Here is a 230,686-nt window from a genome sequence, read left to right as displayed (position 1 = left end):
TCCTTCGGACAACATCGCTGACAGATGCCAACTAATTCAAAATGAAATAACTAATGGATTGAAGCAGTTTTTTGGTATTGAGCGTCAGGTTAAACTAGAAGTTCTAGTAAAAGACTACCAGCCTAAACCAAAACCTCAAAACAAAAAGACTGTTAGTCGTGTGAAGTAAGGAAGTAAAAAATGGAATGGCTTAAACAATATCGATATCCAATAATCGCAGGTCTCATAGGCGTATTTCTCGCTTGTTTGATTATCTCCTTTGGCTTCTTCAAAACAATATTTGTATTGATTTTAGGAGCACTGGGAGTTGCAGCTGGATTATATATCGAAAAAAACTATATAGATAAATAAAAATTACTAATTTAATTAAAGGAGTTTCATATGTCAAACGAAAAAAACATTAACACTAACGTAGAAAAGAAAGATGCTACTGCTGTAGCTCACGAAATCAAAGGAGAACTTACTTACGAAGATAAAGTTATCCAAAAAATCATTGGTCTGTCACTAGAAAACGTTTCAGGTCTTTTGGGAATCGACGGTGGTTTCTTCTCAAATCTTAAAGAAAAAATCGTTAACAGCGATGACGTAACAAGTGGTGTTAACGTAGAAGTTGGTAAAACACAAGTTGCAGTTGACTTAAACATTATTGCTGAGTACCAAAAAAATGTTCCAGCTTTATATTCAGAAATCAGAGAAATCATATCTTCAGAAGTTGCTAAAATGACTGACTTGGAAGTTGTTGAAATCAACGTAAACGTTGTCGACATCAAAACTAAAGAACAACATGAAGCAGACTCAGTAAGCCTTCAAGATCGCGTATCTGACGTTGCTGAATCAACAGGAGAATTCGCTTCAGAACAATTCGAAAAAGCTAAATCTGGTCTTGGATCTGGTTTCTCAACTGTTCAAGAAAAAGTTAGCGAAGGCGTAGAAGCTGTTAAAGGTGCAGCAACTGGTGTAGTATCTCACGAAAACACTCGTGTAAACTAAGATAAAATAAATATAACAGGAGAAATTATCATGTCAGTAGAAGAAAAATTAAATCAAGCTAAAGGTTCTATTAAAGAAGGTGTTGGGAAAGCCATCGGTGATGAAAAAATGGAAAAAGAAGGTGCAGCTGAAAAAGTTGTTTCTAAAGTAAAAGAAGTTGCTGAAGATGCCAAAGACGCTGTAGAAGGTGCTATCGAAGGTGTTAAAAACATGTTGAGTGGCGACGATAAATAAGGCTAAAAGTTACTTTATCTTTTTAGTGACATTAGTCAAAAGAGTCTGAATCAAGATGATTCTCAGAAAACAAAAAGCTAGAGATTTCCAATTGCAGAACTCTAGCTTTTTAATTTCGCCTCTTTCTCTTATTATATTTCAGCAGGTTGTTGACCATGAGTACGAATCCCATGTCAATTCTCACTTTACGTTTACCTCTCAGATAACATCTCTTATAACCCAAACAAACCTTTATCTGCCCAAAGACAGATTTCATATCAATCTTACGTTTAGCGAAAATTTATCTACCCTTGGAAGATAAAAGTGCCTGATATTCTTTAGTTTTTAAACACTGGTAACGTTCATTCATATACAGTCCTTTTGAGGGGCTGATTCAGGTTCATCATCGCAGTCAACGTTGATTCAAGGATTTTTACTTCCTATCTACCCTTTTTCATGATGTATTTTCGTACAGGTGCTTCAACCATTTGAACGATTTCAAATCCTTCTTTTTGATAAAGGTGCTTGGCTGCTTGATTTGCCTCGTAGACATTTAGTGAAATAGTATCTATGTCTTCATTTTCAAAGGCCAAACTAACAAATTTCCTTAAAGCCTGCCCACCTAAGCCTTGTCCCTGTTTCTGGGGGTTGATAAAAAATCTCCCGATATGAAGATTCCTGTCTTCTAGCCTGATTTTCTGGATTAGCCCGACAAACTCTTGTCCATCAAAGATAGAAAAGATTCCATCCAAATCTTGCAAAACTTGAATTGTCAAGGGAAAAGGAATCATTGTTCCCATCCATTGTTCTTGAAAGGATTTGCCGAGGGAGTTGGACCATTGGCATACGAGCTGAGCATTTTCTGTGCTCACCTTTTCTTCAAAACGAATTGTCATCTTTGCCTCACCATCTTATCTATGTTTCTCCATTATACTACTTCTCCTATTTTTTACGAATAGATAAGTATGATTAATATTTATTTTTTTCTTGTCGGGAGCATTCTCGCTTCCTTTCTTGGTTTGGTCATTGACCGTTTTCCAGAGCAATCCATTATCAGCCCAGCCAGTCACTGCGATTCCTGTCAGACTCCCTTGCGTCCCTTAGATTTGATTCCGATTCTCTCACAGGTTTTTAATCACTTTCGCTGTCGCTACTGCAAGGCTCCTTATCCCGTCTGGTATGCCCTTTTGGAACTAGGCTTAGGACTCATATTTCTGCTTTACTCTTGGGAATTACTTTCCTTGAGTCAAGTCATCCTAATCACTGCGGGTTTGACCTTGGGTATCTACGACTTTCGCCATCAGGAATATCCCTTACTGGTCTGGATGACTTTCCACCTAATCCTCATGGCTTCCTCTGGCTGGAATCTGGTCATGGTCTTCTTCCTTGCCCTTGGAATTTTAGCTCATTTTATTGATATTCGCATGGGCGCAGGGGATTTTCTCTTTCTGGCTTCTTGTGCTCTCGCCTTTAGCGCGACCGAATTACTGATCTTGATTCAGTTCGCTTCTGCGACGGGCATCCTAGCCTTTCTCCTGCAAAAGAAAAAGGAAAGACTTCCTTTCGTGCCTTTCCTCTTACTTGCTGCTTGTGTGATTATTTTTGGTAAGCTACTGCTTGTTTGATAAAGTCCTCAATCGGCTCTCCTTGGTGGAGAGCTTTTACAATTTTCGAACCAACGATAACGCCATCTGACACCGCATTAAAGCGTTCTACATCGGCTTGACTAGACACACCAAAACCTGTCAAGACTGGGATGTCGGCTACTTGATGCAATTGTGCCAAATGCTTGTCCAAATCTGCACGGTAATTTCCTGATTTTCCTGTCACCCCATTGATGGCAACGGCATAGACAAATCCTTCTGCCCCTTCAATCAACTCTTTTTGGCGCTCAAGTCCTGTTGTCAAACTAACTAAGGGAATCAAGGCAATATCTGTATCTGCCAAAAAGGGCTCTACAAAGTTGGTATGCTCATGAGGCAGGTCTGGGATAATCAAGCCCTTAACGGCTGTATCTGCCAAATCTTTGACAAATTTTTCAACACCGTACTGAAAGAGGGGGTTGAAGTAGGTCATAATGACAAGTGGAACTTCTGTTTGAATGGTTTTTAAGGTTTCAACCAAAGCCTGAGTAGACGTCCCGTTAGCTAGACTGCGCAAGCCCGCTTCTTCGATAACAGGTCCGTCTGCTACGGGGTCTGAAAAGGGAATACCCACTTCAATAGCTGAGACACCCAAATCTTCTAAAAAGTGGATTGTTTCAGCTAGACCATCCAAACCTTTCTCGTGGTCTCCAGCCATGATATAGGGAACAAAAATTCCTTTTCCAGCTGCTTTTATAGCGTTCAATTTTTCTGTTAGTGTCTTAGGCATGAGCTTCTCCCTTCTTTGCTGCATCTGCTTCCAAGCGGTCTTTGACTTGGACCACATCCTTGTCCCCACGACCTGATAGGCAGACAATCATGGACTTGTCTGGACCGAGTTCTTTGGCCAATTTCACCGCAAAGGCGATAGCATGGCTAGATTCCAAGGCAGGGATAATCCCTTCCACACGAGACAAGAGTTGGAATCCTTCCAAGGCTTCCTCGTCCGTCACAGGAACATAGCTGGCACGTTTGATATCATGATAGTGAGAGTGTTCTGGACCGATACCAGGATAGTCCAAACCTGCTGAGATAGAGAAGGCTTCAAGAATTTGACCATGAGCATCTTGGAGCACATCCATAAGAGAACCGTGGAGGACACCTGGACGACCCTTGGTCAAAGTCGCTGCGTGGTGCTCCGTATCCACACCAAGTCCTGCTGCTTCAGCTCCATACATAGCTACTGACTCATCTTCTACAAATGGATGGAAAAGCCCGATAGCATTAGAACCACCACCAACACAGGCTACTAGGGCATCTGGCAAATCTTGACCTGTCAAATCGCGGTACTGTTGTTTAGCCTCTCGACCGATGACACTTTGGAAGTCACGAACGATTTCTGGGAATGGATGAGGTCCCAAGGCAGAGCCAAGGATATAGTGGGTATCATCGATATTAGCCACCCATGAACGAAGGGCTGCATTGACCGCATCCTTGAGCACGCGCGAACCGTCTGTCACTGCCTCAACCTTGGCTCCCAAAAGCTCCATACGGAACACATTGAGGGCTTGGCGTTTGACATCTTCCTCACCCATGTAGATAGTACATTCCATGTTAAAGAGGGCTGCAGCAGTTGCAGTTGCCACACCGTGCTGACCAGCACCTGTTTCAGCGATAATTTTCTTTTTACCCATGCGTTTGGCAAGCAAAACTTGTCCTAAGGCATTGTTAATCTTGTGAGCCCCTGTATGGTTAAGGTCTTCACGTTTAAGATAAATCTTGGCTCCTCCAATATGCTGGGTCAAGTTTTTTGCGTAGTAAAGAGGAGTTTCACGTCCTACATACTGGCGTAAGAGCTGGTTTAATTCCTCTTGGAAACTTGGGTCTGCCTGACTTTCACGGTAGGCCTTCTCCAACTCCAAAACTGCTGTCATCAATGTTTCTGGGACGAAACGTCCGCCGAATTTTCCGTAAAATCCATCTTTATTTGGTTCTTGATATGCCATTCTTTACCCTCTCTATAAATCTTCTAATCTTTTCATGATCTTTTTGTCCATCTGTCTCCACTCCGCTTGATACATCTACTGCAAAGGGAGAGAAGTGCTGAATTGCTTTTACTATATTGTCTTCCTTAAGCCCACCTGCGATAAAGAAGGGCTGAGCTAGTTTTGTCGTATCCAGTTGAGCCCAGTCAAAGGTCTGGCCACTCCCTGCCACAGGGGCATCAAAGAGTAGATAGTCTGCCTGAGAATTGGGCACATGACCCTCTCCATCCACCTGCACAGCCTGAATACTGGCACAAGGCAAATTCTCAAACAAATCATCTGCCACCTGACCGTGAACTTGAACCAAGTCCAAGCCAACTTTGTCAATCGCTTCTAGCAGTTCTGCCCGACTTGGTGAAACAAATACACCAACCTTTTTGACATCTACAGGAATAAACTTTGCCAGCTCAGCAGCCTGATCCAAGGTCACTTGTCTTTTACTAGGTGCGAAGACAAAACCGATATAGTCTGATCCTGCTGATACGGCTGTTTCCAACGCTTCTTTGGTCGATAGTCCACAAATCTTAACCTTTGTCAATCTGCAACTCCTTGATTCTCTGGGCCACATCTTCTGCCTGCATAAGAGCTGTCCCAACTAAAATTCCATTAAAATATGGTGCTACTCGCTCCGCATCCTGCCCTGTGAAAATAGCAGATTCAGAAATGTACAAGCAATCATCTTTGAAATGTTTAGCCAAATCTACACTGGTCTGCAAGTCAACTTCAAAGGTGGTCAAGTTGCGGTTATTGACACCGATAATCTGGGCACCAAGTCTGTGAGCCACTTCTAGTTCAGCTAGATTGTGAGTCTCCACTAAAACTTCCAGACCAAGCTCTGTCGCATAGTCGTACAGTTCCTTGAGGCGTTCTTCTGACAAGGCAGCCACAATGAGCAAGATGACTGTCGCACCGGCATTGCGAGCACGGATAATTTGCTTTTCATCGATGATAAAGTCCTTGTTGAGCGTTGGAATCTGTACCTGACTGGAAATCTCCCGTAGATAATCCAAATGACCTTTAAAGAAAACTTCATCTGTCAGAACAGAAATCATCACTGCGCCGTTTTCTTCATAAGTCTGGGCCTGTTGCACAATATCCACATCGAGATTGATATCTCCCAAACTAGGGCTAGCCTTCTTGACTTCAGCGATTACCTGTAAACTGTCTTGGTGTTGTTTTAGATAGTCAGCCAAGCGATAGGTCTGGCGCAAGAGTTGGACTTCATCCAGTTCCATCTGCTCAACCTCACGCGCCTTCTGCTCCAAAATTCGTGCTAAAAATTCCTGACTCATTTTTGGTACTCCTGTAACAGTCTGAGTTTTTCAAGTGCCTTGCCACCAGCAATCACTTGACGGGCCAAGGCAACTCCTTCCTTGATACTAGCTACCTTACCATTAGCATAGAAACCAAGACCAGCATTTAAAACTGTCGTTTCCAAGAATGGACTTGGTTCATTTTTAAGAACGCTGAGCAAAATTTCTGCATTTTCCTGAGCATTGCCTCCACGAATATCGTCGATAGCGTAGCGCTCCATTCCCAAATCCTCTGGGGTAAAGCTTGACAAGGTAATTTCACCATTTTCAAGAAGAGCAATCTTGGTTGTTCCATTCAAACCAGCTTCATCCAGTCCTTCTGGTCCAGCAACCACGATGGCACGTTTGCGACCCATATTTTTCAAAACCTGAGCTGTACTTTCTAGAAGTTCTGGACGACTAATTCCAAGAAGCTGTGTTTCCAATGCCATTGGATGAATCAGGGGACCAGTCAAGTTCATAATCGTTGGAATTCCCAATTCCAAACGAGCTGGCATGATGTATTTCATTGCTGGGTGCATATTTTTAGCGAAGAGAAAGACGATGCCAGTTTTATCAAAGACCTTACCTAGTTCAGCTGGTTTGAGGTCAAGATTGATGCCCAAGGCTTCAAGGACATCTGCAGAACCAGATTTAGAAGAAATCGAGCGGTTACCGTGTTTTGCCATGTGAACACCGCCACCAGCCAAGACAAAGGCTGCAGTTGTGGAAATATTAAAACTGAAAGACTTGTCTCCACCTGTACCACAGTTGTCCATGGCATCATGAATTTCAGTTGGAATGTGTTGGGCATGTCCTCTCATGACTTGGGCAATGGCTGTGCGTTCTTCAGGTGTTTCTCCCTTCATCTTAAGAGCCAAGAGAAGAGAAGCAATCTGTGCCTCTGTTACACGCCCAGTTACGATACGCTCAATGACATCCGTCATTTCCACACCTGATAAATTTTCAAATTTTGCTAGTTTTTCAATAATCTCTTTCATCCTAGTTTCCTCACTTTACAACCTTCTCGATAAAATTCCGAATAGAAGACAAGCCATCTGGCGTTCCAATGCTCTCTGGATGGTACTGGAAGCCATAAATCGGTAAGTTTTTGTGTTGAATCCCCATGATGGCTTGGTCATCAGTCGAACGAGCTGTCACTTCAAATTCTTCTGGCATTTCCTCAATCAAAATACTGTGATAACGCATGACCGCACGGCCATCCTCGATACCTTGATACAAAACAGATGGTGCTTCAAAGCTGATATTGCTCTGTTTCCCATGCATGACTTTGGGAGCCAATCCTAATTTACCACCAAAGACTTCGGCAATGGCTTGGTGGCCCAAACAAATCCCAAGAATCGGCTTCTTGCCAGCAAAATCACGAATCATGTCTTCCATCTTTCCAGCATCAACTGGCCAACCAGGACCAGGAGAAAAGACCAGACCATCTGCTTTTTCAGCTTCTTCATACAGCTTGGGATCATCATTTCTCAAGACCTGTACTTCTGCAAAATTCCCGATGTATTGCGCCAAGTTATAGGTAAAAGAATCATAGTTATCAATCAATAAAATCATGGTCTTAGTTCTCCAATTCTAGTCATAGATTTAGCCTTGTTAATGGTCTCTTGGTATTCGTTTTGGGCGATGGAGTCGTAGACAATCCCTGCCCCAGCCTGCACATAGGCTGTTTGATTTTTGAGAATCATGGTTCGGATGGCGATGGCGAAATCCATATCACCCGTCGCAGACAAGTAGCCAATCGCTCCTGCATATACGCACCGTTTTTCCGTTTCCAGTTCATAGATGCGTCTCATCGCTCGAATCTTTGGTGCTCCAGAAACAGTTCCAGCAGGAAGTGTTGCTTTCAAAGCATCCATAGCAGTGAGTTCTGGAAGCAAACGCCCCTTGACCACACTGGTCAAATGCATGACATAACGGAAAAGCTCCACTTCCATATACTTAGTGACTTGGACACTGGCCGTTTCAGAGATGCGACCAATATCATTACGACCCAAGTCTACTAACATTCGATGCTCTGCCGTTTCCTTCTCATCCGAAAGCAGGTCTGTCGCCAAAGCCTTGTCTTCTTCATCCGTAGCTCCTCTTGGTCGCGTACCTGCAATCGGATTGGTTGTTACGATGCCATTTTTGACAGAAACCAAACTTTCTGGACTGGCACCGATGATTTGATAATCCCCAAAGTCATAGAAATAAAGGTAATTAGAAGGATTAGTCACTCGAAGATTTCTGTAGAAGTCAAATGGATTTCCAGTAACTTCTGCTGAGAAACGCTGACTGAGCACGCATTGGAACATATCTCCATTACGAATCAAGTCACGAGCCGTTTCCACCATTGCCTCAAACTTCTGAGGAGCAATATGGGGTTTGAAGTCCAGCGGAGATAGATCCAAGTCTTCAAATTCATTTGGAGCAGGAATGCGTAATTCCTCAAGCACCTGGTTCAAGGCTTTTTCCAAGTCTTCTTGATTGCGTTCGCTATAAAGAGCATCCTCGATGACATGGATTTTTTCTTTCTTGTGGTCAAAGACCATGTAACTCTCATAGACGAAGAAATGCATGTCTGGCGTTCCAATAGTATCTTCAGGAATTTGACCAATTTCTTCATAAAGCGAAATCATATCGTAACCAACAAAACCAATTGCCCCACCACCAAAAGGGAGGTCTGAATGGTGCTGGCTCTTATGAGTCACTTCATAAAGAAAATCCAAGGAATCACGATCAATCACTTGACCATTTTGATAAAGAATCCCATTTTCAAACTTAATCTCAAAAACTGGATTATAAGCTAAGATAGAAAAACGAGCGGTTTCCTTGTCTCTCGGAATACTCTCTAAGATAACCTTGTGTTGCCCCTTTAGGCGCATATAAGCCAAGATTGGTGATAAGACATCTCCATGAATGATTCGTTCCATTGTAATTTCCCTTTCAGTTCTACTTCTAGTCCGTGGCGACTGTATGAAAAATCCCCACGCAAAACAACTTGCGTGAGGACGAAATTCGCGGTGCCACCTCAATTATAGGATTTCTCCTATCTCTCATTCCTGTCTCAGATACCTCCTGTAACAGGCTGTGCGATAAAGGGCACTCCCTTGAGAATTATGTTTTCTTCTCTCATTTCAGATGGACCCAACCTTACAGCTTTCTCTGCTTGTTTCCAGCAACCACAAGCTCTCTGTGAGAGAAAAGACTGTAATTTTTCCATCTATTATTTTTTAACTTCTAGGTAGTCCGCAATTGCAGCTACGTCCTTGTCTCCACGACCAGAGACATTGATGATGATAATGTCGTCTTTACTTAGTTTCGGTGCACGTTTAACTGCTTCTGCGATAGCGTGCGAACTTTCAATCGCTGGGATAATTCCTTCAGTCTTGCTGAGAAGGAGGAGAGCCTGAACAGCTTCTTCATCTGTCGCAGCCACATATTCCACGCGACCTGAATCTTTGAAGTAGGCGTGTTCTGGGCCAACCCCTGGATAGTCCAATCCAGCTGAGATAGAGTAAACTGGAGCCAGCTCTCCGTCTTCCTTAAAAACTGCATAAGTTTTCATGCCGTCGACAATTCCGATACTACCTTTTGTCATAGTAGCTGCGTGCTTGTCTGTATCAAGTCCGTGACCAGCAGCTTCAACCCCAACCAATTTGACTTCTTCATCAGCCACATACTGTGAAAAAGCACCGATGGCATTAGAGCCACCACCTACACAGGCAATAACGTAGTCTGGTAAACGACCTTCTTTTTCTAAGATTTGACGGCGAGATTCTTCACTGATGACCTTTTGGAACTCGTGGACAATGGTAGGATAAGGGTGAGGACCTACAGCAGATCCCAGAACATAGAAGGCTTCAAGATCATTCATCCATGCTCCAAAGGCTGCATCAACAGCATCTTTGAGGGTACGAGTCCCTGTTTCAACTGCGTGAACAGTTGCTCCCATCATCTCCATACGGAAAACATTGAGACGTTGACGTTCCACATCCTCTGCCCCCATGTAGACATCACAGGCCATACCAAACTTGGCTGCAGCCGCTGCTGTCGCAACACCGTGCTGACCAGCTCCTGTTTCTGCGATTACTCGTTTTTTGCCCATGCGTTTAGCCAAAAGAATTTGTCCTAAAACGTTGTTGAGCTTGTGAGAACCAAGGTGGTTAAGGTCTTCACGTTTGAGATAAATCTTAGCTCCACCTAAGTGATCTGTCAAACTCTCTGCAAAATAGAGCGGTGTTTCGCGACCTGAATAGTCCTTTAAGTAATGGCGAAATTCTGCCAAAAATTCTGGATCATCCTTGTACTTGTCAAATGTCACTTCCAACTCATCCAACAAAGCCTGAATCGGCTCCGGTACGAAACTACCACCAAATTGTCCAAAATAACCTTTGGTTGTCATAAAATTTTTCCTCTTTCTGTATTGATTTCAAGATATGAAAAAGCCCACACACAGAAAATTACTCTGCGTGAGGGCGTTGGTAACGCGGTGCCACCTCAATTATAAAGGAACTATCCCCTTTACATCTCTTCCTTGTCTAACAACAAGTTGCACTGTAAGGTGTGCGCACCGAATTTTCATTGTTTCAAATTCATTTTTAAAATCAGCCCACTTTCACTACTTCCAACCACCTGTTCACAATCACCACAGGCTCCCTGAAGATCAAAAATAGTTACTTTTCTGATTTGTTGAATTTATTTTAATACTTTGTTTTTTCTTTGTCAAGACTTTTTTACAATTTTTTTGATGAAGCTAGTACTTTTTCAGAAACTGTTTTGAAAGTCTCAATGATATAATCCACTTCTTCATCGCTTAGTTTAGTGTGAAGAGGAAGCGTAATTTCATTTTCAAAGAAGGCATAGGCCTTAGGATAATTCGCCATATCAAATCCAAGATTCTTATAGGCTGTCAAGAGCGGAAGCGGTTTGTAGTGGACATTGCTTGCAATTCCTGCTTTTGCTAATTCTTGGATGATAAGATTGCGTTCTTCTAGGCTTGCTCCTTCTACATGGGTGATGTAGAGGTGGCGTGAAGATTCGACAGTTTCAGTCTTGTGTGCCAAAGGATGGATGCGAGAACCTGCAAAACCACGATCATAGCGGTCCACGATGTCCTTACGACATTGCAACAAACTTGGATAGCGGTCCAATTGTACCAAACCAAGTGAAGCCATGATATCGGTCATGTTGCACTTGTAGGCTGGTGTAACGATATCGTATTCCCATGACCCCAGTTGCATCTTAGCAAGGGCATCCTTAGTTTGTCCGTGAAGGGAAAGGATTTGGAATTCCTTGTACATCTCTTCGTCGTCAATCGCTGGATTGGCTTTCCAAGTAGCACTTCCTCCCTCAGCTGTTGTAAAGTTCTTAACAGCATGGAATGAGAAGGAAGTAAAGTCAGCGATAGAACCAGCTGGTTGTCCTTTATATGTAGATCCCAAAGCATGGGCACTATCAGAAACAATCACAATACGGTTAAAGGCTTTTTGCCACTTGCTTGATGCAGTAAAGAAGTCACGTTTCTTCTCCACAACTTGGAACAAACGGTCATAGTTGCAAACAATCCCCGCAAGCTCAACCGGAATAATCACCTTAGTTTTTTCAGTAATGGCTTGCTCCAGCAGGTCATAATCCATCTCAAAAGTATCTGCTTGGATATCCACCATGACAGGGGTCGCTCCTACGTGAGTGATGACACTACATGAAGCTGTATAAGTCATGGCTGGAACGATGACTTCATCACCAGGTCCCACTTCCAAGACGCGCAAAATCAACTCAAGAGCGGCAGTTGCAGAATTGAGGCAGACAGTCTTAGGCGTCTGTGTATATTGAGACAAGCGACGCTCCAGTTCTTTTGTCTTAGGACCTGTTGTAATCCAACCAGAACGCAGGGTATCCGCTACTTCAGCAATTTCAGCTTCCGTAATATCGGGTGGTGAAAATGGAATATTGTAATTTGGCATTGATTTGCTCCTTTTATCTGTACTCATTTTCTCATGACTACTTTATTTTAGCACTTCAAACACGGTTTGAAACATGATTTTGATGTCTCCAAGGAAACTAAATTCTCGGAGATAAGTGAGATTATAGCGCATCTTTTCAGGAAGGACGTGGTCTACATAGGCTTGGTCAACTGACAGGCCTTTTTCGGTCATTTGACTGATAATAGTGTCCTCATCCTTGTAGTTGATGCTGGCTGGAGAGGTGATCCCTGCTGGCAAAAGCAAGGTTGCCATCATTTCAGGGCTATACTGCTCTGTGTAGCGTGGCACTTCAGGTCGTGTACCGACAAAGGACATTTCGCCTTTAAGGACATTGACCAGCTGAGGCAGTTCGTCCAAACGCACACGGCGGATAAAATTGCCAACCTTGGTAATGCGGCTATCGTTAGCAGAAGTCACCAGACTACCTTTTTTATCTGCATCCGTCACCATGGTACGGAACTTCCAAATCTTGAACCGACGGTTGTACTGGGTCACGCGCTCTTGCTTGTAAATCACTGGCCCCTTGCTATCCAACTTGATCCAAATGCTCAAAATGAGAAAGATGGGAGAGGTCAGAACCAGTACGATCAAGGCTAGAACCCAGTCCAAGCAACGCTTGAAAATCAGCGAACCCTTCCTTTTAGAGACAAGCTGGTAGTAAGACTCAACCTCGCTTGATTTCATTTCCACGGGCAAGTCTTCCCATTTCAGCATGCTGTTTCTCCTTTGTTTTTATTATACTATTTGTCAACATTTTTCATTATACCACAAAATGGAAAAGGCGGTGAAAGAAATCTGTAATTTGAAGGATTTCCTTCTGTTACTGAATGAGAATCAAAGAGTATTAAGACATAGCACCCGCCTGCAAACTATACATCTTGTGATAGGTTCCTCCCAAAGCCAAGAGTTCCTCATGGGTTCCACTCTCAATAATTCGCCCCTTGTCCAAAACATAGATACAGTTGGCGTCTTGGATGGTAGAAAGGCGGTGAGCGATAGCAATGGTTGTCCGTCCCTGTCTCATCTTAGCCAGAGAAGCTTGAACCAAACTTTCTGTTTCAGAGTCAATATTGGCTGTCGCTTCATCCAAAATCAGGATTTTAGGCTGACTGGCGACTGTTCTAGCAAAGGCAAGAAGCTGACGCTGACCAGTAGAGAAGCTCGAACCACGCTCAGACACAGGTGCATCATATCCCTGAGGAAGTTCTTGAATAAAGGAATCTGCATCCACGAAGGCTGCCGCAGCCTGAACTTGCTCATCACTGATATCTTGGTACATGGCGATATTGGACTTGATGGTTCCATGATAGAGGAAGGGGGCCTGCAAGACTAGACCGATATTTCTTCTCAACTCTTCCTGCCTGAAATCCCTGATATCCACCCCATCCAAGAGAACTCGCCCTGACTGGAATTCATAAAAGCGCATGAGGACATTTATAATCGAAGATTTCCCAGAACCTGTATGCCCTACAAAGGCAATAGTTTCACCCTTGTTAACTGAAAAGGAAATATCATCCAGAATCTGGTGTTTACCGTCATATGAGAAGCACACATGTTCAAAACGGATATTGCCTTCTTGGACTTTGGCTTGCCCTTCTTTTTGAAGAGGCTCATAGGTCTTCTCGTCAATCAAGGCAAATACACGCCCTGCAGACACCATGGACGTTTGAAGGGTTGAAAAGTTTTGCGTCACCTCGATCAAGGGATCAAAGAGGCGATTGATGTACTGGATAAAGGCATACATGGTTCCAGCTGTTATTCCCAGATAAAGTCCACGGCACCCAAAATAGGCCATTAAAACTGCATAGCCTAAAAGTTTCAGCAAACTCATGGCGGGGCGCAAAAAGAGGGCATCCAAAGCTACAGAACGGTTGGCAAAGACCAAGTGTTCTTGGTTAATTTCATCAAATTCTACCTGCAGGCGCTTCTCTTGATTAAAGGCCTGGATAATCCTGATTCCCTCGATGTTTTCAGCCAGCTTGCTATTGATATCCGACAAGAGACTTCTGGTTTTCTCAATGATTTTCACTGATTTTTTCCGATAGAGATTGACCAAAAGGAAAATCAAAGGGAGAAAGAGCAAGACTAATGCTGTCAAACGAAAATCCAACACCAACATGGTATAAAGAGTTGTCAGAAAGATGAAAACTGCTGAGATAAAGCTGGACAAAATTCCCGAAAACATATCACTGATGGTCTCGGTGTCATTTGTCAAACGAGAGACGATGGAGCCTGCTGGCGTCTTGTCAAAGTAAGACATACCCAGTTTTTCCATATTGGCAAAGGCATCGCGACGAATATCCCTAACAATACTGTAGGACACCCGTGCAAAGAGGAGATTACCGACATACTGGACCAGAGTTTGTAGGATATAAAGGCCATAGTAGGCCAGCAAAACGGTCACAGCAATTTGATTAAGATTGCTGAGATACTGGTCGATAAAGTGGGAAGCAACCAGAGGAATCACACTTTTAATGACCGTAGTCGCTAGGAGAAAGCTGAGAGCCAAAAAGGTCAGGAGGCCGTAAGGCTTGAGATAGGACATCAGGCGCTTCAATACAGCCCATTGTTCTTTCTTATTCTGCATCTTCTTCTCCTTTCATTTCCAGCTGCTGAGACTGGTAGGTTTGGGCATACCAGCCATCTAGAGTTAGCAGTTCTTCGTGCGTTCCCCGTTCGATAATTTGACCATTTTGCAGGACTAAAATCAAATCTGCATGGACAACCGCACTGAGGCGATGAGCCGTAATAATGGTTGTCTTGTCCTTTCGCGTCTCCTTGAGGTTGTCGATAATCGCATACTCTGTCTTGGCATCCACGGCGGACAAAGAATCATCCAAAATCAAGATATCAGGGTCTAAAATCATAGCCCGACTCATGGCCAGACGTTGCTTTTGACCACCAGAAAGACTGACTCCCTTTTCACCAATCAACGTATCAAATCCTTGGGGCATATCCACAATATCTTGGTAAACTTGAGCTAGCTTAGTCGCTTCCTCGACCGCTGAAAGTGGCAAGTTCGGATTTCCAAAGCGGATATTGTCTAAGATAGAGGTCGCAAAGAGAAACTGGTCCTGAGGAACATAGCCCATAAGACTACGAAGATCTGTCAGACGATAGTCCCGAATATCGTGACCATTTAGATAAATGGCTCCCTTGTCCACATCGTATTCACGCAAGAGGAGCTTGATCAAGGACGTTTTCCCAGAGCCTGTCTGACCGACCAAGCCCAATGTTTGACCTTTTTCTAAACTGAAGTGAATATCCGTCAGTGTTTCCTCATTTTCAAAGGCAAAGCTATCAATATCATACTGCAGGCGCCCGTTTTCAATACCCTCTAAAGGAAACTCAGGGTCTTGTACAGGTGATTCCTGAAACAAAAGTTCCTCAATCCGCTGGTAGGAAACCTTTCCTCTTTGAGTGATATTAAAGAGGAAACCAATGGCCATGAGAGGCCAAACCAACATATCCAAATAGCTGATAAAGGTGACCAGATTACCAACCGTAATTTGCCCTTTCTGAACCATCAAGGAGCCAACCAAAAGCGTTAAAACATAGGAGGAACCAACAAATAAGAGAACCATGGGGTCAAAGAGACTATCGTATTTCATGGTTTGCAGGTTCTTTTGGAAGGTCAATTCATTGACTGCCTGAAAGGACTTCAACTCGTCCGCCTGGTAACCGAAAGACTTGGTCACTTTAATACCTGATACAGACTCCTGTACCTTGTTATTAAGTTCGGAAAAGGCAGCTTGGGATTCGCCAAAGGCCTTGTGGGTCTTTCTCCCTAGACGACTGGTCGCATAAGCCATGAAAGGCAGGGGAAGAATGGCAACCAAGGTCATCTGCCATGAAATGCTAAAGAGCATGGTCAACAAGGTCACTAAAGCTGTGATTGAGGCATCAACCGCTGACATAACCCCTCCCCCTGCCAGACGCGTTAAGGCATTGATATCGTTGGTTGCGTGTGCCATCAGGTCCCCCGTCCTATAGGTTTGATAAAAGGCTGGAGACATTTTTGTGAAATGCTCAAACAAGCGAGAGCGCATAATCTGTCCCAGACGGTAGGAAGTCCCAAGGATATACATCCGCCAAACATAGCGCAGATAGTACATCCCAAAGGCCGCAAGAAGCAAGTAAAATAGGGCAAGAAGGAGGTCCTGCTGGGTTAATTGCCCCAATGTGATGGCATCAATGACCCTCCCCATAACCATTGGGGGAATGAGGTTGAGGACGGAAACCAAGACCAGAGCCACAATCCCGACTAAATAACGGCGTTTTTCTAACTTGAAAAACCACCAAAGTTTTTGAATAATGGACATAACATCCCTTTCTGATTGCAAATAGAAACCTGAGGCCAAGACCCCAGGTTTTTCTTATTCATAGGTTACGACTGTGACCGCACCCTTGTCATACTCAGCGATAAAGATATTGGCTACATTGTCATGTCCTTGTTTGCTGAGATTATCAAGCAGCCACTCTTCGCTACGGCCAATCGTTTCCAAGACATCGACTTGGATCACACCGTCAGTCACAACTGGATACTTAGGATTTTCATCTCCTATTTGGACCACGATGAGTTGGCCATTTTGCTCCTGCACAGCGCGTTTGACCTGTTTCATCTGGAAAATCCCTTGGCTACGAAGTTTGAGAGCAACTTCTGCTGCAGACAAACCAACTGAACGACAGGCTTCTGGGTCAATCTGCCCATTTTTGATAAGGAGAGTTGGTTTTCCATCAATCAAGCGTTTGACAAAACGAACATTGTTATTGAGCCACTTGAGGGTCAAGACCAAAATCGTCCACATCATCAAAATCACTGCGTACTGCAGAATGCTGATTGAACTATTGTAAATCACCCCACCGATGATACCACCAAGAACATAGTTCTGAATTTGGTCTGTAGCAGAGTTAGGTGCTAGATTCCCCTTTCCTGTCACATTAATAACAAAAACAAGAGAGAAAAGACCCAGGGCCAGTTTGATTAAAATTTCCATATAATTGAGTGTCATTTGTTTACCTCCACCAATTCAATAGCGTCTGTTTGATGCAATTCTAATTTCTCTAAAAGATACTTGTCTGGTTGGCTCCCGTTCATGGCACGATAGAAATTTGAACCTACCTTGATAAGTGCTCCATCAGTGGCTGCAGAAGTATTGACATAAACTTCTGATTTATCCACTCCCAAGTCTTTGGAAACAACCTCTATGAAATGAAGGGAAGTTTGAAATTGGTTGTTAGAGGCTTGATTGGTCTGGTATTTTGAGATTGTCACCAAAAGCATGGCCACCAAGGTCAAGGCCAAAATCATGACCAATTCCCGAAACTTAGTCCCCTTTTTATCTCGATAGGCTTTAAAAGCAAAAAATCCTGTGATAGCTAGGAGCACAATCCCAAAGCCAATCATCATTCCATTTTGCTGACTGATTTGGCTAAGTACATAGTCATATGAGTAAAATTTCATTTATTTTCACTCCCTTTCATAAAATCATTCTTAATTATAAACGAAAGAGAGTGATTTTTCAAGCCATACGTTGGGGAAATGGACCTTTTTTTGGTATAATAAAATCTATAATCTGAATGAAAAAGGTAACTTTATGAAACTCATCTCATGGAATATTGATTCCCTCAATGCTGCCCTAACTAGTGACTCAGCTCGTGCCAAATTGTCCCAAGAAGTCCTACAAACCCTTGTGGAAGAAAATGCTGATATCATCGCTATCCAAGAAACCAAACTTTCTGCCAAAGGGCCTACAAAGAAACACTTGGAAATTTTAGAAAAACTCTTCCCAGGCTACGAAAACACGTGGCGCTCTTCCCAAGAGCCTGCCCGTAAAGGCTATGCTGGAACCATGTTCCTCTATAAGAAAGAACTCACACCCACTGTCACTTTCCCAGAAATCGGTGCTCCGTCTACCATGGACTTGGAAGGCCGTATCATCACTCTAGAATTTGATGAATTTTTCGTAACCCAAGTTTACACCCCAAACGCTGGCGATGGCCTCAAACGCTTGGAAGAACGTCAAGTCTGGGATGTCAAATATGCTGAGTATTTGGCTCAACTAGACAAAGAAAAACCAGTCCTTGCAACCGGTGACTACAATGTGGCCCACAATGAGATTGACCTTGCAAATCCTGCTAGCAACCGCCGTTCACCAGGATTTACCGACGAGGAGCGTGCTGGATTTACTAACCTTTTAGCAACTGGATTTACTGATACCTTCCGCCACATTCACGGCGATGTTCCAGAACGCTACACTTGGTGGGCACAGCGCAGCAAGACTTCTAAAATCAACAATACAGGCTGGAGAATCGACTACTGGCTCACAAGTAACCGTCTCGCAGACAAGGTCACTAAATCTGATATGATTGACTCAGGAGCTCGCCAAGACCATACACCCATTGTCATGGAGATTGAACTCTAAGGAGAAAACGAATGGACTATCAAGCTGTCATTCCTGAATTTGTAGTATCTGACATCGAAAAATCACGCCACTTCTACTGCGACCTGCTAGGATTCTCTGTCGAATACGAGCGTCCAGAGGAGAAATTTCTCTTTCTCTCGCTTGAAGACTGCCAACTTATGCTAGAAGAAGGCAGCGCAGAAGAATTAGCTCAGCTGACCTATCCTTTCGGGCGCGGTGTCAATATTTCCTTTGGCATCAAGGATGTCCCCCAGCTCTACCAAAATCTGCTGTCAGCTAACTATCCCATCCATCGTCAACTGACAAAAAGAGAATTTCGTGTTGGGGATCACTATATCTATCCTCACGAGTTTGCAGTCTTGGATCCAGATGGTTATTTTTTAAGATTTAGTGAATAGAATAATAAAGATTGGGAAAAAGTCTTTAAAGTTAGAAAAAGGCATATTGTCAAGTCTTGAAAAATCTTGATAATATGTCTTTTATGATGGAAAATACTTCTAAATGTTAGCCCATAATTGATAATTTGTCCATTTTTCTTCAATTCGTTCGTTTTTTTATTTCAAAACACTGACAAACATTTGATTTCTAAAGTTATTTAGTGTAAAATAAAAACATTGGCGCAAGCCTATTTAAAATTGAATATCTTTTTACTTGTTTATGTCGTGAATTGGCACGACGTTTCTACAAGGTGCCGGAACACCTAACAATAAGTAAGTCAGAAGTGAGGTATGGTCGTTTTTGCCATGCCTATTTTGGGGACTTGCTTAGAGATTAAGTAAGTCCTTTTTGAATATTTTTAATATTTCCCTTAATTAGTGCGGACGGGAGCAACTTCCTCCGGAATTTCATCCCTAATTTTTGAGCCTAAAGTCTCAAAAATCCCGTCATAGACAATAACAAGATTATTGTCTATGATACCACTACAACGGGAAATATTTGATAAGACTCGCTTCGCTCGTACTAGTTTTATCAAATATATAGTACTAGAAAACTGGATCACTATAGAAACATTTAACCAACAAGTAAACTGGCTTTTAGACTTTAGGAGGTCTTATGAAATTATTAGAAGAGCGCATCCTCAAGGATGGGCATATCTTGGGTGATAACATCCTCAAGGTAGATTCCTTTTTAACCCACCAAGTTGACTTTAGCTTGATGCGAGAAATTGGTAAGGTTTTTGCGGAAAAATTTGCTTCTGCTGGTATTACCAAGGTCGTGACCATTGAAGCGTCGGGTATTGCCCCAGCCGTTTTTACAGCTGAAGCCTTAAACGTTCCCATGATTTTCGCCAAAAAAGCTAAGAATATCACTATGAACGAAGGAATCTTAACTGCCGAAGTTTACTCCTTTACCAAGCAAGTGACCAGCACCGTTTCTATCGCTGGAAAATTCCTCTCACCAGAGGACAAGGTCTTGATTATCGACGACTTCCTTGCTAACGGCCAAGCTGCTAAAGGCTTGATTCAAATCATCGAACAGGCTGGAGCAACAGTCGAAGCTATCGGTATTGTGATTGAAAAATCTTTCCAAGATGGCCGTGATTTGCTTGAAAAAGCAGGCTATCCTGTTCTATCACTCGCTCGTTTGGATCGTTTTGAAAATGGTCAAGTCGTATTTAAGGAGGCAGATCTCTAATGCAAACTCAAGAAAAACACTCGCAAGCAGCCGTTCTTGGCTTGCAGCACTTACTAGCTATGTACTCAGGATCTATCCTGGTTCCCATCATGATAGCGACAGCCCTTGGCTATTCAACTGAGCAGTTAACCTACCTGATTTCCACAGATATCTTCATGTGTGGGGTGGCAACCTTCCTCCAACTCCAACTCAACAAATACTTTGGGATTGGACTTCCAGTCGTTCTCGGAGTTGCCTTCCAATCAGTCGCTCCCTTGATTATGATTGGGCAAAGCCATGGTAGTGGCGCTATGTTTGGTGCCCTTATCGCATCAGGGATTTACGTGGTTCTTGTTTCAGGCATCTTCTCAAAAGTGGCCAATCTCTTCCCTTCTATCGTAACAGGATCTGTTATTACCACGATTGGTTTAACCTTGATTCCTGTCGCTATTGGAAATATGGGAAATAACGTTCCAGAACCAACTGGTCAAAGTCTCTTGCTTGCAGCTATCACTGTTCTGATTATCCTCTTGATTAACATCTTTACCAAAGGATTTATCAAGTCTATCTCTATTTTGATTGGTCTGGTTGTTGGAACTGCCATTGCTGCCAGCATGGGCTTGGTTGACTTCTCTCCTGTTGCAGCAGCACCACTTGTCCATGTCCCAACTCCACTCTACTTTGGGATGCCAACCTTTGAAATCTCATCTATTGTCATGATGTGTATCATCGCAACGGTTTCTATGGTTGAGTCGACTGGTGTTTACCTAGCCTTGTCTGATATCACGAAAGACCCAATCGACAGCACGCGCCTTCGCAACGGTTACCGCGCAGAAGGTTTGGCCGTACTTCTCGGAGGAATCTTTAACACCTTCCCTTACACAGGATTTTCACAAAACGTTGGTTTGGTTAAATTATCAGGTATCAAGACTCGCCTGCCAATCTACTACGCAGCTGGTTTCCTGGGTCTCCTTGGACTCCTTCCTAAGTTTGGCGCCCTTGCCCAAATCATTCCAAGCCCTGTCCTCGGTGGTGCCATGCTGGTAATGTTTGGTTTTGTGTCTATTCAAGGGATGCAAATTCTAGCTCGTGTTGACTTTGCTAACAATGAACACAACTTTCTTATCGCAGCAGTTTCCATCGCTGCAGGGGTCGGACTCAACAACAGTAATCTCTTTGTCAGCATGCCGACAGCCTTCCAAATGTTCTTCTCAAACGGAATCGTCGTAGCCAGCCTACTTGCTATTGCCCTCAATGCCGTATTAAATCATAAAAAGAAATAAGAAAAAGAGGTGTGAACCTCTTTTTTTGTTTATCTATATCCTTACCTGTCTGTCTTCTGACCGCTGGCCTGTGACAAACATGGTGAAGGTTGCCTTGCAGACGTTTCTGCCTTCTTGATTGGTAATATCGACATCCACTACACAGGTTGTGCGACCTTGATGGACACATTCTCCTTTAATGGTCAATACATCGTCGAGTTTTCCTGCCTTAAGGTAGTTGATAGAGGACTGGAGCGTCACTCCATCAAGCCCCAGCGAGATAACCACCAAACCACTGATCTGGTCGCAAAGGGTAAAGAGATAGCCACCATGGGCATTGCCATAGTAGTTGAGCGATGAGTCCACTACTTTCGTCGTCACCACAACGTGACCATCTCTCATTTGTTCAATTTCGTAATTTTCAAAGGCAGATATAGCGTCAAAATGAAAATCTTTCATCGTTTCCTCCTGATATTTCAAACGACACTATGATACTACTTTTTATAGGACTGTGCAAGGAGAAAGCTCCTAGTCTGGCAAAATTCCGACCTGCTCCACAAAGCGCATAAAGGCCGCCTGTCCCTGTTCCGTTTGCTTGTAGACTCCTGCATCCTCAAGCACACGCGCAAAGATAGCACCAACAGAGTCCTTGACGATTTCAAGAGCTTTTTCTTTATCTGTTAGGTCTGGATGTTGGACTTTGAGTTGGTCTGCCCATTCCTGATGATAATCGGCAACTGCAACAGCTTCTCCTACAAGATAGCTAGCGACTTGCTCCACTTCTTCTTTCAGACGTGGTGGCAAGATTGCCAAGCCCATGACCTCAATCAAGCCAATATTTTCCTTCTTGATATGTTGGACATCCTTGTGAGGATGATAGATGCCATCAGGATGTTCTGCAGAAGTCTGATTGTCTCGAAATACCAAGTCCAACTCAAACTGGCCATCACGCTTACGGGCAATTGGGGTGATGGTATGATGTGGTGTCCCATCAGTCTCTGCTAAAATCTGCACTGCAAGATCTGAATACTGGCGCCATTCCTGCAAAATCTTGTCAGCTAAGTTGATCAAATCTTCTTTGGAATCCGAAGTCAAACGCAGCACTGACATGGGCCACTTGACAATCCCAGCCTTGACCTGTTCAAAACCAATAAATCGGAAGGTCTTTTGCAGAGGAGCCAATTCCATAGGAAATATGTGACGGCCTCCCTGATAGTGGTCATGAGTTAGAATAGAGCCCCCCACAATCGGCAAGTCGGCATTAGAGCCTGCAAAATATCCTGGAAACTGCTCTACGATAGCCAACAGACGTTCAAAACTCTGACGACTAATGGCCATGGGACGATGCTGGCCATCTAAGAAAATACAGTGCTCATTAAAGTAAGCATAGGGCGAATACTGGAAGCCCCACTCCTGACCAGCCATTTCAAAACGGATAATCCGGTGATTGCTGCGAGCTGGGTGGTTAACTCGACCATGGTAGCCTTCATTCTCTAGACAAAGCTGACACTGGGGATAATTGCTAGCTTGCACCAACTTGGCTGCCGCAATCTCTTTCGGATCCTTCTCAGGCTTAGAGAGGTTGATGGTAATTTCAAGTTCACCGTAATCAGATGGAACACGATAAGCAATATTTTTAGCAATGGCCTTGAGTTTGATGTAGTCATTTTTCTGACTGAGTTGGTAAAAATCCTCTATCGATTGCTCAGGAGAGTGGACATAGGTTTCCCAGAAGTCACGATTGACCTGACTCGGGCAAGGAGTTACCAAGTCCATCAGTTCAGCACCAAGGATTTCACGTGCAGTCCGACTATCTTCAATCGTCTCTAATCGAACGGCTTCCTCAACCAACTGGTCCTTGAGGTCAATCACTTTATCCAGATTGGTCTCAACTTCCAAAACACCATCTCCCACTCGTGCCAAGACACGATTGGTCAGGTAGATTCGATCCATTTCCTCAAATGAACTTTCAGAAATGACATGTGTTACAAATTTATCTACTAAGGTCACCATAAAGCCTCCTTTTGACTAGTCAAGGACGCGAGTGCCACCTGCAACTTCAGCGATATAGAAACTTGGAGCGTATCCAACTACTTCCTCGTAGTGTTTGCCCACAGCTTCCTTAAAGGCATCAACAGCATCTTTTTGCACCAAGGCAATGGCACATCCGCCAAAACCTGCCCCTGTCATACGAGCACCGAGAACACCTTCTTGTGCCCAAGCTGTGTGAACAAGAGTATCCAATTCCAAACCAGTTACTTCATAATCATGCTCAAGAGAAACGTGAGAAGCATTCATCAAACGACCAAATGTTTCCAAATCTCCTGCTTGGAGGGCTACTTGAGCTTTAAGGGTACGTTGGTTTTCAAGCACAGCATGGCGAGCACGTTTCAAACGATTTTCATCTTTAATCAGATAGCTGTATTGGTCAAAGGCCCACTCATCCAATTCACCCAAGGTCTGAATATCTAAGGCAACTTGCAACTCTTCCACTGCTTTTTCACACTCAGCACGACGTTCATTGTACTTAGAGTCCGCCAATTCACGGCGTTTGTTAGTGTTCATGATAACAACGACATTGTCCTTCAAATCAAGTGGCACCAAGTCATACTCTAAAGTGTTAGTATCTAAGTAAATAGCACGTTGGTCTGCACCCATACCGATAGCAAATTGGTCCATGATACCAGAGTTGACTCCGATAAAGTTGTTTTCTGTTTGTTTGCCGATTTTAACCAAATCGAGACGCTCTAATTTTAAATCAAAGAGATGCTCTGTCACGACCCCTGTCAAAAGTTCCAAGGATGCTGAAGAAGACAAACCAGCACCATTTGGGATATTCCCATAGACATAAAAATCAAAACCTTTGTCAATCACATGCCCAGCTTCTTGCAAGAAATGAAGAACTCCTTTTGGATAGTTGGTCCAGTTATGCTCTTTTTCAAACTTGAGGTCAGCTAAAGGTACTTCGATAATGCCCTTGTCCTCAAAGTTAGCTGAGTAGAAACGCAAGACTTGGTCATCACGTTTGCGAGCAGCCCCATAAGTTCCTAAGGAAATGGCTGCTGGAAATACGTGCCCACCGTTGTAGTCTGTGTGTTCACCAATCAGATTGATACGACCTGGTGAGAAGAAAGTTTGGTCTGCTGCTTGACCAAAAACAGTAAGAAAGTCTTTACGAAGTGCTTCTGCAGTAAGATGTTGTGACATATGAATTCTCCTTTGACTGTCCGTTAAGTCACCTTAACGTGTAATCGTTTTCTTCTATTGTATCCAAGGGATTTTCCAAGGTCAATCCTTTTTACTAAATTTTTACTAAAATATGAGTAAAAAGAAGAAAAATATGATATACTAACCTAAATCAAGGAGGTTTTATGGCTACATTAAAAGACATTGCTCAACTGGCCTCTGTCTCTATTGCGACCGTATCCCGTGTTCTCAATCGTGACCAGAGCCTATCAGTTACTGAAGAAACTAGACACCGTATTTTGACCGTTGCTGAAGAGTTGGGTTACACCAAGCACCTCAAGACAGGCGAGTCCCACAAGCCCAAGCAAAAGATTGCCATTATCCAATGGGTCAGTGAACAAGGAGAGCTGGACGACCTCTACTACTACCAGATTCGCCTAGGCATAGAAAAAAGAGCCCAAGAACTGGACTATGATATCTTGCGCTATTTTAATGACCATCCTTTTACACTCAGCGAGGAAGTGATTGGTATTCTCTGCATCGGAAAGTTTAGCCGTACACAGATTTCTGCCTTTGAAGAATACCAAAAGCCTCTAGTCTTTCTAGACAGTGATACTCTTTCGCTAGGACATACCTGCATTATCACGGACTTTTACACTGCCATGAAACAGGTTGTCGATTATTTCCTCAGCCAAGGAATGAACCGTATCGGGATTCTAACAGGTCTTGAAGAAACAACCGACCAAGAAGAAATCATTGAGGATAAGCGACTGGAAAATTTTAGAAACTACAGTCAAACAAAGGGAATCTATCATGATGAACTGGTCTTTCAAGGAAGCTTTACCGCCCAGTCTGGCTATGACTTAATGAAGGAGGCCATTCAGAACTTAGGAGACCAACTCCCGCCAGCCTTTTTCGCAGCCAGCGATAGTTTAGCTATCGGTGCCCTCCGTGCCCTCCAAGAAGCTGGAATCAGCCTGCCAGACCGTGTCAGCCTCATTTCCTTTAACGACACCAGCCTGACCAAGCAAGTCTATCCTCCCCTCTCCAGCATCACCGTCTATACTGAGGAAATGGGCCGAGCAGGTATGGATATTCTTAACAAGGAAGTACTCCACGGTCGCAAAATCCCTAGCCTGACCATGTTGGGAACCAGACTGACTCTGAGAGAGAGTACTCTGCCATAACTCCACAAATTAAACATGACAAAAAATCCTAATAGAGAGTCTCAAATCTCCATTAGGATTTTCTTTTTTAGTCCATCACAATCATAGACTTAATGGTCTTACGTTCATCCATATCTTTATAAGCTTGATCAATATCTTCTAATTTATAGCTTGAAGTAAAGACACGGCCTGGATTGATATCGCCATCAAGAACGGCTTTTAGTAATACTTGTTTGTCATAAGTTGTGACAGAAGCTGGACCACCGCCGATTATTGTATTTTGTCCAAAGGTTGAGCCAATGGCTCGATTTTCATAGTGCGGTACACCAACAAAGCCCATGCGCCCTCCATTATGGAGAACACCAAGTGCTTGATCAACCGCTGCTTCTGTTCCAACACATTCCAGAGTTGCATCTGCACCACCACCTAGAATTTCACGCACCTTGGCAATTCCTTCTTGACCACGTTCAGCTACAACAGCTGTCGCACCTGACTCCAGAGCCATCTTTTGACGGTCTTCATGACGGCTCATAAGAATAATTTGTGAAGCACCACGCATCTTAGCTGCGATAACAGCACATTGACCAACAGCCCCATCGCCAATGACCACAACCTTATCACCTTTTTGAACATTTGCAACGTGCGCCGCATGATAGCCTGTCGGCATAACATCTGCAAGAGTCAAGAGGGACTTTAGCATACCTTCTGTGTAGTCAGAAGGTTGTCCAGGGATTTTAACCAGCGCCCAGTTTGCATAGTGAAAACGAATATATTCCGCCTGAAAATCGCCTCCCAAGTTATTACCAATATGATTTTCGCAAGAACCGTCAAAGCCAGCAAGACAGGCATCACACTCACCACATCCATGGGTAAAAGGGACAATGACAAAATCACCTGGCTTCACCGTCGTAATGGCTTCCCCAGTTTCTTCAACGATTCCAATCGCTTCGTGTCCACTATTTTTATGTCCCGCTTTAATATCTGGATTGCGGTAACTCCAAAGGTCCGAACCACAAACACAAGCACGAACCACACGAATAATCACATCATCTGCGTCTATAATTTGCGGACGTTCAATTGTAGCAAGTCCAACCTGACCCGCCTTTGTATATACTGCTGATTTCATTAACATATCCTCTCCATTTTTACTAGTTTAAGTATACACTTTTTATTATGCTTTCGCTCACTTATACTACACCTCATCAATGATGATGATTTTGATCATGACTTGCTTCTAACTCTGTTATATTGCGCTTATGTGCTTGGTGAGTTTCTAGGTCGGCATCAACTTCAATAGTGATGTTTTGAAATCCACAATCTTTTAGCAAGTTTCGTATGAATTCTTTACAAGTTTCCATCTGTTCAATTTCTTTTAGGCAAACATGAACAATGGCATTTTTTTCCAAACCATCCATAGTCCAGAGATTAAGCTGGTTAAGGCTAGCCACATTGTCTAATCCCTCTAAGTCACTCATGACTTGCTTGATATCGACACCTTCTGGCACAGCATCCAAGAAAATCTTGAGTGTGCTCCAAAATCGAGGAATGGCTTTGATTAAAATGAAGATGGAAATGACAAGCGATAAGAGCGGATCAAGAATATACCAATCTGTAAATCGAAGAACAATTGCCATCAGAATGACAGCCAACCAACCAAGAGTATCTTCTAGAAAATGCAGACTCAGAATTGACTCGTTCTTTGTTTGTCCCTTTCGGACCACAAGACTAGCTAATACATTGATAGTAACCGCAATCATTCCTAGCCAGAGGATACCTTCATCATTAACGGGCTGTGGATTAAAAAGTTTAGTTGTATTTTCCAAAATCACTAGGATGGATCCTGTGATAAGAATCACAGCAGTCACTAGTGCTCCTAAAAGACTAAATCGCTTGTAACCCAAGGTGTACTGCCTATCTTCTTCTCTATTTGAGATTGTTTCTAAAAAGGCCGATATCCCAATAGAAATGGCATCTCCCAAATCATGCACAGAGTCAGCAAGAACAGCACTCGAACCAAATACTCCACCTGCAATAAACTCGACAATAGCATAAGTCAAGTTTAAGAAAAAAGCTACCCAAACAGTATATTTTGCCTTCATCTTTCTCATTCCTTTGTTATAATATATTTATGAACATCTTGTTCATTATCATTATCCACTAAAATTCAAAGAAAGGATAGAAGCAAAGCGTCAACTTTATTCAGTTCTGAACATTTTGCCTCAAGTGTCCATATGACTAAAATCGACCGTCGTATCAGTAAAACAAAAAAAGCCATCTATCAAGCTTTTCTACAACTTTTGAACGATAAGGGCTACGAATCCACTACGGTTCAGGATATCATTGATCTCGCAGACGTGGGACGTTCCACTTTTTACTGTCACTATGAGAGTAAGGAACTACTTCTGGACGAGCTTTGTCGCTACCTCTTCCATCACCTCTTTGAAAGAGAGAAGTCCATTTCAACCGAGGATTACCTCGCCCACCTCTTTCTCCATTTTCAGAAGAATCAAGACCATATCACCAGTCTGCTATTTTCCAAAAATGACTACTTCCTCCGTCAACTCCAGAGAGAATTGGAGAACCACGTCTATCCCTTGTTGGCTGATGATTTGAAAGAAGCTCACCCCAGTCTGCCTGCCTCTTATCTCCAACACTTGGTCATAACAAACTTTACCGAGACATTGATCTGGTGGCTCAAAAAAGGGCAAGACTTCACAGAACAGGAAGTTGTCCAGTTTTATCTAGACTTTCTCATTCCTAAAAATTGAATACAGAGTAGAACTCAGTTACCTTATTTCTAGGCTAGTAAGTTTTTTATCTTTTCAACAAGAAAAGAGGATCCGCCGATCCTCTTTTTCATAATATAAATCCTTGATTTTCAACTCTATCTGTTTTAACCGAAAACTCAAAATAGCACTTTTAAACATTTTTTCTTAGTTAGGTAAGTCAGTGTTCTGCTTAGCTGCCTTGCTCCACTGATACCAACCAACTAGACTGTTAATGAGATAAATCAAGTATTTCCCTTGGATTTGCAGGCTTTCTCCCCACCAGAGATAGATTGAAAAGACATTAGTAGCAGCCCAGAATATCCACTGTTCACGGTAAACAGCTGTCATGAGGATTTGCCCTACACCATTGAATGGGAACAGCGTAAGTTGGGAGACGAAGTTCGAATAGTGATGGGACAGTCTCCTAATTCAGAAAATTATACTGATGATCCTAATAGGCGCTAAAAATGCGAAGACCCATGAAGACCTATTTTGTATTAGTCAAACAAAAAATCCAAAAGAAATGGTATATGATTATGACCATGAAACAAAGTAAAATCAAACCGAGTGATCTGAGGAAGCACCCGATGATCATGAAACGTTATTAAACACAAAAGTCACCCATGTGAGTTCTTGCCAGAAGCTGAAGTTAATCCTTCAACCTGGAAAACCCGCAGAGGTGACTTTTTCTATACATCTCGATTTTTCTGGCAATAATCATTAACCGATAAATATGTCTGTGAATCACCCAGCGACTCCGCTATGTCCATAATCCGCGGTGGTAGTAATCCCACTCGCTGGACAAGTTCGTGATTGCTGAACAATTCCCGTGGACTGCCGGCGAAGCCAAACTTCCCGTGTTCCATAACATACACCGACTCAAACTCGGCGGCGACCCAATCCATGTCATGGGTGATGGTCACAACTTGGTGGCCCGAATCAGCCAACTGATGGAAAATTGCGGTCAACTTGCGCCGGCTTTCCCAATCAAGCGACATCATCGGCTCATCAAATAAATAAATCGCCGGATCCACTGCCAAAACTGTGGCAACGCTCAACAGCTTGCGTTCCGACAATGACAGGTCATATGGACTTTCAGCTGTTTTATCATCCAAGCCAACTCTTTTTAGAGCCGCTAAAGCCCGTCTCGTAATCGTGTCGTGGTCATCCATGATCTGCGCGACATTCCACTCCACCTCTCGTTGAACGGTCGGGTTGAAAAGCTGATCGTCAGGATTCTGAAAAGTAATCCCAACCTTCAGTAACTTTTCGACTGGTTTAAGATCATTAAAATTTTCTCCATCGATCTTAATCACACCGGTTTGTGGTGTCAGCAAGCCCGTCAACAATTTGAAGAGCGTTGATTTGCCGGCACCATTTTGGCCGACAATCGCCACCATCGGATCGGCGAAGTGTTTGTCTTCAACATCCAAGCTAAAGGACCGTTCCGGATAAGTGAACGTCAGGTGGCTCAGTTCAATTGTGGACATAACGGACCTCCTTCAGATCAGCGTAATTCACCGGATACCGGCCATCAGCCAAGTGCCAATCCATTTTTTGAGCAAGTTGCTGGATTGTCGGGGCTGGAATCTGCCAGTCAGCTGCCAAATGATTAAACACCTCACCCGGCCTGCCCTGGGCTACCATTTGACCCTCGTGCAGCACCCACACAACGTCGGCGACTTCGCACAAATCGTCAATTTCACTGGTGACAATGAAGACAGTCGTCTCTTTGACTTTGGCCAGCCATTGGAAAAATTGCCGGCGGCCAAGGGGATCCATCTCACTGGTCGGATCATCCATAATCAAAACAGCCGGATTAGCTACAATCGCCGTGGCAATTGCCAACCGCTGGATCTGACCACCGGAAAGGCTCTCGGGACGCAAATTCAGCTGTTCAATCAGCCCCATTTGCGTGGCAACTTCTTCAACCCGTTTTTGAATCAGTCCTTCAGCCATTCCCTGATTAATCAAGTCAAAGGCGATTTCATCGCCAACCGTGTCTGCCAACCCGCTTAGTTGGCCAGCTGGATTTTGCAGTACAACTCCATTCATGGCATTATAAACGGGCCAATTGTCGGACACTCGCTGGCCAAACATGTGCCAATCGCCCTCAATCTCAGCAGACACAATTTTGGGAATGACCCCTGCCAGCACACGGCACAAAGTCGATTTGCCGGAGTGGCTATTCCCGATAATCCCAACCACCTGGCCGGTATGAACCTCCGCGTTAATCTGACGCAGTTGTGGTTGCTCAGTACCCGGATAACGGGTGGTCAAATTTTCAATTACAATCCGTTTATCTTCGTCCATATCTTCCACCCAATCAATAAAATTGCCAATCCAGTCAGACCAATGTGCAGCGTCCGCGACAGGCGATACACGCGCTGGGAGGTTCTGACAGTCCGGTTGAGATTATCAAAACCTCTCAGTTGGAGAGAAATCGACCGAGTCATCGATTGATCCAAGGTCTTAATCACCAATGGAATTAGAACCGGCAGGACTGACTTTAATTTCTGAATCAACGTTTTTTGCGGATTGGTTCCGCGAACTTTTTGTGCCTGCTGGATTTTCCGCATATTGCGCATCATTTCCGGCAAAATATAACACACCGACATCAGAACGTAGACGGTTTTATAAGACAATCCGGACAGTTCCAAATAGGATGCGTTTTCTGAAATACTCGTGGTCACCATAAAAAAGCCACTGGTCAAAATAATCACCAATACTCGACAACCCAGAGTGGTGGCGTAAAGCAGGCCTTCTTTGTAGAACGACACCCCAAGCACAGAAAACAGCATAGTTTGATTCCGACTGTAAAATAACCCTTGGATGATCAGCATGGTGCAAATCAGAAACAGGCTGAATCCCAGCGCCTTAAAGGTGGTAGAACTCAATTTGGAAAATAACAATAGCAGTGTTGCGACAAGAATTAATCCGGCCTGAAGCAATAAATTCATACTGGCAAAGCTCAACAACGTCATGTCCAAGATGAACAAGAGCTTAGTAATCGGATCGATCACCTGGTACCACTTGAGCTTGACCCGTGGCGCTCCAGAAATCAATATTTTATCAGTCATCATTTATCATCGCTAAAGAAGTGCACCATCCGCTTCGGCAGCTGACGATAGATGAAGAATGCCAGGTAGGCCACGCAGACTTTATCCAAAATATCCAAGACAAACTCATCGATAAATGAGGCCAGCCACACTGGTGCATGATTGGCGACCATTACCGCAAACAATGAGTCACCCCAAGCGATACCGGTCTGACCACCCCAAAAGATGACGTTGAGTGGCGTTGAAATGACAGCTGAAACGATGGCAATAATAATAGCAGAAACAAATACTCGTCGCGCTGACGAGAACCACCCATTGGCGTGCAAAACTCCGACAGCAAGCCCAATTCCGATGCTGGTAATCGCATACACGGTTGAAATTGGCGATAAGGTCAGCCCATAGATCACGTTGTTGATGAAACCACTAATGGCACCGGCAACCGGCCCAGCCAACATGCTGGTAAGAAAGGTTCCCAAAGACCCCAGCCAAACGGGCAACTTTAACCCCTCCGCCAAGGCTTTGGCAACATAGTTAATCCCCACGGCAGCGGGAATCAAAGTCATGGTGGCAGCACTTAACTTAAATTTCCACATACTGGTACGATGAATCGGTTCTGTTTTCATAATCTTCTCCTTTTGTTTTTAAAGAGCCGTGTCTGGATAGACTTTCGGACGCAACGCTCTATTATATATCTACTGAACTGTCTATACACAAGATTTCCATCCTTAGTCGACATGAGCTGGAAATCTTTATTTGTTAAGTAGTTCACAACACATTATACACCTATTTTGTGAATAGTCAAGTGTATTTACAGTAAAATTTTAGAAAATCCTAAAAATTTCCTCTTATTTTCCATTTAAAAATGAAAATCATTAATTCTGACACCAAAAAAGCCCAGACGACATTGTCTGAGCGTTCTTCTATATAGTCGTTTAACCAAGTTGAGTTTAGCTTTTCAAGCTATTTCTTCAACAAACCTTGTTCTTGTAGAAATTCCTTGGCTACTTGTTCTGCTGACTTGCCTTCAACACCCACTTGATAGTTAAGCTGGCTCATCTGGCTTTCAGTAATTTTACCAGCCAATTTATTGAGAACTGTTTCCAACTCTGGATGTTTCTTGAGAAGAGCTTCTTTCATCAGTGGAGCCCCTTGATAAGGTGGAAAGAGTTGCTTGTCATCTTCCAAGACCTGCAAATCATAACGCGCCAATTCCGCATCAGTCGAATAGGCGTCCGTGATTTGAATATCACCTGACTGAATTGCCTGATAGCGAAGAGCTGGTTCCATGGTCGCCACATTGAGATTGAGACCATACATTGACTGCAAGCCCTTATTGCCATCCTCACGGTCATTAAACTCGAGAGTAAAGCCAGCCTTCAACTGCCCTTCCACTTTTTTCAAGTCCGAAATGGTCTTCAAGCCATATTCTTGAGCAATCTTTTTCGGAACAGCTACAGCGTAGGTATTTTGATAAGACATAGGTTTGAGATAGGCTAGATGATCCTGTTTGGCAATACCATCACGCGCTACCTGATAAACCTGCTCTGGCTCATGACTCACTTTAGGTGATGGTTGAAGTAAGCTTTCAGTCACCGTACCTGTAAATTCAGGATAAATATCAATATCACCTTTTTTCAGAGCTTCATAGAGAAAGCTTGTTTTCCCAAAATTCGGTTTAACAGTCGCAGTCATACTGGTATTTTCTTCAATTAGCAACTTATACATATTAGCTAAAATTTCTGGTTCCGGTCCCAATTTTCCAGCAATAACCAAATTTTCCTTCTCTTTTTGAGCCAAGAGGGCTGGACTATAAGACAAACCAAGCAATATTGTCACCAAGGCAAAACCAGAAAAAATCGTCCGTAATTTTGCCTTTTCCATCACTTTTAGTAGGAAGTTAAAGGCAATGGCAAGCACTGCAGAAGAAAGGGCCCCAATCAAAATCAGACTGGCATTATTACGGTCAATTCCCAAAAGGATAAAGGAACCCAGTCCCCCTGCACCAATCAAGGCAGCCAAGGTTGCCGTACCGATAATCAAGACCGCTGCCGTCCGAATCCCAGACATCATAACAGGCATAGCAAGTGGAATTTCAAACTTCTTGAGACGCTCCCACCTGGTCATCCCAAAGGCAATCCCAGCCTCTTGTAGACTTGGATCAATTCCCTTGAGTCCAGTGATGGTATTTTGTAAAATCGGAAAGATCGCATAAATCACTAACGCTGTCAAAGCCGGCAAGGTTCCAATTCCCATCAAGGGGATAAAGAGTCCCAACAAGGCCAGAGACGGGATGGTCTGGAAAATCCCTGCAATCTGTAAGACCCAATCCGCCAACTTCTCATGATAGCGAAGATAAACAGCCAAAGGAATCGCGATAAAAATAGCTAGTAACAGGGTCAAAAGTGACAACTGCAAATGTTGAGATAGAGCTGTCAACCAATCACTAAAACGATCCTGAAAAGTTGCAATTAAATTAGTCATGAACACTACCTCCAAACAAGTCTGCTACAAATTCTGTTGCAGGGGCTTTTAAAATGGTCTCGGGATTCGCCACCTGACGAATCTCTCCATCCTGCAAAACAGCAATACGGTCCGCCAATTTCAAGGCTTCATCCGTATCATGGGTTACAAAAATCGTTGTCATCCCAAACTCTTTATGCAATTCTTTTGTCAGAACTTGCAACTGTTTTCTCGAAATTGCATCCAAGGCTGAAAAAGGCTCATCCATGAGGAGAATCTTAGGCTGACCAATCATAGCACGAACAATACCGACCCGTTGCTGTTCTCCACCAGATAATTCACTAGGCAAACGATGCCCATACTCGGCTCCTGGTAAACCAACCTTAGCCAAAAGCTCTTCAGTTTTCTGAGCAATTTCTTCCTTAGTCCATCCCTTCATCTCAGGAATCAGGGCAATATTTTCCGCGACCGTTAGATTTGGAAAGAGAGCAATGGCCTGTAAAACATAACCAGTAGAAAGACGAAGTTCACGCTCATCATAGTCTTTGATGCGCTTGCCATCCATATAAATATTTCCATCAGTCGGTTCCAAAAGACGGTTAATCATCTTAATCATGGTTGTCTTACCTGAGCCAGATGGACCAACTAAAACCATAAACTCGCCATTCTCAATCTGTAAATTGACATCTCTCAAGACATCTTTTTCTGTGTAGCGTAAAGCTACATTTTTGTATTCAATCATTCTGTATCCTCAATTTAAAACTTTCCTCGGTTGGTCAAATCTTCTACCTTAGGCATGACTTCCTTATTGTCCCAATGTTCCACAATTTTCCCGTTTTCTAGACGGAAGATATCGTACTGGGAATAGGCAACTCCACCAATCTGATTCTGACCATAGCTAACCACATAGTTTCCTTGTCCTAAGAGTTGGAAAACAAAGTCAAAAGTGGCCTTTACTTATAAACAGCTAATTTGCCATCTAAAACCTCATTTTCCTCCTCTTTCAGATTAGCCAAAATTCTTTCTTGAAAGGCTTCAAACTGACGAATTTCTTCCTCTGAAAATCCTTTGTAAAAGATCGTATCCAATTTCTGACTGACACGATGACCCACTTCTTTCTGAGACTGCCCCAACTCTGTTAAAACCAAATACTTCTTACGCTTATCTTCTCCACATGGACTAATAGTTACAAGATTTTGTTCCTCTAGCTTTTTAATCATAGTCGTCAGTGTATTATTAGCAAGCCCAGTTTCCAGAGCAATATCTGTCGCAGTTGCGCAGCCAGTTTTACTATTCCATAAAACCGCTAAAATCTTGCCCTGTTCACTCCGATAAAGAGCTTCAGGATCTTGGCTCAGTAACTTTTGAAAAATACGCCCATTCAACAAACGAATATGATGGGCTACCAAATGACTATCTTTCATGACACCTCCAATTTATTTCGATATCGAAACGAATAAGGCAATTGTAACACTCATTATTCTAACTGTCAACTATTTCAACTTAGAAATAATTTTTCCCAGTAAAAAAATCTCCTACCCAAGGTAGAAGATTTTACTCTTATATACTTAATCCGTCATGTCCGATACCAAAGTTCGATGCTCTAAGGGAATACTGCACATAACTAGCAAGAAAATGAAACCAGACTGAATCCAGAAGAGGGCCAAGTCAAAGATTCCGTGCACAGCAACCACTGTAAGGAAAGATAGATAAAGACCAATAATCGGACGTTTCCCCGACTCCTGACTCATATCCATCATCAAGCGAACAGGAGCCACAGAAGACAAAACTAGTAAAATAGTCCCCACAACTCCGTAACTCAGAATCGTATCAATATAAAGGCTGTGAGCATGTTCATGATAAGGAGCATGTATCCGAGGATACGAGTGCATGTAGGTCAATGGCCCCTCACCCCAAAAAGGATTTTGCTTAAACAAGGCCATCCCAGCATCCCAAATAGAGATCCGTTCTTCCATAGAAGAGTCTAAAGTCCCCATCCGAACTCCTAAATCACTGGAAAAGAGAAAACTCAAGCCAATCGCAAAGACCCCAATACTAAGCCAAAAGGCCTTCAAGTTTTTAATGGTCGTAAAGAGATAAATAATGGCTCCAGCGATAATAGCAGGAAAGGCAGTTCGATTTTGAGTAAAGTTCAAACCAAAGAGATTCACAAAGCCTGCAAACGCACAGAATACTTTCAACCAATTCAATTTGGTCGTTGTAAACAGATAGAAAGCAATCATGATACAGAAACAACAAATAATTCCATAATAATTAGGATTAAAGAAGGTCACTTCTGCACGATTCTGATGCCACACCTGCATATTGGGTGAAAGAAAAGCATAGTTAAATTTCTTCACAATTTGGAAATGTTCTAAACTCGCAAAAGCAGCTGACAAGACGCTACCAAACAAGACGAGCTGCAAAATCAATCGAAAGAATTTATGTGATAAAATCGACTGATAGTGCAAAAAGAAAACAGTAAATAGAAAAATTCCTACTGAAGCTACAACTCCCATCCAATTTTGTGCAAAAACGGATATAACAGTACTATAGCCAAGAAAAAGAAGCAGCATTGGATGCTCCCCCATTTTCTGAAGAATACTTTTCATGTCCCCTGTAAAAATTAAACTGATAATATATAAACAGAATACAACTACAAAAAGATAAAAGGGTAAAAAGATACTCAGGATAATTCCCAATAAAATCAGCTCTTTACTAGACAACCCTTTCAGCTTTTCAATAAAGCCTATTGATTTCAAAATGAATCCTTTCTCTCCAAATCAGTTGATTCAGATAATAGTAAGCTATCCTATATTGTACCACTTTTTTAGCAATTTGAAAACAAAGGAAACGCTTCCATAGGTAAAAAAGCGAGCAAAAATACTGAGATTTCACAACTCAAGCTTAATGACTAGATTCACTCTAAAAAATCGTGCCGAAAATAGTAGGTATATGTTAAAATAGTAGTAATATAATAAGGTTTTGACCAACTATCCGAACTATATTTAAATCATTTACAATTCCTAAAGAAAGGAAACACTATGAAATCCTACCAAGCCGTCTACCAAATTCTAGCTAAAGAAACCGACTATATCAGCGGAGAAAAAATCGCAGAAGAACTATCCCTAAGCCGAACATCAATTTGGAAAGCCATCAAGCGTCTAGAACAAGAAGGCATTGAAATTGATAGTATCAAAAACAAAGGCTACAAACTGGTGAATGGAGACCTTATTCTTCCAGAACTTCTAGAACAAAATCTTCCAATTAAAATCAGTTTTAAACCCGAAACAAGGTCAACACAACTCGATGCAAAAGAAGCAATTGATTTAGGAAATGAAGCAAACACCCTCTATCTAGCTTCCTATCAAACAGCTGGCCGAGGACGTTTTCAACGTTCTTTCTACTCCCCACAAGGTGGCATTTATATGACACTCCATCTTAAACCCAATCTCCCCTATGACCAATTACCATCCTACACACTACTTGTAGCAGGAGCTATCTACAAAGCCATTAAGAACCTAACATTAATAGATGTCGACATAAAATGGGTCAATGATATCTACCTCAAAAATCATAAAATTGGAGGAATCCTCACTGAGGCAATGACATCTGTAGAAACTAGCTTAGTCACAGATATCATTATTGGAGTAGGAATCAACTTTGCTATCAAAGACTTCCCTCAAGAATTAAAAGAAAAAGCTGCTAGTTTATTCAAAGCTCCAGCACCTATAACCAGAAATGAATTAATCATAGAGACCTGGCGTGCTTTTTTCGAAACACCAGCAGAAGAGCTATTATACTTATACAAAAAACAGTCATTTGTTCTAGGAAAAGAAGTGACTTTTACACTAGATCAAAAAGACTACAAAGGATTTGCTAAAGATATCTCAGAAAATGGAAAACTTTTAGTTCAATGTGATAACGGAAAAGAAATCTGGCTCAATAGCGGAGAAATCTCACTCAAGAGTTGGAAGTAATAATAAACTAGCACAACCATAAAATCAACAATATATAAAGATTTTAGCTTTTCTGCAGCCCACTACAGTTGACAAAGAGCCCCAAAAAACTTCAGATAAGTAATCCAATTAAGTTTTACAAATCTGAAGTTTTTATTCTACTATTCTTAAAAATACAAAAAAAGAGTTATAAACTCTCAATAAAACGGAGAATAAGGGATTCGAACCCTTGCGCCAGTTACCCGACCTAACGATTTAGCAAACCGTCCTCTTCAGCCTCTTGAGTAATTCTCCTATTAATGGGCACGAGTGGACTCGAACCACCGACCTCACGCTTATCAGGCGTGCGCTCTAACCACCTGAGCTACGCGCCCAAGTTAAAAACTTGGTAATGTAATTTGAACAAAGTTCAAAGCGGGTGACGAGAATCGAACTCGCGACAACAGCTTGGAAGGCTGTAGTTTTACCACTAAACTACACCCGCATAAATACTATAAATAAAAATGGCGCGAGACGGAATCGAACCGCCGACACATGGAGCTTCAATCCATTGCTCTACCAACTGAGCTACCGAGCCTTATTGCGGGAGCAGGATTTGAACCTACGACCTTCGGGTTATGAGCCCGACGAGCTACCGAGCTGCTCCATCCCGCGTTAATACAAAAGGAGGATGTGGGATTCGAACCCACGCACGCTTTTACACGCCTGACGGTTTTCAAGACCGTTCCCTTCAGCCGGACTTGGGTAATCCTCCATACTATTTAAATGGACCTTGTAGGACTTGAACCTACGACCACTCGGTTATGAGCCGAGAGCTCTAACCAGCTGAGCTAAAGGTCCAACAAGATCTTTATAGCGGCGAAGGGGATCGAACCCCCGACCTCCCGGGTATGAACCGGACGCTCTAGCCAGCTGAGCTACACCGCCATGAATCGGGAAGACAGGATTCGAACCTGCGACACCTTGGTCCCAAACCAAGTACTCTACCAAGCTGAGCTACTTCCCGAGTTAAATAGAAAAATGCACCCTAGAGGAGTCGAACCTCTAACCGCCTGATTCGTAGTCAGGTACTCTATCCAGTTGAGCTAAGGGTGCTCATTAGTTTATGCCGAGGACCGGAATCGAACCGGTACGATCGTTACCAATCGCAGGATTTTAAGTCCTGTGCGTCTGCCAGTTCCGCCACCCCGGCCTCTCTAAGCGAACGACGGGATTCGAACCCGCGACCCCCACCTTGGCAAGGTGGTGTTCTACCACTGAACTACGTTCGCACTGTTTTCTTCTATCTAAAAATGCCGGCTACATGACTTGAACACGCGACCCTCTGATTACAAATCAGATGCTCTACCAACTGAGCTAAGCCGGCTCATTTATTATATCTTAATGCGGGTTAAGGGACTTGAACCCCCACGCCGTTAAGCGCCAGATCCTAAATCTGGTGCGTCTGCCAATTCCGCCAAACCCGCATATATGACCCGTACTGGGCTCGAACCAGTGACCCATTGATTAAAAGTCAATTGCTCTACCAACTGAGCTAACGAGTCTAAAATAACTTACGTTATTCTAACGGTCCCGACGGGAATCGAACCCGCGATCTTCGCCGTGACAGGGCGACGTGATAACCGCTACACTACGGGACCTATGGGAGTTAACGGGATCGAACCGCTGACCCTCTGCTTGTAAGGCAGATGCTCTCCCAGCTGAGCTAAACTCCCTAGAGCTAAGCGACTTCCATATCTCACAGGGGGCAACCCCCAACTACTTCCGGCGTTCTAGGGCTTAACTTCTGTGTTCGGCATGGGTACAGGTGTATCTCCTAGGCTATCGTCACTTAACTCTGAGTAATACCTACTCAAAATTGAATATCTATTCAAACCAAGAAAACCGTTCGCTTTCATATTCTCAGTTACTTTGGATAAGTCCTCGAGCTATTAGTATTAGTCCGCTACATGTGTCGCCACACTTCCACTTCTAACCTATCTACCTGATCATCTCTCAGGGCTCTTACTGATATAAAATCATGGGAAATCTCATCTTGAGGTGGGTTTCACACTTAGATGCTTTCAGCGTTTATCCCTTCCCTACATAGCTACCCAGCGATGCCTTTGGCAAGACAACTGGTACACCAGCGGTAAGTCCACTCTGGTCCTCTCGTACTAGGAGCAGATCCTCTCAAATTTCCTACGCCCGCGACGGATAGGGACCGAACTGTCTCACGACGTTCTGAACCCAGCTCGCGTGCCGCTTTAATGGGCGAACAGCCCAACCCTTGGGACCGACTACAGCCCCAGGATGCGACGAGCCGACATCGAGGTGCCAAACCTCCCCGTCGATGTGAACTCTTGGGGGAGATAAGCCTGTTATCCCCAGGGTAGCTTTTATCCGTTGAGCGATGGCCCTTCCATACGGAACCACCGGATCACTAAGCCCGACTTTCGTCCCTGCTCGAGTTGTAGCTCTCGCAGTCAAGCTCCCTTATACCTTTACACTCTGCGAATGATTTCCAACCATTCTGAGGGAACCTTTGGGCGCCTCCGTTACCTTTTAGGAGGCGACCGCCCCAGTCAAACTGCCCGTCAGACACTGTCTCCGATAGGGATCACCTATCCGGGTTAGAGTGGCCATAACACAAGGGTAGTATCCCAACAACGTCTCCTTCGAAACTGGCGTCCCGATCTCATAGACTCCTACCTATCCTGTACATGTGGTACAGACACTCAATATCAAACTGCAGTAAAGCTCCATGGGGTCTTTCCGTCCTGTCGCGGGTAACCTGCATCTTCACAGGTACTAAAATTTCACCGAGTCTCTCGTTGAGACAGTGCCCAAATCATTACGCCTTTCGTGCGGGTCGGAACTTACCCGACAAGGAATTTCGCTACCTTAGGACCGTTATAGTTACGGCCGCCGTTTACTGGGGCTTCAATTCATACCTTCGCTTACGCTAAGCACTCCTCTTAACCTTCCAGCACCGGGCAGGCGTCACCCCCTATACATCATCTTACGATTTAGCAGAGAGCTGTGTTTTTGATAAACAGTTGCTTGGGCCTATTCACTGCGGCTGACGTAAAGTCAGCACCCCTTCTCCCGAAGTTACGGGGTCATTTTGCCGAGTTCCTTAACGAGAGTTCTCTCGCTCACCTGAGGCTACTCGCCTCGACTACCTGTGTCGGTTTGCGGTACGGGTAGAGTATGTTTAAACGCTAGAAGCTTTTCTTGGCAGTGTGACGTCACTAACTTCGCTACTAAACTTCGCTCCCCATCACAGCTCAATGTTATAGAACTAAGCATTTGACTCAGTTCACACCTCACTGCTTAGACAGACACTTCCAATCGTCTGCTTTAGTTAGCCTACTGCGTCCCTCCATCACTACATACTCTAGTACAGGAATATCAACCTGTTGTCCATCGGATACACCTTTCGGTCTCTCCTTAGGTCCCGACTAACCCAGGGCGGACGAGCCTTCCCCTGGAAACCTTAGTCTTACGGTGGACAGGATTCTCACCTGTCTTTCGCTACTCATACCGGCATTCTCACTTCTATGCGTTCCAGCACTCCTCACGGTATACCTTCATCACACATAGAACGCTCTCCTACCATACCTATAAAGGTATCCACAGCTTCGGTAAATTGTTTTAGCCCCGGTACATTTTCGGCGCAGGGTCACTCGACTAGTGAGCTATTACGCACTCTTTGAATGAATAGCTGCTTCTAAGCTAACATCCTAGTTGTCTGTGCAACCCCACATCCTTTTCCACTTAACAATTATTTTGGGACCTTAGCTGGTGGTCTGGGCTGTTTCCCTTTCGACTACGGATCTTAGCACTCGCAGTCTGACTGCCGACCATAATTCATTGGCATTCGGAGTTTATCTGAGATTGGTAATCCGGGATGGACCCCTCACCCAAACAGTGCTCTACCTCCAAGAATCTTAATGTCGACGCTAGCCCTAAAGCTATTTCGGAGAGAACCAGCTATCTCCAAGTTCGTTTGGAATTTCTCCGCTACCCACAAGTCATCCAAGCACTTTTCAACGTGCCCTGGTTCGGTCCTCCAGTGCGTCTTACCGCACCTTCAACCTGCTCATGGGTAGGTCACATGGTTTCGGGTCTACGTCATGATACTAAGGCGCCCTATTCAGACTCGGTTTCCCTACGGCTCCGTCTCTTCAACTTAACCTCGCATCATAACGTAACTCGCCGGTTCATTCTACAAAAGGCACGCTCTCACCCATTAACGGGCTCGAACTTGTTGTAGGCACACGGTTTCAGGTTCTATTTCACTCCCCTCCCGGGGTGCTTTTCACCTTTCCCTCACGGTACTGGTTCACTATCGGTCACTAGGGAGTATTTAGGGTTGGGAGATGGTCCTCCCAGATTCCGACGGGATTTCACGTGTCCCGCCGTACTCAGGATACTGCTAGGTACAAAGACTATTTTAAATACGAGGCTATTACTCTCTTTGGCTGATCTTCCCAAATCATTCTTCTATAATCTTTGAGTCCACATTGCAGTCCTACAACCCCGAAGAGTAAACTCTCCGGTTTGCCCTCCTGCCGTTTCGCTCGCCGCTACTAAGGCAATCGCTTTTGCTTTCTCTTCCTGCAGCTACTTAGATGTTTCAGTTCACTGCGTCTTCCTCCTCACATCCTTAACAGATGCGGGTAACAGGTAGTACCTGTTGGGTTCCCCCATTCGGAAATCCCTGGATCATCGCTTACTTACAGCTACCCAAGGCATATCGTCGTTTGTCACGTCCTTCTTCGGCTCCTAGTGCCAAGGCATCCACCGTGCGCCCTTATTAACTTAACCTTATTTTTGACCTTTCAGTCATAAACTCTTTTAATACTACAGCGTTTCGGTTTATTTTCTTGTTACTATTTGATATAGATATTCAATTTTCAATGTGCATTACTTGGTGATCTCTCACCAATGGAGCCTAGCGGGATCGAACCGCTGACCTCCTGCGTGCAAAGCAGGCGCTCTCCCAGCTGAGCTAAGGCCCCACAAGACCTCTCAAGACTAAACAAGACCAATGCGCAGTTCCTTATCCTTAGAAAGGAGGTGATCCAGCCGCACCTTCCGATACGGCTACCTTGTTACGACTTCACCCCAATCATCTATCCCACCTTAGGCGGCTGGCTCCTAAAAGGTTACCTCACCGACTTCGGGTGTTACAAACTCTCGTGGTGTGACGGGCGGTGTGTACAAGGCCCGGGAACGTATTCACCGCGGCGTGCTGATCCGCGATTACTAGCGATTCCGACTTCATGTAGGCGAGTTGCAGCCTACAATCCGAACTGAGACTGGCTTTAAGAGATTAGCTTGCCGTCACCGGCTTGCGACTCGTTGTACCAGCCATTGTAGCACGTGTGTAGCCCAGGTCATAAGGGGCATGATGATTTGACGTCATCCCCACCTTCCTCCGGTTTATTACCGGCAGTCTCGCTAGAGTGCCCAACTGAATGATGGCAACTAACAATAGGGGTTGCGCTCGTTGCGGGACTTAACCCAACATCTCACGACACGAGCTGACGACAACCATGCACCACCTGTCACCTCTGTCCCGAAGGAAAACTCTATCTCTAGAGCGGTCAGAGGGATGTCAAGACCTGGTAAGGTTCTTCGCGTTGCTTCGAATTAAACCACATGCTCCACCGCTTGTGCGGGCCCCCGTCAATTCCTTTGAGTTTCAACCTTGCGGTCGTACTCCCCAGGCGGAGTGCTTAATGCGTTAGCTACGGCACTAAACCCCGGAAAGGGTCTAACACCTAGCACTCATCGTTTACGGCGTGGACTACCAGGGTATCTAATCCTGTTTGCTCCCCACGCTTTCGAGCCTCAGCGTCAGTTACAAGCCAGAGAGCCGCTTTCGCCACCGGTGTTCCTCCATATATCTACGCATTTCACCGCTACACATGGAATTCCACTCTCCCCTCTTGCACTCAAGTTAAACAGTTTCCAAAGCGTACTATGGTTAAGCCACAGCCTTTAACTTCAGACTTATCTAACCGCCTGCGCTCGCTTTACGCCCAATAAATCCGGACAACGCTCGGGACCTACGTATTACCGCGGCTGCTGGCACGTAGTTAGCCGTCCCTTTCTGGTAAGATACCGTCACAGTGTGAACTTTCCACTCTCACACTCGTTCTTCTCTTACAACAGAGCTTTACGATCCGAAAACCTTCTTCACTCACGCGGCGTTGCTCGGTCAGACTTCCGTCCATTGCCGAAGATTCCCTACTGCTGCCTCCCGTAGGAGTCTGGGCCGTGTCTCAGTCCCAGTGTGGCCGATCACCCTCTCAGGTCGGCTATGTATCGTCGCCTTGGTGAGCCGTTACCCCACCAACTAGCTAATACAACGCAGGTCCATCTGGTAGTGATGCAATTGCACCTTTTAAGCAAATGTCATGCAACATCTACTCTTATGCGGTATTAGCTATCGTTTCCAATAGTTATCCCCCGCTACCAGGCAGGTTACCTACGCGTTACTCACCCGTTCGCAACTCATCCAGAGAAGCAAGCTCCTCCTTCAGCGTTCTACTTGCATGTATTAGGCACGCCGCCAGCGTTCGTCCTGAGCCAGGATCAAACTCTCATTAAAAGTTTGAGTTCTCACTCATTTCTGTCACTGACAGATTTATTGTTTTTTTCATTGTTCAGTACTACAACCTTAGTTGTAGTGCCCTGCACATTGGTTCGTCTTGTTCAGTTTTCAAAGGTCTTTGTCACTCGCTTCTCTCAAGTGACAACTATATTAGTATATCACAGCCGCTTTCGCTTGTCAACACTTTTTTGAAACTTTTTTAAAAATTTTTCATCAAGTGCCTCAACCACAACATACCATAGTCCGTACGGGATTCGAACCCGTGTTACCGCCGTGAAAAGGCGGTGTCTTAACCCCTTGACCAACGGACCTGAGTTATTTTCAACTCTTACTATTATACAGACTTTTCTAACTTTGTCAACACCTTTTTTATCTTTTTTTAATTAATTTTACAACTGCTTCCGTTCGAGCTGTATGGGGGAACATATCGACCGACTGGATATAATGAAGATCATAGACTTCTACTAAGCGTACCAAATCACGAGCCAAGGTCGAAACATTACAAGAAATATAGACCATTTTTTCTGGTACATAGGTAAGAATTGTATCTAGTAACTTGTCATCTAGACCTGTACGTGGTGGGTCCACAATCAGAGCATCTGCTCGGTAGCCTTCCTTATACCAGCGAGGAATAATCTCTTCTGCCGTTCCAGCTTCATAATGAGTATTGTCAAATCCCATTCTTTTAGCATTTCGCTTGGCATCTTCAATAGCTTCTGGAATAATATCCATACCTCTGAGTGTTTTTACTTTCTTTGCAAAGGCAAAACCAATCGTTCCAACTCCACAATAAGCGTCAATCAAATGGTCTTCTTTATCAACATCCAGCGCTTTTACTGCCTCACTATAGAGGACTTCTGTCTGTTCAGGATTTAATTGATAGAAAGCTCGAGGGGATAGTGAAAATTCATAATCGAGAACACCTTCCTGAATACTCTCTTCTCCCCAGATAATCTCTGTCTTTTCACCATATATCTCACTTGTTTTAGCTGTATTTGTATTCACAGCGATTGTCACAATTTCTGGGAAATCTTTAACTAAGTCTTTTACTAGTTGGGTTAAATTAAGCTGACGGTTTGTAACAATAATAATCTGAACCTGTCCAGTCTTTCTTGCTCGTCGGACCATAATCGTCCTAACACCTAAAACTTTTCTCTCATCCGTAATTGGAATCAGGTGATAAGTAAGTAATTCTGCTAGGCGATTAGCAATCACTTGGGTTTCCTTGTCTTGTACCAGGCAGTCTTTCAACTCTACTAAATAGTGAGAGTTTTGTGCATATAAGCCCGCCTTGACCTGATTTTTAAATTTTCGAGTCTGAAATTGCAACTTAGCTCGGTAATATTTTGGTTCCTGCATTCCAATAGTTGTACGAATTTCATAGTTTTCATATCCAGCAGGGGCGAATTTTTTCAGTGCTTGGTGAAGTAGGTCCGTCTTGAACTCTAGCTGCTTATCATAATGCAGGTGCATGATTTGGCAACCTCCGCACTCATTGTAAATAGTACAAGCTGGCACAACTCGAAATTTAGACTTCTTATTAACCTTTAGTAATTTTGCTTCAACAAAGTTGCGTTTAATAGAAGTAATCTGACAATAGATATCTTCACCTTTGAGTGCTCCAGGTACAAAGACTAATGTTTTTTGATAAAAGCCGATTCCCTCACCATTAATTCCCATGCGCTTGATTTTTAATGGTATTTTTTGTTTCACTTTCAGATTCATACCCCTATCTTATCACATTTTGAGTTATAATAGAACTATGAAAATCACAAAACTTGAAAAGAAAAAAAGACTCTATCTAATGGAGCTTGATAATAACGACAAATGCTACATTACTGAAGATACAATTGTTCGTTTTATGTTATCGAGAGATAAGGTGATAAGCGAAGAGGAATTAAAGGAGATTCAGGACTTTGCTCAATTTTCTTATGGTAAGAATCTAGCACTCTACCACCTATCCTTTAAAGCACGCACTGAAAAAGAGGTTAGAGAATATCTGAAAAAATACGATATTGATGAGAACATAATTTCTCAAGTCATTGCTAATCTTAAAGAAGATAAGTGGATTAATGATAGCCAGTACGCTTATGCTATCATCAATGCCAATCAACTTTCAGGAGACAAGGGGCCTTATGTACTGACTCAGAAATTAGTACAAAAAGGAATTTCAAAATCTACTATAGAAGAAATCTTGAATGATTTTGATTTTTCGAAAGTTGCGCAACGTGTAGCCAATAAACTATTGAAAAAATATGAGGGAACGCTTCCAGCTCGTGCCTTGCAAGATAAGATTATCCAGAACTTGACCAACAAGGGATTCTCTTACTCTGATGCTAAAAGTGCCTTTGACGAGTTGGATAGTCAAGTTGACCAAGAAACTACTCAAGAACTCATCTTCAAGGAACTTGATAAGCAATATGCCAAGTATGCCCGAAAATATGAAGGATACGAACTTAAACAGCGTTTAACTCAAGTTTTAGCACGAAAGGGCTACGATTTTTCGGATATAGCAAGCGCTCTCAGAGAATATCTTTAATATTTTCATGTAAAATTCACAGATTTTAGGCAATTTTATGGTACAATAGTAAACGATAAACTTATAAATTGTAGAAAGTTGGTTAGTTATGAAGCTTCCAAAAGAAGGCGACTTTATTACAATTCAAAGTTATAAGCATGATGGGAGTCTCCACCGAACTTGGCGGGACACCATGGTACTAAAAACAACAGAAAACGCCATTATTGGTGTCAACGATCATACACTTGTTACCGAAAGTGATGGTCGTCGTTGGGTCACTCGAGAACCGGCTATTGTTTACTTTCACAAGAAATATTGGTTTAATATCATTGCCATGATTCGCGATAATGGAATTTCCTACTATTGCAATATGGCTAGCCCCTACTATCTGGATGAAGAAGCACTGAAGTATATTGATTACGATTTGGATGTTAAAATTTTTACAGATGGGGAAAAACGTCTCTTGGACGTTGAGGAGTATGAGCGTCACAAACGCAAAATGAATTATTCTGATGACTTGGACTACATTTTAAAAGAACATGTCAAAATTCTTGTTGATTGGATTAACAATGGACGAGGTCCTTTCTCAGAAGCCTATGTAAACATTTGGTACAAGCGCTATGTAGAACTAAAGAATCGGTAAAGTTGTCAAACTAGGGTGAAAGCCCTGGTTTTTTATTTGAAAAACCCAGCTTTTCAGCTGGGTTGGTCTCTATATATCTAATTTCGTAACAGTAAATTTGATGTGGGAATAGTCTTTTTCAACATCCTTATCAAGCATGAACGCTGTGGCGTCCTTCTTAACTTGAACCAGGTCAATATTCTGCGCCTGAGCTGCATAGACGCATCCACAATAACATTGACGGTAGATGTCATACTCTTCACACATCTCTACTGAACGTTTGTATCCTTGATTTTTCTTGAAATCACTTGGAAGATAGTGGGTTGTATAAATTTTTTGCACATCGATTCCAATGCTGTTAATGGTTTGAGAATTCTTATGAGGACTGATGGTCAAAGCTGAACCAAAGTAGTCAAAGCCCAAATCCATAGCCACTTGCGCTGTCTTATCCAGTCGGTAGTCAAAGCAAACCTTGCAACGGTCACCACCTTCTGGTTCTTCTTCCAGTCCTCTGACTAACTTACGGTATTCATTTGGTTCGTAGGGAGCTTCTAGATACTGAACCGTATTTCCTGTTCGCTCATTGAAATCACTGACAAATTTCTTGGTAACATAGGCACGCTTATGGTATTCTGCCTTGGGATGGATATTGGAATTGGCAAAATAGATGGTCACATCAGCGTATTTGGTCAAATATTCTAGTGTATAGGTACTACAAGGGGCACAGCAAACATGCATGAGAATGGTTGGCCGTTGCTCATTTTTCTCCCATACTTGTACCATCTTCTGCATGACACGGTCATAATTAATCTTCTGATTGGGGTTCATCTTGCTCAGAATTTCTTCTACATCGATCATGTTCTTCTCCTTTTTCTAGTCTTATTTTATCATATAAGTTAAGAGAGCTCAAATCAATTTAGAAGTGAATAGCATAAAAAGGAGGGATAGGCATTCCCTCCTTTTGTGTTTTTTATAAGTTGTTTTCTATAGAAATCTTACATCATACCGCCCATCATACTTGGATCCATTGCTGGAGCTGGGGCTGCGGGTTCTGGTTTATTGGCCACGACTGCTTCTGTAGTCAAAATCAAGCTGGCTACAGATGCTGCATTTTGTAAGGCTGAACGGCTCACTTTAACTGGATCAATGATTCCTTGATCAATCATATTAACCCACTCACCAGTTGCTGCGTTGAAGCCTGTACCAACTTCAGCATTTTTCAAACGATCGATAACGATTGAACCTTCGAATCCTGCATTGTGGGCGATCTGACGAACAGGTTCTTCCAAAGCGCGGAGAACAATATTGCGGCCTGTTGCTTCGTCTCCTGTCAATTCCAAATCAGCCACGGCTGGGATAACATTTACAAGGGCTGTTCCACCACCTGCAACGATTCCTTCTTCAACAGCTGCACGAGTAGCGTTGAGGGCATCTTCAATGCGGAGTTTCATTTCTTTCAACTCAGTTTCAGTTGCGGCTCCGACCTTAATAACCGCCACACCACCTGACAATTTTGCCAAGCGTTCTTGCAATTTTTCACGGTCAAACTCAGAAGTTGTGGTTTCGATTTGAGACTTGATAACCGCAACACGGTGAGAAATCGCTTCAGGATTTCCAGCACCTTCTACAATAACAGTGCTATCTTTGTCCACAGTTACTCTCGCTGCTTGACCAAGAGCTTCAATTGTCGCATCTTTCAACTCAAGACCAAGGTCTTCTGTGATAACTGTTCCACCTGTTAAGATGGCGATATCTTCAAGCATTGCTTTACGACGGTCACCAAAACCAGGTGCCTTGACTGCTACCACGTTGAAGGTTCCACGAATCTTGTTCAATACAAGGGTTGGAAGAGCTTCACCATCCACATCATCCGCAATAATCAAGAGTGGACGATTGCTTTGGAGAATGCTTTCGAGGAGTGGCAAGATTTCTTGGATATTTGAAATCTTCTTGTCTGTAATCAAGATATATGGATTTTCAAGGTCAGCCACCATTTTTTCGCTATCTGTTACCATGTACTGTGAAAGATAACCGCGGTCAAACTGCATTCCTTCCACAACTTCAAGTTCTGTTTCCATACCACGTGACTCTTCAATGGTGATAACTCCGTCTTTACCAACTTTTTCCATGGCTTCCGAAATATATTCACCAACTTTTTCAGAACGAGAAGACACGGCAGCAACCTGAGCAATAGCTTCTTTATTGGCAACTGGGATAGCATTATTTTTCAAGGCTTCTACTGCTGTGGCAACTGCTGCTTCAATCCCACGACGAATGCCGATTGGATTTGCGCCTGCTGTGACATTTTTGATTCCTTCACGGACGATCGCTTGAGTCAAAACAGTTGCAGTTGTAGTCCCGTCACCTGCGATATCATTGGTTTTCGAAGCCACTTCTGATACCAATTTGGCACCCATATTTTCAAAATGATCTTCCAACTCGATTTCTTTGGCAATGGTCACACCGTCATTGGTGATGAGGGGTGAACCGAATGATTTTTCAAGAACGACATTACGACCTTTTGGTCCTAAGGTTACTTTAACAGTGTCTGCAAGGATATCGACACCACGGACCATAGCTGAACGAGCATCAGATGAAAATTTAATTTCTTTTGACATACTTACTTTCTCCTTCTATTCTTCAATGATAGCCAAAATGTTCGCTTCGCCAACGATGATGTACTTTTCATCGCCGTCTTTGACATCGAGACCTGCGTGAGCTTCAACTAAGACACGATCTCCAGCTTTAACGCTTGGAGCCACCAAGTCACCATTCAAGGTACGAACACCTTGTCCAGTAGCCACAACTTGGGCTGTTTTTGTTTTTTCTTGAGCTGAACCTGCAAGGACAAATCCTCCAACAGTTTGTTCTTTTTCTTCTACTTTTAAGACCACACGGTCTCCTAATGGTTTCAACATCTGTTTTCCTCCATGATGAGATAGATATTATTAGCACTCTTTATAGATGAGTGCTAATTTATAGTTCTATTGTATCACTTGGTCAGAAATAGTCAAGAAAAAAGTCTGACTTTCTCAAGATAAAAAGCCTGAGACTAACTCAGACTTTTTAATGCTTAAAATGGTAGTTCTTCCTCTTCCAAAACCAAGTCCGCTAGGTCTTGACCTGCGTTATTTTCACGCATGGCACGTTGGGCACGACTTTCCAAGAGTTGGAATCCTGTAACAAGTACTTCGGTCACATAATTCATCTGGCCATTTTTCTCAAAACGACGGGTACGTAATTCTCCATCCACTGAAATGAGACTTCCTCTGGTTGCGTAGCTTGCCAAAGTTTCTGCTAGTCTACCCCATAAAACCATATTAACAAAATCAGCTTCACGTTCACCATTTTGGTCTTTATATCGACGGTTAACAGCAATAGTTGCTCGTGCTACTGACTTGTCATTGCTGGTTTTGTGCAATTCTGGTGTAGACGTTAAACGTCCAATTAGGATAACTTTATTATACATATTTTCTTCCTCCTACTTATCTATTCGTAGGAAATTAAAAAAAGTTACAGAAATTTGTAACTTTTTGAGGAAATTTTTTAGTTTTTATGAACCATGAAACCTGTCGCCTGTTGATTGGCCATAATGGTCATATCTGTAATTTGCACACGACGAGGTTGACTGGTCACATAGACTACTGTGTCTGCAATATCCTTAGCTTGCAAAGCTTCGATTCCCTGATAGACCGCCTCAGCACGCTCTTTGTCACCATGAAAACGAACTGTAGAGAAATCTGTTTCGACAATTCCAGGCTGAATGGTTGTCACCTTGATATCCGTTGCGATGGTATCAATTCGCAGTCCATCTGAAAAGGTTTTAACTGCCGCCTTGGTTGCTGAGTAAACAGCGGCTCCCGCATAAGCATAGATTCCTGCGGTTGACCCCATATTGATAATATGACCCTGATTGGCTTTTACCATTGCTGGCAAGAAACAGCGAGTAACTGCCATCAAACCTTTGACATTGGTATCCAACATGGTCAGCATATCCAACTCCTCATAGTCTTGATAGGGAGCCAAGCCAAGAGCTAGTCCAGCATTATTGACCAGAATATCAATCTGCCCTATCGTTTCTAGAATATCAGAGCAGACAGTCTTGACCATGGTCATATCCGTCACATCCAGTGGAAAGGTCCAAACTGTTTGATTTGGATAGGTTGCTGCAAACTCTGACTTGAGAGCCTCTAATCTGTCTGTCCGTCGCCCTGTTAGAACGACATTCTCCCCCTGCTCCAGATAAGCACGCGCAATCGCTTCACCAATTCCAGATGTCGCCCCTGTAATCACTACATTTTTTGCCATCTTATTTCCTTCTCTCTGGTCTATCAGATACTGACAATTTCTTAGGCAGTCCAGTGTTTAGCTGGGGCGAATAGTGTTCCGACAACCTGGTCTTCTGATAATTCAATAACTCCACGTTTTTGCGGAGCATTTGGCAAGGCAAGTTCACGAGGGCTGCACATCATGCCAAAACTCTTTTCGCCACGAAGTTCGCCTGGGAAAATGAGATTGCCTTTGGGCATCATAGCTCCAGGAAGAGCCACAATGGTTTTCAGACCGACACGCGCATTAGGAGCCCCTGCAACGATTTGTACTGTCTTGTCACTTGCGACTGCAACTTGGCAGATGTTGAGGTGGTCACTATCTGGATGAGCTACCATCTCGACAATCTCACCAACAACAAACTTAGGTTCCTTATCATTGACAATTTCTTCTGCAAAACCTTCCGCCTGTAATTCTTGGTTCAAACGAGCGGCTTGCTCATCTGATAAAAAGACTTGACCGCGCTCTGCAATTTCAAATAAACTTGAAACTTCGAAAATATTCCAAGCTACTGTTTCCCCATTCTCTTTTAGAAAAACATGGGCTACATTTCCTTTGCGTTCCACATCCAGTTTGGCATCTCCACTGTTTTTCACGATGACCATAAGGACATCACCGACATGTTCTTTGTTATATGTAAAAATCATTGTTTCCTTTTTCTCCTATTTCAATCCTGCTAAAAAGTCATTAATTTGTTGCTTGCTTTTACGGTCACGATTAACAAAACGGCCGATTTCCTTGTCCTTTTCTAGAACAACAAGGCTAGGGATTCCATAAACATCCCAAAGTTTGGCCAAATCCATATATTGGTCTCGGTCCACTCGAATAAAAGTGAACTCAGGATTGGCCTCCTCAATTTCTGGCAAGGCAGGATAGATATAACGACAATCGCCACACCAGTCCGCCACAAAAAGAAAGACCTTCTTGCCATCTTTTTCTACTAAAGATGCCAATTCTTCTAAACTTGCTGGTTGTATCATAAGACTTCCTCCTCATAGACCAGGTCTTCATTTTCATAGACAAAGGTATAATGACGGCCATCCTCAAAAATGACGCCGCCAACCAAGCTCTCCAGACTGCTTTCATAAACTTGAACATAGAGGGTCGCAATTTCCCCCATGTCGGCAAAATGGTCTCGTACAATCGTTGTCAACTCTTCCTGAGTCTTCCTGAGCTTGCGGTCATCTGCAACTTTTTTCGTAGCAAGGGCAAGGCTCCCAATACCAAGCAGAGCCAGACCTGCCATCCACATTTTTTTAGCTTTCATACCATTCATTTTAACACAAAAAAGGCTTTAGGACAAATGAGGAAGCAACAGAAAAGCAAGTAAAAAGCCTCTTCCTTAAAGGAAAAGGACTTCTTATTCTTATTGCCAAGCGCCTGAGTTGCCAACATAGTAACCATCTGGTGTGTAGGTATTGCGAAGCATCTTACCTGATGAAGCTAGATAATACCACTTGCCTTTATCTTTGACCCAATCATTCGCTAGCATGGCACCAGAAGAACTTACATAATACCATTCTCCCTTATCATAAACCCAAGCGCTTGCTTTCATAGCTCCTGAAGTTGATAAATAGTACCACTTGCCTTGGTCATAAAGCCAGTCACCAGCAATCATAGCTCCTGATGATTTAAAGGCATACCAGTTGCTACCTTGATAAAGCCAAGTTTGATTGAACATGACTCCTTTATCGTTCATAAAGTACCAAGTTCCCTTGTCCTTAACCCAATCGTTCTGCACTAACTGGCCTTGTTTTTGATAGTACCAGTTTTGGTCTGATCTTAGCCAGCTTTCTGCTTTCACAATCGGATAAAGTTCTTTGAAAGATCCTCCATCATATTTATGACTAATAGACTTTTGTTTTTCAAGTTTCAACTCACCATTGTCATAGTCTGCCCAAGCAAATACTTTTTGACCATTGACAGTCTCTGGTAAGGTAGCAGTGTAAGTCTTGGTTTGATAATCCCATTTAGCATCGAGGTAAGTGTATTGATCATTTGATTCTTCAATACGGTAGTAACCTCTCTTTCCACTATCATTATGAATATCATCCACAACTTTCGTTGACCAGATCTTGACTTCATTTCCGCTCTTGGCTTCTACCTTGATATCTCCTCTATAGCCATATGGAACATAGAAATTAAGATAACGCCCTTCTACGCCAATCATAGACTTGTCCTTTTCTTGACCTAGGAAATTGACAGTCTGATCTTGACCATTGAGACTAACCGTCCACTCGATTTTCTCGGTTTTTTGCAAATCCAATACTTTAATATCCACTTCATGGCCATTATTAAATCGGAGAATCTTGCCATCTTGATACTGAACTCCACATTTAACAACCCATTCTTCTTTTAGCTCGAATGCCTGACCTGAATGAGGAAAAGCCAGTAAAGCTAGGCCTGCTAGAGACAAACCAAATAGTGTGATTTTTTTCATTGTAAATCCTCCTTAACTTTTGTTATGTTAATTATATCACTATGTTTTTAATTTGCAAATATTATCCTAAATATGCAATCAAAAAACCTCTGAGATTCTTCTCAAAGGTTTTGATTTAACTAATTACTGTTCTCAACAGCTGCAGTGACAAAAGCAGTGTAGAGTTCTTCTGGGCGGTTTGGACGACTTGACAGTTCAGGGTGATACTGACACGCTACAAAGAATTTATTTTCAGGAATTTCTACGATTTCTACCAAGCGATTGTCTGGAGAAACTCCTGAAAAGACAAAGCCTGCTGCCTCAAACTGCTCACGGAAGGCATTGTTAAACTCATAACGGTGACGGTGACGGCGTTGCACCACTTCTTGATTGTGATAAGCAGCCGCTGCCTTAGAGCCACGTTTCAACTTAGATGGATAAAGTCCCAAGCGAAGGGTTCCTCCCATATCCTCAACGTCAATCTGATCACGCATGATATCAATGATAGGGTATTTTGTTTCTGGTGCAAGCTCTGCAGAATTGGCACCTTCGAGTCCTAAAACGTGACGAGCAAACTCAATACAAGTCAGCTGCATTCCCAAGCAAACACCTAACATTGGAACATCATTTTCACGCGCATAGCGGATGGCTTGGATTTTTCCTTCCGTACCACGTTGGCCAAAACCACCTGGTACGATGATTCCGTCCGCATCAGACAAAAGCTCTGCCACATTCTCTGCTGTCACATCATTGGCATTGATCCAATTGATTTTAACTTCTGCGTCATTTGCATAACCAGAGTGTTTCAAAGCTTCAACCACAGAGATGTAGGCATCTTGCAACTCCACATACTTACCGACAAGGGAAATTTTAACTTGTTTTTTCAGGTTCATGACCTTGTCCACCATAGCTGACCACTCTGTCATATCCGCTACTGGTGCGTCTAATTTCAAGTGGTCACAGACAATTTGGTCCATACCTTGCGCCTGCAAGTTCAATGGAATTTGGTAAAGGTGTTCAACATCCAACGATTCGATAACGGCTTCTGGGGCCACATCACAGAACTGAGCTAGTTTATTTTTAATTCCTTGACCAGCTGGTTGTTCTGTACGAATCACCAACATATTTGGTTGGATTCCTAAACCACGCAATTCTTTTACAGAGTGCTGGGTTGGTTTGGTTTTCATTTCACCAGCAGCCTTAAGGTAAGGAAGCAAGGTTGTATGGATGTACATAACATTATCCGCACCAACATCTGCCTTCATCTGACGAAGAGCCTCTAGGAATGGCAAGGACTCGATATCTCCTACTGTTCCACCAACCTCTGTGATAATGACATCAGAGTCTGTCGTTACAGCGGCACGCTTGATTTTCTCTTTCAAAGCATCTGTGATATGAGGAATAACCTGAACAGTTGCCCCAAGGTATTCTCCACGGCGTTCCTTACGAAGAACTTCACTGTATATTTTACCAGTTGTCACGTTGGAATATTTGTTGAGATTGATATCGATGAAACGTTCATAGTGGCCTAAGTCCAAATCTGTCTCAGCTCCATCATCTGTCACAAAAACTTCCCCGTGCTGATAAGGGCTCATAGTCCCCGGATCGATATTGATATAAGGGTCAAACTTTTGAATGGTTACTTTGAGACCACGATTTTTCAAGAGACGTCCCAGACTCGCTGCGACAATCCCTTTCCCAATAGACGATACCACACCACCAGTTACAAAAATATATTTCGTTGACATAGATTCCTCTTTCTAAAATGCTCAAGGCCTTGTTAACTACGAGGGGACATAGAAAACAAGACCCTACTAATAAGAATAATCTGGGACGACTGCACCAGATTCACAACTAAAATACAAGAAGATAACTTCTTGAAAAAACAAAAATAGCTCCCTAAGAACTAGGGAGCCCCGACCTCTAAAAGAGGTGCCCGAACAATATGATACCTAAAAATAGAACAATTGTCAATAGCTAACTTTTATTCCTCGATGTTTTCAGAATCATCGTCTGAAAACTCGTCGTCTTCTTCGTTAAGATCTACGTCTTCACCCAAGTCATCTGGGGCAATTTCGTTGATTTCTGCATCGTAAGCTTCCACTTCATTTTTCTCATCATCTGGATTTTCATCATCGTATGAAAGAGCTGGATCGGCTTCGTATGCATCTTCGTCTTCTGGATCATCCGCATTGTAGTCAATAGCATCTGAATCGCCATCCATGAAGGCATTGACACGTTTTTTCTTAGCTTTTGGTGCTACTTCATCGTCGTCATTTTCCTCAAGAGCGATGATTTCTTCGTCGATTTCGTCCACACCATACCATGAACGAAGACCCCATTTGTTGTCTCCAAGTGAGATGAAGCTACCGTCAAAGTTCAACTCTGTGTAGAACAAAGGCAAAGCTTCGCGGATATCGCTGTTTGATGTTCCAAGGTAGTTTTGAATTTCGTTTACAAGATCGCTAAAATGCATCTCATGATCGCGACCACGAAGTTCCAAGATAGCACGCGCTACCTCAATCATAGATAGTTCACTTTTTTCTTGCCCAGCAAATACTTCTAATTCCAAAGCGTTTCTCCTCATTTATACTACTATCGCCAGAGCGAACAGACTCTGACCTCATTTTATCATTTACTCTTTATTTTACGATAATTTTGCTGAATAGTCAAAGGTTAAGGGGGAGAAAGTAACAGGACTTTTGATTTTTTGCTACCCAGCCGATGGAGTCAATTAGTGGGATAAATTAAAAATAGATAAACAAACTAGATTCGATACATAGTAAGTTGTTTTCTAATTCTCATCGCTAATTCCCATTGCATAGAAGTAATAACGTAATCAACAGAAGAGGCAGATATATCATTATTTCTGATACCGAAAACAAGGAACTATAAAATTTAACCTTGGCTTTGTATTGTATAATATTCATTGACAAATCTGATTCTTCAGTCACGTTAACTATTATATCGTTATATAATTTTCTAAAAAGACGTTCTTGCCATAAATAGTATGAATCTAAGACCCAAAAAAATATTATTGGAATAAGATAAATAATCATATTATTTCTAAAATTATCTTTTTGTAAAAAAACAAATAATCCAACTAATACTGTAATAGTCCAACCCTTAATTGCAAATGAATTTTGCGCCATCCGACTAATCGTTGACTGAACTATATCTATGTGTTTTAATTTTGATTCTTTCATAGTATTATCTCCCTATTATTTATTTTGCAATCAAATGAACTTTCATCAATAATAACTCCATTATTATTTTCAAAATAATTCCTATTTTCTTCAAAAGACCTAATCTCTTTATTAAACATTGAGCAAATAGAATCTACCAACGCATACAAAACTCTAAAGTGATTTTCTGTTGTAAACGCTCTGTTGTCTTCTTTATCTAAATAAATACTAGGATACGTGCTGGAGATATTCAAAGGCGGTTCAGGATTGGTTTTTCCAGCTTTAATAATTCCATGCTTAGTCTTAACAACCCAACCGGCTCCTATCTCCTGTAAAACCCCAGGTCTTTTAGAAGAACTGTCAGAGTATACATATAGCACATAAATTTCTTTCTTTGAATAACTCTTAATAAAAAATTCTCTAAGATATTCGAAAACATCTAGTCCATATGGCACAACTGAATTGTAACTAGGATCACTTGTATAAATAATTTCATCTGAAGAGAATCCATTCAACAATAATAAGCCATATAAAATATTGTTTAATAGCTGATCACTTCTAGTATGACTAATTAAAATTTTTCTACTATCTTGATCTGTCGCGATTTTTTTAATTCCCAAATCTGTAAAAATCTTTTCTGCATCTCTTTTGTTAAAACTCTGAGTTTGGATAACCTTTTCCATATACTCAATTGACGTCTCTACCTTTTTAGATAACAGTTCCTCTTCTTTTATTTTTTTCTCCTTTTTACTTTTTTCAGAATTTTTATTTTTAGCTTTAATTGCCTTTTCTTTCAATTGTAAAACTTGGGTAAGGAGCTTTTTAGCCTCTGCAAGGAAAATTTGAAATCTGATATCATCAGTTTTATACCCTTGCCTGTTGCTTAATGCCATGTCAGGTAAATTAGTTTCCTCAAATTCATCAACATACAATTGACCTACAACATAAACTTCATTCAGTCGATTTTGTCCAATTTCGTTTAATATATTAAATTGACCCAGTTTTCCATTTGAATAAATCGCTAGAAAATTATCAGGAAAATCCGAAGATTCTTTTGCTTTTAATCCTCTGGTTGTATGGTATGTCCCAATCCAACCTTCTATCTTCAATTCTCTATTTTCTTGCTCTCCCTGATTGTTATTTATTTTATAAGAAAGAGTTCGAGGTGGTTCTTTTTTCAGATTATTTTTTGCATACTTTGGTGCAGCCTTTTCAAATTTATCTAAAATAGTATACTTATCCTCTCCTAACAACAATAGAGAATCTAACGATGTCGCCAATGAATCCACGAAATTATCTAATTTTTTATTAATACCATCTTTTCCCTTGATATGGAGTACAAATGGATTTTTAGGATTTGAACTTAACTGAGGGAAAAACTTAGCTAGATTATTTTTTACTGTTATTGTCGTAGCAGGTAGATTAAATTCAGAATTCAACATCTCAATCCTAGTTCCTGACTCAGAAATATTTGAAAATGTGATTTCTGATTCTAAGATTGGACGAAGTTTACCATCTTTGGGGACATTTCTTGTTAAGACAAAACCAGATAATTCACCATTTGATTTAGTTTTTACATTAACCTCAGTTGAAACAGCCAAAGCCGCAAGTTTACCTATTCCTTTTCTTCCCATTTTTGGCCTGTGAAATTTCTTACTTTTAGCATCTATGTCACTCACTCTCGTAGTTTTTGCAACCTCAAGATATCTATTTAAAGTTTCATCATAAGTCATTCCTTGACCATCGTCTTCAATAATAATAGAATCTCCAGATAAATCTACCCAAACATTTTCCGCATCAGCATCATAGCTATTAGCAATTAACTCAGCTAAAATATAATAAATATTTGTATATAAACTTGGTCCCAATAATTCCAATATTTCTGGGCTTATCCGAATAGGGTACTCTTTTTCAAAAGTCATTTATTTCCTCCAAATGTCTAAGTATACTCTTACCAATCACTTCTCCTAATTTTGGAGGTACTGCATTACCTATTTGTAATGCCACTTGAGATATTGGATAATTACTTCCTTTTTCAGGATTTACAAACTTATAATTTAATGGGAAAGTCTGTAAAAGTGCTCCTTCACGTAGACTTAAAGCCCTATCTTGTTCCGGATGACCAAATCTTCCGTTCCCTATTCCAGGAAACTGAGTAGTAATAGTATTAGCTGGTTTATCCCATTCTAAACGACCATAAACTGAACTAAATGACTTTCCACTCTCTTTCTTATATGCTTCTAAAAGAAGCTCATCATCCCAATCTCTCCATGTTCCTCCTGGTTTAGATTGTCTAATTCTTCTTAAGTTTAAATCTGACAAATTTCTACTTCTATGTAGTGGATCATGTTCATGAGTCTCCCCTGCTTTTATTTCAGGTAGTTTTCCTATAGTATCCCTCAGAGTAATATAAGTGTCGGAATCGAACTCTGGTTCAATAAATGAAATATCTCCAAATTTTGATGCAAGCAAAAGTAACCGTTTTCTCATTTGTGGTACTCCATAGTCTGGAGCATATGCTACTCTATAACTAACCTTATAGCCATTCTTTTTCAATAGGCTTTGAAAACGATGGAATACTTCTCTTTTTTGAATTTGCGGAACATTTTCCATTGACACAATATCTGGTTTTACAAGTTCAACTTGTTTACCAAAACAATCCAAAAGGTCCATCTTCTTTATTGTATTCTTATTATTCTGATATTTATGACTGTACGTTGAAAATGGTTGACAAGGAGCACAGCCAATCAGTACTTTTATGTCAGTATCTGATGGATATAACCCTAAAATTTCATCGTCTTCAATTGCCTTAATATCCTTTAAAATAAATTTTGCATCATTGTTGTACTCGTAAGCAAACTTACTTTTTTCATCAATATCATACCCAGCCACAACATTGATACCTGCCTGCTGAATGCCATACGTTAGACCGCCTACACCGCAAAATAAATCGACTGCATTTATTTTCATATCGGCCTCCCTTTTTGTTTTTACCCTTAATTCTACCATAAATCAACTAAAAAAGCAGTTCTGATATTAGCTTAATTATCAGAATCTGCTTAATGTTTATTTATTTAACGAGTTTCTTCATCTCATCAATACGTGCTACAGTCGCGTCGTATTTAGCTTGATAGTCAGCTTGTTTGTCGCGTTCTTTTTGGACGACTTCTGGTTTGGCATTGGCTACGAAGCGTTCGTTAGAGAGTTTCTTACCGACCATATCCAGTTCTTTTTGCCATTTAGCCCGTTCCTTGTCGAGACGAGCCAGTTCTTCTTCTACATTGAGGAGGTCTGCCAGTGGCAAGTAGATTTCTGCTCCTGTGATGACGCTTGACATAGCGAGTTCAGGTGCAGGGATGGTTGATGCGATTTCCAAGTGTTCTGGATTTGTGAAACGTTTGATGTAGTTGACATTGCTGTTAAAGAAGGCTTCCAAGTCGCTATCACTGGTCTTAACAAGGATTGTGATAGGCTTGCTTGGAGCTACATTTACTTCCGCACGCGCATTACGAACAGCACGAATCAAGTCTTTGAGACTTTCCACACCAGTGTGGGCAACAAGGTCTTCAAAGGCTGGGTTGACAGTTGGGTATTCTGCTGTAACGATAGAGCCTTCTGAGATTTGTCCAAAGATTTCCTCTGTCACAAATGGCATGATTGGGTGAAGGAGACGAAGGATCTTGTCCAAAGTGTATAGGAGAACAGAACGTGTGATGACTTTCTCTCCTTCGTTATCGCTATAAAGGACTTCCTTGGTCAACTCAACGTACCAGTCCGCAAACTCATCCCAGATAAAGTTATAGAGGATGTGGCCAGCCACACCAAACTCAAACTTGTCAAAGTTTTCAGTAACTTTGCCTATCGTTTCGTTGAGATTGTGGAGGATCCAGCGGTCAGTAACGTTTCCAGCTTCCTTGTTAGCAACTTTTTCCACATTAGCCGTTGCTTGCTCAAGAGTCAAGCCTTCATTGTTCATGAGAATGTAGCGAGAGATGTTCCAAATCTTGTTAATGAAGTTCCATGAAGCATCCATTTTCTCGTAAGAGAAGCGCACGTCTTGCCCTGGTGCTGAACCGTTTGAAAGGAACCAACGAAGGGCATCGGCACCGTATTTCTCGATAACATCCATCGGGTCAATCCCGTTACCAAGAGATTTAGACATCTTGCGTCCTTGCTCGTCACGGATAAGACCGTGGATAAGGACGTTTTGGAACGGCTGACGACCAGTGAATTCTAAGGATTGGAAGATCATACGAGACACCCAGAAGAAGATGATATCGTAACCTGTTACCAAGGTTGAAGTTGGGAAGTAACGTTTGAAGTCTTCTGAGTCGACATCAGGCCAGCCCATAGTTGAGAATGGCCAAAGGGCAGAACTGAACCACGTATCCAAGACATCTTCGTCCTGAGTCCATCCGTCACCTTCTGGTGCTTCTTCACCGACATACATTTCACCCTCAGCATTGTACCAAGCAGGGATTTGGTGACCCCACCAGAGCTGACGAGAGATTACCCAGTCGTGAACATTTTCCATCCATTGAAGGAAGGTATCGTTGAAACGAGGTGGGTAGAATTCAACTTTGTCTTCTGTGTCTTGGTTGGCAATAGCGTTCTTAGCCAATTGGTCCATCTTGACGAACCATTGCGTAGACAAGCGTGGCTCAACCACAACACCTGTACGCTCTGAGTGGCCAACACTGTGGACACGTTTTTCGATTTTGACGAGGGCACCGATTTCTTCCAACTTGGCAACGACTGCCTTACGAGCTTCAAAACGGTCCATACCTGCAAATTCGAATGCTAAGTCATTCATAGTACCGTCGTCGTTCATAACATTGACTTGTGGCAAGTTGTGACGTTGACCAACCAAGAAGTCGTTTGGATCATGGGCAGGCGTGATTTTAACAACACCAGTACCAAACTCGGGATCGGCATGTTCGTCTGCAACGATTGGGATTAGTTTATTAGCGATTGGAAGGATGACGTTTTTTCCAATCAAGTCCTTGTAGCGTGGATCTTCTGGATTGACCGCAACGGCAACGTCCCCAAACATGGTCTCAGGACGAGTTGTCGCAACTTCAAGGGCGCGTGAGCCGTCTTCTAGCATGTAGTTCATGTGGTAGAAGGCACCTTCCACGTCCTTATGAATCACCTCGATATCAGAAAGGGCTGTGCGAGCTGCTGGGTCCCAGTTGATGATGAATTCACCACGGTAGATCCAACCTTTCTTGTAAAGGTCCACAAAGACCTTACGAACCGCTTTTGACAAACCTTCATCAAGCGTGAAACGCTCACGAGAGTAGTCTACAGAGAGCCCCATCTTGCCCCATTGTTCCTTGATAGTAGTGGCATACTCGTCTTTCCATTCCCAGACCTTGTCGAGGAATTTTTCACGACCTAGGTCATAACGCGTAATACCCTCACCACGTAAGCGCTCCTCAACCTTAGCTTGAGTGGCAATACCAGCGTGGTCCATACCCGGAAGCCAAAGCGTATCAAAACCTTGCATGCGTTTTTGACGGATGATAATATCCTGCAAAGTCGTATCCCAAGCGTGACCAAGGTGAAGCTTACCAGTTACATTTGGTGGTGGAATCACGATTGAATAAGGCTTAGCCTTTTGATCGCCTGAAGGCTTGAAAACATCCGCATCAAGCCATTTTTGGTAACGACCAGCCTCAACCTCGGCTGGATTGTATTTAGGTGAAAGTTCTTTAGACATATGTTTGTCCTTTCTCTATTGTATTCATTTTATCTTGAATCTGCTTAGCAACCTCTTCTGCCGACAGATTCGTATTATTTATTTTAAGGTAGTGGTGCAACTCATTCGGTTGATGTTGGGAATTTAATTGAAGTGTTTCAGCGGTCTCTAAAATTTCTCTTTCAGATACCTCAATATGTCGTTTTAAGGGTTTGTGCTTTAATCGATTCTCCGTTCGATTTCGATGTAAGCGCTCCTCAAGACTTGTTTCCAACTCCACAAAAAGAATCTCTTGATGATAGTCATCCAACAAATCCTGAATTTGCTTCAAATACAGCAACTGGTACTGATTTGAAAAATCAATTACGTCTGTTAAAATCACAGATCGCTGATTCCTAGCACTTGCTCCAAGGAAAGAAAAGGTAATTCCACGAACAAATTCCCACATTTCCTCTGTAAAGTCCTGATAGATTTCTAGTGCAAAATCGATGGCTTGATGGTTATAAAAGAGGGTAGCATCTGTCAGTCGAGATAACTCTTGACCAATCGTCATTTTCCCAGAAGCCGGAGCCCCAATGATGAAAAGATGCATCAAATCACCTCCCACTCACTTCTCAGCAAACCATATATCAGACTGTCACAGCGGTTCCCTTGAACATCTTTACGGTCTCGGATACGAGCTTCGAGGGTAAATCCAAGCTTTTCTGCGACTCGTTGACTTTGGACATTATAACCAAAACAAGTCAGTTCAATCTTGTGAATACCCAATTCTTGAAAGCCTAGGTCAATCAAGGCACGTGCTGCTTCTGGTACATAGCCTCTGCCCCAATAGTCTGGGTGTAAGGTATAGCCGAGCTCAAGAACATCATCTTCGTGACGGTGATTGAAGTCAACAGAACCAATGACTTTATCAGTTCCCTTGACAACAATTCCATAACCAGCTGGGAGATTTTCCTTTTGATTGCGCTCAGGAAGGATATTCTCTAGATAGTAAATCTCATCTTCCAAGGTCTTGACGGGTGGAAAGCCTGCTGGGTAAGAGACTTCCGAACGACTAGCATAGTCAAAGATATCCTCAGCATCCGCCACAGTACGGACTCGTAAAACGAGACGTTCTGTTTCTAATCGTTCTGGTAATTCAGCTCTTGCCATCCTTTTTCCTCGCTTCCTTGATAAAGCTTCCCATGGGATTGACTCGGTCATCTAGATAACGATAAACGCGCTGGTGACCATCCCCCATAAAGTAAGTCGGTGAAAAAAGGTCATTTTTAAAATGCCCTTTCTCATCCAAGAGTTCAGAATCAGCAAGTCGCTCGATAATCTTGGCAAAGATATGACAGATTCCATCTTCCTCGATAATCCGATCTACCTGACAGTCCAATACGACTGGACAAGCCTCTAAAATCGGAGACTGAGTCTGTTCAGAAATCTCGTAGTCTAGCCCTAGGTGTTTCAATTTCTCTCGATGACTGATAAAACCAGCCTGCTCCATCTCGAGCATGAGATTTTCATCAGGAATATTCACAGTAAACTTCTGGTAATGCTTGATTTGCTCAGCCGCATTTTCCTCAGCTCCGATACCGATGACTAGCCAATCTCCCAAGCTATAAGAGGAACTGCAGGTCGTGATATTCTGCTCAAAGTTCTGGTCCTGATACCCCAAAATGAAAATAGGAAAACCATAGTAGAGTTTACTTGTTTTAAAAGATTGCTTCATAACAACCCCCTTTGACTAAGACGCAAAAGAAAAGCCCTGCCATCTACATGACAGGGACGAATGTGTTATCCGCGGTACCACCCAATTTCGGGCAGAGCCCGCAACTCTCGTCTTTAAAACAAAAAGACACTTTTATTTCAATTTTTCATCCATTAGCAACTAGTTTTGACACATTTGTGGACTTCTCAGCACCGCCACTTTCTGTAAAATGTGGGATTCAAAACACCTCTAATGGCTCTATTGTAGCAAGATTTTTTTGGAAATGCAAGGCACAAGAAAAATTACTTGAACTTGATGCCATTTTCTTTCAATTTCTTGATGGTAGCTGGACCGATTCCTTTCAAGGCAAGGAGTTCTTTTTCAGTCCAGTTTTTGAAATCTGAAGCAGACTTGATTCCTTCATCATAGAAGGTCTTAGCACGGTCAAGTGGGAGTCCACCCAAGTTTGCTGCAAAATCTTCTACAGAATTGGCTACTTTTTGAGCTTGCTCTTTGGTAGCTTCGACTGCTTGTTCAACTTTTTTAGAAACAGCCTTACCAGCTTGGCTTGCTGACTTCTCAGCACGTTTTACGACTTTTTTTGTCTCTTCTACAACCTTAGTCACAGTACTTGAAAAAGCACCTGCACGACGGAGGCTATTTCGTAATTGTTTTTTACGATTGAGTTTCTTTGACATGATAAAATCCTTTCAATAAAAAACCCCTGCTCTGACAAGGATTTAATATAAATATTCTATCAAGATTTTAGTAAAAAATCAAGAATCTATCTCGTTTAATAATTTCGCTCACCGAATAAGCCATCTGGCAAATCATGGAATCCCTTGCCTGCTTTGAAGTTTTCAAACTTACCAAGCAAGAACTGATAAGCATCCAAGCGGCTTTCGTAGCGAATCATGGCATCTTTGGCACGCTCGTCCTGGTCTTCTTCGTAGACTTTTTGGCTTTCCTTGTGCGCCATGTCGTTGATCATGATTTGGGTATTGACCCAGGCTTCAAATTCCTTCATAAATTCTTGTTCGTAACTCATTTTTTCTCCTTATTCTAATACACGGAAATAGTCCGTATCAATCTCACGGTAGGGTTGAATATCCTGAACGTATTCCAACACACCTTGGAATTCTCCCTCTTCATCGTGCACTGCAGCGTAGGTGATGTGGACAAACTTACCTCGCGACTCAGACTTGAACCACATTTCATACTTATCTTTGCTTCCTTCACGAAGCCCCTTCATGATGGTCTTGACCTTGTCCAAGTACTTAGGTGGATGGCAGAGTTCGACATTACGCCCGACTTGGGACGGTGTCCGTTTGAAAATCATCTCATCAGCTGGCGCATTGTCATTGTAATACTGGAAAATATCGTCTTTATTGACAAAGGTAATCTCCATGGGGAGGTGATTGAGGATGAGATTGGCCTGCTCGACTGAAAGATAGCCATTGCCAAAAGCCTGCTGACTATGACGGTCCAGCACTGTTTCCTTTTCCTTAGGGGTAAAGGTAATGGTGAACTGTCCTTCTGGCGTATCGATAACTTGCTGAACTTGTCCTTCTGCCGTATCTAGCTGTACAGACTCCTCTGCACTCTTTTCCTCAACAAAACTTTGACGTTCTGGCACCCATTTTTCTGACGGACGGATGATAGCATAGCCATAGGCATCGCTCTCCTCCGCAATCTGAAGCCAGTCATCCTGAGTAAAGGACTCAAGGAGAATCATGAGAAGGATGGACTCTTCCTTGAAAATCATACTTTCAAACTCTGTCGCAAAGGCTTCAAAAGCTTCTTTTACGCTGCTAATTAACACTTCTGGTAGTGACTTGGCTGTCATTAGAGCTGTTTGAAAGAGTTCCCTGATCTGATCATCCACTCCCCACATAACTTTTGGGGGCGAATCGTGACCATAGCGCTCCATGATGGGAAAAAAGAGCTCTTCCTTACGCTGGTAGTGGATGTCAAATTGCCCCACAAGTCCCATCTGACGGACCAAACCCTTGCGCATCTCCACCAGCATTTCCTCATCTTCCATATACTCATAGGTATCTAACAATCTACGAATGCGAATCAAGGCCGCACGGAGGGCCAGATTTTCTTCTTTGAAGACGCGAACTGGGTGACCAGGATGCTCGGTATCTGCAACTTCGACACCCTTAACAGCATTTTTAAAAAGATTGGCATGGACATCGCAGAGTTCCATAACATCTTCAAAGGTGACACCTGAGTCTGAGTTCATCAGCTCGTGCTCCATAAGGGAAATCTCGATGGCCGAAACACCTGTAAAGGTCGCATCAAAGCGCTCCTGAACCGACTCAGGAGAGGCGCCATTGTGCAATTCTAACAAAATATCCCGTAGGATATGAATCCGTTCATCTGCCATTAGTCTAATCCAATCACTTCGTAGCCGTTCGCTTCTAGTGTGCGGACAATCTTGTCCATAGGAGTTCCTTCAAGCTTAGAACCCTGTTTGAGCGATACCTTGCGACCGACTGTATTGCGCATTAAGGGATTAGCAAGGGGTTTAAAACCAAGCTCCACTAGGATTTCCAAGACTTCTGGATGCTTATCCACCACTTCTGCAACAGGAATTGACACATCGATGATATTGTCCATGACGACCTCCATGTATGTTCTAATACTCTTCAAAAATCTCTTCAAACCACGTCAGCGTCGCCTTACCGTAGGTATGTTTACTGACTTCGTCAGTTCTATCCACAACCTCAAAACACTATTTTGAGCAACTTGCGGCTAGCTTCCTAGTTTGCTCTTTGATTTTCATTGAGTATAAAATGATTTTACTGCTTATATTATACCATATGGAAAGAGATTAAAAAACTAGCAGTACAAGACTTGCTAGTTCTCTGAGATTTGAATTACGGACTAAAAAAGTTTAAAGAGCCAATCCAATAGCTTAAATAATAGCTTGTAAAACAGCAATTGGACTGCAAAAGAGATGATCATCCACAGGAATTTCATAATTCCAATAATCGGTTTAATAAAAAGAATGGCAAGAAATCCCCAGAAAAATTTCATTTTTTATCCTCTGGCTTGATGAGCCACCGAGCCGTATCCATTAACTTGTCTGCAATAAAGAGTTTCCCAAAACCGACAACGGCATGGTCATCTTTCTTTATCGTTTTCATTACTTTTACACCTTGCATGGTCAAAAAGTAATTCCCGTAAGTTTTAGCAAGAGTTTTTATGAGTCCCATATTATCTTCCCTCGTTTAACTACACTTTCAAAATATTAACGATACCAGTCTTGCTGGCTATTGCTGAAAAATCGTTTCATCTCACTCTTCTCATTTCCTATAATATCATACAAGCTAAATTTTATAAAGCTTTTTAATAATGTTTAACTCTGGAAAGATTCCTCCAGCATGTTTTATTGCCTTTTCCTCCACCAAAAAAGAGGGTTACCCCTCCTTCTTAGTACTTATCCAGATTGCGTAGCATTTCGTCAATCTTGTTTCCATATTCGATGGATTCGTCTTTGACGAAGGTCAAATCTGGGATTTTGTACAATTTCAAATTACGACCAAGTTCACGTTTGATGGTACCAGTTGCTTTTTCAAGCCCGATTTGGGCTTTTTGATTATCTGAAGCAAGGTTACTCAAAATGGTGTAGTAAACCTTGGCAACAGACAAGTCCCCCAGCATCTGAACATCTGTGATGGTCACGCCTTGGACACGCGGATCACGGACTTTCTTTTGCAAAATCTCATTGACTTCACGCTTGATTTCCATGCCCACACGATCTGTACGGAAATGATTTGCCATGATATTCCTTTCTCTACTTTGAACCAAAAGCTAGGCCAGCAGACCTAGCTATTTTTAAACTTATTGATTTTCATTTCAAATTGAAACGAAGTTCAATTTGAAATCATCCGCTTCTTTCGCTGTGGTGAAAGTGATGGAACTGATTTATCAGTCCCATCACAGGGGATTTTTGAGACCCTAGGCTCAAAAATAAGCAATGAAACCATCGGTTTGCTTGCGTCCCTCACCACCTAAGAAAGGAGCAAAAAATCTTATCTCTTGATTTCTTCCATGACGTAGGCCTCAATCACATCATCAGTTTTGATATCATTGTAGCCATCAATCATCAATCCACCTTCACGACCGTTTGTAACTTCTTTGACGTCATCTTTGTAGTGTTTCAAGCTTGCGAGTTCGCCGTCATAGATAACGACACCATCACGGATAACACGAACTTTAGAGTCACGGGTAACCTTACCGTTGATAACCATGAATCCACCGATAGTTCCGACTTTAGACACCTTGAAGGTTTCACGGATAACTGCTTCACCGATAACTTTTTCTTCAAATTCTGGGTCAAGCATCCCTTTCATGGCTTCTTCCATCTCTTCGATAACCTTATAGATAATGCTGTGGAGACGGATTTCCACATCGTCAGCTTCTGCCTGTTGACGAGCTTGTGGTGTAGGGCGTACGTTGAAACCAACGATGAAAGCATTTGAAGCTTCAGCAAGAGTCACGTCAGATTCGTTGATGGCACCGACAGCCGAGTGAACAATGGTCACTTTGACACCTTCCACATCGATCTTTTGAAGTGATGCAGAAAGGGCTTCAACTGAACCTTGTACATCAGCCTTGATGATAACGTTAACAGATTTGAGTTCACCAGCTTTAAGGGTATCAAAGAGGTTTTCAAGGCTGACACGTTGGGTAGCTTGACGTTGTTTCATGAGGGCACGTTTGGCACGCTCTTCACCGGCTGCACGCGCAGATTTTTCATCTTCGTAAACGGCAAAGTGGTCACCCGCCATTGGCGCTTCGTTCAAACCTGTGATAGAAACTGGTGTTGATGGTCCAGCAACTTTAACACGACGACCAAGGTCATTGGTCATAGCACGGACACGACCGAAAGTATTTCCGACAACGATTGGGTCTTGAACATTCAAGGTACCTTGTTGCACAAGAAGGGTTGCAACCGCACCTTTTCCTTTATCCAAGCGCGCTTCGATAACTGTACCAATCGCACGAACTGTTGGGTCTGCCTTGAGTTCTTGGATTTCAGCCACAAGAAGGACTGTTTCCAACAATTCTTCGATGTTTTGGTTGAATTTAGCTGAGATTTCAACAAATTCAGAATCTCCGCCCCAAGCTGTTGACATAACTCCATGCTCTGCCAATTCACCGATAACACGTTCTGGGTTGGCACCTGGTTTATCAATTTTGTTGATGGCTACGATGATTGGAACGTTGGCCGCTTTTGAGTGGTTGATGGCTTCGATAGTCTGAGGCATAACCCCGTCATCTGCCGCTACAACCAAGATAGTAATATCGGTAACAGAAGCACCACGCGCACGCATCGATGTAAAGGCCGCGTGTCCTGGTGTATCAAGGAAGGTGATCTTCTTGCCATTTTCCACAATTTGGTAGGCACCGATATGCTGAGTGATACCACCTGCTTCACCTGTCGCAACACGAGAGTTACGAAGGGTATCTAGGAGAGTTGTTTTACCGTGGTCAACGTGTCCCATGATAGTTACAACTGGTGGACGCTCAACCAACTCATCTTCATTAAGATAACCATCTTCGACAAAGAAACGTTCGATATCGGCATTATCCACTTCAACCTTTTGTTTGGCTTCGATACCATAATCCACCATGAGGAGTTCAATTGTTTCCCCATCCAAGGATTGGTTTTGTGTGGCCATGACACCCATCATAAAGAGTTTCTTAACGATTTCAGCTGGTTCACGTTTGATACGTTTTGCGATTTCCGCAACGGTCATACCATCTGTATATTCAAATTCTGTTGGCAATTCATGGAATTTACGCTCCGTAACAGGTTTTGGAGTCTGATTACGGTTGTTCTTGTTATTGCCTTTTTTGTTCTTTTTGTTGTTATTCCAGTTACTATTCTTTTGATTTCTCACTTGATTTTGACTACTTCGATTCTTTTGTTGTTTTCTAGGACCATCTTCTTCGTGATCATAATCGTCACGTTCTTTGTCTGGTCGAGCTTGTTTTTTACGACGTGTATCCACTGGCGCTTCTTTAGCTACAGGAGTAAGTTCAACCACTGCTTGAACTTGCTGTTCTTGTTGCGCTTGTTCAGCTAACTTAGCCACTTCTTCAAAGATTTCCTCTGGCTCCTTGCGTTTGTTTGCTTGGGCCAAGGCTTCTTTGGCAGCCTGAGTCTGCTTGAAACGTTCCTCACTTGAACGTGCGTACTCTGCATTTTGCTCTGCTTTTAGGGCTGCTGCACGGGCTTTAAAGTCAATACGTGGAGCCGCTTGATGTGGACGTTTGTCCTCTTGTTGACGGCGCTCATTTCCACGATTTTGCTGACCTTGCTGTTTCTTAGCTTGGTCATTAAAGCGACGATTGTCGCGATTGCCTTGACCTTGTTTTCCACCATTACGGCCATCGTTTTTCTGACGGTTTCCGTTTTGTTGGTCACGGTTATTGCCCTTATTTTGCTTGCGTCGTTCTGCCTGTTCTTTGGCACGAGCTTCACGCTCAGCCTTAAAATTACGGCTTTGCGGTTTAGCTGCTACTTTTTCTGCCTTCGGAGCAACTTGCTCTGGCGCTTTTGCCTCTTCCTTAGCTACAGCTGGTTTAGCTGACTCAGATTTTTCGGCTTTCTTTTCTGCACTTGCTTTTGGTGCTGCAGGTTTTGCTTCGGCTTTCGGAGCAGCTGCAGGCTTAAAGCTGGCAGCGATTTTTGCAGCGACAGCTTCTTCCACACTTGATGAGTGGCTTTTCACATCCAAGCCCAACTCTTTTGCACGCGCTACAACTTCTTTACTTTCTTTTCCAAGTTCTTTTGCGATTTCGTACAATCTTTTCTTAGACAAATCATGTCCTCCTCTTCTATTCCATAAGAGACCTCATTTTCTTTGTAAATCCAGCATCTGTTACAGCCAAAACCTTTCTTGATTTTCCGACTGCTATGCTTAATTCCAGTGTTGAAAACACGGTTACAATTTCTACTTGATAATAATGACTTTTATCTTGAATCTTCTTTGTCAGATTGGGTCCAGCATCATGGGCTAGAAAAACCATCTTGGCCTTGCCAGCTTGAATGGCCTTAACCACCAATTCCTCACCCGATATAATCCGTCCTGCTCTCTGAGCAAGTCCCAAGAGATTGCTTATCTTTTGCTTATTCAAGTCCTAACTCTCTTCTTTTCACTTTGTGATCCACATAAGCGATCAACTCATCATAAAAGCTTTCTTCCACTTCCATGTCAAAGCTACGGTTAAAGACCTTCTTCTTTTTTGCCTCTAGGGCTTCAGCATTGTCTAGCTTGATATAAGCGCCGCGGCCGTTGGCCTTGCCTGTCGGATCGATAAAGACTTGTCCTTCCTTGTTCTTGACAATGCGGAGCAAATCACGCTTATCAATCACTTCATTGGACACAACAGACTTGCGCAAAGGGATTTTTCTCGTTTTCATCTTTCCCTCCTCTAGCAGCTTTTATTCTTCTACAGTATCGTTTTCTGCTTCCAAATCTACCGAACCAGCTTCTTCCATAGCTTCAAATTCGCTAGCAGACTTGATATCGATACGGTAACCAGTCAAGTGAGCTGCCAAGCGAACGTTTTGTCCACGACGACCGATTGCAAGAGAAAGCTTGTTATCAGGAACAACCACCAAGGCACGTTTGCTGTCGTTTTCATCAAAGATAACTTGGTCAACCTCAGCAGGAGCAATGGCATTGTAGATAAATTCAGCTGGATCTGCTACCCACTCGATAACGTCGATATTTTCTTCGATTGGTACCATACGGTCGCTCTTAGCATCATAGCGAGCTGGGTGGAATTTGCTAGTGATTTTCTTGATGTTAGCTCCACCACGTCCAACGATTGTACCGATAGCGTCCACGTTTGGATTATGGCTACGAACAGCAACCTTCGTACGGTCACCTGCTTCACGAGCCACGCTCATGATTTCAACAGTTCCATCATAAACTTCAGGAATTTCTTGCTCCATCAAACGTTTGATCATTTCTGGATGGCTACGGCTAACAAAGACGTTGACACCACGAGGGTTATCTTCAACCTTGTAAACATAAACTTCGATACGATCATGAGAAGCAAAAACTTCCCCAGGGATTTGGTCTTGTTTTGACAATTGGGCTTCAATGCTGCCAAGGTTGACATAGATAAAGCGGTTGTCAAAGCGTTCTACTGTACCAGACATGATTTCTTGCTCATGTTCTTTGTAAGTATTGTAAGTAATGGCACGTGTTTGCTTGCGCATTTTTTCCATGATGGTTTGTTTGGCAGATTGAGCTGCTACACGACCAAACTCAGCAGGTGCTTCTTCAAACTTGATTTTGTCACCAAGTTCATAGGCTGAATTAATGGCAAGAGCGTCTTTCAAGCTGATTTCCAAACGGCTATCAAATACTTCATCAACAACTTCACGGACAGTATAAACTGTAAAATCACCTGTTTTTTCGTTGAAGTCAATAGCTACGCTGTCTGATTGACCATAGCGTCTGCGATAAGCGGAACGAAGCGACTCTACGACTGCGTCGATGATGTCTTCTTTTTTGATTCCCTTGTCTTCTTCCAAAATGCGGAAGGCCTCTAGCATTTCTTTACTCATGTTTTCTTCACTTTTGAATCCTCAAAAGCTATCCTTTCTTTTTCTATAATTTAACTGCTAAACGTGCTTTTGATACTAAACTGTATGGAATTTGGACAGTTTTCTTACGTGTCTTGTCCATATATTCCATAGTCAACTCGTCCTCTTCAAAGGCCAACAAGGTTCCTTCAAAGACCTTTTGCTTATCGATGGCTTGGTAGAGCCCGACATGGATGTATTTCCCAACCGCTCCAGCAACGGCATCCTTGGTTTTTAAAGGACGTTCCAAGCCTGGACTGGTAATTTCTAGGAAATATTGTTCTGGGAAGGGATCTGGCTTGATAGTGTCTAGGACAGGACTAATAATTTCTGTCAAGTCTGCCGTGTCGTTCAAGGTAATTCCTTCAGGTTTATCTACAAAAATACTGAGAATCATGTCACTGCCAATCTTTCCATACTCGATATCCACGAGTTCGAAAGGAGCTTCTATGACAGGTTCTACAACTTCTCTGACTAATTCTACGATTGTTGCGATTGCGTCCACCTCCTCATAAGCAAGAGGCGAAGATATTTCCCCGCCTCTCTTTCTCATATTCTTACTCTTAGTATAGCACGTTTGCCAACTTATGTAAAGCAAAAGCACTTATATAGCCTGATTTTAGGCTATTTCTTAAAATTCTGCCTCAACTCGGTAGATAACTTGCCCCTTGTTGGAGAATTTTTGCTCATATTCAGTCATGACATTGCCTTCAAAATCACTGGCATGTAAATCAAGCCAGACACCATTGAGCTTCATGCCATACTGAGAAAAGCTCACTAGGCTGTACTCAAATAAGCCACGGTTATCCGTCTTGAAATGAATTTCTCCATTTTCAGGCAAGATACGCTTAAAGGTATCCAAGAAGGTTTTGTAGGTCAAACGACGCTTTTCATGGCGTTTTTTAGGCCATGGATCTGAAAAGTTCAGATACAAGCGATCAATCTCACCGTCTTCAAAATAGTCAGTCAAGTCAGAACCATCTACCCACAAAAGCTTGATATTAGGTACTCCAACTTCAAGCACCTTGTCCAAAGCGTAGCTCAAAACAGACTTTTGAATATCAATCCCGATATAGTTGATGTCAGGGTTTTGCTTGGCCATACCCGAAACAAAGGCACCCTTTCCACTTCCAACTTCCACATGAATGGGATTGTCGTTACCAAACAAGTCCCGCCATTTCCCCTTGGCTTCCAAGGGATTGAGGACCACATACTGAGGATTTGCCTCTAGTAATTCTGTCGCCCCTTTACGATTTCTAACTCTCATCTTCTCTTTCCATACTTGTCTCGGAAGTGACGCAAGCCATGAATCTCCCGATTGACATTTTCTAAATCTTGGTTCATATAATACTTGGAAATCTGGCTCAAATAAGACAATTGACCGTACCAATACAATTTATTTAATACTGTTTGATTGTACTTGTAACCGTAGTAGGTCAACCATTCCTTCCACTGATGTTCTGGAATATAATGGCAGAGCATATGGGCCACATCAAACATGCGATCGGTCAAGCGAACCGAATCCCAATCTACCAAATAAATCAAGCCACTGTCTGTCTCAATCCAATTACTATGTCGTACATCTCCATGGACAATGGTCGCATGGTCCTCTCTAAATCCTGGAATAGTCTGACGTAAATCAGCCATCACTTCACTGATAAAATGATTTTTACGCAAAGCATCTGGAGCCGTTTCCTGCCAAGACTGTAGTAAATCTACAGGTGTTTCCATGGCATAGCCCAAACGACTCAACTGCGTCATCAACGGACGTGAGCGATGAAGGCGGGTTAAAATATTGACGATTTGCTTACGATTCATATCATAGGGGGTCAATATTTTGCCTGTCAACCATTCTTGAGCACACATATCACGCCCATCTGCCAAACGGCGACTCCATAATAATTGTGGAGCAATTTGTTCTCTAGCTAGACCAGGTAGGATTGGAGAGGTGTTCATTTTTACAAAGATACGCTTCCCATCGGGATAGCTACCCATATAAGCCTTGCCACTTTTCCCAGGTATGGGAGTCAGTGTTAGCTCATTATCACCCAAATCCATTTCTTTCCTCCGTATAAAGTTTCCTTACTATTCTACTAGTTTTTGGCCTATTCGTCAACCGCTCCACGCCCGATTCTCAAAGAAAAGCATCTGGATTGGCTTGGGTATCATTATAGAAAGAAAAAGGCAAGCACCGTCTTCTGCTTACCTTTTCATGATTTTTATAAATAATATAAGAGTGGCCAACTGTTGTAAAACATGTGGACTAGAGTAGAAACCCATAAGTTTTGGCTCTTTTTATAAGCAAAGCCCAGCAACAAGCCCCCAAGTAGATAAAAAATAAACGAAGGGACATTAGAAGGTCCATGCATGAAAGAAAAGAGAGAGGAAGTTAGCACAAGCCCTAACCAAGAATTGTCAAAAACGGCACCTTGAAGAAGTCCTCTGAAAATGAGTTCCTCCTGGATGGGACCAAAAACTGAGGAAGTCAAAATCAAAGACAGAGAAATTCCTCTACTGACTTCCGCCAAGTGTTGAACTCCTGCGCCAGAAGAAACAGCGAAGAAATGAATATAAACTAGCGTCTCAAGAACGCTTAGAAAAAAGATTGCAATGAAAAGCAAAAGTTCTTTCTTGCTTAACATCCCAAAAGAAATCATTTCAAACTTTCTAGCATAAGCAACACTCAGCGAGGTTACTAGAAGACTTACAATAATCAATTCAGATTCATTTTGAAAAAAATCCCCATGGTTAATCGTATAAGGAACTGTAATGACGATTAGTAGTACTAAAAATCCAAAACAAAAGGCATGAAATTTATCAAAAAACTTCATAAAATTATCCTCCTCAACAAACAAACTTCCCTACAAGTCATCCTTTAACTCTAGTCTTTCCAAAACAAACCATTTTAGCAACCAAAATCCGACCACATAGCCAGCCCCTAAGAAGATAGCCATTAAAGATAACATGGGATTTAGGAAATAAAAGACCACCACAGATACAAAGGTTAGCACAAAAACATTAAAAGCAATGGTGTCAGAAGCCAAGACCAGAATATAAGGTGTCAACCAGTCTAAGGTTTTTGAATCTAGGAAAAATAAGTGTTTATACATGATGACCTCCTCTTATCAGACTATAGACTAGCCGCAAGTTCTTCCCTACTTTTTATAATACTTCAAGCCCCAAATGAGTAGAAGCATAATAATCAAGCAGAGAATAGCGCCAATATAGGCAATTAGTTGTTGGTAAGATTCTCCTGCTGTGACACCTCTATACAAACAAATAATAGACATAAAACCTGTCAAGCCGATGAACATGAGTTGATTGGTTCTAGGACTAACCAAATCATCATCTTCAAACTTTCTTATCCTCATTTCCCTAGTGAGGTAAACAGTGACCAAAATAGAAGCCAAGTTAATAACCACTAAAAGAAATTGGAAAATTAAAGAAAAATTTAAAAACTGACGAGATAGAAATAGATAAGTAGAGATAAGTAAGGGCAACTGCCCTAGGAACAATCTCGCAAGGAAGATGGTCTGTTTTTTAGCAAGAAAAGTTTTCATTTCTTTGCTCCTTTCTTTTTCATTAAAGCAAAATAAATCATAACTGCAATCACATAGGCTATGGTATAAAATAGCTGATACCAAGCACTCTCCCTAAGCGGATATAGAAAGATGGACATGATCAGATACAAGATAAAAATGACAAGTATTTTTTTCTTCATAAGATTTCCTCCTAAACGTGTGCTTTATCTTAGTTGAGCTAGAACCTTTACACTGCTAGTATAGCACTCATTTTATCCTTGGATCACTCAAATCATAAATGGTCATCAAAACATCTTGAATTGTAAAAAATTTAAAAAGCAAGCATGAAAAACATACTTGCCCTTTACACCGTATTGATACCAACTTAATTTGTAGATTTTTTATCCTGCTATCACATATCATTTTAACAGGCGAAACAATATTAAAGAAACTCCGCTGTAGATTAAACTAGCGATAAAAATCTCTTTATCTAATTAGATCTATCTTTATTCTTCTTTGGAGATTTTAAAATTTTTTCCCTAATTAAAGAAGTAATAAAAGAAACAAACATGCCAACAACAAAAACAATAAGAAAACTTTTGAAATCCATAATTACCTCCAAGTACAGTTCCTCTATTTACAGGCTCAAGCTTTTAAGCAACCGTAATATCCAATTGTAACATTGTTTTTGCATTCACGAGGAATACCTCTTTTTATTTTCGTCCTATTGCAACCTTAATAAGGTTAGTATACTACTATTTTTTAAAATTTTCCATCCAAATCATAAATGGTCATCAAAACATCTTGAATTGTAAAAAATTTAAAAAAGCAAGCATGAAAAACATACTTGCCCTGGGGGAACTTGACAATGTGAAAATACAAAATAGAAAACTACTCACCCTCACTTCCGTATGTTCTCATATATTCTCATAATCGCAACAAGGATAGCAGCTGTCCCACTTGCCAAAGCGATAAGGGTAATGATAATGTTGAGGATTTCAGGCGTACTCCCTATTCTATTGATAAGACGGAGTAGGGATATAACTGTCAACTGAATCAGGAGTATTGATTCTACTCTTACCATTGAAGTAAGTCTGTTTTCAACTGCATATAAAAAGGCTGGTAGCATAACACAGGCTATAGCAATCACAAACAGGTTGCTCCCTGTTTCTTCTCCCTTGTTCACCACGGAAATCATGAGAAGATTCGATGCTATAATCAACGTAGAACAGATGATAAAAAAGGATTTCTTATTCATATAGGATACCTCATATACTATGGCATTTTAATTGATGACTACAGGTAGTACTTCTTTCAACAGATCTTCTAATCATCAACCGACATCGAGTGAACCGTTAAAACCTGACGAAAGACTTGATTTTGACAGGTGGTATTTAGACTGGTATTAGGATGGCTTTCCACAATTTTCATGACGGTATAGAGACCAACTCCTCTTTCCTCCCCTTTGGAACTTGCTCCAAAGGAGAAGATTTCAGAAATGTCTATACCCTCTTCTTTGATGGAATTTTCAATGATAAATGTCTCCTGTGCTCCATTTTTTAAAAAGGCGATTGAAACATGAGGTTGACAGGCTTCTACACTAGCTTCAATAGCATTGTCACAAAGAATAGACACAATGGTTAGAAAATCAAGCAGGCTCATCCCCTCAACCTGAATCTCCTCAGGAACTTCGACATTAAAGACAATCTTCTTATCTCTGGCTTTTAGAAATTTTCCCGCGAGGAGACTTTTGAGGGCACGGTCCCGAATATTCACCAATCGGCCTAGGTCATATTTGTTGTCCTGCAATTTTTCACTAGAATCCTTTAAGACGGAGTCGTAGACCTCTTTTATCTGCTCCATGTCCTCCTCTTCAATGCCCAGACGTAAGCTGGTTAAGAGGTTAATGTAGTCATGGCGAAAGCTCCGGACTTCCTTGTAAAGTTCCTCTATATGCCGACTATAGCGTTCCATATCTCTGTAGCGCAAGGCCTGCTCTTGGTCCAATCTCTCATGGAGTTTGTCCTTCAAATAGGTATCCAATTTCTTGATAATCCCCATAAAAAATAGGAGGTAGAACACTAGGATGAGATGGCGAACAGTCGTTGATTGAATACCTTGCTCATATTCAAAGTAAGACAGACTTTGTATCACCAAATAGTAAGCCCCCATTATCCAGTTAATCTTAGTCAGGGACTTTTGAAAACCTTTATCGAGAATCTCCCTTCTCAAACTAGTAAAATCATAGTCCAACCATTTCAAAAAGGCTAGAGAAATGAAGAAATTGAAAATTATTATACATAACCCAGTAAATGAGTAGTCATCATATACTTGCCCTTGTTCCAAAAATGGAAGTACAAAATAAGAAACACCTCTATCAAAGAGATTCATCAATATCATTGGAAAGAGACCATAAAAGAAAAGCAGTTTTTTAGGAAGTCCTCTTAACAATAAGAAAGACAAACCGATGCCATACAAGGGTTCCATAAAATAAGATAGGTAAATATTTCCTACTATATAGCTAATCATTACAAAAACAAAGGCCAACAGTATCTTAAAAAGAAAGGCCTTAAAAATCCTCTCGAAAGTAAGATCAATTCCATCTACCTTAAAGAAGATGACAATTTCTAGTCCATTAGTAACAAGTGTATACAACAATATCCAAGCAATGTTCATAAATTCTCCTAGCTCAGTGTAAGTTAGTGATAGCCTCAGACACTTCCCTGACCTTATAACGCGCGATGAGACAGCTTCCACCATTAGGAAAGAAAAGGAGTTTTTCTTTCTTATCCAAACGAACTACATTAGTTGGATTGACTAGAAAAGAGCGATGACACTGCAAGAAACGAGGCTCCTGCTTGAGAACCTCCTCTAAACTCGCCGTAAATTCCAGCCTGTCCGTCTTGGTATAGAGAATAACACGATGGGGTCTTGGGGACGTTTCGATATAGTAAACCTCTTTAAAGGGATACTGGAATTGAGCAAATTTTGATTTAAAGTAAAAGCAATCTTCCGCCAGACTTTTACTGTCTTGACTATTGGCATAGAGAAGGGCTGTCTCGATCCGAGATTCAAACTCCTCTGCCGAAAGGGCCTTATCAATGTAGTCCAAAGCAGACACTTGGTAGCGAAAGGACAAGGGCATAAACTCCGAGTGAGTCGTCACAAAGACAATCAGAGCATAGGGGTCCCGTTCCCGAATCTTTCTAGCCACCTCTAGCCCCTTCATCTCTTCGTTTCGAATCTCAATATCCAAAAAGAAAAGCTGATGCGCCCCCTTCTCATGCACCTCTGCCAGCAGTTGATCTGGCTTGCCAAAGACCTCAAAAGAGCTGGGAGTGATATGATGTTCTTTCAAAAGTTTCTCAATGGTCGTTTCAATTCTAGCTTGTTGGGAAAAATCATCTTCTAAAACAAATATTCTCATCTTCTTACTCTCCTTCTTTCAACCATTTTTGACGAATTTCTCTATAGCGACGTCTGGCATACTTGACAGCGTATTGACCTTCTTCTCCGAGAAAAAGGATTCTTTCTTGAAAATCAATCGATTTTAATTTATCAAGATTGACCAAACAATTTCGATGACACCTCATCAAGTTTTCCCCATATTGGTTCTCAAGATTACTTAAATTTTGAACCATATTAAAACTAGCCTCTTCTGTAACAATCTGTACGGTATGGGCTTTAGTTGGATGTGTTTGGATATAGTAGATATCGTCAACGTTTACTTTATAGACTGTTTTCTGTGTCTGAATAATCATATGTTTCATTGGATTCTCCTCCTAAGAAAAGAATAACAGAAAAGGTCTAACACAAGCACATACAATCCTAAACAGTCTTTGAAAACTCCTAAAAGGACTATTTTTCTATAACATCATGATGAGCTTACAACTATTTTATCATAAAATCTTAACAGTACCATTCAGGAAATTTCAAGTACAATTAAAGATTTGAGGCTGAAAAAAACTCTAAAAATGGTAGACTAACAGTATCAAAACACAGTTGCTAGAAACAAGACTGGCACCCAGATTAAAGGAGGAATTCTCATGACAGATACAGACCCTATCAAAAGAGCTCAGACTTTGATTACTGACTTAAACAAAGCCTATCAAGCATGCAAACAGGCAACCGCTGACGACGTCCGCTTTCAGGAGCAATTAAACTCTATTCTTGGCTTTCTAGCCAAGGCTGAAACAGTGGATAATCGAGTCTTGATTGAACTGGAAAGATTTTACCAGACTTCCAGTCTTCTCATGGGACTCAGCGCTCTTGATCCAGATGCTCCAACTCGCGCCGCTTGGCGGGCCTATGACCGCTTCCACTTTGACCAAGTCAAGACCAAGTTGAGTCTCTACGGACCAACCATTATCTTGTAGAAAATAAAAGAAGCTGAGACAAACTGAACTCAACTTCTTTTTTAGTGTCATATAGGCAATGTTAGTCCTGCATCTGACGTTTGACCTGATAAGGCAAATACAAGACTAGTAAAACCAAACCAGCTCCCAGTAAGGCTAGAAGGGCTCGTTTTTCTTGGAAGGTAATCAACCCAACAACTAATTCCACTACTAAGACCAAACTGGTCAATCCTCGGACTACCGCCTGCAAGCCTTTTTCCTTTTGCCCCTTATCCAGTGGAAAGAGTTGGGTCAAGTACTGGTAATCAAAGGCATGATAGAGGGCCAGCAACTGGAAGAGCAAGAGGTAGTTAAAAAGAACTACCACTGCTGTCGCAATCCAAGCTTGCTCGATAAAAACCTGCGCCAGTATGGACAGCAAGAGAAGACGGAGACTGAGCGCAAAGAGATCTCCATTTCGCAGATAAGAACGCAGATAGAGATTTTGCCAAATCTTCCCAGGCACCTTCTGAACAGCCTTTAGGATAAAGTCCAGATAGGCACGACGCTTGACGCTGTTTGAAATTCCCTTGACCTGCGTAAAGAGGGCAAAGAAACGAAGCAAGACTTGCTTGCGCTTGCTTTCTTGAGAAATAACATAGTCCCAGTCCAGTCCAGTTTCCGTGAAAAATTTGCTGGCCTTTTGACGAAAGAGGAAATATTTTCCTACCCCCAATAAAAGCACATAGACCAGAAAAAGTGGCAAACCATAACCCATTGCCAAAAATAAAGGCGCAAATAACAGCAAGAAGAGGGTCTGAACAAAGAGCCAAAAGACTAGGGAAATGCCAGTTTGACGCTTGAGATGGAGTTTGATTTCCTCTTCTCCGACTAAGAGAAAGAGCTTGTCTGGAGCCTCCATATAGGTGGCAATTCCTCCCCAAAGCAAAAGTAAAACAGATGTAATTCCTACAAATAAAAGGATAGGCCAATGATTTTCAGGAAAATCCTGCAAGAGTTGACTGTACTGGTAGGCTAGAAAGCCCAGCAGGACAAGCAGGAACAAGACAAAGTGGTCATTGAGAACATAGCGCAGATAACCAAGACACTCCTTACGAAAAGCCTGCTTTCTCTTTAAAAACAAGTCTTTCATAGCTCCTCCTCTTTGGTCAGAGCCAAGTAAATATCATTTAAACTAGCCTCAGGCATATCAAAGGCTTCGCGCAGTTGCAGGAGATTACCCTTGGCACGCACCTCACCCTTATGGAGAATGACAAAGGCATCACACATCTTCTCCGCTGAATCCAGCACGTGGGTACTCATGAGAATGGACTTGCCCTTTTGCTTTTCCACTTCCAAAAGCTGAATCAAGTCTGCAATAGCCAGCGGATCAAGACCAAGGAAAGGCTCATCCACGATAAAAAGACTCGGATCCACCACAAAAGCACAGATAATCATGACCTTCTGCTTCATCCCTTTTGAAAAATGAACAGGGAACCAGTCTAATTTCTGGTCCAGACGGAACATTTTCAACAAAGGTTCTACTCGATCAAAAGCCACTTTCTGCTCAATACCATAAGCCATGGCAACCGTTTCGATATGCTCTCTGAGGGTCAATTCCTCATACAAGCTAGGTGTCTCAGGAATGTAACCAATTTGCTTGCGGTAACTTGTCGCATCTTCTTGCAGGGTCAGGCCATTGATATTGATGGAGCCACTATAAGGTGTCAACAGACCGATAATCTCATTGATAGTCGTCGATTTACCAGCACCATTGAGACCAATCAAACCGACCAACTGCCCACTTTCAACAGTAAAGGACACATCTTTCAAGACAGGGACATGGACATAGCCACCTGTCAGGTTTTTAATTTCTAACATATTTTCTCCAAATCTGGTATAATGTAGCTATATTATATCAAAATTCAATACAGTAGAGGTAGATTTTATGTCAGATTGCATTTTTTGTAAAATCATTGCAGGGGAAATTCCTGCTTCAAAAGTATACGAAGATGAGCAGGTTCTTGCCTTTCTTGATATCTCTCAAGTGACACCAGGACATACCTTGATCGTACCCAAAGAACACTATCGTAATCTTTTGGAAATGAACGCTACTAGCGCCAGCCAACTCTTTGCCCAAGTGCCAAAAGTAGCTCAAAAAGTCATGAAAGCTACCAAGGCTGCTGGTATGAATATCATTGCTAACTGTGAAGAAGTCGCAGGGCAAACCGTCTTTCATACCCACGTTCACCTCGTGCCTCGCTACAGTGCGGACGATGACCTCAAGATTGATTTTATCGCCCACGAACCAGACTTTGACAAACTCGCTCAAGTCGCTGAAACTATCAAAAACGCCTAAGGAGTTGCCATGAAATTATCCAACCTACTGCTATTTGCAGGAGCTGCAGCCGGAAGTTATCTGGTCACAAAAAATCGCCAAACCATCACAGATGAAGTCTTGAATACCACTGACCGCGTTCAAGCTATCAAGGATGATGTAGATATTATCCAAAACAGCCTACAAATCATTGACCAGCAAAAAGAACTCATCAAGGAATACCAAGAAGACCTGACTTACAAGTTTAAGGTCTTGGAAAAAGATATCCAGACTAGACTAGCTGTGATAAAAGAAACACAGGAAATCGAAGATAAGTAAAAAGAGCCATGAACTTTCCTTAAATCTATTTTAGGTTGTCAGGGTCAAACAAAAAAGAGGAATGAAAATGTACTGCACCCCAAAAGTTAGACAGTAAAAATCTAACTTTTGGGGTGTTTTATTATGAAATTGAGTTATGATGATAAAGTTCAGATCTATGAACTTAGAAAACAAGGATATAGCTTAGAGAAGCTTTCAAATAAATTTGGGATAAACAATTCTAATCTTAGGTACATGATTAAATTGATTGATCGTTACGGAATAGAGTTCGTCAAAAAAGGAAAGAATTGTTACTATTCTCCTGAACTAAAACAAGAGATCATTGATAAAGTTCTTCTTGAGGGGCATTCACAAATTAGGGCGTCTCTGGATTATGCTCTTCTAAGTAGTGGATTACTTTCGAATTGGCTGGCACAATATAAGAAAAACGGGTATACTATTGTTGAGAAAACAAGAGGGAGACCACCTAAAATGGGACGTAAGCCAAAGAAGAGATTTGAAGATATGACAGAATTAGAACGTCTTCAAGCAGAAAATGAGTACTTGAGAGCGGAGAATGCCATTCTAAAAAAGTTGAGAGAACTCCGATTGAGGGACGAAAAGGAGCAAGAAGAAAAACGGAAATTGTTCAAGGACTGGTAACAGAGTTTTCTTTAGATATCCTTCTAAAGATTATTAAGCTTGCCCGTTCAACTTATTATTACCACTTAAAACAGCTGGATCAAAGCGATAAAGATTATGATATTAAAGCTGAAATTCAGTCAATTTATACTGAGCATAAAGGAAATTACGGCTATCGTCGCATGACTCTAGAATTACGAAATCGTGGCTTCGTAGTGAACCATAAGAAGGTGCAGCGTCTGATGAAAGTACTTGGTTTAACGGCTCGAATTCGCCGTAAAAGGAAGTATTCTTCATACCAAGGAGAGGTTGGCAAGAAAGCAGATAATCTTATTCAACGTCAATTTGAAGCAACCAAACCAATGGAAAAGTGTTATACGGATGTGACAGAATTTGCCATTCCAGCAAGCAGCCAAAAGCTTTATTTATCACCAGTTTTAGATGGCTTTAACAGCGAAATTATCTCCTACAATCTTTCTACTTCGCCGAACTTAGTACAAATGAAAGCTATGCTAGAACAAGCCTTTACAGAGAACCATTACGAGAATACAATTCTCCATAGTGACCAAGGATGGCAATACCAACACGATTTCTATCATCATTTTTTAAAGAATAAGGGAATCCAACCATCTATGTCACGTAAGGGAAATAGCCCAGATAACGGTATGATGGAATCTTTCTTTGGCATTCTTAAGTCTGAAATGTTTTATGGTTATGAGAATACGTTTCAGTCACTTGAACACTTGGAACAAGCTATTGTAGACTATATTGATTACTACAACAACAAACGAATTAAGGTAAAACTAAAAGGACTTAGCCCTGTACAATATAGAACTAAATCCTTTGCTTAAATTAATTGTCTAACTTTTTGGGGTCAGTACAAAATGAAACAGTTTTTTAAAATTCTGGCACAGATCATCCTAATCCCTTGTGGTTGCCTTAGCCTTCTTGCGGTCCTAGCATTTCTAGTACTGTTTTTTGCCTTCAGAGCCTCACCGAGTGACATCCGAAAAGGGAACGAAGACTTAAAACAAATCTTTACCTCCCTTGACATGCCTCCTAAGAAAGTAAATTCAAATGGAAGGTATCAATTCGAGGGTGGGGGCTTGAATTTTTATGTTACTTTCTCAGATGAGGTCATCAATAGTCACCCTGTCCTAAAAGAAAGTCCAAAACTCACCAAAAACCGACTCGAAGTCTATGTCCTACAGACTGGAGAGATTTCATACTATAAAGTAGGGGATAACTTATTCAATCATGGTTTATTGCAATTTTTAGAGAAGGAAAGTAGGAATTATTTACAAGAAATCGGAAAGAAACCAAATCCTGATTACTCAGTTCTATATTGGAAAGATCAGGAAAGTCTAAAAAAAGGAATCGTATTCTATGAAAAGGCCTTGACTTTAGTGGATATTCAGGATAATTCGGCAATCAATCATATTGATACCATTACTATTAAGCCTGGTAAGGAAGCGGAAATCAAGCAACTCATCCAAGATATGGATGCAGCTGGCTTACTCAAGCAAAAGTATAAATAATAGGCTAACTGGAAAATGATTTTTCGACGCTAAATTTTCAAAGATAACACAAAAAGAGCCCAACGGCTCTTTTTGCTTTATTCTCCTTCAAAGGCATCTTTAATATGATCAAAGAAACCTTTTTTCTTTGGATTGACTTTTAAATCACCTGCAGCTGCGAATTCTTTCAAGGCTGCTTTTTGGCGGTCGTTCAAGCCTGTCGGAGTCACGACATTAACGGTAACGTATTGGTCACCAACTGCACCACCACGAAGACTCGGAGCTCCCTTGCCACGTAGACGGAATTTCTTACCAGTCTGAGTTCCCTCTGGGATAACCAATTCAACATCGCCGTGAACAGTTGGGATATCCACTGTGTCACCAAGAGCCGCTTGGACAAAGTTGAGGTTGAGATTATAGAAGATAGTCGTTCCTTCACGTTCAAACTTGTCGCTGGCTTCCACAGAAACCACTACATACAAGTCACCATAAGGTCCACCGTTAAATCCAGCCTCACCTTGACCAGCTAGGCGAATTTGTTGACCAGTTTCCACACCAGCAGGAATTTTGACATGTACGCTATGCGCTTGTTTTTCATGCCCTGTTCCGTGACATGTTGTACATGGATCTTTGATTTCTTTTCCGCGACCGTGACAGACATCACAGGTTACTTGACGACGCATCATACCAAGAGGAGTTTGTGTATCGACGTTAATGACACCAGCGCCATGACAGCGTCCACAAGTGACTGGACTTGTTCCTGGCTTAGCACCAGAACCATTACATGTACTACAGCTTGCTTCACGATTGTATTTAACCTCTTTTTCAGCTCCAAAAATAGCTTCTTCAAAGGTCAAATTCACACGGTATTGGAGGTCATCCCCCTGACGAGGAGCATTTGGATTGCGTGAAGCACCGCCTCCTCCGAAGAAACTTGAGAAGATATCTTCAAAACCACCGAAGCCTCCTGCCCCATCGAAACCGCCGAAACCACCAGCTCCACCAAAACCACCGTTGGCTCCAGCAGCACCGTATTGGTCATAGGCAGCACGTTTTTGGTCGTCACTCAAAGTCTCATAAGCTTCCTGAACTTCCTTGTACTTTTCCTCAGCACCAGGCTCCTTGTTGATATCTGGGTGATATTTTTTCGAAAGCTTACGATAAGCCTTTTTGATCTCGTCTGCCGAAGCGTTTTTTGACACCCCCAGACGATCATAAAATTCAGTATTGTTCATACAAGATACTAAGAGCGAACAGAAAGCGACTGAAATTTAGGAAACCGACAAGAAATCCTGATTTCTTAGGAGGTTTATCTAATTTCCGAGCTTTCCGCTCGAGTTCAATTACGAACACCCTTATTCCTTTCTATTGATATTGTGAATCAAACCTCGATTTAGGTCGGGTTCAATTCCTTTCTTTTATATTGAATAAGAAATTTGGGAACCCGTGTTCAATTCCCTGAACACCTTTGTTCCTTTCTATAATTTTCATGCAAATCTTTAGAGGCTGTTTTCTATACTCTGCTTCACTTGATCAAACTCTTCATCTGATAGAGTAAATATCAAATCCTCTTCAGCATACTCGTTCTGTTCTTTAAAATAGTTGTCCGTATTTTCTTCCAAACCTAGACTAAAAATCACTTTTCTTGCAAACTCTAGATGTGCAAAGCCAATAGCAGTAATGATATTTTTATCTTTCAGGACAGCTTTTGCTTTGAAATTTTCCCGAGGAAGAAATTCAAAATAGTCAAAGAAGTTTTGCCAAATTCCACCTGTAAATTTCGTGTCGTTTAATAAACCTGCTTTCGCCAATAAAAGGGGCGCTGAAGAAATGGCTGCAATTAAGATATCCTGCTTACCAAGTCCCTTCAAAAAAGAATTTAATTTTTCATCCTGTAGAGCAGGACCTATATTTACCATTCCTGGCAAAATCACACAAGAATAATCTTCTATACGGATCTGATCCAATGTTTTCGTCGGTTGACAGGGCAAACCATCCTCAGAGACCACCATCGAATTCTCAGAAGCTACATAATCAATCGTGATATCAAAAGACAGAGCTAAAGTACTCGTTAAAGCGCTTATCTCATAAAGAGAAAAATTAGGATAAATGACACAAAGTACTTTTTTCATACGTAACATCCTCTATTTTATCGAAAAACAGAGGCTGGGTTGCAACCTCTGGATTTCTTCTTATCATTACGACGTTCGAGTTTTAAAAATCAAACTAGTAATACTAAATTGAGCACGCCCTAACCTCTTGGTGAAAAAGATAAATCTTTCTAGAAACTAAAGTTTCTGCGTCAGATTTCCTATTTTCACTGTGAGGTTTTAACGGGCTTTGCATCTTACTTTTCAGTAAACTCTCCGTCTACGACGTCATCGCCTGCGTTTCCTGTTGCTTGTGCACCTTCTGCTCCTGCTTGAGCTTGTTGCGCTGCTGCAGCTTGTTCGTAGAGTTTAACCGCAAGTCCTTGAGCTTTTTCGTTCAACGCTTCAAGTTTCGCTTTCATTTCGTCCAAGTTGTTGTCTTCTTGAGCTTTCTTAAGGTCATCAAGGGCAGCTTGGGCAGCGTCACGTTCTGCATCGAAGCCTTTGCCTTCAGTTTCCTTGATAGTCTTTTCAGTTGCGAAGATAGCTTGGTCTACTTCGTTACGAAGGTCAACCTCTTCTTTACGTTTCTTATCTGCTTCAGCGTTTGCTTCTGCATCTTTCATCATGCGGTCAATTTCTTCATCAGTCAAACCTGAGTTTGATTGGATCACAATTGTTTGTTCTTTTTGAGTTCCAAGGTCTTTAGCTTTAACAGACACGATACCGTTCTTGTCGATGTCAAATGTTACTTCGATTTGAGGAATTCCACGAGGTGCAGCTGGGATATCTGTCAATTGGAAACGTCCAAGAGTCTTGTTATCTGCTGCCATTGGGCGTTCACCTTGAAGAACGTGGATATCAACGGCTGGTTGGTTGTCTGCTGCAGTTGAGAAGACTTGTGATTTAGATGTTGGAATTGTTGTGTTACGGTCGATGAGTTTTGTGAAGACACCACCCATTGTTTCGATACCAAGTGACAATGGTGTTACGTCAAGAAGGACAACGTCTTTGACATCACCAGTAATCACACCACCTTGGATGGCAGCACCCATAGCAACTACTTCGTCAGGGTTTACTGATTTGTTTGGTTCTTTACCAGTTTCAGCCTTAACAGCTTCTACAACGGCTGGGATACGAGTTGACCCACCAACAAGGATAACTTCATCGATTTCTGACAAGCTCAAACCTGCATCTGAAAGGGCTTGACGAACTGGAACTTTTGTACGTTCTACAAGGTCACGAGTCAAATCGTCAAATTTAGCACGAGTCAAAGTCATTTCCAAGTGAAGAGGTCCAGCCTCACCTGCAGTGATAAATGGCAAGCTGATTTGAGTTGAAGTTACACCAGAAAGGTCTTTCTTCGCTTTTTCAGCTGCATCTTTCAAACGTTGCATTGCCATCTTGTCAGTAGATAAGTCAATACCGTTTTCTTTCTTGAATTCTGCTACCAAGTGGTCGATGATTTTTTGGTCAAAGTCGTCACCACCAAGTTTGTTGTCCCCTGCAGTTGACAATACGTCGAAGACACCGTCACCCAATTCAAGGATAGATACGTCGAATGTACCACCACCAAGGTCAAATACCAAGATTTTTTCTTCTTTGTCAGTCTTGTCCAAACCGTAAGCAAGGGCTGCTGCTGTTGGTTCGTTAACGATACGTTCTACTTCAAGACCAGCGATTTTACCAGCGTCTTTTGTTGCTTGACGTTGAGCATCGTTGAAGTAAGCTGGAACTGTGATAACTGCTTTCGTTACTTTTTCACCAAGGTAGTCTTCAGCATAACCTTTCAAGTATTGAAGAATCATAGCTGAGATTTCTTGTGGAGTGTATTCTTTTCCGTTAGCAGAAACTTTTTCAGAAGTTCCCATTTTAGATTTGATAGAGATGACTGTATCTGGATTTGTAACTGCTTGACGTTTTGCAGCGTCACCAACGATGATTTCGCCGTTTTTGAATGAGACTACAGATGGAGTTGTGCGGTTTCCTTCTGGGTTTGCGATGATTTTTGATTCAGTTCCTTCAAGAACTGCAACTGCTGAGTTTGTTGTACCTAAGTCAATACCGATAATTTTAGACATGTGTTTTTCTCCTTAAATTTTATATTCTTTCTTTTTGATACTCTTCTTAGGTGGCGGCGCCGTCAGAGCTTGACTCGTCAATCTCTTTGACTAAACTTTGAGCCTAAGGTCTCAAAGTTTACGCAAATAACGCCACGGCGAAGAGTATCATCTTTGGTTCGCTTCGCTCACTATTGCAAAGCTGAACTACTTTTTATCTTTCTTTCATAGTTTATTGTCGTTTCGGACAGGTTTTCAATGTATATATATTACGACACGAGGAGTCGAAATCGATATTATTTCGACGACGAGTTAGTAAGGAGGCTAGGCAAACGCCATAGCGATTGCCGTTTTCTGACGAGTTGCTTTAGCTACCGTCAGAATTGCCTAGTTGTACACCACTACCATTGCTGGGCGTAGGATGCGGTCATGGAGTTTATACCCTTTTTGGAAGACTTGGGCTATGGTATCTGCTGGGTGTTCATCGTCTGCTGGGAGAGTTTGGATGGCCATATGGTAGTTATGGTCAAATTCACCGTCAGCTGCGATTTCTTCGATTCCTTCTTCTTTCAAAGCGTGAATCAAGCTTTCTTGCACCATTTCCAAGCCCTTCTTCACATCATCTGTCAAACCTTCAACTGCGAGTGCACGCTCTAGGTTGTCCAAAGAAGGGAGAATCGCTTTTGCCAAGTCCTGGCTACGATAACGTTGCAAGTTTTGACGCTCTTCATTGGCACGGCGTTGGATATTTTGCATTTCCGCATGAGCTCGAAGGTATTTATTTTCGAACTCATCCGCACGTTCATTTGCCAAGTCCAACTCAGACTTCTCAGGAGTTGTTTCTTCTACCGTTTCCACAACTTCCTCTTCTTGAACTTCTTCTACTTCTTCATTTTTTATATCTTGGGCCATTTTCGCCTCCTTTAATGATTTCAATCTTAATGTACTTCGTAATGATTACTGCTGAGGTAGCGGTAAAAATCTGTCAACTTCATGGTCAAAACACGGTTGACCACATTGACTTGGTTGATTAGCTGCTGGTAATCCAGATTGACTGGACCGATAATGGCTAGAATTCCAACTCCCCGATAAGGAATGAGGAACTTGCTACTAATCACCGCTAGGTCAGCTAGACAGGACTCTTGACTGTCTGCAACACGGACATTTTGCATCTGGTCTTCATGCAGCCCCTCACGAATCTCCAGAGCCACCTTTTGCGGTTGGTCAAAGAACTGATAAGCTGCCAGATTGGCAAAATTCAAGAGATTAACCTTGCCCGCCACCACAATGTTTTCGTTGAACATTTCCTTAAAGATATGTTCAAAGAGATCGATGACATTGTCCGTTGTTGTAAAGTAACGCTGGATAATCTGCGGAATCTCCGTCCGAATCTTGTAGTGAATATCTAGAACGGTGTGGCCGAGGAAACGTTCCTGAATGATTGCCTTCAGCTTCAGCAAATCCTCCTGCAAGAAGTTCCTTGGAATCAGAAACTGACTAGTAACCGTTCGCGACTCGTCTAGGGTGAATACTGCCAAGGCTGTATGTTGCCCCAAAACAACGATATCAAAGGCTGTCAAACGTTGCCTGCTCGGCTCAACATCCAGTGCTACTACCGTACAGCCACTCAGGTCTGTTAGCAGATTAGCAGCCTCTTGCAGAATATCCTCCAATTTGAAGAATTCCTGATCAAAGGCTTTGACAATCTCATAAACCTCATTTTCAGCCAATCGGTCAAAATCCAGTGAGTGTTTCACATAGTACTGAAAACCAGCAACACTTGGCATCCGACCACTTGAAGTATGGGCCTTCTCAAGCAAACCTTGCTTTTCTAAAGCCGCCATATCATTACGAATGGTTGCACTGCTAGAGTTAATAGACTCTTGCAAGGCTTTGGATCCGACAGGTTCGTGCGTTTTGGTAAAGATGTCAATAATCAGATTCAGAATATCCTGCTGACGCTCTGTAACCATCTCATCACTCCTCTCTGTCTGATCAATTAGCACTCGATACACCCAAGTGCTAACTTATGATTCTATTATACACCCTTAAAAGAGAATGTCAAGACAAAAACTCAAAAAATTAGCACTCTTTTGCCAAGAGTGCTAAAAATCAGTCTAAAGACCTAGAAACTTTACTATCCACCTACTTGATATTTCCTTTTTAATCTGAAATAACCATAGATTAGATAAGAAATCAGTAAAGCATACAAAACAAAAATAATGAAGAAAGATATAGAAAGATCTTCTCTAAACAAACTCATGCAAACAACAAGACCACCTAAGAAAGTAGTTGCACATAAACGAAGTCTATATTGTATAACTGCCCATCTGAGCCCCTTACTCATATAGACTTGATCCTCTGGAAGTAAATCAGAAGACGATTTACGAAGAATTGAACAAAAACCTGTTTCTATCAATTCCCAACCTCTATCTCTAAAATCTTGCAGTTCATGCTTATACTTTTTAAGAAATCTAGAATCATAGATACGGTAGATGACATCTTCCGGTTGACATTGGTCAAAATAGAAAAAACCAAAACAATTCCTACCATATTTCCAACCTTTCAAATGCATCTCATGTAAATATTCTTCTTCCTTGTCCAAATTAAGAATAGTGAAAATTCGAAATTCTACTCTGCTAACCATTGTATTACCCCAAAATTAGAAAACATGCCTGGTGTTATTTATTAGATAATTCTTTCCACTTTTGACTCAATCTCCACAAAACATAAGAAATCTGAATCGCATTAATTATCAATAAAACAAAATCTATTAAGACAATCAAAAACATGTCCCAACTGAAAGAACTATCTCCACTGACAAACTTTGAGAAAACCGGTAGTAGAGCCGAAAAGATAAGCAAAAAGATAAGCAAAATAGGAATCATCCGAATTATTAAAATCCGTTTAACCATAGCTAACTTCCCAGCAGCGTCATTATAGATTTCAAATTCTGCATTCGATTCAATTTCAGAATGTGCTTTTCTAAAATAGGAAAAACTATTAAAGTCTGTAATATGCTCCCAGTCACAGTCTTTAAATAGTTGTAAATAAGAGGCTCTCTCTGATTTTTCCATTGGGTAAAAATCCAACTGATAAGATACTTGCTCAGGCTGACATTTTTCAAAGGTATACTTAACTGCAAACAATAAGATAGAATAGCTTACTTTCCTAAGTTTCCAGCCCTCAGCATGCATTTCTCTAAAGTATAGAGCCTCCCTCTCATAATCCGCAATTGTAAAAATTCGATAAACAATTTTCTTTTCCATCATCCTTCCTCCCGACTATTTCTGTAGAGGCGTTCAATACGCTTCAATTCAATCTCCAAAACTTTGCGTCCCAAGTCTGTTATCTGATAGATTTTCCGTTTTTCCTCTTCGCGGACAAAGGAAATCAAACCATCCTTTTCCATTTTTGACAAGGTTCCATACATGGTTCCAGGACTAATCAAGACTTGTGAATCTGTCATCTCCTTGACCTTTTGCGTAATACTATAACCATGACGTTCCTTTTGCAGACAGAACAATATATAAAAACCCGTTTCCGTCATCGGAAGATAAACTCGACGAATCTTATCCGTTAATTCCATTTATAACCACCTCCTATTCAGTTCGATATATCGCACTTCGTTATAAAAAATATATCACACCTCGATATAAAACGCAAGAAAAAAGATCGCCCTCAGGCAATCTTTCTTCTATATTAGTAAAGATCTAAATAGTTATCAATTTCCCATTGTGAAACGAAGGTTGCATAACTTGCCCATTCGATTCGTTTGGCTTCAAGGAAACTAGTATAGATATGTTCTCCGAGAGCCGCTCTGACAACCTCATCTTCTGTCAAAGCTTTCAAAGCGTTGTGAAGGGTTGATGGAAGGTCTGTAATACCAGCTTCCTTGCGCTCTTCTGCTGTCATGATGTAGATATTTTCTTCGATAGGAGCTGGTGCTTCGATTTTATTTTCAATACCATGCAAACCAACTTCCAAAAGAACTGCCATAGCGATATATGGGTTTGCCATTGGGTCCACTGAACGCAACTCAAGACGAGTTCCCATACCACGTGAAGCAGGCACGCGCACAAGTGGCGAACGGTTACGACCAGCCCAAGCAATGTAAACAGGGGCTTCATAACCTGGGACCAAACGTTTGTATGAGTTAACCGTTGGATTCATGATAGCAGTATAGTTGTAGGCATGCTTAATCAAACCACCGAGGAAATGGTAGGCAGTTTCTGACAACTGCATTCCTTTTGGATCATTTGGATCAAAGAAGGCATTGTTTCCTTCTGCATCAAACAAGGACATATTACAGTGCATACCTGATCCAGCAATACCAAATTTTGGTTTGGCCATAAAGGTTGCGTAAAGACCATGTTTGCGAGCAATTGTTTTAACAACAAGTTTAAAGATTTGAATCTTATCACAAGCACGGAGAACTTCATCGTACTTGAAGTCAATCTCATGCTGTCCAACCGCAACCTCGTGGTGACTCGCTTCTACTTCAAATCCCATTTTGGTCAAGACATTCACAATCTCACGACGTGTATTGTCCGCAAGGTCAGTAGGCGCCAAATCAAAGTAGCCACCTTTGTCATTCACTTCAAGTGTTGGGTCTCCATTTTCATCAAGTTTAAATAGGAAGAATTCTGGTTCTGGTCCAAGGTTGAAGGACTTGAATCCCACTTCTTCCATGTGACGAAGAGCACGTTTCAAATTGCCACGAGGGTCTCCTGCAAATGGTTCACCTTCTGTTGTATAGACATCACAGATCAAACCTGCAACACTTCCATTTTCATCTCCCCAAGGGAAGACTGTCCATGTATCCAAGTCTGGGTACAAGTACATATCCGACTCATTGATACGTACAAAACCTTCGATAGAAGATCCATCAAACATAGCCTTGTTTGACAAGACTTTATCTAACTGTTCATCTGTAGCAGGAATTTCGACGTTTTTCATGGTTCCCAAAATATCCGAGAACATGAGACGGATAAAGGTAACATTTTTTTCCTTGACTTCACGACGAATATCTGCAGCTGTGATTGGCATGAGTTTTCTCCTTAATGTATGACTACTTGCGGTTGCCTAACCGCGACCAAAAGGTGACCGTACTGAAGCAAAGCGACCCTGTTGGAGGAGTTCATTATGAAGTGCACGACGCACCTCAGTCTGACTCACCGCTTTCTTGGATTTCGCTTCACGTTCAGCATATTTTTTCTTAATGGCAGCGATATTATAACCTTCAGAGATATAATCTTTGATTTCAAGCAGACGATCCATGTCATTCAAGGAATACATGCGACGGTTCCCTTCGTTTCGATCAGGCTTAATCAACTCTTGATCTTCATAATAACGAATCTGACGCGCCGATAGATCGGTCAACTTCATAACACTGCCGATAGGAAAAACAGCCATATTTCGGCGAAATTCTTTTTCCTTCATTTACAATTTCCTTCTTTCTATCTATTATAGTCTAAAAAAAGACAAACGTCAATTGATAATGTTATAAAATGTAACATTATTTTTCTTTTTTTTCTAAAAAGAGACGAATGCGATCAATATCGTAATTTACGAGAATTGCGACAAAAACTCCCATGAAAGTTTCTGACACGCGCGCAAACACGTACAAAATCGTCTCCCCACTCGGAATCGATAGGGTAATGATTAACATAGCTGCTACACCACCAATAACACCTGCTTTGTTATTCATGGCTACATTTGTCATAATGGTTAACATGGTGCAGATTGGAACAACTACCAAGGTCACCCAAAAGGCTTCGTGGAAAAAGGTATTTAATAAGAAGAAGACCAAGGCATAGAGGCCACCGATACTATTTCCTAGAATACGCGAAGTCCCAAAATGGACACTCTTATCAAAACTCTCCCTCAGACTAAAAACGGCTGTCAAAGCACCGATTTGAAGACCTTTCCAGCCAAAAAAGCCAAAAATCAAGAGAACTAGAAAAACAGCAATACCTGTTTTAAAGGTTCGCATACCAAGTTTGAACTGGGATTTATCGAATTTATATTTTTTAAAATAACTCATAATCTCAACTTTCTATTTCCATTTTATCATAAATTAGCTGATTTTATGATGAATAGTTAAGAGGAAGCGTTTTTATTTCAAGTAAAAGAAAAGAGGAACTGTCATCCCTCTCTTCTTTGATTTATTTATAAAATCTTATTTTTCTGTCAAAGCTGCAAGTCCTGGAAGAACTTTACCTTCAAGAAGTTCCATTGATGCTCCACCACCGCGTCACAAATACCTACACTAACACAAAAAGGTGGCTATGTCACCTTTTTGTTAACGTTTCAGTTTTGTTCCTTTTTCTACAAAATCAGGATTTTGTAGAGACTAACGGGCTGAAATTATTTTTCTGTAAGTGCAGCCAAACCTGGCAATACTTTACCTTCGAGAAGTTCCATTGAAGCACCTCCGCCCGTACTAATCCATGAGAATTTGTCTGCGCGACCAAGGTTGATCGCTGCGGCAGCTGAGTCACCACCACCGATGATTGATTTAACGCCTGGTTGTTTCACGATAGCGTCCATCACACCGATTGTACCAGCTTGGAAGTCTGGGTTTTCAAATACACCCATAGGTCCGTTCCATACAACTGTTTTGGCACCAGTCAAAGCTTCGTCAAATTTAGCGATAGATTTTGGACCGATATCAAGACCAAGGAAGCCTTCAGAAACTGCTTCACCTTCAGTATCACGCACTTCAGTGTAACCAGCAAATGCGTTAGCTTCTTTAGAATCAACTGGCAAAATCAATTTACCGTTTGCTTTTTCAAGAAGAGCTTTCGCAACATCCAATTTGTCTTCTTCTACAAGTGAGTTACCGATTTCGATACCTTGTGCTTTGTAGAATGTGTAAGTCATACCACCACCGATAAGAACTTTATCAGCTTTTTCAAGCAAGTTTTCGATAACACCGATCTTGTCTGAAACTTTTGAACCACCAAGGATAGCCACGAATGGACGTTCTGGAGCTTCAACTGCTTCTTGGATGTAGGCAATTTCGTTTTCAAGAAGGAAACCAGCAACTGCTTTTTCAACGTTTGCTGAGATACCAACGTTAGATGCATGTGCACGGTGAGCTGTACCGAATGCATCGTTTACGAAGATACCATCTCCAAGTGATGCCCAGTATTTACCAAGTTCAGGATCGTTTTTAGATTCTTTCTTGCCGTCAACATCTTCGTAACGAGTGTTTTCAACCAAGAGAACTTGTCCATCTTCAAGAGCGTTGATAGCTGCTTCCAATTCAGCACCACGAGTGACACCTGGAAGGAAAGCAACGTCTTGACCCAATTTAGCTGCCAAGTCAGCAGCTACAGGAGCAAGTGATTTACCAGCTTTGTCTGCTTCTTCTTTTACACGGCCAAGGTGAGAGAAGAGGATAGCACGTCCACCTTGTTCAAGGATGTACTTGATAGTTGGAAGAGCTGCAGTGATACGGTTGTCGTTGGTAATCACGCCATCTTTTACAGGTACGTTGAAGTCAACACGAACGAGAACTTTTTTCCCTTTCAATTCAACGTCTTTAACAGTCAATTTTGCCATTAGATATGACTCCTTCTTTTTTTATACGTGTTAATTATATCACAAAATCAGCAAAAGAGATAGAAAAACCCTAAACTTTTCCAGTTCTTTCTTGCAACGAAAACTAGCATTTCTGAAAATCAAAACTAGAAAAACCTTTCCAAATCACTAAGTAATACAAGAAAAACTAGTTAATCCATCTCATTCTTCCACTGATTTTTACTAGTTAAAACGAGGTTTGACTAATCTGCAGTCAAACCTTGTTTTTAGTTGTTATGAGGAAATGCAAGAATCCTAAATCGATTCGTTTTCTCTCTTCTTTCCAGCAAGTAGGCCATAGCCACTTATCACTCCGAGGAGTCCTAGTGCTACTAGACTAGCATCTCTTGTTACTCCAGTATTTGGAAGTTCTTTACCTACTTTTTCATTTGTCGGTGTTGCTAAAAGAGCTTGACCTGTTTTTTGAGAGTCTTGCTCTACTTTCGTTCCAACTTCAACAATTTCCGGAAGAGCTTCCTTGAGAACTTCTGTTGTACGAAGAGTACGATTGCCTTGGGCATCGACTTCTACAAAGCGACGAACTTGTCCTTTCACACCTGATTGAACTAGCTGGTGTTGTCCTTTAAGAAGGCTTGCACTTGGGCGTTCTTGACGTTCGAAAGCAACTGTATCCTCTTCAATTTCTAGTTTCGGAATTTCTAAAACTAGGTCTTTTACTCCCTCAGCTGGTTGATTGCTTGATAGAACTTTTGTACCTACTTCGGTAATCTCTGGAAGAGCTTCCTTGAGAACTTCTGTTGAACGAAGAGTGCGATTGCCTTGACTATCTACTTCAATCAAGCGACGAATTTGTCCCTCAACTCCTGCTTGGACAAGTTGACGTTGACCTTTAAGAAGGTTCGCATTTGGTCGCTCTTGACGATTGAAGGCCACTGTATCCTCTTCAACTTCTAGTTTCGGAGTTTCTAGAACCAGTTCTTTTACTCCCTCAGCCGGTTGGTTGCTTGAAAAGACTTTGGTTCCAACTTCTACGATTTCAGGGGTTGCTTCTTTCAAAACTTCTGTAGCGCGAAGCGTACGATTGCCTTGACTATCTACTTCTACTAGACGACGAATTTGCCCTTCTTCTCCTTTTTGGACAAGTTGACGTTGACCTTTACGAAGGTTCGCACTTGGTCGCTCTTGACGTTCATAGGCTGTTGTTTCAGTTTCAACAACTAGTTCAGGGAGGGCCTCAACTGTTGGGGCTACTTCACTTGGATCCATGCTACCAACATGATGACTTTCTTCTGCAGGAGCTAGTTTCTTATTCAGCTTTTCTTTCATGTCCGCAAAAGCTTGTGGAGTTGGCATCTCTGAAGCCAACAAAGTTTCTGCTTGTTCAATCAACTCAGCTTTAGGATCTTTTTCACGGATAGATTCGAGCAAGCCTTCCAATTCTTCTCTAGCAGTTTGATAACGTTGATTTCCATCCAAGTCCGCTCCAGCTTGTTTCAATTCATTCAAGGCTTTGTTGACTTCTTCTTGGCTAGCATTGTGGTTTTCTGCTACAACTTTCGCTGCATTGAGTTTCTCTACTAGTACAGCTTGTTTGTCCTCACTTGAGAAGGTATAGGCAAGGGTTGACTGACGGCCTTGGGCAGCAGTGATTTCTTGTTTAAGGTATTCATCATTAACTGCAGCCTTTGGAGAAACCAAGACATCAAACTCAGCTGTGTGCCCCTTGTAATGCAGCGTCAAGGTCTGGCGTCCAGTCTTCTGAGCATCGTATCCCGTGATTTCAACACCTTCATCAGTAAAGCTGTGAGTCTCTTCTGTCTCATCATCATAGAGAACACCAAAGCGACCTTCAGAGAGATCCAGTTGATCTCCTACTAGATAGTCTGTTTTTGGTTTCTTAGTAATATACAAGCCCGCTACTTCTTTTGGTTTTCCTTCATCCTGTCCTGTCACTTGGACTTTCAGATCACCTGACACTGGTAAACCAAGGTATTGCAGTGTTAGGTTTTGTTCCCCTTTTTGATGAGCGTCGTATCCAGATACCGTCACACCTGAGTGAGTAAGGTTAATCAGCTCGTCGACTTGTCCCCCTTCGTATTGAACACGGAGTGTTCCGCCTCTGAGGTCCAGTTTTTCTCCTTCTTTATAAACTGTCTTTTTAGGTCCTTTTTCAAGGCTAACTGCAGCAATTTTTCTCTCATCCTGTGGAATCGCTACAGCCAAGGTGTTACTGATTTCTTTGCCAGGAAGTTGGGTACGATAGTAGAGGAGTTTTGGTTGTTTGTCAAAGGCCAATGGAGCTGTTGCCAAGTCACCACCAGTTTCAGTCTTTAAGGTTGCAATTGGTGTTTGTGAATCAGCCTTGTCGTAAACGGTGATGGTTGCGCCTGCCGGAACATCAGAGAAGCCTAGTTGAACTTGGTGGTTTCCAAGTGAACGAGCAGCTACCTTAGCCATTGGAATATTTTGACTTTCAGTGTCCAAGGCTTCGTACATCTTCCAGTTGTAGATACGAATGGCCTTCCAAGGTGTTCCGTTATCAGATGTAATGACATGCAAACGCCAGTCTTGGGCAGTAATTGGTTTGTCAAGAGTGATATCCGTAACGTGCGCTTTATTACCACGGACTTCCTTAGCTAGTTTCCACTCGCCATCTGTATCCTTGTAGTAAAGATCAAAATCCTTGGTGTTCATCAGACCATCGTTAACAGACTCACCACCAGCTCCCGCATGATCCATCACCCATCTGACAACACGACGTGGTTGAGTCAAACGAATATCGACACTACCGCTCAATTGTCCTGAAGACCACTTGTCTGAAAGACTGGTAATGGTACCGTTCAACATACCTTCAAGACCTTCTCCACCTTCGGTATTCGGGAAAGTGCTACCGATAACCGTTGCCCCTGGAACAATATTTTCAGCCAAAGGTCTTGGGAGAGTCGTATCCTGAACAGTCATGCCCCAGTTAAAGGATGTCGTCGCAGCTTCTGAACGAAGGCCATTTTTACCAACTGCAACGACTTTCAATTCTTGCGTCGTACCAGTCGCATTAGCAGAGCGGCTAACTTTTGGCAAGTAGATGGTTGAAGCAGATGAACCTGTCAACAAACGCCAGTTATCCCCATCTTTTTCGTAGACTTCATAGAAATCCGCATCTTGATTACCCGAAAATTGAACCACTGCTTCAGCTTCTTGGGCATTCTTAAGAGATTGTTTCACCACAGAGAGACCTGTAGGCGCTTGTGGTGCTTGGTGATTGTCTGAAATTGTTAATTGACCTAGGTTAAACTGATAATCTTTTACAACTCCTTCATGCTCGAAGAAGAGTTTGACTGCATAGATGGTTTTACCTGCTAGTGAGCTGAGAGCAAATTCTTCATTTGTCCAGTTGTCAGAAAGGGTTAGCTCTTTCCATGCATCTGCATCATCGAATTTGTAGTCTGGAGTTGTAGAGAAGGCCATATAAACTTTCGAGCCTTTTCCTCCCTTGTGGGCAACACGAAGTTTGGTTTTCTCAGTTACTTCTAACTTAGTAGAATAAAGTCTCACATCCTGATCCGTCTTACCAGCTACATCACCAGAGAATTTAAGGGAATTTCCGCCATTGTAGGCATCTGTAAAATCGTATTCTGCACGAAGTTTTTCCCCCGTCGAAGTCTGCCACCAGCGCCATGTTGGCAAGATACCTGAAACCGAACGGTAGTTCCACTCAGAATCCTTAGAAACTTTTCCGTCTACAAACCACTTTCTACCATGGCCTGTATTAAAGGAGGTAGTGAAGGTCCGGCCTACTGCTGGTGTGCGGTCTGCAACTAAATTAGCAATCCCATACCACTCTTTGTCCGCTGGTTTTTGAGCTGTCGGATCTCCTTGGTAACCTGTGAAGAAGATATCTTCGTTTTTATGGTAATCTTCACCTGTTTTTCCTAGACTGGTAATTGTATCTGGTGCAAAGAGTCCAAGTGACAAACGTAACTTGCCTTTTTCATCTAAGAGGGCATCCCATTTAACTTTTGTCTTATAAGAACCACCTTGTTGCAATTCCAATCCTGCAAAGACATCATATTGACTACGTTCCAGCCATTTTGCCATTTCTACAGAGTGGTCATTCTTTTCCTTATTCCAGTTGAAATTGGCAAAGAATTGATCCGCAGGGACCTTGTCACCTTCTTTTTGCATGAACTGGTAGTTGTAATCACCTAGACCATCTTCGTGGTAACGACCATATTTATAGGTCATGGCATCGTACCAAGCATACTTGATTGGATGGTTGACTTTTGCCGCATATTCTTTTGTATAGAGCATGAATTGACGCATTTTTTCACCAAGTGGCGTTACTAAGTCACCCGTTGTTTCTTGGTTGATAAAATACCCATCAAAGCCATAGTACTTAGCAAGGTCGACAAGTTTTCGTGCAATAGGGAAGGTTCCATCCTCATCTTGTTTCAAAGCAGCAACAAATTTCTCTTGATCTGCAATACTATTAGACCAGTTGAAGAAGAGTGTACCATATACAGGAACTCCGTTACGATGTCCTGCATCAATGACATCTGGAGTTGGAACGAGACCTTCCCAGAAGACCATTGAATCCAAGTATTGCCAGTAGTCAAAGGCGTAGGCCTTGAATTCTTCTCCACCAACAGAAGCGTGGTCTTTAGCCTTTGAGTTGGTATTTGCTAGCGCCTGAACCTTGGCTCTTCTACTTGCTTTTTCGTTCACCAACTGGCCTCTATGGCGCTTAGCAAGTTCAACAGAAGAACGATTGATGGGATCATCCTCACGCGCACCCGGTTCCCATTTCAACAAATCCTCCCAAGAGTTAAATTTGATTTCCTTTGGTTTTAATGTTTTTTCTGTATTTTTAGGGACATCTGGCTGGACTTCTTTTTCAGTCTTATTAGTTTCTGCTGCTGGCTTAGACTCATCCCCTTGGCTAGTTGCTTCAGACTTTGATTCTATTTCCTTGTCAGACTTAGGTTTTGCTTCTGCAGATGGTGTTTCTGTAGCCACCTCACTTGCTTTTTCCTCTGGTTTAGCTGCGCTAGCTGCCTCTGCGATTTCAGTAGTTGCAGCTTCATTGCTTGCTGGCGAAGCAGTTTCAGATGCTGTCGCTACTCCTTCTGCCTTTTCTGGCTTATTTTCTCTAGCATGTTCTCCTTCATGCTGCTTGTCAACTTCATTAGTTGGATGCTCACTCTCTCCTGAAACAAGCTCTGTATTGGCTCCGCTATTTTCAGGAACTGCAGTTTCTTCAGCCAAGGCTGGACCAGCAAATAAAACAGCACCAATCATCAGCGAGCAGGCTCCTACTGATAACTTACGAATACTGTAACGACAACATCTTTCAAAAAATGGATTCTTCATTTTCTCCTCCTAAAAGATTGATTTTGTTGTGCAAAAGAAAGCGCTTAACTTTCTTTATAAATTTTTTATCCCAATCACAGGGACCAAGATAATTCCTCCCTCATTTTAAAATATTTCTTTTAAATGTCAATATATAAAAGGAAATACCTATATCTAGGTTAGAAATTGGTAAAATTAATATAATCAAGGTCCATTCTAACGAATTTTCTTTCTAAAATCTTAGCTTAACACTTGTTAGATTTACTTTTATCCTTTAAAATAGAATAGGAGAAATTCCGTTATTATTTTTCGGAGGAAAAAGAAATGTCCATTAATTGGCAGGAAATTTTATTTCACTTTTTAGGTGGTCTGGGACTATTCTTATATAGTATCAAGACCATGGGAGACGGTTTGCAACAAGCTGCTGGAGATCGCCTTCGTTTTTACATTGACAAGTACACTAGCAATCCCTTTTTAGGTGTTCTAGTCGGAATTGTCGTGACTGCCCTGATTCAGTCAAGTACAGGAGTTACAGTCATCACGGTTGGACTGGTCAGCGCTAGCCTTCTAACTCTTAGACAGGCTATCGGAATTATCATGGGAGCCAACATCGGAACCACCGTTACTTCCTTTATCATCGGTTTCAAGCTTGGTGAGTATGCTTTACCCTTGATTTTCCTTGGAACCATGTTCCTATTTTTTACAAAAAACAGAACCGCAAACAATATCGGGCGCATCCTGTTTGGTGTAGGGGGAATCTTCTACGCCCTCAACCTCATCAGTGCCGGTATGAGTCCTCTTAAAGATTTACCACAATTCAAGGAATACATGGTAACCTTGGGACAAAATCCTGTGTTGGGAGTTTTTGCCGGTGCAGTGATTACCGTTCTCATCCAAGCTTCTTCTGCGACAATCGGGATTTTGCAAGGTCTCTATGCAGGCGGATTCCTGGACCTTAAAGGTTCTCTACCGGTTCTCTTCGGGGATAATATCGGGACAACCCTAACAGTTATCATCGCGGCAGCTGGAGCCAATATCTCTGCGAAACGCGTTGCTGCAACCCACGTTACCTTTAACGTTTTAGGGACTATCCTTTGCTTAATCTTATTAGGCCCATTTACGTCTATGATTGAGTACTTCCAGGCACTCCTTCACCTCTCACCTGAGATGACCATCGCCTTCTCTCACGGTGCCTTTAACGTAAGTAACACCATTGTACAATTTCCATTCATCGGAGCCTTGGCCTACTTTGTAACTAAACTCATCCCTGGTGAAGATGAAGTTGTCAAGTACGAGCCACTCTATCTTGATGAGCATTTGATTAAACAAGCTCCATCAATCGCTCTCGGAAATGCAAAGAAAGAACTACTTCACTTGGGAAATTATGCTTCTAAAGCCTTTGACCTTTCATACAACTACATTATTGACCTTAATGAAAAGGTTGCTGAAAAAGGACACAAGACAGAGGAAGCCATCAATACCATTGATGAAAAATTAACTCGTTACCTGATTACTCTTTCAAGCGAGGCTCTTAGCCAGAAAGAAAGTGAAGTGCTCACCAACATCCTGGACTCATCCCGTGATTTGGAACGGATTGGGGACCACGCAGAAGCCCTAATCAATCTGACCGACTATCTTCAACGTAAAAATGTTGAGTTTTCTGAAGCTGCTTTGCAAGAACTAGCTGATATCTATCAAAAAACCACTGACTTTATCAAGGATGCCCTTGATAGCGTGGAAAACAATGATATTGAAAAAGCTCAAAGTCTGATTGAACGCCATAAAGAAATCAACAATATGGAACGTGTTCTCAGAAAGACCCACATCAAACGCCTCAACAAGGGCGAGTGTTCAACACAAGCTGGGGTCAACTTTATCGACATCATTTCCCACTATACTCGTGTATCTGACCACGCTATGAATCTAGCTGAAAAAGTCATCGCTGAACAAATCTAAGAACCAAGAAGCTATCCTAAATAGGATGGCTTTTTTCTTTTCCTAATCTAGAATTGCTTTTCTAACATATAGAAAAATGCTTTGATTCACAATGGAATCAAAGCATTTTAAAGAGCTCCCCATACATAATCGCAGAAGCCGCAGTTCCTCTGTACTTTGCTTCTTCTCTTTTGATAAAGCGAGCTAAGTTGAGCAACTCAGGTGCCGGATGTTTGGGATTTAGGAGCAATTCACGATTGACCAGACCTGAGAGACGAACTGCCAGCAATTGCTCATTTGTAGTAGGCAGTTTTTTAGCAGTCTCTAGGAGAGCAGCAACTAAATCTTCACTCAAATCATGTCGAGCATGATTGTAAAGATCTTTTACAAGGCTTTCTAGGTTTGGTTCTACCATCCCTACCACCTCCTTAAGTTTAATAATTTTTAATCAAATCAACTGTTGAACGATCCAATTTTTTCACCAAGGCTTGCAAGAAAGCTTGAGCTTCTAGGAAGTCATCCATAGCGTAGAGGGTTTGATGAGAATGGATATAACGAGCGCAAACACCGATTGTTGTAGATGGGACACCACCATTTTTCAAATGAGCTGCGCCAGCGTCTGTTCCGCCTTTACCACAGTAGTATTGGTACTTGATTCCAGCTTCTTCAGCCGTTGTCAAAAGGAAATCCTTCATACCTGGGAGAAGCAAGTGACCTGGGTCGTAGAAACGAATCAAGGTTCCATCTCCAATCTTGCCTTGACCGCCATAAACATCACCTGCTGGGGAGCAATCAACTGCTAGGAAGACTTCTGGATCAAACTTGGTTGTAGATGTATGAGCACCACGAAGACCAACTTCTTCTTGGACGTTAGAGCCAAGATAGAGTTCATTGCCAAGTTTTTGACCTGACAGGGCTTCTGCCAACTCACTCACCATGAGCACACCGTAGCGGTTGTCCCAAGCTTTTGAGATGATATTTTTTTCATTGGCTGTCAAGATTGCAGAACTATCTGGTACGATGGTGTCGCCAGGACGGATGCCAAAGCTTTCTGCCTCAGCCTTATCCGCAAAACCGCCATCAAAGACGATATCTGCAATAGCAGGCATGGTTGGTCCGCCCTTACCACGAGTCAAATGTGGCGGAACAGAACCCGAAATCACAGGAATTTTACGACCGTCACGAGTCAGGAGTTTGAAACGTTGGCTGCTGACTACCATGGGGTTCCAGCCACCAATTTCAACCACACGGAAGGTACCATCTGGCTTAATCTCGCTGACCATAAAACCAACTTCATCCATATGAGAAGCGACCAAGACACGTGGCGCATCCGCAGCTTCTGAATGTTTAATTCCGAAAATACCACCCAAGCCATCTGTCACCACTTCATCCACGTGCGGTGTCAACTTTTCACGAAGATAAGCACGGACAGGTGCTTCATGACCTGAGATCGCAGCAAGTTCTGTTACTTCTTTGATTTTTGAAAATAATGTTGTCATTTCAGTTCCTTCTTTCTTTCATCCATTTTACCACTTTTTATAGGAGAAGGATAGTGGGAAGGTGGATTTCTAAATTAGTATCTTAATCTTACTGTATCTTAGAAAAAGATTGTATTTTCTTGCATGTGAGGTGAAATCTAAGAACTATTCCAAGACCAACCAAACTATTAATTCCCAAACACAAAACAATTCAATGCTATATTTGTTCAGTTTTTCATGAAATTTGCAGAAAATAGTTGACTTTGCCTTCTTCTTTCTTTAAAATAGTACAAAACTAGGAAAAGGAAAAAATCATGACCAAAACAATTCTTGTTACAGGTGGGGCTGGCTACATTGGCTCCCATACCGTTAAAGCTCTTTTAAATGCCGGCTATCAGGTACATGTTCTAGATAATCTCTCTACAGGAAATCGAGCGGCTGTGGATAGTCGTGCTAGCTTTAAGCAACTAGATGTTTATGATTCTAGTGCCCTAAAAGCTTACTTAGAAGAAAATAAGATTGATGCTGTTCTCCATTGTGCGGGTGAGATTGTTGTGAGCGAAAGTATTGAAAATCCAAGCAAATACTTCACTGCCAATGTTGCTGGTATGAACCAAGTTCTCAAAGTCTTGTCTGAAGTTGGTATTCAAAAAATCATGTTCTCTTCGACTGCTTCCCTCTATGGTAATAACTGTATTGACAAGCCAGCAACTGAAGATACCCTGCTCGACCCTGTCAACCCTTATGCTGAGACAAAACTGATGGGTGAACGAATGATTTACTGGATGGCCAATCGCTACGATTGGAAATATGTTATTTTCCGTTACTTTAATGTAGCTGGGGCTGAAATGGATGCTTCAAACGGTCTACGTGTGAAAAATCCAACTCACATCATTCCCAATATCAACAAGACCGCATTGGGACAAAATGATAGCCTAAAAATATTTGGAGATGACTACGATACACGTGATGGTTCATGTATTCGGGATTACATTCATGTCTTGGACCTTGCACAGGCTCATGTTAAAGGAATGAACTACCTATTTCAAGAAAACAGTTCTTCTCAAATCTTTAACTTAGGAACTGAAAAAGGCTATACCGTCAAAGAAATCTTTAAAACTGCTGAAGAATTACTGAATCAAAAAATACCCCACGAAATTGTTGCTCGCCGTGCTGGTGACCCAGCCAGCGTCCTAGCAGATGCATCAAAAGCTAAAAAATATCTTGATTGGAAGGCTAGCTACTCCCTCGAAGATATTATTTTATCAGATTATCGTTGGCGTGTTAAAGAAGGCAAAAACATTTTAGAATAAATAGCAGAAACATCAATAATAAATAAAAACACAGATAGATGGCACTTGATAAATACCAAGTATCATCTATCTGTGTTTTATACATTAGAATCCAATTTATACTCTTCAAAAATCTCTTCAAACCACGTCAACATCGCCTTACCGTATAGATGTTACTGACTTCGTCAGTTCTATCTGCAACCTCAAAATAGTATTTTGAGCTGACTTCGTCAGTTTCATCTACAACCTCAAAACAGTGTTTTGAGCAGCCTGCGACTAGTTTCCTAGTTTGTTCTTTGATTTTCATTGAGTATTATTTTAAATTTCTCTTTAAAGAAAAGTGGTCTGGGACGGGGTCCTTACCTGTTTTCGACCAGGGATGGCAACGTAAAATCCGAGACAAGCCCATCAAGACACCCTTGAAGCCATGTTTTTCAATAGCCTGAATCATGTAATTTGAACAAGTCGGCTCAAAGCGACAAGAGGGTGGAAAGGCTGGTGAGATAAAACGTTGGTAAAAGCGCACAGGCGCTATTAAAATTCGTTTCATTATTTCTTGCTTACAGCCATGGTGTGTAGTTGGCTGATTTCTTTTTTATTCAGACGACGGGATTCTCCTGGACGGAGACCTGTCAAGTCTAGATGTCCAAAACGGGTCCGTGACAACTTATCTACTTGAAGACCAACAGCTTCAAACATTTTTTTAACCTGATGGTTACGCCCTTCATGGATGGTCAACTGCACTACTGAGCGATTTTTAACTGGATCCACTTTGAGAATCTCATAGACAGCTGGCTTGGTTTTCTTGCCATCAATCTCAAGGCCGCGGGTCAAGGGGCGGAGATTGTCCTTATTGGCCACACCTTTAACACGCGCAACATAAACCTTGTCAATCTCATTACGAGGGTGAATCATCTCGTCTGTAAAGTCCCCATCATTGGTCAAAATCAAAACGCCTGATGTATCCCAGTCCAAACGTCCAACTGGGTAAATGCGTTCTTTTACATTTGGCAAGAGATCGACAACCGTCTTACGACCCTTGTCATCTGTCACACTGGAAATCACACCGCGTGGTTTATTAAGCAGATAGTAGACCTTTTCTTCGTTGTAGATTGGTTGACCTTCTACTTCGACCTTGTCGCCTGACTTGATGGTCGTTGCGAGTTCACGTACCACCTGGCCGTTGACCGTCACCAAGCCTTGCTTGATCAACTCTTCTGCTTTTCTCCTACTGGCCACACCTGCGTGGGCAATATATTTATTGATTCTCATCTTCTTCTATCCTTTCACCAAATAATTGGCTTTCTTGGGCTTGAATCTCAAGCTCATCAATCACTGGTAATTCTTCCAAATGGTTTATTCCCATGTAATCTAGGAAATAATCTGTAGTCACATAGAGATTGGGGCGTCCCAACACTTCTTTTTTCCCGTCTTCTTTAATCAAGTCAAAAGCCTGCAACTTTGCCAAGGCCCCACTCGAATTGACCCCACGAATAGCATCAATTTCTATCCGTGTGATGGGTTGCTTGTAGGCAACGATGGACAAGGTCTCAAGGGCAGCCCGAGACAAGCTCTGGTTAATAGGCGCCTTGGAATATTCCTTCAAAACCTCTGAAAACTGAGGCTTGGTCACCAATCTATAAGCCCCACCTGTCTCAATCAGAGCCAAACTGGAATCAGTGTCTTTTTCATACTTCTGGACTAATTTTTCTAAACTCTGTTGGATACCTGTCGGTGGTAGAGAGAGGAGTTCAGCTAACTGGCGGACCCGAATCCCATCTTCACCCGCTACAAACAAGAGCGCTTCTATTTTTGCTAAAGTACTCATCTTTCCTCTCTATCAAGTCTAGCTTTGTGCCACTTGACTTTCTTCCTTCTTTTCCATGAGATAGATATCTCCGAAACTCTCCTCTTGCACGAGAATCAGATCCTGGGTTTTGATTAACTCTAGGGTTGCCAAAAAGAGGGTAATAACCTCTTGGACATTCTGGGCTTCCTTGAACAAATCCTGCAAGCGCAACTGATCTCGTCCAGTCAAGGACTCTTTCACGATGACCATCATGTCCTCAATCTTATACTCATCCCGCAGGATAGTTGTATGATTCTGAGCAAACTCCTCTTTTTTCTTGGCTAGGATATTTGAAAAAGCCAAAAAGAGGTCAATGGTCGTCTTGTCATGCACAAGCTCCGCATCTTCGTAAATCAACTCAGTCGGCGCTTTGGAATAGTACTGGGCCCGTTCTTGGTGCTTGGCTTCCAAGTGCTCCCCCAAGAGTTTGAACTTGCGGTATTCTTCGATTTGGGAGAGAAGATCCTGCTCCAGATCATCCTCCAAGTCTGTCATTTCTGCTACCTTTGGAAGAAGCTTACGGCTCTTGATCAGCATCAGCTGACTGGCCATGACCATGTACTCACCCGTCACCTCCAGACGCATGGCCTGCAGGGTTGAGACATAGGCTAAGTACTGTTCGATGACTTCCGTAATGGGCACATCGTAGATATCCATCTGGTACTTGGAAACCAGGTGCAAAAGCAAGTCCAGAGGCCCTTCAAAATCTTTTAATTTAATATCCATTATCTATATTTTTCTAAGGTCAGGACTGTTTTTAATCCTAATTTTTTTGCAATTTCGTACAAATCGACCTTGTTTTCAATTTGTCGTAGAATGAACTGTTCCCGCAAGGCTTGGGCGGATAAGGTTGGGAAACCTTTCTCCTTGACAAAGGACTCCAACTGACGGAAGGCCCACTGACGAGAATAAGCTTTCCCTCCCCTTTCAAACAGATAGGTCTGCCCCATCAAGGGTTCCAGCTCTGAAAGCAAGGTTGTAGGAATGGTGACAATCCTCTGTTGGGAAGCCTTGTTAATTCGCAACACCTGAAAATCCAGATTGATATCTGCAACCTTTAGAGCTAAAATCTCACTTGGCAAGAGCCCTATTTCCAAGATAAGAAGCGCTAGTAAACGTCCCTCTGGATAGTCGCTGTCCTGCCAAAAAGAATCTAGGTCTAGAATCTCTGGCTTTTCAATCTTCTTTTCAGCCTGTTTGGCTAATTCCAAACGATAAAAGCTGTCCACCTCTCCTTTTTGATAGAGAAAGTAGAGAAATTGGTTACAGGCCGAAATCTTTCGCTTCTGGGCACTAATTTTTAGATTGGCTAGCTGGGCTTGGTAAATCTTGAGACTGGTCTCCGAAATCCGCTCGCCTATCAAATCTAAAAATTGCTCCAAATCATACTTATAGGACTGCTTGGAATTGGCTGACAGCCCCTGCTTTTCCTCTAAAAAGGCTGAAATCCTATCTCTCATTTGCATCGAATCTCATATTCCTTACTAAAGTCATGCAAGAGAGCATTGACAGCCTTGAGGATAGATTTGCGCGTGATAATCCCTTGGAAAATCCCCTCTGCATCCACAACCGGCAAGAAGGACTCATCTACCAGCTTGTGCAAGACCTCCGTAATGGTAAAATCAGGCAAGACGACCGCTACGTCCCTTTTGGTCATATGAACGATATCCGTATCCGCCATGATTTCTGGACTCAAGTCATGCTCCATCTGATAAGCCATAATATCTCTGAGCCCAATCGTCCCAACAAACTGTTTTTCATCTGTCACAACAGGAACACGGGTATAGGTCATCTGACTGAGCAAGAGGGTCGCATGATCCGCATTATGGGTATCAATCAACACAGCCAGATTTTCAGCAGGGGTCAAAAAAGTTTCCTCTTGCCCCAGCAAGAAAGTCTCAAACTCCTTGGCAATCATCTGCTAAACTCCTTGGACAAGCCTGGATACACCTCGTGGTTTCGTGTCAAAAAGTCGACTTTGAAGTAACTATCATCAATCTCCACACGAGCATAGAGACATTCTCTGATGGTCCCACGTGGTTGACTGATGGAACCAGGATTTAGAAAGAGGGTCTTGCCTTCCATCCAAGCACTTGGCACATGCAAGTGACCATAGAGGCAGATATCGGCCTCTTCTTCCTGAGCCCAGTAGTCCAACTTTTGAAAGTTGAAATTGATGTCAAACAAGTGACCATGAGTTTGGATAATCTTGGTCGAACCAAGCTCAGTCACCAAACGTTCTGGGTAGCCTGCATAGAAGTCCATATTCCCTTTAACAACACGGATGCCTTCCCAAAGGGGAGAATCAGGACGCAGTTCAGAATCGCCGTTATGAAAAACGGCGTCAACTTTGCCCACATAGCGATCACGGATTTCTTCCACAATCAAGCTATCGCCATGGGAATCGCTCATTACAATGATGGTTTGCTTTGCCATGATGGAAATACCTCCAAAAGTTTCTTAACGGCTAAGGCACGGTGAGATTGACTATTTTTTTCTTCAAGGGTTAATTCAGCTGAGGACTTGCCTGTCTCTCCTACAAGGAAGAGAGGGTCATAGCCGAAGCCATTTTCACCCTTAGGTTCAAAGTTAATGTAGCCTGGCCAGTCTGCTTCAACAACCAAGCTTTCCTTGTTTGGACTGGCTACGACTAGGGTTGTATGGAATTGAGCCGAGCGGTCCTTGAGTTCAAAGACCATGGCCAATTCGTGCAAGAGTTTAGCATTGTTTTCACGGTCAGTTGCTCCCACACCTGCAAAACGAGCTGACCAGACGCCTGGCAAGCCACCAAGGACATCAACTTTCAGTCCAGAATCATCTGCCAAAACCATCTTGCCCGTTAATTGAGAAATAGTTTCTGCCTTAAGGCGGGCATTTTCTTCGAAGGTCATGCCTGTTTCTGCTACTTCAGGTAGGTCAGGATAGTCATTGAGATTTTCCACATCGTAGCCTAGCTTGTCAAAGATAGCTCGAAATTCCTTGGTCTTGCCCTCGTTACGAGTCGCAATCAACAAGGTTTCTCTAACCTTGTTTGTCTCAAAGAAATCATGAACATTGACCCCTTCTTTGGGCAATTCCACATACAAGAGTTGGCCATTTTCAACCAAAAGCAAAGCTCCCTGACGTTGGATGACTTCTAGATTGCGACCTGCTTCTTGGTTTAGTATATCTACCACAAAAGACAATAAACGGTATCGAGAACCATAGCGTAAAACAGTAACCGAAATCGGGAAACCTCGTTCCTCGTCTCGAAAGATTTTGGCCAATCCAACCAGAGGGAAATCCAAGTCTTCATCAGTCAACGTCCGGACGCCACCAAAAATACTATAGGACCCGACATACCAGTCCTGGTCATCCTTGTATTCATAAATTTTATTTGTCATAATTCTACATGCTCCACATGAATTTCTTTTTCCAGCCATTCTTCACCAATTTGTGCAAAGCTTTGGCTGCTGGCTGTTGTGTAAAAACGGTGATGGAGTGGTCCAGCATCGCGACCACGATTGATTTCAAAATAATTAAGTAAGACTGAGATGTCCCGTACGCACTCTGCTCCACTATCGATGAGTTGAACCTTTGGCCCCATGACATTTTGAATAATGGGTCTGAGAAGTGGATAATGGGTACAGCCCAAAATCAGGCTATCCACCTTTCCTACCAAGGGGCGCAGGGTTTCATAGACCACTTTCTTAGTGACACTGGTTGACAGAGCACCTGACTCGACCAAAGGAGCAAACTTGGGACAGGCCAAACTCTCCACCTGTAAGTCCGGATCCAGATCGTTGATTTTCTGACGATAGATGTCAGATTGGACCGTCATGGGCGTTCCAATCACTCCGATTTTCCCACCTTGGCTGGACTTGATGGCTGCCGAAGCTCCTGGCAAAATCACGCCTAGAACAGGAATATCTAGTTGAGCCTTGATTTCTTCCCAGACGACCGCAGTCGCAGTGTTACAAGCAATGACAATCATCTTGACATCCTTGGTCAAGAGAAAGTTGACCAGCTGCCAAGTATATTCACGAATTTGCTCAGCAGGACGGGGACCATAAGGCGCCCGCGCCGAATCTCCAATATAGACGATTTCTTCATGGGGAAGCTGGCGCATAAGCTCACGCACAACGGTCAAGCCCCCAACACCCGAATCCAAAAAACCAATTGGTCGATTATCCATACAGTCTTCTTTCTAGTCTTTTTTCTGATTGATAGTTCATTATGATTACTCGTCTTTAAGAACTGAAGAACAACCTCATCAACAACTATCTCTCTTAATCATAATCAAATATCAATAGAATGCAAGGAAAAAGTCTCATCCCTAAACCATAGCCAACATAGTGAGAAGTCTGGAACTTTCATCCCAGACTTTTCCTTATTTATTTTTTCTTTTTATTGTTAGCAAGGGCTGCCTTTTGTTGGCGGATGATTTGGTGGTAAACTTGTTGTACCTTGGCTTCGCTTGGTTTTTGACCATTTGCACTCAAAAGAGTACGAACTGCTTCAGCATTCAAACGTGGGTTGTCAGCGAATTCTTTTTCAATTTGCTTACGAACCAAGTACATCCCTCCAAGAGCTCCTCCTAGAAAAGCTAGCACAATCAATACAATTGCTAAAAGTAAATCCATCATTTTTCTCCTGTTTCTTTTTGAGTCTCTTTCATTATACCATAAACTAGCCACCCTGACTAGTTTGTTTTACGCTTTCAGAGATGAGTAAGCTTTAATTAAAGTTGGCTTATTGTTCTAGTCAAAACTAGAAAGAATATAAAAAATACACTCTCTTACCATTCGTTTCCTCCACTTTTTTAATACAAAACAATATCAAATATATATCCTTCTCTAATCCTCTTGACAACACTTCATTAGCTGGTAAAATTAGATTAACAACACAATATAGAAACAAAAGTTCGCCTCATTAAAAATGAAAGCGCTTTTAATTAATAAAGGAGGTTTCTATGGAAAAAATTTGGAGGGAGAAATCCTGTCGCTACAGTATTCGAAAGCTAACAGTCGGCACAGCCTCTGTTTTGCTTGGAGCGGTTTTTCTAGCTAGTCATACCGTCTCTGCTGATACTATTGAAGTACAGCAAAACGAGCCTGCATTAGAGAAAACTACAGTTAAGACAGACACTATAACAAAAGCAAGTGAATCAACTGAGCATACACAGCCAAACGTGCCAATTGATCATACAAAACCAGTTCTAGCTAATAATAGTTCTTCTGAAAGTAAACCCGCTAATGCTGATGTTACTTCTGCTACAACTAACCAAGCCAGTACTGAAGCTATTGTAAAACCTAATGAAAATAAGGAAACCGAAAAACAAGAACCACCTGTGACAGAACAAAGCAACTATCAGCTAAACTATGATCGACCAACAGCACCTTCCTATGATGGCTGGGAAAAACAAGCACTCCCAGTTGGGAATGGTGAAATGGGTGCTAAGGTTTTTGGTCTCATTGGCGAGGAGAGAATCCAATACAACGAAAAAACTCTTTGGTCAGGTGGACCGCGTCCCGACAGTACCGACTATAATGGAGGAAACTATCAGGAACGGTATAAAATTTTAGCAGAAATTCGTAAGGCTCTTGAAGACGGAGATCGCCAAAAAGCCAAACGATTAGCTGAACAAAATCTAGTTGGACCAAACAACGCCCAGTATGGACGTTATCTAGCCTTTGGTGATATCTTCATGGTCTTCAATAACCAGAAAAAGGGGCTGGATACAGTTACAGACTATCACCGTGGTTTGGATATCACAGAAGCCACTACTACAACTTCTTACACCCAAGATGGAACGACCTTTAAAAGAGAAACCTTCTCAAGTTACCCTGATGATGTCACCGTGACCCACTTGACCCAAAAAGGGGACAAAAAACTTGATTTTACAGTTTGGAATAGCTTAACAGAAGATTTACTTGCTAACGGAGACTACTCAGCGGAATATTCTAACTACAAGAGTGGCCATGTTACGACAGACCCAAATGGTATCCTACTAAAAGGTACAGTCAAAGATAATGGCCTCCAGTTCGCATCCTATCTAGGAATTAAAACGGACGGAAAAGTTACTGTTCATGAGGATAGTTTAACGGTCACAGGGGCCAGCTACGCTACGCTTTTACTCAGTGCCAAGACTAACTTTGCTCAGAATCCAAAAACAAACTATCGCAAAGACATTGACCTCGAAAAAACAGTTAAAGGCATTGTAGAAGCAGCTAGGGGCAAAGACTACGAGACACTTAAAAAGAACCATATCAAAGACTATCAAAGCCTCTTTAACCGCGTCAAACTAAACCTAGGTGGAAGCAATACTGCTCAAACGACAAAAGAGGCCCTTCAGACCTATAACCCTAGCAAAGGGCAAAAACTGGAAGAACTCTTCTTCCAATACGGACGTTATTTATTGATTAGTTCATCTCGTGATCGGACAGATGCCCTTCCTGCCAACCTACAAGGAGTCTGGAATGCCGTAGACAATCCACCTTGGAACGCTGACTACCACCTCAATGTCAATTTGCAAATGAACTATTGGCCAGCCTACATGAGCAATCTAGCTGAAACAGCCAAGCCAATGATCAATTACATTGACGATATGCGTTACTATGGCCGTATCGCTGCTAAGGAATATGCCGGTATCGAATCCAAAGATGGACAAGAAAATGGCTGGCTGGTTCATACCCAGGCGACACCATTTGGCTGGACTACTCCTGGTTGGAATTACTATTGGGGTTGGTCGCCAGCAGCTAATGCCTGGATGATGCAGAACGTCTATGACTACTATAAATTCACCAAGGATGAGACTTATCTCAAAGAAAAGATCTATCCAATGCTCAAGGAAACTGCTAAGTTCTGGAACTCCTTCTTGCACTATGACCAGGCCAGTGACCGTTGGGTATCTTCTCCATCCTATTCACCTGAACACGGTACTATTACCATTGGAAATACCTTTGACCAATCACTAGTCTGGCAGCTATTCCATGACTACATGGAAGTTGCCAACCATCTGAATGTCGACAAAGACCTAGTTACAGAGGTCAAGGCTAAATTTGACAAACTAAAACCACTTCACATTAACAAAGACGGACGCATCAAGGAATGGTACGAAGAAGACAGTCCACAATTCACTAATGAAGGTATTGAAAATAACCACCGCCACGTTTCCCATCTGGTAGGTCTCTTCCCAGGTACGCTCTTTAGCAAGGACCAGGCTGAATACTTAGAAGCTGCGCGTGCAACTTTGAACCATCGCGGAGATGGTGGTACTGGTTGGTCTAAGGCCAATAAAATCAACCTCTGGGCTCGTCTCTTAGACGGTAACCGTGCCCATCGCTTGCTCGCTGAACAGCTCAAATATTCAACCCTAGAAAACCTTTGGGACACGCACGCACCTTTCCAAATCGATGGAAACTTTGGAGCAACCAGTGGGATTGCAGAAATGCTTCTCCAATCACACACTGGCTACATTGCACCATTGCCAGCCCTTCCAGATGCTTGGAAAGACGGTCAGGTTTCTGGTCTGGTTGCTCGCGGTAACTTTGAAGTCAGCATGAAGTGGAAAGATAAAAACCTGCAAAGCTTGTCCTTCCTTTCAAATGTCGGTGGAGACCTAGTTGTAGATTATCCAAATATCGAAGCCAGTCAGGTTAAGGTTAATGGCAAATCTGTCAAAGCAACTGTTCTTAAAGATGGCCGCATCCAACTGGCAACACAAAAAGGTGATGTCATTACCTTTGAACATTTCCCTGGTCGTGTAACCAGTCTGACAGCAGTTAGACAAAATGGCGTCACTGCCGAACTTACCTTCAACCAAGTAGAAGGCGCTACCCACTATGTTATCCAAAGACACGTGAAAGACGAATCCGGCCAAACCTCTGCAAGCAGAGAATTTGTGACCAATCAAACCCATTTTATCGACCGTTCACTCGACCCTCAACTCGCCTACACTTATACTGTTAAGGCTATGCTGGGTAATGTTTCTACACAGGTATCCGAAAAGGCCAATGTCGAAACCTATAACCAATTGATGGATGACCGTGATAGCCGAATCCAATACGGTTCTGCATTTGGAAACTGGGCAGACTCAGAATTATTTGGAGGAACAGAGAAGTTTGCCGACCTTTCACTAGGTAACTATACAGATAAAGATGCGACAGCAACCATTCCTTTCAATGGTGTTGGCATTGAAATCTATGGTCTCAAATCATCTCAATTGGGAATCGCTGAAGTCAAAATCGATGGTAAATCAGTCGGTGAACTGGACTTCTATACTGCAGGTGCAACTGAAAAAGGTAGCCTTATCGGTCGCTTCACAGGATTGTCAGATGGTGCTCATGTGATGACTATCACTGTAAAACAAGAGCATAAACACCGTGGCAGTGAGCGCTCCAAAATTTCCTTAGACTACTTTAAAGTTTTACCGGGACAAGGAACAACCATTGAAAAAATGGATGACCGCGACCCTCGCATTCAATACGGATCTCAATTCAAAGATTGGAGCGATACTGAATTATATAAGAGCACAGAAAAATATGCGGACATCAATAACGCCGACCCAAGTACTGCTTCAGAAGCTCAAGCAACCATTCCATTTACTGGAACAGGTATTCGAATTTACGGACTCAAAACATCCGCTCTCGGAAAAGCTCTCGTGACACTAGATGGCAAAGAAATGCCAAGTCTAGACTTCTACACAGCTGGAGCTACCCAAAAGGCAACCTTAATTGGAGAATTTACTAATCTGACCGATGGTAATCATATTTTGACATTGAAAGTTGATCCAAATTCACCAGCAGGTCGCAAGAAAATTTCTCTAGATTCATTTGATATCATCAAAGCCCCTGCTGTTGGTATAGATAGTCCAAGTATCGCACCACTTAAGGAAGGGGATAAAAACATCTCTTTAACTCTTCCAGCTGGAGATTGGGAAGCCATCGCTGTGACCTTCCCAGGCATCAAAGATCCACTCGTTTTACGCAGGATAGACGATAATCATCTAGTTACGACTGGAGATCAGACTGTCTTATCAATTCAAGATAATCAGGTACAAATCCCTATCCCTGACGAAACCAATCGAAAAATTGGAAATGCGATAGAAGCTTATTCTATCCAGGGAAATACAACAAGCAGTCCTGTAGTAGCTGTCTTTACCAAAAAGGATGAGAAGAAGGTTGAGAATCAGCAACCAACTACAAGCAAGGGAGATGACCCTGCTCCTATTGTAGAAATTCCTGAATACACTAAGCCTATCGGTACAGCCGGACAGGAACAACCGCCTGTAGTAAATATTCCGGAGTATACTAAACCTATAGGTACAGCCGGACAGGAACAACCGCCTGTAGTAAACATTCCTGAGTACACTAAACCTATAGGTACAGCTGGACAAGAACAGCCACCTACCGTTTCTATTCCTGAGTACACTGAGCCTATCGGAACGGCTGGACAGGAACAACCGCCTACTGTTTCTATCCCTGAATACACTAAACCTATCGGAACGGCTGGACAGGAACAACCGCCTGTAGTAAATATTCCTGAGTACACTCAACCTATCAGCACAGCAGGACTAGAACAACCGCCTACTGTTTCTATTCCTGAGTACACTCAACCTGTCGGGACAGCGGGACAAGAACAAGCTCCTACTGTTTCTGTTCCTGAATATAAACTTCGTGTCTTAAAGGATGAAAAGACTAAAGTTGAAATTATTGGAGGAGCGACTGACTTAGAGGGAATTTCTCACATTTCTAGCAGACGTGTATTAGCTCAAGAACTATTTGGTAAGACCTATGATGCTTACGATCTTCACCTTAAAAATTCAACAGACCAGAGTTTGCAACCAAAAGGAGCTGTCTTGGTCCGCTTGCCTATTTCCTCAGCTGTCGAAAATGTCTACTACCTAACTCCATCAAAAGAGTTACAGGCACTCGATTTTACTATTCGCGAGGGAATGGCAGAATTTATGACTAGTCATTTCAGCACCTATGCAGTCGTTTATCAAGCTAATGGAGCATCAACTACTGCAAATCAAAAACCAAGTGAAACAGATATCGAACCATTAGCCAATAGCTCTGAGCAAGTTTCATCTAGTCCAGGATTTGCTCAATCGGCCAATTATTCTCCTAAAGAACAACTTCCAGCTACTGGTGAAACGTCTAGTCCACTACTATTCTTGTCAGGATTGAGTCTAGTCCTAACAGCAACTTTTCTACTTAAGAGTAAGAAGGATGAGTCCAACTAACTTTTAAGCACACAAAAACCAGGATGAAGATAAACTTCATCCTGGTTTTTGATTAAAATCAAACATGTTTATCTTAGATGCTAAAAAGGAAACATCAGAACATCCGATTCATCTGTCTAATTCTGCCTATTCTTATCCGAATGCGTTAGCTCTCCGTATATTATCCTCAATCCCTTTTGTCTCGAATCCCTACCATGATATCTGTATACAAAACATCATTTATCTTGCTTGAAATATAAAACACGGGCGTAGATTCTTCTAAGTCATTGTCAAGCAATAATTTGGTTAGCAGGTATATCCCCTTATCAAAGTCAACAGCTTCCTCTCCAGTCACTCTTACTCCTGCCATTCGAGGAACCAAAAAATAACTGTTATAGGCTGTCCCTTCCATTATCTCTTCTTTTCCTAGATAATCCTCATGAACGGGAAGATAGACTGTGATGTTGTATGTTCCATCTTCCAATTCTCCGATATGAGGGCATGAGTAAAATGGGTTGCTTTTAGGTGTATATCCTGCCGCTACAGCTGTTTGAATCATATCTTGAAAGGCTACTGCAATCTCATCACCGACAATATTATAGTTCACACTCAAGACATTACTCATCATTAAGGATTGATTCATACCATATGTAATTTCTGCCATTTTACTTCTCCACTGGGATAATCAAATCTACAAACAAATCATCATAAACAGGAATCAAGACTAGGTATAACTTATCTTGCAACTCCCAACCATGATCACGAATATAAGCTTTCATCTCCTCAATTGTTTCATCCAAGCTACCATCAAATAGAACCCGCTTGCTAATTCCTTCTATATCTAGAGATGCCTGATAATCCAGTTGACTTGTTGGCTCTGCTTCAGATATAACTGGAATATAGACTCCCACATCTTGCTTTTCTTCGTTAAATTGAGTTGGAGTCATCTCAAAAATGGTTGGACCATCCTTATAAATACCATCAGTATAGGGAAGGAGTTCTGTATGAACAAATAACTCCAATAGTTCGTCCGCTTGAATCTGGACCTGATCTGTCATCAAATGGCTCATATGTAGTTGTATTTCTTTAATCATCTTTAGTTACCTTTCTACTAAATCTATCTCTGTCAAATTCTCTGTTGGAAATCAGATCTGGGTTTACTTTTATATGCTGGATTGAAGTCTCTTCCTCAACATCATTACGGTGTTGGTAGGCATAGATAATTATAAACCACGTTTGGTATAAAGCAGGTCCAAAAAACATGAATAATAAAGACATCCCCCATCCCCAAAAATATTCATATCCAATTATCGCTAAAAAAACACAAATAAAAGATAAAATCATAGGAGGACCAAATACAAAATTATAGAAATTTTTGGCGGCCTTTTCTGGTAAAATTTCTTCAGAGTCTAAGTCAACCATCAAACTCATAACAATATTCATAATAATGGAAAAGATTAGAGGAAGGAAAATTTTTAAACCAAGAAAACTATGGTCGCCACTCATAGCGCTAAAGCCAATAATGGCATAAATATGACCAGTCAGATACATGAGATAGGTTCCAAAACTAGTTAAAATTCCTCGTCTAAGGTCCAGTAAAAATACCAGATTTAAAATCCAAACAACAATCCCTGCAATAAGAAGCCCTTGATATAAGTCCTCATTTTTTAGAACCTCTAACCCTCCTGCAAAAAACATAAAAAATGCTATAGGATATATAATAAAAATCCCATTTAATACCCCCCACAGAGGAACTGGTCCGTGAACACTCCTTCTTTGAAGTTCAAACGTTTTTTTAATTCGTTCCAGTATCATTTAAACCATCCTCTCATACCTTTTAAAACTTTACTTTTTAAACCTATCTCTGTCAAATTCTCTGTTTGAAATCATATCTGGGTTTACTTTTATATGTTTCATTGAAGTCTCTTCCTCAACATCATTACGGTGTTGGTAGGCATAGATAATTATAAACCACGTTTGGTATAAAGCAGGTCCAAAAAACATGAATAATAAAGACATCCCCCATCCCAAAAAATATTCATATCCAATTATCCCTAAAAAAATAAAGCAAAGAGATAAAATTACAGGAGGTCCAAATAAAAAATTATAGAAATTTTTGGCGGCCTTTTCTGATAAAATTTCTTCAGAGTCTAAGTCAACCATCAAACTCATAACAATATTCATAATAATGGAAAAGATTAGAGGAAGGAAAATTTTTAAACCAAGAAAACTATGGTCGCCACTAATAGCGCTAAAGCCAATAATGGCATAAATATGACCAGTCAGATACATGAGATAGGTTCCAAAACTAGTTAAAATTCCTCGTCTAAGATCCAGTAAAAATACCAGATTTAAAATCCAAACAACAATCCCTGCAATAAGCAATGTTTGATACAAAGAGGGATTGTTGAGAACCTCTAATCCTCCTGCAAGAAAAAACAAAAATGCCAAAGGATATAAAATAAAAATCCCATTTAATACCCCCCACAGAGGAACTGGTCCCTTTATTCTACTTCTTTGAAATTCAAATGTTTTTTTAATTCGTTTCAGTATCATTTAAACCATCCTCTCATACCCTTTTAAAACTTTACTTTTTAAATCTATCTCTGTCAAATTCTCTGTTGGAAATCATATCTGGGTTTACTTTTATATGCTTGATTGAAGTCTCTTCCTCAACATCATGACGGTGTTGGTAGGCATAGATAATTATAAACCAGGTAGCATAAAACAAATGTCCAAAGGTCATCGAAAGCAAGGATACACCCCATCCCCAAAAATATTCATATCCAATCATCGCTAAAAATATACAGACACACGATATAATAAGCGGAGGAGCGAATACAAAGTTGAGCATAACTTTGCTGGCTTTCTGCGAGATAACTTCTTCAGAGTCTAAATTGACCAAACAGCTCATGACGGCTATTACAATAATGGATTGGATAAGAGGGAGGGATAGCTTTAGACCAATAAAATTATGGTCCCCACTCATAGCACCAAAACCAATAATGATATAAATATGACCAGTCAGATACATGAGATAGGTCCCAAAACTGGTTAATATCCCTCGCTTAAGATCCAAAAGAAAAACTAGATTTAATACCCAAACAATAATTCCTGTAATAATCAAGCCTTGATACAAAGAGGGATTGTTGAGCACCTCTAATCCTCCTGCCATAAACATAAAAAAGGCTATAGGATATAAAATAAAAATCCCATTTAATACCCCCCAAAGAGGAACCGGTCCCTTTATTCTACTTCTTTGAAATTCAAATGTTTTTTTAATTCGTTCCAGTATCATTTAAACCTTCCTCTCATGCTTTTTATCAGGCTATTAGTACCTTAAAACTTTATACATTTGACCTATGTCTTAATGGATAAAGTATATACCCCCACGAAAGAAATAGAAAAGGTGAAAATAGCAATTGTAATCCAAATAATAACCAAGAAGCAGCAGGGTTTCCTATTAAAATAAGTAAGATAACTGAAATTACAATAATAGCTCCTGAGATACCAAAAATTACACTAATAACTTTTTCTTTCAGCACTTGCTGACCATCAACACCACCTAATAATAGCATAAGAAGAAAAATTATTATTGGATATAAAAGTATTACAAATAACTGAAATAAAAGGAATTGTTCTCCTCCACCTAGTCCTATTACAGCAAAGGGAGCAGTTATATATGTAACAACACCCATAATATAGGTAATTAGTCCCGTTGCAAAATTACTTTGTAACTTTGACATTAAAATAATTACAAAAGAAAGTAACTCTAAAACTACTGCTATGATATTTATAGAACTGAAAACATATTGATTTACTAAACTATTTGCTGTCATAAAAAACATGAACATTATCAAAGGAAATATAACAAATATTTGGGTTAATGTCCCCCACATCGGAACAGGTCCCTTAGCATTATTTAATATATCTATCAGTGTTCTATGAAATCGTTTCTTCATTTAAACCATCCTCTCATGCCTTTTATCAGCCTATTGGCGCCTTTTTTAAGATTCCTTTTAATGCTGCATCAATATAAAATTAATAAGTAAATAACCTACTATTCACGTCTATCTCTCCAATTCTTTATGATAGTATAAATATAATGTATTAGTAATCCTACTAAAAATGCGAATAAAGGGCGTAATGATACCAAGCTTACACCCACAACAAGGAAGGCTGATAAAAAATAGATGATAAACGCCTCTAACTTAGAAGGTCTTCTCTTCTCTGGAAGCATATCTAAATGTTCCTTCGTTATAGCTGAGCGATCATCGAATTGATAAAAGAAACGATATCTTGCAGATAAAGAATCAATATCTAAAAAGTCATACCCCCTAATATAATCAATTACGTAAAACATCAGTAAATTGTCAATTTCGTCAATATTTTCAGTATAGAGAGAAAAGTTTCTCTTTCCAGCAATTGCAATATTACTTTCAGCATAAACGGCAATCGGAATGCCATCTTTTGTGACAGGTAAAATATCTCCTTTACTACCTGAACCTACACACTTCATCTCATAGTTATTTAAATTAAATTGAAAAACTCCATGCCAGTATGCTTGTTCCCATAAATGTTCAAATCTTTCTTCTTCAGAATAAATCAAATCCTTATTTAACCCTCTTGCGACTATTCTTTTTCTTTTAGAAATATATTCTGATTCTTTCAAGACAAGAATTTCTACATCTTTTGCATATAGACGGTAACCTTCCTCTTCTTGAACGATTTCAATTCTTTCAGTCCAATGTTCATCATCAGGTAATTTTGACTGAAGGATAAATCCTTCTGAGTTTCCACGCAATTGTAATTGTATTTCCATATTTTACCACCCTATTGATAAGCCCAATCCAAACGGATAGCCATGACCAACATAATCCACGTAATGTCCGTTTGCCAAATCAACTCGACGACCTGAAATGACTACAAAAAAGTCCATCTGTTCGCTTTCAAATGACTCAACCAAATCCTTAGGAAGAAGCTCACGATCAAGTTCGACCACAGTACCTAAAGGATAGATACGACTTAAACAGAGATCCACATAGGAAGCATACTGGATAAAAAGCGAACGAGGTAGGATAACTTCTTCTTGAAGACGCCGAATCCGCACTAGTTCTTTTTCATAGAAAAATTCCAACGGCGCCCCTATCATTGGATGATAATGATAACTAGGTTCGTCATTCATAAAAGCTATATAACACGCCCGAAAAACATCCGGATGTCCTGATAAGGTCATCGCTACCGCTGTCAATACTTCCTGCTCCTTTTCAGATAGGTTACATCAGTGACCATTCTACTTAATCTTTATTATAACATTTTCTCATCATATAGAAAGAGTCTGAGACAAAATAGTTCTCGACTACAAAAAAGCTAGAGATTTCCAATTGTAGAACTCTAGCTTTTTAATTTTGAGTCGTTCTCTTATTGTATTTTAGGAGGTTATTGGCCATAAGTACCAATCCCATGTCAATTCTCACTTGACGCTTCCCTCTCAGATTACATCTCTTGTAACCCAAACAAGCCTTTATCTGCCCAAAGACAGGTTCCACATCAATCTTGCGTTGAGCGAAAATCTGTCTACCTTGGGGAGATAAAAGCGCCTGACATTCTTTCGTTTTTAAGTGCTGATAGCGTTCGTTCATATACAGTCCCTTTTGAGGAGCTGATTCAGGTTCGTCTGCGTAGTAAACCTTGATTTCCTGTTGAAAGTCCGTCTGTGTTTTCTGATGTTTGGTATGGTGAAAACGATAGCACCAGCCATCAGGATGTGTGTAGCTATCCCCCTTGTCATTATAGTGCCAATTCGCTAAGTTTCTAGCTGACTGTTTATACCCTCTTTTCTGTTCCTTATCAAACATGGCATATTTAATCAGATGGTTTACCTTCTTTTCATCTAAACGAAGAAGGTTCTCTTCACTTCCATATCCAGCATCTGCGACAACTGTCTTTATGTCATGCGGATAGGTTTCAAGTAAGGGCAGAAGAGTCTTGGTATCTGTCGGATTTGAGAAGATATCATAGTGAAGAACAAATTGGTTTTCAGTAGCGATTTGAAGATTATAAGCAGCCTTGAGTTGGCCATTTTTCATATGATCTTCCTTCATCCGCATAAAAGTGGCGTCTGGATCGGTTTTGGAAAAGCTGTTGCGACCTTCAAATGTCTCCTGATAACTCTCATATTTTTCAGCACGTACTGAAAAATCATCCTTGACTTTACGCAAGACTTTCTTGAGTTTCCTACGTTGTGTTTTACGTTCGTCCTTTCCTTTAACGGGTGTCTCCTCAATGTCCTGGCTCAGTTTTTCCAATTCTTCTTCAAGGACTTGAGAGAATGCAAGCAACTGCTCTGAGGAGATAGGCTCTTGTGTATCCAGTTCGATAGCTTGATGGATAAGGGGAGTGATTTCTTCTTGAAAATAGACTTGTATCTGTTCTTGAAGTTTGGCGGAGAATTTCTCTGTCGCTTTCTTCCACACGAAACTATACTTGTTGGCATTGGCTTCAATCTTAGTCCCGTCAATAAACAAACAATCTAAGGTCACTAACTCTTCCATTTTTAAACGAAGATTGAGGTCGATGAAAAGATCACGAATGAGTTCTTCCATCCCTTCAGCGACACGAAAACGATTGATGGTGCGGTAGCTAACAACTAACTGTCCTGTTAGGTACTGCATAGCCAGATTTTCAACCATCATTTTTTCAATTTTTCGACCAGAGAAAATCCCTTGTGAATAGGCAAATAGAAGAGCAGATACAAGCATTTTAGGGTGATAAGACGGGCGACCAAAGGCATGATAGAAAGTATGGAAGTGACTATCCTCCAAGGTATTCACCACTTTTTCAATAGTAAAGACGAGATGATCTTGTGGCAAGAAAGAACTGATTTCTAGTGGTAAAGTTGTTTGATTTGTGTTATAGTGAATATGCATGGGATAGCCTTTCTAAATGGTTTATTAAGCAATTCTATTTTACCCAGACTATCGCAACCATGCAAAAAAGCAACGGCAAATCCGTTGCTTTTTTTGAGATAAGAGACTATTGTCCCAGGCTCTTTTAGTCTATCATGATATTAAATATTTCAGTTTTAAATTTTTTGAAATTTAGTACAATGAACTCTTCACTTTCTTGAATTTCTGTTGCAAGATTCCAACTAAATATACCCTGATGATAATAATGTTACTCAATCATTTTTTAGATTTTCTAAAAAAATCGGACATTAGACACATTCTATTACTTAACTCGTATTATACTTTGAGTAAGTATCTTATATCATTATTTTAGAAATTTTTATTCCTTTATATTATCTACTAGACTATCTGTATACGTTACTATTGTCCGTTTTCGTGTCATACAATCGAAACACTAGATTATTTTTTTACAGTAGGTATAAAATTGCTAGGGTCAAGAGACTTGCTAATAGCCCCACTCCCCAAAAGAAGAAGTCGACCTTCCACTCGCTCCAAGGACTTCCCTTACCAGACAATCCTCCAAGCTCAAAATGATGATGCACAGGCGTCATACGAAAAATACGTTTACCACCTGTCAGTTTGAAATAACTGACTTGCATCATAACCGAAGTTGTTTCAAAGACATAAACAATTCCGATAATCAAGAGAGTCCATTCTTGGTGGAGGGCCATAGAGATAGCTGCCAGCATTCCACCTAGGGCCAAACTTCCCACATCCCCCATAAAGACTTTAGCAGGCTTATGGTTAAAGACGAAGAAACCAAGCAAACCACCAATCATGGCAAGAATCACTAGAAGGATATCCATCTGACCTTGCACATAGGCAATAACTCCATAGGCAGACAAGCTAATCACAACGGAAATACTCGCTAGACCGTCAATACCATCTGTCAAGTTGACTGCGTTTGAAAAACCGACTAGCCAGAAAAGAGCGAAGATAATATAGAAAATCCCTAAATGCACTTGGTAGCCAAAGACAGAGAGCATATCGCCCCCACGCTCATAAAAAAGGTAGAAAATGACTCCACCTAGCAGCTGAAGAGCCAATTTCTGTTTGGGATTAAGGCCCTCATTGATTTTACGGAAGACCTTGAGGAAGTCATCTAAAAAACCAACCAAACCATACAAGACCAAAATAAACAAAACCATACCAACATTATTGGTCAATTGTTTTGAAAAAAGAGCGACGAGGAAACTCACCACAACTGCAGTAATGAGGAAAACAAGCCCCCCCATTGTAGGAGTCCCAGCTTTTGCCTGGTGCTGTTTGACATCCTCATGCATCTGCTGGCCTGTAATTTGCGCCTTTCTATAAAATTGGATAAAGGCCGGAATTCCTACTAAAGTTAGTAAAAAGGTCGCAATTCCAGCACTGATGGAAATAAACATATTAGTCTCCTAAAGTTAATTTAATATTTTTAATGTTCTTTATAGAGGTATTAGCACGAACATCTTGTTGCTGAACGACAGAACCTGAACCTTCAAATTCCAATTCAATATCCAACCATTTAGCAAATGTCTCAGCAGTCTCTTTTTTCCAGCCATACATGTCTGGAATTTCTTCTACCTTATCAGATAAAAGGAGAACTTGTTGGTTTGGTGCAAGATCTTTTCCTTCTTCTACAGAAGACTCTTTAATTTTTGTTCCCGTACCAACAACGATTGGCTGAACAATGTTTCGGCGTAAGGTTTCCGCCAAATCACCAGGTGAAATGTCCTTGATACTAGGCATTGCATACGAAGATTCTGTCGTCACTTGATCTAAATTCTTAGCAGGAGATTGAAGATTGAGAGATTCTTTCATAGCTGAAGCTCGTTCTAAAATAGGATTGGCAAACTCTCCCAACTGGGCAGCTGAATAATGCTCAGGCTGTTGAACCGTTACATACAAGATAAAATCAGGATTTTCAGCAGGATTCATAGTCACAACTGAGAAAATATAATTGGTAGAACCAACCAAGTATCCTCCATTTTTCTCATCAGCGATTTGAGCCGTACCGGATTTAACTGCTACATTTTGTCCAGGAACTGTTATAATTGGCTTTCCTGTGTAATGATTATACATAGTTCCATATATAGGGTCCGTCCCAACTAATATCATGTTAGTACGAGTCAAGCTTGCTGCCTCTTTGGAAACAGGATTTCCTACTATTTCTTTTTGTGACTTACGTACAGACTGATTGTTAGTATCATAAATAGCACTTATAAATTTTGGCTCCAGCATAACTCCATCATTAGCAATAGCTGTAAAGGCACGAAGCATTTGTGTTTGTGTCACTGAAATTCCTTGCCCAAATGAGCTTTGAGCAATACTAACAATATTATCAGCTGGAAGTTGACCAGCGTATTCATCTGTCAAGCCAAAGCGAGTTGGAACCCCAAATTTAAAGCGTTTTAGATAATCCAACCAAGTAGCATCTCCCATTTTTTGTTCAAGTAGACTCATTCCAACATTACTGGAGTGAGCGAAACCTTGTAAGAAAGTCATCATACTACCAGTAGTCAAACCTTCATTAACATCCCAATCTCGAGTCGTCGCATCCGCCATTTTAAATTCACTGCTATTGAAGTATTCTCCACTTGGGAAGGTATTATTATCAATAGAAGAAGCTAACGTCATAACCTTCATGCCTGATCCTGGTTCATAGTTACTTTGATAAAGAATGTCACGCCAAACAAAGTCCTCAGTGATTCCTTCTTTAGTATCTGCATTAAAGGTAGGTCGTTGGGTGGTAGCGAGAATTTCACCGGTCTTTGCACTGACCAAGGTCGCGGTCATATACTTACCTTTTACTTTTTCTAGAAAGGCATCCATCTGAGTTTCCATGAAAGATTGTAGCGGACTAGACAATGTTGTATAAACATCCTTGCCATCCACAGTTTGTTGCGATACCAGTTCTGTACCTGGTACGATATTTCCTACACGGTCTTTTTCATAGGTAATAATACCGTCTGTCCCAGCAAGAATGGTATTTAAAGAACTCTCCAAACCAGAAGTCCCTAACAAACTCTTACTACCATCCTCATTTTCATGAAGTTGGGCTAAGCCAATAAAGCTAGAAGCAAATTGTCCATTTGGATAGCTTCTGTTAGGGCTAGTTGTAAAGTCAATCCCTTCCACACTAGCATCTTTCAAATCTTTTTTAATAGCCATCATATTGGCATATGTAATCCCATTTCCTTTTGCACCAAAGGAAACCTGGGTCAGATTTGGTTGAGCCAGTTGCTCTTTCACATAAGCTTCATCCATGTCTAAATACTTATGGAAGACTTCAGCTACCTTATTAAACTGCGAATCCTCTACATAAAGAATTTTTCCAGTTGCTGACTTGTATTTTTTATCAATAACAGCATAGACGTTATAGGAAGTCGCATCTTCAGCAATAGGCACTCCATTTCGGTCATAGATAGTCCCACGTTTGGCAGGAACTGTTCGGGTTGTTTGGTGAACCTTTTTAGCCTCTTTTACCAAGTCAGTACCAAATATATTACCTTTTGCGATAATATAAGCAAAATTGGCCAAAAAGAGGCCGAAAAGGGCAACAGCTAAAAAGCTGAGGTACTTGCCAACTATCCTACGGTTTTTTGCTGGAGACTTACGATTTTTTATCGCAAATCGGGTTATTTTTTCTGTCCATTTCATATCTTACTCCGCTGTTCGGATATTTTCATTATTCAATTTCAAATCTTTTTTATCTGCAATCTCTTTCAAGCGCTCGGCACGAATCAATTCATTCACTTCCTGCTTGGCATCGTCCAACTCTGTCTTCTTCTCCTCTATCTGCGCATTGATTTTTGTTAAATCACTTTGCACTTGCAAGAGCCGTGTCTGCATAAAGATAATGCTTACTGCTAAAACGAGAGCCGTAAAAGCGATGGAAAGATAAAAAGCCTTCTCCACACGTGAGAATTTTTTTATACGATTCTGCAAGAATTGACTGGTTGTTTCTTTCTTATCTACCATTTTTTCCTCTTACTTGTGAATTTTTCTGGCCACGCGCAACTTGGCTGAGTGCGAGCGGTTATTGGCTTCTAATTCTTCTGCACTTGGCAAGATTGGCTTACGGGACACCAATTCCATCTTGGGCTTAAGATCATCTGGGATGAAAGGCAAACCTTTTGGAACTTCCACTGTTGAAGCTTCCTTGAACAATTGCTTGGTCAAGCGGTCTTCCAAGGAATGGAAAGTAATCACTGAGATTCTACCATCTAGAGCCAACATCTCCATAGCCTGCTGGATAGACTCATCTGCCGCTCCCAGTTCATCATTGACTTCAATCCGAATAGCCTGGAAAATCTGCTTGGCAGGATGGCCCTTCTTCTTGAGTTCCTTGGCAGGTTTAGCCGACTTGATAATCTCTGCCAACTCAGTCGTTGTCTCAATTGGCTTCACTTCACGTGCTTGTTCAATCTTACGCGCGATTTGTTTAGAGAATTTGTCCTCACCATACTTGAAGAAAATACGAACCAAGTCATGATAGTCATAGTGGTTCACCACTTCATAAGCTGTCAGACTAGCATCCTGATTCATGCGCATGTCCAGTGGTGCATCCTTCTTATAAGAAAAACCACGCTCACGCTGGTCCAGCTGAGGACTAGACACTCCCAAGTCATAACAAATTCCATCAATTTCCTGAACACCGGCTTCGTGCAAACGTGCCTGTAAATGACGGAAGTTATCCTTGATAAAGGTCACCATTCCCTTTTCAATGTAAGGTGCCAAGCGTTTTTGCGCATTATCAATAGCATTTTGATCTTGGTCAAAGGCATAGAGATGGCCCTTTTCACTTAATTTACTTAATAAATATTCGCTATGGCCTGCTCCACCCAAGGTCGCATCAACGTAAACACCGTCAGGTTTCACATCAAGCATATCAATTGTTTCGTGGAGTAAGACCGTTACATGATGAAATTCTTTTGTCATATCTTATCTATTTTACCACAAATCTGACTAGCTTGCACTAGTCAGACAAATATGGCAAAAACAAGTAAGATTTCTTTAAGAAATATGTCAAATATGCTTGACATCCACTCCATAGAAGAATATAATATGGTCAAATATATACGACACAAATCAGAAAGGAGAAAAGATGAATCGTGTGAAAGAATTTCGCAAGGAACTGGGCATTTCCCAGCTCGAACTCGCCAAGGATATCGGTGTCTCGAGACAAACCATCAATATGATTGAAAACGACAAGTACAATCCAACCCTGGAACTCTGTCTCAATCTCGCCCGTAGCCTCCAAACTGACCTCAACAGTCTCTTTTGGGAGGATAATTTTTAAAAAAGGAGCCAACTCATGAAAAAAGAAACCTTCACTGAAAAACTGATCAAACGCACATACGGTATCTCTGGTCCCCTTGACGAATACAAACGGCGTGAGGCCGATCGTATTGGGAACCAAGTCTTTATCATCCTCTTTTATCTGATGATTTTCGGAAATCTTATTCCACTCCTTCTGGCCTATAAATACCCTCAAGAAGTGGCTCTAATCTATCCTCCTCTGATTCTAGTGATTGCCCTCATCGCTGCTGGCTATGTCACCTACCAAATGAAAAAAACAGGGATTACAGCTATTGATCCAGATATGCTGAATGAGAAAGAAAGCAAGCAACTATACTACCCAGGTCTTAAAGCAGGTTTGTTCTTTGGTCTATGGATGTTTTTTATAACTCCTCTTCTCAGTATACTCATAGGTGAAGGTCAGGACTATTTTCATTCTCTCCTAACTATAAGAAATGGTGTATCAAGCATTCTCGGTTCTATCTTCTTCGGAGCGAGCATACAGTTCCTCATCTCCCGTCGCATTGCAAAAACTAAAAAAGAGCAAGATGAGGATTAGGAGGTGCCCTATGAAATCACTAGTAACTTTACTTACCTATCATCTTTTGTTTGCTTCTCTACTCACCTTCATCATCGTTTCAGGGAACTTGCCAATCTACGATATAGTCCTCCTTCCAGTCTTTGTTCCAGCACTCAACAAAGGATTGACTTATCTAAAGATAGATTCCCAAAAAACGCGCATACTCAACCTAGCACTATGCTTTATGATTCTATCCTTTCTATCCTTACCACAGCTGACGCTCATTTCAAGCAATTGGAAATATTATATACTGCTAACTATCGCCATCCTTTCTTCTATTACTTATCTTTATTATCTCTATCAATTCGTAAAAGAAACAAAATAACATCGTTCATTTAGGAGAAATCACCCATGAAAAAAGAAGACTTAACAACTCGCTTACTTCGAAATTTCTTTCACATCCAAGGCCCTTTTGATGAATGCCGTCAAGAGGTTATCTACAAGGCTTGCGCCCGTTCCATGATCCAAATCTTTTACTCTTCCTTCATTCTCTTCCTATTCTATATTTTGTTCGGAAGCTTTATAGAAATTGTTCGAAATGTTATGCCCTACATCTATTTTGGACTCATTTTGTTCATGAGTATAAAAGCTCAAAAAGCCGTCCAAGAGCTTCATCTTGAAAAGGATGACAAATCAGAAATCATTCTCAAAACCTACAGCAAAGCTCAAATCAAATTCCGAAGCTGGATTGTGTTTATCGGTATTCAGATTGGCTTCTTTACCTTACTCATCTTTCATAAAGTCTTCGTTCAACAGATGTCCCTTTCAGATTTTGGAAAGTTGCTCATGCAATTCAATAAAAGTATTCCTTTCCTGATGTATAGCCTGATTATCGGAAGCATTTTTGGAACCCTGACCTACGGATTTCTATCACTACAGGAGGAGAAAACTCCTAAAAATACCAAACAGAAGGAGAAAAGCAAGCAATGACTTCACTATACGATTTTTCAGTCTTGAACCAAGACCATCAAGAAACTCCACTAGAGACCTATCGTGGTAAGGTTCTCTTGGTTGTCAACACTGCTACTGGATGTGGTTTAACGCCCCAGTACCAAGGACTTCAAGAACTCTATGATCGCTATCAAGAACAAGGTTTTGAGATTTTAGACTTTCCTTGCAATCAGTTTATGGGACAAGCACCAGGCGGCGCAGAGGAAATCAACGCCTTCTGTAGCCTACATTATCAAACCACCTTCCCACGTTTTGCCAAGATCAAGGTCAACGGTAAGGAAGCAGACCCTCTCTATGTTTGGTTGAAAGAACAAAAATCTGGCCCACTGGGAAAACGAGTCGAATGGAATTTCGCTAAGTTTCTCATTGGTCGTGATGGGCAGGTCTTTGAACGCTTCTCTTCAAAAACAGACCCAAAACAAATTGAAGAGGCGATACAAAAATTACTCTGATTTTTTTGAATACATTCTTTCATTTAGTTTAATTCTTGAAAGGATGTATTTTTTCTTTAAAAAGTGAAAGAATTTCTTTAAATTAGGTTTACTTTCTCTATTGCATTTCTTGGAACAATTTAGTATATTTGTTATGTTAAGGTTTTTAGGTTATTTTAAAGATTAAGATAACAATTTTAATTTTTTTATTCTAAAATGAAAGCGCTTAAGCAGGAGGGGATTAGTCTCAAACTATTGCACAAAATCTAACTATCGCTAAAGAAAATCGTTTCCAAGTCATACTTGGGCTTAGACAGTAGCTGACTGTCTTGATTCAAACTAGGAGTACATTATGAATCGATACCTTTTTGAAAAAGAGCAAACTTTTAGCATCAGAAAATTAACCGTTGGTGTTGCTTCGGTTATGGTTGGGCTCGCTTTTTTTGCATCTGGTACAGCACTAGCTGACGAAGCAAAAATTGAAACTACAAGCTCTCAACCAAATGTAGAAAAATTGGCCGAAGCTGAAAAAACCAAATCAGAAGTCAAAAATGAAAGTCCTGTAATTTCTACACCTCAAGAGTCAGAGAAAGCAGAAAAAACTGTTAAACCAGTAGAAGAAAAATCTGTAGCAGATACTAAAACTACTGACTTGCTTCCTGAAGAAATCCACGATCAAGCTTATCCTGATGCACCCGTGAAAAACATAGATACTTCAGCAATCGTAGACAAGAAGGATAGCCCTAAAGTTGAGACAGAAAGCATTCTAAAAAACAAGGAAGAACTTCCAAAAGAAGCTGAAAATGGTAATCGTGCGATTATCAACGGTGGTCTAGATTTGAAGCACGTCCCTTATGAAGGACAACCTGCTACTGCTGCTAGTATGATTTACACTATTTACAATGGTGGTTCCCAACGCTATATCGTGTCTGGTTCTGGTATTTTTGTGGCACCAAATGTCATCTTGACTGTTGCCCACAACTTTTTAGAATCAAACCGTGATACAAAAGAAGGACATATTCGAGGCGGAGATTCTGCTAAGTTTTACTATAACCTCGGTTCTAATTCTGCTGTTCGCAATTCTCAGCCTGTAACGGGTAATACTACTCTTTTCAAAGAAGAAGATATTCATTTTTGGAACAAGAAAGAATTTGGAAAAGGATATCAAAATGACTTGGCTGCTGTTGTAGCACCTGTTCCTCTTCAAATCGCTAGTCCAAATAAAGCTGCTACCTTTGTTCCCTTGGCAGAAAATAAAACCTATCAACCTGGGGACCCTGTTAGCACGATTGGATATCCAACTGATTCAAGCTCACCTGAGCTCAAAAAACCAATTGTAGCTGGTCAACTTTACAAGGCTGATGGTGTCGTGAAATCTGTTGATAATTATGATGATAAAGGCTCAAAAGGCATCACCTATCATATGACTTCTGTTTCAGGCCTTTCAGGTGCTGGTATTATCAACGGTGATGGTAAAGTAGTCGGTGTTCACCAACACGGCACAATTGAAAACGGCATCCCTGACAAAGACCGCTTCGGTGGCGGAATCGTCCTCTCACCCGAGCAAGTAAAATGGGTAAAAGATATTATCGCTAAATATGGTGTCAAAGGTTGGTACCAAGGTGATAATGGGAAACGATATTACTTTACTCCTGAAGGAGAAATGTTCAGAAATAAAACTGCTGTTATTGGCGAAAATCAATATTCTTTCGATGAAAATGGTGTTGCGACACTCATTAAAGGAATCGATTACGGACGTGTAGTTGTTCAACACGTAGATGAAACTGGTAATCCAATCAAAACTGATGATACTTTTGTTGAAAAAACTGAAGTTGGAACAGCTTTTGATTATAACTTCAAAAAAGAAATCGCTAAGACTGACTTCTATACAAAAAATCAAGAGAAATACCAGATTGTCTCTATTGATGGCGTCGAAATCAACAAACAACTCAAAGATGAGTGGACCTACAACGTCGTCAGCAAAACAGCTCCAGGAACACGGGTCATCAAGGTGGTTTATAAAGTGAATAAAGGTTCATTTGCCATTCATTATCGTTTGAAAGGCTCAGAGCAAGAATTAGCAGATGTTGTTACTGATAATAATGACGGAAAAGAATACGATGTTTCATTTGTAAACACTTTTGAAGCAAAAGAAATCGCAGGCTACCGCGCAATCACTCCACGCTTAGAAGCCAGCATCCAGCACAAGGGTGTGAATGATGTCGTCTTTGAATACGAAAAAATCTCTGATAGCTCTAATCCGACTTCAACTGTTTTACCTGCTGCTCATCCAGAAGATAAAGAAACAGAAATTGGAAATCACGGTCCCCTTCCAAGCAAGGCTCAACTTGATTATCACAAGGAAGAATTAGCTGCCTTCATCCACTATGGTATGAATACTTATACTAATTCTGAGTGGGGACATGGAAATGAAGACCCTAAAAACTTCAATCCAACTAACTTAGATACAGATCAATGGATCCGTACTCTAAAGGAAACTGGCTTTAAACGAACTATTATGGTTGTCAAACACCACGATGGTTTCGTTATTTACCCATCTAAATATACAAATCATACCGTAGCTGCAAGTCCATGGAAAGATGGTAAGGGAGACCTTTTAGAAGAAGTTTCAAAATCAGCTACTAAATACGATATGAATATGGGGGTTTATCTATCTCCATGGGATGTTAATAGTCCTAAATATAAGGTAGCTACTCAAAAAGAATACAACGAATACTACCTCAATCAACTAAAAGAAATCCTTGGTAATCCAAAATACGGTAATAAGGGTAAATTTATCGAAGTTTGGATGGATGGAGCACGCGGTAGCGGTGCCCAAAAAGTAACCTACACTTTTGATGAGTGGTTCAAATACATCAAGGAAGCTGAAGGAGATATCGCTATCTTCTCTGCCGAACCAACAAGTATCCGTTGGATTGGAAATGAGCGTGGTATCGCCGGTGACCCTGTATGGCATAAGGTCAAGAAGGCAAACATCACCGAAAATGTTAAGAACGAATACCTTAACCACGGTGACCCTGACGGAGATATGTACTCTGTAGGAGAAGCAGATGTTTCCATCCGCTCTGGCTGGTTCTACCACGATAACCAGCAACCAAAATCCCTCAAAGAATTGATGGATATCTACTTCAAGTCTGTTGGTCGTGGAACGCCACTTCTTCTCAACATTCCACCAAACAAAGAAGGTAAATTCGCAGATGCTGACGTGGCTCGCTTGAAAGAATTCAAAGCGACTCTAGATCAAATGTATGCGACTGACTTTGCCAAAGGAGCAACTGTAACAGCAAGTTCTACTCGTCAGAACCACCTCTATAAAGAAAGTCACCTGACAGACGGCAAAGACGATACCAGCTGGGCGCTCTCAAATGATGCCACAACAGGTAGCTTCACAGTCGATTTGGGACAAAAGAGACGCTTTGACGTTGTCGAACTCAAGGAAGACATCGCTAAAGGTCAACGTATCTCTGGTTTCAAGATTGAAGTCGAAATCAACGGTCGCTGGGTGACTTACGGAGAAGGTTCAACTGTTGGTTACCGTCGCTTGATTCAAGGCAAGCCTGTAGAGGCACAAAAAATCCGTGTAACCATCACCGGAGCTCAAGCAACTCCAATCTTAACCAACTTCTCAGTCTACAAGACACCAAGTAGTATCGAAAAGACAGACGGCTACCCTCTTGGACTTGAATACCACTCAAATACAACAGCGGATACAGCCGGTACAACTTGGTACAATGAATCTGAAGGTGTTCGTGGCACTTCTATGTGGACCAATCAAAAAGATGCCAAAGTAAGCTATACTTTCACAGGAACCAAGGCCTATGTCGTCTCTACAGTTGACCCAGGTCATGGAGAAATGTCCGTCTACGTTGATGGCCAAAAAGTTGCGGATGTGCAAACTAAGAACACTAGCCGTAAACGCAGCCAAAAAGTATATGAAACAGACGATTTAGCACCTGGCCAACATACCATTACCCTTGTTAATAAAACAGGTGAACCAATTGCTACAGAAGGAATCTACACTCTAAACAATAACAGCAAGGGTATGTTTGAGCTTGAAGCAACTTCTTACGAAGTCGAAAAAGGAAAACCAGTCACTGTTAAAATTAAACGTGTTGGTGGAAGCAAGGGAACTGCTACTGTTCGCTTCATCACAGAACCTGGAACTGGGGTTCACGGTAAAGTTTACCAAGATACAACTCAAGATGTGACTTTTGAAGATGGAGAAACAGAAAAGACTGTTACCATCCCAACGATTGACTTTACAGAACAAGCCGACTCTATCTTTGACTTCAAGGCCAAGCTCACTTCTGTCACTGATGGTGCCCTGCTCGGTTTTGCTACCGATGCAACCATCCAAGTGATGAAAGCTGAATTGCTGATCAAGGATCAAACAAGTTATGATGACCAAGCTAGTCAGTTGGATTACAGTCCTGGCTGGCACCATGAAACCAATTCAGCAGACAAGTACCAAAAAACGGAGTCTTGGGCTTCCTTTGGTCGCTTAACTGATGAACAAAAGAAAAAGACAACTGTCACAGCCTACTTCTACGGTACTGGACTTGATATCAAGGGCTATGTTGATCCAAATCATGGTATCTACAAGGTATTCCTCGACGGCAAAGAAGTTCCTTACCAAGAGGGCATGGGAAATGCGTCGACTATTGAGGGCAAGAAATACTTTAGCGGTCACGCTGCCCAACGCCAAGGCAATCAAACTCTGGTTAGCCTAAAAGGTCTGGACGAAAACTTGCACGCAGTCACCCTTCAACTCGATTCTGATCGAAACGATTTGTCTCGAAACATCGGTATCCAGGTGGATCAATTCATCACTCGTGGTGAAGGAAGCGAACTCTACAGCAAAACACAAATCCTTCAATCTCTCTCTAAATGGAAAGACGACTTATCTAACTTTGATCCAAGTGGTTTGAAAAATACAGCAACTGCACGTCAAGCATTTAAGTCTAATCTTGATAAACTCACTGCACAATTAAGTTCTGATACGGTAAATGTACAAGATGTGATGTCAACAGTCACTGCTTTGCAAGATATTCTTAGCAAAAACGAAAATTACCAAAAACCTGGAGACGAAACAAGTCCAGAACAACCGGTTGAACCAAAACAACCTGAACAGCCTGAAATCAATTATGATAAGGCTATGGCTAGCCTGACTGAAGCTATCGAGAAAAAAGTGGCTGAGCTTGGTGCCAACAACGATGCTAAGAAGAAATTAGTTGAAATTACTGACAAAGCAATCGCAGCTATTCAAGAGGCTAAGACTCAAGAAGACGTCAACAAAGCCCTCAATAACGCTCTTGAACAAATCAAGCAATTGCAACCTAGCCAACCAGAACAACCAGTTGAACCAAAACAACCTGAACAGCCTGAAATCAATTATGATAAGGCTATGGCTAGCCTGACTGAAGCTATCGAGAAAAAAGTAGCTGAACTTGGTACTAACAACGATGCTAAGAAGAAATTAGTTGAAATTACTGATAAAGCAATCGCAGCTATCCAAGAAGCTAAGACTCAAGAAGACGTCAATAAAGCTCTCAATAATGCTCTTGAACAAATCAAGCAATTGCAACCTAGCCAACCAGAACAACCGGTTGAACCGAAACAACCGGAACAGCCTAAAATCAATTATGATAAGGCTATGGCTAGCCTGACTGAAGCTATCGAGAAAAAAGTGGCTGAACTCGGTACTAACAACGATGCTAAGAAGAAATTAGTTGAAATTACTGATAAAGCAATCGCAGCTATCCAAGAAGCTAAGACTCAAGAAGATGTCAATAAAGCCCTCAACAACGCTCTTGAACAAATCAAGCAATTGCAACCTAGCCAACCAGAACAACCAGTTGAACCAAAACAGCCTGAAAAACCAATTACTTCTTCAAGTCCTGAAGAAGGGGTTAAAGAGCTTGTCTTCCAACTTCCAAGTCTGGATATTGTCAAGAAGGTGCTACCATTCAAGACTATCCGTCGCGAAAATCCACAATTAGACAAAGGGAAAGAACAAGTTCTAGCAGAAGGGAAAGATGGTGCTATAATCGAGTATGTCGAAGTAGATGGCAGCAATCGTAAGGTAATTCAAACTGAATCAACTCCAGCTCTAGACCGAGTGATTGAAGTTGGGACTAAAGAAAGTTCTGTGGGAACAGATACTCCACCAGTTGTGACTCTTCCTGAATACCTTCTACCAAAAGAACCTGAAAAACCAATTACTTCTTCAAGTCCTGAAGAGGGAGTTAAGGACCTTGTCTTTAAACTTCCAAGCTTGGATATTGTCAAGAAGGCAGTACCATTCAAGACTATCCGTCACGAAAATCCAAACTTAGATAAAGGAAAAGAGAAAGTTCTAGCAGAAGGGAAAGACGGCCTGCTAATTGAGTATGTCGAAGTAGATGGTAGCAATCGCAAGGTAGTCCAAACCAAATCAACTCCAGCTTTAGACCGAATAATCGAGGTTGGAACTAAACAAAGTTCTGTAGGAACAGTGGCGCCACCAGTTGTGACTCTCCCTGAGTATGTTCTACCTAGAGAAACTGAAAAACCAGCTCCTGCAGTTGTAACAGAAGATTCACCAAGAAAAGATGAAAAAGCACCTGTTGCTACTACAGTTAGACAAGACAAGGAAAAACAACTCCCAGAAACTGGAGAGCAAGAAGCAAATGCCTTCTTATTCTTGGCTGCTATTACTTCAGTATTGTCTCTACTCATCTTCCAAAAGAATTTCAAAGACTAATTAAAATCTTTACTTAATTCTTTTCAATGATTCTAGTTCCCCCAAAGAGAAGACCAGCCGGTCTTCTCTTTTTCTATATATAAATCAAAAGATATCCATAAATTTCTATGGATATCTTAGTATCTATAAAACAGAATGATTATTTGGGATAAGTATTTTCAAATTCAACAACAATTTCAAGTAAACGATTATCTAAAAAAGATAGGGCTTCTTGTCTAATCTCATCAGAAAGACCATAATAAGCTTCTGCAATTCCTCCGCAGATAGCTGCAATGGTGTACACCAAAAAACGAGTTCATTTCCTACCAAATCTACTGGCCACTATTTTTAACCCCAGCATATACATAGGTCCTATTTCTAGGACACGCTTTTTCCGTTACCACCCTAAAATAAAAGCTATGCTCCCGCCCATCCTTGGCATTTTCCTTGTTTAAGACAAAGTAGTTTTTCTGATTCATCGCCATGGTTCGTAGGATGTCATCAATCAAGAAAGTCAAGGGTACGTTCATGGCAGAGTATTTTTGAAAATCCTCTTCAAAACGAATATAAGAATCTGAAAAATAATCCATCTGCAGTTTATTTTCATACAACTCTTTTCTAGTCATACACTCCCTCCTCCCACAGTCGAATTTCTAGGATATCTGCAAGCTCTATCAGCCTATAACCATCGCTTGTTCTAATAGATAATGATTTAGAGGATAACTCTCTCACCTTACCGATGATAGTGACTTTCTGCTTCTTTTCTTTAACCACAAAACTTCCCTTCAGTTGGCCAACATAAAGCTGGGAAAGCAAGTGTAACCTCTCAACCGAGTTCAAATCTGTCGAAAAATCAACCCGATTTTTTTCTTCACTGAGCGAACTGGTATGTTCTGAGAGGTAAAACCCCATCCACTTCTGCATACCTGGATCTTGATAATCTCGCGCGGATTGAAAAGGTAAATAAGAACGATCAATCATTTTAATCCATCTAATCCTCCAGCAGAATGGCCCCCAATCAGCTTGCTTCTAGCAAGACTCCTAGAGGCCTCTTCTAGTGCATTGGCTTTTAAGAGAGAAGTAAAACCAAATTCTTCCCGAATAGAGTCAATAGCCGTCTGGAGCCTTTCTTCTTTTTCTAACTTGTCAACATCATCAAAGAGGGAAATCAAGCCGAAGGACTCGTCTACAAATCCTGAATAGTTTACTCCGACACTTCTGATCGCTCCTGAAGTGTATTTATTATGAAATAACTTCAAAACGTGGTCTGTTAAAACAGCTGTATTATTTGTAGGTTCCACCTTCATTTGTGTGTGAATAGAGGGCCTGACTTCCTGTTTAGAGAAACCGACATAGATAGAGACAAGGGTTGTTTTCTTGCCAGATCTCCTCAATCGAATAGCCACCTGCTCCGCCATTTCTCGAAGAATAATTTCGATATCTCGTAGCTTCACGTAGTCTCTCGGCAAGATTTGAGAATTCCCCAATCCCTTGGATTTGGCTTTATAGGGCTTATGAACATTGCTCTCATCAATTCCGTTAGCATGAAACCACAAACGCAGACCAGCCTGACCCAGAGCTTTCTTTAGCTGGTCGGGATTGCTGGTTGCCAATTCCTTGATGGAAAAAATCCCCAGAGCATGCAAGCGTTTCTCCATCCGCCTGCCAATCCCCCAAAAATCCGTCATCTTGGTAATGGACCAGACCTTCTCTTCCACATCCTGGTAAGACCAGTTGGCCCTCATGGTCGGAGTGTGCTTAGCCTCATTATCCAGAGCCAACTTGGCCAGTAAGGGATTGGCATTTGACATGCCCACTGTAGCATAGATCCCTGTCTGCCTCCAAATATCCCTCTGAATACGGGCAGAAAGCATATCCAGCTTGTTTTTGCGAGAGAGACTCTTATCTGGGATGAAATAGTTAAGCGAACTAGTCAAGTCAATAAAGCCCTCATCAATCGAGTAGGGATAAATATCATCTGGGCTGCCATAGTTTTGAAAGATTCGCTGGATTTCCATATTGACTGCGATGTATTCATCCATCCTAGGAGGCACAATCAAGGTCACCTGAGCCCAATCTTCGATATAACGAACATAGTCTGAGTCGGTAGGTAGCCCTTGCTTTCGAGCATTGTAATAGGAAAATTTTCGCGTTTTGATATCAAAAGGCAAATCATAGGCCCGACCAACATTTGACTTGCCAAAAATCTTCTTAAACAGGGGAGAGGAGGCTAGGATAAGACCAGTTGAATTATCCGCACGACTCATGACACAAAGCGAGGTTTTCAGCGGATGTAATCCCCTTTTCACGCACTCAACACTGGCATAAAAGGATTTCATATCGACAAAGGCAATGTCACTTTTGGGCTCTCTGGAATAATCAAAGTAGCCCATAGTCTAGCCCTCCATCGGCACAAAGTTCCCAACGATAATCCCCACAATCCGAGGATCTTCCTCATAGGAGATGAAAATATCTTTGTATTTAGGATTGATAGAGACCAGACGCAAGCCATCTTCCTCACGATAAACCCGCTTGATATAAGTCTGATTGTTGCAAACCACTGCATAAACCGCCCCATCATAGTCAAATCCTGTCTCTCGAATCAGAGCCACTGAACCATTTTGGTATTTAGGTTCCATGGAGTCCCCAGACACCCAGGACGCAAAATCATGGGCTAGTTCCTCATTAAAGTAAACCGTATCAAAATTCTGATCATCGTAGACCGAAGCCCCAATCCCTGCTGACATGCGTTCATAAACACGGTACTCGTAGAGGCGCTCTGGCATCGCTGTTACTTTCTGGGCTTTCTCCTCTTGAGATAGGTTGCGAGCATAGAGAACAACCTTCTCCTGCCCTTGCTTGGAGAGGCTATGGTAGAGACGGACAATCTCTATCTGGGTGAAATAGCCTTTTGGTACTTTTAAAATGTTTTCTAGCTGGGCCACCTTTTCCTTGGATGGTTCCTTGACCCCACGTTCCCAAGCCGAATAAGCCTGAAAACTAATCCCAAGTTGCTCTGCAATTTCCTTCTGTGTTAGTTTTAACTCTTTTCTCCTAGCCTTTAATTTTTCTGGCTGATACATACTTCACCTCCTATTATGATACTTTAATGGACATTATCTCCCTTAGAAAGACTAATCGATGCTTGAATCCATATTTTTAAAACTCAACCAATATGGTTTAGTTTTATTATATAAAAAAAGTGAACAAATGTCTACTAGGAATATCTATTTCTGCTACACACTTAATAGTGGTATTGACCTTGTTCTATATATGTGCTAGAATTATTGTTATATATTCAATGAAAGGCTTTACACAATATGTTTCCATTCATGCCAGCAGCACGAGCAAAAACTGTTTTTGATATCCCCTATCAAAGATTATATCAACTTGGTTTTAAAGGATTAATTTTTGATATCGATCAAACTCTTGTGATGCATGGCGCCCCCGCTACAGAACAAGTTATTGAACTTTTTCAAAATCTCAAAGCCATTGGTTTCCAAATTTTTCTTTTGTCAAACAACGACGAAGAAAGAATTACACAATTTAATCAACATTTATCTGTTCCCTTTATCCCACTTTCGGAAAAACCAAATCCTAAGAACTTTAAAAAAGCTCTTGACATGATGCAGCTAAAACCATTTGAAACAGTTATGATTGGAGATCAACTTTTTACAGATGTGCTCGGAGCTAGTCGGGCAAATATCTCCACTATCTTGGTTGATTTTTTATATGATCCTAAAGAAGGCGGAATTGGTAAAAAACGATGGGTTGAAAAATTAATACTTCATACTTACCCATTTTTGAGACAAAAAAATAAAAATTTAGATGTGATCAAAAAGGAGAAACAACATGGTTTTTTGGAATAAGGATCTATTATTTTGTGAAATTAGTCCTACAACATATAAAATCTCTTTAAAAAAAGAAAATCTAAAACGACATATACAGAACCTTAAACAAGGAAAAAAATTCTCTAAGATTCGTCAAGAAAAGATATTACCCAACTTAGTTTCATCATATTCTACCCAACTGATAAAACGTGGTCCTGGAATTGATATTAATCTTCAAAAAGGAAAAGCTACCAACATACAGATTGCTAGTAAAAATCTAAATAACATTATCATTCATCCAGGAGAAGAATTTTCTTTTTGGAGTTTAGTTGGTAATACAACGAAGAAAAAAGGATACCAGGAAGGGCGAGTTATTATTAATGGGAAAGTAGAACCTGATATTGGCGGCGGGCTATGTAATTTAGCTAACTTGCTTCATCTTTTAATTGTTCATAGTCCTATGGAAATTACAGAATTTCATTCTCACTCTGATGCATTAGACCCTGATAAAGGTACTAGGAAACCATTTGCAAATGGAACTTCTGTACAGTATAATCATCAGGACTATCGTTTTAAAAATAATACTGACCAACTTATTCAATTGAGAGCATGGACTGAAAATGAGATTCTCTTCGGCGAGTTAAGAAGTGAATCACAATTTCCGTTCACTTATCAGATAGTTGAAGAAAATCATCATTTCAAAAAAGAAGGCAATTATTACTATCGCAACTCCATGATTTATCGTGAAAAACTTGATAGAATAACTGAACAAACTTTGGAAAAAGAGCTTATTTTGAAAAATCATTCAAAAGTTATGTACGATCCGAAACTCATTCCTAAAGAAATGATTAGACAGTAACCTAAGTACTTTTATTTTTAAGAAAAATAACTTAGAATTAACATCAAAAGGAACATTTATGAACTCACCTAAATTAATTGTTATGCTGACGCATAATGATCACACAATTGAAAATGCACGAGAAATCTTCGAATCATGTAAAAACACCAAAGCCGAATTTTGGGGATTTAAAGAAAAACCACTTCCAATTTCAGAAATGAAGTCTTTATTTTCAGAAATGAAATCTTACGGTAAAACTACTTTTCTTGAAGTTGTGGAATACGATGAAGAGAATGGTCTTCAAGGTGCACGAATTGCAAAAGAGTGCGGATGCGATGTTTTAATGGGGACTGTCTACTTTGATTCAATCAACGAGTTTTGTAAAGAGAATAACATAAAGTACATGCCATTCGTAGGAGAAATTAAAGAGCGTCCATCTATTTTGGAAGGTACTATAGAAAATATGATTTCTCAGGCGAAAGAATACTTAAAAAAAGGGGTCTATGGCTTTGACTTACTAGGTTACCGTTATACTGGTGACCCCTTGGAGCTAAATAATGCTTTTACTCAAGCCATACAAGCTCCCGTCTGTTTGGCCGGAAGTATTGATTGTTATGAACGGTTGAATGAAGTAATTGATACAAATCCTTGGGCATTTACAATCGGAAGTGCATTTTTTGAAAAAAAATTTGGTACAGAAATTCACGAACAGATTAATAATGTTTGTAATTATATAGAGAAATAAGGTAAAGTATACTTTGAAATTAATATGCTCTCCTCTATCAAATAAATTTTACTTTTATATCAACAAACTACTCTCAAAAAGTGAGATTAAAAGTCTCATTTTTTGAGAGTAGTTTTGTATTTTGACTATCACTTTAGTAAATATTCAGCAAAAGATATTATAATTTTTATACTAAAAATAAGATCAAGAATTTTTAACAATATGTATTAAAAATATTTCATGTTTCTGCTGTAAAAATCAATGGTGGAAATTTTCAGGGAAACTCTTGATTTTCAGACAAAAAAAGACATCCAAGAGACAATTCTTGAATGTCTGTAAACGTTGATATAATCATATTGATTAACGTTTACTAAATTGTGATGCTTTACGAGCTTTCTTAAGACCTGGTTTGAAACATTTCTATTCGAATAAGTTTCAACATGTGCTTAAAATCAATGTTTTCTCTCTTTTTCAGAAAACAATTTTTCATCTAATTTGAATAACTCTCAATTAAATGGTGTGAATGTTACCCTAAAAATACACGAAATGAGCTAGATCTTACCGAAAAGTTCACGCGATCAATCTAATCACTAATCACATTTTGCCGATTAGTGATTTTTATGTTCCATAGCAACTACTTTTGGGCATCAAACCGTTAATCTAGATACTAAAACTCTTTTTAATCAACTGAACGACCACCCAAGTCATCCAAGAACTTATCCACAACTAACAGTGTATAAACAAGTTCCTCATAGACTATTTCAATGGCGATACATAATCATCTGGAAGTTTGCCTTCAGATTCAATCCACTTCTTCTCAGCAATCGGAATCAACTCTTCAAGTTCTTCCTTAGAAAAAAGGTTCCCATTTTTAGGGATATCTATCAAAGAAGCTGGATGTTTACTTATAAATTTTCTTCTAGATTCTCTTCTCTCTTCTTCCGTTGGTGGCCAACAATCGTTCTGAATCTTCCAAGATACTTCGCGTAGCGTTCTCTCCCCACTTTCCAGTAAGGCAAATAACTCGTTTGGTAATTCATAAACCACTCGCTGAGGGGCAATTCCTCCCTCCTCGGAAACGTAATAAAGATGGTTCCCATCTCTCCAGATATGCTGACCGTAACCTTTTACTTCTTCAAACTGGATAACATCTTCCCAGTCTAGTTTTGTTGGTTTCATTTCAAACCTCTTTTACTTAAGTGGTGATACATAATCATCTGGAAGTTCTCCTTCAGATTCAATCCACTGCTTCTCAGCAATCGGAATCAACTCTTCAAGTTCTTCCTTAGAAAAAAGGTTCCTATTTTTAGGGACATCTATCAAAGAAGCTGGATGTTTACTTATAAATTTTCTTCTAGATTCTCTTCTCTCTTCTTCCGTTGGTGGCCAACGATCGTTCTCCGCTTTAAAATCAATTTCACGTGCCGTTCTCCTACCTAATAAATATTCGTTAAAATCAGAAGGATTAATCTCAAAGATACGACGAACTGAAGCTACTCCAAACTCACCAAAAGTATAGTATTTTCCTTCATGTGTTCGAAAATCATATCCTTTTGGTGATTCAATCTTTTCAAAGGTATCAAACTCTTCCCATGTTATTTTAGTTAAACTCATTTTAATTACCTCCTAATTTTCTAATTGTAAATTCTCCCCACGGCACTTCGTCAATGACTGCTTCTGGCATATTTCCTGGGAAGGTTTGTCCTCCTGGTTTCCAAAAACCATCAAAAGCAGACTCTTCATTTCCACTTGGAATTCTTGTGTTTTGAACTGAAATAACAACGGATTTATACTAATTATTAATGCTCTTTTTCGAACCATAAAGTGTATAGCGGACTGATTTTCTCAAATAATTCCTTTTCATATTGATATCTATTCTCTTGTACTTTCTCAACTATTTGACTAACTTTCTCAAATTCATTATTTTTAATCAATTTGTCAATTAAATCTACATCTTTTTCATCAATCTTTTGCGAGGAAATATTCTTAATGATTATCTTTAAAATTTGATAAGTCACCTCATTGTCATCTAATTTAGAAATCTCGGATGTTATTTTTCCTCTCTCAGTAAAAACTAGATTATACCTTCCATTTCTATCCTCTATTATAGAAATTCCCTCCGGAAAGTAGGGAGGTTGTTCAGAAAAATGAATTCCAAATTCACCTAATTTTATGTTTCCAATTTTTGAAACTTCGGATTCAATTTTGTTTTTTAATTTTATTAGCATTTAATTATTCCTATTTCAATATTAAAACTTCTCAATCCCTTCTGAACTATACCCTAACAAGGTGGCTTCATATTCATCAACTAATCCATTATCACCATTCAGTTGAATCAGCCACTCCTTAATAGTTTTTAATTTTACAATCGATACATAGAAGGTTTGAAATATTCTGTTTGGTAGATAAAAGAGATTGTATTCATTGTCACTTGCATCTATATAATAAATCTTGTTTAGCTCTGAAGAAAAATTTATTTTTCCTTTAGTCCTAGAATCAATCGAATAAAAGTTATCGAGTTGTTCTCTAGTTAAGTATTCTTTTAATATTTCAATATCTTCTATATCATTTATTAAAGTCATCAGTGGGAATTCAAAATTTGTAACTCCTCTTTTAACAAATATAGCAAAATATAGCTGTGCTAACTCCTTATTACTAATTTTACAATATTCTAAAATAACACCTCTTTCATTTAGTGAAATAAAAAATTCGTCTTCTCTTTTTTCTAGAATATAAATAATATCCACATTATCATATGCCCGCAACTTGTTATTTCTTGAAACAATTTCGACATTGCTGATAAATCTTTTCAAACTTACAATATATTCATTATCAAACATTATAATTTCCTCAAATAACCAAATTCTATTAGTTTTTTAATAATAGCTGTCTCATCAGAAGGGATAGACATTATCTGTTTAGCAAAGAATGGATCTAATTTAAACTGTATTCCTCCTCCCGGTTGATCAAACCACGGAGCTATTTCCCCTTTTAAAACAGGTAAATCCATTAATATTTCATATTGATTATAGTTCTTAAAATCCGAGTTTGGAGACATTGCCCTCATCTCTTTAGATTCACCGATATTTCCAAAAAAGTGTCCATAATCAGAACCAAATCGATCAATTTTATCTCCCGGAGATAGGATTGTCTTTTGATATTCTCCTTTTACAAAGCCATCAATATTTGGATCACCTTTTTGTCCTGGCCAGTTCTCACTACCTGTAAGTTGATCAAAATATTTTGGATTATCATACACTGCCTTATTTTCAAGATATAGTTTTGAATTAACTGGTCTTTCCCAGGATAACAGTTTAATACGATCTTGAACCATTATACCTGATTCCGCATACTCATGCCATTGAAGATATCTCTGACGGTCCATCGGTTCCATACCCATCAAGTTTTTCTGGAATTTCTCCTTCGCCAGATACTGGTCAAAGTTACTGGATTCCCTCGCAAGTTTACTTTCTTCCAGATTCTTCAGAATCTGTTCGCGGTTATACTTCGGTGCTTCGACATCGTGGACCCCCTTCACCTTCGGAAGTTCCTGACTAACTAATGGGGATTTGTTTAAGTTTCGTTGGAGTTTCTCCTTCGCCAGATACTGGTCAAAGTTACTGGATTCCCTCGCAAGTTTACTTTCTTTCAGATTCTTCAGAATCTGCTCGCGGTTATACTTCGGTGCTTCGACCTCTACTTTCACCTTATTGAGACTAAACTTGCTGGCTGCTGAGGAGACCGCATAACCTCCTACGATATTCCCGATAAAGTTTGCGGTTTGGGCATCTTCTTCGCTTCCACCTAGGAGCTTGGTCCCATGATAGGCAACCTGACCCGCTGTATAGGCACCTGCTTCCCCTATCGCAAACTGGGTCAAGCCCTTGACAACGCTCTGAGTCTGCCCTATGGGAATCATGATAGAACTCGCTGTCACAAAGATCCCACCAACCTGATGATACAGCTTGTCATTCCCCATGAAAAGCGTATCTCGGATACGATTATAGGATTTCGTATGGACATCCCCTGCATTTCCAAGTTGGATGTTATGAATCCCTTCCCCTGCATTAGACGCCCCATAAGCCGCTGTTCCAATTCCTGCGGTTAAGCCAGCCCCAACAACCAAGGGTGTCGCTGCCCCCATAGTTGCCCAAATCGCTAAAGCACCAATCGCAACGGTCACCACACCAATTGCCAGGTCTTTCCAACCGTTCTTGGCTCGATCCTCCGCAGCCAAGGCTTCAAAACGAGCCTTGTCTCTCTCCTGAGCAGCCTTCACTCGTTCAACACGACTCTCCATCTGCTTGGTCGCCTGTTGGTAGGCCATCGCAAAGCGTTGGACAGACTGGAGTTTGGCGAAATCACCCGACTGATAAGTCCCTACAGTCCGTGTCTTCCCTGCATGTTCTGCTATCAAGGCCTTAGTCGCCGACAAGAGTTCCTTAAAGGCGACCAAATCCTGACTCGCATGATTACTTTCATACTGGATGATCGAGTTGTCCAAGTTCTTGACCTGATTCATGAGAAAGTTATAGTTCATGACCGTACTGGTATGACTGCTTCCTGAATAGCTCACCAAGTCTGAAATCTTGTCCTTAGTCGTGTTCAAGAGCTCAATCTCACTCTTTAGATTGTCACGTGAACTCTTTAAATCACTATGTAATCGTGTAAACACCTGACCTGGTAACTTTGCATGATTGCTTGAATCAATTTGATAGTAGCCATCCTTGTACAGTAGGAGATTAGTTGAGTAGTCATTCATCAGGTTGACCAGAGTTTGAAGAAGAGTCCCATGCACCTCTACTAGGTAATTGCGCATACTCGAGATGGCCTGACCTTGGAGATTTTGATTGTTGATGAAGTCGCTCATAGCCTTATTTAGACTAGCGATGGCCTCTTCCCAAGCATTCATCGTCTTTTGACTTTCCACTTGAACAGAGGTAATATCATCAAATTTTATCTTGTAACTCATAGAACCTCCTTACTGCAAGCCAGAAAACATTGTTTGTCCCAATACAGTATCTGTACGGGCCAACTCTTTTCCTGTAGCTGACATCAAGGTGATGTCTGTTCCCAATAAGGACGTATAGCTCGTCATCAACTGATAAAGCTCATTGAATTGTTCCTGATACAGGTTCAATCCTTCTTCATTATACCACAAAAGAGAGCGTTTCCGCTCCCTTTATTACTCTGGTAATTCTACCTTCAAACTCATATCTGTAGGCTGCAACACTTTCTGAACCGCAGCAAGAAAGGCTAGTCCATTATCAGATGGAGAATACTGGAAGGTAATATGGATGACTTTTTTATCAAACTTATCGCCATATCTCTCCACATACTGCTTACTTTCGAGGAAGTAGATGTAGTTGTTGAGTTTTTCTTGAAGTTTCAAGAGATGTTCCTCTTCCAGAGACTCTATCCATTTGTTTTCATCAATCAACAACAACTCTAGATGGTCATCAGAGACACCCATCGCATCGATACTTGTAACGTCTAGTTCAATTTTCTCAACTGTTTTAATGGTTTCTACTACCTTAGGGGGATTGTAGTATTTTTCCTTGAATTCCTTAAGAATCTTCTCTACCTTTTCTTCGTCACACTGTCTGTATAATGGACTACGGTCTAATACATTACATAGTCTTTCATAGGTATAAGTACGTTTCTGCTCATCCGATAATTTTGAAATGCTTTCTATAATATTTCTTACCAATTCATCTGTTTCAATAACAAAGGGAAGGCTTGTATATCTTCTTAAACGACTGCCTTGCATAGAAATATAATCAGTCACCTTATCTAATTTGACTAGGTCAGTCGATAAGCTAAAATCTTTCAAGATGTCAAAAGTTCTTCTTGCTATATCCTCATCACCTTCCACATACAGAGGATATAAGCAATATTCCATTAATACTCCAATATCTGTACTATTCACATCATAAGAATCTCGTTGTCGAAAACGATACTTCGGTTCCGTCCCTAGAAAAACTTCAGCTTCTTTCCCTTCCTTCATTATTTCACGATAGTCTTTTACAAAATTTTGATAATCTTTAGGCTCTGGTATTTCAAATTTCTTCATTTATTTACTCCATTCGTTAATTCTAAAAATCCCTTCAACTGAAATAATTTCATTAGTGCCTGGTCTATAGACACGTGGATTTTTGATTTCATAATAGCCTTGACGTTCAATCGCAGATAGAAAGTCATCGTAGGAATGCCCCTTCATATCGATTGACGGCATAAGTAGTTCGCTGTTTAAAACCGTTAAATAATCTTTTTAAAAATCTAGTCCCATTATACCACAAAAAGAGAGCGTTTCCGCTCCCTTTATTACTCTGGTAATTCTACCTTCAAACTCATATCAGTCGGTTGCAACACCTTCTGAACCGCAGCGAGAAAGGCCAATCCGTTATCAGATGGAGAATACTGAAATGTGATATGGATGACTTTTTTATCAAAGTTATCGCCGTATCGTTCCACATACTGCTTGCTTTCAAGGAAGTAGATATAATTGTTGAGTTTTTCTTGAAGTTTCAAGAGATGTTCCTCTTCTAATGACTCAATCCATTTGTTTCCATCAATCAACAACAACTCAAGGTGGTCATCAGAAACACCCATCGCATCGATGCTTGTAACGTCTAGTTCAATTTTCTCAACTGTTTTAATGGTTTCTACTACCTTAGGTGGATTGTAGTATTTTTCCTTGAATTCCTTGAGAATCTTCTCTACCTTTTCTTCGTCACACTGTCTGTATAAAGGATCACGGTCTAATGCATTACACAGCCCTTGATATAACCAATCTTTCTTCTGTTCATCTGATAGATTAGAAATACTCTCTATAATATTTCTTACTAACTCATCAGTCTTAATAACAAATGGAAGGCTAATATATCTTTTCAAACGCCTATTTTGAATGAAAATATAATCAGTCACCTTATCTAATTTGACTAGGTCAGCCGATAAGCTAAAATCTTTCAAGATGTCAAAAGTTCTTCTTGCTATATCCTCATCACCTTCTGCATACAGAGGGAATAAGCAATATTCCATCAATACACTAATATCTGTACTATCAAGTTCATAAGAATCTCGTTGCCGAAAACGATACTTAGTTTCTGTTCCTAGAAATGCTTCTGCTTCTTTCCCTTCCTTCATCACTTCTAGATAATGTTTGACAAAATATTTATAATTCTCTTTATTTTTCAATTTATATGCCTGCATTTATTTACTCCATTGATTAATTCTAAAAATCCCTTCAACTGAAATAATTTCATTAGTGCCTGGTTTATAGACACGTGGATTTTTGATTTCATAATAGCCTTGACGTTCAATCGCAGATAGAAAATCATCATAAGAATGTCCCTGCATGTCAATCGTCGGCATAAGTAGTTCGCTGTTTAAAACCGTTAAATAATCTTTTTAAAAATCTAGTCCCATTATACCACAAAAAGAGAGCGTTTCCGCTCCCTTTATTACTCTGGTAATTCTACCTTCAAACTCATATCTGTAGGTTGTAACACCTTCTGAACCGCTGCGAGAAAGGCTAGTCCATTATCAGATGGAGAATATTGGAAGGTAATATGGATGACTTTTTTGTCAAACTTATCGCCATATCTCTCCACATACTGCTTGCTTTCGAGGAAGTAGATATAGTTATTGAGTTTTTCTTGAAGTTTCAAGAGATGCTCCTCTTCTAATGACTCAATCCATTTGTTTTCATCAATCAACAACAACTCCAGATGGTCATCAGAAACACCCATAGCATCGATGCTTGTAACATCTAGTTCAATTTTCTCAGCTGTTTTAATGGTTTCTACTACCTTAGGGGGATTGTAGTATTTTTCCTTGAATTCCTTAAGAATCTTCTCTACCTTTTCTTCATCACACTGCCTGTATAATGGACTACGGTCTAATACATTACATAGTCTTTCATAGGTATACGTATGTTTCTGCTCATCAGATAATTTTGAAATGCTTTCTATAATATTTCTTACCAATTCATCTGTTTCAATAACAAAGGAAAGATTAGAATATTCAGTTAAAAACCAGTTTTGAATAGAGATATAATCAGTTACCTTATCTAATTTGACTAAGTCAATCGATAAGCTAAAATCCTTCAAGATTTCAAAAGTTCTTCTCGCTATATCCTTATCACCTTCCACATACAGAGGGAATAAGCAATATTCCATTAATACGCTAATGTCTGTACTGTCAAGTTCATAAGAATCTCGTTCTCGTATGCGATATTTTGCATCTGTGCCTAAAAAAGCTTCTTCCTCTTTTCCTTCTTCCATCACACTACGATAAAAATTAACAAAAGATTCATATTCTTTAGGCTCTGGTATTTCAAATTTTTTCATTTATTTACTCCATTGATTTATTCTACCTATTTCTGGGTATTTACTTGCACTATTGTTGAATGATGGTATTAAAACTTTGTCTTATTATAGCATAAAATAAATACAGAAAAAATAAAATGGGGAACTTAAGGAAAAAGAAAACCACCTGAAAAAAATATCAGATGGTAAACTTTTCAATCTTGAACAAACTAATAAGTTTCTTAGAATGTTATTTTTGTGATAACTTCTGCAACATTTCAGGAGAAATTGGGTCCACAAGAACATACTTGGCATCTAGCATGTAAATTCCCTCAGTCAACGACTCTAAGAATTCCCGATAAGGAACTTCGGCTAGTTTTTCGCCATCGGCTGTCATGATAAACAGTCGTGCAACTGCAACCTTACTTCCTCGATACTCTTGTAAATATTGAGGTTCTAGCTCTGGTTGAGCCGGTAAGATTGTTCGTCCTTCACTATTTAGATAATTGATAGGGATAATGATGTCCTCTCCATTTTGCTCTACTTTAAAAACTTGTTGCTCAGAGTAATAAGCATTTAGCTGTTGGGTAAAGCGCAAACGCTGGTCATAACTATTTAAGAGTTGATCATCCGGCACATGGATAATCTGCCCTAGGTAGAGTTCATTGATGTAAATAGGACGTTTCACTCCCATAACTTCTACTATAGGATAAACTTTTACTTCCTTAGTCAATTCTGAAAGAGCTGATAAGAAAATATCTGTGAAATGAAATTCTAGAATAGAATCTTTATCATAGTCCACGCCATCATGTTCACACACTCTTACATCTAAGAAAACCAGCAATGTTTTCAAGAACATCAAGGCCCCAGTCCAGTCAGAAGCTGTCGCCAAATCTGGAACAGATACCTGATAGGCTTGACCATCAAAAGATAGACGGAACCCTAGACTAGACTTCTCTTTGACCCCAAACTGAACAGAATGGAAATCCGAAATAAGAGAGTCTGCAGATGGCTTTGATCCTGCATCCTTAGCGGAAACGCTGTAACATTCAAAAAGTTCTGCTTGAAGCACCTCACCAATTCTTAGTGATTGGTTGCTTTTTATTGTAAAATTAACTGATTTCATATTTTTCTCCTTCGGTCTACTGGTAAATCCTTTCTACGACGTAGAATCGTTACTTCGCTGACAGGGATTTTTCCTGATGCATACGTAATATGACCGTACTTATCATCCATCAATGACGCGCCATCTGCTATATTATTTTCATTTAAAAATTCTTTATCAGAAACCAATATTCGCACATAAGAATCGGGTGCTGTAAAATCATCATCCCCATGCTTGTGACCTGCGATTGCAAATTCCTGACCTTTATATAGGACACGATCATAAACGCTATATCTTTGCGTAACTTCACTATAAGACAGGAACTTCCCGTATAACCCTTCATAATCACCAGATTCATAGAAACTATAGGGAACGTAGCCCTCTTCCAACATCGCTGGAGCTTTTGATAGAAGAATATATCCATTTATATAATTCACAAAATTAGAATATACTTTATCTTCATAAACTAGATATTCTTTATCCATTTTATCCCTCCACGTATTCCATTATACCATATTTATTGACCCTACCAACTAATACTTCCTCTCCTCCGACATTTAGATACAATTTAGAGCCTTCCTTGAGTCTACTTCTATTTGAATGACGATATTCTGGAACCAAAAACTCATCTGAATCTGATTTTATAAAGCCATTTCCACTAGCAGGGTCTATTGCTTTATAAGGCTTACCTGTATCGCTATTCATCAAAACATTACCTTTTGCATCTATTAAATTCCCATCCATATCTCCATATGGGATTTTAATATAACCCGTCTCATCAGTAGTATACTCTAAACGAAGATATGCATCTGTTTTTAGCTTCAAATTACCATTCTGATCACGTACTGCAACCCTATTGCCATTTGCATCAATCATAGTTTCAACAAATGGTGATCCCTCATAGTCCAATCGTAATCCTTCTACAGCTTCCCTGATATTAGTAATATTTTTCACATCCGAACGTTTGGCTACATAGCCACCCGCTGTTGCTTTTTTCCTATCAAATAGCCAAACCTCATCTTCAATAGGCATAATCTTTTGCATGACGGTTGAATCGTTTGGATACGGAATTGTATTACGAATATCAATCATCATATCATATTCAGACTGTGTCATTTTGGTCACATGCGTATTCCTTAGTCAATTAAATTCATCCCAAGAAACACCATACTCTTTTAATTTTTGGTCAATGATTGCTCGAGTTGTTGATTGACTTGGTGATGGATTCGCTGTTCCCTTCACCTTCGGAAGTTCCCGACTAACTAATGGGGATTTGTTTAAGCCTCGTTGTAGTTTCTCCTTCGCCAGATACTGGTCAAAGTTACTGGATTCCCTCGCAAGTCTACTTTCTTCCAGATTCTTCAGAATCTGTTCGCGGTTATACTTCGGTGCTTCGACATCGTGGACACCCTTCACCTTCGGAAGTTCCTGACTAACTAATGGGGATTTGTTTAAGCCTTGTTGGAGTTTCTCCTTCGCCAGATACTGGTCAAAGTTACTGGATTCCCTCGCAAGTTTGCTTTCCTCTATATTCTTCAGGATTTGTTCTTTGTTATACTTCGGTGCTTCGACATCGTGGACACCTTTCAACTTCGGAAGTTCCCGACTAACTAATGGGGATTTGTTTAAGTTTCGTTGGAGTTTCTCCTTCGCCAGATACTGATCAAAGTTACTGGATTCCCTCGCAAGCCTACTTTCTTCCAGATTCTTCAGAATCTGCTCTCGGTTATACTTCGGTGTTTCGACATCGTGCACCCCCTTCACCTTCGGAAGTTCCCGACTAACTAATGGGGATTTGTTTAAGCCTTGTTGGAGTTTCTCCTTCGCCAGATACTGGTCAAAGTTACTGGATTCCCTCGCAAGTTTACTTTCTTTCAGATTCTTCAGAATCTGCTCGCGGTTATACTTCGGTGCTTCGACCTCTACTTTCACCTTATTGAGACTAAACTTGCTGGCTGCTGAGGAGACCGCATAACCTCCTACGATATTCCCGATAAAGTTTGCGGTTTGGGCATCTTCTTCGCTTCCACCTAGGAGCTTGGTCCCATGATAGGCAACCTGACCCGCTGTATAGGCACCTGCTTCCCCTATCGCAAACTGGGTCAAGCCCTTGACAACGCTCTGAGTCTGCCCTATGGGAATCATGATAGAACTCGCTGTCACAAAGATCCCACCAACCTGATGATACAGCTTGTCATTCCCCATGAAAAGCGTATCTCGGATACGATTATAGGATTTCGTATGGACATCCCCTGCATTTCCAAGTTGGATGTTATGAATCCCTTCCCCTGCATTAGACGCCCCATAAGCCGCTGTTCCAATTCCTGCGGTTAAGCCAGCCCCAACAACCAAGGGTGTCGCTGCCCCCATAGTTGCCCAAATCGCTAAAGCACCAATCGCAACGGTCACCACACCAATTGCCAGGTCTTTCCAACCGTTCTTGGCTCGATCCTCCGCAGCCAAGGCTTCAAAACGAGCCTTGTCTCTCTCCTGGGCAGCTTGTACGCGCTCAACGCGACTCTCCATCTGCTTACTCGCCTGTTGGTAGGCTATCGCAAAGCGTTGGACAGACTGGAGTTTGGCGAAATCACCCGACTGATAAGTCCCTACAGTCCGTGTCTTCCCTGCATGTTCTGCTATCAAGGCCTTAGTCGCAGACAAGAGTTCCTTAAAGGCAACCAAATCCTGACTCGCATGATTACTTTCATACTGGATGATCGAGTTGTCCAAGTTCTTGACCTGATTCATGAGGAAGTTATAGTTCATGACCGTACTGGTATGACTACTTCCTGAATAGCTCACCAAGTCTGAAATCTTGTCCTTGGTCGTGTTCAAGAGCTCAATCTCACTCTTTAGATTGTCCCGTGAACTCTTTAAATCACTATGAAGGTTTGTAAACACCTGACCCGGTAACTTTGCATGATTGCTTGAATCAATTTGATAGTAGCCATCCTTGTACAGTAGGAGGTTAGTTGAGTAGTCATTCATCAGGTTGACCAGAGTCTGAAGAAGAGTCCCATGCACCTCTACTAGGTAACTGCGCATACTCGAGACGGCCTGACCTTGGAGATTTTGATTGTTGATGAAGTCGCTCATAGCCTTATTTAGACTAGCGATGGCCTCTTCCCAAGCATTCATCGTCTTTTGACTTTCCACTTGAACAGAGGTAATATCATCAAATTTTATCTTGTAACTCATAGAACCTCCCTACTGCAAGCCAGAAAACATTGTTTGTCCCAATACTGTATCTGTACGGGCCAACTCTTTTCCTGTAGCTGACATCAAGGCGATGTCCGTTCCCAATAAGGACGTATAGCTCGTCATCAACTGATAGAGCTCATTGAATTGTTCCTGATACAAATCGAGCACCTTGGATTCCGATGTCGTGTTGAAGTTTGGCTTACTCACTCCAGCCAAACTAGCCTGAGCCTTGGTCAAACTACTGATGTGCGCGTTAAACAGGACCTCAGATAATTGAATCGTTCCATACATGACCTTACCCCTCCTTCGTATGTAGTAGCTTCTCGATGAAATTTCCCAGATTGTTAATCTGACTTTGGCACCAACCAATAATGCCATGTTCTTCGTTCTTTTGATTTTCCAACCTAGTGATTTCATCACAGATGGCATCATAGAAGGTATTCATCTCCGTTTGAAAACTCGTGTAGTCACTAGAGAAGGTTTCCCACTGCTTGGTGAAATCATCTTTTTGTTTGCCTTGCCATTCTGGCTGAATATTTCGGTGCATGATGGGATACTTGATATTGTGAACATTTTGTTGGATTTCCCCTACAGACTTCTTGGCCGTACGAAGACGTTCCAATTTTTCATCGATGGAAGTAATCCGTGATTGGGCAGAGGAGATACTGGCGGAGTAGGCATTCACTTGTCTTTGTAGAGAATTCTATTTAAAGCAAGAGTTTACCAATAAAATATTAGTAAACTCTTATTTGATTCATTTCTAACATAGATAGAAAGGGTTATCTTAATCTTTGCTCGCTAGAATTTCAGCCCCTTCGGGTAATATTTCTTCCAGTTCAGCCTTTGTGAATAAGCCTTGCGCTTTAGGATTTCCTCTTAAAGCTTCTGGATATTGCCTCAAGAAATTTCTATTAGCTTCTTCTTGTGTCACGTTCGGTGGCCAACAGTCTTTTTTTAGCTTAAAATGAATTTCTTTAAGTGTTTTTTCCCCAGACTTTAATAATTGAAATAGTTCTAATGGTAATTCATAGACTACCCTCTGTTCTGCTATTCCTCCTTCATCTGTAACAAAAAAATATTTCTCATGATGTCGCCAAACATGTTGTCCATAACCTTTTATTTCCTCAAACTTACTAACATCTTCCCAAGCTAATTTACTATGTTCCATGTATGATCTCCACTCTTTGTACTAATATCTTTCATTACGCCTTCTGGCATATCTCCTGGATATGTTCTTCCACCTGGACGCCACCATTTATTGGCTCCAGCTTCATTACCACTTGGTATTGAAATACCTTTTTCTGCTACTACTTCTGGAGTGACATCCAAACGATAAAGTGGACCATCTCCTAAGTATCCATCATCAAATCCTAACAATGTTTCGTAAATACGATTATCCCCTCTAGCAATGTCTTGAATGATATCTGCATGATCCTTACTTAACCAAAAACTTGTTCTATCATCACCCCCAACAATACCCTCATTCCAACTCTCGCTAGGCTGAAATTTTTGAAATTTAGCAGCTCCATTATCAAATAAATGCTTATGAGCCTCTAGGTAGTCAGGGTGTAAGTATCCTTCTGGTTCAGGACGGGGAGTAATTTCCGTATCAATTGCTTCAATATTTTTAAAAACAGATTGTTGATCCAGACCATCAATCATTTTTATTTTGGGCGCTTTTTCCGAAATTTCCAACACTCTTACGCGGTCTGAAGGACTGATACCTGCCTCCGCATATTTGTGCCATTGAAGATATCTCTGACGGTCCATCGGTTCCATACTCATCAAGGTTTTCTGGAATTTCTCCTTCGCCAGATACTGGTCAAAGTTACTGGATTCCCTCGCAAGTCTACTTTCTTCTAGATTCTTCAGAATCTGCTCGCGGTTATACTTCGGTGCTTCGACATCGTGCACCCCCTTCACCTTCGGAAGTTCCTGACTAACTAATGGGGATTTGTTTAAGTTTCGTTGGAGTTTCTCCTTCGCCAGATACTGGTCAAAGTTACTGGATTCCCTCGCAAGTTTACTTTCTTTCAGATTCTTCAGAATCTGCTCGCGGTTATACTTCGGTGCTTCGACCTCTACTTTCACCTTATTGAGACTAAACTTGCTGGTTGCTGAAGAGACTGCATAACCTCCTACGATATTCCCGATAAAGTTTGCGGTTTGAGCGTCTTCCTCACTACCACCTAGGAGCTTGGTCCCATGATAGGCAACCTGACCTGCTGTATAGGCGCCTGCTTCCCCTATCGCAAACTGGGTCAAGCCCTTGACAACGCTCTGAGTCTGCCCTATGGGAATCATGATAGAACTCGCTGTCACAAAGATCCCACCAACCTGATGATACAGCTTGTCATTCCCCATGAAAAGCGTATCTCGGATGCGATTATAGGATTTCGTATGGACATCCCCTGCATTCCCAAGTTGGATGTTATGAATCCCTTCCCCTGCATTAGACGCCCCATAAGCCGCTGTTCCAATTCCTGCGGTTAAGCCAGCCCCAACAACCAAGGGTGTCGCTGCCCCCATAGTTGCCCAAATCGCTAAAGCACCAATCGCAACAGTCACCACACCAATTGCTAGGTCTTTCCAACCGTTCTTGGCTCGATCCTCTGCAGCCAAGGCCTCAAAACGAGCCTTGTCCCGCTCCTGAGCAGCTTGTACGCGTTCAACACGACTCTCCATCTGCTTGGTTGCCTGTTGGTAGGCTATCGCAAAGCGTTGGACAGACTGGAGTTTAGCGAAATCACCCGACTGATAAGTCCCTACAGTCCGTGTCTTCCCTGCATGCTCTGCGATCAAGGCCTTGGTCGCCGACAAGAGTTCCTTAAAGGCAACCAAATCCTGACTCGCATGATTACTTTCATACTGGATGATCGAGTTGTCCAAGTTCTTGACCTGATTCATGAGAAAGTTATAGTTCATGACCGTACTGGTATGACTGCTTCCTGAATAGCTCACCAAGTCTGAAACCTTGTCCTTGGTCGTGTTCAAGAGCTCAATCTCACTCTTTAGATTGTCCCGTGAACTCTTTAAATCACTATGAAGGGTTGTAAACACCTGACCTGGTAACTTTGCATGATTGCTTGAATCAATTTGATAGTAACCATCCTTGTACAGTAGGAGGTTAGTTGAGTAGTCATTCATCAGGTTGACCAGAGTTTGAAGAAGAGTCCCATGCACCTCTACTAGGTAACGGCGCATACTCGAGACGGCCTGACCTTGGAGATTTTTATTGTTGATGAAGTCGCTCATTGCCTTATTTAGACTAGCTATGGCCTCTCCCCAAGCATTTATCGTCTTTTGACTTTCCACTTGAACAGAGGTAATATCATCAAATTTTATCTTGTAACTCATAGAACCTCCCTACTGCAAGCCAGAAAACAGTGTTTGTCCCAATACTGTATCTGTACGGGCCAACTCTTTTCCTGTAGCTGCCATCAAGGCGATGTCTGTTCCCAATAAGGACGTATAGCTCGTCATCAACTGATAGAGCTCATTGAATTGTTTTTGATATAGGTTCACTCCTTCTTCATTATACCACAAAAAGAGAGCGTCTTTCGCTCCCTTTATTACGCCGGCAATTCTACCTTCAAGCTCATATCCGTATTCTGCAATGTCTTCTGAACAGTTGCTAGGAGTGCTAAACCGTTATCAGACGGAGAATACTGGAATGTGATATGGATGACTTTTTGGTCAAAGTTATCACCGTATCGTTCCACATACTGTTTGCCTTCGAGAAAGTAGATATAATTGTTAATTTTTTCTTGAAGGATTTTTAGATGAACTGCTTCTGTTTCTTCCTCCCAGCCAATTGGATCCACAAGGAGTAACTCTAAATGACTATCTACAACACCAATAGAGTCTAGTTCGCTAGGTTGCAATTTTGAAACGATGGCTTGGGTGGCAATTTGAGTAAATTCCTCTGCTGAAAAAAGACGACGACTATTTTGGGGATTTTTTAGAATAAAGGAAGGATTATTCTCAATGAAAAGTTTACTAGATTCATCTTGTGTATATTGCTTTTTAGATTTCCAAAAACCATATTGCGCATAATTCATCAACTCTTTACCAGTATGTTCTCCCGAAATATAGCTATCGGCAGCTTCTTTGGGAATTTCTTGAACCACTTCTGGCATGATAATATTAAAAGTTGGATAACGTAAAAAATACTTGTCACCATCTTGACAGATTTCCAACATGTCTTTTTGACTTAAATAAATAGTTTCCATTCTCATCTCCTCTGTTGTTTACCAAATGTCTACCAATGTTACCTTATCTTTTGGAACTGGGTCGATTACTGCTTCAGGAACTCCTCCAGGGTATGTTTTCCCTCCTGGTCGCCACTGTGGATTAGCACGCGATCCTCCCTCATTTCCATCAGGAATTCTGTAATTATGTACTTCCTGTGGAAGCACCATTTTGGGAGAGTCTCCTAAACTTCCCTCATCCAATCCCAATAAAGCCTCTAATTTTCTCGGATTTCCATCAGCCTCTTTAATCATGGCCTTTGCTACATCTTTAGGAAAAACAAAAGCTCCATCTTCTCGACCAAAATTACCAAATTTCTCGATGAAGAAATCATCTTTTACAAAAGCTGCCACTCCATCATCAAATAATTTTTTATGCTGTTCCAAATACTCCATTGGTAAATAATCTTGTGGATTAGGACGTACAATGCCTTTTTCAATATCAGGATCAACTTCAATGATATTATTTATCTCTGACTCGGTTAACCCATTTTTTGGGAATTCATTTAAATATTCATTCCATTCCGTAGAGAACTGAGTTTTCACCTTATTGAGACTAAACTTGCTGGCTGCTGAAGAGGCCACATAACCTCCTACGATATTCCCGATAAAGTTTGCGGTTTGAGCGTCTTCCTCACTACCACCTAGGAGCTTGGTCCCATGATAGGCAACCTGACCTGCTGTATAGGCGCCTGCTTCCCCTATCGCAAACTGGGTCAAGCCCTTGACAACGCTCTGAGTCTGCCCTATGGGAATCATGATAGAACTCGCTGTCACAAAGATCCCACCAACCTGATGATACAGCTTGTCATTCCCCATGAAAAGCGTATCTCGGATGCGATTATAGGATTTCGTATGGACATCCCCTGCATTCCCAAGTTGGATGTTATGAATCCCTTCCCCTGCATTAGACGCCCCATAAGCCGCTGTTCCAATTCCTGCGGTTAAGCCAGCCCCAACAACCAAGGGTGTCGCTGCCCCCATAGTTGCCCAAATCGCTAAAGCACCAATCGCAACAGTCACCACACCAATTGCTAGGTCTTTCCAACCGTTCTTGGCTCGATCCTCTGCAGCCAAGGCCTCAAAACGAGCCTTGTCCCGCTCCTGAGCAGCTTGTACGCGTTCAACACGACTCTCCATCTGCTTGGTTGCCTGTTGGTAGGCTATCGCAAAGCGTTGGACAGACTGGAGTTTAGCGAAATCACCCGACTGATAAGTCCCTACAGTCCGTGTCTTCCCTGCATGCTCTGCGATCAAGGCCTTGGTCGCCGACAAGAGTTCCTTAAAGGCAACCAAATCCTGACTCGCATGATTACTTTCATACTGGATGATCGAGTTGTCCAAGTTCTTGACCTGATTCATGAGAAAGTTATAGTTCATGACCGTACTGGTATGACTGCTTCCTGAATAGCTCACCAAGTCTGAAACCTTGTCCTTGGTCGTGTTCAAGAGCTCAATCTCACTCTTTAGATTGTCCCGTGAACTCTTTAAATCACTATGAAGGGTTGTAAACACCTGACCTGGTAACTTTGCATGATTGCTTGAATCAATTTGATAGTAACCATCCTTGTACAGTAGGAGGTTAGTTGAGTAGTCATTCATCAGGTTGACCAGAGTTTGAAGAAGAGTCCCATGCACCTCTACTAGGTAACGGCGCATACTCGAGACGGCCTGACCTTGGAGATTTTTATTGTTGATGAAGTCGCTCATTGCCTTATTTAGACTAGCTATGGCCTCTCCCCAAGCATTTATCGTCTTTTGACTTTCCACTTGAACAGAGGTAATATCATCAAATTTTATCTTGTAACTCATAGAACCTCCCTACTGCAAGCCAGAAAACAGTGTTTGTCCCAATACTGTATCTGTACGGGCCAACTCTTTTCCTGTAGCTGCCATCAAGGCGATGTCTGTTCCCAATAAGGACGTATAGCTCGTCATCAACTGATAGAGCTCATTGAATTGTTCCTGATACAAATCGAGCACCTTGGATTCCGATGTCGTGTTGAAGTTTGGCTTACTCACTCCAGCCAAACTAGCCTGAGCCTTGGTCAAACTACTGATGTGCGCGTTAAACAGAACCTCAGATAATTGAATCGTTCCATACATGACCTTACCCCTCCTTCGTATGTAGTAGCTTCTCGATGAAATTTTCCAAACTATTCTTCAAACTCTGAAGACAGCCAATAATGCCATGTTCTTCGTTCTTTTGATTTTCCAACCTAGTGATTTCATCACAGATGGCATCATAGAAGGTATTCATCTCCGTTTGAAAACTCGTGTAGTCACTAGAGAAGGTTTCCCACTGCTTGGTGAAATCATCCTTTTGTTTGCCTTGCCATTCTGGCTGAATATTTCGGTGCATGATGGGATACTTGATATTGTGAACATTTTGTTGGATTTCACTTACAGACTTCTTGGCCGTGCGAAGACGTTCCAATTTTTCATCGATGGAAGTAATCCGTGATTGGGCAGAGGAGATGCTGGCGGAGTGTTGATTCACTATACCTTGAAGATAATAGATTTGATCATAGTCTATTTGCCCCATGTATTAGCCTCCTAGTTCATTTACTTCATTCAACTCAGCAACATTCCCTTTAGGAATATCTGTTGTAGAGACAACCGAAGTAATATGTTCTAACATAAGCTCATTATCATCATCGCTATAGCCCTCTTGAACAACCTTAAAAACATCTTCATGATTAAAGTAGATAAGGCTATCTCCTACCATTCCTTCTGGATAGAGACAGGCTCCGTAATCAAAACGGTAGAGATCTCCTTTAACGGGTGCTGCAATCACACGAGCAATGATGAGCATCTTTTTAGTACTTCCCTTTAAAACAATAACACTGCCTAGTGGTAATAATTTAGTATCTGACATAAATAACCTCTCTAAATTTCTAATAATTGAACGGATTCATAATGATCTGGATAAAGAATATATCCTTGGTTCGGTTTCAGTGCCGGCTCATTTGTGATGTAAGGATAGCGAGTATGATCTTGATCACTGATACGTACACCAAGAAAGACTTGTTCTACTAGCTGATTAACTAGTTTGACAAAATTGTCGTAATTGTTCGCTACTAGATCTTGGTAGGCGCCTATAAAGAGCAAGGTTACTCCATACTGAGCTCCTTCACTAAGGAGTTGCTTGAAGTCCAGTTCACTCACTCCAGCCGCCATAGCCGTCGCAGCAATATCAGGTATCAAAATTAACCATTTTGGATAGTCCTGATTTGGAGACGCAACCCGTTTCTTAAAGTCTTCTAATATCGTCTTCATGACATTATCAACCTCTAAAGAAGTATCAAATCGTTGAATACCATCAAAGAACTGACTGTTAATACGCTGACTAGGATCTAAAATAACAGTATTATACACTCCTGATAAACGGTTTAGGTGATATTCTAGTAATTTATAGTAATTCGTTACAAAAGCAGGACTGTCTGAGGCTATAAGAAGAGGGCGTTCAAAACTAAAGGTTGCTGGAACAACGGCTTCTCTTTCGAGCCCCAAGATAAAGTCTCGACTGCTTTCTAAGATTTCTGCCATGACTTCTTTGGTTACCTTTTCTGGTAACATTGGGATACCTGCAGGAAGCGGTCCATCGTATGCCACAGCCATGGCTTCTTGTTCTGCGCGAACTTCTTTTATGTAGTCCGTATAATGTTCACTGCTGTATGGCAACATCACTTGGAATTGGACGATATCATCCAATTTAGCTATGGCACGGCCTTTGATTTCATCGAGTGGAATATTTGAACGTCCTACTACACCTGATAAGTCACTGGTATCAAATAAGAAGAGAGAAATCTTGGTCTTAAAGTTCGATTGTAGCTGTAGACGCATCGCATTGAGACGGGAAAGTGTCACAACTAGATAGATTCCTAGAGAGGCACCATCGCGAGCAATGACATTTAAAGTATCATAAAAGGCATCGACAAATGGGGCATCCATCACACTATCAAAACCATCTATCTCGATGAAAATGGTTGGAAAACTCTCATCTGACAACTGATTGTATTGCCTTAGATTTGTGGCTCTTGCTTGCGAAAGAGCATGTTTCCGAGTTTTTATCTCTCTATTCAAGAATCGAAGAGATTTCATGATTTTTTCAGTTTCATCCAAGGTGAAATAATCTGCAACATGAGGAAAATCAGAAATAGAGATCAAACCACTAGTACCAAAGTCATAGAGATAGAAATGGACCTGGTCTGGTGTGTGCTTACGAATCACATCCATCGCAAAGTTCTGTAGAAAAGTGGACTTACCGAATCCCGGACTAGAAACCAATAAAATATGACCTCTTTGTTCCATATTGAAGTAAAGGGGAGATTGTTCCTGTCTTTCTGGAATATCTTGATACCCAATTAAAATAGGTTGCAATGCCTCTGAACGTCCCCAATAATCCTTGTAGTTAGTCGATTGTGTATCTTTAGCATATATCTTCTCTTCAAGTGGTGGCAACCAAGGACTGGCTACCTGATGAATATGAAGACCATCAAAGACTTCACGGGCTTTTTCTACAATGGCGTCTAATTCTGTTGGAACAGCCTTTGCTTCTTTTTTATTGACTAAACCACTCAAATCTTTATTAATGGCATTGTATTGACCATTACTTGTAATCTCATACACAGTTGTGTTTTTTTGAACATGATTTCGTCCTTCTGGATTATAATCCGCACCTGACCAAGCACTTTGGAATAGCTCATAGATTTCATTGTTTCCGACTTGAAGATAGGCTCTACCTGTCTGGGTAATTTCTGCGGCATCAGGTGTTTTGATTACTTCTCTAGAATCTGCAGCATCCTGTACTTTAAGAGCTATTTTAAACTTAGAGTTCGACCAAATTTGATCGTTGACAACCCCACTAGGTTTTTGGGTTGCTAAAATTAATTTAACCCCCAATGATCGACCAATACGAGCTGTAGAGACTAATTCATCCATGAAATCAGGTTGATTCGCCTTCAACTCTGCAAACTCATCACTAATGATTAATAGATGTGGTAATGGTTCTTTGACCTTCCCTTCCTTGAAGAGTTTCATATACTGGTTGATATGATTAACATCATTTTCTGCAAAAATACGCTGACGCTTCTTAAGTTCAGCTTTGATAGATACCAGAGCTCGATTGGCCTGGTTGCCATCCAAGTTTGTAATCGTACCAACAACATGAGGTAGGTCTGCAAAGAGATTAGCCATCCCTCCACCTTTATAGTCAATCAAGAGGAAAGCAACCTCATACGGATGGTAGTTCACAGCTAAAGATAGAATGTAGGACTGAATAAGCTCAGACTTCCCTGACCCCGTAGTACCAGCAATCAATCCATGAGGCCCATGCGCCTTCTCATGAATGTTTAGATAAAGAATATCATCTCTACCTCGAACTCCTAGAGGAACAGCCATTGTTTGGAAAGTTTCATTGTCTTGCCATCGTTTTAAAAGTTCTAGTTCCTCTACCTTATTGACTCCATACATCTCTAGGAAGGTAATACTATTCGGAATCGAATTACGCAAAGTCTGAACATGATGAATACCCGCAAGATTTCTCGCAAAATTTTCCTTTTCCGATAAACTTACAGGAGGAAGAGGCGTAATTTCTTTATTTGTATAATTGCCATCCTGAAGTAATACTGTACCTTTTTTATCTCCTCGATAGTCAACAACTGTCTTAACGTGTTCTGGTAGACTTTCAAGTACTTCTTCTACGAAAACATAATGAATCCCTAAATGGGATAAATCTTCATTGATGTACTCCATAATGTTGTGATCCAACATCAGGCTTAAATCTGTAAGAAAGAGAATATAATGAGGGCTGTATTGCTTTTCTTTCCCTTTATCCTGCTCACTATCTAACTTTCTATCTTTAATAACTTGATAGAGCGACGTTAATAGTTGATCTCGAGTACGTTGATTGTAAACAAAACCACGGCTATTTAGTGCTTTTATTTTCGTATGAGGTAGCCATCGACTCCAATTCCATAACTCAAACTCTTCCTCTCGGAAAATTGGAATAAACTGTAAATCATGGTAACTTTGAAAAGTCGCTAATTGCATCATCATCTGTTGAACTTGTTCAATCACTATTTGCCGTGTTCCGATATAGCCCGTAGGATTTGTTAATGTATGTGTAATAGGTACCTGCTTAGTCACACGATAGTAGGAAAGTAGTTCTTGAATTTTTTGGTTAGCAGCTACATTATATTTTGTTAATTCAGAATCTGAATACTCAATAGAAAAACTAGAATTAACTTCACCCAAACCCAAACGATAAGACAGAAAATCAAAATGATAAAGTGTCTTTTCGTAAATACGTCTATCCGTTTTTTCTACCATTTCTAAAATCTGATCCATGCCAGGGAAATGATACACCAAAGCCTTAACTTGTTCTTTACGTAAGTTAGCTAATTGTGAATACTTGGTTTCCAAGTATTTCATATACTCAACAATTTTCTGTTCTTGAAGTTCCTTATGTGATTTTTTATCAGAAAAATAAGTATGAATGGAAGTCCCAATAGTAATGACAGACATCCCCATCATCATGAACATCATGCCACCACTACGTGTGAAGTAAACCGTTAGTATCGTAAAGACAATCATCGCCAAAGGGGTAATAATCAATCTTAGTAACGATTGTTTGTTACCTTCATCATCTGTTGGTGCCGAAGCAATCGTTACTTTATCCTCGGGTTCTCTCAGAATAATCCGTGGAGAGCGATGAAATTCTTTTGAACGATCCTCGACCATTACTTCAGAAAAAGGCAGTAAGCTCGTCTCAATAGAAAATAGTGAATGAATCGATAAGATTTGTTTTTGAACGGATAAAGCTAGACCTTGTTCAAAAACAAGTTGGTCCATATCTTGAATATTTTGCGTCCCTGTTCTTCTTTCACCATTAAGATAATATGGACTAGCACTATAAATCGTCTTATTTGTCCCATCAAAGCTCAAAATGATTTCTATAGGAAAATCAACTAAGCGAATAGTCGCTTCTTTCTTATCTGATAAATATAGTATTTTTTCGGGAAGAAGGTAATACTCGGTGTTTTTAATAATCAATAAGGATACACTTATATCTTCAGCTATGGAAACCAAATGATACCCATAAGAATAAGTCTCTCCGAGCAGTTCAACTCCCGTTTCCTTGACTTCCAACACCACATTTTCAAGAATAGGAAGATAGATATTAGAAGCTATAGAAGGCCCCAGTTGATAGGTATTTCCTGTATAGAGTGGATAAACATTGTCTTCAAAAAATAAATAATTCATAGACCACTCCTATCTTGACTCTGTTGAAGCTGAAGGCGTATTCGACTTATTCGCCTCTGGTGTTAGGTAGTTTTTCTTCAATTCTTCCAATTTACTCTTATAATTGTTTAGTTGCTCAGTACGTTGTTCAGATGTGAGGTTAGGATTTCTCTGAACTTCATCAACCTTTTTGGTAAGACCATACATCAATAATTGTGGGTCATCTAAGTAACTTGCAATATCTATAGCTTCATCAACTTTCGACTGCCCAATTAAGACCCAGTAACGAAGATAGTCTGTACTTGATTGACTTGATATTTTGGATAGCTCTGTCTTTTGCGCTTCTGTTAAAGGCTCTGTTTTAATGACGGAATAAGCCACCATATAAGCATCATCTTGACTAAGTGATTTAGAATCTGTATTTTTAACAGTAGATACAACCGATGAATAATCTTGGTTTACAAAAGCCAAACGTAAATCTGAAATCATTTGTTGATTAGGCATAGCGAACAATGCAAAGTAAAACACTCCAACAATTGATAGCACTCCAATAAATGATGCAATAATGGTAGTCCACTTCAACCGCGAAACAAGTTTATTAGGAACACGTGAAAATTTTTCTTTATTTTGTTCCTTTTCTTCTAAGTATTTTTCTAGTAGTAAGGCTAAGATTTCATCCAAATTTTCAGACTTCATGATGGTCTCACAAAACAGTTTTCCTTTATAAAATGGCGACTGTCCCTCCACTAATTTTTCATAACTTACCTTTTTATCTAATAGAGATACTATCATAGCTTTAAAGTTAACTGTAAACGCCTCCATCTTCAATGCATCATAGGGAGGCACTTGCCCTTTAACACCACGAAAAATGAATAGAGGGTTCCCATTTCGTGAAAACACTAGATTACTAGGTGATAACTCATAAGTATAAATTGAATCCTTCAGCGAGTTAAATAATTGACCAACATTGATCAGATGACGTAATTTTTCTTCCTCAATCATAGTAGTCAGCTTATCCCAAGAATAATATTCATCTGTCAATAGACTTTCAATCGTTAGTTTACCTTCTACCTCAATAACATTTTGATTCACAAAATAAGGTTGTATTGCTGTTAATAAAGCATAAGCTATTTCACGATTTCCCTTGATATCTCCAACTACTAATTCAATTTTTTGAACTTCCATACCTGACTCCCTTACTATATTCTTTCCAGGTTTAATAAAACTCCGTCTTTCACTAATACTAGACTGCTCGTACTAGCAAGAATTTCTCCTGACTGTTGATTTCTTACACTTGGATTCATTACCTTAATTCCAATACCATAAGTATCTGAGACGATTTGTATCAATTCTTTAATCGTTAACTCAGTAGGGACCCTTAAATCTAATATTTTAGATAAAAAAGGCGAACAATCCAGACTAATATTAATGTACTCTTCCATATAAAACTCCTAAATCTATTATGCTATGCCTATTATATCACGCAAAACATGAATATTAAAGAACTTTCTATTTATAAAAAAGAGATACATTTTGTATCTCCCTTTATGTATTTTTCTATCGACTTTATTGTTTAGCTATATGTAACTTTTTATAAAAGAGCGAGTAAATTGTGACAATCATCCCTAGTATAAACAATAAAATTGCAGTCCAAGAAACAGGAGACTTTACGTTTTTAAGTGAAACAGTCTTTTTATCACTGTGGTTGATTTGAATCTGATTGGTAAATAAAGCAGACTGATACTCATTAACGATATTCTCCGATTCCACTTTAGTGCTAAATAAGTTTGTTTTAACTAATTGATACTTTTCTTGATCCAATTTTTTAGTTGTATCAATCAATTTATATGTCTCAGGATGAAATAACTTTGTCAAATTACTCTCCTGTTCAAAGTACTGAATCTCTGTTTTCTTGGTATTCTTATCTAAAGATGTATCTATTTGCAAAGATCCATCGTTTGCAAAAGCAACACTACCTTTTGTAAAAATTGAAAACAATAGAAAGATAAAGACAATGTTTTTTTTCATATTACTTGCTATCCTTAACTTGGCGATACAAGAAAATATTTACAAGTCCCAAAGCAATTGTTAGAACAACAATTACCATTACTGACTGAACAACTCCGTTTTGCTGATTAATGAATAATTTCACTACACCTTCAAGATATGTTAACGGAGAAAGAGTTGTTAAAATAGGAGCTGGATTCACATAATATTCATCAAATAATTGAGTTGCTGAAATGATATAAAGCAGTAATAGACTTATGCTTATCAAAAATCCAAGACTTTTTAGTTTATCAAGAAGGATATTCAGACTATATGTCATCATTAGACTCACTAATACAAGAAGCATTACAAACCAGCTCAATTGACCTACAGAGAAAGCAAGTTTAACTCCAGAAACAATCGCAATTATAGAACCAACAGCTACTGAAATCACACTTAGGAAGAACATTGGTCCAGAAGAATTTCTCCATGACAAACGGTCCTTCAAACTGATTAATCTTTGCAATTCTTCTTTATCTGCATGTTGGAAAAGATAGGCAACAACCAGGCTAACAAGATAGCTGATTAAGATAACAAGGAGTCCTGATCTCTCATCTTGACGATTCGTCTGTGACGGTCTATTGGTCGCAGCTGATACGACATTCCCAATTTTAGAAGCATCAACAGGATTTGACAAATATTCATAGACTGCATCATTTTTCGTATTACCCGTTCTAGTATTGCTCAAAACAGTAGAAAAGTTTTTAAGGAATTCTTCGTTTGAACCATATTCACTAGACATGATATTTTTCAATTCAGAAACGCGTGCACTTAATGATTTTCCGTCTTTTTCCAATGTATTAACATCATTCGTCAACTGAGTCATAGTAGCTTGTATCGTCTCAGAAACAGCTTGGTTTGCTTTTGTATTGTCCATCAAGGTTTTACTAGCTGACATCAGTGTACCTAGGTCCCTGTTCATATCCATACTAACATTAACCATACTAGTATTATCTACTTTTTCTGTTGCAACAAAACTAGGTTTACCTTTAATCGTTTGATCCACTAATTTGGTCTGTTCAATTAACTGTCTTAACTGAGTTATTAGATCATTGGTTGTTGTTCTCAGCTGTTCGATGTTAGATGTTAATTTCTCAGCATTGGCTAATCGTGACTGAATATCCGTCAATTTTTTATCAGAAATCTTCAAATCTGATTTTAGAGCTTCTACTGTAGTTGCTTTGATTAGATTGGTCACAATAGTCTTGAGGTCATCATTATTTGCTAAGGCAGCAAGAGAACCTTCTGCTGGAACAAACGTAGTGTCTGTGTACGTATTTTTAGATAAATCTAAGCCGTAATACGCAGTAACAATTCCTGATAACTGTAGATACGCCTCAACATCTTTATAAACCGCTTGAGTTAGCTTGGTAGGATTGTACTCCCAGTTAGAAATAATGTCTTGCATCTCATAATGACGATTCAAAACTTTTTTTTCTGTTTGATTTATCTTAGTAGTCGTGATGGTCTTCGTAATTGTGATAATTTCTGTTGGTTTTTGCACATCAGGTGTAGAGGAACTTGACGTTACAGAAGTAGCTGGACTAACAGGCGCAGCATGAACTGTCTCATTCTCTATTTTATCTTTTTCTACATAAGGGGCATCTTCCTTTATAACTTTTACATCTTCTGTCGTATCTAATTGATACTTAACAAGCACAGGTGATAAGACATTGAGATCATTTTCATTCTTGATTCCTAGTGTGTATGAAATAGTCATACCTGGAGATGCTTCACTAGGGATAGATACCTGATAACTCCCTCCTCCAAGATCAGAAAATCCATAGTTTGATTCTTTAAGATAGTATCCGCTTGGTACTGTTAACGTTAATTTTGAAATTTTCCCTTCAAATGAAGGCAATGTTAGATCACGTTTTGTTGTGCTCTTAGATTTAATGTCATTCTTTAACTGAGAGAACTCTTCATTTTCAAGTGTTGTAGATTGCAAAGTTGGCAAATCTTTCCCTATCTTCTTACTATACCACCTTATAAAAGCACTAATATTTTTCAAATGTTGTTTATCAGCATCTGACAAAGAGAGATTATTTATAGTTGCATCATCGTAGTATACACTTGGCCATTTACTAGTAATTTGATTTTGCATACTATTATTTAACGACTTGATATAACTTCCAAGAGTTTTATTAGCTCCATCTACCACTGAGGGGTTTTTAGCCAAGGAAGACTCTACTGCTTCTCTAATCTTTGTATCATAATTTGATAAGGTATTATCAATTTCCTTGTTATTATTCTTCAAGCTTTCGAGAAGTTTTGCGATATCTTGATTATAGGAAGAAGCCGTATCAGTAGTTTCTTTCCAAATAGCTGGCTCTGATAACTTCTCAGTAACTTGAGTGTTTATAGCAGATAATTGATTTAATTGTTCCTTAACTGATAATTTGGAAAAGTCTTTATCATAGTTGGACAAAGCCTGTTCTCTAGTATTCAAGGAATTATCCCATTTTTTTTGTTGCTTATCTATTCCATTTATTGTTTCCTCATATGTCTTATTAACAGAATCAATTGATCTAAAGGCATTATTTGTATTTAACAAGGTCTTGTTAAATGACGAATACGATGATAAGAGATTATTCGGTGATGAACCCAACCCATTAAATTGTTGACTATATTGAGCAAGAGGATCCACTAACTTATTATTAAAGGACGTTAGTGACTCATGTTCATTTGTAACCACATCAGCAACCTGGCCTTGTGCTGTTTTCAAATTCCCGATAATACTAGTGAAATAAATATTAATCAAATCCTTATTAAAGAGCTCTTTGAAAGCTACTACAGCTTGTTCAGCCTGTTTGACAGTCAGTTGGTCACTTGATTGAATTTGATATTGAAACTTCGCCTGAACAGGGGAAGTTGATTCGATTGCTAAAGCTTCTTCTGAAAATTTACTTGGCAAGACTATCATCAACTGATAAGTCTCATTTTTTAGACCGCTTTCAGCGATTGACCTAGAAACAACTTCCACTTTGTAATTATTTTTAGCTATGAACGAATTTACTAAAGTATTCGCAATGTTAATCGGTTGTCCATTATATACCTTACCCGTATCTTCATTAACAATAGCTACTTTAATAGGGGCTTGTTGCACCGAGGAATCTGAGTTCGTTCGGCTGATAGGTGTTGGTTTTACAATTGCAAAGAAGGATACTATCATTGTCACAAATAACAGTAGCATCCCTAAGCTAAATAAAACTTTCTTTCTCACATTTTCTCCTTAATTAAATATAGTAAAAAAGTTGAGGATTTCTCCTCAACCTCAACTTTAGATTATTGAAGACCAAAGTTTCTAGATAAGTCTTGGTCATTTTGTTGCATCGCTTGAGCAGTCTTATCAAGTTGTGTATTGATTTGTTGCATTAAATCAGCAAAGTTTTCAACCTTTGGTTTCAATTCAGAGAATTGTTGATCAAAGCCTTGGAACGCAGCACCTTCCCATTCCGAACGCAAGGTATCTTGCAAGCGTTGAAGATTGCTCAAAATAACTCTGATATCGTTTGCAGCTTTTCCATATTCACGTGCACGTGATTGGAGGGTTTCTGGAGATACACGAATTTGTCCTGACATATTTTTACTCCTATGTTCTTTTTTCTACATTTTAACATTATTCAAATACTTATGCAAGTATTATATCAAATAATTAAAAAAAATATTTTAGCAATAATCTAGTTTGATACTATAAGATATCTGAATAAGTCCAATCCTACTCGATATGTATTAAACGAAAGAATCATAATGATAAGTTCAGAAACCTATTCCTTCTATCTATTTTTCAGATAGTAAGCGTTGAACCTTCTCAGAAATCTTGACCAGCTCTTCTACTCGCTTGGCAAATCCGGTTGAAGCTGTTCCAATACCATAGGCTCCTGCTTGAGCATTGGTGTAATTCCCATAACCACTGCTAGAGATTGTGGAATTTTCAGTGAGGCCCGTAATGGCTTGTTTCATCGTCTTCCAGGTCGATAAATGAAGTTCTACATCTTTGGTCATTGGTCACCTCGCGGAATCATTCCCAGAGTTTCTAAGTTTTTTACAAGTGTAGGATTAGAAGAAAGACCATTTAGAAAATCATCTCGCAACTGAGCATCTTGTTGGAGCCACTGTCCCATCATACTTAAAATTTCACTATTGGCTCGCCGATATAGGTCCCCAACTTCATTCACTTTGTTGAGCATTTTAGAATAGTGATCCATTGCTTTCGAGGCTTCTCATTTGTGAAAAGGCACTTAATTTACAGTTAAGTGCCAGTATCAAAAATATTATAATTATAGCTGATTTTCTTTTACTTCCTCAAACCATTTTTCAAACTCTAGACGTGGAAGCAATTCTTCATCCTTATCATAACGCCCTTCATAACTATAACGACTGTCAAGACTGTTTTTATTAGCATCATAAATCAACCACATTTCAGTCGGATGTTCACGATTATATTCTTGGCAAACATCCTGCAATTTCTGCATATCTTCAGTTCCATATTTCAATAAAGCAAATGCCATATTATCTGAATCATCAACTTTTTTTGTCACAACTTCATTAACTTTTTCCATTCCAATTACAATACCATTAATTTTATAAAATGGCTTAAAACTATACAAACTGTCCGCTATCGCATAAATATATACTTTTTCTGCTTGATTTTGGACATATTCCATTGCTAATGAAATCATGCTAGCCTGAACTTCCATAAATTTATCTTCAAATACCATAATTCCCCTCTATCTCTTCTTTTACTTCATTGTACCATTGTTCAAAAATATTGCCCGAGGTTAGCGTATCTGAATTAGAATAGAATAGATCGTAGGAATACTTTCCCTTTACTTTATTCTGTTTATTATCATAAATCAATTTTATCTGCGTAGGCATTGGCTGGTTATACTTCTCACAAATTTTCTTTAACTCTTTAACGTCATCGGTTCCTATTTTTAATACATGGAAAATTAGATTGTTTAAATCATCAAAGTCTCTCCTTGGCAATGTACGCATAGTAAAAATTTTATTCTCAGAAATATAAAATATGTTAAAACTGTATGAATTCTTCTCATTAGAGCCATATATGTACACAGTATCAACCTTTTGCTTTACCCTATCCGCATATTCTAATGCCAACTGAATCATGTCTGTTTGTTTAGCTGAAAATTCATCTTCAAATATCATGTATATTTACTCCTAGCGATTTGTAATATTCTCAAAAAAATCCATTCCATCTATTTTATAAAAAACTTCAAAACTATCCGGTCGAAACTGTTCCAGTACTATTATCTCCTGCTTAAGGACCTCAGCCATGCTGTGGGTGTCCGTGTTAAGAATAACTGTGTTAACGTAAAGAAAAAGGAGACTACCTGTTTGATAAAAACTGGGTGGAAACCCAGTTTTCTTAGTTTTCTTGTACTAGGAGATCATATGGGAAATATTCTAGGTCTTTCAAGCGTTCATCATAAATTTCTTTGATCTTACAAGTTGCGGCGGTGTCAAAACTCCAGTAGCCATAATAACCACAGTGTTCATATTGATGAGAATTATACCAAGGTTCATCTGAATGACTATAATACCAGAAGCCCTGTGCCTTAGCTACACTCTCATAAGTATCTTCAATCATATTTTGATACTCTAAAATCGAATGGAAAGGTACTATCTTATCATGGAATAGATAAACCATGTAGTATTCAATCAAGCCGTCTGTGTAGTCCATTTGCTCATAAATAGCCTTCAAATCATCTAGAAACTCTTCCTTACGCTCACTGTAAAGAACTCCCAGGGCAAAGATGTTAACTGCCAAATCAAATGGAACTCCCTCTGAGGCGACTTCTTTTAAGTTGGAGAGCATCCCTTGATAATAGGGCAATAGAGTTTGAACAGAATCCCCTATAGAGTAACATATTTTGAATAAAATATCATTATCAATTACTAGATTTCGAAAATAAACGCTTTTATTTTCTGGTTTAATTTTATCATATTTTGCTAATCTCCTATTTAGCGAACCTAGATACAATTCTCTATCTTCTCGAAAGTATTCCTCAGTTTTGATTCTATCTCTTAACATGTATTAACTCCTTTTCTATGGGCGGATAATATTCGCCTTCTTATCGAGATTATTTATTATAATATCGCCATTCTTCTTAACCTTCACTAACTGATAGCCAACTAGGTTATCATCCATAGCTTCACGAATCAATATACTATGCTTATTACCGACTGCCTTATCTAGACGCCCTCCTATTACCCACTCATGGCTCATCTGTTTGACTTTTGGATTCTTCAAGTAACTTAAGCGAGCACTACCATACTTAGCTTCTGCGATGATATAGGGTGGGTGCCCATTAGGATTGTGGTAGACTCCGTCAATTCCATGGTGGGTGGCTCCATCGATTTCTGTGGTCATATCCAGACTGATGCGCTCATAACCCAGCTGACGATAGATCTCATCCGTAGTCATCTCGCCGTAGTTTCCTTTGCGCATATTACTGATAAGTTCAATAGTGCCGTCATCAACCTCTGATATGATCCCTCTTTGCTTGAGGATTTCAATCTTGCTGTGGACATCGGTATGTAGGAAGACATCCCCTTCTTTCATCGCCTTCATCCACTCTTCCTTGGTTGTATAGAAAGCATTACGAGCTCTGAGTTTATCCAATCGGGTGTTTTCTACATGTTTCGCTTTAGAAGCTAGATTATCTAAGCTCTTTCCTAGACCTGTATCTCCCAGACTCTTGCTCGTTTTTTCAAACTGCATCATTTGACGACCAGTTGAAGCTTCTTGTATAACTCTTACAGTAGGTACTTCCAAAGTAAACTGCTTGGCTCGCTCCAGTCCTTCTTGGGCAGCCTTGCTTAGGTTTAAAACTTTTTCATCCACTGAATTTTTTAGCTGATGGGTGATTTGTTTACGGTAAGTAGATAGGGAGTGATAAACATTATCCCCCAATCCCTTGGCATTCTTCAAGACACCTTTGAAACTGTCTAGGTTCTTAGCTCCTTGTTCCAAGCCTTCTTTCAAAGTCGTTTGGAGACTGTTCTTAACGGCAGTAAGCCCTGCTGTCTTTCCTGTCTTGGCTAAGGTTCCTAGGTATTTCCCTGCTGGTATCAAGTCAAACAAGGCAAAGGTTCCTCTCAGTGTTCTCTCGGATGTGTCCAACTCTCGTCCAGTGCCCCAGTCCTTACCGGTCGCTGCCGAGTACATGTCAGCACTAGCCAAGGCTACTCCTGCTACGGCTCCTGCTGGGGGACAGAAAATAGTCAAGACAACAAGGCTAACTCCCAGAGCGATATCGCGCCACATCTCTTTCTTGGACTTTTCGTCATCAATCGATACATACTCGAAAGCTCGGGTTTGATGCATAGCTTGGACATATTCCGTCTCCGTCAGCTTGTGTTCCTTATAGTTCTTGCTTTTCTTGAACTCCTCGTAGCTTTTAAGAATTTTCTTATAATACGTAAGAGACAAAGCAAGAACTCTGCCTCTTATATTCTTTAATGTAGGGAATGATTACTTATCGTCTGCATCAGAAACTTCATGAGCTTTTTTCAACAATTCTTCAAATTCTTTTTCGGAGAAATAGTGTCTCTTTCTATCTGTATCAATAAGAAGAAATTCTGGATTATCTCTTAAAAATTGTATATTAGCATCTTCTTGACTAATTTTTGATTTCCAAAATCCGAAATTAGCATAATTAATTAATTCTTCACCATCATGTTCTCCTGCTAAATAGCTATCCACTGCTTCTTTAGGGATTTCTTTAACAACCTCTGGCATGGTGATATTGAAAGTTGGATACTTTAAAATATACTTACCATTGGCTTCATAAATTTCTAACATATCACCTTTTTTTGTTGGTATTTCTTTCATTATTATTCACTCCACAATTCTTTAATGTTCAATTTATCTTTAGGAACTCTGTCAATCACAGATTCTGGAACACCACCCGGATAGGTCTTACCACCCGGACGCCATTGAACATTCCCGCTTGCTCCGCCCTCATTGCCACTTGGAATCCTCAGATTTTCAACTTCCTTAGGTTCGATCATAATTGGATTATTTCCAAGACTACCTTTATCAAGTCCCAAAAGTTTTTCAAGTACATGGGGATCACCATCAGCTTCCTTGACCATAGCTTCAGCTACATCTTTTGGAAAGACAAATGCACCATCCGGTCGACCAAAATAACCTTCTTTTTGAATCCAATAATCATTTTTAGCAAAAGCTGCCACCCCTTCGTCAAATAAGGCATTATGTTCTTTAATATAATTAGAACTCAAATATTGCTCCGGATCTGGTCGTTTAATTGTTTCACTTGGTTTAATATTGACTATCTTTTCTGATTGTCGTTCTGATAATCCTGAATCCGGAAAACTTTTCTGCAAATTATGCCACTCTGAGGAGAACCGGTTGGCTTCCACGACATCATCCACACTACCATCTAGATTCTTCGCGAAAGCACTGAGATTATCTGCTAAATGAGATAACTTCCCTCCACTACTTGACATGACACCACTCGCTAGTTGTGGCTCCAGCCCAATATTCAGACGGAAGTTCTGAGCTGCTTCACTGAGCATATTGTCCGCATTTCGTAGACCATTGCTAAGGCTTTCTGCCGAATTCGATAAAATCTTACTTGGGCGGAGATTATCTAGCTGTTTGCCATAGGTTTTAATTTGGGAAAGGACATTATCCCCCAAGCCCTTGGCATTCTTCAAGACACCTTTGAAACTGTCTAAGTTCTTAGCTCCTTGTTCCAAGCCTTCTTTCAAAGTCGTTTTGAGACTATTCTTAACGGCAGTAAGCCCTGCTGTCTTTCCTGTCTTGGCTAAAGTCCCTAGGTATTTCCCTGCTGGTATCAAGTCAAACAAGGCAAAGGTTCCCCTCAGTGTTCTCTCGGTCGCATCTAACTCTCGTCCAGTGCCCCAGTCCTTACCGGTAGCTGCTGAGTACATGTCAGCACTAGCCAAGGCTACTCCTGCTACGGCTCCTGCTGGGGGACAGAAAATAGTCAAGACAACAAGGCCAACTCCCAGAGCGATATCCCGCCACATCTCTATCTTAGATTTCTCGTCATCTATCGATACATACTCGAAAGCTCGAGTTTGGTGCATGGCTTGGACATATTCTGTCTCCGTCAGCTTGTGTTCCTTATAGTCCTTGCTGTTTTTGAACTCCTCGTAGCTTTTCTGTAGAACCGTTCTATAAGGGCTATCAACCTTGTAGAGTTCGTCGATCCCAATCTCAGCAGGGACGACTTCCTTGGTACCGACGGGATGACCATAGGGATCTGTCATAGATTCAATTCGCTTATAACCAACCTTGTTAGTCGTTTTATACTGTTGAATGTTGAGGGCTTCGAGCTTGGCTCCTACCTTGTCCATCGCCTCATAGAAGGGGCGGTCGATTTTATCCTTGATGTAGGTGGGAACATTTCCTGCATACCGCTCCAAGGTAGAGAGTTTGGATTGCAGAGTTTGTGCCGTGCTTGTGTCATCATGATAGCTATAGGACACAGCACCGTCCGTATCCTTTTCTGCTATCAAGCGTTGAACCTTCTCAGAAATCTTGACCAGCTCTTCTACTCGTTTGGCAAATCCGGTTGAAGCTGTTCCAATACCATAGGCTCCTGCTTGAGCATTGGTGTAATTCCCATAGCCGCTGCTAGAGATTGTGGAATTTTCAGTAAGTCCCGTAATGGCTTGTTTCATCGTCTTCCAGGTCGATGAATGAAGTTCTACATCTTTGGTCATTGGTCACCTCGCGGAATCATTCCCATAGTTTCTAAGTTTTGTACCAGAGTAGGATTAGAAGAAAAACCATTTAGAAAATCATCTCTAAACTTGGTATCTTGTTTGATAAAAACTGGGTAGAAACCCAGTTTTCTTAATTTTCTTGGACTAGAAGGTCATATGGGAAATATTCTAGGTCTTTCAAGCGTTCGTCGTAGATTCCTTTGATTTTGCAAGTTGCGGCGGTGTCAAAACTCCAGTAGCCCACATAAGTATCTTTGGTATGATTATTATACCATGGGGCATCTGAGTGGCTATAGTACCAGAAGCCCTGCGCCTTGGCTACACTCTCATAGGTGTCCTCAATCATATTTTGATACTCTAAAATCGAATGGAAAGGAACTATCTTATCATGGAATAGATAAACCATATAGTATTCAATCAAGCCATCTGTGTGGTCCATCTGCTCATAAATAGCCTTCAAATCATCCAAAAACTCTTCCTTACGCTCACTATAAAGAACTCCTAAGGCAAATATATCAACCGCCAAGTCAAAAGGAACTCCTTCCGAAGCGACCTCTTTTAAGTTGGAGAGGATCCCTTGGTAATAAGGAAAGAGCTCCTGAACATCCTTCCCTAAAGAGTAGCCAACTCTTAATAAATCTTCATAATTAATAACCATAGATCTAAAATGGTGCTCATAATACTCTGGATTTATATCAGGAAATTCAGTTATTTTTCTCTGTAATGTTTTAGAATACCATACAAAATTTTCTTGGAAATATTCCTCTGTTTGAATTTTATCTCTTAACATGTATTAACTCCTTTTCTATGGGCGGATAATATTCGCCTTCTTATCGAGATTATTTATCATAATGTCGCCATTCTTCCTAACCTTCACTAACTGATAACCAACATCTCCGTGCTTCATCGCTCTATCAATTTCATCATACGTTCCTTTACCGACTGCATCTTTCAATCTGCGTTCTACCCACGGATGACTCATCTGCTTGATTTTCGAATTCTTCAAGTAACTTAAGCGAGCACTGCCATACTTAGCTTCTGCGATGATATAAGGCGGGTGCCCATTAGGATTGTGGTAGACCCCATCAATTCCATGGTGGGTGGCTCCATCGATTTCTGTGGTCATGTCCAGACTGATGCGCTCATAACCCAGCTGACGATAGATCTCGTCCGTAGTCATCTCGCCGTAGTTTCCTTTGCGCATATTACTGATAAGTTCAATAGTGCCGTCATCAACCTCTGATATGATCCCTCTTTGCTTGAGGATTTCAATCTTGCTGTGGACATCGGTATGTAGGAAGACATCCCCTTCTTTCATCTCCTTCATCCACTCTTCCTTGGTTGTATAGAAAGCATTACGAGCTCTGAGTTTATCCAGTCGGGCGTTTTCTACATTCTTTGCTTTAGAAGCTAGATTATCCAAGCTCTTTCCTAGACCTGTGTCTCCCAATTTCATGGTTGTTGTATCACGTGTAGAGAACGCGTGTATATTGGCAGAACCAACAGGTGCTACCTGCGTACTTCTGATAGTCGGTACTTCCAAAGTAAACTGCTTGGCTCGCTCCAGTCCCTCTTGGGTAGCCTTGCTTAGGTTTAAAACTTTTTCATCCACTGAATTTTTTAGCTGATGGGTGATTTGTTTACGGTAAGTAGATAAGGAGTGATAAACATTATCCCCCAAGCCCTTGGCATTCTTCAAGACACCTTTGAAACTATCCAGGTTCCTAGCTCCTTGTTCCAAACCTTCTTTCAAGGTCGTTTTGAGACTATTCTTAACGGCAGTGAGCCCTGCTGTCTTTCCTGTCTTGGCTAAAGTCCCTAGGTATTTCCCTGCTGGTATCAAGTCAAACAAGGCAAAGGTTCCCCTCAGTGTTCTCTCGGATGTGTCCAACTCTCGTCCAGTGCCCCAGTCCTTACCGGTCGCTGCTGAGTACATGTCAGCACTAGCCAAGGCTACTCCTGCTACGGCTCCTGCTGGGGGACAGAAAATAGTCAAGACAACAAGGCCAACTCCTAGAGCGATATCCCGCCACATCTCTATCTTAGATTTCTCGTCGTCAATCGATACATACTCGAAAGCTCGAGTTTGGTGCATGGCTTGGACATATTCTGTCTCCGTCAGCTTGTGTTCCTTATAGTCCTTGCTTTTCTTGAACTCCTCGTAGCTTTTCTGTAGAGCCGTTCTATAAGGGCTATCAACCTTGTAGAGTTCGTCAATCCCAATCTCAGCAGGGACGACTTCCTTGGTACCGACGGGATGGCCATAGGGATCTGTCATAGATTCAATTCGCTTATAACCAACCTTGTTAGTCGTTTTATACTGTTGAATGTTGAGGGCTTCGAGCTTGGCTCCTACCTTGTCCATAGCCTCATAGAAGGGATGGTCGATTTTATCCTTGATGTAGGTGGGAACATTCCCCGCATACCGCTCCAAGGTGGAGAGTTTGGATTGCAGAGTTTGTGCCGTGCTTGTGTCATCATGATAGCTATAGGACACAGCACCGTCCGTATCCTTTTCTGCTATCAAGCGTTGAACCTTCTCAGAAATCTTGACCAGCTCTTCTACTCGTTTGGCAAATCCGGTTGAAGCTGTTCCAATACCATAGGCTCCTGCTTGAGCATTGGTGTAATTCCCATAGCCGCTGCTAGAGATTGTGGAATTTTCAGTAAGTCCCGTAATGGCTTGTTTCATCGTCTTCCAGGTCGATGAATGAAGTTCTACATCTTTGGTCATTGGTCACCTCGCGGAATCATTCCCAGAGTTTCTAAGTTTTGTACCAGAGTAGGGTTAGAAGAAAGACCATTTAGAAAATCATCTCGCAACTGAGCATCTTGTTGGAGCCACTGTCCCATCATACTTAAAATTTCACTATTGGCACGTCGATATAGGTCGCCAACTTCATTCACTTTGTTGAGCATTTTAGAATAGTGATCCATTGCCTTGGAGGCTTCTCCACCCTCATAATATTTTGTTTCAGAAAGGCTCTTCAATTTTGGAGCCAAATTATTTTGAAATGAAACCTCAACTGTGGTGATGTAACGCATGATTGCCTGTAATTCATCAGGATTCATGACGATTTCGTTAGATCCACCACCATCCATTGTAGTAGCTTCAATTAGAACCATTTTCAAAATCCTCCTCTCTAAACGGAATAGAAAGCCAACTATACAATCTCTCAAGGAAATAGTATTGACTAAAACGATATAACTCCTCTTGATTCACATCAAATCCCAGCAATTCTCCCTCTTCTTCAACAAAGAGATAAGAAGATGTCAATAGTGCTGCGTGTCTGGTCTCGCACATTTGTTCCAAAGGATAATACTGTACCATCAGAACTTGATCAGATGCTAAAGCTGTTTCGATATCAGAAGTGAGTTGTCTTCTTTCAGTTAGAAAATCAACCTCATCTTCCAGAGGAATCCTTGTCACAAGCGATAACTTATCTTGAAGCAATAATAAGCGACTCATAGGACTAATCTTGGCAAGTTGATATCCCTGACCAGTATCAATGATAAGAATAGAGAAGTCGCTGTCACGGCAGTGCATGAAATAGAAATTATTCAGAATGATCAAGGTTGTTCCTAAGCAATACTCCCGTAGAGTTTCAACTATGGTAAAACCCGATTTTGTCAAAGAACCATCCTCATTAACTAGGCCTTTTTTCTCAAGAGCTTCCTTAGCTATCGTCCACACTAGTTCAGAAGCAGTTACAATATCGTCTAGTGTTGGCAAACCAGGTATTAGTTCCCCGTCAAAGGAACCAATCAGATAATGGAGTTCGTGAATGGAAAAAGTTTCTTTATTTGACATACTTACAACCCTTTAATTGATGCAACTTCCGATGAACTATTATAGCTATCAATGGAGTTTTTCAAACTTGTTACTGCTTTTTCATGTTCTTCCATAATAGTTCTCAAATCTTTATGGTATTTATGGATGATGTCTAGATAGGACTCAAAAGCCACCTTTGTTTTCCCAGACCACTTGGCTGACTGGAGATAACTTTTTAATTGAGTGACAGTTTGGTAGGAACTTGTCAATTCCTGATTAATTTCTTTTGAAAGCTGAATAGCTGTCTCTAGATCCTTATATTTTATTTTTAAATCTGCCATTGAACTTACCTCCTTCTACGGTTTCTTTGCCTACGTTCTTCAGCTTGACGTCTCGCCTCTGCCTCCCTCTCCCGGCGTTCTTGCTCAGCTAAACGCTCATAGTATTTGTATCGTTCATAGGCTGCATCAACAGCACTCGATAAGCTTTTTGCATCTCTAGACTGATTGGTTCGTACAGTATCAACTTTTCCTTTTACTCGATCTTCGCTATCACTAAAAACATCCTCTGGAATAAAACTTAAACTCATTGAAGATCGAGAACTGTTATAGCTATCGACTTTTCCTTCCATTGTTTTTAATTTAGAATTAAAGCTTTTTAATTGACTGTTCAAGTCATTGTACAATGCTCTATATTGTTCCCTTTTCTTTTCTGTGTCTGTTCCAAACCACGCATCCCATAACGACATACTGAGTAACCCCCTTCTAAAACTTTTCTGTATTAAAACAAGCGAAAGAATACCACGAATTCATTAAATAAGAAGGGATAGTATGATCCCTCGAATAAAGTCGGGTAACACTTTAAAAATATTTTTATTTTATTTTATCATATTTTCAAGTTATTTAAAATCAAATGAAAAAGGATCTAATCCTATTCAGTACAGAGTTGGCTCTTTCAATATTTTTCCATATTTGAGCCAATTCATAAAAGTCTAACATTAAGGAAAATATCCTTTTAAAAAAATCTGCTAAACATAAATTCTTGAAATCGGAAACGATCTGTTCTAGCTACTATTCTTAATGGTTTAAAGAATTTCAATAATGATATGGATAGCTATTTCAAAAAAACGATTTCCTCAAACAAATCTATAAATTATGGAAATCACATGTCTAACCAAAACAACCGTGCAACAATCATAACACTGCTCAATAAACTCGGATTACCTGACCACGTTTTCCATCTATTTCACCATACTCATGCTTCATTAACACCCCACTCAGATACTAATGAAAGAACAACAAAAATATGAACTAGCAAGGTTTGGCATCATCAGTAATCCAGAACAATTTGTTTTTACATATATCGACACAAAAGGAAACATCAATAAGCCTTTACATGCTGACTATCCGAACAATAAAATGAAAAGTATTAGAAAGTGACATAAAGAACTGGCACATGCTACACCTCACAAATTACGACATACAGGGGCCACGCTTGCTAAACAAGCAGGAATGAGCTTAGAAGCTATTTCTGAAGCATTAACTCATAGCGATACAATTACAACTAAAACTTATGTTAATGCTTCAAACATAGTTCCATTATCTGCTGGACAAGTTGCCTACCAACATCTTAAAAACAAGTAGGGTAATTTTAGGGCAAATTTTAGGGCAAACTTTTTTAGAAAGTATAGAAAAAAGCACCCATGAGGTAAACTCTTGAGTGCTTTGAAACGTTGATATAATCGTATTGATTAACGTTTTGAGAATTGTGATGCTTTACGAGCTTTCTTAAGACCTGGTTTCTTACGTTCAACTTTACGTGAGTCACGTGTAAGAAGTCCTGCGCGTTTCAATGAATCGCGGAAGTCTGGGTCTACTTGAAGAAGGGCACGAGCGATACCGTGACGGATAGCTCCTGATTGACCAGCGTATCCACCACCTACAACGTTAACGAAAACGTCGTATGAACCTGCAGTTGAAGTAACTGCAAATGGTTGGTTAATGACAAGACGAAGGTCAGCGTGTGGGATGTACTCTTCAACATCTTTTTTGTTAACAGTGATTTTACCAGTTCCTGGAACAAGGCGAACGCGTGCAACAGCGTTTTTACGACGTCCAGTACCTGCATATTGTGCTTGTGACATACTTTATTGTTCCTTTCCTTAGATAAGTCCTGAAATATCAAGAACTTCTGGTTGTTGTGCAGCGTGAGTGTGCTCAGCTCCAACAAATACTTTCAACTTCATACCTTGAGCGCGTCCAAGTGTATTGTGTGGAAGCATACCTTTAACTGATTTCTCGATCAAACGTACTGCATTTTTAGAACGAAGTTCACCTGCAGAGATTTGTTTCAATCCACCTGGGTGGTTTGAGTGAGTGTAGTAGATTTTATCAGTTGCTTTTTTACCAGTCAATTTAACTTTTTCAGCATTGATAACAATCACAAAGTCACCTGTATCAGTGTGTGGTGTAAATGTTGGTTTGTTTTTTCCGCGAAGTACGCTAGCAACTACTGCAGAAAGACGTCCAAGTGGTACATCAGTTGCGTCAACTACGTACCATTTACGTTCAACTTGGCCTGGTTTAGCCATAAATGTTGTTTTGTTCATGATTTCTCCTATATATAGTTCGATTTTTGTTTACGGTGATGGGTGTTCCTTCCCATCGAAAAGTATTTGGAAGGTTCCGGGGCCTTTCAAATGGGGTAAACAATACCGCCTACTATAATACCAAATTTCACCCCTAAAAGTCAATAGATATGAAAAATATTTTTCTGAATTCCACTCTTTTTATCTCTAAAAAACCTCGCTTTCGCGAGGCTCTTCTATTTATAAGATAAGGCACGTTTAAATGTTTTCCAAGGACCTAAATCATCTGTCTGCAGAACGAGACTAGCATACATACGCCCAATAAAGACTGTTGCAATTACTGCAAAAGCAATCGTAATAGCAAGCGAAATCCAAGCTTCTAACCCATTTGCATAGCCATTAATAGCTCTAAATGGCATGAAGAAAGTCGAAATAAAGGGAATATAAGAACCAATTTTCAAAATCAAATTGTCCCCTGCAGAGCCTAGGGCAGTAACCCCCACAAAACCTACCACAATCACAATCATCAAAGGTGACAAGGCTTTTCCTGCATCCTCAGGACGAGAAACCATGGAACCTAGGAAGGCTGCCAAAACTACGTACATAAAGAGACTGACTAAAATAAAGAGCAAGGTATTTAGAGAGAAAGCATCTCCTAAATGGTCCAAAATACCAAACTGGGCTAATAATGGCAAATCCTTAAAGAGCAGAATGGCAGCGAGACCACCTACGACATAGATGCCGATATGGGTCAAAATCACAAGAAGCAGAGCCAGCATGCGAGCGTAGAAATAATGGCTAGCTCGGATACTAGAGAAGACCACCTCCATGATTTTGGTTCCTTTCTCACTAGCTACTTCCTGGGCAGTGACACTAGCATAGGTAATCAAAATCATATAGAGGAAGAAACCAAGCCCTGCGGCCGCAATGGTTTGAACAATTTTTTTGTTTTCCTTGGATTCATCAATCTTCTCCGTAAAGTCAACGGTTTGACTCAGGCGCTTTTCCTGCTCTTGGGACAAATTAGCCGCCGAGCGATTGAGTTGAGCTTGAAACTCATTGAGTTTATTGGTTACTGCTAGCTTGATGCCTGTTTCAAGAGAAGTTTCACCATAGTAAACGGCTTTGATGACACTATCCTCTTGATCAATAGTTAGGTAACCCTTGATTTTCTCATCTTTGATAGCAGCTTGGGCACTGGCTTCATCCTTATAATCAAAGTTGATACCATTAGTACCCTTGAGCCCATCTTCCACAGATGGCACAGTTGTTACTACTGCTATCTTACTATTTTTGGCCATAGAAGAGCCTTGGAGATAGCCAATTCCTCCAGAGAGACCGATAAACAAGAATGGTGAAATCACCATAAAGAAGAAACTCCACGATTTGACATGTCGAAGATAGGTTTCCTTCATTACAACCCACATATTGCTCATACTTCCACCCCTGATTCTAGTTTAAAGATTTCATCAATTGTTGGCGCTTGTTGGTCAAAGGTTGCGATATATTGCCCCTGAGTCAAGATTGGGAAGAGTTCCCTTCCAGCGCTCTCGTCATCTAGGATCAATTTCCAACTGCCTTGTTTGGTCAAGCTCACCTGTTTGACATGAGGAAGACTTTCCAATTCTTCCTTGCTTCGTTCACTTGAAACAAAGAGACGCGTTTTCCCGTATTGATTGCGGACATCCTGGACTGGCCCATGCAAGACTACACGACCATCTCGAATCATCAGAATATCGTCACAAAGTTCCTCGACATTGGTCATGACATGGTCAGAAAAGATAATGGTTGCTCCACGCTCTTTTTCCTGAAAAATAACTTGCTTGAGTAATTCGGTATTGACTGGGTCCAATCCACTGAAAGGCTCATCCAAGATAATCAAGTCTGGTTCATGAATCAGAGTAATAATGAGCTGAATCTTCTGCTGATTTCCTTTTGACAGACTCTTAATTTTATCTGTCAACTTTCCTTTCACTTCCAACCTCTTCATCCATTGAGGGAGTTTTTCCTTGATCTCCTTGGCATCCATACCTTTTAGCGTCGCCAAGTAACGAACTTGTTCAAGGACTGTCAATTTAGGCATGAGACTGCGTTCTTCAGGCAGATAGCCAATCCGAGCATAGGTCTCCTGACGAATATCCTGACCATCCAGACTAATTTCTCCTTGATATTCTAAAAACTTCAAAATACTGTGGAAAATCGTTGTCTTCCCAGCACCATTTTTCCCGACTAGTCCCAAAATACGACCTGGTCGCGCTTGAAAGTCAATACCAAACAAAACTTGCTTGGGTCCAAAACTTTTCTCTAGACTTCTTACTTCTAGCATCTTTCACCTCCGAAATGTCTTGCACTCATTATACTCCTTTTTGATAGCCTTTACAATGATTTCTGTCCATTTTTATCATCCTCATTTTAGTAAAAAATCTTAGGGTACTTTGAGTTATGAGTACATTATACACTGGTAAACTCCAATTTATCTTCTCTGTTCCTCAACTGTCTATTTTTGATCCTGAATTGTTATTTGAAAAGCAAAAATCCACCCCGAAGGATGGATTGATACTTTAACGCACTTCTGCATTGACTTTTTCTTCGAGAGACGCTTGGATTTTTTCCATATAGCGTGCGACTTCTTCGTCCGTTAAGCTGTCTTCTGGATTTTGGAAAGTCAAGCTATAAGCCATTGACTTCATACCAAGTCCCAATTTTTCGCCTGAGAAAACGTCAAAGAGTTTGATATCTGTCAAACGTTTCACACCGGCAGCTTGGATAGCGTCCACAACTTCTTGGTGAGTCACTTCTGCCTTAAGGAGAAGGGCAACGTCACGGCTAACTGCTGGGAATTTAGTAATTTCCACAAATGGAGTAGCTGGTTGAAGGGCAGCTTCGATGGCTGAAAGGTTAAGCTCAGCTACATACGTTTCTGGAATATCGTAGGCCTTAGCAGTGACTGGATGCACTTGCCCAAGGAAACCAAGAACTTGGTCACCGAGTGAAATCACGGCTGTACGTCCTGGGTGAAGGCTAGCGATTTCAGATGTTGCCGTATAGGTTACTTGGATTCCCAAACGAGCAAAGAGGGCTTCAAGGATTCCCTTAGCATAGAAGAAATCAACTGGAACTGCTGCTGTTTGGAAATCTTTTTCAGCAACCAAGCCTGTCAAGGCAAAGGCAAAGCTGTTAATCTCATTTGGAAGTTCTTCTTTTGGATTACCAGTTTGCTCAAAGACTTTTCCGATTTCATAAAGAGCCAAGTTTTTATTCTTACGAGCCACGTTGTAAGCAACAGTATCAAGGATACCAGACACCATATTTTGACGGAGGACAGAACGGTCCACTGTCATTGGCCACATGAGTTCAGTAAGGTTACTTGGTTGAGCCGTAAACTCGACTGCTTTTTCAGGAGTTGTTAGAGCGTAGGTAATGATTTCTGTCAAACCTGCTCCTTCAGCAATGGTACGAACTTGACGGCGGAGTTTTTGTGTCGCAGTCAATTCACCAGCTGTCCCATCGTCTTTTGGAAGGCTGGTTGGCAAGCGGTCATAACCATAGATACGAGCGATTTCTTCAAAGAGGTCTGCTTCGATAGTGATATCCCAACGACGACGTGGTACGCTAACTGTGAAGCTATCTGCATTTCCAGAAAGACCAAATCCAAGACGACGGAAGACGTCTTCTACATCAGCATAAGAAAGATCAGTTCCGAGGACACGGTTAACATCAGCAAGAGTTGAAGAAACTTCCACATCAGAGGTATCAAGCTCACCCGCTGAAACGATGCCTTTGCGCACCGTCGCACCTGCAAGTTCTGCAATCATGCTAGCCGCCGCATCAAGAGCTTCGTTAACAGTTGCCACATTGATGCCTTTTTCAAAGCGAGAAGATGACTCAGAACGAAGGTTAAGACGACCGCTGGTCTTACGGATTGATTTTCCGTTGAAGACTGCAGCTTCAAGGACGACACGACTAGATTTCTCAGAGATTTCTGTTGCTTGACCGCCCATGACACCTGCAAGAGCTACTGGCTTGTCTGCGACAGTGATGACTAGGTCATTTGTTTCCAAGTCACGTTCTTCACCATCCAAGGTCACTAATTTTTCACCAGCACGCGCTTCACGCACACGAATGTCAGTTCCTTCAAAGGTATCCAAGTCAAAGGCATGCATTGGTTGACCAAAGTAGAGAAGGATGTAGTTGGTCACGTCCACTACGTTATTGATTGGACGGATTCCTTCGTTCATGAGAAGGTTTTGCAACCATTGTGGACTTGGTGCGATGGTCACATTATCCAAGATACGAGCGGCATAGTAAGGCGCCTTGTCTGTCTCAATGCCCACAGAAAGTGCATCTGCCGCAGCTTGGTCAGTTTCTGAAAGAGTAAATTGTTTAAAGTTGACTGCCTTATCATAGATAGCTGCCACCTCGTGAGCCACTCCACGCATAGAAAGGGCATCCGCACGGTTGGGTGTGATAGAAAGTTCGATGATTTCATCATCCAAGTCTAGATATGAGAAGACTTCATCTCCAGGAACGGCACTTTCTGGCAAGATTTGGAGGCCATCTGCGAATTCCTTAGGCACAACTGAGTCAGAAATTCCCAGTTCACCAAGCGAACAGATCATTCCAAGTGACTCTAAACCACGGATTTTTCCTTTTTTGATCTTGTAATTGTCAGCGATGCGAGCTCCTGGAAGAGCCACCATAACCTTGATACCAGCACGCACATTCGGTGCACCACAAACGATTTGACGGGCTTCTTCTTCGCCAACGTTAACCTGACAAACATGGAGGTGAGTTTCTGGCACATCTTCGCAAGACAAGACCTCACCGACGACAATTTTTGAGAGACCAGCAGCAGGTGATTCAACACCTTCTACCTCGATCCCTGTAGTTGACATTTTTTCAGCCAACTCTTGTGATGGCACATCAATGTCCACCAATTCTTTTAACCATTTATAAGATACAAGCATAATTTAGTTCTCCAGAATGACAGTTGCCACTCTAGTTCTTTTCCTTTCCTATCATTTCAATAGAAGAATCATCTTCTTACCTTAATTTCTTTCTCAGTAACCAATCCGTATCTACTTTTTGACCAACCATAAAATGATGTTGGCTAAATTTTTCAAAACCATATCGATTATAAAACGCTTGAGCTTTTGTATTATGCTCCCAAACACCTAACCAAGCCCAAGAAAAACTATTTTTGGTAGCAAGTTCAAGAGCGAATTCAAACAGTTGCTTACCAAACCCAAATCCTTGGTATCTTTGTAGCACATAAAGGCGTTGAATTTCAAAAGCATCCTCTAATTTTCTCTCAGTCTGAGCAATTCCCCAGTTGACTTTGAGAAAACCGGCTATCTCCTCTTCATGCATAATGAAATAGATTTCAGAGTCAGGATTTTCCAACTCAGTTGACAAAACTCTCAGACTATAAGCCTCTTCAAAGTATTCCTGTAACTGCTCTTCCGTATTATCATAAGCAAATGTTTCACGAAAGGTTTGTTTGGCAATTTTAGCCAACACCTCAACATCTGCCATTTCTACTTTTCTAATCATTATTTAAACTGTTCTGAGAAGCGGACATCTCCTTGGTAGAATCCACGGATATCGTTGATTCCATAACGGAGCATAGCTACACGCTCTTGTCCAAGACCAAAGGCAAATCCAGAGTAAACAGTCGCATCGATACCACTCATTTCAAGGACACGTGGGTGAACCATACCGGCACCCATAATTTCGATCCAACCAGTTTTCTTACATACGTTACATCCTTCTCCACCACACTTGAAGCAAGAAACATCCACTTCAACAGATGGCTCTGTGAATGGGAAATAAGATGGACGCAAACGAATTTGACGCTCTTCACCGAACATTTTTTGCACAATCAACTGAAGGGTTCCTTGAAGGTCAGCCATAGAGATGTTCTTTCCAACAACCAAGCCTTCGATTTGGTGGAACTGGTGACTGTGGGTTGCATCGTCCGTATCACGACGGAACACACGCCCTGGTGAGATCATTTTCAAAGGACCTTTAGAGAAATCATGGGCATCCATAGCACGCGCCTGCACTGGAGACGTGTGGGTACGGAGCAAGATTTCTTCAGTGATATAGAAAGTATCCTGCATATCACGAGCTGGGTGGTCTTTTGGAAGGTTCATACGTTCAAAGTTATAGTAATCTTGCTCCACTTCAAAACCATCCACAACTTGGTAACCCATCCCAATGAAAATATCTTCGATTTCTTCACTGGTTTGTGTGAGGACATGACGGTGACCAGTCGCAACAGGACGACCTGGAAGGGTCACATCGATACTCTCACTTGCTAATTGAGCTGCAACTTTCTTTTCTTCCAAAAGCTTAGCTGTTTCTTCAAAGGCAGCTGTCAAGACATCACGAGCTTCATTGACGTGTTTCCCAATAATTGGACGCATCTCAGCAGAAACATCTTTCATCCCTTTGAGGATTTCAGTGAGCGAACCCTTTTTACCAAGGACTGAGACACGCAAATCTTGCATCTCTTTTTCATTTTCAGCAGTAATCTGCTTCAAGCTAGCCAGCGTTTCTTCACGAAGCGCTTTTAATTGTTCTTCAATAGTTGACATAATTCCTCCATCAGTCTCTCGTAGATAAAAAGAAAACCACATGCCAAAAACTCCACTCGGAGCGTTGACACGCGGTACCATCCGTTTTCATCTGACAAGTCAGACCTTCATTTCTAAATCCATGCGCAAGTGAATTCACCCAGCTTTCATATAGAGAGCTTGCAGTCACGGCTCTCCTCCCTGATATACTTCTCTTGAGTTACTAGTCTTGCGGATTCCTATTCAATTACTACTTAGTTTATCAGATTTTTAGTTAAAAAACAAGTTAGATTAGACTAATTTCAGTATAAAACTCGTTCCTTTTTCTGTTGCTCCATTTTCCACAAATCCAAGCGACTTGAAACACCTCCTAGAAGCATGATTGTAGGTGTAGATTTCCTTGACTCTCAATTCTTTCCATCCTTTTACTCGAGCCAATTCAATCAAAGTACTTAGAATCTTTTTTCCAAGTCCTCGATGTTGGTAATCGGAATTCCCAATCACAATGGGGAGATTATCCTGAGATAGTGTAACATCCCCAATTGGAAACCATTCTCCCTTCTCCTTGACTTCAATCCAAAAAAGCTCACCATGCTGATCCAAATAGGAATACATAGCTTCCAAAGTTTCTTGACTATAAGGAAGCTTCACCCCATCTACGAGGTAAACTAAGTCCACATTCTGATACCAAGCAAAAGCTTCATCACAATGATTGACCTTATAATAAGGAACAAGACGCAGTGAATTATCTATTTGTAGGGTCTGTTTCATCTGCTTTCCTTTTCAACAAAAGAGTTGCTGCTTGATTAAAACCATCACACCAGTTATACCATTTTGCTTCATACTCATCTTGAGCTAAGATATGATTTTTTAAATCCAGAACAGAGTAGATTTTTCTTTCTTCGCAGGCTTGCGCATAGAGATGATATAGTTCATCACCACCATCTCTATCCCACTCAGCAGAAATAGTATCCCGACCTGCCAATAAAGCCTGATAAGCCCTGTGATGCCCATCTGTGATCAACAAGTAATCTCCGAACGCAAGAATACTGATTGGAGCAACATTGATTATTTCTGCCGACTGATAAAGTGTCTGGATGCCTGCTAGTTTCTTTTCTGATAAGTATAGTTGAGTCGGATGGAGAGCTTTTATGTTGACTTTCATTTCCTTCTCCTCAAGAGAATTTGATATTCACTTCTGCTTGCCTTTAAATCGCCATTGGAAGCGCAGCTTGTCATAGAAGGGAAATTCGATAAACAAGACTCCCAAGCCCACACAGAGACTGGCAAGAACGTCTGATGGATAATGAACTCCCAGATAGATCCTTGATACCAACACACTGACTAGGTAGAGGCCAAGGACGATTTGTACGATTTTTCTCCAGACTGGATTTTTCATCCGTTGACTGAGAATGACAATCAGAGAGCCGACCATCAAGGTTACAGCCAGAGAATGGCCGCTTGGGAAGGAAAATCCCTTCTCCTCAACCAAGTGTAAAATAGCCGGTCGTGGGCGCTGGTAGACATTTTTAAAGATCACGATTAAAAGACCTACCAAAGCCAGATTTCCTAGCATGAAGAAACTTTCTATCTTCCATCGCTTACGATAAAAGATAAAAGCTGTAATGACAACCCAAGTGATAATCACTGGGATATCAATCAAGCGTGTGATGGCCCTGAAAAGAATAGTCAAGTAATCTGGCAAGTCTCCTCGAACGGCAGTCTGAATCGGTTGGTCAAAACCGACCAGCGCTTCAGGGTAAAATTTGACCATGTAGCCAAGAATAACGAAAAGTAAAAGGGCAAAACTGCCCTTCATTAAAAATGTTTGTTTATCTCTCATAATGTTTTAAGGTTGGTTTCAAGAGAACATACAACAACCAGAATGAAACGGAAAAGATTACACCTTCAATCAAATTAAAAGGCAACACCATAGTCATTAGGTAGTTGGAAAGTCCCAAAATTTTTCCAATATCAAAGTTAGCAAACTTAGCGTACAAAGGAACAGCGTAAACATAGTTGAGAACCAACATAGCCACAGTTAAACCAATAGTCCCAGCTAAAGAGCCTAGTAGGAAACGAAGGGTTGTCCGTTCCTTTTTCCAAATCAAAGCAAATACGATGACAAAAACTCCCAAAGCTACGATATTCATTGGCAAACCAATGTAAGTATTCACTCCCTGGCTGTTAAGAAGCAATTTCAAGAGTGAGCGAAGCAAGAGAACTCCTAGAGCAGCAGGCAAATCCATGACCACCAAGCCCACAAGGACTGGCAAGATACTAAATTCGATCTTGAGGAAGGACGCCGCTGGTAAAAGCGGAAAGTCAAAGTACATCAGCACAAATGAGATGGCTGATAAAATCGCAATGGTCGAAAGTCGACGTGTGTTTGTCATAACAGGTTCCTCCAATTTTCTATAAAATCAGAAGAAGTTAGAAAGGATTCCTCTATCTATTCTCACTTTTTATATCCCAAAAGTTCCCTCTCACTCTATTAAAGAAAACAAAAGCAAGCGGTTACAATCTAGCTATAAATCTATCAGAACAGACAAAGCTATTCTTTCGTCTTCTCCCATCCAGACTATACTGTCGGTTGTGGAATCTCACCACATCAGCTTGCGCTCGCGGACTTATTTGGCTAAGATATTTTAGATTTATCTAGACGTCGCAGTCGAAGATAATACTTAAAGTATATCGAGACAAGACAACGACGAGAAAGCTAAAATAGATAATCAAATTTACCGCCGGTCGGGAATCACACCCTGCCCTGAAGACTCTTTTATCATAACAAAAAACGCTTGCAAGCGCAAGCATTTTGTTCATTTTCATTTTCATTTTTTATTTCAATTTATCTGCTTCATATGTATGAACAAGCTCAAGACCTGCAAAGTTCTGCTGGCGGAGGGCTTCGTAGACAATCATGCAGACGGTATTAGACACATTGAGACTGCGGACATGTTCATCATTCATAGGAATACGGAGAGCTTTCTCAGGATGTTCTCGCATAAAGTCCTCAGGCAAGCCCTTGTCTTCACGTCCAAATAGAAAATAATGGTCTTCATCAGTCGATAAATCCACCTCAGAATAGACTTTTTCCGCGAATTTAGAAATCAGATAGAGTTTGCCCTTCATCTGAGACATGAAATACTCCAAACTCTCGTAAAAATAAATCTCTAGTTTATCCCAATAATCCAATCCAGCTCGCTTCATCTTGCGGTCATCAATAGGAAAGCCCATTGGCTTGATGATGTGGAGGGGAGAATTGGTCGCAGCGCAAGTACGCGCGATATTGCCTGTATTTTGTGGAATTTGTGGTTCAAATAATACAATGTGATTTGTCATGACTTGCTTCCTTTCACCATTGCAAAAAAATAGCCACACTGCCCGGAGTCAAGCTCAGCAAACAGCGTGGTTAAGGCATCGTTAACTTACCTCACAACAGGTTTGAAGTAAATCAGCGAAACTACTTTCTTAGTATAACACTTTCAGAATCATTGTCAATAGAAACGACTTGATTTTTTCAATTTTTTCGAGCTATTTCCAAGAGTTGTAAAATCGTCCCTGATTCTGCAAGATAAGTAGTAAACTAGCTACTAAAAACAAGGCTGCCAAGAGCAAGGTAAGATAATCTCCTTTTTTCAAGGCCTGATAACTATACCAAGTGCGTTTTTTCTCTTTCCCAAAGCGTCGAAGCTCCATAGCGGTCGCGATGGTATCAATGCGTTCTAGCGAGCTAAAAATCAAGGGAGTGATAATGCGCAGATTGCCTTTGATTCGTTGCATGAGAGAAGCTTTCTTAGATAATTCCATCCCACGCGCCTCCTGAGACATCTTGATAGTAAAGAATTCTTCCTGCAAATCTGGAATATAGCGCAAGGTCAGGCTGACAGAATAGGCAATCTTATAGGGCACACCAATTTGATTTAAACTGGAAGCAAACTGACTAGGGTGGGTTGTCATCAAAAAGATAATAGCCAGAGGAATGGTGCAAAGATACTTAATGGCCAGATTTAACAGGTATAGGGTATAGTTTTACCTTATAGCAAATTTCCTACTAAAAACTCTGGTGATTAGCTAGTAGGTGCATTTTTTCTTGAAAAAGGGTATGATAGTTACATCATGAAAAAGTAGGTTTTATTATGAAAATTATCCTTGTCGGAGGGGGAAAAGTTGGTTCTGCCCTCTGTCGCTCCTTGGTTGCAGAAAAGCATGATGTTTTGCTGATTGAGCAAGACGAAGCTGTCCTCAATCATATTGTCAATCGCTTTGATATCATGGGTATCCTTGGTAACGGGGCCGATTTTACCATCCTTGAGCAAGCCAGTGTCCAGGATTGTGATATCTTTATCGCCCTGACTGAGTACGATGAAGTCAACATGATTGCAGCCGTTCTAGCCAAAAAAATGGGAGCTAAAGAGACCATCGTTCGGGTGCGGAACCCTGAATATTCTAACTCTTATTTCAAGGAAAAGAATATTCTCGGTTTTTCTCTTATCGTTAACCCTGAGCTCTTGGCTGCTCGTGCTATCGCGAATATCATTGACTTCCCCAACGCCCTCTCTGTCGAACGTTTCTTTGGTGGACGAGTCAGCTTGATGGAATTCACTGTTAAATCCTCCAGTGGTCTTTGCCAAATGCCCATTTCTGATTTTCGGAAAAAATTTGGCAATGTCATTGTCTGTGCGATAGAGAGGGATCATCAAATTATCATTCCAAGCGGTGACATGACTGTACAGGATAAAGATAGAATCTTTGTCACTGGTAACCGTGTTGATATGATGCTCTTCCATAATTATTTTAAATCTCGTGCCGTGAAGAGCCTTCTCATCGTCGGGGCAGGTAGAATTGCCTATTATCTACTAGGTATCCTCAAAGACAGTCGTATCGATACCAAGGTTATTGAAATCAATCCTGAAATCGCCAGCTTCTTTAGCGAGAAATTCCCAAATCTCTACATCGTTCAAGGAGATGGTACCGCAAAAGATATCCTGCTGGAAGAAAGTGCTCAAAACTATGATGCCGTTGCGACTCTAACAGGGGTCGATGAGGAAAATCTGATTACCTCTATGTTCCTTGACAGGGTAGGTGTACAGAAAAACATCACTAAGGTCAATCGTACCAGTCTCCTCGAGATTATCAATGCGCCTGATTTTTCAAGTATCATCACACCTAAAAGCATCGCTGTAGATACAATCATGCACTTTATTCGTGGTCGTGTCAATGCCCAGTATTCAGACCTTCAAGCCATGCACCATCTAGCCAATGGCCAAATCGAAACCCTGCAATTCCATATCAAGGAAGCTAATAAGATGACTGCCAAACCTCTTTCTCAACTGAAATTGAAAAAAGGTGTTCTTATTGCAGCTATCATTCGAAAGGGCAAGACTATTTTCCCAACTGGGGAGGATATGCTGGAAGTTGGAGACAAGCTCCTAGTAACAACCCTGTTGCCAAACATCACCAAGATTTATGACTTGATTGCGAGGTAAGAAATGAATAAAAGTATGATTCGTTACCTCCTTTCAAAATTACTTTTGATTGAAGCTGTTCTTCTTTTGGTTCCTGTGTCTGTCGCTGTCTATTACCGTGAATCGAGCCAAGTCTTTACGGCCCTCTTTACAACAATTGGGATTCTCGTATTACTAGGAGGTTCAGGAATTTTACAAAAGCCAAAAAATCAACGGATTTATGCTAAGGAGGGAATCTTGATTGTGGCCCTCTGTTGGATCCTTTGGTCCTTCTTTGGTGGTCTCCCCTTTGTCTTTGCTAGACAAATTCCCAGTGTTATCGATGCTTTTTTTGAAATCAGTTCTGGCTTTACAACTACTGGAGCAACTATTCTGAATGACGTTTCGGTTCTCAGCCGTTCCCTCCTCTTTTGGCGAAGTTTTACCCACTTGATTGGAGGAATGGGAGTGCTTGTTTTTGCACTTGCTATTATGGATAATGCCAAGAATAGCCACCTAGAAGTAATGAAGGCTGAGGTTCCTGGTCCTGTTTTCGGTAAGGTTGTATCCAAACTTAAAAACACTGCCCAGATTCTCTATCTCCTTTATCTAGCTCTCTTCTCCCTCTTTGTCATCATCTATTATCTGGCTGGCATGCCCCTATTTGATAGTTTTGTCATTGCTATGGGAACAGCGGGAACTGGGGGCTTTACCGTCTATAACGATGGAATTGCCCACTATGGTAGTTCACTGATTACCTATCTGGTTAGTATCGGAGTTCTGGTTTTTGGGGTAAATTTCAATCTCTACTACTACCTCATGCTCCGTCGCGTCAAAGCCTTCTTTGGTGACGAGGAACTTCGTGCTTACTTGATCATCGTGCTAGTTTCTACAGGCTTGATTAGCCTTAATACCCTCTATCTCTACCCAGGATTTTCCAAGAGCTTTGAAATGGCCTTCTTCCAGGTTTCCAATATCATTACAACTACTGGTTTTGGTTACGGAGATATTACCAACTGGCCCCTCTTCTCCCAGTTTATTCTTCTCTTCCTCATGGGAATCGGTGGTTCTGCTGGTTCAACCGCAGGTGGACTCAAGGTTATTCGAGGCCTCATCCTTTCAAAAATTGCCAAAAACCAAATTTTGTCAATCCTATCGCCCCACCGTGTTTTGACCCTCCATGTTAATAAAACGGTGATTGACAAGGATACCCAGCATAAGATTCTCAAGTACTTTGTCATCTATGCTATGATTTTGCTATCCCTTATCTTTATTGTCAGCCTAGATAGCAATGATTTTCTGGTTGTGACCAGCGCTGTCTTTAGCTGTTTCAATAATATCGGGCCTATTCTAGGAACCACTTCTAGTTTCTCAATCTTTAGTCCTATCTCAAAAATTCTCCTCTCCTTTGCAATGATTGCAGGGCGCTTGGAGATATACCCAATCCTACTTCTCTTCATGAAGAGAACTTGGTCTAAGAGATAAAATACAACCACACCTTGTACCTAACAAAGTGTGGTGTTTTTCTTTATCCCAAAACTAATTCATCACTGACTAGACTTTGACCACTATTTTTCTGGAAGAGATGCATGAGATCTTCAACTGTCAGATGCTTTTTCTCCTCTCCCTTGACATCCACCACTATCTTGCCTTGATAGAGCATAATGAGACGATTACCATACTCAATCGCATGGTTCATATCGTGGGTAATCATCAAAGTCGTCAACTGATGGTGTTCCACAATCTTTTGCGTCAAATCCATCACCATTTGACTAGTTTTCGGGTCAAGGGCCGCAGTATGTTCATCCAAAAGCAAAAGTTTGGGTTTCACCAGAGCTGCCATGACTAGGGTCAAGGCCTGTCTTTGTCCTCCTGAGAGATATTGAGTATCTACTTTCAAGCGGTTTTCAAGGCCAATATTCAGCTCTTTCAAGGCTTCTTGGAACTGGATTCTATCCTTCTCCTTCACTCCCCAACCAAGCCCTCTCTTCTGCCCGCGTCTCAAGGCAATAGCCATATTCTCCTCAATCGTCAAACGAGAAGCTGTTCCCATCTTAGGATCTTGAAAAACACGGGCGATATCCTTGGCTCTCTTTCTTACACTCAGATTTTTAATGGATTTACCTGCCAATAAAAGGTCCCCTTCATCCACCAATAGATTGCCAGCCAAGATATTCATCAAAGTGGATTTCCCTGCTCCATTTCCACCAATCACAGAGATAAAATCTCCCTCTTCAACCTCTAAATCTAATCCTTTGAGGACATGGTTCTCATTGACCGTCCCTGCTTCAAATGTTTTGTGAATATTTTCAAGTGTTAACAAACTTGCCATAACTTTATCCTCCTATTCATTTCTCAATTTTAGACCACGAATCTTTAATCTCTTTTGCAATTCTGGCGCAAATAAAACTAAGGCTAACAAGATTGCATTAAAGAGACGAACCAGGTTTTGATCTAGATTTGGAATTTCATAGATATTTAAAATAATCAAACGGTATACAATAGCACCAATTCCGATGGATAACAAGCGGCCTCCAATGGTCAAGTCGTGTATCAAGACTTCCGCAATAATCACTGCACTCAAACCAACAACGATAGTTCCTGTCCCAGAAGTCACATCTGAAAATCCATCATTTTGGGCAAACAAGGAACCACATAGGGCAATCAAGCCGTTTGAAATCATGTAACCAACAATCTTCATGGTGTCTACATTGACCCCATTTGCCTCACTCATCGGAATATTGTCCCCAGTCGAACGCAAGACCAAGCCAATCTCTGTTTTCATCAAAAGAGTCAAGACCAAACAAACAAGTAAGAGGCAGGCCAAACTAAGTGAGAAAACAGCTTCTTCATTTGACAGCCCTAAGATTGCCAATTGTTTAAAGACAGTTGAAGAATCTCCCAAGGAAAGATTGGGCACGCTACCCATGATTTTAATATTGATTGAATAAAGCCCTGTCAAGGTCACAATCCCTGTCAAGAGAGCAGGAATTTTCATCTTGGTGTGGAGCATTCCTGATACAAGACCTGCTACCATACCTGCCAGCAAAGCCAGTAAGGTCGCAATCCAAGGATTTATACCTGCCTGTATCTGTGATATAACGACAGCTGCCCCCAGTGGAAAGGCACCTTCAGCAGTCATATCCGCAATATCCAAAATACGGAAAGTCAAGTAGACCCCAATCGCCATAATCGACCACAACAAACCTTCTGATAAACTAGATAACACAAAATTCATCTTAAACCTCCTTATTCCTTGCCTTCTAACTTACTAATATCAATTCCTAGTGCATCTGCCATTTCTTGATTGGTATGCAATTCCAGTTTTTCAGGCAACTCAACTGCTATATTTTCTGGCTTCTCACCTTTTAAAACACGAATCAACATGCGAGCTGTCTGTCTTCCTAATTCTTCATAATTGGTTCCGTAGTTATACAAGCCACCCACAGCAATCATTTCTGTTGAACCACCGAATACTGGAACCTTGTGTTTAATAGAAACCTGCTTGACTGTTTCCATGGTTGATGAAATGATATTATCCGTTGGTACAAAAACCATATCCACCTCTGCCATCAAGCTTTCTGCTGCAGCCTTGACGTTGTTACTATCCAAGATTGTTTTTTCAACAACGGTAAAGCCTTTTTCTTCCAGAAGGCGCTTAGCTTCATCCTTTTGGACAACCGAATTGGGCTCACTCTGAGTATAAAGAATTCCAATTGTTTTAGCTTTTGGCAACACTTTCTTTATCAAATTGATTTGGGTTGAAATGGCATCTGATGACTGATCGCTTGTCCCAGTTACATTGCCCCCAGGATGCTCTCTTGACTCAACCAACTTGGCACTGACAGGATCTGTTACCGCTGAAAAGATAACAGGCGTCGTTTGTGTTGTATTGGCCAAACTCTGAGCAGAAGGCGTTGCGATAGCTAGAACGACATCACTAGATTCTGCTAGTTGCTGAGAAATGGTTTTTAGATTTCTTTGTTCTCCCTGTGCATTTTGCAAATCAATCTCGATATTTTTCCCTTCAACATAGCCTTGCTTGGCCAGCTCATCCACAAACCCTTCTCTAGTAGCGTCTAAGGACTGGTGGGTAATAAATTGTGAAATACCGATACGAAATACATCTTTTTTCTTATCTGCCTTCAACTGATGCAAACTAACCAGAGAGGTCAAGAGGATCCCCACTACCAAGAGGGGTGCTAGTAATTTTCGAACAACTTTCATAATGAAACTCCTTCTCAGAAAAGATAAAACAAAAAACCGCCTAGATACTATCTAAACGGATGCTTGAAATAATCTAACAAGTTATAACTTTGCTAGTCCATTTAGATATTCATCTATATGGACCACAATCAAAAATCTTAGCCACATAGATACAAACAAATTGCTTGAACTGTTTGCATCCATGGTGACATGTCTACAAACACTATCTAAAGTAGCTAAAGTAAAAGTTTTGATTCATCGTTACAGCTTGTTTCTTATTCATTTCTTTTTCTGCTTTCTTTTTTGATGTTTCCTATCTTACCACCTTTTTCATTAGCTGTCAAGAATATTTCAGAATTTTTTAAAATTTTTTGAAAATTCTTTCATAATTCTTTTAGGATAATTTCAAAGATTTGCCCATTAGACAAAATAGAACGATTTGAAGACTTTTATGGTATTTAGTTGTACTAGAGTCTTTTAAAAGTGTTTTGATAACTTGTATTTCTTCTTTGGTTGATTTCATATCACTATTATATAATGCATTTTGATTGTAGTGTAGTATTAAACTGACTCTTGGCAGTCGGACAAAAAATCGACAGTTATTTTATATTGTTTAAAACCAATAGTCAATACGACAATCTCTTTACTTTTCGGTTATCAACTCTGTAGATTGCTAACATATCCAAAATAAGCCAAGTATCCCGAGGATAGGCAGCAGAAATGAATTATTTATACTCTGGATACCACTTCAAATCACGAACTGCTTTGACCATATCTGTTTCCTTAGCGCGTGCAAGACCTTGCTCTTGTGCTTTTTTAGCGACTGCTTCTGCTACTTTAATAGAAACATCTGCTACATACTTGAATGGTGGCAAGACAGGAGCTCCTGGTTGGCCTGGATTGACAATACCACTCAATGAATGCGCCGCTGCTCCAATCATTTCATCAGTCAAAAGACTTGCTTCAGAAGCCAGCATACCTAGACCAAGACCTGGGTAAATCAGGGCATTATTTGCTTGACCAATCACATAGTCTACACCTTTATAAGAAACCGTATCAGCAGGAATTCCTGTTGCGACAAAAGCTTTGCCATCTGACCATTCAATCAAATCTTTGGCACTAGCTTCTGCCAATTTAGTTGGGTTTGACAAAGGGAAGATCATTGGATGTTCTGTGTTTTCACACATAGCTTCTACTATTTCTTTAGTGAAGGTATTAGGCTGAGTTGAAGTTCCTACAAGAATGGTTGGCTTCACAGTCTTCACTACTTCAAGCAGGTCAGTCAACTTATCTGCGTTACTAAAGTCAGCACGTTTCTTAGCAAATGGTTTTTGCTCTGGTGTCAAGTCATCCATGTCATCAAAGAGAAGACCTTGTTTATCAACCATAAAGAAACGTTTATAAGCTTCTTCTTCAGAAAGACCTTCACTTACCATTTCACGAAGAACACGAGAGGCAATTCCTGCACCCGCAGTACCACCACCATAGCAGAGATAAACTTGATCTGTTAATTTTTCACCACTAATATCCAGCGAACCAAAGATACCACCCAAGGTAACGATTCCTGTACCTTGAATATCATCATTAAAGGTTGGAATTTGTTTCCGGTATTTTTCAAGAATATTGGCAGCATTCGAGCGGCCGAAGTCTTCCCAGTGAAGGTAGAGTTTAGGAAAGAGACGTTCTGCTGTTTGAACAAATTGGTCAATAAAGTCGTAGTAACGATCTCCGCGAACCCGTTCGTGACGATTTCCTAAGTAATTAGGATTGTTACGAAGTTCTTCACGGTTAGTCCCTGCATCAATGACTAAAGGAAGGACCATCGAAGGATCGATCCCAGCAGCACCCGTATAGACCATCAATTTCCCAACAGAAATATCGACACCATTTGTTCCCCAGTCGCCAATTCCAAGGATTCCTTCTGCATCTGTTACAACAATGAGACGAATCTCGCGACCCCCGGCAGCGTTTTTCAAAGTAGCTTCAATATTTTCAGGATGATTGATATCAAGATATCCCGCATATTGGGGATCTACAAAGAGGTCACTATAGCCTTCAATCGTATCTGCAATGGTTGGATCGTATACAATTGGATTGAATTCTTCCAAATGTTGAGAAAAGAGGTAATAGAAAAGAGTCCGGTTGGTATTAAAAATTTCCATTAGGAAAAGACGTTTTTCCAAATCATTGGCTTTTGTTTGCATTTGTGCATAAGTTTGCGCCGCTTGTTCTTCAATCGTTTGAACATACGGTGGCAGTAAACCAATAAGGCCTAGTTCCTTTCGCTCCTCTAAGGTAAAAGCAGTACCTTTATTGAGGAAAGGATTGTTTAAAATATCATGTGCAGTCATAGTGCAACCTCCTTTTTACTTATATTATACCACATGAGACGAATTGTTCGTAAAACGTTGTTGTTTAAATAATACAACTGTATACGCATATGTTATAAATTTCTGAACTCATCAAACTCTAGATGATCTCTCTTTACTAAAAGTTTCGAGTAAAATAAACCAATCATACAAATTGACAATCCTAATTAAAATAAATATCATATAGGTATGTTATGTAATACTTTGTATTTTTCAAGGTGTTTTTTGTCATATAAAACTTGTATTCTATTTATATGACAACTAAAAACTATTTACAACAATATATTTCCCAAAAAGTGAAATATTTTCGAACACAGAATAAAATGAGCCAGGAAGAACTTTCGGAACAAGCAGGACTCGGGCTTAAGTATATCAATCAACTTGAAAACCAAAATGTGAATCTGACCATTCACAGTCTTGAAAAAGTGATTGACGCCCTAGAAATGACCCCAGAGGAATTTTTCAATTTTGATAGCCTTGAATCAACCTCTGATAAGAGTGACAATCTTTCACTCAGAAGAATCAACATGAAGATTAAACAGCTCCCTATTGATAAACGAGAAAAAATGTTGGTCATTTTTGAGAGTATCTTAGATAATCTTTGAGCTCCCTGACTCACTTACATTTTAACTGGTGAATACTCGTATAGTCAAATTGTAGGATACGGATAAAAATTATTTATCTGCTGTTTTCCACTTATTTTCCTTCTCCAACTAATGAAAGTGAACCCATATGAATTTAAAAGATCTACAATATTTTTATGACCTCTGCCAGCTTCAATCCTATACGGAAGTAGCAAAACAACATAAAGTCAGCCAACCATCTATTTCTTATGCTATCAAGCGCTTAGAGGAATACTTTAACTGCAAATTGATTCACCATGACCCCTCGCATCGTTCCTTCAAGCTAACTCCTCAAGGACAAATCCTTCTAAAGCATACAGAACTGATTTTACCTGAGGTCATTTCTACTCGCAAAGAAATTAATCGCTCCTTGGCACAATACTCTACTGTAGGATTCCCTCCTATTATCATTCAGTATCTCTTTGTTGCCTTAAACGAAAAAGATAAATTCGATTTTTTAAAAAAGATACGTCCTATCCGCGGTGGCTCCGTAGAGTTATTAAACCTTCTCCTTAAGGGAGACCTTAATGCAAGCCTACTCGGTTTGATTGAACCTCTCAATTATCCTTCAATAGAGACACACGAGCTATTTCATAAAGAACTGTATGTCGTTTTATCTAAGAACCATCCTTTTGCCACTGTTCCTTCCCTCGCTTTTGAAGAATTAGTAGATCAATCCTTTATACTCTTAGACGAACACTTTGTTCACCTGAAAGCTTTTGAAATGCTTAATCAAAAGCATCAAAACAAGGCAGAAATATTCTTTAAGACGGATGATATTGTCATTCTTAAAGAACTTTTAAAGAAAGGGATTGGCCTTAGTTTACTGGCTGATATCGCACTTTCTGATGAAGATGATGATTTAATAAAAATTCCTCTTATACCGAAGGATAAGATAACTTTTACAGTTTATTACGCTTACCTTAAATCAGCTACACCGTCATCAGAAGTAGAAGCCTTATTTAATCTCCTTAAATCATATGAATAGAAAAAACTCTAACTATCAATGAACTGATAGCTAGAGTTTTTTACATTGTAGATATTAGACTCAATGAAAATCAAAAAGCAAACTAGGAAGCTAGCCTCAGGTTGCTCAAAACACTGTTTTGAGGTGGCAGATAGAGCTGACATGGTTTGAAGAGATTTTCGAAGAGTATTAGAATATAGTAGATTGAAGCTAGAGTAATACGCCGCGACTTCTAAACCTTTTCTAGAAATTAATTTGACTTTCCGAATCGAGTTGTTCAGATTTTATTTCATATCACTATAATTCAATGATTTTCTAAGAATTCTATTTCTTTCAAAAATTCTTTCAGAACGCTTTCAAAGCTTTTCAAATCAGTCCAACAAAAAAGGTTTATAATTTCCATAAAAGTTGACATGGAAATTATAAAACCATTATTAGTTTAATCCTTTTTGGTAACGTGCCAATTCTGCTTGGTTCGCCCAAACATAGTGACCTGGACGGATTTCTACCATAGATGGCTTATCAGTCTCATAATCATGTTGATCTGGATCATATACTTTCAATACCTTCTTGCGTTCCAAGATTGGATCTGGGATAGGTACCGCTGAAAGCAAGGCTTGAGTATATGGATGAATTGGATTGTTAAACAATTCTTCTGTTTCAGCAACCTCTACAATAACACCCTTGTAAATAACTGCGATACGATCTGAAATAAAGCGAACAACCGACAAGTCATGGGCGATGAAGAGATAGGTCAAACCAAGTTCTTTTTGGAATTTTTTGAGCAAGTTCAAGACTTGAGCACGCACAGAAACGTCCAAGGCTGAAATGGGCTCATCCGCAATAACAAAGTCTGGTTGCATGACCAAGGCACGGGCAATACCGATACGTTGACGTTGACCACCTGAGAATTCATGAGGGTAACGAGTCAAGTGCTCAGCAAGAAGACCTACTTCACGGATAATATTTTGAACTTTCTCTTTACGTTCTTCTTCATCCTTGAACAAATGATGATTGTAAAGACCTTCAGAAATAATATAATCAACAGTGGCACGTTCATTCAAACTTGCCGCAGGGTCTTGGAAAATCATCTGGATACGACGAATCAATTCCGCAGCTTGTTCACGGGATTTCTTACCATTAATCTTTTGACCATCAAAAATGATATCCCCATTACTTGTATCATTAAGACCGATGATGGCACGACCAATAGTTGTTTTCCCACTTCCTGACTCACCTACAAGCGAAAAAGTTTCTCCCTTGTTGATAAAGAAGTTAGCATTTTTAACCGCGACAAACTTCTTACTTCCTTCACCGAAGGAAATTTCTAAATCTTTGATTTCTACTAATTTTTCAGACATTTCCTTCCTCCTAGTCAGCCAGATGGGCAAATCCCATTTTTTCACGGATTTTATCGTGGAGATTTGCAATCACAGCTGGTTTTTCTACTTTTGGAGCATCCTCATGAAGAAGCCAAGTTTTAGCCCAATGCGTCTCTGATACTGAGAATTGAGGAGCTTTTTGTTCGAAGTCAATCTGCATTGCATAGTCTGAACGCAAGGCAAAGGCATCCCCTTTCAAGTCAGTATAAAGTGACGGAGGTGTTCCTGGGATTGAGTAAAGATCCCCTTTATCATCAGCAAGCTGAGGCAAGCTAGACAAGAGACTCCATGTATATGGATGGCGAGGGTCATAGAAGACTTCCTCAACAGTTCCATACTCAACGATTTCTCCTGCATACATAACTGCTACCTTATCTGCAATACTTGCTACCACACCAAGGTCGTGGGTGATAAAGATTGTTGTGAAATGGTACTCGTTTTGTAAAGATTTTAGCAAATCAATAATCTGTGCTTGGATGGTTACATCCAAGGCAGTTGTTGGCTCATCACAGATCAAGACATCAGGTCGGCAGGCAAGGGCAATAGCAATAACGATACGTTGACGCATCCCTCCAGAATATTGGAATGGGTATTCATCAAAACGTCTATCTGCATCTGGAATCCCAACCTTATTCATGTAGTCAATGGCCAATTCTTTCGCTTCTTTAGCTGTTTTGCCTTGGTGTTTTACAATAACTTCTGTAATCTGACTACCAATTGTTTTAATTGGGTCCAGACTAGTCATTGGGTCCTGGAAGATAGTCGCAATCTTAGCACCACGAATTTGTTCCCAATCCTTGTGAGAAGACAAGGCTGTCAAGTCTTGACCACGGTAGTCAATACTTCCTTGGGCAATGCGACCATTTTCTTCGAGCATACCTGTGAAGGTCTTTGTCAAAACAGATTTTCCTGATCCTGACTCACCTACCAAGGCTAGTACTTCTCCTTCAACTAGTTCAAGGGAAACGCCGCGAATGGCTGTCAATACTTTGTCACGAACGTCAAATTCCACGACAATATCGCGAGCAGTCAAAATTACATTTTTTTCTTTTGTCATTTCTACTCCTATCTATGTGTACGTGGATCACTAGCATCCGCTAAGTTTTGACCAACTACGAAAAGGGATAAGGATACCAAGACAAGAGTTGTCAATGGAATCCAGAACAAGTAAGCATTAGTTGTTACGTTTTGTGAATAATCTGAAATCAAACGACCCAAACTTGGCACTGTAATCGGCAATCCAAGACCGAAGAAAGACAAGAAGGCTTCGTATGAGATAAAGCTTGGAAGCATTTGAGTCATGGTTGTCACAATAACAGATACCAATTGTGGCATGATGTTTTTGGCAACAATCTTCAAGGTTGGTGTTCCCAAGGTACGTGACGCCAAGTTGTATTCCAAGTCACGATAACGCAAGATTTGCACACGAATCATGAAGGCAATCCCAATCCATGTTGTTACACTCATGGCAAAAATCAGATTCCAGAATCCAGCTCCGATTGAGTAAGTCAAGACAATGACAATCAAAAGAGATGGGATGTTTGAGATGACGTTATAAACTTCCATCATCACGCGGTCAACTGATTTTGAAATTCCCCAAATACCACCGACAAAGACACCGATAACCAAGTTAATCACTGTCGCAATCACAGAAATGAGGATAGAGTTACGAGCTCCGAACCAGACACCGTCAAAGAGAGATTTACCGTTACTGTCTGTACCGAACCAATGCTGAGCATTTGGCTTGATATAACGAGCACTAAAGTCATTTACCTTGCTGACATCATTGAAATCAAACTTAGAAAACATTGGGTAGATGAAACTCATCAAAATGATGGCTACCAAAATTCCCAACATGACTACAGTTGATTTTTTCTTCATAAATTGTCTAAACACTGAACCCCAGTATGAATAAGCTGGCGCATCAATGGCTTCAGAGGCAAAATCGTCACGTTTTACAAACTGAAATTTTTCTTTATCGATTGTAGACATTATTTGCCTCCTTTCTCAGTCAATTTAATACGTGGGTCAATAATCGTCATCCAAATATCTCCCAAAAGAAGTGAGAAGATAGAAATACATGTAAAGATGAAGACAAGACCTACGACCATAGAGTTATTGGATGCTTTTACAGAGTCAATCAACATTTTACCCATACCTGGGAAGGCGAAGACTGTTTCAGTAAGGGTTGCACCACCGATAACCCCGATAACGGCACCAGGAATTCCTGAAACCAGCGGAACCATAGCATTTTTAAAGATGTGTTTGTTTGAAATTTCTTTTTCAGACAAACCTTTTGCACGAGCAAAACGAACAAAGTCCTGTGATTGTAAGTCAATCATATAACGACGAATCCAAATGGCTGTACCAGGAGCACCCAACAAACCAAGGATAACTGCTGGTAAAACATACGAACGCCAATCTCCAGCACCCAAGATAGGGAATGAATCTGGCAAACCGATTGAAGAACCAGCCAAACGAACGATATAAACCAAGGCAATTGTTGGAAGAGCCATCAAGAAGGTCAAAGCCCCTGTTGAAAAGCTATCAATCCAAGTATTCTTGAAGCGAGCCATAGCTGAACCAAGTGGCACGGCAATCGCATAAGAAATCACCAAACCGATCAATCCAACGACAGCAGAGCTGGCAATCATAGAAGGATATTGGTAGTTGCTTTCAGTTGCAGTATATGGGTCATCTTTCCCATAGTTAGCTACTTCACGAGAATCAGCCTGACTAGGTGACTTGTAGGTTCTTGAGTAAATATTTACAGAAGAAGTTTTCTTACCTGTTGGGAACTGAACTTGAGACGTTTTTGTTTGCCCTTGTCCCTGAGTAATAACCTGTAAAACAGGGCTATTAGCATAGGTTGGATAAGAGTCACCTAAATTAATGTTCACAAAGTTTTGATGCACAAACGGGAACTGACTATTGAAGTACAAGAGATATTTGTGTTTAGTTCCTGAACCGACCAAGGACCATCCGATAGCTGGATCATTTTCAAAGCGAAGGTAACGTTTCAAGTCTGGATTTTCAGGGTCTTGAATTTTATTAGTATGGTCAATGTCAATCAAGTTAGCATAGAATTTGAAAACACGTTCAAAAATCGGGATTTCACGCGTCGCGTAGAATTGACCACTTTCAGTAAATTCTCCCAGGGTCCAACCATGACCGATTTGTTTGATGTATTTTTCATAGATAGCCTTGTTGGTGTCATTGGCTTCAACTGTTACAGAAGCATCCATCTGGCTAGCTTTTTCTTGCAACTCTTTGGTATCGTAGTACTCGATATAGCCCATACGCTCATAAACGGTATTCTCATAGTTATCACGTTTATCAGCAGTTGTCGCAATCTTGTTATAGTTGGTATCCTGTTTGAAAATCAATTTTCTAGGAACCATTGTATAGATAATCGTGTAGGTCAAGGTTGTTACTAAGAAGATAGAAACCAAGGACCGCAAAACACGCATAAAAATATATTTTTTCATATCATTTCCTTTAAAAATCCCAAAAGAACCTTCTCCTCATGGAGAGAAAGTTCTATTGAAAATTATTTACTTCACATGACTTGCCAATTCTTTTTGAGCTTTCTCGTTTGACTCAGTCTTTTCTTTCAACCATTTTTCACGAGCTTTTTCATACTCTTCTTTGGTGATTGCTTTTTCACCAACTTCAGTGTACTTCAAGTATCCTGAATTTTCACCTTTAAGGCCGGCTACAGAATATGAAGAGCTAAATGGTAGAACTTTTGAAACATATGAAACGGCTGTTTCTTTAGGAGAAGCCATTACTGGAATTGTCAAAGCATTGTCAGTCAACCAAGCTTGTGCCACCGCGTATTTTTCATAACGTTTTTGAACATCTTGGTTTTCGCTGTTTGCGTCATCAAGTAATTTTCCATAGTCAGCTAAACCAAGTTTGCTTACTACTGATGCATCTGTGTTTTGGTCAATTCCAAGGTAAAGACGAGTGCTTCCTCCCTTAAGGACGAATTGATCCAAGAAAGTAGAAGGATCTTGATAGTCAGGGTTCCATCCTAGCAAGGTATGGATATCCCAGTCTTGCTCTTTAGCTGTTGGAGCACTAAATGAAATTGGTAAAGCTTCCGCTTGAGTCATTTGTTGTAAGTCTACAACAACATTATCTGAACCCAATACTTTTTCAATTGATTGTTTCAATGATTGAACACGGTTTACAACCGCTGTTGATTCTTGGATAACCAAGGCATCCAAGTGGATTGGGAATTCAACACCTTCAGCTTGTAGGCTTGATTTTGCTTTAGCAAAGACTTCTTTAGCTTTTTCTTCATTGTAAAGGCCATTTTGAGAATCTGCTAGAGACACGTTTGACCAAGTAGAAGAATTTGTCTTAGCCAAGCTATCTTGTACCAATTCACCAAATGTTTTCTTACCAACTTGAAGATTATATGGTGCAAACGTATTACGGATGGCTACTGCAGCTCCATCAGTACCATTTGTTTGAGCTGAGTAAGAATTGCGATCGACCGCAAAGTTCAAGGCTTGACGGAATTCCTTGTTTAGCAATGCTTTCTGAGTAGATGTCTTTTGGGCATCACTTGTTTTGGCAGTGTGGTTATAGGTTGTACGGCCATAGTTCAAGCTGACAGTTGCAACACCCGCTCCTGGTTCATTAAAGTAAATGTTATCTTTGAAGTCAGCTGCATATTTTTCATATGTAGAACTTGTAGGGAAAATACGAGCCTTGCTATATTGACCATCGGCAAAACCTTTGGCAATCACATCTTGGTCCTTACCATCCCAGAAAGTGAACTTAACGTTCTCAATTTTTACATTTTCTTTGTCCCAGTAAGCATCATTTTTAGCCATCTCGATAGATGATTTTGGAGTTACAGATTTTAAGACAAATGGACCGTTATAAAGAATAGAGTTAGCATCTGTTGGGGCACCAAAACCTTCCCCTTTTGAAGTTAAGAATTCTTCATTAACCGGCATCAAAACACCACTAGTGGTCTTGTCATTCCAGAAAGTTTCTGGCTGGTTCAAGGTATATTCTAGTGTTTGATCATCAAGCGCTTTTACTCCAACGGTTGAAAAATCGCTTGTTTCACCCTTGATATAGGCTTCTAATCCCTTAATAGAAGAGCTAACGATTGAAAGTCCTTTTGATTTTCCATCTACGGCGTGTTTCAAACCAGTAACGAAGTCTTTAGCAGTTACAGGAGCGTATTCTTCTCCCTCTGCTGTCACCCATTTAGCATCCTTACGGATTTTATAGGTATAAGTCAAACCATCTTTTGAAACTGTCCATGATTCAGCAATAGAAGGAACCAGGTTACCATATTTATCATTAGCCAACAAACCATCTACAGCATTTGTTGTGACGAATGATGTAGAATCGATATTGCTGACGATATAATCCAAGGTTTCTGGATCTGTTTGATAAACATATTGGTAATCTTTTGCTAGTTTAGCATTATTTGAACTAGTGTTTGAACACGCAGCTAGAACTCCTGACGCTAATAAGGTAGCTCCCGCTACAGCAAGCACTTGACTTTTTTTCATTTATTTACTCCTCTTATAAATAAAGTATAGGTTATCATCAATTATATCATAGATTTCAAGAAAAGTAAACGAATTTTCAGAATATTTAGGCTTATTGATACAAAAAATCTGAAAAAGCTATTGACTGAAAATCATTTTCAAGGTATAATAATAAACGTTAAGGCGGTATAGCCAAGTGGTAAGGCACGGCTCTGCAAAAGCTTGATCGTCGGTTCAAATCCGTCTACCGCCTTCTATAACTTGATTTTTCAAGTTTCATTTAAACAGAAAGCCCAGTTTAAAGGGCTTTTTTTATTTTCTTCGGATAAATACATATAACTTACAAAAACTTTTGGGGTGAATTTGGGGCAAACTTCTTTTTAGGAGACAATCTTTTGATACTCAATGAAAATCAAAGAGCAAACTAGGAAACTAGCCGCAGGCTGTACTTGCGTACGGCAAGGCGACGTTGACGCGGTTTGAAGAGATTTTCGAAGAGTATGAAATCAACTGAAAAAGCTTCGTCACACCTGGTGACAAAAGCCTCTAGTTTACTCTGTTTCTTCTTCTATTTCAACTTCGGTAATTTGGACTTTTACCTTGGTAACACGTCCATTTTTCACCTTATCATTGGTTAGGATAAGCTGTTTGTTTTGGCTGACTAATTCATAACTGAGTTTCTCAGTCGTTGGAATGGTCCCAACTCCTGTCAAATAGTAACCAGCGATGGTATCAACGTCATCACTTTCCAGTTCAACATCAAAGTAGTCATTAAAATCATTGAGATTCATGGCACCTTGAACAATATAAGTATCTTCTCCAATTTTATGAACTTCGATTTCAGCCTTATCTGTTTCGTCATCGATTTCGCCAACGATTTCCTCTAAGAGGTCTTCAAGTGTCACCAAACCAGCCATCCCACCGTATTCATCTAGCAAGATTGCCATTTGTCTTTGGGTATTGCGCAGTTCTTTTAACAAGTCATCCACAAAAATAGTTTCAGGAACAAAAAGTGGATCTTGTAAGATTTTCTTCCAAACAATATTGTCAAAACCGTCCACAAAGCCCGCCTTAAGGAGACTCTTGGTGTGAATAATCCCAATCACGTTATCCTTGTCTCCATCATAGACAGGGATACGAGAATAATTTTGTTTTAAAATACTTTGGATGATGGTTTGACTATTATCCTGAATATCGACCATAAAGGCATCCGTTCGAGGAACCATGACTTCTCTGGCCATTAATTCGTCCAGTGAAAAAATTCCTTGTAACATTTCAATTTCGTCAGCATCTAGTGTTTCTTCACTATTGGTCAACATGTATTCAATTTCATCACGGGTCATTTTTTCATCAGCATCGTCAAAGGTCATAGGAGTCAAGCGACTCAAGAGATTGGTAGATGCAGACAAGAGCCAAACAAAGGGACTAACTAGTTTCCCCAGCCCAATGATAACTGGCGCTGTACGAATCGCCAAAGCATCCTTTAGATTAAGAGCGATTCTCTTAGGATACAATTCCCCAAAAACGATGGAAATATAAGTCAAAAATGCTAAAGATAGAAAACTTGCAACGGCATAAGCTGTTTCGCCATTTCCAAGCCAAGATGCAATTTCTCGTCCCAGAGTTTCTGCCAAACTCGCCCCTGATAAGATCGTAATCAGGGTAATCCCTACTTGAATGGTTGATAAAAAGTGGTTAGGATTTTCTAGCACCTTCAGCAGACGAATATAGCGTTTATCTCCTTCTTCTGCCTTTTGTTCCACCCGCGCACGGTTAAGTGAAACCATGGCCATTTCTGTGGCTGAGAAAAAAGCATTTAACACTGTCAAGATAAACAACAAAACAAATTGTAGCAACAAATTCTGACTACTTGGGTCTTCCATAGTTCTTCTCCTAAAATAGTATCTTATCCTTTATTATATCACAAAATATAGTCCAGTACATATTATTTTTTTCTTAGTGCCTATTCTAGCCCTGCTGAAACTAGTAAAAGAAGAACTCCTACATCTACAAGTGACATAGGAGTTTATGTAATCTTTTACTGAGTTACCGTTACTTCTCCAGTTCGGTAATCCAGTTGAAGCCCTTTTTGAACATTGGGAACTAGGACATTAAATTCCAATTCTCCGTCTGAAGACTTGGCTTCAATCTGTGAAGCTGAAGGAACTAAGTCCTCGTTTGAAGCGTAATAAAGGGTTACACGGTAACGGACACGCTTGTTTTGGTCCAAGGCTTTACGTACCATACTTTCATAGTAGTTTTGACCAGTCGAATCTTCAGCCTGTGCCTGATTTGCCCAGGCTGTTTGAACAGCAATGTTTTTAGGATTGCTTGTCGAGGCATCAAAACCATCCAAGCCACCGATTAAGGCATAGCCTAACAAGTGACCTCTATCGACCGCATGGGTATAAGTACCCTTTAGATTCTTAACCTGATGCCAGCCTGGAGGAGTCCATGAAGTCGAACCATTCCCAGTTTCTTCACGATTCTTGTACTGGCGAGTAGCCTTAGACAAGAGGGCATTAGCTACGGTTGGCACTGTTTCCTTGCCCACTGTCTTTGTTTTATTATCAGCGTAGGGCTTACTTGAAACCTTGGCATCTAGATTTGTTTTATTACCATTGACGATAAAAGCACCTGAGCCATTCCACTCAAGACTCCCTTTTATTTGGCTTTTGACTGCGTCTGTTAAGACACTTTCTGCCAATGCTTGACTAGGAGCTTCAGAAGCTTGTTTTTTCTGACTAACCTTTGTTTTAGGACTATTAGCTGTCGACTGCATCTGCTTGATATAATAGCTTCCCGCAGATAAAAGCAATAACACTAGCAGTCCGATCAGTGTCTGTCTTGTTTTTTTATCCATTTTTCTCCTTATCTCTAGAAAAAGACTGGTTCTCCAGCCTAATTTCCTGTAAATTTATGAATCAATTCCTGCCATTTTGCTGGAGACAGGATGGCCCATGGATCTTGACCCTTGCCCAAGATTCCATAACCTACCATTAAGCCGATACCTAGGGCTAGAGCACCTAAAAACAGTACCAAAATGACTAGAAGTAAACGCTTGATTACGTAGCTTGATTTCTTATTCATCTTCATCACTTGCCTCAATCCGCTGAATCTTAGCACCTAGCTGCGCCAACTTCTCATGGAAACGGTAGTAACCTCTATCCAAGTGAACCAATTTACCAACTACAGTTTCTCCTTGTGCTACCAAACCTGTCAAAATCAAGGCTGCGCTAGCACGAAGGTCAGTAGAAAGAACTTCTGCTCCCTGCAAAGGTTGTCCACCAACAATACGAGCCGTATCACGGATAATCTCAGAATGCAAGCCCATGCGACGCATTTCTTCTAGATGTTGGAAACGATTTTCGAAAACTGTCTCCACCATAGTTGATTCCCCTTTTGCGACGGTCATCAAGGCTGTAAATTGAGCCTGCATATCTGTTGGAAATCCTGGGTGGGGCAAGGTTTTCACATGAACAGCTTTTAGATTTTCTAGTTGAGAACGAACTCGAATTCCTTCAGTTTCCTCCGTCACTTCCACTCCCATTTCAAGCAATTTGGCAATCAAGGGACGGTTGTGCTCCCAAACAGCGTCTTTAATCAAGACATCACCACCAGTCATGGCAGCAGCTACCATAAAGGTTCCTGCTTCGATACGGTCTTGGACTACATTGTGAGTCGTACCATGAAGTTTGTCAACACCGGTAATGGTAATGGTCTCTGTACCAGCACCTTTGACCTTAGCTCCCATTTCATTGAGGAGAATAGCTAGGTCAACAATCTCAGGCTCACGCGCAGCATTTTCAATCACTGTTACCCCATCAGCTAGAGTCGCTGCCATCATCAAGTTCTGCGTAGCACCAACACTTGGGAAGTCCATGTAGATATGAGCGCCATGCAAGCGATCAGCCTTGGCTTCGATGTAACCAGCTGTCTGACTAATCTTAGCTCCCATGGCTTCCAGACCTTTCAAATGAAGATCAATAGGACGGCTACCAATCGTACAACCACCTGGCATGGATACCTTGGCATGACCTACACGAGCAAGAATTGGTCCCAAGACAACGATAGATGCACGCATCTTGCTGACATACTTGTAAGGAGCTTCCTCAGTGATATCGCCAGTCGCGTCCACCTCAACAAGATGAGCTTCTTCATTAAAATCCACCTTGGCATTCAAACCACGAACCACCTGATTCATAGTGAAAACATCTGACAAGATAGGAACATTCTGCAAGACGGTCTTTCCTTCACTTGCTAGAATAGTCGCTGCCAACAAGGGCAAGACTGCATTCTTTGCTCCTTCTATCGTAACACTTCCTACCAGACGATTATCGCCACCTTGAACCACAATTTTTTCCATACTTATTTCCTTTACTCTTGATTTTATAATAATCCTCTAAGCGCTTCTTGCCACAACTGATACAGGCTGATAAAGAAAGAACTCATGATGTAGCCCATTACAATGCTGAAAAGAGCTATCAATAAACGAACTTTTCTTGTATTCTCAGCTGTCACTTTTAAAACCTTTTCCCATCTAACAAGATCCTTTAAAAGGTAAAAACTCACATAAATAAAGAGCATGTGACTGCTTAGAGTGAATAATAATTGAACCATTTGACTATTATACCATCTTCTCTGTTTGTGCGCTAGTTTGGAAACTTAACTTAAAACTAGGGATTGTTTTTCAAGTAATCAATCGCATCTTGTAGGGTTTTAACAGGCACGATTTTCATATCTGTCTTGATTGTTCTAGCTGCTTCTAGGGCTGTTTGGTAGTTGTTTTTCGCATCTGGATGCGCTTTTTGTTCTTCTTCGCTAACAGGATTATCAGGGGCAAAGAAAATAGCGGCACCTTCTCTAGCCGAAGCTACAACTTTCTTATCAATGCCTCCAATATCCCCCACATTACCATCGCGGTCAATGGTTCCTGTACCGGCAACAATACGGCCATTACGAAGACCTGGGTCAGCTATTTGAGTATAGATGGCCAGACTAAACATGAGTCCTGCACTTGGACCCCCGATACCGGCTGTTGAAAAGCGAATTGGGACATCACTGGTCACTTCTGTACGGTCAATCAAGCCGATTCCAATTCCATTTTTGCCATTTTCCAAGGTGATAATCTTACCTTCTGCAGACTTGGTTTGCCCATCCTCTTCATAGGTGACCTTGACGGAGTCCCCTAGTTTTTGAGAATTGACATAATCAATCAAATCTTTGGAACTATCAAAGGTCTGATCATTGACTGCTGTGACCGTATCAGAGATGTTAAGAATCCCTTTAAAGGTCGAATTATCCGTCACAGTCAAAACATAAACCCCAAGATATTTTAGTTCAATATCCTTACCAGCTGTTTTTAGCCCTTGATACTTGGCCATATTTTGCGATGTTTGCATGTAGAATTGATTGATCCGCATAAATTCAACATCAGAAGAGCCACCTGTAGTCTCTTGGGCACTACGAATATCTGTAAAAGGCGTCAACCACGCATAAATCATATGGGCTAAAGTAGCGTGCTGAACACCAACCGTAACGAATTGATAAGCCCCAGCTTCCTTATCTTCTGTATCATTGACTTTAAGGACTTGGCGAATATCTTCCGAACCACCTGGAACCTCTATATAATAGGGCAAGGGCACTACAAATGCCAAGAAAGTCACAATCAAGGCCGCAATGACATATAAGGGCCATCTAATCTTTTTTTTCATTTTTTATTTCCTCCAAAATACTCTCGGGAACATAGCAAGCAATATCCTGACCAAACTTCAAAAGCTCTCTAACACCTGATGAACTGATATAGAGATGTTCAGGTCGGCTATGTAAATAAATGGTCTCTATATCAGGAGACAGCTGATGATTGTAGTAATCAAAACTGGCTTCGTATTGCAAATCCGAAGCATTTCTCAAGCCTCGCACTAGGAAAGTAGCCCCCAGTCTTTTTGCAACGTCAACCACCAATTCATCATGTGAAAACACGACTTCAACATTTCCCAAATGTTTCAAAGCATCTTCTAACCCCCGTTTACGATTTTCAAGAGGGAGAAATCCCTGTTTGTGGGGATTGAAAAAAATTCCGACATAGAGCTTCTCAAAAAGTCTGCTCGCCCGTTCAATGATATCCAGATGCCCATTTGTCATCGGATCAAATGAGCCTGTGAATAAGCCAATCTTACCTGACATAGACTGTCACCTTACTAATTCCATAAATCTTTTCCTTCCAGATGCCCAAGCAGGCAATTTCTTCTGGAAGTTCAACGGCCTTATCCGTCTCACACACGACCATGACATCTTCAGAAAAAAGGTCTCTCTCAGCCATTTTTTCAATATCTGCTACGATTTGTTCCTTGGCATAAGGAGGGTCTAAGAAAATGAGGTCAAATTCCCCAGATACCTGTTCCAATGCCCTTTCTGCATCCATTTTGAGAAGTTGAAATTTCCCAACTTCCTTGGTCATCTGAATATTTTCAGCCACGATAGCCTGAGCCTTACGGTCTCGCTCCACCAAAACAGCGCTGGACATGCCACGCGATACTGCCTCGATAGATAAACCACCACTACCTGCATACAGATCCAAGACTCGTCCCCCTTCAAAGTAGGGACCAATCATGTTAAAAATGGCTCCCCTAACCTTATCCGAAGTAGGTCTTGTCGTCTTTCCTTCTAGTGTCTTGAGGGGACGTCCCCCATAGATTCCTGATACGATTTTCATACCGTTTATTATACCAAATTATGAGCGAAAAGAGAAAGAAAACCGAACCTTGCGGTTCGATTCTCTACAAAATATTTTCGTAAGTATCGCGGACTTCTTGAGGCCAAACACTTGTTTGCACTTCTCCGATGTGTTTCTTGCGAAGTAGGAACATGGCCATCCGAGATTGTCCAATTCCTCCACCGATTGTCAATGGGAATAGGCCATTCAACAAGGACTTGTGCCATTCCAATTCCAAGCGGTCTTCATCACCTGTGATGGCAACCTGACGGCGAAGAGTTTCTTCATCCACACGGATTCCCATAGAAGATAGCTCAAAGGCTCCACCTAAAGACTCATTCCAGACAAGAATATCACCATTTAGACCCTTGTAGCCATTTTCAGACTCACTTGTCCAGTCATCGTAGTCTGGTGCACGTCCATCGTGCGGTTTACCGTCTGGTAATTCCCCACCGATACCGATCAAGAAGACTGCTCCAAATTCTTTACAAATAGCATTTTCACGCTCTTTTGGTGTCAAGTCTGGGTAGCGTTCTACCAACTCTTCTGTGTGGATAAAAGTGATTTGTTTTGGCAAGACAGACTCAATATCATAGCGGGCTTCAACAGCTAGCTCAGTCAGGCGAATAGCCTTATAAATCTTCTCAACTGTTTCTTTTAGGTAGGCAATGTTACGTTGTCCATTTGGGATAACCTTCTCCCAGTCCCACTGGTCAACATAAACAGAGTGGGTCGCATCAAGCGAATCTTCGTCTGGACGAAGGGCCTTCATGTGGACGAAAAGACCTTCACCTTCACCGAAACCAAAACGAGCCAAAGTGTGGCGTTTCCATTTGGCAAGGGAGTGCACCACTTCATAAGTAGCATCAGGGATTTGGAGAACCTTGACCGATACGGCATTCTCCACACCTGATAAGTTGTCCTGCATCCCGTCACCGACCCTACTCAAGATAGGACCTTGAACTTCGACAACTTCTAGTTTGTCTTTTAAATACTGGGTAAAAGTGTTTTTGACAAAGGAAATTTCTTCTTGTTGGTGAATAAAACTTTTCTTCATAAACTACTCCTCAAAAAATTAATTAAAAGCATTATACACCTATTTCCAAGAAAAGAAAAGACCAAATATAAAAAAATCAGTGCTCCTTCGAACACTGATGTTAGGGACCTTTAGTCATTGCGACCGAAGATACGTAGAATACTTAGGAAAAGATTGATAAAATCAAGATAGATACTGAGAGCCATTGACACAACCCAACCTGTCTCTACACGACCTTGTGATTGCTCATATGCATAGCGAATTCTTTGGTTGTCCCAAGCAATCAGACCAGAGAAGACCAAGACCATGGCTACGCTAATCATATAATCAAAGAAACCGCTAGCCAAGAAAATATTGACTACCATAGCAATCAACAAACCGATAAGAGCCGCCATCATAGCCCGACCAAGGCCACTCAAATCTTTCTTGGTGAACATACCGACTGCCGCCATAACAAAGAAGAGAAGGGCGCTTGATACAAAGGCAGATAAAACTGTACCTGGAGTATAGAAGGCCACCACAAAACTGAGGGTAAAGCCGTTTAATACTGAGTAAAGTAAAAATACTGGAAGAGCCGCTGGACTATTCTTCGAAGCCATACTGCTGGCAACAAAGACCAGAGCTAGCTCTGCTAAGGTTGCAATGGTCAACCAGAGACGTCCCTGCATCAAAAAGTAAACCAACTGAGACTGAAAGACGGTCAACATAAGACCTGATACTAAAGCGGATAGTCCGATCCCCAGACCAACAAAGGCATAAACCTTAGCATAAAATTGATTGAGACCTGCGCGGTCGTGAATAATAGTGTGATTCATCTTTTCTCCTTTTCTATGAACATCTTTCCTTGATTATAACAAAGAAAGTTAAAATTAGCTTAAATGGAAAATTAAAATACCAGCTGCAACGGCAACATTGAGACTCTCCGCCTGCCCCTTCATACTAATGTGGACCAACTGGTCTGCACTTTCAGCCATAAGGGAACTAATTCCTTGCCCCTCATTTCCCATGACTAGTACAAAATTTTCTATAGGAGGCAGTTCTCTGTAATCAACAGAAACTTTAGATAAGGTTGTTGCTAGCACTGGGATAGCTGCCTCTTTGGTTTCCTTAAGAAGTGCTTGACTCGACATCTGGTAAATAGGCAGATGAAAATGACTGCCTTGCATAGAACGTAGGGTCTTGAGACTGTAGATATCTGCCGACTTATCTGAAACAATCACTCCAGTAAAACCTGCTGCATCCGCAGTCCGAATAATGGTTCCTACATTACCAGGATCTTGCACATCTTCCAAAAACAAGAACTTACCCTGACTAAAGTCAGCTTGCCCTACTTCTTCTTTTTGAACCACGGCAACAATGCCCTGTGGAGTCTGAGAATCCGCCAAATCTAGCAAAATATCCTCTGAAACCCAGACAGTTTGCGGAAACGAGGCTAACTGATCTCGGTAATTTTCTAAGGCAAAGATTTTCTCAATCGTCACTCCAGCTTGGACAGCTTCTTCAAACAAGTGCCAGCCTTCAATCAAATAGGCAGACTTGCGGTATTTTTTTTGGTGTAATTTCTTGGCATTTTTTACCACAGAATTGGCTTTTGAGGTTATAATAGTCATAGAAATATTATAACACAATCAAAGGGGTTTGGTATGCAAAAGGTTAGAATGATTGCCCAAGGTAGGGTACAGGGAGTCGGCTTTCGTTGGGGTGTTTACAGCTTGGCGCTTGAAATTGGTGGCATCACAGGTCGGGTATGGAATAACGACGATGGCACAGTGGAAATCTTAGCCCAAGCAGACTCATCTGCTATCATGGCAAAATTTATCCAAGAAATCCGCAAAGGACCCACACCTTTTTCAAAAGTCAGCTACTTAGATGTCAAACTAAGCAACTTTCCTCCCTACCCTGACTTTAAAATCGCAAATTAGGTCTCTAGAACTATTGTATATTTTGTAAAAAAACAGTAGAATAGAAAGGTATAATTTTTAAAGAAGGAATAAAAACAGTGAAATCTATTAAACGTTTTGCACTCTCAGCTATGGGAGTGGCTATGTTGCTAGTCTTAACTGGCTGTGTCAATGTCGATAAAGCCACAGGACAGCCAACAGGATTTATTTGGAATACTATCGGAGCGCCTATGGCTGAAGCTATCAAGTACTTCGCCAATGACAAGGGACTTGGTTTTGGGGTTGGTATCATCATCGTAACCATTATCGTGCGCTTGATTATCTTGCCACTTGGTATCTACCAATCATGGAAGGCAACGCTTCACTCTGAAAAGATGAACGCCCTCAAGCACGTCCTTGAGCCACACCAAACGCGTCTCAAAGAAGCAACTACTCAAGAAGAAAAACTCGAAGCCCAACAAGCTCTCTTTGCAGCTCAAAAAGAGCACGGCATCAGCATGTTTGGTGGTGTAGGATGTTTCCCTATCCTCCTTCAAATGCCTTTCTTCTCTGCTATCTACTTTGCTGCCCAACATACTGAAGGTGTTGCTCAAGCAAGCTACCTAGGAATTCCTCTAGGTTCTCCAAGTATGATTTTGGTTGCCTGTGCTGGTATTCTTTACTATCTTCAATCGCTCCTTTCACTTCACGGAGTAGAAGATGAAATGCAAAGAGAACAAATCAAGAAAATGATTTACATGAGCCCACTCATGATCGTCGTCTTCTCCCTTTTCTCACCAGCTAGTGTTACTCTTTACTGGGTTGTCGGTGGTTTCATGATGATTCTCCAACAGTTTATCGTCAACTATATCGTTCGTCCAAAACTTCGCAAAAAAGTCCGTGAAGAACTAGCTAAGAACCCACCAAAAGCACGTGCTTTCTCAACACCAAGTGGACGAAAAGACGTTACCCCTGAACAACCAACTGCTATCACTAGCAAGAAAAAACACAAAAATCGCAACGCTGGAAAACAACGTTCGAGATAAGAAGAAAAAGGCTTAGCTGATTTGCTAAGTCTTTTTGCAAATCAAAAGCCCGATGTTTCCATCAGGCTTCTTTTTTATCCATGTACACGTTTCATATAGTCTTGGTAACTTTCGGTATCCATGAGTTTTTTAGCGTTCTTAACGCGGTCTGCTGTTGGTGGTTTGACTCCTTCGAGTGAATAAGGAATCCCAAGTTCACGCCACTTGAACTCACCCATGGTATGATAAGGAAGGATTTCAAACTTATCAACATTTTTGAGGGTCTTGACGAACTTACCAAGTTCAATCAAGTCATCGTCTCTGTCTGTCAATCCTGGAACTAGCACGTGGCGAATCCAGACAGGTTTTCCAATATCTGATAGATACTGGGCACAGGCCAGGATGTTTTTATTGGTTTGGCTAGTGACAATCTTGTGCTGTTCTTCGTTGATTTCCTTGATATCCAAGAGAACCAAGTCAGTGACAGCCATGAGTTTGTCAAATTTTTCAAGGTAACGTGGTTTATTACGGAAAGGAAGAGCACAGGTATCCAAGGTACAGTGGATTCCTTGTTCCTTAGCCTTTGTGAAGAGGGCAATCAGGAAATCAATCTGCAAGAGGGCTTCTCCCCCACTAACTGTAATACCACCCTTATTTCCCCAGAAACCGCGGTAGCGCAAAGCCTCTGCCAAGACATCATCTACTGTGCGTTCACGTGATTTATTGGACTCCATAGCCCAAGTATCCGGGTTGTGGCAGTACTGGCAACGCATGTGACAGCCCTGCAAAAAGACAATAAAGCGAATACCAGGCCCATCTACCGAACCAAAGCTTTCTGTCGAATGCACCATTCCTGTCACTTGTCCATAATCAATTGTTTCTTCAGACATATCGTTACCTTCCTTGAAAACGTTTTATAGTTTTATTATATCACGACTTGAAGGAAAAACAAGATTTTTGCCTATTTTTTAGAAAGCAATCTGTTTTTCAATTTCATTTTCAATTAATTATCATTTTATTCTTCAAAATCAAAGCCATACAAGGTTGCAAAATAGTCCTCAGGGCGCTCTGCACGGCGGATTTGACGAGCTTTACCTTCTTCAGTATAGAGGATTTCCGCAGAACGTAATTTGGCATTATACTGGTATCCCATTGAAAAACCGTGGGCACCTGTATCATGAATTACCAGCAAATCACCGATTTCTGTATGAGGTAACTCGCGATTCACTGCAAATTTATCATTATTTTCGCAGAGTGAACCGACCACATCTACCACTTCAGCTGGTCCTTCTGGATGTGTCAGATTGGTAATATGGTGGTAGGCTCCATACATAGCTGGACGCATGAGGTTGACTGCCGATGCATCCACACCTAGATAGGTACGATAAGTTTTTTTCTTATGAGTGACTCTTGTGACCAAAGCACCGTGAGGGGCTAGCATAAAGCGACCCAATTCGGTAAAAATCTTGACCTGACCAAGACCAGCTGGAGTAAGAACCTCTTCATACACCTTACGAACTCCCTCACCAATCAAGGCAATATCATTTGGTTCCTGCTCAGGACGATAGTTGACACCAATACCGCCAGAAAGATTGATAAAATCTAGCGAAATACCTAACTTTTCCTTGATTTCAACAGCCAATTCAAAGAGCTGACGCGCCAACTCTGGATAATAGAGAGGGGTCACGGTATTGGATGCTAGGAAGGAGTGAATCCCAAAGGTCTTAGCTCCTTTTTCCTTCAAAATCGCAAAGGCTTCAAAAAGCTGATCCTTAGTCATCCCAAACTTGGCCTCACCAGGATTGTCCATAATGTCTGTTCCCAATTCAAAAACACCACCAGGATTGTAACGACAAGAAATGATTTCTGGAATGCCTGCTGCTCGCTCTAAATGTTCAATATCTTCAAAGGCATCCAAGTTAATGGTCGCACCTAATTCACGCGCATAGGCATATTCCTTGTCTGGCGTGTTGTTAGAGGAGAACATAATCTCAGAACCGGGGAAATCCAGTTTATGGCTCATCAAGAGCTCTACATAACTAGAGCAGTCCACACCACAACCTTCCTCTTGGAGGATTTTCAAGATAGCTGGTGTTGGAGTTGCCTTAATTGCAAAATATTCCTTAAAACCTTTGTTCCAAGAAAATGCTTGGTTGACGGCTCTTGCCTTCTCACGAATTCCCTTCTCATCATACAAGTGAAAGGGAGTTGGGAACTCAGCAACAATCGCTTCTAATTCTTCTCTATTGATAAATGGTGTTTTCATAAACTTCCTTCTATTCTATTTGCAAAGAAAGGCTGGGACAATCGTTCCAACCTTTAGTTCTATCTCTTATTTATCTTCGTCAAAGATATTGCCAACCTCAACATCGATAGTTTGGTTCTTGACATCAATATTGGTTACCTTCAAGAGTGACTTGTAGTCAAACTGCTTTTCACGTTCTTCTTGGGCATTATCCGCAAAGACCGCTACACCTGCCAATTCTGAGTCGAACTCGCGCAAGAGACTAATCATCCCGTTGACAGTTCCGCCACCTTTCAAGAAATCGTCCACAATCAAGACACGGCTGCCTGCCTTGAGACTACGTTTTGAAAGGAACATTTTCTCGATACGGTCACCACTTGAACCTGATACATAGTTGACACTGACAGTTGAACCTTCGGTAATTTTCAGGTCACGGCGCACAATAACAAAGGGAACATTGAGGACATTGGCAACTGCATTTGCAAGTGGCACACCCTTGGTCGCTACTGTCATAACCGCGTCAATTTTTTGGTCCATAAAGCTCTTGGCAATAATGCGACCAATATTTTTCAAGATAGCTGGTGTGCTAAGCAAATCTGACAAGTAGATATAGCCACCAGGCAAGATACGGTCACTTTCTGATAACTTAGCACGCAAGTCCTCAACCATTTCCTTGGCATCATGGCTTGAGATTGATGGTGTGAAGATGACACCTCCACCAGCTCCAGTAACTGTCTGGATGTGGCCGATTTCGATTTCCTCAAAGGCACGTTTGATAATCACGATATCTTCTGAGATGGATGATTTAGCAGATTCATACTTTTCAGCAAAAGTATTGAGACTAGTTAGTTTATAAGGATTATTAATCAAATAGTTGGAAATGACAACCATCCGATCACTTCTTCTTAATTTCATTTCTATTTCCCATTTCATTTAATTTTGATATTTTATCTATTATACCATATTCACATAAAAAAACGAACATTCTTGCCCTAAAAAATGCTCGTTTTTCTTAAATTATTAATCTAAATCTGGTTTATAGAAGGAACGATTGTCCATAGCGAAGATTTTATTGGTCATCTCTCCCTTATCCACCAAAGCCAGAGCTGTTGACATCATCATCATGCTAGCATCCAGATTATCAATCATATGGATGATCTCTGCCTCCATGATACGTGGACGAACCGGGCTTCCATACTCAAGCAAGCCGTGGTGACTAAGGATGACGTGACGAAGCAGAACGACTTCTTCCTTGGTATCATCGATACCGAGTTCCATAACTGTCTTGGTAATTTCGCTATCAATGAGAGAGATATGCCCAAGAAGATTGCCTCGCACTGTGTACTCGGTCTGGTCTGGTCCCGTCAACTCGATAACTTTAGCCAAGTCATGTAGCATAATTCCTGCATAGAGCAGGCTCTTATTGAGCTGAGGATAGACCTCACTAATGGCATCTGCCAAACGCACCATGGTCGCCGTATGATAGGCCAATCCCGTTTCAAAGGCATGGTGGTTGGTCTTGGCAGCTGGATAAGAGTAAAATTCCTTATCGTACTTGGTGTATAGATTTCGGACAATTCGTTGCCAAACAGGATTTTCAATTTTAAAAATCATTTGCGCCATGTAGTCACGGATTTCCTTGACATCAACTGGCGACTTGACCTTGAAATCAGCTGGATCATTGGGTTCGCCAGGTTGAGGCAGGCGGAGAGTAATTTGATTGACCTGAGGGGTGTTGTTATAAACTTCTCGGCGTCCTTTCATGTGGACAACCTTGCCTGCTGTAAAGGCCTCAACGTTATGAGGTTGGGCATCCCAGAGTTTCCCTTCAATCTCGCCACTATCATCTTGGAAGGTAAAAGCTAGGTAGTTTTTCCCAGCGCGAGTTTGTCTCAGGTCAGCTGACTTGATTAGGTAAAAGCCTT

At 40.8% G+C, this 230,686-nt stretch carries 230 protein-coding genes, 20 tRNA genes, 3 rRNA genes, 11 pseudogenes, 2 riboswitches and 2 other annotated features (2 of these 268 running past the window's edge); of the genes and pseudogenes, 40 read left to right on the top strand and 224 right to left on the bottom strand.

The window, feature by feature from the left end; all coding sequences use genetic code 11:
* The 4 genes in view from amaP to JJN14_RS02580 are tightly spaced (at most 30 nt apart) and all read left to right on the top strand, a layout consistent with a single transcriptional unit that may run on beyond the window.
* Positions 1-169 carry the final stretch of an alkaline shock response membrane anchor protein AmaP gene (gene amaP, locus JJN14_RS02595; protein ID WP_201058820.1) on the top strand. It extends 404 nt beyond the left edge of the window, so only the last 169 of its 573 coding nucleotides appear in the window; its start codon lies beyond the left edge, outside the window; it ends in the stop codon at positions 167-169.
* Between the two features lie 11 nt (positions 170-180).
* The gene (locus JJN14_RS02590) at positions 181-351 is read left to right on the top strand and encodes a DUF2273 domain-containing protein (RefSeq protein WP_000455064.1); all 171 of its coding nucleotides are present in this window, start codon (positions 181-183) and stop codon (positions 349-351) included.
* A gap of 30 nt (positions 352-381) precedes the next feature.
* Complete coding sequence (locus tag JJN14_RS02585) at positions 382-990, top strand: Asp23/Gls24 family envelope stress response protein (RefSeq protein WP_201058819.1); 609 nt, start codon at positions 382-384, stop codon at positions 988-990.
* 30 nt (positions 991-1,020) lie between these two features.
* Positions 1,021-1,224: a CsbD family protein gene (locus JJN14_RS02580; protein ID WP_201058818.1), complete on the top strand. Its 204-nt coding sequence runs from the start codon at positions 1,021-1,023 to the stop codon at positions 1,222-1,224.
* Between the two features lie 109 nt (positions 1,225-1,333).
* Here the strand turns inward: JJN14_RS02580 and JJN14_RS10335 are convergent.
* Positions 1,334-1,626: pseudogene (locus JJN14_RS10335) on the bottom strand (transposase); the annotation flags it as partial.
* Between the two features lie 17 nt (positions 1,627-1,643).
* Positions 1,644-2,099, bottom strand: a complete 456-nt coding sequence (locus JJN14_RS02570; protein WP_201058817.1) for a GNAT family N-acetyltransferase — start codon at positions 2,097-2,099, stop codon at positions 1,644-1,646.
* A gap of 69 nt (positions 2,100-2,168) precedes the next feature.
* Here JJN14_RS02570 and JJN14_RS02565 point away from each other — a divergent pair, with 69 nt between their 5' ends.
* The gene (locus tag JJN14_RS02565; RefSeq protein WP_201058816.1) at positions 2,169-2,828 is read left to right on the top strand and encodes a prepilin peptidase; all 660 of its coding nucleotides are present in this window, start codon (positions 2,169-2,171) and stop codon (positions 2,826-2,828) included.
* Here JJN14_RS02565 and trpA read toward each other — a convergent pair.
* The 14 genes from trpA to JJN14_RS02495 all read right to left on the bottom strand — a co-directional run bounded on the left by trpA (position 2,800) and on the right by JJN14_RS02495 (position 17,577).
* Positions 2,800-3,576, bottom strand: coding sequence for a tryptophan synthase subunit alpha (gene trpA / locus JJN14_RS02560; protein ID WP_201058815.1), 777 nt, complete (start codon positions 3,574-3,576; stop codon positions 2,800-2,802). The two genes, JJN14_RS02565 and trpA, sit on opposite strands and share 29 nt — an antisense overlap.
* Entirely contained in the window at positions 3,569-4,792 is a 1,224-nt protein-coding gene (trpB, locus tag JJN14_RS02555; RefSeq protein WP_000331265.1) for a tryptophan synthase subunit beta, read from the bottom strand. Before trpB (JJN14_RS02555) ends, trpA begins: the two co-directional genes overlap by 8 nt.
* Complete coding sequence (locus JJN14_RS02550) at positions 4,770-5,369, bottom strand: phosphoribosylanthranilate isomerase (protein ID WP_201058814.1); 600 nt, start codon at positions 5,367-5,369, stop codon at positions 4,770-4,772. Before JJN14_RS02550 ends, trpB (JJN14_RS02555) begins: the two co-directional genes overlap by 23 nt.
* Positions 5,356-6,123 (bottom strand): indole-3-glycerol phosphate synthase TrpC, encoded by a 768-nt coding sequence (trpC, locus tag JJN14_RS02545; RefSeq protein WP_201058813.1) that lies wholly within the window; start codon positions 6,121-6,123, stop codon positions 5,356-5,358. Before trpC ends, JJN14_RS02550 begins: the two co-directional genes overlap by 14 nt.
* On the bottom strand, positions 6,120-7,124 hold the full coding sequence (gene trpD / locus JJN14_RS02540) for an anthranilate phosphoribosyltransferase (protein ID WP_201058812.1): 1,005 nt from the start codon (positions 7,122-7,124) through the stop codon (positions 6,120-6,122). The genes trpC and trpD overlap by 4 nt, the downstream gene beginning before the upstream one ends.
* 10 nt (positions 7,125-7,134) lie before the next feature.
* A complete protein-coding gene (locus JJN14_RS02535) occupies positions 7,135-7,701 on the bottom strand; it encodes an aminodeoxychorismate/anthranilate synthase component II (RefSeq protein ID WP_042900462.1) in 567 nt (188 codons plus the stop codon).
* Positions 7,698-9,059, bottom strand: coding sequence for an anthranilate synthase component I (trpE, locus tag JJN14_RS02530; protein ID WP_033679777.1), 1,362 nt, complete (start codon positions 9,057-9,059; stop codon positions 7,698-7,700). The genes JJN14_RS02535 and trpE overlap by 4 nt, the downstream gene beginning before the upstream one ends.
* Positions 9,060-9,130: 71 nt before the next feature.
* Positions 9,131-9,362, bottom strand: a binding site (T-box leader).
* A complete protein-coding gene (gene trpB / locus JJN14_RS02525; protein WP_201058811.1) occupies positions 9,353-10,531 on the bottom strand; it encodes a tryptophan synthase subunit beta in 1,179 nt (392 codons plus the stop codon). It overlaps the preceding feature by 10 nt.
* Before the next feature lie 66 nt (positions 10,532-10,597).
* Positions 10,598-10,828, bottom strand: a binding site (T-box leader).
* A 34-nt stretch (positions 10,829-10,862) separates the two neighbouring features.
* On the bottom strand, positions 10,863-12,092 hold the full coding sequence (locus JJN14_RS02520; protein ID WP_201058810.1) for a DegT/DnrJ/EryC1/StrS family aminotransferase: 1,230 nt from the start codon (positions 12,090-12,092) through the stop codon (positions 10,863-10,865).
* Positions 12,093-12,134: 42 nt separating this feature from the next.
* Positions 12,135-12,827, bottom strand: coding sequence for a sugar transferase (locus tag JJN14_RS02515; RefSeq protein ID WP_201058809.1), 693 nt, complete (start codon positions 12,825-12,827; stop codon positions 12,135-12,137).
* A 130-nt stretch (positions 12,828-12,957) separates the two neighbouring features.
* Positions 12,958-14,700 (bottom strand): ABC transporter ATP-binding protein, encoded by a 1,743-nt coding sequence (locus tag JJN14_RS02510; protein ID WP_201058808.1) that lies wholly within the window; start codon positions 14,698-14,700, stop codon positions 12,958-12,960.
* A complete protein-coding gene (locus JJN14_RS02505; RefSeq protein ID WP_201058807.1) occupies positions 14,690-16,435 on the bottom strand; it encodes an ABC transporter ATP-binding protein in 1,746 nt (581 codons plus the stop codon). Before JJN14_RS02505 ends, JJN14_RS02510 begins: the two co-directional genes overlap by 11 nt.
* 54 nt (positions 16,436-16,489) lie before the next feature.
* Positions 16,490-17,125, bottom strand: a complete 636-nt coding sequence (locus tag JJN14_RS02500) for a DUF421 domain-containing protein (RefSeq protein WP_000174453.1) — start codon at positions 17,123-17,125, stop codon at positions 16,490-16,492.
* On the bottom strand, positions 17,122-17,577 hold the full coding sequence (locus tag JJN14_RS02495; protein WP_000675343.1) for a DUF3290 family protein: 456 nt from the start codon (positions 17,575-17,577) through the stop codon (positions 17,122-17,124). The genes JJN14_RS02500 and JJN14_RS02495 overlap by 4 nt, the downstream gene beginning before the upstream one ends.
* Positions 17,578-17,710: 133 nt before the next feature.
* On the opposite strand from JJN14_RS02495, the gene JJN14_RS02490 reads away from it, so the two are divergent.
* The 4 genes from JJN14_RS02490 (at position 17,711) to JJN14_RS02475 (ending at position 21,435) form a co-directional block, all read left to right on the top strand.
* Complete coding sequence (locus JJN14_RS02490; protein ID WP_201058806.1) at positions 17,711-18,538, top strand: exodeoxyribonuclease III; 828 nt, start codon at positions 17,711-17,713, stop codon at positions 18,536-18,538.
* Between the two features lie 11 nt (positions 18,539-18,549).
* On the top strand, positions 18,550-18,936 hold the full coding sequence (locus tag JJN14_RS02485; RefSeq protein ID WP_201058805.1) for a bleomycin resistance protein: 387 nt from the start codon (positions 18,550-18,552) through the stop codon (positions 18,934-18,936).
* A gap of 233 nt (positions 18,937-19,169) precedes the next feature.
* A riboswitch (purine riboswitch) is annotated at positions 19,170-19,265 on the top strand.
* Positions 19,266-19,591: 326 nt separating this feature from the next.
* On the top strand, positions 19,592-20,173 hold the full coding sequence (locus tag JJN14_RS02480) for a xanthine phosphoribosyltransferase (protein WP_000770415.1): 582 nt from the start codon (positions 19,592-19,594) through the stop codon (positions 20,171-20,173).
* On the top strand, positions 20,173-21,435 hold the full coding sequence (locus JJN14_RS02475) for a nucleobase:cation symporter-2 family protein (RefSeq protein ID WP_201058804.1): 1,263 nt from the start codon (positions 20,173-20,175) through the stop codon (positions 21,433-21,435). The genes JJN14_RS02480 and JJN14_RS02475 overlap by 1 nt, the downstream gene beginning before the upstream one ends.
* 33 nt (positions 21,436-21,468) lie before the next feature.
* Here the strand turns inward: JJN14_RS02475 and JJN14_RS02470 are convergent, their stop codons facing one another.
* From JJN14_RS02470 to JJN14_RS02460, 3 genes are all read right to left on the bottom strand, one after another.
* On the bottom strand, positions 21,469-21,873 hold the full coding sequence (locus JJN14_RS02470) for a PaaI family thioesterase (RefSeq protein WP_000651223.1): 405 nt from the start codon (positions 21,871-21,873) through the stop codon (positions 21,469-21,471).
* A gap of 69 nt (positions 21,874-21,942) precedes the next feature.
* Complete coding sequence (locus tag JJN14_RS02465) at positions 21,943-23,424, bottom strand: UDP-glucose--hexose-1-phosphate uridylyltransferase (protein ID WP_201059126.1); 1,482 nt, start codon at positions 23,422-23,424, stop codon at positions 21,943-21,945.
* An 18-nt stretch (positions 23,425-23,442) separates the two neighbouring features.
* Positions 23,443-24,621 carry a galactokinase gene (locus tag JJN14_RS02460; protein ID WP_201058803.1) on the bottom strand — a complete coding sequence of 393 codons (1,179 nt, stop codon included), beginning with the start codon at positions 24,619-24,621 and terminating at the stop codon, positions 23,443-23,445.
* Positions 24,622-24,785: 164 nt separating this feature from the next.
* Between JJN14_RS02460 and galR the strand changes: the two genes are divergently transcribed.
* Positions 24,786-25,787, top strand: coding sequence for a DNA-binding transcriptional regulator GalR (gene galR, locus JJN14_RS02455; protein WP_201058802.1), 1,002 nt, complete (start codon positions 24,786-24,788; stop codon positions 25,785-25,787).
* 67 nt (positions 25,788-25,854) lie between these two features.
* Here galR and JJN14_RS02450 read toward each other — a convergent pair whose 3' ends face one another.
* Both JJN14_RS02450 and JJN14_RS02445 read right to left on the bottom strand, forming a co-directional pair.
* Complete coding sequence (locus JJN14_RS02450; protein WP_201058801.1) at positions 25,855-26,892, bottom strand: zinc-binding dehydrogenase; 1,038 nt, start codon at positions 26,890-26,892, stop codon at positions 25,855-25,857.
* 76 nt (positions 26,893-26,968) lie between these two features.
* Entirely contained in the window at positions 26,969-27,865 is an 897-nt protein-coding gene (locus JJN14_RS02445) for a cation diffusion facilitator family transporter (protein WP_201058800.1), read from the bottom strand.
* Positions 27,866-27,997: 132 nt separating this feature from the next.
* On the opposite strand from JJN14_RS02445, the gene JJN14_RS02440 reads away from it, so the two are divergent.
* Positions 27,998-28,534, top strand: a complete 537-nt coding sequence (locus JJN14_RS02440; protein ID WP_201058799.1) for a TetR/AcrR family transcriptional regulator — start codon at positions 27,998-28,000, stop codon at positions 28,532-28,534.
* Between the two features lie 165 nt (positions 28,535-28,699).
* On the opposite strand, the pseudogene pnuC reads toward JJN14_RS02440, so the two are convergent.
* The 10 genes and pseudogenes from pnuC to JJN14_RS02390 form a co-directional block, all read right to left on the bottom strand.
* Positions 28,700-28,903, bottom strand: a pseudogene (gene pnuC, locus JJN14_RS02435) (nicotinamide riboside transporter PnuC); the annotation flags it as partial.
* A 320-nt stretch (positions 28,904-29,223) separates the two neighbouring features.
* A complete protein-coding gene (locus JJN14_RS02430; RefSeq protein ID WP_061425725.1) occupies positions 29,224-30,024 on the bottom strand; it encodes an energy-coupling factor ABC transporter ATP-binding protein in 801 nt (266 codons plus the stop codon).
* Positions 30,011-30,847, bottom strand: a complete 837-nt coding sequence (locus JJN14_RS02425; RefSeq protein WP_201058798.1) for an ABC transporter ATP-binding protein — start codon at positions 30,845-30,847, stop codon at positions 30,011-30,013. Before JJN14_RS02425 ends, JJN14_RS02430 begins: the two co-directional genes overlap by 14 nt.
* Positions 30,823-31,614 (bottom strand): energy-coupling factor transporter transmembrane component T, encoded by a 792-nt coding sequence (locus JJN14_RS02420; protein WP_201059125.1) that lies wholly within the window; start codon positions 31,612-31,614, stop codon positions 30,823-30,825. The genes JJN14_RS02425 and JJN14_RS02420 overlap by 25 nt, the downstream gene beginning before the upstream one ends.
* The gene (locus JJN14_RS02415; protein ID WP_201058797.1) at positions 31,614-32,216 is read right to left on the bottom strand and encodes an ECF transporter S component; all 603 of its coding nucleotides are present in this window, start codon (positions 32,214-32,216) and stop codon (positions 31,614-31,616) included. Before JJN14_RS02415 ends, JJN14_RS02420 begins: the two co-directional genes overlap by 1 nt.
* Positions 32,217-32,553: 337 nt before the next feature.
* Positions 32,554-34,074 carry an ABC transporter permease/substrate-binding protein gene (locus tag JJN14_RS02410; RefSeq protein ID WP_033684815.1) on the bottom strand — a complete coding sequence of 507 codons (1,521 nt, stop codon included), beginning with the start codon at positions 34,072-34,074 and terminating at the stop codon, positions 32,554-32,556.
* On the bottom strand, positions 34,067-34,795 hold the full coding sequence (locus JJN14_RS02405) for an ABC transporter ATP-binding protein (protein ID WP_201058796.1): 729 nt from the start codon (positions 34,793-34,795) through the stop codon (positions 34,067-34,069). The genes JJN14_RS02410 and JJN14_RS02405 overlap by 8 nt, the downstream gene beginning before the upstream one ends.
* Positions 34,796-34,809: 14 nt before the next feature.
* Positions 34,810-35,001: pseudogene (locus tag JJN14_RS02400) on the bottom strand (polyketide cyclase); the annotation flags it as partial.
* A gap of 5 nt (positions 35,002-35,006) precedes the next feature.
* A complete protein-coding gene (locus tag JJN14_RS02395) occupies positions 35,007-35,477 on the bottom strand; it encodes a MarR family winged helix-turn-helix transcriptional regulator (protein ID WP_201058794.1) in 471 nt (156 codons plus the stop codon).
* A 144-nt stretch (positions 35,478-35,621) separates the two neighbouring features.
* Positions 35,622-36,815 carry an O-antigen ligase family protein gene (locus JJN14_RS02390; protein ID WP_201058793.1) on the bottom strand — a complete coding sequence of 398 codons (1,194 nt, stop codon included), beginning with the start codon at positions 36,813-36,815 and terminating at the stop codon, positions 35,622-35,624.
* Between the two features lie 282 nt (positions 36,816-37,097).
* Here JJN14_RS02390 and birA point away from each other — a divergent pair, with 282 nt between their 5' ends.
* Positions 37,098-38,033, top strand: a complete 936-nt coding sequence (gene birA, locus JJN14_RS02385) for a bifunctional biotin--[acetyl-CoA-carboxylase] ligase/biotin operon repressor BirA (RefSeq protein ID WP_201058792.1) — start codon at positions 37,098-37,100, stop codon at positions 38,031-38,033.
* Positions 38,034-38,218: 185 nt separating this feature from the next.
* Here the strand turns inward: birA and JJN14_RS02380 are convergent.
* The 23 genes from JJN14_RS02380 to rlmD form a co-directional block, all read right to left on the bottom strand.
* Positions 38,219-38,306: transfer RNA gene (locus JJN14_RS02380), tRNA-Ser, on the bottom strand.
* Between the two features lie 6 nt (positions 38,307-38,312).
* A tRNA-Ile gene (locus JJN14_RS02375) sits at positions 38,313-38,386 on the bottom strand.
* Positions 38,387-38,425: 39 nt separating this feature from the next.
* Positions 38,426-38,496, bottom strand: a tRNA-Gly gene (locus JJN14_RS02370).
* 20 nt (positions 38,497-38,516) lie between these two features.
* Positions 38,517-38,589, bottom strand: a tRNA-Phe gene (locus JJN14_RS02365).
* 3 nt (positions 38,590-38,592) lie between these two features.
* Positions 38,593-38,666 (bottom strand) — tRNA-Met (locus JJN14_RS02360).
* Between the two features lie 10 nt (positions 38,667-38,676).
* Positions 38,677-38,766 (bottom strand) — tRNA-Ser (locus tag JJN14_RS02355).
* Positions 38,767-38,778: 12 nt separating this feature from the next.
* A tRNA-Ile gene (locus JJN14_RS02350) sits at positions 38,779-38,852 on the bottom strand.
* A gap of 13 nt (positions 38,853-38,865) precedes the next feature.
* Positions 38,866-38,939: transfer RNA gene (locus JJN14_RS02345), tRNA-Met, on the bottom strand.
* Between the two features lie 5 nt (positions 38,940-38,944).
* Positions 38,945-39,018 (bottom strand) — tRNA-Pro (locus JJN14_RS02340).
* Positions 39,019-39,033: 15 nt separating this feature from the next.
* Positions 39,034-39,107 (bottom strand) — tRNA-Arg (locus tag JJN14_RS02335).
* An 11-nt stretch (positions 39,108-39,118) separates the two neighbouring features.
* A tRNA-Leu gene (locus tag JJN14_RS02330) sits at positions 39,119-39,204 on the bottom strand.
* Between the two features lie 7 nt (positions 39,205-39,211).
* Positions 39,212-39,283 (bottom strand) — tRNA-Gly (locus JJN14_RS02325).
* A gap of 22 nt (positions 39,284-39,305) precedes the next feature.
* Positions 39,306-39,378, bottom strand: a tRNA-Thr gene (locus JJN14_RS02320).
* Positions 39,379-39,396: 18 nt separating this feature from the next.
* Positions 39,397-39,478: transfer RNA gene (locus JJN14_RS02315), tRNA-Leu, on the bottom strand.
* A 5-nt stretch (positions 39,479-39,483) separates the two neighbouring features.
* Positions 39,484-39,556: transfer RNA gene (locus JJN14_RS02310), tRNA-Lys, on the bottom strand.
* A 23-nt stretch (positions 39,557-39,579) separates the two neighbouring features.
* A tRNA-Asp gene (locus tag JJN14_RS02305) sits at positions 39,580-39,652 on the bottom strand.
* Positions 39,653-39,654: 2 nt separating this feature from the next.
* Positions 39,655-39,727: transfer RNA gene (locus tag JJN14_RS02300), tRNA-Val, on the bottom strand.
* Between the two features lie 4 nt (positions 39,728-39,731).
* Positions 39,732-39,847: ribosomal RNA gene (gene rrf, locus JJN14_RS02295) — 5S ribosomal RNA — on the bottom strand.
* 76 nt (positions 39,848-39,923) lie between these two features.
* A 23S ribosomal RNA gene (locus JJN14_RS02290) occupies positions 39,924-42,824 on the bottom strand.
* Positions 42,825-42,945: 121 nt separating this feature from the next.
* Positions 42,946-43,018 (bottom strand) — tRNA-Ala (locus tag JJN14_RS02285).
* Positions 43,019-43,069: 51 nt separating this feature from the next.
* A 16S ribosomal RNA gene (locus JJN14_RS02280) occupies positions 43,070-44,616 on the bottom strand.
* The 16S, 23S and 5S rRNA genes sit together here with 19 tRNA genes alongside, the layout of an rRNA operon.
* 242 nt (positions 44,617-44,858) lie before the next feature.
* Positions 44,859-44,930 (bottom strand) — tRNA-Glu (locus JJN14_RS02275).
* A gap of 58 nt (positions 44,931-44,988) precedes the next feature.
* Positions 44,989-46,344: a 23S rRNA (uracil(1939)-C(5))-methyltransferase RlmD gene (gene rlmD, locus JJN14_RS02270; protein ID WP_201058791.1), complete on the bottom strand. Its 1,356-nt coding sequence runs from the start codon at positions 46,342-46,344 to the stop codon at positions 44,989-44,991.
* Positions 46,345-46,381: 37 nt separating this feature from the next.
* Here rlmD and recX point away from each other — a divergent pair, with 37 nt between their 5' ends.
* Together recX and JJN14_RS02260 are read left to right on the top strand one after the other, a co-directional pair.
* On the top strand, positions 46,382-47,158 hold the full coding sequence (recX, locus tag JJN14_RS02265; RefSeq protein ID WP_201058790.1) for a recombination regulator RecX: 777 nt from the start codon (positions 46,382-46,384) through the stop codon (positions 47,156-47,158).
* Between the two features lie 88 nt (positions 47,159-47,246).
* Entirely contained in the window at positions 47,247-47,780 is a 534-nt protein-coding gene (locus JJN14_RS02260; protein WP_000775316.1) for a DUF402 domain-containing protein, read from the top strand.
* A 69-nt stretch (positions 47,781-47,849) separates the two neighbouring features.
* Here JJN14_RS02260 and JJN14_RS02255 read toward each other — a convergent pair whose 3' ends face one another.
* The 39 genes from JJN14_RS02255 to JJN14_RS02065 all read right to left on the bottom strand — a co-directional run bounded on the left by JJN14_RS02255 (position 47,850) and on the right by JJN14_RS02065 (position 81,000).
* Positions 47,850-48,617: an epoxyqueuosine reductase QueH gene (locus JJN14_RS02255; RefSeq protein ID WP_000567569.1), complete on the bottom strand. Its 768-nt coding sequence runs from the start codon at positions 48,615-48,617 to the stop codon at positions 47,850-47,852.
* Positions 48,618-48,754: 137 nt separating this feature from the next.
* A complete protein-coding gene (gene groL, locus JJN14_RS02250; RefSeq protein WP_201058789.1) occupies positions 48,755-50,377 on the bottom strand; it encodes a chaperonin GroEL in 1,623 nt (540 codons plus the stop codon).
* Between the two features lie 15 nt (positions 50,378-50,392).
* Positions 50,393-50,677, bottom strand: a complete 285-nt coding sequence (gene groES / locus JJN14_RS02245; RefSeq protein ID WP_033688179.1) for a co-chaperone GroES — start codon at positions 50,675-50,677, stop codon at positions 50,393-50,395.
* A 155-nt stretch (positions 50,678-50,832) separates the two neighbouring features.
* Entirely contained in the window at positions 50,833-51,228 is a 396-nt protein-coding gene (locus JJN14_RS02240) for a single-stranded DNA-binding protein (protein ID WP_201058788.1), read from the bottom strand.
* A gap of 77 nt (positions 51,229-51,305) precedes the next feature.
* Complete coding sequence (locus tag JJN14_RS02235; protein WP_201058787.1) at positions 51,306-52,067, bottom strand: SDR family NAD(P)-dependent oxidoreductase; 762 nt, start codon at positions 52,065-52,067, stop codon at positions 51,306-51,308.
* Positions 52,068-52,108: 41 nt separating this feature from the next.
* Positions 52,109-52,735 carry a YtpR family tRNA-binding protein gene (ytpR, locus tag JJN14_RS02230; RefSeq protein WP_201058786.1) on the bottom strand — a complete coding sequence of 209 codons (627 nt, stop codon included), beginning with the start codon at positions 52,733-52,735 and terminating at the stop codon, positions 52,109-52,111.
* A 15-nt stretch (positions 52,736-52,750) separates the two neighbouring features.
* Positions 52,751-53,068, bottom strand: coding sequence for a thioredoxin family protein (locus JJN14_RS02225; RefSeq protein WP_020900992.1), 318 nt, complete (start codon positions 53,066-53,068; stop codon positions 52,751-52,753).
* Entirely contained in the window at positions 53,065-53,364 is a 300-nt protein-coding gene (locus JJN14_RS02220) for a DUF4651 domain-containing protein (protein WP_201058785.1), read from the bottom strand. The genes JJN14_RS02225 and JJN14_RS02220 overlap by 4 nt, the downstream gene beginning before the upstream one ends.
* 90 nt (positions 53,365-53,454) lie before the next feature.
* Positions 53,455-54,528: an N-acetylmuramoyl-L-alanine amidase family protein gene (locus tag JJN14_RS02215; protein ID WP_201058784.1), complete on the bottom strand. Its 1,074-nt coding sequence runs from the start codon at positions 54,526-54,528 to the stop codon at positions 53,455-53,457.
* A gap of 119 nt (positions 54,529-54,647) precedes the next feature.
* Positions 54,648-56,255, bottom strand: a complete 1,608-nt coding sequence (locus JJN14_RS02210) for a CTP synthase (RefSeq protein WP_049493610.1) — start codon at positions 56,253-56,255, stop codon at positions 54,648-54,650.
* Positions 56,256-56,491: 236 nt separating this feature from the next.
* Positions 56,492-57,079 carry a DNA-directed RNA polymerase subunit delta gene (gene rpoE, locus JJN14_RS02205; protein WP_031227756.1) on the bottom strand — a complete coding sequence of 196 codons (588 nt, stop codon included), beginning with the start codon at positions 57,077-57,079 and terminating at the stop codon, positions 56,492-56,494.
* 235 nt (positions 57,080-57,314) lie between these two features.
* Entirely contained in the window at positions 57,315-57,713 is a 399-nt protein-coding gene (locus JJN14_RS02200; protein ID WP_033681356.1) for a hypothetical protein, read from the bottom strand.
* Entirely contained in the window at positions 57,710-59,614 is a 1,905-nt protein-coding gene (locus tag JJN14_RS02195) for an ATP-binding protein (RefSeq protein ID WP_201058783.1), read from the bottom strand. The genes JJN14_RS02200 and JJN14_RS02195 overlap by 4 nt, the downstream gene beginning before the upstream one ends.
* The gene (locus JJN14_RS02190; RefSeq protein ID WP_201058782.1) at positions 59,604-60,662 is read right to left on the bottom strand and encodes a DNA cytosine methyltransferase; all 1,059 of its coding nucleotides are present in this window, start codon (positions 60,660-60,662) and stop codon (positions 59,604-59,606) included. The genes JJN14_RS02195 and JJN14_RS02190 overlap by 11 nt, the downstream gene beginning before the upstream one ends.
* A gap of 100 nt (positions 60,663-60,762) precedes the next feature.
* Positions 60,763-63,414, bottom strand: coding sequence for a valine--tRNA ligase (locus JJN14_RS02185; RefSeq protein ID WP_201058781.1), 2,652 nt, complete (start codon positions 63,412-63,414; stop codon positions 60,763-60,765).
* On the bottom strand, positions 63,407-63,985 hold the full coding sequence (locus tag JJN14_RS02180) for an AAA family ATPase (protein WP_201058780.1): 579 nt from the start codon (positions 63,983-63,985) through the stop codon (positions 63,407-63,409). Before JJN14_RS02180 ends, JJN14_RS02185 begins: the two co-directional genes overlap by 8 nt.
* Positions 63,985-64,545 (bottom strand): GNAT family N-acetyltransferase, encoded by a 561-nt coding sequence (locus JJN14_RS02175; RefSeq protein WP_201058779.1) that lies wholly within the window; start codon positions 64,543-64,545, stop codon positions 63,985-63,987. Before JJN14_RS02175 ends, JJN14_RS02180 begins: the two co-directional genes overlap by 1 nt.
* On the bottom strand, positions 64,532-65,110 hold the full coding sequence (locus tag JJN14_RS02170; RefSeq protein WP_201058778.1) for a flavin reductase family protein: 579 nt from the start codon (positions 65,108-65,110) through the stop codon (positions 64,532-64,534). The genes JJN14_RS02175 and JJN14_RS02170 overlap by 14 nt, the downstream gene beginning before the upstream one ends.
* Before the next feature lie 281 nt (positions 65,111-65,391).
* Positions 65,392-65,787 carry a helicase gene (locus tag JJN14_RS02165; RefSeq protein ID WP_045605660.1) on the bottom strand — a complete coding sequence of 132 codons (396 nt, stop codon included), beginning with the start codon at positions 65,785-65,787 and terminating at the stop codon, positions 65,392-65,394.
* A 95-nt stretch (positions 65,788-65,882) separates the two neighbouring features.
* A complete protein-coding gene (locus tag JJN14_RS02160) occupies positions 65,883-66,137 on the bottom strand; it encodes a DUF1912 family protein (protein WP_000119706.1) in 255 nt (84 codons plus the stop codon).
* A gap of 9 nt (positions 66,138-66,146) precedes the next feature.
* On the bottom strand, positions 66,147-67,481 hold the full coding sequence (locus tag JJN14_RS02155; RefSeq protein ID WP_201058777.1) for a DUF438 domain-containing protein: 1,335 nt from the start codon (positions 67,479-67,481) through the stop codon (positions 66,147-66,149).
* Entirely contained in the window at positions 67,481-67,714 is a 234-nt protein-coding gene (locus JJN14_RS02150) for a DUF1858 domain-containing protein (RefSeq protein WP_000368739.1), read from the bottom strand. Before JJN14_RS02150 ends, JJN14_RS02155 begins: the two co-directional genes overlap by 1 nt.
* A 416-nt stretch (positions 67,715-68,130) precedes the next feature.
* Positions 68,131-68,313, bottom strand: a complete 183-nt coding sequence (locus JJN14_RS02145; RefSeq protein ID WP_000522944.1) for a hypothetical protein — start codon at positions 68,311-68,313, stop codon at positions 68,131-68,133.
* Positions 68,314-68,530: 217 nt separating this feature from the next.
* Positions 68,531-68,881 carry a 30S ribosome-binding factor RbfA gene (rbfA, locus tag JJN14_RS02140; protein WP_201058776.1) on the bottom strand — a complete coding sequence of 117 codons (351 nt, stop codon included), beginning with the start codon at positions 68,879-68,881 and terminating at the stop codon, positions 68,531-68,533.
* A 251-nt stretch (positions 68,882-69,132) separates the two neighbouring features.
* Entirely contained in the window at positions 69,133-71,931 is a 2,799-nt protein-coding gene (gene infB, locus JJN14_RS02135) for a translation initiation factor IF-2 (protein WP_201058775.1), read from the bottom strand.
* Between the two features lie 16 nt (positions 71,932-71,947).
* Entirely contained in the window at positions 71,948-72,247 is a 300-nt protein-coding gene (locus JJN14_RS02130) for a YlxQ-related RNA-binding protein (protein WP_201058774.1), read from the bottom strand.
* Positions 72,240-72,533, bottom strand: a complete 294-nt coding sequence (gene rnpM / locus JJN14_RS02125) for an RNase P modulator RnpM (protein ID WP_000857557.1) — start codon at positions 72,531-72,533, stop codon at positions 72,240-72,242. Before rnpM ends, JJN14_RS02130 begins: the two co-directional genes overlap by 8 nt.
* A gap of 21 nt (positions 72,534-72,554) precedes the next feature.
* Positions 72,555-73,691: a transcription termination factor NusA gene (gene nusA, locus JJN14_RS02120; protein WP_000032285.1), complete on the bottom strand. Its 1,137-nt coding sequence runs from the start codon at positions 73,689-73,691 to the stop codon at positions 72,555-72,557.
* Positions 73,692-73,734: 43 nt separating this feature from the next.
* On the bottom strand, positions 73,735-74,214 hold the full coding sequence (rimP, locus tag JJN14_RS02115; RefSeq protein WP_001808691.1) for a ribosome maturation factor RimP: 480 nt from the start codon (positions 74,212-74,214) through the stop codon (positions 73,735-73,737).
* Positions 74,215-74,340: 126 nt separating this feature from the next.
* Positions 74,341-74,976, bottom strand: coding sequence for a tRNA (guanosine(46)-N7)-methyltransferase TrmB (gene trmB, locus JJN14_RS02110; protein ID WP_001266094.1), 636 nt, complete (start codon positions 74,974-74,976; stop codon positions 74,341-74,343).
* Positions 74,973-75,767, bottom strand: a complete 795-nt coding sequence (gene ccrZ / locus JJN14_RS02105) for a cell cycle regulator CcrZ (RefSeq protein ID WP_000362999.1) — start codon at positions 75,765-75,767, stop codon at positions 74,973-74,975. Before ccrZ ends, trmB begins: the two co-directional genes overlap by 4 nt.
* Before the next feature lie 161 nt (positions 75,768-75,928).
* Entirely contained in the window at positions 75,929-76,540 is a 612-nt protein-coding gene (locus tag JJN14_RS02100; protein WP_201058773.1) for a CPBP family intramembrane glutamic endopeptidase, read from the bottom strand.
* A gap of 30 nt (positions 76,541-76,570) precedes the next feature.
* Positions 76,571-76,819 carry an immunity protein BlpZ gene (blpZ, locus tag JJN14_RS02095; RefSeq protein WP_000276515.1) on the bottom strand — a complete coding sequence of 83 codons (249 nt, stop codon included), beginning with the start codon at positions 76,817-76,819 and terminating at the stop codon, positions 76,571-76,573.
* A 45-nt stretch (positions 76,820-76,864) separates the two neighbouring features.
* Positions 76,865-77,269, bottom strand: a complete 405-nt coding sequence (locus tag JJN14_RS02090; RefSeq protein ID WP_201058772.1) for an immunity protein — start codon at positions 77,267-77,269, stop codon at positions 76,865-76,867.
* The gene (locus JJN14_RS02085) at positions 77,266-77,430 is read right to left on the bottom strand and encodes a hypothetical protein (RefSeq protein WP_201058771.1); all 165 of its coding nucleotides are present in this window, start codon (positions 77,428-77,430) and stop codon (positions 77,266-77,268) included. Before JJN14_RS02085 ends, JJN14_RS02090 begins: the two co-directional genes overlap by 4 nt.
* A 701-nt stretch (positions 77,431-78,131) precedes the next feature.
* A complete protein-coding gene (locus JJN14_RS02080; protein WP_033679716.1) occupies positions 78,132-78,488 on the bottom strand; it encodes a hypothetical protein in 357 nt (118 codons plus the stop codon).
* A gap of 68 nt (positions 78,489-78,556) precedes the next feature.
* Positions 78,557-79,906, bottom strand: a complete 1,350-nt coding sequence (locus JJN14_RS02075) for a sensor histidine kinase (protein ID WP_201058770.1) — start codon at positions 79,904-79,906, stop codon at positions 78,557-78,559.
* 13 nt (positions 79,907-79,919) lie between these two features.
* Positions 79,920-80,657: a response regulator transcription factor gene (locus JJN14_RS02070; RefSeq protein WP_201058769.1), complete on the bottom strand. Its 738-nt coding sequence runs from the start codon at positions 80,655-80,657 to the stop codon at positions 79,920-79,922.
* 4 nt (positions 80,658-80,661) lie between these two features.
* Positions 80,662-81,000 carry a LytTR family DNA-binding domain-containing protein gene (locus JJN14_RS02065; protein WP_150922867.1) on the bottom strand — a complete coding sequence of 113 codons (339 nt, stop codon included), beginning with the start codon at positions 80,998-81,000 and terminating at the stop codon, positions 80,662-80,664.
* A gap of 276 nt (positions 81,001-81,276) precedes the next feature.
* Between JJN14_RS02065 and JJN14_RS02060 the strand changes: the two genes are divergently transcribed.
* Positions 81,277-81,606 (top strand): helicase BlpT, encoded by a 330-nt coding sequence (locus JJN14_RS02060; RefSeq protein WP_201058768.1) that lies wholly within the window; start codon positions 81,277-81,279, stop codon positions 81,604-81,606.
* 61 nt (positions 81,607-81,667) lie between these two features.
* On the opposite strand, the gene JJN14_RS02055 is transcribed toward JJN14_RS02060, so the two are convergent.
* Complete coding sequence (locus JJN14_RS02055; protein WP_201058767.1) at positions 81,668-82,717, bottom strand: ABC transporter permease; 1,050 nt, start codon at positions 82,715-82,717, stop codon at positions 81,668-81,670.
* A complete protein-coding gene (locus JJN14_RS02050) occupies positions 82,714-83,445 on the bottom strand; it encodes an ABC transporter ATP-binding protein (RefSeq protein WP_000889954.1) in 732 nt (243 codons plus the stop codon). Before JJN14_RS02050 ends, JJN14_RS02055 begins: the two co-directional genes overlap by 4 nt.
* Before the next feature lie 67 nt (positions 83,446-83,512).
* Here JJN14_RS02050 and JJN14_RS02045 point away from each other — a divergent pair, with 67 nt between their 5' ends.
* The 4 genes from JJN14_RS02045 (at position 83,513) to JJN14_RS02030 (ending at position 86,379) form a co-directional block, all read left to right on the top strand.
* Positions 83,513-83,923, top strand: a complete 411-nt coding sequence (locus JJN14_RS02045) for an HIT family protein (RefSeq protein ID WP_201058766.1) — start codon at positions 83,513-83,515, stop codon at positions 83,921-83,923.
* 9 nt (positions 83,924-83,932) lie between these two features.
* Positions 83,933-84,220: a hypothetical protein gene (locus JJN14_RS02040; RefSeq protein WP_000777754.1), complete on the top strand. Its 288-nt coding sequence runs from the start codon at positions 83,933-83,935 to the stop codon at positions 84,218-84,220.
* 123 nt (positions 84,221-84,343) lie between these two features.
* Positions 84,344-85,692 (top strand): IS3 family transposase gene (locus JJN14_RS02035; RefSeq protein WP_201058010.1). Its coding sequence is split into 2 segments (ribosomal slippage): positions 84,344-84,794 and positions 84,794-85,692, totalling 1,350 coding nucleotides; the frame shifts between segments, so codons are not numbered across the junction.
* A gap of 33 nt (positions 85,693-85,725) precedes the next feature.
* Complete coding sequence (locus JJN14_RS02030) at positions 85,726-86,379, top strand: hypothetical protein (protein ID WP_201058765.1); 654 nt, start codon at positions 85,726-85,728, stop codon at positions 86,377-86,379.
* A gap of 77 nt (positions 86,380-86,456) precedes the next feature.
* Here JJN14_RS02030 and dnaJ read toward each other — a convergent pair whose 3' ends face one another.
* From dnaJ to JJN14_RS01965, 13 genes are all read right to left on the bottom strand, one after another.
* Positions 86,457-87,593: a molecular chaperone DnaJ gene (gene dnaJ, locus JJN14_RS02025; protein WP_001066308.1), complete on the bottom strand. Its 1,137-nt coding sequence runs from the start codon at positions 87,591-87,593 to the stop codon at positions 86,457-86,459.
* Positions 87,594-87,857: 264 nt separating this feature from the next.
* The gene (locus JJN14_RS02020) at positions 87,858-88,490 is read right to left on the bottom strand and encodes a DJ-1/PfpI family protein (protein ID WP_201058764.1); all 633 of its coding nucleotides are present in this window, start codon (positions 88,488-88,490) and stop codon (positions 87,858-87,860) included.
* 215 nt (positions 88,491-88,705) lie between these two features.
* The gene (gene dnaK, locus JJN14_RS02015; protein WP_000034667.1) at positions 88,706-90,529 is read right to left on the bottom strand and encodes a molecular chaperone DnaK; all 1,824 of its coding nucleotides are present in this window, start codon (positions 90,527-90,529) and stop codon (positions 88,706-88,708) included.
* A 366-nt stretch (positions 90,530-90,895) separates the two neighbouring features.
* Entirely contained in the window at positions 90,896-91,420 is a 525-nt protein-coding gene (grpE, locus tag JJN14_RS02010) for a nucleotide exchange factor GrpE (protein ID WP_000046038.1), read from the bottom strand.
* Positions 91,421-91,446: 26 nt separating this feature from the next.
* A complete protein-coding gene (gene hrcA, locus JJN14_RS02005) occupies positions 91,447-92,481 on the bottom strand; it encodes a heat-inducible transcriptional repressor HrcA (protein WP_000255754.1) in 1,035 nt (344 codons plus the stop codon).
* A gap of 164 nt (positions 92,482-92,645) precedes the next feature.
* Positions 92,646-93,155 (bottom strand): DUF2812 domain-containing protein, encoded by a 510-nt coding sequence (locus JJN14_RS02000; protein WP_020903112.1) that lies wholly within the window; start codon positions 93,153-93,155, stop codon positions 92,646-92,648.
* Positions 93,156-93,189: 34 nt separating this feature from the next.
* Entirely contained in the window at positions 93,190-93,777 is a 588-nt protein-coding gene (locus JJN14_RS01995) for a DUF2812 domain-containing protein (protein ID WP_201058763.1), read from the bottom strand.
* The gene (locus tag JJN14_RS01990) at positions 93,777-94,097 is read right to left on the bottom strand and encodes a PadR family transcriptional regulator (protein WP_084848892.1); all 321 of its coding nucleotides are present in this window, start codon (positions 94,095-94,097) and stop codon (positions 93,777-93,779) included. Before JJN14_RS01990 ends, JJN14_RS01995 begins: the two co-directional genes overlap by 1 nt.
* 113 nt (positions 94,098-94,210) lie before the next feature.
* Positions 94,211-95,557: a type I glutamate--ammonia ligase gene (glnA, locus tag JJN14_RS01985; protein ID WP_001122886.1), complete on the bottom strand. Its 1,347-nt coding sequence runs from the start codon at positions 95,555-95,557 to the stop codon at positions 94,211-94,213.
* Positions 95,558-95,593: 36 nt separating this feature from the next.
* Positions 95,594-95,950 carry a transcriptional repressor GlnR gene (gene glnR, locus JJN14_RS01980; RefSeq protein ID WP_000659548.1) on the bottom strand — a complete coding sequence of 119 codons (357 nt, stop codon included), beginning with the start codon at positions 95,948-95,950 and terminating at the stop codon, positions 95,594-95,596.
* A gap of 76 nt (positions 95,951-96,026) precedes the next feature.
* A complete protein-coding gene (locus JJN14_RS01975) occupies positions 96,027-96,554 on the bottom strand; it encodes an FUSC family protein (protein ID WP_000119915.1) in 528 nt (175 codons plus the stop codon).
* A gap of 323 nt (positions 96,555-96,877) precedes the next feature.
* Complete coding sequence (locus tag JJN14_RS01970; RefSeq protein ID WP_042750167.1) at positions 96,878-98,077, bottom strand: phosphoglycerate kinase; 1,200 nt, start codon at positions 98,075-98,077, stop codon at positions 96,878-96,880.
* A gap of 273 nt (positions 98,078-98,350) precedes the next feature.
* Positions 98,351-103,423: an endo-beta-N-acetylglucosaminidase gene (locus JJN14_RS01965; RefSeq protein WP_201058762.1), complete on the bottom strand. Its 5,073-nt coding sequence runs from the start codon at positions 103,421-103,423 to the stop codon at positions 98,351-98,353.
* A 303-nt stretch (positions 103,424-103,726) separates the two neighbouring features.
* Here JJN14_RS01965 and JJN14_RS01960 point away from each other — a divergent pair, with 303 nt between their 5' ends.
* A complete protein-coding gene (locus tag JJN14_RS01960) occupies positions 103,727-105,358 on the top strand; it encodes a Na/Pi cotransporter family protein (protein WP_201058761.1) in 1,632 nt (543 codons plus the stop codon).
* Positions 105,359-105,455: 97 nt separating this feature from the next.
* Here the strand turns inward: JJN14_RS01960 and JJN14_RS01955 are convergent, their stop codons facing one another.
* Together JJN14_RS01955 and pepA are read right to left on the bottom strand one after the other, a co-directional pair.
* Complete coding sequence (locus tag JJN14_RS01955) at positions 105,456-105,752, bottom strand: bacteriocin immunity protein (RefSeq protein ID WP_033679682.1); 297 nt, start codon at positions 105,750-105,752, stop codon at positions 105,456-105,458.
* A 19-nt stretch (positions 105,753-105,771) separates the two neighbouring features.
* Entirely contained in the window at positions 105,772-106,836 is a 1,065-nt protein-coding gene (pepA, locus tag JJN14_RS01950) for a glutamyl aminopeptidase (RefSeq protein ID WP_049488017.1), read from the bottom strand.
* Positions 106,837-107,129: 293 nt separating this feature from the next.
* Here pepA and galE point away from each other — a divergent pair, with 293 nt between their 5' ends.
* A complete protein-coding gene (gene galE, locus JJN14_RS01945; protein ID WP_201058760.1) occupies positions 107,130-108,128 on the top strand; it encodes a UDP-glucose 4-epimerase GalE in 999 nt (332 codons plus the stop codon).
* Positions 108,129-108,420: 292 nt separating this feature from the next.
* Here galE and yidD read toward each other — a convergent pair whose 3' ends face one another.
* From yidD to JJN14_RS01895, 10 genes are all read right to left on the bottom strand, one after another.
* Positions 108,421-108,657 carry a membrane protein insertion efficiency factor YidD gene (gene yidD, locus JJN14_RS01940; protein WP_201058759.1) on the bottom strand — a complete coding sequence of 79 codons (237 nt, stop codon included), beginning with the start codon at positions 108,655-108,657 and terminating at the stop codon, positions 108,421-108,423.
* Positions 108,657-109,379, bottom strand: a complete 723-nt coding sequence (locus tag JJN14_RS01935) for a pseudouridine synthase (RefSeq protein WP_001222227.1) — start codon at positions 109,377-109,379, stop codon at positions 108,657-108,659. Before JJN14_RS01935 ends, yidD begins: the two co-directional genes overlap by 1 nt.
* A complete protein-coding gene (gene scpB / locus JJN14_RS01930) occupies positions 109,366-109,935 on the bottom strand; it encodes an SMC-Scp complex subunit ScpB (protein WP_201058758.1) in 570 nt (189 codons plus the stop codon). The genes JJN14_RS01935 and scpB overlap by 14 nt, the downstream gene beginning before the upstream one ends.
* Before the next feature lie 18 nt (positions 109,936-109,953).
* The gene (locus JJN14_RS01925) at positions 109,954-110,682 is read right to left on the bottom strand and encodes a segregation/condensation protein A (protein ID WP_201058757.1); all 729 of its coding nucleotides are present in this window, start codon (positions 110,680-110,682) and stop codon (positions 109,954-109,956) included.
* Positions 110,682-111,416 carry a site-specific tyrosine recombinase XerD gene (xerD, locus tag JJN14_RS01920; RefSeq protein WP_322107900.1) on the bottom strand — a complete coding sequence of 245 codons (735 nt, stop codon included), beginning with the start codon at positions 111,414-111,416 and terminating at the stop codon, positions 110,682-110,684. The genes JJN14_RS01925 and xerD overlap by 1 nt, the downstream gene beginning before the upstream one ends.
* Positions 111,413-111,874: a cyclic-di-AMP-binding protein CbpB gene (gene cbpB, locus JJN14_RS01915; RefSeq protein WP_201058755.1), complete on the bottom strand. Its 462-nt coding sequence runs from the start codon at positions 111,872-111,874 to the stop codon at positions 111,413-111,415. Before cbpB ends, xerD begins: the two co-directional genes overlap by 4 nt.
* Complete coding sequence (locus JJN14_RS01910) at positions 111,871-112,392, bottom strand: metallophosphoesterase (protein ID WP_001118953.1); 522 nt, start codon at positions 112,390-112,392, stop codon at positions 111,871-111,873. Before JJN14_RS01910 ends, cbpB begins: the two co-directional genes overlap by 4 nt.
* Positions 112,368-113,339, bottom strand: a complete 972-nt coding sequence (locus JJN14_RS01905) for a nucleoside-triphosphate diphosphatase (RefSeq protein WP_064275921.1) — start codon at positions 113,337-113,339, stop codon at positions 112,368-112,370. The genes JJN14_RS01910 and JJN14_RS01905 overlap by 25 nt, the downstream gene beginning before the upstream one ends.
* Complete coding sequence (racE, locus tag JJN14_RS01900) at positions 113,336-114,130, bottom strand: glutamate racemase (protein WP_033684754.1); 795 nt, start codon at positions 114,128-114,130, stop codon at positions 113,336-113,338. The genes JJN14_RS01905 and racE overlap by 4 nt, the downstream gene beginning before the upstream one ends.
* A 199-nt stretch (positions 114,131-114,329) precedes the next feature.
* A complete protein-coding gene (locus tag JJN14_RS01895; protein ID WP_000364990.1) occupies positions 114,330-114,578 on the bottom strand; it encodes a YneF family protein in 249 nt (82 codons plus the stop codon).
* Between the two features lie 329 nt (positions 114,579-114,907).
* Here JJN14_RS01895 and JJN14_RS01890 point away from each other — a divergent pair, with 329 nt between their 5' ends.
* Positions 114,908-120,181, top strand: a complete 5,274-nt coding sequence (locus tag JJN14_RS01890; RefSeq protein ID WP_201058754.1) for an SIALI-17 repeat-containing surface protein — start codon at positions 114,908-114,910, stop codon at positions 120,179-120,181.
* Positions 120,182-120,347: 166 nt separating this feature from the next.
* Here the strand turns inward: JJN14_RS01890 and JJN14_RS01885 are convergent, their stop codons facing one another.
* The 9 genes from JJN14_RS01885 to JJN14_RS01845 all read right to left on the bottom strand — a co-directional run bounded on the left by JJN14_RS01885 (position 120,348) and on the right by JJN14_RS01845 (position 127,089).
* Positions 120,348-120,824 (bottom strand): DUF5085 family protein, encoded by a 477-nt coding sequence (locus tag JJN14_RS01885; RefSeq protein WP_125852227.1) that lies wholly within the window; start codon positions 120,822-120,824, stop codon positions 120,348-120,350.
* Between the two features lies 1 nt (position 120,825).
* Complete coding sequence (locus tag JJN14_RS01880) at positions 120,826-121,254, bottom strand: hypothetical protein (RefSeq protein WP_038804217.1); 429 nt, start codon at positions 121,252-121,254, stop codon at positions 120,826-120,828.
* Positions 121,247-121,975, bottom strand: a complete 729-nt coding sequence (locus tag JJN14_RS01875; RefSeq protein ID WP_201058753.1) for a hypothetical protein — start codon at positions 121,973-121,975, stop codon at positions 121,247-121,249. Before JJN14_RS01875 ends, JJN14_RS01880 begins: the two co-directional genes overlap by 8 nt.
* Before the next feature lie 30 nt (positions 121,976-122,005).
* Complete coding sequence (locus JJN14_RS01870; RefSeq protein WP_201058752.1) at positions 122,006-122,716, bottom strand: hypothetical protein; 711 nt, start codon at positions 122,714-122,716, stop codon at positions 122,006-122,008.
* 31 nt (positions 122,717-122,747) lie between these two features.
* Complete coding sequence (locus JJN14_RS01865) at positions 122,748-123,458, bottom strand: oligosaccharide translocation protein RFT1 (protein WP_201058751.1); 711 nt, start codon at positions 123,456-123,458, stop codon at positions 122,748-122,750.
* A gap of 49 nt (positions 123,459-123,507) precedes the next feature.
* Positions 123,508-124,122: a hypothetical protein gene (locus JJN14_RS01860; RefSeq protein ID WP_201058750.1), complete on the bottom strand. Its 615-nt coding sequence runs from the start codon at positions 124,120-124,122 to the stop codon at positions 123,508-123,510.
* Between the two features lie 98 nt (positions 124,123-124,220).
* On the bottom strand, positions 124,221-124,982 hold the full coding sequence (locus JJN14_RS01855; protein ID WP_201058749.1) for a hypothetical protein: 762 nt from the start codon (positions 124,980-124,982) through the stop codon (positions 124,221-124,223).
* A gap of 3 nt (positions 124,983-124,985) precedes the next feature.
* Positions 124,986-125,411 carry a hypothetical protein gene (locus tag JJN14_RS01850; protein WP_236253708.1) on the bottom strand — a complete coding sequence of 142 codons (426 nt, stop codon included), beginning with the start codon at positions 125,409-125,411 and terminating at the stop codon, positions 124,986-124,988.
* Between the two features lie 151 nt (positions 125,412-125,562).
* Positions 125,563-127,089, bottom strand: coding sequence for an IS1182 family transposase (locus JJN14_RS01845; protein ID WP_134974027.1), 1,527 nt, complete (start codon positions 127,087-127,089; stop codon positions 125,563-125,565).
* Here JJN14_RS01845 and JJN14_RS10250 point away from each other — a divergent pair.
* Positions 127,050-127,264: pseudogene (locus JJN14_RS10250) on the top strand (hypothetical protein). The gene JJN14_RS01845 and the pseudogene JJN14_RS10250 overlap by 40 nt on opposite strands.
* 271 nt (positions 127,265-127,535) lie before the next feature.
* Here JJN14_RS10250 and mraY read toward each other — a convergent pair.
* The 4 genes from mraY to rsmH are packed head-to-tail and all read right to left on the bottom strand — an operon-like array spanning position 127,536 to position 132,051.
* Positions 127,536-128,516, bottom strand: coding sequence for a phospho-N-acetylmuramoyl-pentapeptide-transferase (gene mraY / locus JJN14_RS01840; RefSeq protein ID WP_201058748.1), 981 nt, complete (start codon positions 128,514-128,516; stop codon positions 127,536-127,538).
* Between the two features lies 1 nt (position 128,517).
* On the bottom strand, positions 128,518-130,770 hold the full coding sequence (pbp2X, locus tag JJN14_RS01835; protein WP_201058747.1) for a penicillin-binding protein PBP2X: 2,253 nt from the start codon (positions 130,768-130,770) through the stop codon (positions 128,518-128,520).
* Between the two features lie 3 nt (positions 130,771-130,773).
* The gene (gene ftsL, locus JJN14_RS01830; RefSeq protein ID WP_070482163.1) at positions 130,774-131,091 is read right to left on the bottom strand and encodes a cell division protein FtsL; all 318 of its coding nucleotides are present in this window, start codon (positions 131,089-131,091) and stop codon (positions 130,774-130,776) included.
* Between the two features lie 9 nt (positions 131,092-131,100).
* Positions 131,101-132,051, bottom strand: coding sequence for a 16S rRNA (cytosine(1402)-N(4))-methyltransferase RsmH (gene rsmH / locus JJN14_RS01825; RefSeq protein ID WP_201058746.1), 951 nt, complete (start codon positions 132,049-132,051; stop codon positions 131,101-131,103).
* A gap of 166 nt (positions 132,052-132,217) precedes the next feature.
* On the opposite strand from rsmH, the gene JJN14_RS01820 reads away from it, so the two are divergent.
* The 6 genes from JJN14_RS01820 to JJN14_RS01795 all read left to right on the top strand — a co-directional run bounded on the left by JJN14_RS01820 (position 132,218) and on the right by JJN14_RS01795 (position 141,136).
* Positions 132,218-132,412 (top strand): helix-turn-helix transcriptional regulator, encoded by a 195-nt coding sequence (locus tag JJN14_RS01820; protein ID WP_001082471.1) that lies wholly within the window; start codon positions 132,218-132,220, stop codon positions 132,410-132,412.
* A 15-nt stretch (positions 132,413-132,427) separates the two neighbouring features.
* Entirely contained in the window at positions 132,428-132,970 is a 543-nt protein-coding gene (locus JJN14_RS01815; protein WP_004256387.1) for a DUF3278 domain-containing protein, read from the top strand.
* 10 nt (positions 132,971-132,980) lie between these two features.
* On the top strand, positions 132,981-133,316 hold the full coding sequence (locus tag JJN14_RS01810) for a hypothetical protein (RefSeq protein ID WP_004256384.1): 336 nt from the start codon (positions 132,981-132,983) through the stop codon (positions 133,314-133,316).
* 26 nt (positions 133,317-133,342) lie between these two features.
* A complete protein-coding gene (locus JJN14_RS01805) occupies positions 133,343-133,921 on the top strand; it encodes a DUF3278 domain-containing protein (protein WP_201058745.1) in 579 nt (192 codons plus the stop codon).
* Positions 133,918-134,394 carry a glutathione peroxidase gene (locus JJN14_RS01800; protein WP_000203038.1) on the top strand — a complete coding sequence of 159 codons (477 nt, stop codon included), beginning with the start codon at positions 133,918-133,920 and terminating at the stop codon, positions 134,392-134,394. Before JJN14_RS01805 ends, JJN14_RS01800 begins: the two co-directional genes overlap by 4 nt.
* A gap of 331 nt (positions 134,395-134,725) precedes the next feature.
* A complete protein-coding gene (locus tag JJN14_RS01795) occupies positions 134,726-141,136 on the top strand; it encodes an alpha-L-fucosidase (protein WP_201058744.1) in 6,411 nt (2,136 codons plus the stop codon).
* A gap of 139 nt (positions 141,137-141,275) precedes the next feature.
* On the opposite strand, the gene JJN14_RS01790 is transcribed toward JJN14_RS01795, so the two are convergent.
* Genes JJN14_RS01790 through JJN14_RS01770 form a run of 5 tightly spaced genes read right to left on the bottom strand, consistent with a single transcriptional unit; the run spans position 141,276 to position 144,198 of the window.
* Positions 141,276-141,419 carry an ADP-ribosylation/crystallin J1 gene (locus JJN14_RS01790; RefSeq protein ID WP_070842245.1) on the bottom strand — a complete coding sequence of 48 codons (144 nt, stop codon included), beginning with the start codon at positions 141,417-141,419 and terminating at the stop codon, positions 141,276-141,278.
* Between the two features lie 28 nt (positions 141,420-141,447).
* Complete coding sequence (locus JJN14_RS01785) at positions 141,448-141,741, bottom strand: DUF5960 family protein (protein ID WP_070842246.1); 294 nt, start codon at positions 141,739-141,741, stop codon at positions 141,448-141,450.
* Positions 141,734-142,096 (bottom strand): hypothetical protein, encoded by a 363-nt coding sequence (locus JJN14_RS01780; protein ID WP_070842247.1) that lies wholly within the window; start codon positions 142,094-142,096, stop codon positions 141,734-141,736. Before JJN14_RS01780 ends, JJN14_RS01785 begins: the two co-directional genes overlap by 8 nt.
* Entirely contained in the window at positions 142,093-143,508 is a 1,416-nt protein-coding gene (locus tag JJN14_RS01775; RefSeq protein WP_201058743.1) for a Y-family DNA polymerase, read from the bottom strand. Before JJN14_RS01775 ends, JJN14_RS01780 begins: the two co-directional genes overlap by 4 nt.
* Before the next feature lie 3 nt (positions 143,509-143,511).
* Positions 143,512-144,198 (bottom strand): XRE family transcriptional regulator, encoded by a 687-nt coding sequence (locus JJN14_RS01770; protein WP_049486635.1) that lies wholly within the window; start codon positions 144,196-144,198, stop codon positions 143,512-143,514.
* Between the two features lie 249 nt (positions 144,199-144,447).
* Between JJN14_RS01770 and JJN14_RS01765 the strand changes: the two genes are divergently transcribed.
* Genes JJN14_RS01765 through JJN14_RS01755 form a run of 3 tightly spaced genes read left to right on the top strand, consistent with a single transcriptional unit; the run spans position 144,448 to position 146,528 of the window.
* Positions 144,448-144,984, top strand: coding sequence for a YqeG family HAD IIIA-type phosphatase (locus tag JJN14_RS01765; protein WP_235228610.1), 537 nt, complete (start codon positions 144,448-144,450; stop codon positions 144,982-144,984).
* Positions 144,968-145,804 (top strand): VanW family protein, encoded by an 837-nt coding sequence (locus tag JJN14_RS01760; protein ID WP_201058742.1) that lies wholly within the window; start codon positions 144,968-144,970, stop codon positions 145,802-145,804. The genes JJN14_RS01765 and JJN14_RS01760 overlap by 17 nt, the downstream gene beginning before the upstream one ends.
* A 58-nt stretch (positions 145,805-145,862) precedes the next feature.
* Complete coding sequence (locus JJN14_RS01755; RefSeq protein ID WP_049486648.1) at positions 145,863-146,528, top strand: hypothetical protein; 666 nt, start codon at positions 145,863-145,865, stop codon at positions 146,526-146,528.
* A gap of 735 nt (positions 146,529-147,263) precedes the next feature.
* Here the strand turns inward: JJN14_RS01755 and JJN14_RS01750 are convergent.
* The 48 genes and pseudogenes from JJN14_RS01750 to JJN14_RS01485 all read right to left on the bottom strand — a co-directional run bounded on the left by JJN14_RS01750 (position 147,264) and on the right by JJN14_RS01485 (position 186,927).
* Positions 147,264-147,686, bottom strand: coding sequence for a hypothetical protein (locus JJN14_RS01750; RefSeq protein WP_201058741.1), 423 nt, complete (start codon positions 147,684-147,686; stop codon positions 147,264-147,266).
* Positions 147,687-147,698: 12 nt separating this feature from the next.
* Positions 147,699-148,121, bottom strand: coding sequence for a hypothetical protein (locus tag JJN14_RS01745; RefSeq protein WP_049487055.1), 423 nt, complete (start codon positions 148,119-148,121; stop codon positions 147,699-147,701).
* Positions 148,122-148,306: 185 nt separating this feature from the next.
* Entirely contained in the window at positions 148,307-148,735 is a 429-nt protein-coding gene (locus JJN14_RS01740) for an Imm63 family immunity protein (protein WP_125448207.1), read from the bottom strand.
* A gap of 21 nt (positions 148,736-148,756) precedes the next feature.
* Positions 148,757-149,347 carry a hypothetical protein gene (locus JJN14_RS01735; protein WP_201058740.1) on the bottom strand — a complete coding sequence of 197 codons (591 nt, stop codon included), beginning with the start codon at positions 149,345-149,347 and terminating at the stop codon, positions 148,757-148,759.
* Entirely contained in the window at positions 149,347-150,807 is a 1,461-nt protein-coding gene (locus tag JJN14_RS10290; RefSeq protein WP_416069293.1) for a glycohydrolase toxin TNT-related protein, read from the bottom strand. Before JJN14_RS10290 ends, JJN14_RS01735 begins: the two co-directional genes overlap by 1 nt.
* Before the next feature lie 168 nt (positions 150,808-150,975).
* Positions 150,976-151,377, bottom strand: a pseudogene (locus JJN14_RS10235) (T7SS effector LXG polymorphic toxin); the annotation flags it as partial.
* A gap of 111 nt (positions 151,378-151,488) precedes the next feature.
* Positions 151,489-151,668 carry a hypothetical protein gene (locus JJN14_RS01715; protein ID WP_201059163.1) on the bottom strand — a complete coding sequence of 60 codons (180 nt, stop codon included), beginning with the start codon at positions 151,666-151,668 and terminating at the stop codon, positions 151,489-151,491.
* 24 nt (positions 151,669-151,692) lie between these two features.
* The gene (gene ifs / locus JJN14_RS01710) at positions 151,693-152,580 is read right to left on the bottom strand and encodes an NAD glycohydrolase inhibitor (protein ID WP_201058739.1); all 888 of its coding nucleotides are present in this window, start codon (positions 152,578-152,580) and stop codon (positions 151,693-151,695) included.
* Complete coding sequence (locus JJN14_RS01705) at positions 152,581-152,742, bottom strand: hypothetical protein (RefSeq protein WP_201058738.1); 162 nt, start codon at positions 152,740-152,742, stop codon at positions 152,581-152,583.
* Between the two features lie 89 nt (positions 152,743-152,831).
* On the bottom strand, positions 152,832-153,719 hold the full coding sequence (gene ifs, locus JJN14_RS01700; RefSeq protein WP_201058737.1) for an NAD glycohydrolase inhibitor: 888 nt from the start codon (positions 153,717-153,719) through the stop codon (positions 152,832-152,834).
* Complete coding sequence (locus JJN14_RS01695) at positions 153,720-153,881, bottom strand: hypothetical protein (protein WP_201058736.1); 162 nt, start codon at positions 153,879-153,881, stop codon at positions 153,720-153,722. It abuts the gene before it with no gap.
* Positions 153,882-153,970: 89 nt separating this feature from the next.
* Positions 153,971-154,858 (bottom strand): NAD glycohydrolase inhibitor, encoded by an 888-nt coding sequence (gene ifs / locus JJN14_RS01690; protein WP_004263918.1) that lies wholly within the window; start codon positions 154,856-154,858, stop codon positions 153,971-153,973.
* A 208-nt stretch (positions 154,859-155,066) separates the two neighbouring features.
* Positions 155,067-155,942 (bottom strand): DUF4299 family protein, encoded by an 876-nt coding sequence (locus tag JJN14_RS01685; RefSeq protein ID WP_201058735.1) that lies wholly within the window; start codon positions 155,940-155,942, stop codon positions 155,067-155,069.
* Entirely contained in the window at positions 155,939-156,406 is a 468-nt protein-coding gene (locus JJN14_RS01680; RefSeq protein WP_042749693.1) for a hypothetical protein, read from the bottom strand. Before JJN14_RS01680 ends, JJN14_RS01685 begins: the two co-directional genes overlap by 4 nt.
* A 1-nt stretch (position 156,407) precedes the next feature.
* Positions 156,408-157,046, bottom strand: coding sequence for a hypothetical protein (locus tag JJN14_RS01675; RefSeq protein WP_201058734.1), 639 nt, complete (start codon positions 157,044-157,046; stop codon positions 156,408-156,410).
* A 153-nt stretch (positions 157,047-157,199) separates the two neighbouring features.
* Positions 157,200-157,379: pseudogene (locus JJN14_RS10285) on the bottom strand (cell division protein FtsK); the annotation flags it as partial.
* A gap of 342 nt (positions 157,380-157,721) precedes the next feature.
* Positions 157,722-158,447 (bottom strand): annotated as a pseudogene (locus JJN14_RS10230) (hypothetical protein); the annotation flags it as partial.
* 168 nt (positions 158,448-158,615) lie between these two features.
* Positions 158,616-159,017 (bottom strand): annotated as a pseudogene (locus JJN14_RS10225) (T7SS effector LXG polymorphic toxin); the annotation flags it as partial.
* A 111-nt stretch (positions 159,018-159,128) separates the two neighbouring features.
* Positions 159,129-159,413: a TIGR04197 family type VII secretion effector gene (locus tag JJN14_RS01645; RefSeq protein ID WP_120769979.1), complete on the bottom strand. Its 285-nt coding sequence runs from the start codon at positions 159,411-159,413 to the stop codon at positions 159,129-159,131.
* Between the two features lie 4 nt (positions 159,414-159,417).
* A complete protein-coding gene (locus JJN14_RS01640; protein ID WP_201058733.1) occupies positions 159,418-159,807 on the bottom strand; it encodes a YwqH-like family protein in 390 nt (129 codons plus the stop codon).
* Between the two features lie 99 nt (positions 159,808-159,906).
* A complete protein-coding gene (locus JJN14_RS01635) occupies positions 159,907-160,290 on the bottom strand; it encodes a hypothetical protein (RefSeq protein WP_049509774.1) in 384 nt (127 codons plus the stop codon).
* Positions 160,272-162,479, bottom strand: coding sequence for a T7SS effector LXG polymorphic toxin (locus JJN14_RS10280; protein ID WP_236253705.1), 2,208 nt, complete (start codon positions 162,477-162,479; stop codon positions 160,272-160,274). Before JJN14_RS10280 ends, JJN14_RS01635 begins: the two co-directional genes overlap by 19 nt.
* 9 nt (positions 162,480-162,488) lie before the next feature.
* Positions 162,489-162,647, bottom strand: coding sequence for a hypothetical protein (locus JJN14_RS01615; protein ID WP_162927853.1), 159 nt, complete (start codon positions 162,645-162,647; stop codon positions 162,489-162,491).
* A gap of 47 nt (positions 162,648-162,694) precedes the next feature.
* Positions 162,695-163,354, bottom strand: coding sequence for a DUF6572 domain-containing protein (locus JJN14_RS01610; protein WP_201058732.1), 660 nt, complete (start codon positions 163,352-163,354; stop codon positions 162,695-162,697).
* Between the two features lie 18 nt (positions 163,355-163,372).
* Complete coding sequence (locus tag JJN14_RS01605; RefSeq protein ID WP_201058731.1) at positions 163,373-165,184, bottom strand: T7SS effector LXG polymorphic toxin; 1,812 nt, start codon at positions 165,182-165,184, stop codon at positions 163,373-163,375.
* Positions 165,185-165,193: 9 nt separating this feature from the next.
* Complete coding sequence (locus tag JJN14_RS01600; protein WP_201058730.1) at positions 165,194-165,478, bottom strand: TIGR04197 family type VII secretion effector; 285 nt, start codon at positions 165,476-165,478, stop codon at positions 165,194-165,196.
* Positions 165,479-165,482: 4 nt separating this feature from the next.
* Positions 165,483-165,917: a YwqH-like family protein gene (locus tag JJN14_RS01595; protein WP_201058729.1), complete on the bottom strand. Its 435-nt coding sequence runs from the start codon at positions 165,915-165,917 to the stop codon at positions 165,483-165,485.
* A 3-nt stretch (positions 165,918-165,920) separates the two neighbouring features.
* A complete protein-coding gene (locus JJN14_RS01590; protein ID WP_201058728.1) occupies positions 165,921-166,250 on the bottom strand; it encodes a DUF4176 domain-containing protein in 330 nt (109 codons plus the stop codon).
* A gap of 11 nt (positions 166,251-166,261) precedes the next feature.
* Positions 166,262-170,638 (bottom strand): type VII secretion protein EssC, encoded by a 4,377-nt coding sequence (gene essC, locus JJN14_RS01585; protein WP_201058727.1) that lies wholly within the window; start codon positions 170,636-170,638, stop codon positions 166,262-166,264.
* Positions 170,639-170,647: 9 nt separating this feature from the next.
* Positions 170,648-171,802 carry a type VII secretion protein EssB gene (essB, locus tag JJN14_RS01580; RefSeq protein ID WP_201058726.1) on the bottom strand — a complete coding sequence of 385 codons (1,155 nt, stop codon included), beginning with the start codon at positions 171,800-171,802 and terminating at the stop codon, positions 170,648-170,650.
* A gap of 14 nt (positions 171,803-171,816) precedes the next feature.
* The gene (locus JJN14_RS01575) at positions 171,817-172,059 is read right to left on the bottom strand and encodes a type VII secretion protein (protein ID WP_125453220.1); all 243 of its coding nucleotides are present in this window, start codon (positions 172,057-172,059) and stop codon (positions 171,817-171,819) included.
* 124 nt (positions 172,060-172,183) lie between these two features.
* Positions 172,184-172,645, bottom strand: a complete 462-nt coding sequence (gene essA, locus JJN14_RS01570) for a type VII secretion protein EssA (RefSeq protein WP_201058725.1) — start codon at positions 172,643-172,645, stop codon at positions 172,184-172,186.
* A 1-nt stretch (position 172,646) separates the two neighbouring features.
* Positions 172,647-175,886 carry a type VII secretion protein EsaA gene (gene esaA, locus JJN14_RS01565; RefSeq protein WP_201058724.1) on the bottom strand — a complete coding sequence of 1,080 codons (3,240 nt, stop codon included), beginning with the start codon at positions 175,884-175,886 and terminating at the stop codon, positions 172,647-172,649.
* 62 nt (positions 175,887-175,948) lie between these two features.
* A complete protein-coding gene (locus JJN14_RS01560; protein WP_004261570.1) occupies positions 175,949-176,245 on the bottom strand; it encodes a WXG100 family type VII secretion target in 297 nt (98 codons plus the stop codon).
* Between the two features lie 198 nt (positions 176,246-176,443).
* Positions 176,444-176,668 (bottom strand): hypothetical protein, encoded by a 225-nt coding sequence (locus tag JJN14_RS01555; protein ID WP_236253704.1) that lies wholly within the window; start codon positions 176,666-176,668, stop codon positions 176,444-176,446.
* Positions 176,665-176,871: a hypothetical protein gene (locus JJN14_RS01550; protein ID WP_236253703.1), complete on the bottom strand. Its 207-nt coding sequence runs from the start codon at positions 176,869-176,871 to the stop codon at positions 176,665-176,667. Before JJN14_RS01550 ends, JJN14_RS01555 begins: the two co-directional genes overlap by 4 nt.
* Before the next feature lie 72 nt (positions 176,872-176,943).
* Positions 176,944-177,384 carry a hypothetical protein gene (locus JJN14_RS01545; protein WP_201058723.1) on the bottom strand — a complete coding sequence of 147 codons (441 nt, stop codon included), beginning with the start codon at positions 177,382-177,384 and terminating at the stop codon, positions 176,944-176,946.
* Entirely contained in the window at positions 177,374-177,832 is a 459-nt protein-coding gene (locus JJN14_RS01540) for a hypothetical protein (RefSeq protein WP_201058722.1), read from the bottom strand. Before JJN14_RS01540 ends, JJN14_RS01545 begins: the two co-directional genes overlap by 11 nt.
* A gap of 220 nt (positions 177,833-178,052) precedes the next feature.
* Complete coding sequence (locus JJN14_RS01535) at positions 178,053-178,718, bottom strand: PoNe immunity protein domain-containing protein (RefSeq protein WP_201058721.1); 666 nt, start codon at positions 178,716-178,718, stop codon at positions 178,053-178,055.
* A 15-nt stretch (positions 178,719-178,733) separates the two neighbouring features.
* The gene (locus JJN14_RS10030; RefSeq protein ID WP_236253702.1) at positions 178,734-180,119 is read right to left on the bottom strand and encodes a pre-toxin TG domain-containing protein; all 1,386 of its coding nucleotides are present in this window, start codon (positions 180,117-180,119) and stop codon (positions 178,734-178,736) included.
* A 42-nt stretch (positions 180,120-180,161) separates the two neighbouring features.
* Positions 180,162-180,521, bottom strand: coding sequence for a hypothetical protein (locus JJN14_RS01520; RefSeq protein WP_061587811.1), 360 nt, complete (start codon positions 180,519-180,521; stop codon positions 180,162-180,164).
* A 2-nt stretch (positions 180,522-180,523) separates the two neighbouring features.
* Complete coding sequence (locus JJN14_RS10025) at positions 180,524-182,404, bottom strand: pre-toxin TG domain-containing protein (RefSeq protein WP_236253701.1); 1,881 nt, start codon at positions 182,402-182,404, stop codon at positions 180,524-180,526.
* A gap of 133 nt (positions 182,405-182,537) precedes the next feature.
* Positions 182,538-183,197 (bottom strand): PoNe immunity protein domain-containing protein, encoded by a 660-nt coding sequence (locus tag JJN14_RS01510; RefSeq protein WP_201058720.1) that lies wholly within the window; start codon positions 183,195-183,197, stop codon positions 182,538-182,540.
* Positions 183,198-183,212: 15 nt separating this feature from the next.
* Positions 183,213-185,141, bottom strand: coding sequence for a pre-toxin TG domain-containing protein (locus tag JJN14_RS10020; RefSeq protein ID WP_236253700.1), 1,929 nt, complete (start codon positions 185,139-185,141; stop codon positions 183,213-183,215).
* Positions 185,138-185,533 carry a hypothetical protein gene (locus tag JJN14_RS01500; RefSeq protein ID WP_125453231.1) on the bottom strand — a complete coding sequence of 132 codons (396 nt, stop codon included), beginning with the start codon at positions 185,531-185,533 and terminating at the stop codon, positions 185,138-185,140. Before JJN14_RS01500 ends, JJN14_RS10020 begins: the two co-directional genes overlap by 4 nt.
* Positions 185,520-186,218, bottom strand: a complete 699-nt coding sequence (locus JJN14_RS01495; protein ID WP_201058719.1) for a DUF5081 family protein — start codon at positions 186,216-186,218, stop codon at positions 185,520-185,522. The genes JJN14_RS01500 and JJN14_RS01495 overlap by 14 nt, the downstream gene beginning before the upstream one ends.
* 2 nt (positions 186,219-186,220) lie before the next feature.
* Positions 186,221-186,520 carry a WXG100 family type VII secretion target gene (locus JJN14_RS01490; protein WP_201058718.1) on the bottom strand — a complete coding sequence of 100 codons (300 nt, stop codon included), beginning with the start codon at positions 186,518-186,520 and terminating at the stop codon, positions 186,221-186,223.
* A 5-nt stretch (positions 186,521-186,525) separates the two neighbouring features.
* Positions 186,526-186,927, bottom strand: coding sequence for a hypothetical protein (locus tag JJN14_RS01485; protein ID WP_201058717.1), 402 nt, complete (start codon positions 186,925-186,927; stop codon positions 186,526-186,528).
* A gap of 541 nt (positions 186,928-187,468) precedes the next feature.
* On the opposite strand from JJN14_RS01485, the pseudogene JJN14_RS01480 reads away from it, so the two are divergent.
* Positions 187,469-187,822: pseudogene (locus tag JJN14_RS01480) on the top strand (tyrosine-type recombinase/integrase); the annotation flags it as partial.
* Positions 187,823-187,929: 107 nt separating this feature from the next.
* Here JJN14_RS01480 and rpsI read toward each other — a convergent pair.
* The 13 genes and pseudogenes from rpsI to JJN14_RS01415 all read right to left on the bottom strand — a co-directional run.
* A complete protein-coding gene (rpsI, locus tag JJN14_RS01475) occupies positions 187,930-188,322 on the bottom strand; it encodes a 30S ribosomal protein S9 (protein WP_000075964.1) in 393 nt (130 codons plus the stop codon).
* Positions 188,323-188,340: 18 nt separating this feature from the next.
* Positions 188,341-188,787, bottom strand: a complete 447-nt coding sequence (rplM, locus tag JJN14_RS01470; protein WP_001044624.1) for a 50S ribosomal protein L13 — start codon at positions 188,785-188,787, stop codon at positions 188,341-188,343.
* A gap of 215 nt (positions 188,788-189,002) precedes the next feature.
* Complete coding sequence (locus tag JJN14_RS01465) at positions 189,003-190,202, bottom strand: ABC transporter permease (RefSeq protein WP_201058716.1); 1,200 nt, start codon at positions 190,200-190,202, stop codon at positions 189,003-189,005.
* A complete protein-coding gene (locus JJN14_RS01460) occupies positions 190,199-191,092 on the bottom strand; it encodes an ABC transporter ATP-binding protein (RefSeq protein ID WP_124788135.1) in 894 nt (297 codons plus the stop codon). Before JJN14_RS01460 ends, JJN14_RS01465 begins: the two co-directional genes overlap by 4 nt.
* Positions 191,093-191,327: 235 nt before the next feature.
* Positions 191,328-193,733: a phenylalanine--tRNA ligase subunit beta gene (gene pheT, locus JJN14_RS01455; RefSeq protein ID WP_201058715.1), complete on the bottom strand. Its 2,406-nt coding sequence runs from the start codon at positions 193,731-193,733 to the stop codon at positions 191,328-191,330.
* Positions 193,734-193,809: 76 nt separating this feature from the next.
* Entirely contained in the window at positions 193,810-194,319 is a 510-nt protein-coding gene (locus JJN14_RS01450; protein WP_201058714.1) for a GNAT family N-acetyltransferase, read from the bottom strand.
* Positions 194,319-195,365 carry a phenylalanine--tRNA ligase subunit alpha gene (pheS, locus tag JJN14_RS01445; protein WP_000103743.1) on the bottom strand — a complete coding sequence of 349 codons (1,047 nt, stop codon included), beginning with the start codon at positions 195,363-195,365 and terminating at the stop codon, positions 194,319-194,321. The genes JJN14_RS01450 and pheS overlap by 1 nt, the downstream gene beginning before the upstream one ends.
* A gap of 270 nt (positions 195,366-195,635) precedes the next feature.
* Positions 195,636-196,085 (bottom strand): GNAT family N-acetyltransferase, encoded by a 450-nt coding sequence (locus JJN14_RS01440; protein ID WP_162489253.1) that lies wholly within the window; start codon positions 196,083-196,085, stop codon positions 195,636-195,638.
* Between the two features lie 4 nt (positions 196,086-196,089).
* On the bottom strand, positions 196,090-196,509 hold the full coding sequence (locus JJN14_RS01435) for a chromosome partitioning protein ParB (protein WP_049486653.1): 420 nt from the start codon (positions 196,507-196,509) through the stop codon (positions 196,090-196,092).
* Between the two features lie 27 nt (positions 196,510-196,536).
* A complete protein-coding gene (locus tag JJN14_RS01430; RefSeq protein ID WP_049486654.1) occupies positions 196,537-197,187 on the bottom strand; it encodes a phosphatase PAP2 family protein in 651 nt (216 codons plus the stop codon).
* A complete protein-coding gene (locus tag JJN14_RS01425) occupies positions 197,177-197,740 on the bottom strand; it encodes an ECF transporter S component (protein ID WP_000185834.1) in 564 nt (187 codons plus the stop codon). Before JJN14_RS01425 ends, JJN14_RS01430 begins: the two co-directional genes overlap by 11 nt.
* A 164-nt stretch (positions 197,741-197,904) precedes the next feature.
* A riboswitch (FMN riboswitch) is annotated at positions 197,905-198,123 on the bottom strand.
* A gap of 59 nt (positions 198,124-198,182) precedes the next feature.
* Positions 198,183-198,686, bottom strand: a complete 504-nt coding sequence (locus JJN14_RS01420) for a tRNA (cytidine(34)-2'-O)-methyltransferase (RefSeq protein ID WP_061590052.1) — start codon at positions 198,684-198,686, stop codon at positions 198,183-198,185.
* Positions 198,687-198,878: 192 nt separating this feature from the next.
* A pseudogene (locus JJN14_RS01415) lies at positions 198,879-199,364 on the bottom strand (energy-coupling factor transporter transmembrane component T family protein); the annotation flags it as partial.
* 119 nt (positions 199,365-199,483) lie between these two features.
* On the opposite strand from JJN14_RS01415, the gene trkA reads away from it, so the two are divergent.
* Together trkA and JJN14_RS01405 are read left to right on the top strand one after the other, a co-directional pair.
* Positions 199,484-200,833, top strand: coding sequence for a Trk system potassium transporter TrkA (gene trkA, locus JJN14_RS01410; RefSeq protein WP_042750050.1), 1,350 nt, complete (start codon positions 199,484-199,486; stop codon positions 200,831-200,833).
* A 3-nt stretch (positions 200,834-200,836) separates the two neighbouring features.
* A complete protein-coding gene (locus tag JJN14_RS01405; RefSeq protein ID WP_201058713.1) occupies positions 200,837-202,276 on the top strand; it encodes a TrkH family potassium uptake protein in 1,440 nt (479 codons plus the stop codon).
* Positions 202,277-202,319: 43 nt separating this feature from the next.
* On the opposite strand, the gene JJN14_RS01400 is transcribed toward JJN14_RS01405, so the two are convergent.
* From JJN14_RS01400 to JJN14_RS01380, 5 genes and pseudogenes are all read right to left on the bottom strand, one after another.
* On the bottom strand, positions 202,320-203,123 hold the full coding sequence (locus JJN14_RS01400) for an ABC transporter ATP-binding protein (RefSeq protein WP_201058712.1): 804 nt from the start codon (positions 203,121-203,123) through the stop codon (positions 202,320-202,322).
* Positions 203,124-203,135: 12 nt separating this feature from the next.
* A complete protein-coding gene (locus tag JJN14_RS01395) occupies positions 203,136-204,029 on the bottom strand; it encodes an ABC transporter permease (RefSeq protein ID WP_201058711.1) in 894 nt (297 codons plus the stop codon).
* A gap of 11 nt (positions 204,030-204,040) precedes the next feature.
* Positions 204,041-205,018 carry an ABC transporter substrate-binding protein gene (locus JJN14_RS01390; RefSeq protein ID WP_033681264.1) on the bottom strand — a complete coding sequence of 326 codons (978 nt, stop codon included), beginning with the start codon at positions 205,016-205,018 and terminating at the stop codon, positions 204,041-204,043.
* A gap of 382 nt (positions 205,019-205,400) precedes the next feature.
* Positions 205,401-205,520: pseudogene (locus JJN14_RS01385) on the bottom strand (IS630 family transposase); the annotation flags it as partial.
* Positions 205,521-205,722: 202 nt separating this feature from the next.
* Positions 205,723-207,348, bottom strand: a complete 1,626-nt coding sequence (locus JJN14_RS01380; RefSeq protein ID WP_061590049.1) for a malolactic enzyme — start codon at positions 207,346-207,348, stop codon at positions 205,723-205,725.
* A 272-nt stretch (positions 207,349-207,620) separates the two neighbouring features.
* On the opposite strand from JJN14_RS01380, the gene JJN14_RS01375 reads away from it, so the two are divergent.
* Entirely contained in the window at positions 207,621-207,971 is a 351-nt protein-coding gene (locus tag JJN14_RS01375; protein ID WP_049492830.1) for a helix-turn-helix domain-containing protein, read from the top strand.
* A gap of 127 nt (positions 207,972-208,098) precedes the next feature.
* Entirely contained in the window at positions 208,099-208,977 is an 879-nt protein-coding gene (locus tag JJN14_RS01370; protein WP_049510798.1) for a LysR family transcriptional regulator, read from the top strand.
* Between the two features lie 413 nt (positions 208,978-209,390).
* Here the strand turns inward: JJN14_RS01370 and JJN14_RS01365 are convergent, their stop codons facing one another.
* The 5 genes from JJN14_RS01365 to JJN14_RS01345 all read right to left on the bottom strand — a co-directional run bounded on the left by JJN14_RS01365 (position 209,391) and on the right by JJN14_RS01345 (position 215,881).
* Positions 209,391-210,317, bottom strand: a complete 927-nt coding sequence (locus tag JJN14_RS01365; protein ID WP_042750043.1) for an ATP-binding cassette domain-containing protein — start codon at positions 210,315-210,317, stop codon at positions 209,391-209,393.
* A gap of 10 nt (positions 210,318-210,327) precedes the next feature.
* Positions 210,328-211,395, bottom strand: a complete 1,068-nt coding sequence (locus tag JJN14_RS01360) for an ABC transporter ATP-binding protein (RefSeq protein WP_000159550.1) — start codon at positions 211,393-211,395, stop codon at positions 210,328-210,330.
* Between the two features lie 8 nt (positions 211,396-211,403).
* Positions 211,404-212,330 carry an oligopeptide ABC transporter permease OppC gene (gene oppC, locus JJN14_RS01355; protein WP_049510796.1) on the bottom strand — a complete coding sequence of 309 codons (927 nt, stop codon included), beginning with the start codon at positions 212,328-212,330 and terminating at the stop codon, positions 211,404-211,406.
* The gene (locus JJN14_RS01350) at positions 212,330-213,826 is read right to left on the bottom strand and encodes an ABC transporter permease (protein WP_000759916.1); all 1,497 of its coding nucleotides are present in this window, start codon (positions 213,824-213,826) and stop codon (positions 212,330-212,332) included. Before JJN14_RS01350 ends, oppC begins: the two co-directional genes overlap by 1 nt.
* A gap of 66 nt (positions 213,827-213,892) precedes the next feature.
* Entirely contained in the window at positions 213,893-215,881 is a 1,989-nt protein-coding gene (locus JJN14_RS01345) for a peptide ABC transporter substrate-binding protein (RefSeq protein WP_000749582.1), read from the bottom strand.
* A gap of 161 nt (positions 215,882-216,042) precedes the next feature.
* Here JJN14_RS01345 and JJN14_RS01340 point away from each other — a divergent pair.
* A tRNA-Cys gene (locus JJN14_RS01340) sits at positions 216,043-216,113 on the top strand.
* Between the two features lie 298 nt (positions 216,114-216,411).
* Here the strand turns inward: JJN14_RS01340 and JJN14_RS01335 are convergent.
* From JJN14_RS01335 to JJN14_RS01285, 11 genes are all read right to left on the bottom strand, one after another.
* Positions 216,412-217,743 carry a hemolysin family protein gene (locus JJN14_RS01335; protein WP_201058710.1) on the bottom strand — a complete coding sequence of 444 codons (1,332 nt, stop codon included), beginning with the start codon at positions 217,741-217,743 and terminating at the stop codon, positions 216,412-216,414.
* Positions 217,744-217,898: 155 nt separating this feature from the next.
* On the bottom strand, positions 217,899-218,723 hold the full coding sequence (endA, locus tag JJN14_RS01330) for a DNA-entry nuclease EndA (RefSeq protein ID WP_042750033.1): 825 nt from the start codon (positions 218,721-218,723) through the stop codon (positions 217,899-217,901).
* 38 nt (positions 218,724-218,761) lie between these two features.
* Positions 218,762-218,950 (bottom strand): DNA-directed RNA polymerase subunit beta, encoded by a 189-nt coding sequence (locus JJN14_RS01325; protein WP_004241151.1) that lies wholly within the window; start codon positions 218,948-218,950, stop codon positions 218,762-218,764.
* A complete protein-coding gene (murA, locus tag JJN14_RS01320; protein ID WP_201058709.1) occupies positions 218,943-220,226 on the bottom strand; it encodes a UDP-N-acetylglucosamine 1-carboxyvinyltransferase in 1,284 nt (427 codons plus the stop codon). Before murA ends, JJN14_RS01325 begins: the two co-directional genes overlap by 8 nt.
* Positions 220,227-220,249: 23 nt before the next feature.
* On the bottom strand, positions 220,250-220,480 hold the full coding sequence (locus JJN14_RS01315) for a DUF1146 family protein (RefSeq protein WP_063612229.1): 231 nt from the start codon (positions 220,478-220,480) through the stop codon (positions 220,250-220,252).
* Between the two features lie 56 nt (positions 220,481-220,536).
* A complete protein-coding gene (locus JJN14_RS01310; RefSeq protein WP_033687316.1) occupies positions 220,537-221,574 on the bottom strand; it encodes a SepM family pheromone-processing serine protease in 1,038 nt (345 codons plus the stop codon).
* Positions 221,558-222,046, bottom strand: coding sequence for a pantetheine-phosphate adenylyltransferase (gene coaD / locus JJN14_RS01305; protein WP_201058708.1), 489 nt, complete (start codon positions 222,044-222,046; stop codon positions 221,558-221,560). The genes JJN14_RS01310 and coaD overlap by 17 nt, the downstream gene beginning before the upstream one ends.
* Positions 222,036-222,575: a 16S rRNA (guanine(966)-N(2))-methyltransferase RsmD gene (rsmD, locus tag JJN14_RS01300; protein WP_049551837.1), complete on the bottom strand. Its 540-nt coding sequence runs from the start codon at positions 222,573-222,575 to the stop codon at positions 222,036-222,038. The genes coaD and rsmD overlap by 11 nt, the downstream gene beginning before the upstream one ends.
* Positions 222,576-222,639: 64 nt before the next feature.
* Positions 222,640-223,632, bottom strand: a complete 993-nt coding sequence (gene asnA / locus JJN14_RS01295; RefSeq protein ID WP_201058707.1) for an aspartate--ammonia ligase — start codon at positions 223,630-223,632, stop codon at positions 222,640-222,642.
* Between the two features lie 110 nt (positions 223,633-223,742).
* Positions 223,743-224,426, bottom strand: a complete 684-nt coding sequence (locus JJN14_RS01290) for a Bax inhibitor-1/YccA family protein (RefSeq protein WP_042750024.1) — start codon at positions 224,424-224,426, stop codon at positions 223,743-223,745.
* A 54-nt stretch (positions 224,427-224,480) separates the two neighbouring features.
* Positions 224,481-225,221 (bottom strand): TrmH family RNA methyltransferase, encoded by a 741-nt coding sequence (locus JJN14_RS01285; protein ID WP_049499185.1) that lies wholly within the window; start codon positions 225,219-225,221, stop codon positions 224,481-224,483.
* 33 nt (positions 225,222-225,254) lie between these two features.
* Between JJN14_RS01285 and JJN14_RS01280 the strand changes: the two genes are divergently transcribed.
* Together JJN14_RS01280 and yidC are read left to right on the top strand one after the other, a co-directional pair.
* Positions 225,255-225,533: an acylphosphatase gene (locus JJN14_RS01280; protein ID WP_001174612.1), complete on the top strand. Its 279-nt coding sequence runs from the start codon at positions 225,255-225,257 to the stop codon at positions 225,531-225,533.
* Positions 225,534-225,610: 77 nt separating this feature from the next.
* Positions 225,611-226,537: a membrane protein insertase YidC gene (gene yidC / locus JJN14_RS01275; protein WP_201058706.1), complete on the top strand. Its 927-nt coding sequence runs from the start codon at positions 225,611-225,613 to the stop codon at positions 226,535-226,537.
* Between the two features lie 74 nt (positions 226,538-226,611).
* On the opposite strand, the gene pflA is transcribed toward yidC, so the two are convergent.
* From pflA to JJN14_RS01255, 4 genes are all read right to left on the bottom strand, one after another.
* On the bottom strand, positions 226,612-227,406 hold the full coding sequence (gene pflA / locus JJN14_RS01270; protein ID WP_033683045.1) for a pyruvate formate-lyase-activating protein: 795 nt from the start codon (positions 227,404-227,406) through the stop codon (positions 226,612-226,614).
* A 125-nt stretch (positions 227,407-227,531) separates the two neighbouring features.
* Positions 227,532-228,782 (bottom strand): diaminopimelate decarboxylase, encoded by a 1,251-nt coding sequence (locus tag JJN14_RS01265; protein WP_201058705.1) that lies wholly within the window; start codon positions 228,780-228,782, stop codon positions 227,532-227,534.
* Positions 228,783-228,848: 66 nt separating this feature from the next.
* Entirely contained in the window at positions 228,849-229,676 is an 828-nt protein-coding gene (gene purR / locus JJN14_RS01260; RefSeq protein WP_004255834.1) for a pur operon repressor, read from the bottom strand.
* A 105-nt stretch (positions 229,677-229,781) separates the two neighbouring features.
* Positions 229,782-230,686, bottom strand: the 3' portion of a protein-coding gene (locus JJN14_RS01255; protein WP_201058704.1) for a 3'-5' exoribonuclease YhaM family protein. Its footprint extends 37 nt past the window's final position; 905 of the gene's 942 nt are visible here — the last part of the coding sequence; the start codon falls outside the window, past its right edge; the stop codon is at positions 229,782-229,784.

The organism is Streptococcus mitis (genome assembly GCF_016658865.1).
Lineage (GTDB): Bacteria > Bacillota > Bacilli > Lactobacillales > Streptococcaceae > Streptococcus > Streptococcus mitis_BT.
This window is presented reverse-complemented; position numbering and strand designations above follow the sequence as displayed.

Bases quoted from the DNA above. Each gene is read 5' to 3' on its own strand.
- xerD (WP_322107900.1), bottom strand. From the start codon at position 111,416: ATGAGAGATAGGATTTCAGCCTTTTTAGAGGAAAAGCAGGGGCTGTCA.
- ccrZ (WP_000362999.1), bottom strand. From the start codon at position 75,767: ATGGATTTGGGTGATAATGAGCTAACACTGACTCCCATACCTGGGAAA.
- JJN14_RS02405 (WP_201058796.1), bottom strand. From the start codon at position 34,795: ATGATTGAATACAAAAATGTAGCTTTACGCTACACAGAAAAAGATGTC.
- JJN14_RS02580 (WP_201058818.1), top strand. From the start codon at position 1,021: ATGTCAGTAGAAGAAAAATTAAATCAAGCTAAAGGTTCTATTAAAGAA.
- ytpR (WP_201058786.1), bottom strand. From the start codon at position 52,735: ATGATTTTTACATATAACAAAGAACATGTCGGTGATGTCCTTATGGTC.
- JJN14_RS02460 (WP_201058803.1), bottom strand. From the start codon at position 24,621: ATGTCACAACATCTTACTGCAGAAGCACTTCGTAAAGACTTTCTTACT.
- JJN14_RS02475 (WP_201058804.1), top strand. From the start codon at position 20,173: ATGCAAACTCAAGAAAAACACTCGCAAGCAGCCGTTCTTGGCTTGCAG.
- JJN14_RS02150 (WP_000368739.1), bottom strand. From the start codon at position 67,714: ATGGACAATATCATCGATGTGTCAATTCCTGTTGCAGAAGTGGTGGAT.
- JJN14_RS02155 (WP_201058777.1), bottom strand. From the start codon at position 67,481: ATGGCAGATGAACGGATTCATATCCTACGGGATATTTTGTTAGAATTG.
- trmB (WP_001266094.1), bottom strand. From the start codon at position 74,976: ATGAGAGTTAGAAATCGTAAAGGGGCGACAGAATTACTAGAGGCAAAT.
- JJN14_RS01975 (WP_000119915.1), bottom strand. From the start codon at position 96,554: ATGAGTTATTTTAAAAAATATAAATTCGATAAATCCCAGTTCAAACTT.
- JJN14_RS01865 (WP_201058751.1), bottom strand. From the start codon at position 123,458: ATGATACTGGAACGAATTAAAAAAACATTTGAATTTCAAAGAAGTAGA.
- JJN14_RS02235 (WP_201058787.1), bottom strand. From the start codon at position 52,067: ATGGCAAAAAATGTAGTGATTACAGGGGCGACATCTGGAATTGGTGAA.
- JJN14_RS01495 (WP_201058719.1), bottom strand. From the start codon at position 186,218: ATGTCAAATAAAGAAACTTTTTCCATTCACGAACTCCATTATCTGATT.
- JJN14_RS01800 (WP_000203038.1), top strand. From the start codon at position 133,918: ATGACTTCACTATACGATTTTTCAGTCTTGAACCAAGACCATCAAGAA.
- JJN14_RS01420 (WP_061590052.1), bottom strand. From the start codon at position 198,686: ATGACAAATCACATTGTATTATTTGAACCACAAATTCCACAAAATACA.
- JJN14_RS02410 (WP_033684815.1), bottom strand. From the start codon at position 34,074: ATGACTAATTTAATTGCAACTTTTCAGGATCGTTTTAGTGATTGGTTG.
- ifs (WP_004263918.1), bottom strand. From the start codon at position 154,858: ATGAAAAAATTTGAAATACCAGAGCCTAAAGAATATGAATCTTTTGTT.
- JJN14_RS02030 (WP_201058765.1), top strand. From the start codon at position 85,726: ATGAAACAGTTTTTTAAAATTCTGGCACAGATCATCCTAATCCCTTGT.
- JJN14_RS02430 (WP_061425725.1), bottom strand. From the start codon at position 30,024: ATGTCCACAATTGAACTGAGCCACCTGACGTTCACTTATCCGGAACGG.
- JJN14_RS01325 (WP_004241151.1), bottom strand. From the start codon at position 218,950: ATGAATAAGAAATCAAGCTACGTAATCAAGCGTTTACTTCTAGTCATT.
- grpE (WP_000046038.1), bottom strand. From the start codon at position 91,420: ATGGCCCAAGATATAAAAAATGAAGAAGTAGAAGAAGTTCAAGAAGAG.
- JJN14_RS10280 (WP_236253705.1), bottom strand. From the start codon at position 162,479: ATGAGTTACAAGATAAAATTTGATGATATTACCTCTGTTCAAGTGGAA.
- JJN14_RS01910 (WP_001118953.1), bottom strand. From the start codon at position 112,392: ATGGCAAAGCAAACCATCATTGTAATGAGCGATTCCCATGGCGATAGC.
- JJN14_RS02395 (WP_201058794.1), bottom strand. From the start codon at position 35,477: ATGAAAGATAGTCATTTGGTAGCCCATCATATTCGTTTGTTGAATGGG.
- JJN14_RS02190 (WP_201058782.1), bottom strand. From the start codon at position 60,662: ATGAAAATAAATGCAGTCGATTTATTTTGCGGTGTAGGCGGTCTAACG.
- asnA (WP_201058707.1), bottom strand. From the start codon at position 223,632: ATGAAGAAAAGTTTTATTCACCAACAAGAAGAAATTTCCTTTGTCAAA.
- JJN14_RS01880 (WP_038804217.1), bottom strand. From the start codon at position 121,254: ATGATTAAAGAAATACAACTACATATGAGCCATTTGATGACAGATCAG.
- JJN14_RS01755 (WP_049486648.1), top strand. From the start codon at position 145,863: ATGAACTCACCTAAATTAATTGTTATGCTGACGCATAATGATCACACA.
- coaD (WP_201058708.1), bottom strand. From the start codon at position 222,046: ATGTCAGGTAAGATTGGCTTATTCACAGGCTCATTTGATCCGATGACA.
- JJN14_RS02260 (WP_000775316.1), top strand. From the start codon at position 47,247: ATGAAGCTTCCAAAAGAAGGCGACTTTATTACAATTCAAAGTTATAAG.
- trpE (WP_033679777.1), bottom strand. From the start codon at position 9,059: ATGGAACGAATCATTCATGGAGATGTCTTATCACCAATCTTGGCTTAT.
- JJN14_RS01750 (WP_201058741.1), bottom strand. From the start codon at position 147,686: ATGAAACCAACAAAACTAGACTGGGAAGATGTTATCCAGTTTGAAGAA.
- scpB (WP_201058758.1), bottom strand. From the start codon at position 109,935: ATGAGTACTTTAGCAAAAATAGAAGCGCTCTTGTTTGTAGCGGGTGAA.
- JJN14_RS01970 (WP_042750167.1), bottom strand. From the start codon at position 98,077: ATGGCAAAATTGACTGTTAAAGACGTTGAATTGAAAGGGAAAAAAGTT.
- JJN14_RS01760 (WP_201058742.1), top strand. From the start codon at position 144,968: ATGGTTTTTTGGAATAAGGATCTATTATTTTGTGAAATTAGTCCTACA.
- JJN14_RS02050 (WP_000889954.1), bottom strand. From the start codon at position 83,445: ATGTTAGAAATTAAAAACCTGACAGGTGGCTATGTCCATGTCCCTGTC.
- JJN14_RS01875 (WP_201058753.1), bottom strand. From the start codon at position 121,975: ATGATACTGGAACGAATTAAAAAAACGTTTGAACTTCAAAGAAGGAGT.
- JJN14_RS02170 (WP_201058778.1), bottom strand. From the start codon at position 65,110: ATGAAGCAATCTTTTAAAACAAGTAAACTCTACTATGGTTTTCCTATT.
- pflA (WP_033683045.1), bottom strand. From the start codon at position 227,406: ATGTCTGAAGAAACAATTGATTATGGACAAGTGACAGGAATGGTGCAT.
- JJN14_RS02470 (WP_000651223.1), bottom strand. From the start codon at position 21,873: ATGAAAGATTTTCATTTTGACGCTATATCTGCCTTTGAAAATTACGAA.
- murA (WP_201058709.1), bottom strand. From the start codon at position 220,226: ATGGAAAAAATTGTGGTTCAAGGTGGCGATAATCGTCTGGTAGGAAGT.
- JJN14_RS02515 (WP_201058809.1), bottom strand. From the start codon at position 12,827: ATGCTGAAATGGGAAGACTTGCCCGTGGAAATGAAATCAAGCGAGGTT.
- JJN14_RS01885 (WP_125852227.1), bottom strand. From the start codon at position 120,824: ATGGCAGAAATTACATATGGTATGAATCAATCCTTAATGATGAGTAAT.
- mraY (WP_201058748.1), bottom strand. From the start codon at position 128,516: ATGTTTATTTCCATCAGTGCTGGAATTGCGACCTTTTTACTAACTTTA.
- JJN14_RS01645 (WP_120769979.1), bottom strand. From the start codon at position 159,413: ATGTATGGAACGATTCAATTATCTGAGGTCCTGTTTAACGCGCACATC.
- rplM (WP_001044624.1), bottom strand. From the start codon at position 188,787: ATGAACAAAACAACATTTATGGCTAAACCAGGCCAAGTTGAACGTAAA.
- JJN14_RS01635 (WP_049509774.1), bottom strand. From the start codon at position 160,290: ATGGAACATAGTAAATTAGCTTGGGAAGATGTTAGTAAGTTTGAGGAA.
- JJN14_RS01820 (WP_001082471.1), top strand. From the start codon at position 132,218: ATGAATCGTGTGAAAGAATTTCGCAAGGAACTGGGCATTTCCCAGCTC.
- JJN14_RS01500 (WP_125453231.1), bottom strand. From the start codon at position 185,533: ATGGTTCTAATTGAAGCTACTACAATGGATGGTGGTGGATCTAACGAA.
- JJN14_RS01375 (WP_049492830.1), top strand. From the start codon at position 207,621: ATGACAACTAAAAACTATTTACAACAATATATTTCCCAAAAAGTGAAA.
- JJN14_RS01315 (WP_063612229.1), bottom strand. From the start codon at position 220,480: ATGGTTCAATTATTATTCACTCTAAGCAGTCACATGCTCTTTATTTAT.
- JJN14_RS02000 (WP_020903112.1), bottom strand. From the start codon at position 93,155: ATGGTTAGCAGAGTAGAATTTCGAATTTTCACTATTCTTAATTTGGAC.
- JJN14_RS02240 (WP_201058788.1), bottom strand. From the start codon at position 51,228: ATGTATAATAAAGTTATCCTAATTGGACGTTTAACGTCTACACCAGAA.
- JJN14_RS01350 (WP_000759916.1), bottom strand. From the start codon at position 213,826: ATGAAAAAATATATTTTTATGCGTGTTTTGCGGTCCTTGGTTTCTATC.
- JJN14_RS01955 (WP_033679682.1), bottom strand. From the start codon at position 105,752: ATGGTAGAACCAAACCTAGAAAGCCTTGTAAAAGATCTTTACAATCAT.
- cbpB (WP_201058755.1), bottom strand. From the start codon at position 111,874: ATGATTGCCAAGGAGTTTGAGACTTTCTTGCTGGGGCAAGAGGAAACT.
- JJN14_RS01935 (WP_001222227.1), bottom strand. From the start codon at position 109,379: ATGAGAATCAATAAATATATTGCCCACGCAGGTGTGGCCAGTAGGAGA.
- JJN14_RS01805 (WP_201058745.1), top strand. From the start codon at position 133,343: ATGAAAAAAGAAGACTTAACAACTCGCTTACTTCGAAATTTCTTTCAC.
- JJN14_RS01685 (WP_201058735.1), bottom strand. From the start codon at position 155,942: ATGAAATCAGTTAATTTTACAATAAAAAGCAACCAATCACTAAGAATT.
- JJN14_RS01395 (WP_201058711.1), bottom strand. From the start codon at position 204,029: ATGAATTTTGTGTTATCTAGTTTATCAGAAGGTTTGTTGTGGTCGATT.
- racE (WP_033684754.1), bottom strand. From the start codon at position 114,130: ATGGATAATCGACCAATTGGTTTTTTGGATTCGGGTGTTGGGGGCTTG.
- JJN14_RS01765 (WP_235228610.1), top strand. From the start codon at position 144,448: ATGCCAGCAGCACGAGCAAAAACTGTTTTTGATATCCCCTATCAAAGA.
- JJN14_RS10025 (WP_236253701.1), bottom strand. From the start codon at position 182,404: ATGACCAAAGATGTAGAACTTCATTCATCGACCTGGAAGACGATGAAA.
- JJN14_RS01895 (WP_000364990.1), bottom strand. From the start codon at position 114,578: ATGGATTTACTTTTAGCAATTGTATTGATTGTGCTAGCTTTTCTAGGA.
- trpC (WP_201058813.1), bottom strand. From the start codon at position 6,123: ATGAGTCAGGAATTTTTAGCACGAATTTTGGAGCAGAAGGCGCGTGAG.
- pheT (WP_201058715.1), bottom strand. From the start codon at position 193,733: ATGCTTGTATCTTATAAATGGTTAAAAGAATTGGTGGACATTGATGTG.
- JJN14_RS02490 (WP_201058806.1), top strand. From the start codon at position 17,711: ATGAAACTCATCTCATGGAATATTGATTCCCTCAATGCTGCCCTAACT.
- groES (WP_033688179.1), bottom strand. From the start codon at position 50,677: ATGTTGAAACCATTAGGAGACCGTGTGGTCTTAAAAGTAGAAGAAAAA.
- JJN14_RS02065 (WP_150922867.1), bottom strand. From the start codon at position 81,000: ATGAAACATATGATTATTCAGACACAGAAAACAGTCTATAAAGTAAAC.
- JJN14_RS01890 (WP_201058754.1), top strand. From the start codon at position 114,908: ATGGAAAAAATTTGGAGGGAGAAATCCTGTCGCTACAGTATTCGAAAG.
- JJN14_RS01370 (WP_049510798.1), top strand. From the start codon at position 208,099: ATGAATTTAAAAGATCTACAATATTTTTATGACCTCTGCCAGCTTCAA.
- rlmD (WP_201058791.1), bottom strand. From the start codon at position 46,344: ATGAATCTGAAAGTGAAACAAAAAATACCATTAAAAATCAAGCGCATG.
- JJN14_RS02450 (WP_201058801.1), bottom strand. From the start codon at position 26,892: ATGAAATCAGCAGTATATACAAAGGCGGGTCAGGTTGGACTTGCTACA.
- hrcA (WP_000255754.1), bottom strand. From the start codon at position 92,481: ATGGTTACAGAGCGTCAGCAGGATATTCTGAATCTGATTATTGACATC.
- JJN14_RS01590 (WP_201058728.1), bottom strand. From the start codon at position 166,250: ATGTCAGATACTAAATTATTACCACTAGGCAGTGTTATTGTTTTAAAG.
- JJN14_RS02080 (WP_033679716.1), bottom strand. From the start codon at position 78,488: ATGAATAAGAAATCCTTTTTTATCATCTGTTCTACGTTGATTATAGCA.
- JJN14_RS02420 (WP_201059125.1), bottom strand. From the start codon at position 31,614: ATGACTGATAAAATATTGATTTCTGGAGCGCCACGGGTCAAGCTCAAG.
- JJN14_RS01545 (WP_201058723.1), bottom strand. From the start codon at position 177,384: ATGGTATTTGAAGATAAATTTATGGAAGTTCAGGCTAGCATGATTTCA.
- trpA (WP_201058815.1), bottom strand. From the start codon at position 3,576: ATGCCTAAGACACTAACAGAAAAATTGAACGCTATAAAAGCAGCTGGA.
- JJN14_RS02585 (WP_201058819.1), top strand. From the start codon at position 382: ATGTCAAACGAAAAAAACATTAACACTAACGTAGAAAAGAAAGATGCT.
- JJN14_RS01400 (WP_201058712.1), bottom strand. From the start codon at position 203,123: ATGGCAAGTTTGTTAACACTTGAAAATATTCACAAAACATTTGAAGCA.
- JJN14_RS01285 (WP_049499185.1), bottom strand. From the start codon at position 225,221: ATGACTATTATAACCTCAAAAGCCAATTCTGTGGTAAAAAATGCCAAG.
- JJN14_RS01425 (WP_000185834.1), bottom strand. From the start codon at position 197,740: ATGACAAACACACGTCGACTTTCGACCATTGCGATTTTATCAGCCATC.
- JJN14_RS01560 (WP_004261570.1), bottom strand. From the start codon at position 176,245: ATGTCAGGACAAATTCGTGTATCTCCAGAAACCCTCCAATCACGTGCA.
- dnaJ (WP_001066308.1), bottom strand. From the start codon at position 87,593: ATGAACAATACTGAATTTTATGATCGTCTGGGGGTGTCAAAAAACGCT.
- JJN14_RS02255 (WP_000567569.1), bottom strand. From the start codon at position 48,617: ATGATCGATGTAGAAGAAATTCTGAGCAAGATGAACCCCAATCAGAAG.
- essB (WP_201058726.1), bottom strand. From the start codon at position 171,802: ATGGAAGTTCAAAAAATTGAATTAGTAGTTGGAGATATCAAGGGAAAT.
- JJN14_RS01335 (WP_201058710.1), bottom strand. From the start codon at position 217,743: ATGGAAGACCCAAGTAGTCAGAATTTGTTGCTACAATTTGTTTTGTTG.
- JJN14_RS01485 (WP_201058717.1), bottom strand. From the start codon at position 186,927: ATGTCGTTATGGGATGCGTGGTTTGGAACAGACACAGAAAAGAAAAGG.
- JJN14_RS02445 (WP_201058800.1), bottom strand. From the start codon at position 27,865: ATGAAGGCAAAATATACTGTTTGGGTAGCTTTTTTCTTAAACTTGACT.
- JJN14_RS02415 (WP_201058797.1), bottom strand. From the start codon at position 32,216: ATGAAAACAGAACCGATTCATCGTACCAGTATGTGGAAATTTAAGTTA.
- JJN14_RS02225 (WP_020900992.1), bottom strand. From the start codon at position 53,068: ATGATACAACCAGCAAGTTTAGAAGAATTGGCATCTTTAGTAGAAAAA.
- JJN14_RS02100 (WP_201058773.1), bottom strand. From the start codon at position 76,540: ATGAAGTTTTTTGATAAATTTCATGCCTTTTGTTTTGGATTTTTAGTA.
- JJN14_RS01815 (WP_004256387.1), top strand. From the start codon at position 132,428: ATGAAAAAAGAAACCTTCACTGAAAAACTGATCAAACGCACATACGGT.
- trpB (WP_000331265.1), bottom strand. From the start codon at position 4,792: ATGGCATATCAAGAACCAAATAAAGATGGATTTTACGGAAAATTCGGC.
- JJN14_RS02565 (WP_201058816.1), top strand. From the start codon at position 2,169: ATGATTAATATTTATTTTTTTCTTGTCGGGAGCATTCTCGCTTCCTTT.
- galE (WP_201058760.1), top strand. From the start codon at position 107,130: ATGACCAAAACAATTCTTGTTACAGGTGGGGCTGGCTACATTGGCTCC.
- JJN14_RS01780 (WP_070842247.1), bottom strand. From the start codon at position 142,096: ATGATTGATCGTTCTTATTTACCTTTTCAATCCGCGCGAGATTATCAA.
- JJN14_RS01860 (WP_201058750.1), bottom strand. From the start codon at position 124,122: ATGAAGAAACGATTTCATAGAACACTGATAGATATATTAAATAATGCT.
- JJN14_RS01745 (WP_049487055.1), bottom strand. From the start codon at position 148,121: ATGAGTTTAACTAAAATAACATGGGAAGAGTTTGATACCTTTGAAAAG.
- JJN14_RS02425 (WP_201058798.1), bottom strand. From the start codon at position 30,847: ATGGACGAAGATAAACGGATTGTAATTGAAAATTTGACCACCCGTTAT.
- groL (WP_201058789.1), bottom strand. From the start codon at position 50,377: ATGTCAAAAGAAATTAAATTTTCATCTGATGCTCGTTCAGCTATGGTC.
- JJN14_RS01810 (WP_004256384.1), top strand. From the start codon at position 132,981: ATGAAATCACTAGTAACTTTACTTACCTATCATCTTTTGTTTGCTTCT.
- JJN14_RS02020 (WP_201058764.1), bottom strand. From the start codon at position 88,490: ATGAAAAAAGTACTTTGTGTCATTTATCCTAATTTTTCTCTTTATGAG.
- JJN14_RS02165 (WP_045605660.1), bottom strand. From the start codon at position 65,787: ATGTCAAAGAAACTCAATCGTAAAAAACAATTACGAAATAGCCTCCGT.
- JJN14_RS02055 (WP_201058767.1), bottom strand. From the start codon at position 82,717: ATGAAAGACTTGTTTTTAAAGAGAAAGCAGGCTTTTCGTAAGGAGTGT.
- JJN14_RS02505 (WP_201058807.1), bottom strand. From the start codon at position 16,435: ATGTCCATTATTCAAAAACTTTGGTGGTTTTTCAAGTTAGAAAAACGC.
- rpsI (WP_000075964.1), bottom strand. From the start codon at position 188,322: ATGTCACAAGCACAATATGCAGGTACTGGACGTCGTAAAAACGCTGTT.
- JJN14_RS01605 (WP_201058731.1), bottom strand. From the start codon at position 165,184: ATGAGTTACAAGATAAAATTTGATGATATTACCTCTGTTCAAGTGGAA.
- JJN14_RS02535 (WP_042900462.1), bottom strand. From the start codon at position 7,701: ATGATTTTATTGATTGATAACTATGATTCTTTTACCTATAACTTGGCG.
- JJN14_RS01990 (WP_084848892.1), bottom strand. From the start codon at position 94,097: ATGGAATTAACGGATAAGATTCGTCGAGTTTATCTTCCGATGACGGAA.
- blpZ (WP_000276515.1), bottom strand. From the start codon at position 76,819: ATGTATAAACACTTATTTTTCCTAGATTCAAAAACCTTAGACTGGTTG.
- pheS (WP_000103743.1), bottom strand. From the start codon at position 195,365: ATGTCAACTATTGAAGAACAATTAAAAGCGCTTCGTGAAGAAACGCTG.
- JJN14_RS01905 (WP_064275921.1), bottom strand. From the start codon at position 113,339: ATGACAAATAAAATTTATGAATACAAGGATGACCAGGACTGGTATGTC.
- JJN14_RS01265 (WP_201058705.1), bottom strand. From the start codon at position 228,782: ATGAAAACACCATTTATCAATAGAGAAGAATTAGAAGCGATTGTTGCT.
- JJN14_RS02075 (WP_201058770.1), bottom strand. From the start codon at position 79,906: ATGAACATTGCTTGGATATTGTTGTATACACTTGTTACTAATGGACTA.
- essA (WP_201058725.1), bottom strand. From the start codon at position 172,645: ATGAAAAAAAACATTGTCTTTATCTTTCTATTGTTTTCAATTTTTACA.
- JJN14_RS01490 (WP_201058718.1), bottom strand. From the start codon at position 186,520: ATGGCAGATTTAAAAATAAAATATAAGGATCTAGAGACAGCTATTCAG.
- JJN14_RS01465 (WP_201058716.1), bottom strand. From the start codon at position 190,202: ATGAGCAATATGTGGGTTGTAATGAAGGAAACCTATCTTCGACATGTC.
- oppC (WP_049510796.1), bottom strand. From the start codon at position 212,330: ATGTCTACAATCGATAAAGAAAAATTTCAGTTTGTAAAACGTGACGAT.
- JJN14_RS01845 (WP_134974027.1), bottom strand. From the start codon at position 127,089: ATGCATATTCACTATAACACAAATCAAACAACTTTACCACTAGAAATC.
- JJN14_RS01390 (WP_033681264.1), bottom strand. From the start codon at position 205,018: ATGAAAGTTGTTCGAAAATTACTAGCACCCCTCTTGGTAGTGGGGATC.
- JJN14_RS01520 (WP_061587811.1), bottom strand. From the start codon at position 180,521: ATGAAAGAAATACCAACAAAAAAAGGTGATATGTTAGAAATTTATGAA.
- JJN14_RS02175 (WP_201058779.1), bottom strand. From the start codon at position 64,545: ATGGCAAGAGCTGAATTACCAGAACGATTAGAAACAGAACGTCTCGTT.
- pbp2X (WP_201058747.1), bottom strand. From the start codon at position 130,770: ATGAAATGGACAGAAAAAATAACCCGATTTGCGATAAAAAATCGTAAG.
- JJN14_RS02060 (WP_201058768.1), top strand. From the start codon at position 81,277: ATGACAGATACAGACCCTATCAAAAGAGCTCAGACTTTGATTACTGAC.
- trkA (WP_042750050.1), top strand. From the start codon at position 199,484: ATGAAAATTATCCTTGTCGGAGGGGGAAAAGTTGGTTCTGCCCTCTGT.
- JJN14_RS01960 (WP_201058761.1), top strand. From the start codon at position 103,727: ATGTCCATTAATTGGCAGGAAATTTTATTTCACTTTTTAGGTGGTCTG.
- JJN14_RS02480 (WP_000770415.1), top strand. From the start codon at position 19,592: ATGAAATTATTAGAAGAGCGCATCCTCAAGGATGGGCATATCTTGGGT.
- JJN14_RS01555 (WP_236253704.1), bottom strand. From the start codon at position 176,668: ATGACCAAAGATGTAGAACTTCATTTATCGACCTGGAAGACGATGAAA.
- JJN14_RS01595 (WP_201058729.1), bottom strand. From the start codon at position 165,917: ATGGGGCAAATAGACTATGATCAAATCTATTATCTTCAAGGTATAGTG.
- rsmH (WP_201058746.1), bottom strand. From the start codon at position 132,051: ATGACAAAAGAATTTCATCATGTAACGGTCTTACTCCACGAAACAATT.
- JJN14_RS02090 (WP_201058772.1), bottom strand. From the start codon at position 77,269: ATGAAAACTTTTCTTGCTAAAAAACAGACCATCTTCCTTGCGAGATTG.
- JJN14_RS01735 (WP_201058740.1), bottom strand. From the start codon at position 149,347: ATGTTTGATAATGAATATATTGTAAGTTTGAAAAGATTTATCAGCAAT.
- rnpM (WP_000857557.1), bottom strand. From the start codon at position 72,533: ATGAAAACGAGAAAAATCCCTTTGCGCAAGTCTGTTGTGTCCAATGAA.
- trpB (WP_201058811.1), bottom strand. From the start codon at position 10,531: ATGACAACCAAAGGTTATTTTGGACAATTTGGTGGTAGTTTCGTACCG.
- JJN14_RS02570 (WP_201058817.1), bottom strand. From the start codon at position 2,099: ATGACAATTCGTTTTGAAGAAAAGGTGAGCACAGAAAATGCTCAGCTC.
- glnA (WP_001122886.1), bottom strand. From the start codon at position 95,557: ATGCCAATCACAGCTGCAGATATTCGTCGTGAAGTCAAGGAAAAAAAT.
- recX (WP_201058790.1), top strand. From the start codon at position 46,382: ATGAAAATCACAAAACTTGAAAAGAAAAAAAGACTCTATCTAATGGAG.
- JJN14_RS02440 (WP_201058799.1), top strand. From the start codon at position 27,998: ATGACTAAAATCGACCGTCGTATCAGTAAAACAAAAAAAGCCATCTAT.
- JJN14_RS01550 (WP_236253703.1), bottom strand. From the start codon at position 176,871: ATGGATCACTATTCTAAAATGCTCAACAAAGTGAATGAAGTTGGGGAC.
- JJN14_RS01995 (WP_201058763.1), bottom strand. From the start codon at position 93,777: ATGGAAAAGAAAATTGTTTATCGAATTTTTACAATTGCGGATTATGAG.
- JJN14_RS02590 (WP_000455064.1), top strand. From the start codon at position 181: ATGGAATGGCTTAAACAATATCGATATCCAATAATCGCAGGTCTCATA.
- JJN14_RS02485 (WP_201058805.1), top strand. From the start codon at position 18,550: ATGGACTATCAAGCTGTCATTCCTGAATTTGTAGTATCTGACATCGAA.
- ifs (WP_201058739.1), bottom strand. From the start codon at position 152,580: ATGAAGAAATTTGAAATACCAGAGCCTAAAGATTATCAAAATTTTGTA.
- JJN14_RS01575 (WP_125453220.1), bottom strand. From the start codon at position 172,059: ATGGAAGAGTACATTAATATTAGTCTGGATTGTTCGCCTTTTTTATCT.
- JJN14_RS01855 (WP_201058749.1), bottom strand. From the start codon at position 124,982: ATGGAAATACAATTACAATTGCGTGGAAACTCAGAAGGATTTATCCTT.
- JJN14_RS01740 (WP_125448207.1), bottom strand. From the start codon at position 148,735: ATGCTAATAAAATTAAAAAACAAAATTGAATCCGAAGTTTCAAAAATT.
- essC (WP_201058727.1), bottom strand. From the start codon at position 170,638: ATGAATTATTTATTTTTTGAAGACAATGTTTATCCACTCTATACAGGA.
- pepA (WP_049488017.1), bottom strand. From the start codon at position 106,836: ATGACAACATTATTTTCAAAAATCAAAGAAGTAACAGAACTTGCTGCG.
- JJN14_RS02215 (WP_201058784.1), bottom strand. From the start codon at position 54,528: ATGAAAAAAATCACACTATTTGGTTTGTCTCTAGCAGGCCTAGCTTTA.
- JJN14_RS02220 (WP_201058785.1), bottom strand. From the start codon at position 53,364: ATGAATGGTATGAAAGCTAAAAAAATGTGGATGGCAGGTCTGGCTCTG.
- JJN14_RS01360 (WP_000159550.1), bottom strand. From the start codon at position 211,395: ATGACAAAAGAAAAAAATGTAATTTTGACTGCTCGCGATATTGTCGTG.
- JJN14_RS02085 (WP_201058771.1), bottom strand. From the start codon at position 77,430: ATGAAGAAAAAAATACTTGTCATTTTTATCTTGTATCTGATCATGTCC.
- JJN14_RS01460 (WP_124788135.1), bottom strand. From the start codon at position 191,092: ATGCTAGAAGTAAGAAGTCTAGAGAAAAGTTTTGGACCCAAGCAAGTT.
- JJN14_RS01435 (WP_049486653.1), bottom strand. From the start codon at position 196,509: ATGAAAGTCAACATAAAAGCTCTCCATCCGACTCAACTATACTTATCA.
- JJN14_RS01695 (WP_201058736.1), bottom strand. From the start codon at position 153,881: ATGCCGACGATTGACATGCAGGGACATTCTTATGATGATTTTCTATCT.
- JJN14_RS01310 (WP_033687316.1), bottom strand. From the start codon at position 221,574: ATGAAAAAAAAGATTAGATGGCCCTTATATGTCATTGCGGCCTTGATT.
- purR (WP_004255834.1), bottom strand. From the start codon at position 229,676: ATGAAATTAAGAAGAAGTGATCGGATGGTTGTCATTTCCAACTATTTG.
- JJN14_RS01680 (WP_042749693.1), bottom strand. From the start codon at position 156,406: ATGGATAAAGAATATCTAGTTTATGAAGATAAAGTATATTCTAATTTT.
- JJN14_RS01965 (WP_201058762.1), bottom strand. From the start codon at position 103,423: ATGAAGAATCCATTTTTTGAAAGATGTTGTCGTTACAGTATTCGTAAG.
- JJN14_RS02180 (WP_201058780.1), bottom strand. From the start codon at position 63,985: ATGCATCTTTTCATCATTGGGGCTCCGGCTTCTGGGAAAATGACGATT.
- JJN14_RS01795 (WP_201058744.1), top strand. From the start codon at position 134,726: ATGAATCGATACCTTTTTGAAAAAGAGCAAACTTTTAGCATCAGAAAA.
- JJN14_RS02200 (WP_033681356.1), bottom strand. From the start codon at position 57,713: ATGAAAGAATCAAAATTAAAACACATAGATATAGTTCAGTCAACGATT.
- JJN14_RS01280 (WP_001174612.1), top strand. From the start codon at position 225,255: ATGCAAAAGGTTAGAATGATTGCCCAAGGTAGGGTACAGGGAGTCGGC.
- JJN14_RS02195 (WP_201058783.1), bottom strand. From the start codon at position 59,614: ATGACTTTTGAAAAAGAGTACCCTATTCGGATAAGCCCAGAAATATTG.
- JJN14_RS02045 (WP_201058766.1), top strand. From the start codon at position 83,513: ATGTCAGATTGCATTTTTTGTAAAATCATTGCAGGGGAAATTCCTGCT.
- trpD (WP_201058812.1), bottom strand. From the start codon at position 7,124: ATGAAAGAGATTATTGAAAAACTAGCAAAATTTGAAAATTTATCAGGT.
- JJN14_RS01405 (WP_201058713.1), top strand. From the start codon at position 200,837: ATGAATAAAAGTATGATTCGTTACCTCCTTTCAAAATTACTTTTGATT.
- yidD (WP_201058759.1), bottom strand. From the start codon at position 108,657: ATGAAACGAATTTTAATAGCGCCTGTGCGCTTTTACCAACGTTTTATC.
- JJN14_RS02510 (WP_201058808.1), bottom strand. From the start codon at position 14,700: ATGCAGAATAAGAAAGAACAATGGGCTGTATTGAAGCGCCTGATGTCC.
- JJN14_RS02495 (WP_000675343.1), bottom strand. From the start codon at position 17,577: ATGAAATTTTACTCATATGACTATGTACTTAGCCAAATCAGTCAGCAA.
- JJN14_RS01785 (WP_070842246.1), bottom strand. From the start codon at position 141,741: ATGACTAGAAAAGAGTTGTATGAAAATAAACTGCAGATGGATTATTTT.
- rbfA (WP_201058776.1), bottom strand. From the start codon at position 68,881: ATGGCAAATCATTTCCGTACAGATCGTGTGGGCATGGAAATCAAGCGT.
- ftsL (WP_070482163.1), bottom strand. From the start codon at position 131,091: ATGGTAGATAAGAAAGAAACAACCAGTCAATTCTTGCAGAATCGTATA.
- JJN14_RS02160 (WP_000119706.1), bottom strand. From the start codon at position 66,137: ATGAGTTACGAACAAGAATTTATGAAGGAATTTGAAGCCTGGGTCAAT.
- JJN14_RS02500 (WP_000174453.1), bottom strand. From the start codon at position 17,125: ATGACACTCAATTATATGGAAATTTTAATCAAACTGGCCCTGGGTCTT.
- birA (WP_201058792.1), top strand. From the start codon at position 37,098: ATGAAATCCTACCAAGCCGTCTACCAAATTCTAGCTAAAGAAACCGAC.
- JJN14_RS10290 (WP_416069293.1), bottom strand. From the start codon at position 150,807: ATGGAGAGTCGTGTTGAACGAGTGAAGGCTGCTCAGGAGAGAGACAAG.
- JJN14_RS01925 (WP_201058757.1), bottom strand. From the start codon at position 110,682: ATGGATATTAAATTAAAAGATTTTGAAGGGCCTCTGGACTTGCTTTTG.
- JJN14_RS01610 (WP_201058732.1), bottom strand. From the start codon at position 163,354: ATGGAAACTATTTATTTAAGTCAAAAAGACATGTTGGAAATCTGTCAA.
- JJN14_RS02210 (WP_049493610.1), bottom strand. From the start codon at position 56,255: ATGTCAACGAAATATATTTTTGTAACTGGTGGTGTGGTATCGTCTATT.
- JJN14_RS02185 (WP_201058781.1), bottom strand. From the start codon at position 63,414: ATGTCTAAAGAACTTTCACCTAAATACAATCCAGCCGAGGTTGAGGCT.
- nusA (WP_000032285.1), bottom strand. From the start codon at position 73,691: ATGAGTAAAGAAATGCTAGAGGCCTTCCGCATTTTGGAAGAAGACAAG.
- JJN14_RS01450 (WP_201058714.1), bottom strand. From the start codon at position 194,319: ATGATTAGAAAAGTAGAAATGGCAGATGTTGAGGTGTTGGCTAAAATT.
- endA (WP_042750033.1), bottom strand. From the start codon at position 218,723: ATGGATAAAAAAACAAGACAGACACTGATCGGACTGCTAGTGTTATTG.
- JJN14_RS02145 (WP_000522944.1), bottom strand. From the start codon at position 68,313: ATGGGACTCATAAAAACTCTTGCTAAAACTTACGGGAATTACTTTTTG.
- JJN14_RS01345 (WP_000749582.1), bottom strand. From the start codon at position 215,881: ATGAAAAAAAGTCAAGTGCTTGCTGTAGCGGGAGCTACCTTATTAGCG.
- JJN14_RS01770 (WP_049486635.1), bottom strand. From the start codon at position 144,198: ATGTATCAGCCAGAAAAATTAAAGGCTAGGAGAAAAGAGTTAAAACTA.
- JJN14_RS01380 (WP_061590049.1), bottom strand. From the start codon at position 207,348: ATGACTGCACATGATATTTTAAACAATCCTTTCCTCAATAAAGGTACT.
- galR (WP_201058802.1), top strand. From the start codon at position 24,786: ATGGCTACATTAAAAGACATTGCTCAACTGGCCTCTGTCTCTATTGCG.
- JJN14_RS02520 (WP_201058810.1), bottom strand. From the start codon at position 12,092: ATGCCAAATTACAATATTCCATTTTCACCACCCGATATTACGGAAGCT.
- JJN14_RS01510 (WP_201058720.1), bottom strand. From the start codon at position 183,197: ATGTTAAGAGATAAAATTCAAACAGAGGAATATTTCCAAGAAAATTTT.
- glnR (WP_000659548.1), bottom strand. From the start codon at position 95,950: ATGAAGGAAAAAGAATTTCGCCGAAATATGGCTGTTTTTCCTATCGGC.
- JJN14_RS01540 (WP_201058722.1), bottom strand. From the start codon at position 177,832: ATGATATTTGAAGATGAATTTTCAGCTAAACAAACAGACATGATTCAG.
- JJN14_RS02070 (WP_201058769.1), bottom strand. From the start codon at position 80,657: ATGAGAATATTTGTTTTAGAAGATGATTTTTCCCAACAAGCTAGAATT.
- JJN14_RS01430 (WP_049486654.1), bottom strand. From the start codon at position 197,187: ATGAGAGATAAACAAACATTTTTAATGAAGGGCAGTTTTGCCCTTTTA.
- JJN14_RS10020 (WP_236253700.1), bottom strand. From the start codon at position 185,141: ATGACCAAAGATGTAGAACTTCATTCATCGACCTGGAAGACGATGAAA.
- rsmD (WP_049551837.1), bottom strand. From the start codon at position 222,575: ATGAAAATCGTATCAGGAATCTATGGGGGACGTCCCCTCAAGACACTA.
- JJN14_RS01870 (WP_201058752.1), bottom strand. From the start codon at position 122,716: ATGATACTGAAACGAATTAAAAAAACATTTGAATTTCAAAGAAGTAGA.
- dnaK (WP_000034667.1), bottom strand. From the start codon at position 90,529: ATGTCTAAAATTATCGGTATTGACTTAGGTACAACAAACTCAGCAGTT.
- JJN14_RS01705 (WP_201058738.1), bottom strand. From the start codon at position 152,742: ATGCCGTCAATCGATATGAAGGGGCATTCCTACGATGACTTTCTATCT.
- JJN14_RS01290 (WP_042750024.1), bottom strand. From the start codon at position 224,426: ATGAATCACACTATTATTCACGACCGCGCAGGTCTCAATCAATTTTAT.
- JJN14_RS01365 (WP_042750043.1), bottom strand. From the start codon at position 210,317: ATGTCTGAAAAATTAGTAGAAATCAAAGATTTAGAAATTTCCTTCGGT.
- JJN14_RS01600 (WP_201058730.1), bottom strand. From the start codon at position 165,478: ATGTATGGAACGATTCAATTATCTGAGGTTCTGTTTAACGCGCACATC.
- JJN14_RS01775 (WP_201058743.1), bottom strand. From the start codon at position 143,508: ATGGGCTACTTTGATTATTCCAGAGAGCCCAAAAGTGACATTGCCTTT.
- JJN14_RS02040 (WP_000777754.1), top strand. From the start codon at position 83,933: ATGAAATTATCCAACCTACTGCTATTTGCAGGAGCTGCAGCCGGAAGT.
- ifs (WP_201058737.1), bottom strand. From the start codon at position 153,719: ATGCAGGCATATAAATTGAAAAATAAAGAGAATTATAAATATTTTGTC.
- JJN14_RS01535 (WP_201058721.1), bottom strand. From the start codon at position 178,718: ATGTTAAGAGATAGAATCAAAACTGAGGAATACTTTCGAGAAGATAGA.